Raw genomic sequence first — 230,686 nt, forward strand, 5'->3', positions numbered from 1 at the left:
ACTTCCTCCATCCTTGAGGTTTTTGGGTTTGGTCACTTGAAAACTTCTCCAAGTTGGGGTGAAGTCCCTTTTTTATGTCCGAAAATCCTTACGGCTCAAGGCCTCAGATTACTGCAAAACGCTCAATAAAGTGAAAAACTATCGTCGCTTGGCGACTCGCTTTGATAAATTAGCAGACACTTTCAGGGCTTTTTTAACACTAGCCTCGATCATGGTGTGGCTTGCTTAGGTTTGCATACACGCCCTAGTGAAGACGATAGAACAAAATACATTTTCTTAAACATTATATTCTTCCATATTTCGGTAGTTTAGTTCTTTTTTGGGTTGGTCGACCATGGAAAATATACTATATACTAGTGTTAATTTATATATTTTCTATGAAAATATTTATATATTTATTTTGTGTTTTTCTGTAACTTATTTTAATTAGGAACGTTGTTTGTGACCTACTATACTTATAATTGGTATGTTATACATTGCGAACTAAGTGTGAATAAATAAAAATAGAAGGCCGATTTCTCAGCCTCCTAATCCGTGTTCAATGGTCTATACTGTAAAATGGTTATCTCCAAGGCCACCTCCAGCCTTTGCGCTTCCATGCGTTTCAAGACGGGATGTGATGTCTTGTAACTGCTCGCATGTTTCCTGCTGCTCTTTTCGAATCTCTTGAACCTTATCTGTGGCCTTCGCCACTTCGTTAACGTTCATGACCTGTTCACGGATCAACTTCATATCCTCATTTACCGCGTCGCGGTGTCCATTACGAAAGTAAACAACAATAGAGCATCTTTCAATGGGTCACCGGCTACATATTCACGCTTGCTCGTTAACTCAAAAAAAAGACGAACCCGGAGTAAACGGTACCCCTTGTAAAGGACATTCTTAAAAAAGCCTAAGCAGATTGAAGAAGATGATCTCTGTATTTAGCAGGGGTCATCTTTTTTAAGTTCCATTGGTATCTGTAGTGATTGTAATAGGCCATGTAGTCCTTAATTTCCCGTTTTAACTCATCCAAGGTCAAACAGGGTTCTTTATAATGGCCTAAAAAGGATTCCTGAGGGGCGTTATCCCAGCAGTTTCCCCGCCTGGACATGGATTGTTTCAATTTCATTTTCTTAACCATTTTTTGAAAATCCGGATGTGTATAATGAGATCCCTGATCAGAATGAATGAAGGCACCATCGGCCTTTTTAAAGCTTCTGTTTTTCTTAAGCTTAAGAAGGGTATCTGTCGCAAGGTCCATTGTGATTCGGTCTGATACATGATAGGCCAGAATTTCATTGGTTGAACTGTCCTTGATTGTTGGTAAATAGGCTTTCTTACTTGAACCGTAGAATAGATAGGTGATATCCGTCAGCAATACCTTACCAGGAACATTCTGCTTAAATTCCCGATTCAGCAGGTTAGGAACGACCCGGTGCTCATGAGTAGCTTTCATCATTCTCTTATAGGGATTTGCCTTCCTGAAAGGGCACAAAATGCCGTATTTTTTCATGATCCGCCTGATTCGTTTCAGATTGTAGACAATCTGAAACTGACCCTCTAGTGTCATCTTGATGGATCGAGCGCCTTTCTTGCGTCTTTTGAAATGATAAGCTTTTAAGATGATTTCTTTTACCTTTTCATCTTGCTGCTCACGCTCGCTTCTCTTTTGCTTTGCTGCGGAAGACCAGTACCTGTAATATCCACTTCTAGAAACCCCAGGCACCCTACATAAATAGTTGACCATACGGTGGAGTTGATATTTCTTGATGATGTCATAGATAAGGACATATTTCTGATTAGGTGAAAGTACTATCCTTTGTTCTGCCCCCTCTCCATGAAACGAATCTTTTTTAACAGTTCGTTCTCCGCTCTTAGCAAGGCATTCTGAGCCTCCAGCCTGGCATACTTCTCTTCCTGCGTCAGCTCCCGTTTAAGGGACCTTCCTGATGCTTGGCTTCTAGTATCCTGCAAACCTAAGATTCCGTTCTCCTGGTAGCTCGCACGCCATCTCTTTCTCGAGGATTCGACTCTTTGGATCCCGATAACGGTTACGTCAAAACACATTCCTCAAATATTTCTCTAGGAAGCTTACCCTTGTTATTTTCTGAGATAAATAACTGCTTAAATGCATCTGTATACGTAATTGCCTTAGAAGAAACAGACTTCACATAAGGATTATTTAATAACTGTTTGATTTCACTATCCGTGAATATTTTCTTGCTCATTTTTCAATTCCCCATCCCCATCTTTTTGCTTATAAACAAAAGTACCCTACCGAGAGACTTTTTTAAAGTGTCTTCTCGATAGGGTACAGTTTACATGGGATTCGGTCTCTTTGTTGCTCGAACGACGCATGCAAGCGTGATTAGCGGCTTTCGGTTAATACACTTTATAGGTTTGTCCGGTTTGCGCGCCCTCCACGCTTTTGCGGTACGCTTTCGCCGCCCTCGCCGCCGGCACCGGTTCAAAACCGGGAAAAAACGGGGCGTAGCTGTCCATCGATTCCTCCAGCACGTTCGGGCTTACGTCGTTGATCCGGATCCCGCGCGGAAGTTCGATGGCGGCGGCCTGCACGAACGCACGGACCGCGCCGCCGGCCACCGCGTATTCCGTTCCCGGTTCGGGAAATCTCCGAAGGAATACCGGATGGAAAGCCGCGAGCAGATTTGAAGGCGGATTCGACCGTTCAGAAGAAAAAGGACATTTTGCTCAAGCAGGAAAGCTCCCCGGCAATAGGCAGGGGAGCTTTATTTGCAAAGGCATTGGATTCCAATGGCTGATCGTTGTATTTGGTTATTCCTTAGGCATTTCGTTGAAGAAAGCGACGTCCTCAATCGGCAATCTTACCGTCGGGTGTCCGGGCTTCGCCGCCTTGCCGATGGCGATCAGCATAATAGGTGCGTATCTCTCCGGAATATCGAACGCTTCTACGAATTTAACATGGTCATAGCCGCCCATCGGGACCGTATCATACCCTTTAGCGCGAGCGACCAGCATAAGCTGCATGGATACCAATCCGGCGTCAATGGATATTTTTTGGCGAACCGTCTCCTGAGGCATGCTCTTAAACAGCCCTTGATAGCGCTCCACGAACGATTTAGCCGTCTCTGCAGGCATGTAACCCGCATCGACCGCCATGCCGTAAATTTTTTCGGCCAACTTATAGCCCTCCAAATCCCCAAGCACCGCAATGACGGCCGAAGCCTCGATCACTTGCTGCTGATCGTTGGCGATCGGAAGCAGTTTTTGCTTCAGCTCCTGCGAGTCGATGACGAGAAACCGCCACGGCTGCAGGTTGGCGGCCGAAGGAGCCAGCGTGGCTTGCTGCAGGATTTCGTTCATTTCCTCCCGCGAAATTTTGGCTTGGGGATCATAGCTGCGGACGGATCGCCGATCCTGAATAACGTTGAAAAACTCCTGCTGCTCTACCGTTTGGGTCGATTGTGAAACGGACATGCTTCTCTCCTCCTCATTTTTACTGTGCTCATTACAGGCACAGTATATCTCAAAATAAAATGCAGTCGAACTTTCCAACTGCAACTTTAATGACAACAGTATATAACGTTTCGGCTCACATTGCAATCCTTTTATTATTCTTGCATCAAATCGGCTAACGTATGCTGTTTAAGCAGTTCGACGGTCTGCTTCTGCACTTCTTCCATAATGGCTTCGAGCTTTTGCCGGCCCGGTGCGCAATCCTCTCGGACCTCTTGCTCGGAGCAATCCGATTGGACAGCCAAAAAAATATCCGCCAGCGTAATTTGATCCGGACGGCGCTTCAGATAGTATCCTCCGTTCCGCCCTTCCCTCGCTTCGACGATACCGGCATGCGTGAGCTGCGCCAATACCCTGCGGAGGAACGTCGCATGCGATTGGACATCGCAGGCAATGGCCGCGCTGGAAAGCATTCCTTCGCATTTGGCCAGCAAGATCAGGGCGTGCACGGCAGTGCCGAAACGCGGCGGACCGATCGGGGTGCTCCGGTTACATATCATATGAATCCCTCCTGTTTACAGTGTAGCACAAGTTCACAACATATTTTTTTTACCCTCAGATGCTTCGGTCTGCGAAGGTTCCACGCATCGTTTGCATGGGGATCCGCCTCCGCTTTTTGCGTAAACCGGCAGGGTTCTGTCTGCGGCTGCAGTACGTCCGAAGCGCAGGGACATGAAAGGCTGTTTCGGCATAAAATAGTGAAAAAAGCAATCTCCTCGGCCCTCGCCAAGCAGGGAGATTGCTTCTTCTTTGGAATGACTCCTTGGGTGTTCTATTCGCCCAGTCGATGAGTTTTATTATACCCGCTCAGTGGATTCGTTTCAAAACATGACCCTGATTAATACACCCTAAAGGTTTGTCCGGTTTGCGCGCCTTCGACGCTTTTGCGGTATGCTTTGGCGGCCCGTGCCGCCGGAACCGGTTCAAAACCCGGGAAAAACGGTCCGTAGCTGTCCATCGATTCTTCAAGCACGTTCGGGCTTACGTTGTTGATCCGGATCCCCCGCGGCAGCTCGATGGCGGCAGCCTGAACGAATGCCCGGACCGCTCCTCCCGCCATTGCCGAAGAAGCCCCGCCGACGATCGGGTCATCCATAATGATGCCGGTGGTCAGCGTAAAGCTGCCGCTGTCGTTCACGTAATCCTGCCCGAGCAGCACCAAGTTGATCTGCCCTTTCAGCTTGCTCAGAATGGCGATTTCGTTGCGTTCCGGCGTCAGCTCCTCCAAACGTCCGAAATATGCATCGCCCGCGGCGCAGATGACGGCATCGACGCGTCCGGTTTGTTCGTACATCGCCCGGATGCTTTGGGGCGAAGTGATGTCGACCGTCACGTCGCCCGCGCTCCGGCCGGCGGAAATGATCTCATGCTTCGGGGAAAGCTCATCGCAGATGGCCTTTCCCAGCGTGCCGTTTGCTCCCACAACAATGATTTTCATTTTTGCATCCCCCGCTTTTATCGATTATTCACAGTCCGCTTTTACCGATTTTAACATAGGCCCCTCTAGGCGGCGACGCCGCTTCGATTCATTTTCGCGGCGGTCGGTTCGAGATCGCCTCGGATACGACGAAAGCCAAATCCTCGTTGCCGAACAGCGATAACACGCCAAGGACGGTTTCGTCCGGGATGGGGCCGGCCTCCTCCTTCGGCACCGTCAGCTCCAGGACCCGCTTCAGCCGTTCATTGCTCTGCTGCTGCGGATAAGCTTTTCCGTACAGCTCTTCCGGATCGAGGCCTTCATTGACGCACCACTGCGCGAACACAAGGATCATCATATCCTCGTCCTGACGGTAGCTTTCCACGATGCCTTCTTCAACCTGTTTGCGGTATTCGTTCATTTTTTGCATTTCCCCTTCGTTTTTATCCAAGCCGCCAGGCCGTAAGCCTTTCGTTATCCTCCATGACGGCAAAAGCGGCGGGATTACCGGTCCTGCGCCTTTTGGACGCCCCTTGCGGTAACCCGCCGCTAAGCGGTAGTTTTACGCATGCGCAACGTCCTTCTTGCGATTTTAGCAAAACAAGGATCGTTACACATTATACCTTTTCGTTGAAAGAAACTGAACAGGAAAGACGATTCAGCTCATGCCGACCGCCCGGCCTTTGGCAGCCTCCGCTTTTTTCTTTTTCGACCAGAGTCCCAGCAGCACGACCGCGGCAACCACCACCAGCTCGAAACCGTACTTCAGCACCGCATTCGCGAAAAGATCGTGGACCAGCGGTTCTTCCACCAGCATTTTCGAAGCGGTCCAGGCGAGAATGGCCGACCCGATCGTGATGATCACCGGGAAACGTTCCGTCAGCTTCACGATCAGCGTGCTTCCCCACACCATGATCGGCACCGAAATGGCCAGACCGATAATGACGAGCAGGAAATCCCCGTGCGCGGCGCCGGCAACGGCCAGCACGTTGTCCAGCCCCATCATGGCGTCCGCGATGATGATCGTGCGAATCGCCGCCCACATCTGGTTGCCCGCCGAAATATCATGCTTTTTCTCGTCGATCAGGAGCTTATAAGCGATCCAGACGAGCGCCAGCCCGCCGACGAGCCGCAGGCCCGGGATCAAAAGCAATTGAACGACCAGCAGCGTGGCGATGACCCGGATGATGATCGCTCCGACCGTCCCCCACACGATCACTTTCTTTTGATCTTCTTTTCTAACGTTGCGCGCGGCAAGACCGATGACGATGGCATTGTCTCCGGCCAGCACCAGGTCAATGATGACGATGGACAGCAGCGCCGTCCAAAAAGCCATGGTTAACAATTCCATTTTCCTTCCACCTTTCTTTTTGTAGGGAAATGCCTTTCCCCGAATAAAATGATTGCTATGACTAGTCCGCCGCATGAAAAAAGCGCCCTTACCTTCATTAGGCAAACGGCGCTTTTTTTTCACCAAAAAAGACCTTTACCTAATGAAAATCAGGCAAAGGTCTCGCAAAACAACGTGATGTTGCCAATAAAGCCGGGGATCCTTATCCCGTAATGACGACTTTATTGCATGAGCTACTCCCCTTTGGGAACTATTCATTTGTTGAGATCATTATAGCAGACGGTTTGGAACATGGCTATAGTTTGTTTTATTTTTTCTTTCCACATTTGATATGATGGATGAAACGAATCCCTAAAAGCGAGGAAACCGATGAAAAAATGGCTGCTTGCCGCCCTGTACGCGGCGGTTCTTGTGATCGCCTTGATCTACCGGAGCGACATCGTAAATTACATGCAGCAGCACGGCTCCTTTCCTGTGCTCGTCTGCCTTTCGACCTTGGTCGCCCTGTTTCCGGTCATCCCTTACAAGCTTGTCATTGCCGCCCTCGGCTTTTCCTTCGGCACGTTCTGGGCGGCCGCCGTGAGCTGGCTCGGGACGATGATCGCAGGGAGCGTCATTTACGCGCTTTCGAGAACGGTGCTGCGCGAGCAGGCCAGGACATACCTGAACAAATTCGGCATGCTGCAGTCGTTCACCGCCTGGGTGGAATCCCATCCTTTCATGAGCGTGGCCGCCGGACGGCTGATACCGGTCCTTCCCCAAATGGCCGTAAACGTGTTCGCGGGCGTCGCCTCGATTCCTTTTTGGACGTATACGGCCGCTTCCGGCCTCGGCAAACTTCCCGGCATTTTGGTTTATGCGTTCCTGGGCGGCCAGGGGGCCAAACACCCGCTCGCCTCCGTCCTCGTGTTCGCGGGTTACGTGCTGCTGCTTGGACTGATGCTGCTCCTTTACCGCAAACGCAAAAAGCTCCCGTCCGCTTAAAGGGGGGTCCTTGGTTTTCGTGCGCCATATCGGATATAATCATTGTATAAGGTTATTGTTTCAATACCATTGGATTTACGAAAAACAGATGAAAGCGGAGTGATATCATGAGCGAAATACAAGCGGCACATCAGGAAAAAGCGACCTTCGCAGGCGGATGCTTTTGGTGCATGGTAGCCCCGTTTGAAGATCTGCCCGGCATCGTCGAGGTTGTATCGGGTTATACGGGCGGACATAAAGAGAACCCTACCTATGAGGAGGTATGCTCGGATACGACGGGACATGTCGAGGCGGTGCAGATTACGTACAACCCGGACATTTTCCCTTACGAAAAACTGCTGGAGCTGTATTGGCAGCAAATCGACCCTACCGATGCGGGCGGCCAATTCCATGACCGCGGGCAATCTTACCAAACGGCGATTTTTTATCATACGGAGGAGCAGCGCCAGCTGGCCGAGGCGTCCAAAGCGGACTTAGCGGCAAGCGGACGCTTCGACAAACCGATCGTGACGCCGATCCTGCCGGCCAAACCGTTTTATGCGGCCGAGGAATACCATCAAAATTACCACAAAAAGAACCCGGGACATTACAAACGTTACCGCAAAGGCTCCGGGCGGGAAGACTTTTTGGAAAAGGTATGGGCCCCGAAAACAGACAAAACCGAATTGAAGCAGCGCCTGACGCCGCTGCAATACGAAGTAACGCAAAACAACGCGACCGAACCCCCGTTCCAAAACGAGTTTTGGGATCACCACGGCGAAGGCATTTATGTCGACATCGTATCCGGTGAGCCGCTGTTCAGCTCGCGGGACAAATACGATTCCGGCTGCGGCTGGCCGAGCTTCACGCGCCCGATCCGCGATTACAGCATCAAGGAAAAGCTCGACCTGAGCCATATGATGGTTCGCACCGAGGTCCGCAGCAAAAGCTCCGATTCGCATCTCGGTCACGTATTCGACGACGGTCCGGGCCCCGAAGGCCTGCGCTACTGCATCAACTCCGCGGCGCTGCGCTTTGTTCCGAAGGAAGAACTCGAGGAGCAGGGTTACGGGGAGTATAAGGTATTGTTTGAATAAATCTCATGCATGGATAGGGTAGGACGGCACATGCCTCTCCCTATCCATTTTTTATGAAAGCCCTACTTTTGATTATCCCTCAATCATTCTTCCCGACTTCCGGCATAAGGCACCTGCACATCATTTATTCATTTTTTTCGTGAAATCCTTCAACAAGAAATTGCATTGTCTGATAAAATCGAGAATGTTTTCAAGTTCCGCATCATCGTATCTCGATAACATTTGATCCAAATCTTTTCCGAAGGACTCAAAGAGCGGAACAATATCTTTTGCCGCCTTCTCCTGGTCGATGCAAATAACGACACGTCTTTTGTCTTGGGGATCTTGTACTCGGGAGACGTATCCTGCCTGCTCCAGTCTGTTCAATACCCCTGTGACGGCACCCGTCGTCAATCCGGTCAAAGCGGAAAGCTGCCCCGCAGTGAGGGGCTGGTTTTTCAATATGACGTCCAAGCATTTGTGATCGGTGGAATTCAGCCCCAGTTTCGCGGCAATGGCCTCATGAAACAGGATCGTTGCCGTACTGTTATTGCGTAGTTCTTCCGAAAGAATATGTATGATTTGCTTTCTTGACATTCGTATCATCCTCCGTTTAATATTATCTTATCTCATGAGATAAAATAAATAATTCAATACTATTTTAGCATTCATTTGCTGAAAAGCAAAATGAAAAAGGGGATGTACGAACATGTCCAAAATTTCAGTAGCCATCGCCGGCGCTGGCGTAAGCGGATTGTGCTTGGCCCATTCATTGCTTCGAGCCGGGTTCGACGTGCAGATTTATGAACGTGATCCGGCGCCGCATGCCCGCCGCCAAGGATACCGGATCACTCTTGACGAACACGGAATCGCGGGACTTCAGCGCTGCCTGCCTCCTCATTTATTCCAGCTGTTTCTCGCGACCACTTCGCCTACCGACGAAATTGGTTACATGCGGATAACCAATCAGAGTCTTGGCGAGGTATTCAGTTTCGCTTTTCAAAGTGATCCGAGCGGCACTGATTTGCGAACACCGCGGCAAGCCGATCGCCAAACGCTTCGAACCATTATGCTCGAAGGGCTTCGGGATCGGGTGCACTTCGGCAAAGCGGCGGTCCGTGCCGAGACGACATCCGATGGCGCAACGCTTCACTTTTCGGACGGAAGCCGTGTCCATGCTTCGCTCGTGGTCGGTGCCGATGGCGTAAATTCAGCTTTGCGCAAATCCTATTTGCCTGACTGCGAGCCGGAGGATACCGATCGTTGGGCGATTTATGGCCGCACGCTGCTTTTCCAAAACGGCCGCTCGATTATTCCCCGCCCGCTGAAAACCAGCGGAGTATTTGCCATCGGCCCCTCGAGTCGCGGCTTCTTCTTTACCTCGATGAACTTCCGCGAGTCTCCGCAGACTGCTTTTCTACGCTTTGGAATCGATCAAATACCGCCAATTACCGACGATTATGTGATGTGGGCACTTCTCTTGCCAAAAGAGCAATTTCCGGAACCTCAAGGAAAACCTCGCTCGGAGATGCTGCAACAACTTGCATTGAAGGCTGCCCAAGACTTTCACCCCGTGCTGCGCCGTTTCGTGGAGCAATCCGACCTCGATTACACCATGGCGGTAAACATTAAAGCGGCAAAAAAGCCGGCTGCGTGGCCGGTCTCGCGAATCGCCTTTATGGGAGACGCGGTACATGTCATGCCCCCCACTGGATCGCACGGAGGCAACACCGCTTTGCGCGATGCGGCCCTACTCGCCGAAAAGCTTGAAACGGCCGCAATCGAAGGCACGCCGCTTGAGAAGGCCGTCGCTTCTTATCAAGAGGAGATGAGCAAGTATGCATTTCGTGAAGTAGAAGCATCCAAGACGATGATGAAACGATTTGCCATAAAGAATCCCCTAATGAATTGGGTCATGTTGCGTGCGATACCACGAATTCGTTCATGGTCAAACAAATCACTGACAGCAGAATGATTCCATCACCGGGCCCCGAGCTGGCCAACCTATGACTCCAGCGGGCACAACTCTTTCCAGCCGAATGTCGATCGGCATCAGGGAAAGAGTTTTTGCCCGTTGATCACCGTTTCGTTTAGAAAACACAAAAAACCGCCCGATCCTTGTTCAGAATCGGACGGTTATCCGTTAATGAGCACTCCGCACCGCATGAACGGGCTTGGTTGCTTTTTTGGGCGTTGCAGCAGCCGGTTCGGGAACGACGGGATCGACCGTTTTTCCCTTGCGGAACGAAACCGTCAGCGTGATCGTCTGCCCGGCGATGCCTACCGCCAAAATCGTAAACAGCGTTTCCTTCAGCGGCATGTAAAACAGGGACAGCAGCAATACGGCGGCATCCAATAGAATAAATACGGTACCTACCTTAAGCCCGCTCCAGCGGCTAATGAGCAGCGACAAAATATCATCTCCGCCGGTAGCTCCCCCAAATCGGAGAACCAGTCCTGTGGCAAACCCCGTGACCAGTCCGGACAACAGCGCCGCCAGCAGCAGATTATCGCGCAGGTCGATGACCAGCGTCGAATAACGTTCGAAAAGTTCGTAAAAAATAGAAAATGATAACGTCGCAAGCAGCGTGTTCATGACGAACTTGCGGCCTTTCAAAAACATGGCGATTAAAATGACCGGGATGTCCAGCAGCAGCGTGCTCAGCGCCGGATTGACCCCAAGCACGTATTTGCCGAGCAAGGACAAGCCGACAAATCCGCCCTCCGATAGATGATTTTGAAAATTGATGTGAAAATACGCAAAAGCCAGCAAAAAAGTTCCGAAAAGCATCATTGCAATGGATGAAAACTTAGAAATCAAATGGTCTTTCTTTCTCATACAGGTTCCCTCTTATCGTCGTAGGTTAGTCAGGAGTCTGGCAAACCTCTGCGATAAGTACGGGACCTGCGGGACTTGGTCCTTCGCATGTGAAGTTCCTTCTTTCGCAGAGTTTGTCATTCGTCCTTGGTTGTCCAGGTGACTTTTCTCTACGAAAGGGAGCTACGTGTAAGAGAGATCATAACGTTTCCAAATCGTCCTTTGGGGATGGTTCCTTCGGGGACACATGGTATCCTGATCCTTTCTTTTTTTGTTTGGTTACATATTTATTATAACACATTTCGGACCGTTGCTAAACAGCCGGGTAAGTAAATTGTTCGAAATTTCCATATAACTTCCACCTTTTCCTCCTTTTTCTCTTGTTCCGATGTTCACACATTGTCAATGTTTGATGTGACCAGAATCACAATTAGCCTGTTTCGCCTTTCCTATACTTAAGAAGAAAGCACGACACATAATCAAGAAAAGAGGAATTCGTTATGCTGACGAAACAAACCATCGACATCATCAAATCGACCGTTCCGGTCTTGGAAGTGCACGGAAAAGCCATCACAACCGCCTTTTACCAACTGCTGTTCGAAAACCATCCCGAACTGCTCAACATATTCAACCACGCGAACCAGCGGGAAGGAAAACAGCAAACGGCGCTGGCCAACGCCGTGTATGCGGCCGCGGCGCATATCGACCATTTGGAAGACATCCTGCCTGCCGTAAAACAGATCGCGCAAAAACACCGGGCGCTCAACGTAAAACCCGAGCATTACCCGATCGTCGGAGAAAACTTGCTGGCAGCCATCAAAAAGGTGCTGGGCGATGCGGCCACGCCTGAGATCATGAATGCTTGGGCCGAAGCGTACGGCGTCATCGCCGATGCCTTTATCGGCGTCGAAGCCGAAATGTACCGCGAGGCCGAAAACGCTCCTGGCGGCTGGGCCGGATTCCGTCCGTTCGTCGTCGAACGCAGAGTGAAGGAAAGCGACGTCATCACTTCCTTCTATTTGAAGCCGCAGGACGGCGGGGCGATTTCCGGCTATCTTCCCGGACAATACATTACCGTGCGCGTGAAGCCTGAACATCAACCTTACGCGCAAATCCGCCATTACAGCCTGTCCGCCGCTCCGGGCGGAGACGCGTACCGGATTTCGGTGAAACGGGAAGGCGGAGCGCCGGGAAAACCCGAAGGCGTTGTTTCCACTTACCTGCATGATCAAGTGAAGGAAGGCGACGTGCTCGAAATCAGCGCGCCTGCAGGCACGTTTACGCTGGATATGACCCAGACGATCCCGCTTGTGCTGATCAGCGGCGGCGTCGGCCTGACCCCGATGGTCAGCATGCTGGAGACGGTTCTGAAAGAGCAGCCTGAACGAAAAGTAACGTTCATTCATGCGGCCATCAACGAAAGCTTCCACGCCATGAGGGAACATATCGAGCAGCTGGATGCTTCGCACGGCAACCTGAAATCCTACATTTGCTACGAAAAACCGCTTGGCCAGGGCTTCTGCCACAAAACCGGATACATCGACCTGCCTTGGCTTCAGGAAATCGTATCGCAAGATTCGGACTTCTATTTCTGCGGACCGGTTCCGTTCATGAGCGCGGTGAACAAGGCGCTGAAAGAGTGGAGCGTACCGGAAGAACGGATCCACTACGAATTTTTCGGCCCGGCCGGCACGCTGTAAAACGAAAAGGGATATTTGCTCCTCTAAGAGGGCAAATATCCCTTTCTTTTTTAGCCTTCTCCCCATTTCAAAAATACAGCTAATTTGCAGCAGGCGGTCGGCTGGGGCGAACCGAGCGTAATGCCGATCCCGCTCGGGGAAAAATCGGTCTGCACGGGGTTCGACGCGCCGATCGATTTCATCAGCCGGTCGACCTCCTGCTTATTTCCCGTTTGGGCGGCCCTCATGACCTGAACCGCAAAGGAATGTTCGGACAGCTTGTTCAAGACCTTGTAACCGTCCTCCATCAGCCCGTAGGTGTGTTGCAGGGACCGGTTCAAAATTTCCGTTTGGACCTGCGGATATTCGCGGGCCCAGACGCGGGCCGGTCGGGGATACGGATAAGGCGCATACCATGCCCGATACGGGGGGTAACCCATAGGAGCGATCTCCTTTCTGCACATCCGGTTACCCCAGTATATGTGCCCGGTTCGGATTTTGTGAGGTCCCTCAAACGTCAGGCGTCTTCATCCTTTAGCACGCAAACTCCACCTTGATCCGGTCCGGATCTTCGAAAAAAACCGCGTAATGCTCCGGCCCCCCTGCGTAGGGATAACGGTCCTCGTACAGCAGCTTGACGCCCTTTTGTTTCAGCAAAGAAGCCATCTCGTCGACCTCGGCGCGGGATTCCGCATGAAAAGCCAGATGGTTGAGCCCTGTCGCTTTTCTGTGGTACGGGGCGTCCAAAAACCGCTCCTCCGTTTGCACGAATACGAGATACGTTTTCCCGTGCTTGAAGCTGAACCCCTGATCCCAATCCTGATAAAGCTCGTAACCGAGCCGCGTCAAAAACCATTCCCAAAATTCCCGGCTCCGCCCCAACTCCGATACATTGATCTCCACGTGATGCAGCATCCGCTAATGCCCCCTTAACAAACGGTTGATCGTCTCCCGCCGAACCCCGATCAGCTGCCCGATTTCCTCCTGCGTCAGCAGGTCGGTGAAATGCACGCCGTGCGAATAATCGTTCAGCCATTCGGTCAAAAGCGCCAGCCGCTCCGCCGGCGTCCCTACCGTCAGGTGGTCCAGCCTTTTTTGCATGAACCGCACTTTTTCCTGAAGCAGCAGCGCGATTTCCAGCGCTTTTTCCGGATGCTCCCGCAATTCGCGGTACCAATCCTCCGCTACAATCCGCTCTACCTCGCTGTCCATAAGGGCAATGGCCGATCCGTGGGTTTCTTTCGGGGTAATGAGGGAATGATGCGGCACCGTTTCCCCGGGATACAAGATGTTAAAAAGCACCATGTTCCCGTTTTTGTGCAGGCGCGTCACTTTAAAAAGCCCGCTTTTGATATGGTACAAATATTCGCCGCTGTCCCCCTGATGGAATAATACTTCCCCTTTATGCAAAATCATAAGATGACATCCTCCCCGGTTTCGTAATGGATAGCTTCTGGCCCGGACTGCCAATGGGTAATATTATACCAAAAAAAATCCGGCCTCATTTCAAACATTTGGTTGTTGCCGGAATGCATCCTTTTCGCGTAACATGAATATAAATAGAACATGCGTTCCTATTCGTGATGCAAGGAAGTGCTCTCATGAAAGCATCCGCTCTCCCCCCCGTGCCGGACGAAGAAGATACGGTACTTGTCAAAAGCTACATGCTGCACGTCGTTTTGCTGGATGTGCTGGAACGGGACATCCGGACGCTGAAGACGCTCGCCCTTAAGCTGCCGGAGGTGTATATCCGCGGTTTGTCGGGCGTTCAGCAAAAAGCGGTGCGACGGCTGGCGGAGATCCGCAAGGCGATGCGGGCCCGCGGCATTCGGGTATACGAGGAAACCCGGAACGAAAAAGGAATGGAAGCCCTCTACTTGTGCCGGGGATACCAGCGGCGCTTTTTTATGCTGTGGTCTTACGTCAAAGCGGAAACGGCTTGCGAGCTATGCGTTTATTTGGGGATCGGCCCCGAGCCAGGATGACGGCAGGATCATCCTCCGGAAATTACGGCTTCGGAGCCGGACAGGCCAACCGGTTTCTCGACCGCCGAGGGGAAAAGATTTGTTCAGGCGAAAGAAAAAAAGCTCCTGCAACCGCAGGGGCTTTTAAGTTAATCCGGTGGAACTCGACCCATTTAGCATAAGCTGCACGCAAGTTCCGCAGGACGCCCGTTCCAGCCGCGTCAGCGTCCCGAAATCCGCGTCGGAAGCACCGCTTCCGATTTAATGCTTGGAAGCCGGTTGTTCCGCCTGTTTAGCCGTTTTCGCCTGGAGCATTCGCCAGCCGGTCAATACGGCGGCAACGAGACAAATACTAGCTGAAGTGATAAACACGGCGTGCATTCCGCGGAGGAAAATGTCCGGACGCCCGGGAACAAGCCCGGTCACGCGATGCCCGGCCTTGGCGCTCATGACATGGAACAATATCGTCGTCGCTACCGTAATGCCGACGACCATCCCCACGTTCCGGACCAGGGAGTTGACGCTCCCTGCAGAGCCGAGCTGGGTGCGCGGCACCTGGGACATGATCAGGGAATTGTTTGGCGATTGGAACAAACCGCTGCCGATGCCAAGCATGGCGATCCAAACGCCGACAATGACAAGCGAGCTGCCTTCGTGAAGCCAGGCGAGCCCGAACTGGGCCGCGACCATAACGACCAGACCGGCAAAGGTCAGCAGCTCGGAGCCGATTTTGTCGGATAAGGCGCCGCTGAGAGGCGCCACGATCACCATGCATATCGGGAACAACATCATCATGAAACCCGCCGAAGAAGGCGATAGATTCAGCATGTTCTGGGTATAAAACGGCGCGATGATATTAAAACAGAAATTCGCCGTAAATACGAGGAATCCGCATAAAATGCTGACCGAGAACAGCGGATTTTTGAACAACGACAGATCCACCAGCCCGTTCTGGCGATTCAGCTCGGCCCGTATAAACCACACCAATGCGATCAGCGCGGCTGCAAGCAAAACGATGATCCACAAATTGCCGTACCCCGCCTGTTGCCCGAGCAAAAGGCCTGCAAACAGCGTGATAATAAACACGGCGAACAACGAGCTGCCGGGTGCGTCGATTTTCGCTTTGACCCGGATCAAATCGGCCGGAAGCACCTTCCATCCCATCCCGATCGCGATGAGCCCGACCGGCACGTTCACCCAAAAAATATATTCCCAGCCTAAAGAGGAAATGATAATGCCCCCGAGGCTTGGTCCCGCAATGCTTCCGAGGGACACGAAGGTACCGATGAGTCCGAGCGCCCTGCCCCGCTCCTTCGCCGGAAAAATATCGGTCAGTATGCCTTGGCTGTTCGCCATCGTCATGGAAGCGCCCAAAGCCTGAACGACCCGTGAAATAATCAGTAACGGCAGCGTATGGCTCAGTCCGCATAACAACGACCCGACGATAAATATGATCGTTCCGATTTTAAATATACGGATTTTGCCGGCGATATCCCCCAGTTTTCCGAAAAAGAGGATGAAGCAGCAAATCGCCATCAGGTAACCCGTCGTTACCCATTCGATCTGGGCGATCGGCAGACCCATCTCCTTCGAGAGGACGGGCAGCGCAATGTTCACGATGCTCCCGTCCAGCGTGGACATAAAAGTAAACAAATTAAGAACAATAAGGATGATCCAGCGTCTCTTCTGGATGTTCGCATCCTCTTGGTACGTACGTTCCAATGAACCCATATGCGCCCTCCTGGTCGTCATCTGCGCCAATTAATTGCGCACGCAACTAATTGACAGTAACAGTGTACCCCATATTAGTTGCGTGCGCAACAGGTTTTTGATACACTAACTTTCAGGAATGGATCTCATCAGGAAGAGGTGCCGCTTATGAAAGAACCGATCGGCAAGCTAATTTCATACCTTTACCGGCAAAACCAGAAAAGGCTTGCCAAGGAGCTGGCTCCGTACGGCATCGGCAGCGGCGGGCAGCACAGCTTCCTCAAGTCGATTCTGCATCATCCCGGCATCACCCAGGACCAGCTGACCCATCAGCTGAAATTCGATAAAGCCACGACGGCCCGGTCCATCAAGCAATTGGAACAGTCCGGATATATTACGCGCCAGCCCGATCCTAAAGACCGGCGCTCGCATTTCCTGTTCCCGACAGCCAAAGCGAAGGAGCTGCTGCCCGTGCTCCAATCCATTTTGGATGAACACAACCGGAAGATCGCCTATCATCTGACCCCGGAAGAAGAAGATCAGCTCGTCCATCTTCTGCAAAAAATAAGCCGGGAGCATCCCGACGAATAAACGCAACATGCAAAAAAGCGTATCCTATGGACATGCCATAGAATACGCTTTTTCCTGTTGTCCTGATGTCAATTGCCCATGCTGCTGCCCGGCTCCCGCTTCGGGTTCGCCGCGGCGATTTTTTCGATCCAAGCTTCGTAGTGATGAATGGCCAGTCCCGCAAACGAGGTATGGACTTCGCTGAGACGGTAGGCGTTTTTCATTTCTTCCTCCATGACCGTCACCGGCTTCCGGAAAAAACTTACGTGATCCCCTTCTTTCGTCTCCCCCAGCTCCATGCCGATCCAGACGGATTTCCCGAGCCTGTCGGCCTCGTTCAGCATCCCGCGGGAAAGATCCACCATTTGGGTGCCGCTGTCGCGGTAGGACATCACGGCCAAGGCGTCAAAACGCTCCAGCATCCACCGGCTTAACCCCCTGCCGTCCTCCGTCTCGATTTTCCCAAGCCAAAACGGCACCGCCGCGCTCATGTAAAGCCCGCCTTCGCGTGCTTTGTCCGTCCATTCCTGCATGTTTCGGCTCCACTCTTCCACTACGCCGGACTGATCCCGCTCCCAGCGCTTCAGTTGATACGGCTCCACGTCGAATTGAATGCCCGCAAACCGTTCTTCCGCCGGAGCATGGCGGTTGTAGTCGAGAACCCAGTCAATGAATTTTTCCGCTTCCCCGCCCTGCTTTTCGTAGGCCCACTCCGGCCTGCCGTCCAAGGCATGCACCGAAATATCGGCCTCGCGGGCAGCGGCGATAAAACGGCCGTACCGCTCATCCTCCACGTTTTTTTGGATCTGCAAAAAGATCACGCCGACTCCCTGCTCCCGGCAGAAGTCCAGGATCGGCTCCGGATGTTCGATCAATGACGCGTCCCACAACCAGGTTGCTTTTTGTTCTTCCATCGCTGACGATGTAAACAGGAAGGGCAGGAGCAGCAAGAAGCAGACGACCAGGACGATCCGAGGTTTCGCTTTTGCATGGAACTGTTCTCCCATCCTTCCCTCCTTTGTCATTACCCGATCAAAGCCATATCCGGCTCTTGGACATGCTGGACGGAATGTCCGATTTTGTAGATATGAGGTTCGCTGAAGTTTTTGAACGCGTTGCGGGTATCGAGAATCGGCACGCCCAGGGACGCGATGTCGCCGTAATTCAAGCCGCTGTGGTTCGTGATCAGCACGATGCAGTCATAACTTTTGAATTTCTCGAGATCGTACGCGACGCTCTGGACCGTCTCTCCGTGCTTGTCGCGGAAGCTGGTCGCAAACGGATCGTAATATTCGACGTTGGCCCCGCTTTCCTTGTACAGCTCGTACACCTCGAGTCCCGGCGATTCGCGCAGGTCGCTGATGTCCGGCTTGTAGGCCATGCCGAGCACCAGGATGTTCGATTTTTTGATCGACTTGGCGTATTCGTTCAGGATGGTCGACGTTTTGCTGATAACGTAATACGGCATGTTGTCGTTCGTGGATTGCGCCAGCTCGATGAATTTGCTGTAGAACCGGAAGCCTTTCGCTTTCCAGGACAGGTACATCGGATCCAGCGGGATGCAGTGGCCGCCGATGCCCGGACCCGGATAAAACGGCATGAATCCGAACGGCTTGGTCGCGGCCGCGTCGATGACTTCCCAGATGTCGATGCCCATCCGGTCGCACATCATCGCCATTTCGTTGATAAACGCGATGTTGACGCTGCGGAAGGTGTTTTCGAGCAGCTTGGACATCTCCGCCACTTTCGGCGTTGAGACCGGCACGACCTGCTGCACGTATTTGGAATACAGGGCGGTGCCGAGCTTCAGGCAGGCCTCGGTCGTTCCGCCGATGACTTTTGGCGTATTAAACGTGTTAAAGCGCGTATTGGACGGATCGACGCGTTCCGGCGAGAAGCAGAGGAAAAAGTCCTCGCCCACGCGATAGCCGAGAGCTTCGATTTCGTATTGGATCAGCTCTTCGGTCGTTCCCGGGTAGGTCGTGCTTTCCAGCGTAATCAGCAATCCTTTTTTCATATGCAGCTTGATCTGGTCGACCACGCTCGTAATGTAGGACGTATCCGGATCCTGATTTTCGCTGAGCGGCGTCGGAACGCAAATGCTGAGCGCATCGATCACCGTGATCATGCTGTAATCGGTCGTCGGCTTGAAGCGGCCGCTGGCGACGCATGCCTTCAAATCTTCCGAGGAGATGTCGGTAATGTAGGATTCCCCGTGGTAGATCTTTTCGATTTTGGACGGGTCGACGTCGATGCCGATGACCGTAAACCCTTGCTTGACCATTTCGACGGCGAGCGGAAGCCCGACATAACCCAGACCGACGACGCCAAGCACGGCCTTTTTGTTTTCGATCGCGTTCAACAGTTGCTCATATTCCTGATTCACTAGCATTCAACCTCCATATGATGTAATTTTCGTCATGCTTAAAATCTTTATTGAACGATGCAAAAACGGCTTGTCCTTGTCATCGTCCCCCATTTATTGAAAACACCGGTGTATGCGGGCATCGAGCTCGACCGGGGAAAATGGCTTGGTAATGTAATCGTCGACGCCATGCTGGAAACATTGGCTGATCGTCCGTTCCACGCGCTGCTCTGTCAGCACGACGATTTTCGGCGTGTTTTCCACGGGCAGCTTCTGGATTTGGTTAATGAAGGGCAGGCCGTCGATGCCGTAGAGGTTCAGCTCCGTCAGCACGAGATCCGGCTCCCATTTTTCGATCAGCTCCAGCGCCGACGTGCCGTCGAGCGCCTCCAGCGTTTCGTACCCCTGCATGTTGAGGCGAATCGTCAGAAACTCGCGGATGGTATCGTCGTTATCGACGATGAGAATGCGCCCGGGCTCCGAAGCGGCTTCCTCTTTCGTGAAAATATGAATGTCGGCCGATGCGCTGAGCCTTGCGGACTCGGCCATCTGCTTGAGCACGCCCGGCGTCGGGTCTACCTGCCCCGGAAACACGGTAAGCGTAATCCTCGGATCCGCCTCCGGCACCGTTTCCTCCAAATGCCGCTTAAGCAGCAGTGCCTGATAATGGGCCTGATCCAGGGTCGATCCCGGCAGCAGCACCGCCAGCGTGGACGTGGAGGCGTCTTTCAGCACTTCGATGTCGCTTCCCGTCTCCTGCCGCAAAAATTCACGCACCAAACTCTCCGGCTGCGGAGAACCTGGGCAATACAGGAACATCACGCCGCACAGCTCCGGGGAAGTTTTTTTGAGACGCTCTTCGAGGTTGTGATACAGACCCTCTTGCTGTTTTCGTTCTAATGTTACGGACTCCGGCATTATCGATGACCACCTTTCTTAATCATTTGAGAAAAACGGAAGCGTTTTGGTATTGCCCGAATCACGCGGTTGAGGCCGTTTCGCTTTCTTCCTTCCAGCTTTGCCTTGTCATCGTGCCCCAGGAATTGTTTTTCCGGAGGTACTGGATATGCCCCTGAACGCGCCACAGCACGCCAAGCTGATGATAGCCGACAAATTTGAGGGCCGAAAACAGGAGCATTTTCCACAGGTCGGAAAGCTTCTTGTAACGGCGGAAGGCTATTTCCTCCAAAATGATGGCCCCTACGCTCAGCAAATACCCGCTCAGAAAATTCAAAAGCATGAAAGTCAGCAGTATGCGCCAATGCGTCATGTCCAAAAGCGTATATCCCGCAAGAGCCAACAGGCCCGTGATTCTGAAATAAGGGTTCAGGGTTTCGAACAACACGTTATAAGGAACCGTGATGAGACCCATGATTTTGTACTTCGGGTTCAAAAACATCCCGCGGTTTTCGATCATGTTTTTGAGATTTCCCCGTCCCCAGCGCATGCGCTGGTTGGAGATGATTTTGTACGTGTCCGGCGCCTGCGTCCAGCAGACCGCCTCGGGGCAAAACGCCACTTTGTAAGGGATTTTGTGGCTTAGCATGTACCGGTGAAGCTTGATGATGATGTTCATGTCTTCGCCCGGATAACCGCCCCGGTAGCCGCCGACGGCGATGACATAGTCCTTGCGGAACAGGCCGAACGCGCCGGAGACGATGATCAATCCGTTCATCCGGCTCCAGCCGATCCGTCCGCCGAGGAATGCCTTCAAATATTCGATGGATTGGAACATCGGCCATATTTTTCGCGGCAGCGACACTCTTTTTACCGCTCCGTTTTCGATCAGGCAGCCGTTGGCGATGCGAACGTCGCCGCCGATGGCCACCGTCTCCTCCGGATTTTCCATGTACATGCGCGCCATCCGGATCAAGGCGTCCTTTTCGAGCAGCGAATCGGCGTCGATCGAAGAAATAAGCGGATAATGCGAAAAGTTGATGCCGGCGTTGAGCGAGTCGGCTTTGCCCCCGTTCTCCTTATCTATAATAAATAGATGCGGATAATCGGGATTATGGTAAATGCCTCTCACGTTTTGCGTTTCGATCGTCCCCCGGATCTCCGGATTATGCATCTTTTCGAGCTTGAATTCCTTGATCAGGACCGACAGCGTGTCGTCGCTCGATCCGTCGTTGATGACGATGACCTCGTACGTCGGATAATTCAGCGTCATGAGGCAGTACACGTTTTCGATGATCGTCAGCTCTTCGTTATAGGCCGGAACGAGCAGCGATACCGACGGCACCAGCTCGGAGCCGGAAAGCGTTTGGTAACTCGAATATTTGGCCCTTCTGGCGATCGTTCCGATGCTCCGGTAGGATAAACCCATGATCGCGAAGTACAAAATATTGACGAACATGACATAATAAATCGCTACCGTGCCGTAGACCAGCAACGTATCTCTAAGCAGTGTAATCCCCTCCTACCGCGGCTACGCCCGTCATTCGTTTGACCGGCTTCTTCACGCCGAAGTAACGGTCGTGGATGAGCCGCTTCTTGTTGTACGCCACCATCTGCTCGATCGCGCCGTGTTTCTGCTCGGCTTCCATCACCAGCCCGATCCGGTGCAGCGCGGCCTCGCGCTGGATTCCGGTTCCGGTGACGGCCGCCTGGCAAAGCGCTTCGAATCCGGCTTCGCCCAGAGCCGCAAGGCTTTCCGCGCTGTTGTGCCGCACCTTCCAGCTGGCATCCTGGAGCGCTTTGACCAGCAGCGGGATGCTGCCCGCCGCATGCAGCTGCCCCAGCGCCTTGGCCGCTTCCGCCCGGACTTCCCAATCCCGGTCCGTCATCAGCTGCACGATCGTTTCATCCTTCAGCGCAGGATTCGTGCTGAGATACAGCTTGACGGCTTCGGCGCGCACATCCTTTTCCTTGGCGCCGACCAGCCTGCCGAGCACCGGCATGACTTCGGGAACGGCCTGTCCCCACATCGCGACCAGTCCGACCTTCACAAGCGCCGGGTCGGGATCGTCGAGCAGCTTCAGCAGGATGCTGCCGGCATCGAGTCCCGTTTCCAGCATGATGTCGGCGGCCAAGTGGTGAATCGGCTTGCCGTGGGAAAGCAGGCTGCGCAGCATGTCCAGCAGGTCCTCCGGCCGGTCGGCGGCTTTGGCGATCGAACGCGCGATGATGATCGAAATCGAGTTGTATTTGCCCTTTTTCAACATTTTCAGCAGTCCCGGCACCGCTTCTTCGGCACGCATGCCTCCGAGGCGGTATGCCGCCGCAAGCCTGCGGCCGTACCGGAAGCTGCCGAGCGCCTTCAGATCCGCTTCGACGAACCCGGCTTCCCTGCATAGCCGGATGAGCCGGGTCCGGTAATCACCTTTGAACTGCTCGATCCATTCGATGAACTTGTCCTGGATCACTCTCCTCTCCAGCGGCTTCAACTTGCCGGGAGGCAGCTTCAATTCCGCATCGTCCCCAAGATGGGCCTGGACGTAGACGAAATAATCGTGATGTTTTTGCTCGTAATATTCCCTTCGCTGCTGTTCCCTGTTATGGGAGATTTTCATCTGAACCAGCAGCATGATTCCGAGGCCGATCAGCCCGAGGCATACGTAGATAAACACATATGCGACGAATAAATGCGAGAACATGTTTACGGGTCCTCCTCCTCCATTGATTTCATCCTATCCCATTTGCCGCCGCATGGTTGGCAAGACAGCTTCTCCGCGCGGCTTTTCTCTAAGTAAACGCTCCTTCCGCGCCTCGCTCATTTGCCGCCAAGCTCGGCGTATACTTTTTTCATCGCGTCGTAGCTTTGCTTCAGCTGCTCGCTGTAATGCACCGTGTCCCAAGGCTTCCAGGTATATGGGGCGATGTCCTGGACGTTCAGCGTCTTCGCCGCGCCGCCCGGCCAGTTGACCTTGCTCCCGCCCTGCTCTACGAGCCACGGAATCAGCCGGATGCCTTCCGTTTTGACGGTGCTGAAGGCGCGTCTGTCTTTAAGCGGACGGTAGTCGATTACCTGCAGGGAGCTTGGGTCGGCGAAGCCGAGGAGCATCCAAGGGATACGCATCTCTATCTCATTGCCGCGGTACTGCCACGAAGTCAACGAATCGAACTCGGCCTTGCTCCGGTCCGTCGTCCCCCTTCGCAGCAATCCGATGGTCTGGTCGATGAACGGATGCGCAAACCGCGTATCCGGCGGATTCATCTGGAGGCTGATCGCAAGCTTCCATGGATGGAACGGCTTGTCCTGTCCGGGTTTCGTCTCCGGCAGCATCCAGTAGCCCTCCTTGCCGTACAGCCTGGCATGAAAATCATAGTCGGCCGCGATCTCCACCTGCGACTCGCCGTCTTTTCCGATTTCGATCAGCGTTTCCGGCGCGCCTCCCTCCAGCTTTTTGCCGGGAAGCTGCGCTGCGGAAGGTTCGTTTCCGCCCGCGATCGTATCCGAGCCGATATAAAGTTTGGTTGTTGCCGGATCGAAGTTTTTGTCCAGCCGGATGCCAAGATAAAGATAGCCTTCGTCATGCGTGATCCGCATGTCCCGGATTCCTTCCATCTTGCCCTGCCAATGCTTTACTTCGCCTTGCGGGAGCCCGTCCCAGTCGCTTAAGCTGCCGTCGATCACGATTTGTTTCTCCTTGCCCGGAAGCATGCCCAGCAAGCCGAACATTTTTTCGTTCGTCAGCACGTTGATCCAATACGCGCGCCGGTCGGCCGGAATTTCGAAAGGCATCGTATTCCACGTTTTTTTAAACCATTCGTCCTGCCACATAAACAAAATGGCTCCGGCATAACCTTCGTCGTAAATATCCCGGGTGAGCGAAGCGTCGATTTCTCCCTGCTCCCGCTCGTTATGTCCTCCCTGGTCCCGGCCGCCGGCCCCGAAATGGGACACCCCTACCGACGACGGCACCCCGTATTCGGTAATCATGACCGGCATGTCCTTGAATTGGGCCTTCAGCTTACGCAAATAAGCTTTGTACGTATTGAAGTTCCCCTGCTGGTCTTTGATCGTCTGCAGCGAGGCATCGGTCCGGAAAAAATCCGGGTAATACGGGTAAGCGTGATATGCGGCAAAATAGCCGCCTTTCCATCCGGTAGGCTGAATGTGTCTCGCGTCCACGCTCACCATGTCCTCTTCGAAAAGAGGTTCCCCCGGATGGCTGAGCACATCGGTCGTGACCCAGTTGGTGAACGTCACCGGATGCTCCCATCCATACTGCTTTTCCTGCTCGGCGGTATAGTCAAGCAGTTCCGCCAGCCAGCTTTCAAAAGGCGAGGCGTCTTTCGTTCCGGCAAAATAGCTGCCTTGGTACACCGGGACGCCGCCGTGCTTTGCGTTGGTGTTTTTGACCATTCCCGGGTCCCATTCGGTTCCGACATGCCAGGCCATCAAATATTTGCCGGCGTTCGCGGTATACTCCCCACTGGAAGCTCCGTACTTGGGCGAAACGGCCACGTCGCCGTATACGGCTGCCACCGCCTTTTTGATCTCGTCCTTGAACTGTTTTCCGATATCGTCCGCATAGGCGTCCTGCCGTTCGATCAGCTGTTCTTCTGGGGACCAGATCCCCTGGATGAAATACAAAGGATCGCTGCCTTTGTCTTTGTTGTATTTCACAAGCGCCGAATAAAACACGGGCTGGTGCACCGTATAGATGCGGATGACGTTGGCTCCCATCTCGTCGATCTGCTTGAACCAGCGAAGGTAATCTTCCTCCGTGGCCGGAAGCTCTCCCGGAAAATGGCCCGGGACGGTCGCGCCCAGATTGACGCCTTTGACGAACATTTCCTTCCAGCTGCCATCCTTTTCATATCGCATAAAACGGTCGCCGTCGGTTTTAAACGTGAATCGGGTTCCATCCTGATCCTTGTATGCCATGGCCGGCGTTTTGGTGGCCGCAAATCCGGCAACCATTCCTCCGGCAATGAGAACGGCGGCTGCCGTGATCCAGATGAATAGCGTTCTGCGTGTGATCATCGCCTGAAAGTTCCCACCTCGATTTCTTTGACCTTTTTCTTGGCCCGGCATTCTCAATTTTTGTCATAATTCAATTCTTAACGAAGTTTTCCCATCTGTAAACTAGGCTGCTGGAAGGAATTTTCAGAACCTGACGACCTATCCCGCCTTACGGCCGGGCAAAAAATTCCGCGGCTGCCGATCGGTTACGGCGGTACGCCATTCGATCGCGAAGCGGCTGCAGGATTCCCGGCTCCAAGCGGCGAGTGGTTATGTATACGTTGAAAAATTGCTAAAGTTGTGGTCGTTTTAACATCTTTATCCATAAAGATTACAAAATTGATACCTTAGTCCGATAAAGCGTCGGCCGCAAACCCGCGCCACGACAACATTTTTGGAAAACAGCGTATTTTTGAAAATAAGAAACGAGTCCCGGGCGGGACTGGTGGTCCCAATGCGTCTTCAAAATGGATAATAACGGAAATAACTGGTATGACTATCCGGGTATTTTTTGGGATGCCGAAGCGGCGTTTTCGCTTCTTTTTGACTAGGAAAACATGAGGGGTTGAAGTTGAAATGTAATGAAAGCGAAGAAGATTTTTGCAAATAATTCCGGTTGAAAAGCGCATAATTCTCCGTTATTGTTATAAAATAAGAACATGTGTTCCTGTGTAGTCCCAAAGAATAAGGAGCGAGTCCCATGAACGAGTCCAAAAAACGCGTCATTATGCTGGCCGACTGCCAGTCCTTTTACGCAAGTGTCGAAAAAGCGGCCCATCCCGAATACAAAGACAAGCCTTTGGTCGTATCCGGGGACCCGGCCCGCAGGTCCGGCATTATCCTTGCCGCCTGCCCGCTTGCCAAGAAATACGGCGTCACGACCGCCGAGCGGCTCGGGGACGCGCTTCGAAAATGCCCGGATCTCGTCGTCGTTCGCCCGCGCATGGCGGAATATATCCGCGTTTCCTTGCACATTACGGAGATTTATCAAGCTTTTACCGATCTGGTGGAGCCGTACAGCATCGATGAACAGCATTTGGACGTGACCGGCAGCCTCCGGCTGTTCGGCAGCCCCGAGCAGATTGCCCAGCGGATCCAAAACCAGGTGATGCAGGAAACCGGGGTGTACGTACGGGTCGGCATCAGCGATTGCAAGGTGCTCAGCAAAATGGCCTGCGATCTGTTCGCCAAAAAGAAACCGGGAGGCATCTTCACGCTGAAACGCGAGGAACTGTCCGAAACGCTGTGGCCCAAACCGGTGCACGAAATGTTCATGGTCGGTTCGCGGATGACCCGCCATTTGTACAAAATGGGCATCCATACGATCGGGGATCTGGCCCAAACGCCTTTGCCCCGGCTTACGAAACGTTGGGGCGTCAACGGCGAAGTGCTGTGGCGCATCGCGCGCGGCACGGATTCTTCCCCGGTCACGCCCCACAGCCAGCTGCAGCAGCAAAAAGGCGTCGGCCATCAAATGACGCTTCCGCGCGATTACACGGACTGGAAGGAGCTTCAGGTGGTGCTACTGGGTATCAACATTAAAATATGTGTGCATAAAACTAAAAAGCCTTTAATCGCCTGGAAAAACAGTGTTTTTAGGCAGTTTAATATTGAGCATAAATAAATATTGAGCATAATTCTGTCTATTTATGCTCAATTTTGCGGGAAGGTGTCGAATGAGGAGTTAGGCGGGAGGCTGATTGTATGACACAAGCGCCCTTGGAGACTGAAGGAGACCTCCAATTGGTCAAAGAATACATTTTACTCCCTATTCTTTTGGATGTGTTGGAAAGGGATATTAAAGCATTAGGGACAGTAAAGCTAAAGATGGACGTTGTATATGTAAAAGCCTTAAGATCTGCGCAAGATCTAATCACTGCAGACGTTACGTTGCTTCGAAAAAAAATGCGCGGCAGAGGAATAAAAGTGTATGAGCAGCGGCGCACCGAGTTGTGCATCGAGGCCCGTTATTTGTGCAGGGGGTATCAACATAGGTTCTCTATGCTTTGGGGTTTGGTGAAAGCGGAGCTTTACAAATACTTAAGTAAATATCTGAACGTCGACTTAAGGAGTAGCCTATGAAAAGCGATAACAAAGGTCGAATCGTGATGTTGGCCGATTGTCAGTCATTTTACGCAAGTGTTGAAAAAGCCGCCCACCCTGAGTACGCAGATCAACCTGTCGTTGTTGCAGGAGATCCGGCCCGTCGATCCGGAATTATCCTTGCCGCGTGTCCCCTTGCCAAGCAACATGGTATTACTACCGCAGAACGGCTAGGAGAGGCACTTGCAAAATGTCCCGATCTAGTGGTCATTCGCCCACGCATGGAGGAATACATCAAGGTATCCTTGCAAATTACGGAAATTTATCAATCTTACACTGACTTGGTAGAACCGTACAGCATAGATGAACAGTATTTGGATGTCACGGGAAGTTTACAGCTTTTTGGCGATCCTCATGAGATTGCTAAGAGCATTCAGGATAAAGTCATGAAAGAAACGGGCGTTCGTGTACGCATTGGAATTAGTGAAAATAAGGTACTCTCCAAAATGGCATGCGATAATTTCGCCAAACGTAATTCTTCGGGTATTTTCCACTTGCCTGTGGAAGATCTGCAAGAAGTGCTTTGGCCTTTGCCGATTCATCAGATGTTTATGGTGGGCTCCCGGATGTGCCGGCATTTAACGAGCATGGGGATATATACAATTGGCCAGTTGGCTCAGACTCCCCTGGCAAAATTAAGATCCAAGTGGGGAGTGAATGGCGAAGTTCTGTGGCTTATTGCCAACGGCAAGGATAATTCCCCGGTAACTCCAAGTACACACGATTTGCAAAAAGCAATCGGCCATCAGATGACCCTTCCATTCGATTATCGGGAGTTTGACGACATCATGGTTCCCCTGTTAGAACTCTCGGAGTTAGTATGTCAACGAACCCGAACGAAAGGCTATATGGGCTCGGTAGTCTCGGTAGGTTGTCAAGGAGCCGATTTTGATCACCCTTCCGGCTTCTACAGACAAATGAAATTACCCGACCCGACGAATCTCACGGATGAGGTTTTCCATGCAGCGAAAAAACTATTTAAACGACATTGGGATGGGTTGCCCATTCGAAAAATTGGGGTCACTTTAAGTCAATTGGTAAGCGATCAGGAATATCAGCTTACTTTATTCAATAACCGCGAAGTAAAGTTAGCGTTGGAAAGAACCACTGACCGTATTAAAGAGAAATACGGAAGCACCGCGATCATGAGGGCCTCTTCTTTAAAAGCTTCGGGCCAAGCGCGGGATCGAGCGCAAAAAATTGGAGGACATTATAAATGAGTAAAAAACTGCAAGGAAATGGTCTGTTCGAATCGTCCAGAATGATGCTTCCGGAACACAGGGAGGCTTACATCCTGCACCAGCAGAACTTGCGAAAGAGTCCGCCGCCACAATTAGATGATCAAGAAATGGAACGGATATCCATGCTCATTGCTGAATCAATGCAGCTCAGGAAAGAGGTAATTTTAGTATTATTCGGTGAATTTAATGTAACGGAAATAACAGGAGTCGTGACAAAAATTGATCTACAACAAAAAAACATCAAATTCACCCATGGCAATGATTTTCGTTGGATAAAGGTATCGGACATTATTGACGGTATGTGGAAATGATTTGTAATAAGAAAAACTTGAAGAGCTATCCTTAAAAGTCATCGCAGATGGCTTCCGGTATAGCTCTTTTTTACTGAAATATGCAAAGGTCTGAAAGGAGCCAATAGATACAGAGGAACAATTAGTGGATCTCGAACCTGAATATTTTAGATGCCCTTGGGAAATAATCAAATGAGTATTTGAATAATCGATGGATTTATTGTATGATGATAATCAAATATTGATTTGATTGTTGAGGTGAGGATATGAACAGGAAAGAAAAGGATTCATGTGAAATTTACTGTTACGACGAACCTAAAGTCCGAAAGGTACAAAATGCGCTCGAAAGACAAAATATTCAAGGCATGATTAAGATGTTCAAGGTTTTAGCTGACGAAACAAGAATGAAAATCGCCTTTGCCCTGTGCGAAGAGGATGAATTATGTGTTTGTGATGTGGCTAACATCATCGGCTCTTCAATGGCCACAGCCTCACACCACCTTCGCACCTTAAAACAGCTTGGCCTAGCCAAATACCGCAAGGATGGTAAATTAGTTTTTTATTCGCTGGAAGATGACCATGTTCGTCAACTGGTGCAGCTAGCTTCTACTCATTCGAGGGAGTTGATCATCAATGGAAAATAAAATTGAAAACACCGAAGATAAAAACGTCTACAGGGTTCAAGGCTTTACCTGTACGAATTGCGCAGGCATTTTCGAGAAAAATGTAAAAAATTTGCCGGGCGTAAAAGACGCGCAAGTCAATTTTGGAGCATCTAAAATCACCGTTTATGGAAGGACTACAGTTGAGGAATTGGAAAAGGCCGGCGCGTTTGAAAACCTGAAAGTTACACCTGAAAAGCAACGATCTATTGAAAAGAAAAAGCCTTTCTGGAAAGAACATTGGAACGTACTGCTTTCGGCTATCTTGCTTGTCGCAGGGTACTTATTAGGTGAGCAGTACGGTGAGGAAAGCATCTTATCCGCTATTTCTTACGCGGCTTCTATTATTATCGGCGGTTATGAATTATTTAAAAAAGGAATCAAAAATCTTTTCCGGCTTCAGTTCGATATGAACACCCTAATGACGGTCGCCATCATCGGTGCCGCGGCGATCGGAGAATGGGGCGAAGGCGCGACTGTCGTTATCTTGTTTGCGATCAGTGAAGTTTTGGAACGTTACTCCATGGAAAAAGCGCGTCAATCCATTCGTTCCCTGATGGATATTGCACCGAAGGAAGCTCTGATCCGACGCGGTTCCGAAGAAATTACGGTAAACGTCGATGATATACAGGTTGGCGATGTCATGATTGTAAAGCCAGGTCAAAAACTTGCAATGGATGGTGTTGTTATTAAAGGAACATCAACCATTAACCAAGCCGCGATTACTGGCGAATCGGTTCCCGTGACGAAAACAATTGACGATGAAGTGTTCGCTGGTACATTGAACGAAGAAGGTTTGCTTGAAGTCAAAGTAACGAAGCGCGTCGAGGATACAACGATTTCTAAAATTATTCACCTTGTTGAAGAAGCTCAAGCTGAAAGAGCGCCATCTCAAGCGTTTGTTGACCGATTCGCGAAATACTATACACCTGCGATTATGATTTTGGCATTAGGTATTGCGGTTGTTCCACCTCTGTTCGTCGGTGCAGATTGGGGCGATTGGGTATATCGAGGATTAGCGTTGCTCGTCGTCGGCTGTCCTTGCGCATTGGTCATTTCGACACCTGTTTCGATTGTTACAGCCATCGGCAACGCGGCGAAAAATGGCGTTCTTATCAAAGGCGGCATTCACCTTGAGGAAGCCGGCAGACTATCCGCAATTGCGTTTGATAAAACAGGTACTCTGACGAAGGGGGTTCCAGAAGTAACAGATGTCGTTACTTTCGGAACGAAAAACGAAAATGAATTGCTTTCAATCGCGGCAGTTATCGAAAAAGGTTCGCAACATCCGCTCGCATCCGCGATTGTTCGTAAAGCGGAAAACCTCGGAGAAGACCTAACCCTAGTCGTTGAGGATTTCCAATCGATCACCGGGAAAGGTGTTAAAGCCAATGTAAACGGGGAATTGTATTACGTCGGTAGTCCGAAACTCTTTGCTGAACTTCATTCCGACATCAGCGTTGAAACGAATCAGCGCATTGAAGAATTACAAAAACAAGGGAAAACGGTTATGGTATTAGGCACAGAACAACAGATTCTTGCCTTAATAGCAGTCGCTGATGAAGTGCGTGATTCCAGTACAGTCGTAATTAAGCAATTACACGAAATTGGAATCAAGAAAACGATTATGCTTACGGGTGATAATCAAGCAACCGCCGAAGCAATCGGGCGGCGTTTGAATGTTACAGACGTTAAAGCTGATCTAATGCCCCAAGATAAATTAGATTACATCAAGCAGCTTCGTAAAGACTATGGTAATGTTGCGATGATTGGCGACGGCGTTAACGACGCGCCTGCGCTCGCGGCTTCAACGGTTGGTATCGCTATGGGCGGCGCGGGTACGGATACTGCCCTCGAAACCGCAGATATTGCTTTGATGGCTGACGATTTAAGCAAATTACCCTATACGATTCGACTAAGCCGAAAAACCCTTGCAATCATCAAGCAGAACATTACGTTTTCACTTGGTATTAAGCTCTTAGCTTTGGCTCTAATTGTCCCTGGATGGTTGACGTTATGGTTGGCCATTTTCGCAGATATGGGGGCCACGCTTATTGTTACATTGAATAGCCTTCGTCTGTTAAAAGTCAGAGGTAATAATCGGATATGAATAACCGTTGGAATAAAGTGATTTATCGGTTATGGGCACCCTTTTATGATTCTCTTTTCAATTCCGGTCCTTTTTTAAAGGCACGGAAAAAGATCTTTGAGAACCTCGACATTAAGCCTAAAAGCAAAAGTTCTTTTTGTAGGCGTCGGGCCAGGAGCAGATTTGCAGTTCATTATGGACAAAAATATTTCTGTATCTGCAATTGACTTATCATCCGAAATGCTTGATCGAGCTAGGAATAAATATGACTCCCCCAATTTTAAGTTCATAGAAATGGATGCGCAAGAATTGACCTTTTCACCGGAATCGTTCGATATGGTTATTGCAAATCTGATCTTATCCGTTGTCCCCGAGCCGAATCGATGTTTTCAAGAAATGATTCGGGTTACGCGAGCTGGGGGGCGAATAATCATTTTCGATAAATTTGCCCCTCCCTCGCAGGATTTGCCGGTAATAAAAAAATCCTTCGTCCCATCGTAGCAACGATGGGTACGGACATCGGACGACATTTCGAACAAATCATCATGCCGTATGAGAAACATATTCGAGTGGAGGAAGATGCATCAGCATTGTTTAACGGAATGTATCGAAAAATTATATTACAAAAAGTATAGAGTTACCAGTACCGCCAGGGGTTGGGGTAGTACCAGCGAAGTTGATACTACCCGCAAAGTAGATATATAAAGGGAATCATTTTCTGCTCTTCGAGGACTCCGCCTTGGCTTCGTCGTTCCGAAGGCTGATGATCGCCAAACAAAAAAGCGTGCCATAACGCTGCACGCCTTTTCTGTAATTTTAGCAACCTTCGGCAAGAAACTTTTCGACACGCGACTTAATCGCGTCCCGAACCGCTCGAAATTGGCTCATGATTTCTTCCTCGGTGCCGGTTGCCTTGGCTGGATCATCGAAGCCCCAATGCCATTTCACGACGTTTTTATTCGAAATCACCGGACAATGTTCGTCTGCATGGCCACATAACGTAATCACATAGTCAGCCCGATTCAAAATCTCCGGATCGATAACATCCGATGTATGACCGCTAATATCGACGCCAGCTTCCTTCATCACCTGGACGGCACGCGGATTCAGCCCATGTGCCTCCAACCCGGCGCTTTTTACTTCGTACCTATCATTACCGAGCGCCTTCAACCAACCATCCGCCATTTGGCTGCGGCAAGAGTTTCCCGTACAAAGAAAATAAACGAGTTTTTTGTTATCTGACATGATGATTCCTCCTGTTTATGTTAAGCTGCTTCCTTCGAAAAATACTTTCGCTGAAATCGGAGCGCGACGTTGACCAAGGCAATCATCACAGGGACTTCTACAAGAGGTCCGATCACGGCCGCAAATGCAGCGCCGGAATGAATTCCAAAGACCCCAACGGCAACAGCGATTGCCAGCTCAAAGTTATTCCCCGAGGCGGTAAATGCCAGTGTAGAAGTCACCGGATAATCAGCTCCGGCTTTTTTGCCCATGAAGAACGAAATCAGGAACATAACGACAAAGTAAATCAATAGCGGAATCGCGATCCTCACGACATCCAAAGGCAATTGGATGATCATCTCGCCTTTCAGCGAGAACATGACGATAATCGTAAACAGCAATGCGATAAGTGTAATGGGACTGATTTTCGGAATAAAGACCGTTTCGTACCAGGATCGCCCTTTTGCCTTCACAAGCGAATAGCGCGAAATCATCCCGGCCAAAAACGGTATCCCTAAATAAATAAACACGCTCTTGGCGACTTCGGCCATCGTAATATCAACAACGACGCCCTCCAACCCGAACCATCCCGGCAAAATCGTAACAAAGATATAGGTGTAGACAGAGTAAAACAAAACTTGAAAGATCGAGTTGAAAGCAACGAGTCCCGCCGCGTACTCGGCATCCCCTCTGCACAAATCGTTCCAAACGATAACCATTGCAATACAACGGGCTAAACCGATCATAATCAGGCCGACCATATATTCCGGATAGCCTTGGAGAAAAATAATAGCCAAGAAAAACATTAAGATCGGACCGATAAGCCAGTTTTGAATCAATGAAATGGTTAACACTTTGCCATTTCGAAAGACACGGCCGATTTCTTCGTATCGTACTTTCGCCAGCGGCGGATACATCATTAAAATAAGGCCAAGCGCAATCGGTATCGATGTGGTTCCAACTTGAAACTCATTCAATCCGGCGACAAAGTTAGGAAATACGTAACCCAAGCCAATTCCTATCGCCATCGCAACAAAAATCCATAACGTCAAATAGCGATCCAGAAATGAAAGTCGCTTTTTCTCTTGTTTACTCACTTGCTGTACACCCCCTTTACTCGCATATAACCGTTAGTCCTTGTTGCTCCAATTCCCGCAGCTCCTCGGATAGATCAGGCAAATGGGACAAAGCATAACGAATTTCCTCTAACCGCTTTTCATTAATCGAATAGAACACCCATTGCCCCTTTCGCGTTTCGCGGACCAGTTCAGCCGTTTTCAGACGGTTTAGATGTTTAGAAATGGCTGGCTGAGAAATGTTAAAGATAGGAACCAGTTCACATACACAGCAATCGCGAATCCGGAGCAAAGAAAGGATTTTCAGCCTTGTCGGATCGGCAAGAGCTTTTAGAATATCCGCTATCTTTTCAACTTCCATTGTCATGATGATCACCTCACATAAAACCATATAACCATATTGTTATTTATTCATGGTGAAAAGTCAATATTGAAATTTGTACATCCTTTCACAGCTCATTTTCCGGATACAAGTAAATCAATACTTGCAAATTGCAATCAAATGTTTTATAACTGTTTCATGAGGTGAAGCACCGTGGAAAATGTACGTGAACTATTTCAAATCATGACTCGACGCTTTGGCTTTCTAAATAAAAACTGCTGTTCTGCCGGTGGCTGCGACATCTCCTTAATTCAAAGCCATATCCTTTACGAAATTGATCGCCAGCATAAGCCGTCCATCCAGAAAGTAGCAGAGGCATTAGGGACAGATATAACGACATTCAGCCGACAAGTCCAATCGTTAATCAAGATGAAATTAGTGAAGAAAACGCCCGATCCAGACGACCGGAGGGTAAATCTGCTTTCCCTAACGACGGAAGGCAAGTATGTTGCGGCGTCGATTGACCAACAAATGAACGACTATTTAAACGAAATCTTTTCGCACATGAACGATTTTGAAAAAGATACCGTCATTCGCTCGATCAAGCTATTAAACGAAGCGATGGCGAAATCCGGCCAATGCTGTTCAACCCCTTCTTGCGGGTGATCTTTTTTCTAAATTACTTGCAATTTGCAAGTTATTTGAGGGGGAATTGGAATGTCAGCGATTTTCGATGCAATCGTTATCGGGGGTGGGCAAGCCGGTCTTGCTTCCGGATATTACTTGAAGAAGAACGAGCTGCAATTTTTGATCCTGGAAGCAAGCGAGCAGGCAACCGGTTCTTGGCCACATTATTACGATAGTCTGAAGCTGTTTTCGCCAGCTCGTTTATCATCATTGCCGGGCATGAAGATACCCGGAGTTGCAACCCACTACCCATTGCGAAACGAGGTGATCCAGTATCTAAAGGCGTATGCCCAGCGTTTTGACTTGCCGATTCGCACCAACCAGAAGGTTATTGCCGTGGAGAAAAGCGATAACGGTTTTTCGATCCGAACGGCAGCTGGAGACGAATATCAGACGAGAACGATCATCAATGCGACAGGCTCCTTTCATAATCCCTATATGCCAGACATAAGCGGAAGGGAGGCCTTTCAAGGGGAAGTCCTCCACTCTTCATCGTATCGAAATCCGGATCGTTACCGGGGGCAACGAGTGGTGGTCGTCGGGCGCGGAAATTCTGCAGTTCAAATTGCGGTAGAGCTTGCCGACAGCAGCCATACATCGCTTGCCGTGCTTCGGCCTGTTCAGTTTACGAAAACAAAAGTACTCGGAATTGATCTGCATTTTTGGATCAGAGCCGTCGGCTTCGATACCTTTCCATTCTGGCGATTTGGCAAAAAGCCTCCAAGTTCGAGCTCTGTTGCGGATTTGAACGATTACCGAGCAAGATTAAAGGCTGGGAAGCCGGATCAACGGTCCATGTTTACCTCCTTTTACTCCGAGGGCGTCGTGTGGCCAGACGGAACGGAAGAACCGGTACAAACCGTCATCTTTGCGACCGGGTATCGTCCCAATCTGACATACCTTCAGCCCATCGGGGCGCTTGATGCCGAAGGGAAACCGTTGCAGACAGCAGGAATCAGCCTTTCCGTTCCGGGACTGTATTATGTCGGTTTGGAAGGACAGCGTTCCTTTGCTTCCGCCACATTAAGGGGGGTGGGGCCGGACGCGAAATATGTTGTTCGCAAGCTACTGCGTTACCTGAAAAATCACCTTTAGGGAGGCTAGTTCCCATGAACTGAATTGGTTCGCCGCGGAATACCTTATGAAACAGGAGCAGCGTGAAATAGAACGCTCGACACGGGAAGCTTGGAAATGGCAAAATCCCACGGAGTTATCGAGCCGCTTCCTTAGGAGACGGCAACTCACGATAGCAAACAAAGCAGCTTGTTGTACCCCTAGCTGCTGCTGATTTGATAAAAAAGTTGAAGGAGAGATGATCCATGAACCAAGTAAAGAATGATCAAATTCGTCAAAATGTACGCAGTCGTTATAAGGAAATCGCCTTGCAAGAAGTGGAGCCGGGTTCGTGTTGCTCGCCAGCTTCAAGCTGCTGCGGAACGGCCAATGACATTTCTTCGCAGTTGGGCTATTCAACCGAAGAATTAACGGCTGTTCCGGACGGTGCAAACCTTGGTCTTGGTTGCGGTAATCCGCAAGCCATTGCGGAGCTTAAGCCGGGTGAAGTGGTATTGGACCTAGGCAGCGGCGGCGGTTTCGATTGTTTTCTGGCGGCTCGGCAAGTCGGGGAAACCGGCTATGTGATCGGGGTCGATATGACGCCGGAAATGGTGAGCCGCGCGCGCAACAACGCCGCGAAAGGCGGGTTCACGAACACGGATTTTAGGCTGGGAGAAATCGAGCATTTGCCGGTCCCGGATCAAACGGTGGATGTTATCATTTCCAACTGCGTCATCAATCTTTCGCCGGATAAACAGCAAGTGTTTGATGAAGCATTCCGCGTTCTGCGCTCCGGCGGGCGTTTGGCCATTTCCGATGTCGTAACGACGGCAGAGCTTCCTGCGGAAATCAAAAACGACTTGGATGTTTTATATTCTGGGTGTATATCCGGGGCCTCGTCCGTTGACGAGCTGAAAACGATGCTTACGCAAAGTGGATTTAAGGATGTAGTGGTCGAGCCGAAAGAGGAATCCAGGGCGTTTATCAAAGATTGGGTTCCTGGATCGAAGGTAGAGGACTATATTGCCTCTGCCGTAATCAAAGCAATCAAACCGTAATGAATGTATAAACGTTCCACCTTTGAATAATCAAAGTGAATCGGTCAAAGCAGCTCTAGCAAACATGTCCGGAGCTGCTTTGTTCGTGCTCCCTGCATGCCTGATCATTCTATTTAAGGAAACACATCTAGGATCAATCAATTTCAATATCGATATAATGGCCACCTTTTCGTGCATGCTCATGCATTCTTATATATTTTAAGGCATGCTGAATACCCTTTATTTTCCCTTGAAGAAAGAGATCATCAGGATCACGCTGAAGTTCCAAACCTAGTTCCAACAAGTATGATTCTAAATATTCTATAAGGTGAAAAAATGATTGTTCTTCTTCCATATCTTTCAACCCCGATACTTATCTATTGCCCAACGTTCATTATATAGATTTTCAGCTTCTTCTATGGACATTTGATTCAGAAGCTGTTCAAACTCAAGAATGATCGCTGCTGCGTCCATTGAATCAACATATCCAACCTTATCGAATGCAGCTATTAACGCACCTGTCGCGTGTTTAATAGTAATCTGGTTGCTCAAAATATTAGAAAGAGCGTCTATAAACAATTCACTATTAGCAAACGCAGCTTTCTGGAGAAACGAATCATCATGCTTTAAAATGCCACATATGGATTCAAGATAATTTCTAAAGGTATCTCCACATGGGAGCTTTTGAATATGGCGATTTAAAATATCAATTAAAAAAGCGACTTTCTCACCGTCATTTAATAATGACATGTTTATTCGCCCCCGTTACCTTAATATTTGGCAGTGTCCCGTCAAGTGGTGTAAATTCTGCTGCATGACCCGGATTTACTTCTGCAAAAGCGTGGTGGATGTAAGCGGAAGTTGCTCCCATTTGACGATTTTCGCCATGGATTCGAGACTGAACGACGTGCGACGGTCCATTCATCTTGCTTCTCGATTAAGATGGCACCAATCAGTCGGATAACAGATTCCCATTTTGGAGAGATTCCTGTTGCGTCTGAACGTCGACGGATTTAAACGCTCTAATGGGCTGGTAAAATGAATTTGACGCCAATGCTCCCCAGAAAAAACCATGTAGGCCAGTACGTCACTTCACTTAGTAGAATTCATACCGTGGCTTTCCTTGTCAAGAAGCTCTGAGGATTTTTACACCACTACTATGGACTATAACATTTCAGTTGCTCTAATACACGGCTTTTTTTCATCCGTATGGGATTATAATAGGAGTATTTTATAAAATGACCTGCTATAATATGGATGTTTCGAGTGAAACAAGCGAACCTTACCAAAAGAGCGATCTTCGAGAAGGTGTCAACCTTACTCGATGGATCGCTCTTTTGGTTTATAATTGGGTTAAGTGGCGGAGAAGGGAGGATGTGGGATGGCGAGCCGTCGCGAGATGAATAGACGTTATGCTCAAGCGGTGATTTGTGAGCTTCAGCGATTAGGTTATTCAGGTGAACATGCAACGGACGTTTTTTTTCGTCATTACCGTGATATGAAGCGTACCTTTGGGCTTGAACCGAATGTACATGATTTTGCAATGTTAATCGATGAGTTTGAACGTGCAATGAATCGCAAGTATAATCCGAACGATCCAAATTCAATTTATGTCGGACATTTACGTGATCAATTGAAAAGGAAAAAATGATGGAATCAAGACGATGTGACTGAATGAAATGACTGCACATAACGAGTGTGTTATATCACGAGTTTAGAACTATGGTAAGTAACGAACGGTTTTTACGAAGCTCTTAGGAAATCGATAAGGTTGGATACCCTGAGCAACATATTTAAAATGTCCCCAGATGAAAAACATAAAGTTTGTAAAGAACGCCGGGATACTGGTAACACATATCGGGGGTGAAAGGACATTATTTTGGTGATGGCAAAACATGAATGCAGAAAAGAAAACTTGTTCTGATTGCCCGATGCAGGTATCTATTAAGGCATATTGCCGGGCTATTATTTCATTTATCATCAAATATCTTAGATCTACAGTCTCTAATCTTCAGCTATTTCTCTGAGAAACGACCATCTATGAGAAATTTTCAAAAAGAATCATCATAATTCAGATTCATGAATCATCGAGTCTATACGCCGAAAGGAAACGCGGCGCGGGTCTGCCTCAACTGGGTCAACTTTGGTCAACCATAAAAACCACGGTAGACCATCAATATTTCGAGTAGACCGTTGTCTACAGTGAAGAGTATTGAATATCCCAAACAGCGCAATCCACCAGTTATAACAAAACAAGCGATCCGTCGAGATAAAGGTTTGACCGCCGTCTCGAGGATCGCTTGTCCAGTGACCACGCTTAGTCACAATATCAATTATATCATAAGTTGTTGAATACCGCAGAGGGCAGAATATGCTGGCCTCACATCAATTATCAAATAATTCGGGATACATCTTCACAATATCCGCTTTTAAGGCTCGATCCTCAGTTTTTTTATTTATGGATATGATTTTTTCAAGCCCTTCTTCCTCTTGGAAGGTCTTATATGTGCTTTTGACCGCTACTTCGAGATACTGTTTTTTTAGTAATTTAATCTCGTTCTTGAGCGTTTTAATCCGCCCTTCTTTTAACGACAATTTAGCAACTAAGTCTTGGTTTTCCTGAAGAATTGTGTCATATTTCTTAGCCTTTTGATGCAAGGCATTGAGCATCTCATTATAGTGAGCTAATGCGTTAATCAAACCCGTTTTATTGTTCCAGTATGTTTCAACAAGCTCAACAACATTTGGTAAGGGAAGTGCACCATCAGTTCCTTCAACCTCCTGCTGCACTGGCTCGTTGAGCTTCGCTATTTGCTCTGACATTCTTCGTGTCCAAATAAATCGATTTATCCCGGTCTCTCTTTCCAAGATGGAAGGATTAATCTTCTTCCCTGGATTCTTTGAGATATATTTTAATAGGATGTCTTTTAATTGCTTATCTGTATATTTTGGCGGTGCTCCCTTTTTCACAATTCATCCTCCAGAAGGTGAGAATCGACCATTGCTTTTTGATCCATCAATCTCCTCAGTTCATTGCAGGCTGAGGATAGCTTTTCTTGGCCCGTTTGCTGATAAGTCAACGTTGTACAATCGTAATTCATTGATTTTGTGACATATCGAATGAGCTCCAATTGTTCCTTAATTCTGGTTTCCAGCAAATTAGAACAATCTTTCAGCCATGCCAATCCCTTTTGTTCGTCATCTGGCGAGAAAAGATAATATTCGCAAAAGCGGCAATCCCCGACCTGACAACGCGATGGGTGATCCGTACAATAGCCGTTTTCCACTTTGTATGTCTCTTGAAAATCATCAAGTCGGTAGATTTTACTTTTAGCAATTATAGCTTGAGTGCCAACATCCCAATTTGACCGCATTAATTTCTTACGGTTCATTCGAAGCATCTGCGCCGCGTGATGGACGAAAGATGAAGCGAAGTGATCCAAATGTTTATGATAATGCAATTGGGTTTCCAGTTGGTTATGCCCGCCTATACGGGCAATAGTTAGCATATTAAACCCTTGCAACATCATGTTGCAAAAGGCAAAGTGCCTGGTATCGCCAGGCTTTATTCTTTCTAAATCACCGTACTTCGGAGTAACGATTTCATCGTAAAATCGATCAATGATATTGATAAATTGGAAAGCGCCCATTTTCTCTCGCGCTTTTTCCTTCGTTTTTATTTTTACGTATTTCCGATATGCCTTATACGAGATCAAATAGTAGGATTCAGAATCGTAAGCTGATGTAAGTTGTTTATAATCCTCAATAAATTCAAAGACTTCTTGATTTATCTGGACAGTATCCGTTATCTCGAGTTTTCCCGGAAGGGTAGATTTCTTCTTTTTTCTCGGCAAAACCATCCAATATCTATCCTCATTATCTTTGAACGTGCAATCCCGGCGTAATGAATAAAATTCGACGGGGCGCATGGGAATGATACGGGTGATTCTCCACCATAACAAGAGTGGATAAAATTTCAATTTTTCTTCGTCAGTAGTACAGGTATTAAAATATTCATCTAAAGCATGATCGAAAAGCAGGATATCATGAAAATTGGGCAATTCGCGTACATTCGAGACTTTCGTATTAAAAATTGAACACAAATCGCTATACGCATCCGAATATGGGTGATTATAATAAGCAAGAAATTCCCTTATACTGGTGGCCATGGTAAACTGTTTATGCATCCCGAAACGGTTGAACGCATCTTCTAAATGTGATAAATAATCCGGTCGAAACCCCCGGGTAATTCGTATGGCTTCTTTTATTTTTGCTACATTTAGCCGAACGGTTTGTGCTTTAATGCCATTATATATTTTTTGTACTGTATAGCATTTTAAAGCCATGTTGACCTCGCCATAGAGTTCGCAATCAAAGCGGAAAAGAATTTTGCTAGATTCACCTTGGGTGGACCATAAGTCGCCTTCAAAAGCTCCTGTAACAATAACTCCTTTCTGTTGCAACTCTCTAAACATTTCTTTGTATTCGTGAAGATCATTTCGACTAAAGGTGATCAGCTCAATACTTTCCAAGATAGTTCGATCACTTAGTTCCTCTATGGTTTTTCTTCTGTGTAATGCCGAGTGGAATTTAGCCATTAAATTTCCTCACTAAGTAAATTTTGAATAGCAATCATCTTTTCCTTTAGATTGTTAAGATCAATAAAAGTTTGAACATAGGATCTGCCAAATTGCTGCATTGCCTGACTTAACAGATCCAGAATTTGAAACAAAAACTTGCGGTCCCTGACACGTACAGCGGGATATTTGGTATTTTGAATCGATGAAATTAAACGCTCAAGTTCATGTTGGATCGAAATCAGGATATAAACTTTTGGTATCGCGTTTTCACAATGTAGGCAACTTATAGCAGTTGGGGAAGTGCAATTTGGGTATGTCAAGCATTGTACATGCTGCAACTTGGCGGGCATCTCACCCTTATAAATTTTAAATAACAATGTGTTCAAGTCTTTTTCCGTAAGATTGGATAGTCGCAAAGCCAAAGATTGTTTGCTTTGTTGCTGCCGGATTAGGAAATAGCTAAGTTGTTCCAGTTGGTAAGGACTAAAATCATTTCGAAATTGTTCGATCAACACGGTGCTTTGCTCTAACTCTAGCTGCGGCGTGTTTGGCATAGAGAGACGAATAAGAAGATGATATAGCCATCCAAAATGCCCCCGGTTAAACAAATTCAGACTTACACGTTCTATAGAACCATCTTTGTTTACTGCTTGAATGTATGTTGCAGTCGAATTTTTATCGGTATGTCCTCTAATCCGTTGAGACAGTTCGTAAGCGATATCGGCATTCCCTTTTCCCTCTACGACACTGTAAAAGAAATAAGTTAAGAGAGTCCTATTCATTTTCCGACTTTGGAAATCAACAAGATCCGGACGCTTATCGAAAAATAACCGAAAATGGATTTTTTTTTCAAAATGGGTGAATCTTCTTCGTCCAAGTCTGACTAGTTGCTTATCATTTTCAATTCTACGATGAATTTCCGTGATCACAAGAACGGTAGCAGTGGGGACAATCATATCCTGATTGACGAGGAAATGCCCCAGAGCACCGGTCTTGTTAATATACATTCGTTCCACCCGTTTATACAGATGATTAATGACTGCTTGCGCTTGCTCTTGAGTGATTTTCGTTTCCCTGAGTTGGTCAAAAGTCTGCAAATTGCAGGCCTCCAGCGCAATATTCGGCATCTTAACAATGTCTGATGGTCTCCATGCATCAATGACATGCATTAAGACATATAGCCATGTTACAGCATAATCCCTACTTTGGATGGCCTGCTCAATGTGAATGTCGACATCCCGAACATAATTGTAATAAGCTAAAAATTGTTCCGGACTGTACATCTCCCTTTCTTCAACAGGAAGGGGAGTGACTGCATAACTTTTCGAGTATGAACATAACCCTTTGCCAGTGCAAAACTCCAAAAAGTAAATGAAATTACGTTTATCCCGAATCCCCATTTCTGCACTTCGAAAGATAATTTCTAATTGATCTGCATCCATTAAGAATACTTCTGTATTTAGCAAACGGAATAATCGCTTTAATGTGCTGATATACTCTAAGGCTTGATTGTGAATCGTATGGCTGTTGCCTTGGCTGCTATTGATTTTTAACGTTACAAATTCACGGTAGAGCGCAACTGTTTTTTGTAAAGTATCCGGTACATCCAGTTCAGCCAACCGAAATTCAAATAACTCAAGCGGTGTCGATTGTTGTCTTTTTCGTTCTCTTTCAATAAACCTGTTCGCCTCATCGGTTGGAACAATCCACTCGTTGTTGTGTTTTATACCTTTAGGTATCACGCCTGTTCGGATTAATTTAGTAATCCAGGCTTTGCTAACCTCTAACTGCGCAGCAATATCTGTTCCAGAAATATAATTGCTCGGAAAGGAACGAGACTCCTTATATTCCCTTAAAGACTCAACTGGAATAACCCATCCTGCGTGATGATACGGTATTTTTTGTTTTTTTGCACCGGGAAATGCCCCTTCTTTTGCCAAGGAATTAACGGCTGTTTTGCTAAGAGATAGTTCTTGTGCAGCTTGAGCAGCGGAGACGTATCCTTCTGGCGGCGATATCGATTTTAAATATTCGTCTATGCACTCCTTTCGGATGTAACGGACGCCATTGATGACTTCCACGCCCGATAAAATTTCTCTTAACACTAATTTTCTGATCCATGACTCACCTATGGATAAATATTCAGCGGCTTCCCGGAAGGAAAGGAATCCTTCAGGGGAGGAGGAAGACTGAATATACTCCTCTACAGAGATGGAAGGCACTATCCAAGAACCTCTATGTTTCTTTGCTCCAGCAAATGTCCCTCTCTTAATTAGTCTGCCAACCCAGAGTTCGGTAAGATTAAGTTGTTCGGCTATTTCAGCAATAGTTAGATATCCCTCAGGAATGTTTAACGATGCCTTGTATTCCTCTATGGCTTTGAGAGGGATTTGCCACGAACGATGTACTTTTATTGCGCCGGTAAGCACCCCCCTTTTCAACAAGCGTAGTAAGCTTTTATAGCCTATTTCTAATTTTTCTGCAGCTTCGGCTGGATTCAAATACGACATGTTTCTTATTCTCCAAAAATTCATTTTTTAATTAAATTTGGTAAGTAATCCTTATATAAATGTTGCATGCGGTCCTCAAGTTTTTTTCTCATTCGTTCCGTATTTCCTTGATAAACAAGAGATGATGCAAGATTGGAGTCACCTCTTGGCAAAGCAATATCGTATGGGTTATCAGCTTCTTCTGCTAATAGATTTGTAAATATGCCTCTGCCTAGATGAGTGGACCATTTATATTCTTCCAATTTGATAGCGTAAATCAGATCATCCGGATTTGAAGAATTCCTTAGTTGCTTCAAAAACTCTCTTTTTAATTTACTGAAGTATGCCCTGTAGCTTTGTCCCGACATGGCTTTGCCATCCCGATTTACAAATAACGCATCAGATCCATCCACAGGAGTATAATTTTCAATGTGGTTTCGATACAACTGTTGTAGCCAGTCTTGAATTGGAAAAACGATTTGTCTTCTTGGTTTTTTAACGCCACTTGCACCGGCACTATCTTTAATATCTGTTCTCAAGTTTCTTTTTTGTAGGCGAACCACTAAACCAAACTCTCCGAAAGAACCGATAGAATTTACATCGGATCTTCGAATGTTCACAAGCTCACCTTGTCTAATTCCACCAAAGCACTGCATATAAATCCCCAAAGCAATGGGATTCGCGATCTTCACAGCCAACTCGATCAAAGGCAAAATATATCGTTCAGGTAAATCATGAGCTATATGGCCTTGCCTATTTCTCGGCATAATGACACCTTTGAATGGGGAAACCGTATATTTTTGATTCGATTTACCGTAAAGGATCTTCTTTTTAAAGGCACTTTCGTCAACATGCTCCAACAGTTTTTTCTTCGCTAAGAACTCAAAGAATAGAGTTAAGGTTCTTTCCGCCTTTCTAACCGTCATTCTTGATTTTTCTTTTCTCGTCAAATTGTTCAAGAACTCTGTGGCATGAGAAAAGCGTAGTTCTTTTAATGAAGTAAGTTTGTATTTCATACGATTTTCAATAAGTATGTAATTTAAGAAAGCGCAGAGGTAATTAGCATGTAGTCTCTGAGAATTGTAAGCTCTGTATTTCCAATAATGAAAAATAAATTCCGTAAGAGGATGAACAGATAGTCTGCCGTTCATTTTATTTTGCAAAACGATCACAGCATGCCTGTTAACGACAGGCTCACTATCACGATGCCTTTTCCACAACTCAATTCCTACACTCTGCACACCAAAACGCAACTCATCAATTCTTCTTGAGAAAGGCACGATTGAACCACTATGGTCCATTTTATAACCCCCGAATCTATTTCAGCTTACAATTATGCTCATAGATTATCGTGACTGTAAAAATGTTACCATATCCATGTTATCGTGTTAAGACATCAATAATGCTCATAAAGAAAATACGAAAAAACAGCATAAACCCTAGATAAATCAAGGGTTTATACTGTTTATTAATGCACACATAAAATTATGCTCATAGTTTTACAGATACTGCTCGAGTTATGCGAAGCGGTCGGCCGGCGCTGCCGGGAAAAAGGGCTGATGGGTTTTGTCGTCAACGTGGGCTGTCAGGGGGCCGATTTTGACCGTCCCACCGGTTTTTCAAGGCAGATGAAGCTTACGGACCCGACGAACATTACCGACGAAATTTACGATGCCGCCTGCCTGCTGTTCCAGCGCCATTGGAACGGCCTTCCCGTCCGCAAAATCGGGATCTCTTTAACCGATCTTCGCCCGGACTCCCTGATCCAGCTGACGCTGTTCGGAGACCGGGACCGGAAGCGGAATTTGGAACGCGCGACGGACGGGATCAAAAGCAGGTTCGGCGAAACCGCGATCCTCCGCGCCTCCTCGCTTCAAGCGGCCGGCCAGGCGCAGGATCGCTCGCTTCGGATTGGAGGACATTACAAATGAGCAAAAAACTTCAAGGCAACGGCTTATTCGAGTCGTCCCGGATGATGCTGCCGGAACACCGGGAAGCATATATCCGGCACCAGCAGCGGCTCGTGCGCCGCACGCCCCCGCTGATCGACCCGCAGGCCGCCGAGGAGATGGCCGCGGTGTTGACGGGGGCGTTATACGGCGGTTCACGCGTGACGATTACGCTTTTTGGCGATCCGCAAGATATCCGGCTTACGGGCCGGGTGCTTCGGATCGATCCCGTCCGGCGGCAAATCCGGATCAAAGAACACGAAGACGATTACCCCCAGTGGATTCCTTTGGACCAAATCATCGGTGCGGTGGCGGAATCGGACGTGTAGCGGTAAACTAAAGGAAAGGTTGCCGGCCCCCCTCCCTCTGCTTTCGGCAGCACCGAAGGGGGCCGGCGTAAATGAGGAGAGATGCCGCATGTGCGGACGATTTACGCTGGTCGTATCGCTGGAGGAGCTGCTGCTCAGGTATGAGCTCGATCCCTGATATGCCGTGCCTTATCACCGGCCGCAGTATAATATTGCGCCGACGCAAATGGTATTATCCATTATCCACGACGGGACCCGCCTTCGGCTCGGCGAGCTGAAATGGGGTTTGGTGCCGTCCTGGGCCAAAGATCCCGGGATAGGAAGCCGGATGATCAATGCCCGCGGCGAAACGCTGTTGGACAAGCCCGCTTATCGCATCCCTTTTGAGCGAAAGAGATGCCTGATTCCGGCCGACGGCTTTTACGAGTGGCAGAAAACGGCCGGCGGCAAACAGCCTTACCGGATCAAGCTCAAAAGCAGCGACTTGTTCAGCATGGCCGGACTATACGATATTTGGGTGCAGGAGGACGGAACGAAAATCGCGACCTGCACCATCATCACGACGAAACCCAACGAGCTGATGGAGCCGATTCACGACCGTATGCCCGTCATTTTGCGGCCGGAAGACGAGCTGCGCTGGGTGCAAAGGGGCCAGGCCGATCCGAGGGAGCTTCAGCAGCTGCTCGTGCCGTATCCGGCGGACGAAATGGAAGCCTATCCCGTCAGCACGGCCGTTAATTCGGTCAAAAACGATTCACCGCTCTGCATCGAAAAAAGCTCGTGACGCGTATATTGCAAAGCGGCCAAGCTGGAGGGCCGACAAACCAAAAAGACCGTCCCTCAGCCTTGAGAAAGGCTGCCCGACGGTCTTTTTCTTTTGGCTATGACGCCGATTTATTCGACGATGATTTTGCCGACCATGTTGTCATGGCCCGCGCCGCACATCACGGAGCAGTGGAATTCGTGTTCTCCCGGTTTATCGGCCGTAAATTCGGCGGAGCCGTCCTTTTGCAGGTTGACTTTAAAGTCGGGAATTTCCAGGCCGTGGGCGCCTTCTTTATTGACGAGCGTAATCTTCACTTTATCTCCCTTTTTGACCCGGATTTCCGCAGGCTCAAATTGGAAGTTGGTTGCCGTCACTTTAATGTCCTGAGCTCCCCCTGCTGCGCCTCCCGTTGTTCCCCCCGTGGTACCTGCGTTGTTGTTGCCCGCGGTGTTGTTATTCGTTTTGCTGCCGCAGGCGCTGAGCGCAAAAACGAGCAGCAGGGTAAGTCCCAATGTCATCCATTTCTTCATGCCTTTGACCTCCTGGGTATAAATAATGATGAATCGAACACGAATTGCTAATGCATCATGTCAGTCAGGCTTCTTCGCATGCTCGAATGTCGCGAAATCCTGAACAACGGCTGCCTTCCACGTCATTATTTTTGACCGCGGCAGGACCAACTATGCAAACAAAAAGACCTATGAGGAAAATACCAGCACGCGGTATCCCCTTATAGGCCTTTTTTGGCGTTTCGACTCCCATCAACGGAACATGCCCCAAAGCTTGATCAAATGGAAGGTGTTATTCGGATCAATCCGCTGCGCCAGCACAAACCGTATGATTTGCTGCTCTTCAGCAGAAGATAAAGGTTCCTTAAGTATTCCCGACGCCGATTTCACAAGACGCTGAACCTTTGCCGGATCCTGCAGGTCGAACTTGCTGACGCCTTCCAGAATGCCTTTGATCCGCTCTTTGGTCGCCGGATTTTTCATTTTTTGCTTGACTCTTGCCACTAATGCAGGACTGATTCCATACTGCTGATAACCCAAAACATTGGCACCTCCCGTCAAATTCCAATTCAACTAAGTATATGACGGGGGGCCAGTCCCATGTGCCTAATCTACCAAATCTCCCTGAAATATCTGTTCCTGCTGCAGATAGTCCCGGAGTCCGGCATACGCCGGGGACGTCCAAAACTCGCTGTCCGCCACGAGCCGGGACGCATCGTCCCGCGCCTTTTCGAGCACCGCGAAATCGCTGACCATGTCGGCAAGCCGGAATTCCGGCAAACCGCTCTGTTTCGTTCCGAAAAAATCGCCCGGGCCTCTCAGGTCCAAATCCCGGCGCGACACCTCAAAACCGTCGTCCGTTTCCGTCATGACGTTCATCCGTTCCTGCCCGACTTCGGACTTCGGATCGGCAATCAGGATGCAGTAGGAGGCGTGCTGACCGCGACCGACTCTGCCGCGCAGCTGGTGAAGCTGGGACAGACCGAAACGGTCGGCGTCCATGATGACCATCAGCGTGGCATTCGGCACGTCCACCCCTACTTCCACGACCGTCGTGGAGACCAGCAGCTGAACTTCGTTTGCGTTAAAGGACCGCATCACTTCTTCTTTTTCGGCCGGCGTCATCCGGCCGTGAAGCAAACCGACCCGATAATTCGGGAATGCCTGCTGCATTTGGATGTGCAGGTCGATCGCATTCTGCACATCCAATTTTTCGGACTCCTCGATCAAAGGGCAAATGAGATAGGCCTGCCGGCCTTGGTCTATTTCCTTGGAAATAAACTTAAGCACGCGGTCCATCATGTCATGTTTCACCCAGTAGGTGGTGATCGGAATCCGGCCTTTAGGCCGCTCCGATAACGTCGAAACGTCCATGTCGCCGAAAGCGGTAATCGCCAGCGTCCGCGGAATCGGCGTGGCGGTCATCGTCAGCACGTCGGGGTTGTAGCCTTTTCGCCGCAAAATGCTGCGCTGATTGACCCCGAACCGGTGCTGTTCATCCGTGACGACCAGGCCCAGCTGACGAAAAAACACATCCTCCTGGATCAGCGCATGCGTGCCCACCACGATATCGGTCATGCCCATTTGCAGCGAAGCAAGCAGATCTTTGCGTTTGCGCCCGGTCACGCTGCCGGTCAGAAGCCCTACCGTAATGCCAAACGGTTCAAACAGCTTTTGCAGGGAACGCATATGCTGCTCGGCCAAGATTTCGGTCGGCACCATCAGCGCACCTTGAAACCCGGAACGGACCGCCCCGTATAAAGCGATCGCGGCAATGACGGTTTTGCCCGAACCGACGTCGCCCTGCAGCAGCCGATTCATGCAGTACGGGGAACGCATATCCTGCAAAATCTCCAGCTCCACCTTCTTCTGCGCGTCCGTCAGCTCAAACGGCAGGCTCCGCACGAATTCGCGCATCGTTTTATTGTCAACGGTATGCACGATGCCGTCCATCCTGCGCCGGTTCAGCGCCCGGTAAGCATGCATTTTCAGTTGGAACAAAAACAACTCCTCGTAAACCATGCGTTCCCGGCCCTGCTGCCCTTCCCGCGAATCCTGCGGTTGATGGATCGTGGCGATCGCCCTTTTTCGCGGCATAAAATCGTATTTTTGCATGAGGGCAGGCGGAAGGATTTCCGGAATCATGTCCCCGTATTGGGTTAACGCTTGTCCGATCGTTTTGCGCATCCACGCTTGCGTGATCTTCCCGCCGACCGAATAGACCGGCTGCAGCGTTCCGCTGCGCCAGGCCCCTTGATCCGGAAATTCCGATTCCGACACGGTAAGCTGCATGCGCTTCTGGTCCCATTTGCCCACAAGCACGATTTCCCGTCCGCTCGTCAGCTGGTCGCGCAAAAAATGCCGGTTGAACCAAACGGCGGTAAACATCCACTGCTCGGCCATCACTTTGCACGTCAGCCTCGATTTCCGCCCGTAGCGCTGCAGCACCGGAACGCCCATAATTTTGGCTTGAATGGTGATTTTGTCGCCGTCCTTCACTTCGCTGAGCGAGCGCAGGCGGTAATCCTCGTAACGAAAAGGATAATATTCAAGCAAATCTTTTACCGTAAAGATGCCAAAGGCGTGAAGCTCTCCTTCTTTGAGAGCACTCACGCCGCGCACCTGACGGATTGAAATTTGATCCAAACTAAGACTCATTTCCCATCCCTCATTTTAATTCGGCCAGATAAACACGGCCAGCGTTCCGGGACCGACATGGGTGCCGACAACCGGACCAACATTGGTCAGCACGACCTCACCAAGGTTGTAATGCCGCGACAGTTCCTCGAGCACCGGATCGGCCGAAGCCGGGTCCGCCGTATGGCCTACAGCCACGTTAATGTTTCGGATCCCGCCTAAATCTGCCTGAAAACGTTCGATCATGCGGGATATCGCTTTTTTGCGGCCTCTAACCTTTTCCACCGCATAAATGATCCCTTCTTCATCGATGGAGAGAATCGGTTTGATGTTCAGCAGGTTGCCGATGACGGCAGCCGCTTTGCCGATCCGCCCGCCCTTTTGCAAATATTCGAGCGTATCGACGAGAAAATACAGCTTGCGCTGCCGGCGAACCTGTTCCACCGCATCCAGAATCTCCGCCGCGCTTTTCCCTTCGGCGGCAAGCCGGGCCGCATGAACGACAAGAAGCCCAAAGCCGTAAGAAGCCGATTTGGAATCCACGACATGAATGGAAGGCGGATCATCGAGCATCGACTTGGCCAGCAGCGCCGACTGGTACGTCCCGCTGAGCCCTGACGAAATGTGAAAAGAAATGATCGGGCTGTCCGGAAACATGTTCATCAAATTTTGGTAAGCTTCGATATAATCGGCGGGAGAAGCCTGCGATGTCGTAGGCAGCTGCTCCGATTGCACAAGCCTTTTATAAAACACTTCGGCCGAAATGTCGACGCCGTCCTCAAAAGTTTCCTCGCCGAACATAAGGCGAAGCGGAACGACGTGAATGTCGTATTTATTGACCAGTTCCTCCGGTATGTCAGCGGTGCTGTCCGTCACAATGACCGGATGAGCCATGCGTGTGGCCTCCTTTAGAGGTTTATTCTAAACCTTACCTGTGTAAAACTTAATTAGGGTTCGACGGAGAAAAGATAATAATACACCGGCTGTCCGCCTTGATGAACCTCGACCTCCGCGTCCGGATAATTCTCGCCGATCCAGTCCGCAAGCTCCGCGGTCAGGCTGGAATCCGTTTGTTCTCCCGCGAGTACCGTCACGATTTCGTCGCCGCTGATCAGCATTTTGGACAAAAGCTCCTGGCATGCAGCCAAAATGCTGTCGGCAGCCGTTACGATCTTCGAGTTCTCGATGCCGATATATTGCCCGGCCTTGATGTTGATGTCGTCGATTGCGGTATCGCGCACCGCATGGGTGACCTGCCCGGATTTGACCCGCGCGATCGCATCCATCATGCTGCCGGTGTTCGTATCCGAAGTTTCTTCTTCGGAAAACGCAAACGCGGCCGAAATTCCCTGCGGAATGCTCTTGCTCGGAATGACCGTGACGCTGCGCTCGTCCTCAAGCAGCTCCCGTGCCTGTTCCGCGGCAAGCACGATATTGGAATTGTTCGGCAAAATATAAACATGCTGCGCCGAAATCGAGCGGACCGCTTTGACGAAATCCTCCGTGCTCGGGTTCATCGTTTGTCCGCCGGACAACACGACATCGACGCCGAGGCTCTTGAAAATATCGGCGATGCCTTGGCCTGAAGCGACGGCGATAAAGCCGTAAGGCGCCAGTTCATCCGCCGGAGGCGTCGCAGGTGCCTGCTCGCGCGAATGTTCGACAGGATCGGCCGGCAAGCCGGCGAACAACTCGGGCATAGGCGCAATATCGAGGCCCGTCGTCAACAGGTCCCGGTGCTGCTCACGCATATTCAAAATATGGATTTGCGTAATTTCGCCGTAACGAAGCGCCAAATTCAGCACGTCGCCCGGCGCTTTGGAATGGACATGAACCTTGATCAGTTCGTCGTCCGCAATGATAATGATGGAATCCCCATTTATTGACAACGCTTTCCGGAATTCATCCTCGTCGAATGATGCCGCTTGGCCGCCAAGCTGACGGTTGATGAAAAACTCCATATCGTATAAATATTCGATGTCTTCGGTTTCGATTTTGGATTGGGCCAGCTCCGGCCGTTCCGCAAACGCGTGCGCAGCGGAGTTCAAAACCGCCGATGCCGCCTCCGGCTTCGCAGCCGCCGGTGCTTGTCTTGCGATCGCGGCGCCCGCAAACTCGGCATTCCCCTGGATTCCCTTCAGGTAACGGAGGAAGCCTTCATAAATATATACAAGACCTTGTCCCCCCGAATCCACGACGCCGACCTGCTTCAGTACAGGCAGCATCTCCGGCGTCTGGGATAACGTCTCCTGCGCCTTGAGAAGCACCTGCTCCATCAGCTCGGTAACGTCATTCGTCCGCCGCGCGCAAAATACGGCATGTTTGGCAGCCTCCTTGGCAACGGTCAAAATCGTGCCTTCCACAGGCTTCACGACGGCTTTATACGCAGCGTCCACGCCCGTTTGCAGGGCGGCTGCAAACTGCATTGCATTCAGTTCATCGTAAGGCGCGGCATAGCGGCCAAACCCCCGGAAAAGCTGGGATGTGATAACGCCGGAGTTTCCGCGCGCACCCATCAGCAGTCCTTTGGACAAAACCCCCGCACTGTGTCCGATCGAGTCGGAATGATTTCTTTTTAACTCAGTCACACCTGCGCTCATCGTCAGATTCATGTTCGTTCCCGTGTCGCCGTCCGGCACCGGAAATACATTAAGAGAATTGACATGCTCTGCATGCTGCTGCAGCTGCTCCGCTCCGGCCAATACCATTGCGGTAAAATCTGTCCCATTCAAAGAACGCTTACTCAATGATAAATCCCCTTCCTAGCTTGATCCCTAGCTAATGGCGTCCTTATACATACGTCGTATCCGCGTTTTCGTTTCGCCAATTTCGTTCATGATTTTACAAAATTCCCGATAATGCATATATAATGAAGCGTCCCATATTAAACCATTATGGGCTATTCATCATTGTACTATAAGAGACACCAGAAATAAATGTTTTTGGCTGGCGGTTGACGAAGCATTTTTTGCTGTGATATGATATACAAGTATTGTTTTATGCAGGTGTTTGGAACAAGGAGGTGTAATCTATGTCTCGCAAATGTTATGTGACTGGCAAGAAGCCAGGAAGCGGTAACCATGTATCTCACGCTAACAACCGTAACCGTCGTTCTTGGGGCGTGAACGTGCAAAAAGTTCGTATTCTTGTTGACGGCAAACCTAAGCGCGTTTATGTGAGCACTCGTGCGCTCAAATCCGGTAAAGTTACCCGCGTGTAATTCGTCGTACTTACGTTATGAAAGTCGCGCCCTGCGCGGGGGTTTTTCTTGCGAATACAGAATCGTCGCATGCTGCGCAGCTTGAGGCCCTGCATTCTGTATTCTTAAGAAAACGTCTTTTTACCGAAGACGAACCGCTTACAGGAGGCGGAATCTATAACTTTAGACAAGCCTCCGGACGATTTACACTTTCTTAGACCTTAAGAATAGCATATAAGCAAAAAGCACCTTGTTTAACAGCAGGTGCTTTTTTAATGCCTTTGGCCCTATTCGGTGTGAATCATGCCGCCTTGCGTCAGAGGTTTTTTTGCATCAGCGGCATACCATAAGGAGTCTTCAGCTTTTATGAAATGTGTTTAAAAGAGCTTTTACGAATCCTCCCAAAAACTTTGGCAGCTTAAACGTATAAAATTTCATATTCCACCCTCCCCATATTCTCATGTTTATCGCGTATGGTATGCCTTTAGCGCGTTCACTGCAGAAACGAACAAAAAAAAGGTTACATGAGAACCCTGCTCATGTAACCAATGTATGCACCAAAAGCATGACCTATGACACAGGCAGACAAGTGAAACCGCCCAGATCCGTTTATCCCTTTTGCGCGCTGGAACGGATGGCCCGAATGGCCGCTTCGCGGTCCTCTTTGCCGTAAACGGCGCTGCCTGCGACCAACACGTCCGCGCCGGCCTCCGCAACCAGAGGCGCCGTTTCGCTCGTAATGCCGCCGTCGACCTCGATATGGACGTCAAAACGCGAAGCTTCGTTCAGCCATTGGCGAATCTGGCGGATTTTATGGACCGTACGCGGAATGAAGGCTTGTCCTCCGAAACCCGGGTTAACGGTCATGACAAGCACCAAGTCCACGTCCTCCAGCACTTCCTGGATGGCCGAAGCCGGAGTGGCCGGGTTGATGGCGACCCCGGCTTTGATTCCGTGTTCCTTGATCATATGAATGACCCGATGCAAATGCGTGCAAGCCTCGGCATGAACGGTAATTACGTCTGCGCCGGCTTTGACGAAATCAGCGATGTATGCCTCCGGACGCTCGATCATTAAATGAACGTCGAGAGGCAGGCTCGTATGCGGCTTGATGGCGCTGACGATGGCCGGCCCGAGCGTGATGTTCGGAACGAAATGCCCGTCCATGACATCCACGTGGATCCAGTCCGCTCCTCCCGCTTCCGCAGCCGCTACCTCCGGCCCCAACCGGGCAAAATCTGCTGACAATATCGATGGCGCTATTTTAATCATTTCCGTTAATACCTCCGCTTTTTATCTTTCATTTCCGTTAAAAACTGCACATAATGCTCATAGCGGCTCGCTGCGACGTTTCCATTTTCCACGGCCTCCCGAACTTTGCAGCCCGGCTCATGGGTATGGCTGCAGCCGCGGAATTTGCATCCCTCGGCCAAAGAGGCAAACTCCCTAAAACAGGTCGAGAGCTCCTCAACGCCAAGCTCCAAAAAGTCCAGCTGGCTAAAGCCCGGCGTATCCGCCACAAAGCCGCCGCCTGGAAGCTCGATCAGCTCCACATGGCGGGTCGTATGTTTCCCCCGTCCAAGCTTCATGCTGATTGCGCTCGTTTCCAGCTCGAGTCCGGGGACGAGCCGGTTCAGCAAAGACGATTTGCCTACTCCCGACTGCCCCGAAAACACGCTGATTTGCCCCTTCAATCGTTCCGTCAGCAGTTCCGTTCCCAGCCCTAAGCGTGAGCTCGATACGATGACTTGATATCCGATATTTTCGTACAGCGATTGGACCAAAGCGACCGGGTCCTCCCCTTTCGCTTCGGCCAGAAGATCCTGTTTGGTCAAGCAGATGACCGTATCAAGACCAGCGTGCTCGATATGAACCAGAAACTTGTCCAGCAGCTGGAGGTTCAAATCCGGCTCGCGCACCGAAAATACCAGAACAGCCAAATCCACGTTGGCGACCGGGGGACGGATCAGCTCGGAGCGGCGCGGCAAAATTTCATCCACCATGCCTTCTCCGTTTTCCGTATGGGAATACCGGATATGGTCCCCTACCAGCGGGGTCACGCCCTTTTTCTTAAAAATGCCGCGCGCCCTGCATTGGATCGCATCCCCGCCTCCCGAAGCCGCCATTCCGTTTTCGAGTGGTTTGACATAATAATATCCGCTTAACGCCTTCACGATAACTCCTTCAGGCATACATGAAAGGCCTCACTTTCTCCGTAAGGACCGCCGCTGAGGGCGGCCTTAATGGTTTTGTTGATAAATTACGTTTTCGTTTTTCTTTTTATTGCCCTTGCCCGGGTTGCCGTGCTTCCAGCCCGGAGGCGTCATCCCGGTCGTTTCGTCCCCGCCTTTGTTTTCATCCGCGGGATTCTCCGGAATGTCCTGTTCATCCCCGGTATTGTTCGGAAGGACGATATCGATATCAGGAACCGTACCGTTCTTCACATCCGTGTAGTACACGGTATAGGTGTCGAAAAGCTGGCCGTTGCGGACGACCCTGACGGTGGCGTCTTTGGACGGCCCGACCACCACCTCGACCGGGAATACCTGCATCGAGTTGATGTTTTTGGTTCCCCATTCTTTCGTTTCCCCGTTGGTGGAAGCATCCGCGTATTCGATGCGGACCTTGGTGTTTTTGCCTTCCTCCTCAGGGAGGACAGGGACGTTATAGGTGTATTTGATCGCGTCGGCCGGATACCCCGAGCTTACGGTAATCTGAATTTTCTCATCCGGATCGGCCAGCTGGCCCGGATCGTACGGCCATTGGGCAATGACCGTGCCTTTCGGTACCGTGTAGCTTGCTTCCTGCTGGATGTTCGGGTCCAGCTTGAGCCCCGCCGATTCCAGCATCTTCGCCGCTTTGTCCTGCTTTTTGCCGATCAGGTCCGGCATCGGCACCTGCTTCGGTCCTTTGCTGACCGTCAGGGTAACATGATCTTTGTCGGGATCAACCTCGGCGTTGGCGCCCGGCGCCTGGGAAATGACGGTGCCAGCCGGCTTATCGCTGTTTTCCTCTTTGGTGTCGATATTATCCTCTTTGAACCCTTGATCGAACAGTTTCTTTAACGCATCATCAACCGGTAACGTCTTGAGGTCAGGCATCCTTTTCAAAGGCTTGGCGCTTCCGACCGAAATTTGAACGAGCGACCCTTTTTTGACCTCTGTCCCCTCTCTTCGGCTCTGATTATATACGATGCCTTCATCCACTCCCGGCTTATATGCGCGAATGACGTTCGGATCGACTTCGATTCCCTGTTGATTGAGCTTTATGCGGGCATCTTCTTCCTTCAGGCCAATGACTTTCGGCACGGTCACATTCGGTACGACCAATTTATGATTCACGTAAAACACGACGGCCGCCATGGCAATCAGAAGCAACAGCGTCAAACTGATCCAAAGAATCGGCTTTTTTGATTTTTTTCGTTTGCCGGCCGGGGCGGAGGGCTCATGGCGCTCCTCCCGGTCTTCGGAAGGAACCTGCCTCGACCTCACCGGGGTCGGACCGATATGCTGCGGTTTGATCGCCGGAATGACGCGGGTACGATCCTCGTCGTCCACGTCCGAAAAGTCGAGCTTTTCCTCGTTCCTGCGCTCCGGGGAGAGGCAGGTATCCAGGTCATGCAGCATTTCCTTGGCGCTCTGGTACCGCTCCTGCGGATTTTTGCGCATCGATTTGAGAATGATGTTTTCGACGCTTTGCGGAATGAGGGGATTCACTTCGCGCGGCTCCTCGAACTCCTCCTGCAAATGTTTAAGCGCCACGCTGATCGGGCTTTCTCCCAGAAACGGAAGCCGAGCCGTCAGCATTTGATAAAGTACGATGCCTAAAGAGTATAAATCCGATTTCTCTCCCGTCGTCACGCCTTTGGCATGCTCCGGAGAGAAATAATGCACGGAACCGACGACCGAACCGGTTTGGGTAATCGTCGTCGACGTGACCGCTCGGGCGATCCCGAAATCCGTTACTTTGACCCTGCCGTTCCGGCCGATCAAGATGTTATGCGGTTTGATGTCCCGGTGAATGATTTGGTTCTGGTGGGCATGATCCAGCGCATCGCAAATTTGGGACGCAATCCGGACGGCCTCTTCCACCTGCAAAGGCGCGCGTTCCTTGATGATTTCGTTGAGATTATGGCCTTCGACGTATTCCATGACAATGTAATGGATTTCGTTTTCCTGCCCCACGTCGTAAATGCTGACCACGTTAGGATGGGACAAGGAAGCGGCCGACTGCGCCTCGCGGCGGAACCGGCGGATAAACTCCTCATCGTGCACAAACTGCTGGCGCAACACTTTGACGGCAACGTTGCGGCCCAATAGCAAATCATGGGCTTTGTAGACCAGGGCCATCCCGCCGCCGCCGATACGTTCAATAATTTCATAACGGCCGCCCAATTCGTGTCCGATCATGAATCCCACTCCTTTATGCTTTGCCCGGAGACTTCATCTTGTTGAAGTTCAAACAGGGCGACGGTAATGTTGTCATCGCCTCCGGCGAGAAGTGCCAGCTGCAGGAGACGGTCCGCCCGTTCTTCCAGCGAAACGTTCTGCATGCCTGAAATTTGGGCGATATGTTCGCCGCTTACCAGGCTGCTGAGCCCGTCGCTGCACAGAAGGAGCACTTCTCCGGCAGACAGCGTGACAGGATACAGATCGACGGACACCTCGGGATCGGTGCCCAAAGCGCGCATTATGACGTTGCGGCGCGGATGGGTTTTCATTTCCTCAAGGCTGATCTGGCCGCTTTTATACAGTTCATTGACAAGCGTATGGTCTTCCGTAATCTGAATGGCTTCGCCATTTACAATTTTGTAGGCTCTGCTGTCGCCGATATGCCCGATGACGCCGGAACGCTCCCGGAGCAGCAGCACCTCGACGGTCGTGCCCATATTGTGATATTTTTCATTTTTGGATGCTTCATTGTAAATGACGTCGTTGGCATGCAGGATCGCGTCGCTGACGGCCGCGCTCAAACCTTCTTCAGACATCCCTTTTTCCAGCGTCGACAAATCCTCCGCGATCGTGTCGACGGCAAGGCGGCTTGCCGTGTCTCCGGCCTGATGCCCGCCCATCCCGTCGGCGACGATGCCGATCGTATACCCTTGCGAAAGGTGGCCAATCCAGACCGAGTCCTCGTTTACTGATCGGACGCGGCCTATGTTACTGGCATGAACTGTTTTAATCAAGTTTCACTCACCTCAACTCCATATGCTTCGCACGCAGTTGTCCGCATGCAGCCGCGATATCGTGGCCTTGCTCCCGTCTGATCGTTACATTGACCCCGTTTTCCGCGAGTACTCTTTGAAACTTGAAAATGTCGTTGCGCGAGGTACGGACGTACTTGCGTTCAGGCACGTGGTTGACCGGAATCAGGTTCACGTGGCACAGCATGTCCTTCAGCACGCTCGCCAGCTCGGCCGCATGCTCCGGCTGGTCGTTGACTCCGCCGATCAGGGCGTATTCGAACGTGATGCGGCGGCCGGTCTTCGCGAGGTAATACCGCAGCGCCTCCATGACGTCCTCGAAAGGATACCGGCGGTTGACCGGCATCAGCTTGGAGCGCAGCATGTCGTTCGGGGCATGGATGGAAATGGCCAGATTGATCTGGGTATCCTCATTCGCGAACTTGTAAATGTTCGGCACGATGCCGCTCGTCGACACCGTGATATGGCGCTGGCCGATGTTCAGCCCTTTTTCGTGGATCATGATCCGAAGGAACTTCATCGTGGCCTCGTAGTTTTCGAACGGTTCCCCGGAGCCCATAATGACGATGCTGCTGACGCGTTCGCCTTTTTCGTCCAGTATTTTTTGGGCCTGAACCACCTGGGCGACGATTTCGCCGGCCGTCAGGTTCCGCTTGAGACCGCCCAAGGTCGAAGCGCAAAACGTGCAGCCGATGCGGCAGCCGACCTGGGTCGTCACGCAAATGCTGTTGCCGTAGTTATGCTTCATGATGACCGTCTCGATCGCATGGTCGTCGTGAAGGCCGAACAGGAACTTGACCGTTCCGTCCTTGGACTCCAGCTTGGTAATTTCCTTGAGCGTCACGAATTCGAACTGATCCTCCAGCTTCGCGCGAAGCTCCTTGGACAAATTGGTCATTTCCTGAAAGTTATTCACCCTTTTCACGTAAAGCCAATCAAAAATCTGGCCGGCGCGAAACGCGGGTTCGCCGTTTTCCTTGGCCCATTCCTGGAGGTCGTCCAGGTTCAAATCGTATATAAAAGGCTTCATTTCACCACACCTGTCTTTATCATTCATATGCATATTGTTTCTCATTCTTCCTATTTTAACACAAATAAAAGTAGCGGTAAAAGAGAAACCCGCCAAGCTTAGGCCGAGCGGGATCAATAGGCTGTACCATCTCTTTATACCTTGCGATTTTACGGTTTAAAAGAATCTCCGGATTCTGGCGATATAAAAACCGTCGCTGCCGTAATCCTGAGGCATGATCTGCACGCCCGCCCCTTCGGCGTCCGAATGCAGCTTGCCCCAAGTCCCGCCGGAATCCTCCGGCAGCCCGAACCCCGGATGGGTGTCCAAAAAATGGCGGACCACTTGTTCGTTCTCTTCCCGTCCGATCGTGCAGGTGCTGTATACCATGATGCCTCCGACACGCAGCAGGGAGGAAACCGAATCTAGCAGCTTCCGCTGCAGGGCGGCGATTTCGCCGATGTCGTCCGGGGTTTTGGTCCACTTCAAATCGGGCTTGCGCCGGATGACGCCAAGTCCCGAGCAAGGGGCATCAAGCAAAATCCGGTCGAAGGAATCCGCGGGATAACGGCTGGCCAGCTCGAGCGCATCGCCCGTCACCGCCTGGATGCTTCCTAAACCGAGCCTTTCCGCCTGGGCTTCGATCAGCTTCCGCTTATGCTCATGCAGCTCGTTGGCCACGATTTCGCCCCGGTCCTTCATCAGCTCGGCCATATGGGCCGTTTTTCCGCCCGGAGCGGCGCAGCAATCGAGCACCCGCATCCCCGGTTCGGGAGCGACGGCGCCGGCGACCAGCATCGAGCTTTCGTCCTGGATCGAAATTTGGCCGTCCCGGTACCAGTCCGTCAGGGCCATGTTGCCGCCGCCGTAGACCAAGATGCCCTCCGGGGAAAGGGCCGATGGAGCGGCTTTTACGCCCGCTTGTTCCAGCTCGGCCAGCATGCCTTCGCGGCTGATCATGGTCGTGTTCACCCGCACGCTTACCGCGGGCGGTTCGTTGTTCGCGCGGCATATGGCTTCGGCGGCGCTTTCCCCGTATTCTTCGATCCAACGTTCCACCAGCCACAGCGGATGGGAATGCTCAAGCGCAATGCGCTCCGCCGGCGGCAGGCCGCTCGGCAGGACCAGCTCGTCTTTGCTGCGCAGGACGCTGCGGAGCACCCCGTTCACCATGCCGGATATTCCTTGATGTCCCCGGCGCTTGGCCAAATTGACCGCCTCGTTTACCGCGGCGTGGGGAGGAATGCGGTCCAGGTACATCAGCTGGTACAAGCTCAGCCGGAGCAAATTCCGGACCCACGGCTGCAGCTTCTGGATGCCTTTCGTGACGAACCGTTCCAAAAAATAGTCCAGTGTATTCAGACGGGAAATCGTCCCGTAGACCAGCTCCGTCGCCAGCCCTGCATCCTCGCGCGGTAAAGAAGCCCGCTGCAGGGCCGAATTCAGCTGCAAATTGCTGTACGCTTTGTTTTCTTCGACCCGCGTCAGCACATCGAGGGCAACCTCCCGCGCCGAAGCGGCGGGCTTGCCCTGACGTTTTCCTGCACTCACGTCAACACCGTCCCCGGCGCCATCGTTTTGCCGCGCGCGAATTCTGCCGCATTCATCTGCTTTTTGCCGCTTGGCTGCACCCGGGTCAGCCACAGGGAGCCGTCTCCGGTTTTAACCTCGATCCCCTGCTCGGCAAGCTGCAGCACCGTTCCCGGAGCGGCGTCCTTCGACGCCTTGTCGGCCTTCCGGGAAGCCCACACCTTAAACACCTCGCCGTTCCACAAGGCAAAGCCGCCGGAAAAAGGCACCAGCCCGCGGATTTGGTTGTATATATCGCGCGTGGAGGCGCTCCAATCGATTTTTTCGTCTTCGCGCTTCAAATTCGGCGCGTACGTCGCGAGACTCTCGTCCTGCTTTTCAGCTTCGACGCGGCCGTTTGCCAGGCGCGGCATTTGTTCTTTGAGCAGCTCCGCGCCCGCAAGGCTGAGCTTCTCGAACAACGTGCCGGACGTGTCCTCCTCGTCGATCGCCACTTTGACCTGGGCAATCATGTCCCCGGTATCGAGGCCTTCGGCCATATACATCAGCGTGATTCCCGTTTCCGTTTCGCCGTTGATGATGCAGCGCTGGATCGGAGCCCCTCCCCGGTATTTGGGAAGAAGCGATCCGTGCACGTTCACGCAGCCGTTCGCCGGAAGATCCAGCACGCTTTTCGGGAGGATTTGTCCGTACGCGGCCGTAACGATCAAATCCGGCTTGTAGGCCGCAAGCTCCGCGACCGCTTCGGGGCTGCGCATGCGCTGGGGCTGCAGCACGGGAATGCCGTGTTCCAAAGCGACTTCCTTGACCGGCGTAGGCGTCAGCACTTTTTTGCGCCCCTGGGGCCGATCCGGCTGGGTGACCACGGCCACGACGTTGTATCCCTCGCTAAGCAGCATTCGCAGGCTGGGAACGGCAAAAGCCGGCGTCCCCATGAATACGATATTCATGAAGCATTACTCCCTTCCGGAACGTTCAGGCACGTATTCGTACACTTTTTCAGCGATGTCCGTAAACAAAACGCCATCCAGATGGTCGATCTCATGCTGGAAGCAGCGGGATAAAAGCCCCGTGCCCGTAATCGTGATCTCGTTGCCGTTTTCGTCCAGCCCTTTGACCGTTACCTTCTCGGCGCGGCGAACGTCGCCGTTGTAGCCCGGAATGCTCAGGCAGCCCTCCGGTCCGAATTGCTCGCCTTCCTTCTCGACGATGACCGGATTGACCATCTTGATCAAACCGTGTTCGTCGCCCACGTCCACGACGATCAGGCGTTTCAGAATGCCCACCTGCGGCGCCGCAAGGCCTACGCCTTCCGCGTCGTACATCGTATCGGCCATATCGTTTAATAGTTTTTTTACGTTCGGGGTGATCTCTTTTACTTCTTTTGCCGTTTTATGGAGTACGGCATCGGGTTCTTTTACGATAATGCGGATTGCCATGATGACACCTTCCTTATGCTTATTCATGTACGGATCTTGTAATCCTAATGGTTTTCATTTCGCTTTCAACGCATGCCGCGCCGATTACATCAGCATTTGCGGGTCTACGTCAATGCTGATCTGCAGCTGCTGGTTATGCGCCGTCTCTTCCAGCTGCTCGGCCGATTCGCGGACGAGGCCGACGGCATCGATATTCCCACGCCATTTTACCATACATTGAAACCTGTATCTATTTTTTATCCTCGGAATGGGGGAAGCCACCGGTCCCAGCACGTCAAACGCGTCGGCGGTCAGCCGGTCCAAGCTGCCGAACCAGCCGCGCTGCCTTGCTTTTCCCTGGAGCACGGATACCATGTTTTCCGCCATGCGCACCAAAAGCGGCAGCTGCTCATGCGTCAGCGTGATCAGGATCAGCCGGCAATACGGCGGATAATGCAGGTTGCGGCGGTGCTTCAGCTCATCCCTGACGAAAGCCAGATAATCATGGCCGCTGGCATGGATGATCGAATAATGGTCCGGCGTGTAGGACTGGATCAGCACCTCCCCTTTCAGCTGATGCCTTCCCGCCCTTCCCGCGACTTGCGTCAGCAGCTGGAACGTTTTTTCCCCCGCCCGAAAATCGGGAAGGTTGAGCGCCGAATCCGCGGTAATGACGCCAACGAGCGTCACATCCGGAAAATCCAGCCCTTTCGCGACCATTTGGGTGCCGAGCAGGACGTCCGCTTTTTTGTCGCGGAACTGCTTCAGCAGCTTTTCGTGCGATCCTTTTTCCGTCGTCGTGTCGACGTCCATCCGGATGACCCGGATGCCAGGGAACAGTTTGGCCAGTTCCTCTTCGACCCGCTGCGTGCCGGTCCCGAAATAACGGATGTGTTCGCTTCCGCATTCCGGGCAGACGGACGGCGCGGGCTCCGCGTAACCGCAGTAATGGCAGCGGAGATTATTCGATTTTTGATGGTAGGTAAGGGATATGTCGCATTCGGGACAACCCGCCACGTAACCGCAGCTGCGGCACATGACGAAGGTCGAATAGCCGCGCCGGTTGAGGAGCAGCACAATCTGCTCCCCGCGCTGGAGCCGGGTTTCGATCGCCTGATGCAGGGAGCGGCTGAACATGGAGCGGTTGCCCTCCTTCAACTCTTCCCGCATGTCGACGATTTGCACCGCCGGCAGTTCGTTGCCGAGCGCCCGCCGCTTCATTTCCAGCAGCATGGGCGCAAACTCGTCGTTCGCCTGGGACCGGGCGGCATGATAACTTTCGAGCGATGGCGTCGCCGATCCCAACACGACGGCGGCCCCATATTGCCGGGCCCTTTTGACCGCGACGTCCCGCGCGTGGTATTTGGGGCTTTCCTCCTGCTTGTAAGACGTCTCATGCTCTTCGTCCATAATGATCAGGCCGATCCGGTCGAACGGCGCAAAAATGGCGGAACGCGCCCCGATCGCTACCTTGACTTTGCCCTCACGTATTTTCCGCCACTCGTCGTAACGCTCGCCGCCGGAGAGGCGGCTGTGCATGACGGCGACCTGGTCGCCGAAGCGCCCCTTGAACCGTTCCACCATTTGGGGCGTCAACGAAATTTCGGGGACAAGGACGATGGCCTGCCGGTCCTGTTCGATGCAGTGCTGGATCGTCTGCAAATAAATTTCGGTTTTGCCGCTGCCGGTGACGCCGTGCAAAAGGAAAACCCCATGGCGTCGTGCATCCAGCGAGTCGACGATCCGGTCATACGCGTGCTGCTGCTCGTCGTTCAGGCGAAGCGGTTCCGTCGGCTTGAAGCGGCGTCCGCGATACGGGTCGCGGAACACCTCCATCTCCTCGATCGCAACGAAACCCTTGTCCGCAAGCCCCTTGACGGTGGCCGCCGAGACCTGAAGCGCCTTAAGCACCTCTTTAAGCGGAAGGGGGAGCAGTTCCTTCATCTCGAGAATAAACTGCAGCACTTCCCGCTGCCGCTGCGCCTTGGCCGGAAATTGCGGGAGCGCCGCCAACGCCTCGTCCGGATCGACGGCGAGGTCAACCGCTTTGAGCATTTTCTTTTGCAGCTTGTCCTTGATGCTCTGATTCTCCTGCAAAATTCCTTTTCGCAGCAGCGATTTGATCGTTTCGGCGCTACCCGGGAATATGCGGCTGAGCTGCTGGGCCGGCACCTCTCCCTTTTGCGCGACGTAGGCCATGATCGTTTTTGCTTCTTCCGTCGGTTCGGCGACGACACGCACCAGCGAATACTCGTCCTCTTCCTCCGGCTGCCCTTCCGGATCCCCAAGCGAGATGTACCGCTCCGCCTTGCCCTTCAGCGCCGTCGGCACCATGACCTGAAGCGCGGTAATGAAACGGCAGGCGTATTTTTGGCTCATCCATTCCGCAAGCTTGACGAGTTCGGGAGACAACGGAGGCACGACGTCCAGAACCTCCTGGATGTTTTTCAGGCGCATTCCGCCGGGCGAAGGCCGATCCTGCAGATCGACCACGAACCCCTGAACCGTCCTGTGGCCGAACGGAACCCCGACCCGGCTCCCGATCTCAAGCCACGACCGCATCGATTCCGGAATCAAATAGTCGAACGGACGGTCCGTATCCTTCACCGGCACATCGACGATGACTTTTGCCACTTGCGGAAGCATCATCGGTTCCCCGCTTCACTCATCCGCTCGGCCGCAATCGCGAGCAGCCTCCGCGCCACTTCGTTTTTGGTCATGACGGGCATCTTTTCGACCAACCCGTCCGCGTCAAACACCTGCACGATGTTGGTATCCGAACGGAAGCCCGCCCCTTCCGCCGTCACGTCATTGGCGACGATCAGGTCGCAATGTTTCCGGCGCAGCTTATCCTTGGCATACGCTTCGACGTCATGGGTTTCCGCGGCAAACCCGATCAAAAACTGATGGGTTTTGCTTTTGCCGAGCGTTTCCAGAATGTCTACCGTTTTAACGAGCTCCAGCGTCATCGTGTCGCCTTTTTTCTTGATTTTGCTGCTCGCCGCTACCGCCGGACGATAGTCCGCCACCGCGGCGGCTTTGATGACGAGGTCGCTATCCGGAAAATGCTTCAGCACGGCCTGGTACATCTCTTCCGCAGACTGGACGTGTTCGGCATCGATCCCCGCCGGAGGCGCCACGTCGGTCCGCCCGTAGATCAAACGCACGTCGGCTCCCATCGCGCGCGCGGCCTCGGCGATCGCAAATCCCATTTTTCCCGAGGAATCGTTGGTGATATAACGGACGGGGTCAATGCGTTCGATCGTCCCCCCTGAAGTCACGACGACCTTTTTTCCCTGCAAAAGACCGGGCCCGGCCTGCTCCTTGTCCGCAAAATATTTCTCCACTACGGCCACGATGCTTTCCGGCTCTTCCATCCGCCCTTTGCCGACGTAACCGCAGGCAAGCAGCCCTTCCCCGGGTTCGATCATCATGACGCCCCGCCGCTCCAACGTTTTCATGTTTTCCTGAACGGCAGGATGCCCGTACATATGTACATTCATTGCCGGAGCAAGCATGACCGGCGCAGTCGTCGCGAGAAGTGTCGTCGACAGCATGTCGTCCGCCAGACCGTGGGCCATCTTGCCGATCATGTTGGCCGTTGCCGGTGCGATCAGCACCAGATCGGCCGCATCCGCCAAACGGATGTGCGATACGACCGCCGGATCCCTTTCGTCGAACGTATCGCTGAACACCGCGTTTTTGGACAAGCTTTGCAGCGTCAGCTCCGTGATGAATTGCTTGGCCGAGGATGTCATGATGACATGCACGTCCGCTCCTTTTTGGACCAGCTTGCTGCACAGGCTTGCCGCCTTATAAGCCGCAATCCCGCCGGTAACGCCCAGCACGATCGTTTTTCCGTTTAACATGTTAACCGCCTTCTTTCGCTTCGGAATAGAGAAAAAACATCCCCACAAAGCGGAGACTGTATGCCAATCTTGTTCCTATCCTTTGCGGGGTTCCAATTGCAGTTGTATGAAGACCGCTCATGAGGGTTCTTAAAAAAAATACAACCTTGCGGTTGTATTCGTTCCCGTGTCTATGGACGCGAAGGTCAGGAGAACATGCCGTCTCCCCCTTCGGTTATAGATTGAATTGAAGCAACCGCTGAAGGCCGACTTCGTTCCATGCGTCCCTTGGGCCTTAAGGTTTTTTGATTTCGTCCTTTTCGGCTTCGGGCTCAGGCACGATCTTGATCAGGTCGTTGTAGATTTCCTCAAGCGCCACGCCCACGAACTTATGGGAGCGCGGGTTTTTCAGTTCGGTTTTTTCTCCCTCGCGCAGCTGTCTGGCGCGTCTCGATGCAGCGACCACCAGCGAATACTTGCTGTCGACCTTGTTCATCATTTCATCAATCGAAGGATACAACACGTTACTGCCACCTCTTTTTGTCCAAAGTAAAATATGTTGCAAGCCGTTAGTCCCTACCGCTTCACCTTACAATGTTCGGCTACGATAATGGATTCTATTCGCTTGCACGCGGAATCGATCTCGTCATTGACGACGGCATAGTCATAATGCTCCATCAGGCCGATTTCGTCAACCGCCACCGACATCCGATGGTCGATCGTCGCCTGGTTTTCCGTGCCGCGGCCCACGATGCGGTCTTTCAACTCGTCCAGGGACGGCGGCAGCAGGAAAATAAAGACGCCTTGGGGGAATTTCTCTTTCACCTGCAGCGCGCCCTGCACCTCGATCTCCAAAATAATGTCCTTGCCGCTCTCGAGCGTTTTTTCCACGAAATCGCGCGGAGTGCCGTAATAGTTCCCTACGTATTCAGCATATTCCAGCAGCTCGTTGTTTTGCATCATATTCATAAACTGCTCGCGGGTTTTGAAAAAATAATTCACTCCGTCTTCCTCGCCGAGCCGCGGGCTCCGGGTCGTGGCCGAAACGGAGTACACAAGTTCCGGAAGTTTGCCTCTCAAGGCGGTACAGACGGTTCCTTTTCCAACTCCGGATGGTCCGGACAATACAAACAATAATCCTTTTGACATAATACTCCCCAACTCGTTATTCGTCATGATCGTCGTCTTTGCTGGACAGACGGTGAGCCACCGTTTCGGGCTGTACGGCGGACAGGATGACATGATCGCTGTCCGTAATGATTACGGCACGGGTCCGGCGTCCGTATGTCGCGTCGATCAACATATGACGGTCTCTCGCTTCCTGAATGATTCGTTTAATGGGTGCTGATTCAGGGCTTACAATGGAAATGATTCGGTTAGCCGATACAATATTCCCGAAGCCGATGTTAATGAGTTTGATTGCCATAATCAGGTTCTTCCCCCTATACATTTGACTCTTGTCTGTTTTATGTCGAAAGCGCCTTTTATTCTATATTGGCCAATTGTTCGCGAATTTTTTCCAGCTCCGCCTTCATTTCGACAACACGGTTTACCAGAGTCAGATGATTGGCCTTCGATCCAATCGTATTGACTTCCCTGTTCATTTCCTGAATCAGAAAATCCAGTTTTCTTCCGACCGGTTCATCCGCACGAAGCAAACCCTTGCATTGCTCAAAATGGCTCTGCAGACGTATCAATTCCTCGTCTATATTGGAACGGTCTGCGAAAATTGCAATTTCCATGCCAAATTTATGTTCATCAAAGGCAAACGAACCGTCATTAAGATCAGACAGCCTTTGTTTGAGCTTATTGCGGTAATCCTCGACTACTGTAGGCGCCAGCTGCAGCATTTCGGCGTGCAGGGCCTGAAGCTTGCTTAAGCGCTGCTCCACGTCCGCCGCCAAATGTTTGCCTTCCATGCTTCGCATCGCCGCAAGTCCTTCCAAAGCGGCCCGCAGTCCCTTTTCGAGAACCGGCCCCCACTCGTCCACGTCGGGTTCTCCCGGCGAGGCTCCGTGCTCGGGCGATATCCAAACATCGGGCAGAGACAACAAATCCTTCACAGTCAGTTCGCCGTCGAGGCCGTAACGCTGTGAAAGATCCTGCGCCGCCTTCAAGTACATCTTCACGGCATGTTCGTTAAGCAAGGCATGCGGAGCATGATCGTCGCCCTCTTCCTTCGTGACGAACACATCGACGCGCCCGCGCTTGACGTATTGCTGCACCGTTCTCCGCAAAGCGTCCTCGAAGCAAGTCCACTCACGCGGCAGACGAAGCACGACTTCGCAGTAGCGGTGATTGACGGACTTCACTTCAAATACCACTTTATGCCCTCCATGCTGAAGGGCAGATCGACCGTATCCGGTCATGCTAAAAGACATCGGCACCACATCCATTACACTATTGTAATTGATTACGATCAACGAAACAAGGGGGACAATTGGCGGCCGGATCTTGCCCATACGTGCTCGATCAGCTGGGCGCTCATTTCATACAACATGAACGGAGTCATCAAATAGATTCCGTTGAAATGATCCATCGCGACGTCGAGAAGCTCCTTCGCGATTTGAACGCCCATCGCCCTGCCTTCTTCCCCTTCAAGTCCGGCCATCCGGCTGCGGACATCGTCCGAAAGCTGAATGCCGGGCACTTCGTTGTGCAAATATTCCGCGTTTCTTCCGCTCGCCAGCGGCATGATTCCCATAAAGATCGGCGTATCCAGATGTTTCGTCGCTTCGCCTACCGCCCGGATCAGCTCTGGATCGTACACCGGCTGGGTCATGATATAGTCCGCGCCTGCGGCGATTTTCCGTTCGAGCCGGGCCACCGCTTTGTCCAGATGCTTGCCGTGCGGATTAAACGCGGCGCCTACGACGAACTTCGCTTTTTGCTTCAGCGGTTTGCCGGAAAAGGCGATGCCTTCGTTCAACTGCTTGATCATCCGGATGATTTCGAACGACGTTAAGTCGTATACCGAACTGGAGCCGGGCAAATCCCCGAAGCGGGCAGGGTCTCCGGTCACGGCCAGGACATGGTCGATGCCAAGGGCGTCGAACCCCATCATGTGCGACTGGGTTCCGATCAGGTTGCGGTCGCGGCAAGCGATGTGGACAAGCGGGCGCAGCCCGGTTTCAACCTGAACGAGATGGCCGAGCGCCATGTTGCTCATGCGCGTCACGGCAAGCGAATTATCCGCGAGCGTAAGCGCATCGGCTCCGGCCTCTTTCAGCCGGTGCGCGCCTTTCATGAATTTCGAAATGTCCAGATCGCGCGGCGGATCAAGCTCGACGATGACCGTGTGGCGCTGCTTGGCCAATTCGACCAGGTTCGGTTCGCGGCTGCCCGAAGGAGCTTCCGGTTCCGGTTCGCGAACGGTCAGCGGGGCCTCCGGCTCGGGAATAGGCTCGTACACGGCCGGCTGCGGCACGTATTCCGCGAGCGCCTTGGCGATCGCTTCGATATGGGCCGGCGTCGTGCCGCAGCATCCGCCGATGATGCGGGCGCCCAAATCGGCAAACTGGACGGCCATCTGGCCGAAATATTCCGGTCCCGCCCCGTAGCGGTATTCCCCGTCCACGTAATCGGCGACGCCCGCATTCGGGTAAACCGACACCGGCGCCGGGAGCCGGCCGTCAAGCGCCTTGATCGCGCTCAGAATCCCGTTCGGCCCGGTGCGGCAGTTAAAGCCGATGATGTCGGCGCCTTCCGACTGCACGATCCGGAAAGCGTCGGGCATCGAGTATCCGTCCAAGGTTCTGGCGACGTCCTCGACCGCAAACTGGCAAATGACGGGAACGTCGGTTAAACGGCGCGTGATGGATAAGGCAAGCACCAATTCCTCCACGTCGTAGAACGTTTCGAGCATGACGCCGTCCACGCCTTCGGCGAGGAGCGCCTGCAGCTGCTGCTCGAAATACTTTTTGAGTTCGCCGCTTGAAATATTCGTCCGCTTGCCGCCGCGGATGGATCCGACGGCCCCGACGACGTAGCCGCCCGGGCCGGCCGCTTCGCGCGCAATCCTCACGCCCGCCCGGTTGATTTCGCTGACCTTCGATTCCAGGCCGTATTTGGACAGTTTATCGTAATTGGCCGAAAACGTATTGGACTCCAACACCTGCGCGCCCGCCTGAGCGTAGCGCCGGTGAACGTCCCGGATCACCTCCGGAGAGGTTAAGTTCAGCTCCTCGTATGAAATCCCCACAGGAAAACCCATTTGATATAGAAACGTGCCCATCGCCCCATCCCCGACAAGCACCTTATCGTCCAATGCCACTCGCAAATCCGGCTTCATCAACTATTCCCCCAACCCGTATTTTTCATCTAATGTATCACAAATGCCTTCAAATTCCCACTGGTTCGCAGGGAATTCAAAAAAAGAGGACGGCGCTTGAAGCCGGGACGCAAGCCGCTTTCGCATCCGATCGATGCGCCCTCAAAAGAAAAAAGCTTGCCGGCGGCTCCCATCCCGGGGCTCCGGCAAGCTTTCGGCTATCGTTTTCGGCATCAGGCCGAGACTTCGCCCGTAAATACGAACGCGGCAGGACCCGTCATATAGATCCGGTTGTCCTCCTCATTCCACTTGATGAAGAGGCTTCCGCCTTTCAACCGCACTTCCGCCTCGCGGTCCGTCTTCCCGTTCAGCACCGAAGAAACGAGCGTCGCGCAAGCTCCCGTGCCGCAGGCAAGGGTAGGACCCGCTCCCCGCTCCCAAACGCGCATGTCGATCGTTTTCCGATCCACTACGGTCGCAAATTCGACGTTCACTTTTTTCGGGAAATACGGATGGACTTCCAGCTTCGGCCCCCAGGCATGGAGATCGAAACGGACCGCATCCTCGACGTAAATCACGCAGTGCGGATTGCCCATCGACACGGCCGTAAACCGGAAGGTCTCACCGTCCGCCTCCAGCGGCACGTCCACCACCGGCGTCGAGTCGATCGTGGTCGGGATCTGCAGCCCGGCCAGCACCGGCTCGCCCATGTCCACGGTTACCGTGGCGGCCTTGTCGTTCTCCGCCTGGATGACGACCTTTTGCACGCCCGCCCCGAGCGTTTCGATCGTAATTTCTTCCCTTTGGACGTACCCGTGGTCGTACACGTATTTGGCCACGCAGCGGATCGCGTTGCCGCATTGCTCCGCCTCGCTTCCGTCCGAATTGATGATTCTCATCCGGTAATCGGCGCGCTCGGACGGCAGGATGTAGACGAGCCCGTCGGCTCCGATCCCGAAATAGCGGTCGCACCACTTGACGGCAAGCTCCGCCGCATTGCCCGGAAGAGCCTGCTCGCCGTATATCACAATAAAGTCATTGCCAAGACCATGCATTTTCGTAAATTCCATCGGATGGTGCCACTCCTTAAGTTTTGCTTGTTTACTGCTCCTAAGCATAGCTTAAGGCATGGCGGAATTGTATAAACTTTATGCCGAAATATTTGTACTTTTCGCCACGAAACGTCTGCGTTTCGAGCGCCGGCCGCCCCATACGCTGCCTGCCCCCATCAGGAAGGTCGGGATGCCTGCGGCCACGATCGAGATGGACCATTCGCGGAACCCGAGCGGAACCGTTTTGAAAATCGGCTGCAGCGCTTCGATGTACATGACGCCGAGCATCAGGACGACCGAAGAGAGCACCGCCAGCACCAAATACTTGTTTTGCAGCGGATTCCGGTGGAAAATGGACCGCGAGCTTCTGCAGTCGAATACATGGATGAGCTGCGCCAAAACGAGCGTCGCGAACGCAACGGACTGCGCCTTGGCGATTTGTCCGGCATTGCCCGGGTCGACCCGCAGCGTCAGCCAGAAGGCGCCCAGCGTGCAAAACCCGATCAAAAAGCCGCGGCTGATGATTTTCCAGCCGAGCCGCCGCGCGAAGATGTTTTCTCTCGCGCCGCGCGGTTTATGCTCCATCAAATCCTTCTCCGGCTGATCGACGCCAAGCGCCATCGCCGGCAAGCCGTCGGTCACCAGATTGACCCACAAAATCTGGATCGGGAGCAGCGGGAGCGGCAGCGCCAGCATCATCGCGAAAAACATCGTCAAAATTTCGCCGACGTTCGACGCCAGCAGGTAGCGGATAAATTTGCGGATATTTTCGTAAATGCTCCGCCCCTCCTCGATGGCCGCCACGATGGTGGAGAAGTTGTCGTCGCTCAGCACGAGCGCCGAAGCTTCCTTCGTCACGTCCGTTCCAGTAATGCCCATGGCGATGCCGATGTCGGCGGCTTTGATCGCCGGGGCGTCGTTGACGCCGTCGCCCGTCATCGCCACGACATGGCCTTTGCGCTGCAGCGATTTGACGATCCGCAGCTTATGCTCCGGCGAGACGCGGGAATAGACGTAAATGTTGTCCACCTTCGCATCCAGCTCCGCGTCGTCCATCCGGTTCAGATCCTGTCCGGACATGGCCAGCCCGCCGCGGGGCATGATGCCGAGCTGATGCGCGATCGCTTCGGCCGTCGTGCCGTGGTCCCCGGTAATCATGACCGTTTTGATGCCGGCGCGGCGGCAGGTGTTGATCGCGTCGCGCACCTCGCGCCGCGGAGGATCGATCATGCCGGCCAAACCGACGAACACGAGCTGGGTTTCGGCTTCCTTTTCGCTGCTTAACGCATCATGCGCCCGGACTTCGCGGTAAGCGGCTCCAAGCACCCGCAGCGCGTTCGAAGCCATCTGTTCGTTGGCCGCCAGCACTTTTTGCTTCAAGGTCGCGGTGAACGGCACCACGTTTCCCTCCCATAATATGTAAGCGCACTGGTTCAGGAGGACGTCCGGAGCCCCTTTCGTGCACAGCAGCCGGCCGCCCTGGTGGCTGACCACGACGGACATCAGCTTGCGCTCGGAATCGAAAGGGAATTCCTGGTCGCGCTTGTACAAACCGGACAAAGATTCCGGGGTCATGCCCATTTTGGAGGACAACGTGATGAGCGCGCCCTCGGTCGGATCCCCTTTCAGCCCCCAAACGGGGCCGGCAGGCTCCTCTTTTCCTTTCCGTTTGCCTTTCGGCTCCGTTTGCTGCACCTCGTAAATTTCCGCGTTGTTGCATAACGCGCCGATTTGCAGCAGCCGGCGCAAGGCTTGATCGTTGCGGACGTCGATAGTTTTTCCCTTTTCGAGAATCTGGCCGGTAGGCGCATAGCCGTCTCCCGTCACTTCCAGATCCCGGCCGCCGACCCAAAGCCGCGTGACGGTCATTTTGTTTTGGGTCAAAGTGCCTGTCTTATCCGAACAAATGACGGACGCGCAGCCCAGCGTCTCCACGGAAGGGAGTTTGCGCACGATGGCCTTTCGTTTGATCATGCGCTGCACGCCGAGAGCCAAAGCGACCGTCACGATGGCCGGCAGCCCCTCCGGTATGGCGGCGACGGCAAGGCTGACGCCCGCGAGGAACATGCTGACCGGGGGCTGCCCATGCAAAATGCCTGCCACCACGACCATGACGGTCAGACCCAAGGCAAGTATTATAAGCAGTTTGCCGAGCTGCTCCAGCCGGTGCTGCAGCGGCGTTTGCTGCGCGTCGGTATTTTGGATCAGGTCCGCGATTTTGCCCATTTCCGTATCCATGCCGGTCCGGATGACGATGCCTTTCGCCGTGCCGCGGGTCATCATCGTGCCCATGAATCCGAGGTTTTTCTGGTCGCCCAGGGGCACCTCCGGTTCCGATATGACCTGGCTGTGCTTGCCGACCGGAACCGATTCGCCCGTCAACGCCGACTCCTCGACGTAGCAGCTGCTCGTTTCAAGCCACCGCACGTCCGCGGGAACCCGGTCGCCGCTCTCCAGCAGGATGACGTCGCCCGGCACAAGCATTTTCGCAGGGATCGAGACGACCCTGCCTTCCCTGAGCACTTTGGCTGACGGGGCCGACAGCTGCTTCAGCGCGCGCAGGGAACGCTCGGCCCGGAATTCCTGGACGAATCCCAGCACCCCGTTCAGCAAGATGATGGCAATAATCGTAACGGCATCCAGATATTCGCCCAACAGGCCGGACACGAGCGTGGCCCCCATCAGCACCAGTACCATAAAATCCTTGAATTGGTTCAAAAACAGCGCGAATAAAGAGATCTTTTTGCCCTCGGACAGCTCGTTGCTCCCGTGCTGCTTCCTTCTCTCGTCAGCCTGTTCTTCCGTCAGGCCGCTCTGCGGCTGGACGCCCAGAACCTGCTGCAGATCTTCGGCATTCATCTGATGCCATGCTTTTTGTTCCATGCTTCCCTTTCCCTCCCGCTCTTTGTGCTGCCGCCGGCAAGTGGCCGACAGCTTTTCCACCTGTTCTAACGTAAATGTATTCGGACAGGGCCTGAAATATCACAGAAGCGGCCTCTTAAGTTTTTGGGCAAACTATGGCATCATAGAGAGGACGGGTTTTGGAACGAGGATTTTGCGGCAATCCGTCGATCGGCCGTACCGAATCACGCAAAATCCGGATCAATCAACCGCAATCAAGCCAACGGCTTACATAAATGATAGATGGGAGAATATAAAACATGTCATTGGACGGAATCGTAACAAGGGCGATCGTGCATGAGCTGGAAAAATGCCGGGGAGCCCGCATCAGCAAAATATACCAGCCCGGAGACCACGACCTTCTGCTGCACCTGCGCACGCGCGAGGGCAATGCCAAGCTGCTGCTGTCGGCGAACCCGACGTATCCGCGGGTGCATTTTACGGAGCGGAGTTTCATGAATCCGCAGGAAGCGCCGATGTTCTGCATGCTCATGCGCAAACATTGCGAGGGCGGGATCATCGAAGACATCAGCCAGGTCGGCATGGAGCGGATCATCCATTTGACGGTCCGCCAGCGCGACGAGCTCGGGGACGTATCCACCAAAAAAATCGTCGTCGAGCTGATGGGACGCCACAGCAACATCATTTTGACCGACCATTCGAGCGAAACCATCCTCGACGGCATTCATCACGTCACGCCCAGCATCAGCAGCTACCGGATCGTCATGCCGGGGTTTGCCTACACCGAACCGCCGCAGCAACATAAGCTCGACCCGCTGGCAGCGGACCGCAAAGAATTTTTCGTCAAATGCTCCGGCGCCCAGGACCCCGTTGCCTGGATCGTCGATACGTTCAGCGGGGTGAGTCCGCTGGTCGCCCAGGAAATCGCGCACCGTGCCGGGACGGGTGCCGCATTTGACCCTCAAGCGAGCGAGGACGAAACGTATGAGCGGTGCGCCGCCTTATGGGATGCTTTCACCTCCGTGATGGAGCCTGTCCGAAAGCACGAATACAAGCCGGTCTCCGGAGCGAACGCCAAAGGCAAAATGGTGTTTTCCGCCGTCAACCTGACGCTGCTTGCGGACGAGATCAAACATTACGACTCGATCAGCGCCTGCATGGAGGATTATTTCGGGGAAAAAGCCGAACGGGACACGGTCAAGCAAAAGGTGAGCGACCTGCTTCGTTTCCTGCAAAACGAACGCTCCAAAAACATCAAAAAACTCGACCACCTGCACAAGGATCTGGCCGAGGCGGACGATGCCGACCGGTACCGGATTTATGGAGAGCTGCTGTTCGCTTCGCTGCATACGATCCAAAAAGGCGACAAAACGGCCGAACTCGTCAATTTTTACGATGAGGAGCAAAAGACGGTCTCCATCCCGCTCGATCCGCTGCTGACGCCGTCGGACAACGCCCAGCGGTATTTCAAAAAATACAACAAATACAAAAACAGCCTCGTCGTCATTCAAGAGCAGCTGGAGAAAACGAAGGAAGAAATCCGCTACATGGACGAGCTGCTGCAGCAGCTGTCCTACGCGTCCATGAGCGACATCGACGAAATCCGCGAGGAGCTGATCCAGCAGGGCTACCTCCGCGACCGCAGCAAAAAGACGAAGAAAAAGAAAAAAAACGACCGTCCGACGCTGCATGTGTTCACCTCGTCCGAAGGCGTCGAAATTTACGTCGGCAAAAACAACCTGCAAAACGAATATTTGACCAACAAGCTGGCCGCCTCGGGGGATACTTGGCTGCATACGAAAGACATTCCCGGTTCCCATGTCGTGATCCGCAGCAGCGAATTCGGCGACCGGACGCTCGAGGAAGCGGCCATGCTTGCGGCTTATTACAGCCAGGCGAAAGAATCCAGCAGCGTTCCCGTCGACTACACCCTGATCCGTCACGTCCACAAGCCAAACGGGGCCAAACCCGGATTCGTCATCTACGACCATCAAAAAACGCTGGTCATCACGCCGGATGAGGAACGGATCAAAAGTCTCGCCAACGCGCTGAAATAACCACGAATGCCGGAACCCATTAAAAAAAGCTGCCGCTTCTGCTTTCCCAAGCAGAAACGCGCAGCTTTTTTCCGTGATGAGTCTTTTAACCTAACCCGAAACCTGCGGACGCTTGCCGGAGCTGTTCAAGCACCTTTGCCGAAACCGTCCGGCTACCGATCTCGCCGTGGAACACGACGCCCTGCCTTGCCCCATGGAAATCGGAGCCGGCCGTCACGATCAGCCCGTATTGATCCGCCATGGCCTGATAGCGTTTCTCGTCCTCGGGCCCGTGATCCGAATGAAAGACCTCGATGCCCGCAGGCCGGGCCTGTTCCAATATTTCCCTGACCAGCCCATCGTCGCCGTAAATTCCCGGGTGGGCAAGCACCGGGGTTCCTCCGGCTTCGCGGATCCAAGAACACGCTTCACCCGGCGAAATCCGCGGAACCGAAACGTACGCAGGGGCATTTTCCCCTAAATATTTGTCAAACGCATCCCGCATGTCGCGGGCATATCCCTTGCCGACCAGCACGTCCGCTATATGCGGGCGGGCAACGGTCTCATCGGGACCCAGTTCCCTCCCGAGCCCGGCGATAACCTCTTCCATCGTAATGTCCACGCCCAGCTCACGCAGCTTCGCGATCATTTTCGCGTTGCGTTCGTCCCGCGTATTCCGCAGGTCGGCCAGCCGCTGCAGAAAAAGTTCGTTCCCGCAATCGACGTAATACCCGAGCACATGAATGTCTTTTCCGCTTGCGCGGGTGCTGATTTCGACGCCGGGGACGACGGTGACGCCGCTGCGGACGCCTTCTTCCATCGCCTCCTTCACGCCCGCGACCGTATCGTGATCGGTGATGGCGATCGCCGCAAGCCCCTTATCCCGGGCAAGCCGGACGTTTTCCGCGGGGCTCTGCATGCCGTCCGACGCCAGCGTGTGCGTATGCAGGTCGCAAGTTCCCGTTGCAACAGTCATTGAGCATTCCTCCACATCGTTTTGTCTTGTATTTATTGTAAAGGATTCGGGCAGCTGCCGCCAAATCAACTGCAAAAGGGATCTTGCGCGACGGGAAACTTCCTTAATATAAGCAAGGATTCGCGAGCCTAACCGTAAAAAAGGCATGCATCCGAAAGAGTCGGATCCATGCCTGCCATACAGCCGTTATGTAAATAATCTATCTGCGTTTTCGGGTGTTTTTGATGAGCGTCATTCTTCGGGAATGGCGCAGCCAGGAATAATAGGACTTCAAATCTCTTAATTCGATCGTTTCGGACATCCGTCCCAAAAACGTAACCACGATCATTTTATGCAAAGGATTGCCGCTGATGTCAAATTCGCCCTCGAGTTCGGTAAATTCCGCAACGACGACCAAATCCTCGTCAATCAGATAAACGTCCTGTTCATTCCGGTAATAGGGGAGCATCCGGCTTTGTTTCAGGCATTCCCACATCCATGCCGCAATGTCGTCCGTTTGGTGATCCCCGCGCTCGATGCGGTCGTTATATCTCGTTTTTGCATGATTGGTTATGACGATGTCAGCAACCTTTTTATCGCCCAGGACAACGTAGAATGGTTCATAGGTGGTCCACCTTTCCATTCCTCTGTCGCGCATGGAACATCACTCTCCACCACATAGGACTTTCAGTCTAGATATATTTACCTATTATATTACATCACAACATCAGGTTGCACAAGTAAAAAAGTCTTAAAATTAATAGAATTCCAGATGGCTCTCCGACTAAATATCGGCAGCTTGCAACAAGGCATGCCCCGAAGGCCGCAATCCGCTCCCGTCCCGTTCGAAACGTTCGAACGCCCGGGACCTCCCCGTAGAAGCTGCTTTCCGGAGCGCGGAATAAAAAAAAGCAGCCGTTAGGCTGCTTTTGCGAAAAAACGTCTTATGTTCGATGGGAAACCGGGGTCATCCCCGCTGAAAGAACGGGCCCCTTTCGATATTATAGGCCATAAAATCTCGTTTTGTCGGGAACGTCTTTCGTATATTCCGTTTTGATCTCGTTGCGGTAGGAGCGCTCAATCTTTCGCACATAGGAAAGCCTGCGAATGTTTTTGGCCGTTTCTTCGGCCCGATCCGCGTTGACGTACATCACCACATAATGCATGCGCCTCGAAATATAATGAACGGTTCCGTACTTTTCAAGATTTCTGGCCGCCTTGACATCCGTCACCCATATAATATAACCTGTCCGTTCTGCAAACATCTTTTCCCACCTCGCTTATGTTCCCTGTCTACAGCTTAACCGCCGCAGCCGCATTTGCCCCCGCCGCCGCAGCCGCGTTTCGGAAGCGGATCGTTGCTTGGCACCTTAATCGTGTCCGATACGGAAAACGCAATCATTTCGGACATCTGGTGAAGCAGATCGTCGAGCTCCTTTTCCGCTTGCTTAAAGCGTACGACTTCCTCAAACTGATCCAGCTGTTCCTCGACGGCCTTCACCTCATCCTTCGCGCTGTGGTAGTTCGGATGGAAGTGTCCGAAACGCTGGGTTTCCTCGAAGAGCTCTTTCTTCTTCGCAAGCAGGCGGACAAGCTCCTGGATTTCAGGATTGCTGTCAACGCGCTGCTTCCAATATAAATAATCAGACACCTCGACGGACTGATTGATCATATCGCCTAATTCATAGGCGTTCATCAGTACGGCAGCCATGTCCATTGTCTGCACTTCTGATACGCTCATGAAAATTCATCCCAATTCCTTAAAAGTTCCACTTGTCGTCAAGTGGACTCTTCTATCATATCATAACCCGTCTTCCTTAAGAAGAGGGATTTCGGCACTACGTCGTTTCCCCGTCTAGCTTGGGAACGATCAGTTTCAGCTCTCCCAGGTCTTCGGCCGCAAGCTCGCGCCGCTCGAACGTCCCGGTTTCCAAATCGTGCAAAACGCCCTCCGCCCTCCAGGGAGCCGAATATACCGCCGTCGGAGCGAATTCCGCCCGCTTCCCCCCCAGATTCAGCAAAACCCGGGTTTGCCAGCTTTGAGCCTGCTCGACGATGCTTTGCGCGGTGGAGCTGTGGTAGCTCCGGAAATCTTGAAGCCATCTTGCCGGAAGCCGCTCATATCCCGGAAACAAGGAAACCGGCTCGGGAATGTCGTGATCCGGATCGAAAAAACGGACGTTGCGGCCGGAATAGACGAGGCCTTGTGCCTCGTAATAACGACCCGGCATCAACCGCTCCCGGGCTTCCGGCTTCGGTTCATCGCCGATCAGCGGATAAGCGGGGGGCTTACCGTCGCCGTTGCCGACCCTTTTAAGCGGAGCCAGCCCTATGCCTTCCAACATGCTGCGTATTTTGCCCGTTTCGGAGGCTTTGGCCATAAAGTGTTTGGGCCCGATCCGCGTCAGCTCACCTTCGAGCCGGGGATGCGCGGCGATGCGGTCGGCTTCCTCCTCGGTCATGCAGGACAGCAGAAGCGCTTCGTCGAACCGGGTCCGGCCGATTTCCTTGCCCCACTGCTCCACCGCTGCCGCGACATGCGCCGGAATTTCGGCGGCGGAGCCTTGGGCCAGCATGCTTAATATTTGAGGCGCCCCGAACCCCTTTTCTGCCGCTTTGGCCGTACCCGCCCGCGTCAGTTTGTACACGGACACCCGGTCGCATTGCACCAATTCGGTACAGGCCAGCAGCTTCCAGCGCAGATAAAACGGGACGCCGGGAGGGCATATGACGTCAAAATCCGGCTGGACGTAAAAACGCGCGTCGTCCTCCCCGTTTTCTCCGCCGTCCTCAAACAGCAAACGCCGGGAGTCGACGGTCCACCGGAATGCGCAATCTCCGTTATCCGCCTCCGCCACGTCTCCCCAGCCGAATCCGGCAAGGGCGCAAAGCCAATCTTCCGCTTGGCCCGCTGCATCCGCCGCATTCAGCATCCCTTCGCCTTCCATCCACCGCAGCAGCGCCGGAACGTCGATCCATTCCCGTTCGGGGGTTGCAAGGAGGCAAATGAAATACCGAAACAGCTGCATGCCGGCATCGTTTGGCCCGTACCGCTCGATCGCGGTTCGAAGCAGAATGCGGTTCATTTCATGCTCGGACAAGCTGAGCCATTCACCTAGGCGTTGCTCATCAAGCCGGAATGCTCCGTCCCTATCCGTTATGAATCCCATGCATAACAGCAGGTCGAGCACGACGGCAATGGCCGGTTCGTACGTATCTTGATGCGCATATTGCAGGGAGAGCCGACTTACGTGTTCATGGCTTAAAAAAAGCGGCTCCTGCAGCTTTTGCAAGCTTTTTTTGTGCACCGTCCCTTTGGCGGTCAGCGGAAGCCCTTGGTCCGCGACGCAGGCCAGCGCATGCAGCAGGTCCAGCGCGAGGCCGGGGCCCGCTTCCCGCCGGATATTAAGCCCTGATGCGGCGGCGCCTGCGCATGGCGGGGCATAAAAAGCCGGCAGCAGCCGGATCAGCTTTTCCGCCGGAATGTAATACAGCCGTTCGCCCCAAGCTTTTTTGACGGCGTGGACCCATCCGCGTTTCCGGAGGCGGAGAAACGACAGCTTCAGCTCCGCCCCGCTGCGGGCCATGCCGCCTATTTCCTCCCATGCCGGCTCGCCGAACGGCTGACCCGCAAAACGGCCGGCCAGCCCCTTTAACAGCTCGGCCTCGCATTCGGCGAGCTGGCTGGGCCATTCATTCCATTCGGACGAATCGTTGATGCTCATGTTCCCGAACGCACCTCCCTTGCGGAATGGACCGCATATTCATACCCCTGCTCGACGAGGAACATTTGACGTTTGACGGCAAACTCCTCTTCCTTGCTGTTTTCGGTCACGAGCGTATAGAAATACGCCCGGTTGTCCCCGGCTTTCGGACGCAAAATCCGGCCTAGCCGCTGCGCCTCCTCCTGCCTTGATCCGAAGCTCCCCGACACTTCGATCGCGACCGATGCGTCCGGAAGGTCTACGGCGAAATTCGCTACCTTGGACACGACGAGTACGGGCGTTTCCCCCTTCCTAAACGATGCAAACAAGGCCGTCCGCTGGCGCTGCGGCGTCCTGCCGCTGATGAGCGGCGCGCCGATCGCGGCGGCGAGCGCTTGCAGCTGGTCCAGATATTGCCCGATCACCAAAACGCCTCCTTGCGGATGCCTCTTCAACAGATCGGCGACGATTGCCGTTTTGCCGGGGTTCTCCGCGGCAAGCCTGAATTTCTCTTTGCCTTCGGCGTATGCATGCTTTTCCCGAAGCGCGGCATTCATCGGAACGCGGATTTCGCTGCATTCGACCCGGGCGATCCAGCCTTTGGCCTCGAGTTCTTTCCACGGCATTTCATACCGTTTGGGACCGATGAGCGAAAAGACGTCCTGTTCGCATCCGTCCTCCCTGACCAACGTCGCCGTCAGTCCCAGCCTGCGCGTGGCTTGGATCTCCGCCGTCGCACGGAACACCGGGGCCGGCAGCAAATGGACTTCATCGTAAATGATGAGCCCCCAGTTCCGCTCGTTAAACAGCTTCATATGCTCGAATTCGCCTTCCTTGGAACGCCTGTGGGTCAAAATTTGGTACGTGGCGACGGTAACCGGCTTCACTTCCTTCCGTTCGCCGGTATATTGTCCCACTTGATCCGGCTTCAGCGTCGTCTTTTCGGTTAATTCGCGAATCCACTGCTCGACGGAAGTGGTGTTCGACGTCAGGATGAGGCATTCGCACTGCTGTCTTTCAAGCGCGGCGATGCCGATGATGGTCTTGCCTGCCCCGCAGGGAAGGACCAATACGCCGCTGCCGCCGCTGCCCGTTACGCCTTCGAACGCCTCAACGGCTTCCGTCTGATAGCTCCTGAGGGCAAACGGCTTTCCTTCGCCGCCATTTTGCCACTGGAGCCGCAGCGCCTGGCCTTCGTGATACCCCGCCAAATCCAGCACGGGGAACCCATAGCGCATCAGCTCCTGTTTAAGGCGGCCCCTCGCCGCGGCCGAAATTCGGGCTTGGACCGGCGAGATGCGGTCGAGCACAAGTTCCGACAATGCCGGGGAGGCGACCGCTTCGTCCAGAAGCCGGCTGTCGGCAGCCGTCAGGCAAAGCGTGTCCCCTTCGCCGTCCGCTTCCCTTTCCAGCATCAATTTGCCGTACCTTGACACGAGCCCGCGGATTTCCTGCAGCAGTCCCGCCGGCAGCCCCCACCGCGCAATCGACTCCAGGTCGGCGGCAATGTCCTCGGCGGTGCTGCCCAAAGCGGCCGCGTTCCATAAGGATAGCGGCGTAATTCTGTAGGTATGGAAAGCGGAGGGGCTTTTCACAAGCTCCGCAAACCGGGCAAGCTTCTCCCGAGCCGCCTCGAATCCGGGATGGGCGCATTCCAGCAGCACCGTCCGGTCGCGCTGGACGATGCAGGCTTTAAGATCGTTCATCTTCGGCTCCTTTCCATATGGAAAAAGTCCACCTCCTAACGCAGGAAGTGAACTTCGTTTTTCGGATACCTTTATGTTTTCCCAAAGATCCCCAGACTATTCTGCATTTTGCGGCGCCGTTAAGCCGGAACCCGCCTCCGCTTATTCCCAGCCCTGATAGGACTGCGTCATCGATACAAGCAGCTTGGCCGCGGCGAGCATCGCCGATTCGTCGAAATCGAACCGGGGATGATGATGCGGATAAACCGCCTGAAGGCTTTCGTTGCCCGCTCCCACGAACATGAAGCACCCCGGAACCCGTTCCAGGTAATACGAAAAATCCTCGGCAGGCATGATTTTGGCGCACTCGCTGACTTGCCCTTCTCCGAACACGCCCGGCGCCACGCGGAAGAAACGGCCGGTTTCCTCCTCGTCATTCACGAGGGGCGGATATCCCATAAGATATTCGATGTTTGCCTTGGCGCCGTAGGTTTCGGCCGACAGACGGGCGATATCCTCAATCCGCTTGCGGATAAGCAGGCGCGTCTCTTCGTCGAAGGTGCGGACCGTTCCCGTAATGCGGCAGGATTCCGCAATGACGTTCTGCGCGCTGCCGCCCTGGATGGTGCCGATCGTCACGACCGCCGGCTTCAGCGGATCGACCGTCCGGCTGACGATGCTTTGCAGCTGCATGACGACCGCCGCCCCCGCCACGACGCTGTCGACCGTCACGTGCGGCATGCCTCCATGCCCGCCCTTGCCCGTGATGTCGATAAAAAATTCGTCGGCCGCCGCCATGAGCGGTCCCGGCGCGCTTGCCGCCGTCCCGGCCGCAAACGGCGTCCACAAATGGACCCCGTAAATGACGTCGACCCCATCGAGAACGCCGGCATCGATCATGCCGCGGGCGCCTCCCGGACAAACCTCTTCCGCCGGCTGGAAAATAAAGCGGATTTCCCCTTCAACGTCCGCTTGCCGCCGGCTGAAATAAGCAGCGACGCCCAGCAGGGTCGACGTGTGGCCGTCATGGCCGCATGCGTGCATCACGCCGGCTACCCCCGAAGCATATTCGCATGTTTTTTCGTCCTGGATCGGCAGTGCGTCCATGTCGGCCCGGAGCGCCACCGTTTTGCCGGGCTTGCCGCCTGTCAAAACGCCGACGACGCCGTAACCGCCGCCCACCCCGGTCGATACGGCCAGCCCGAGCTCCCGCAGCTTGCCGGCCACGAACTGCGACGTTTTCCGTTCATGGTACGAAAGCTCGGGGTTTCGGTGCAGAAAGCGCCTCCATTCCACCATTTGCGGCTGCAGCGCGTCCAGTATTGCCTCTTCTTTCATGTACACACGTCCTCTCGCCAAAAAGAATGTCTACCGCATTGTTTTCCGCTCTCCGGCCACAATGCCTTTTTTCCATTGTAGCAGAAACCGGCCGGACGGGGTATGTCCCGCGCGCCGACAAAGCTTGCACAAGCGCTTGAAACATAATATCATGAGTAAAGAACTTTACAGGCAATTAAAGGGAGGATTTTGTAGGATGATTTTTGAAAATACGGGACTTGTCGGTCTGAAAAGCGACCTGGCATTTTTGGACGAAGTAGCTGAAAAAACGGGATTCGTGCGCTGGCAGTGGGAATACACCCGGGCTACATACGATTATAAAATCGAGGATAAAGACACGAACTCGGAATATTTCCTGCGCATGAACACGCGCGCCGTCGAAGGAAAGCTGGAAAAGCCGCACGCCGTGCTCGAAATCGAAGCCGTTTACATGGGAAAAGCGACATTCCCCCACGGGCTGGAATACGAGACGCCGATTCCTTCCAAAATTCTTAACGTCGCCAACCAAAAAATCCAGCAATTCAAAGCTGCGCTGGAAGCTTAGGGCAGGCCCTTTATGACTCAAGAGAAACCCCAACTGAGGAAAAGAGGGGCGCCGGATTTTCAGCTGCTAATCCTTACTTTTCTGTTGGTCGGTTTTGGGCTGGTGATGGTGTTTAGTGCCAGTTCAAGCCTCACCATTTCCAGCGAGAAATTCAATCATGACCCGCTTTATTTCACGAAAAAGCAGTTCATTTGGGCCATCCTGGGCACCGTTGTCATGTTTGTGGCGATGAACATCCACTACACCAAATATAAAAAGCTGTTCGTGCCGATGTTTTTCTTCACCGTGATATTGCTGGTGCTCGTGCCCTTTACGAGCGGCATCAACGGCGCCCGCAGCTGGCTGCAGATCGCCGGACTCGGGATCCAGCCGACGGAGCTCGCCAAAATCACGATCATCCTGTATCTTTCCGCTTTGATCGTCAAAAAGGGAGAGCGCTTCAGGGATTTGCGGACGGGTTATATTCCCGTCATGGTCATCGTCGGCTTCGTGGCCGGGCTTATCATGATGCAGCCGGATCTGGGCTCCACTCTGATCCTCGTGGCGACAAGCGCGCTCATCATTTATGCGGGAGGCGCCAGCCTGAAACATATGCTCGGCTCGTTCCTCCTGGTCGTTCTGGGAGCGAGCCTCGTGCTTGGCGCCAATTCCCTGATCAAATCGATCACGCATAGCGATGCGCCGCAGACGCAGTCGAGCAATTACAAGATGGGACGGATCATGGCTTGGATCGATCCCTACCAGGATCCCGAAGATACGGGTTACAACCTGATTCAGTCTTTGACGGCGATCGGGAACGGCCAAGTGACCGGCACCGGCTTCGGCAAAAGCATCCAAAAGCTGAATTACATCAAAAATCCGTACAACGACTTTATTTTTCCGGTCATGGCGGAGGAATTCGGCTTTATCGGGACAAGCCTGTTCCTGCTGGTCTACGTCTATTTTCTATGGCGGGGCATCATCATCGCGCTCAGGTGTCCCGATCCTTTCGGAACGCTCGTGGGCATCGGCGTCATGGGGCTGTTCGCCATCCAAGCCTTCGTCAACATCGGCGGGGTGTCGCAGACCATCCCTTTGACCGGGGTTACCCTTCCGTTCATCAGTTACGGAGGCAGCTCCCTGCTGATCATGATGTTTGCCATGGGAATCATGCTGAGCATTTCGCGATCGGTGAACCAGCCTGCCAAACAGGAAGTCGTCAAGTCCGTGCAAATCAAAAGAGACTACCGGAGATCCGTGTAGTCTCTTTTTTTCGGTTCGATCCAGGGTGATGCCGTCCTATCGGCTCTGTTTAGCCGCTTTATTTCGCGCGCGTCGTAACGTCCTCGATTTCATCGTCCTTGAAGGCGACGCCTTCGACCTTGACGTTTACTTCCACGACCCGCAGCCCCGTCATGCTTTCCACCGCCGTGCGGACATTTTGCTGCAGCATGCGGCATACCTCGTGGATCGGGGTTTCATACAAAACGATGATCCGCAAATCGATCGCGGCTTCGAGCTGCCCGACCTCCACGGTAACGCCTTTCTGCACGTTTTTGCCGCTCAGGCGCTTGGCCCAGCCTTCCGACAATCCGCCCGACATGGCGGCAATGCCAGGGGTTTCGAGCGCAGCCAATCCGGCAATTTTCGATACGACATCATCTGCGATCCGGATCGTTCCGGACTCCAATTGAAGTTGTTCAGTCATTCCCCTTCCTCCTTCGCCTCATTATCAATTATTGTAAATCCTACGGGAATCAAAAGCAAATATCGGAAGGCCGATTTGTTTACAACTTAGCATGTTTTGGGTATATTGAGAAAGAATGTTCATCCTACATATCTCGAGGTGTCGAAAATTGAAAAAATGGTTGAGCCCTTTTCTACTGATTGCATTCTTCGTCCTGAGCGGGATCGCCCACTACGGGGGCTGGGATTCGACGATTCAGTTCGTTCTCGCAGCCATCTCCGTCATCTTTGTGGCAGGCTTCCTGGGGAAAGCGACGGAAAGCGTCGCCCACTATGCCGGCCAGCGCTTGGGCGGTTTTCTGAATGCAACATTCGGTAACGCAGCCGAGCTGATCATCGCCATCTTTCTCGTCAAAGAAGGGCTGTTCGATATGGTGAAGGCGAGCTTGACCGGTTCCATCATCGGCAACCTGCTGCTGGTGCTTGGATTAAGCATTTTTGCAGGCGGCTTGAAATTCAAGATCCAGAGCTTCAACGTTTCGCTGGCCGGCATGAACGGATCGCTGATGATCGTCGCGGTTATTTCTTTGTTTGTTCCGGCCGTGTTCCTGAACACGCATGCCATCACGACCAGCGATTCCAAGACGCTGAGCCTGATCGTGGCGGGCATTTTGATCGTGGCGTACATTTTCTGGCTTATTTTTTCCATGATCACGCATAAGGATTACCTCGCCGACGTGACGGAAAACGAGGAGCTGCCGCATGAGCATGGGCCCGAGTGGTCCAAGGGCAGATCGATCCTTTACCTGATTATCGCCACCGTCATGGTCGCGTTTGTCAGCGAATGGCTTGTCGGGACGCTGGAGACGTTTACGAGCAAATTCGGCCTGAGCGAGCTGTTTGTCGGCGCCTTCCTTGTCGCGATCATCGGGAACGCTGCCGAACACAGCGCGGCGATTATGCTGGCCATGAAAAACAAAATCGGCGCCGCCGTCGAAATCGCGGTGGGCAGCAGCCTGCAGATCGCCCTGTTTGTAGCGCCCGTGCTCGTGTTTGCCAGCTTTTTCTTCGGCAACACCATGAACCTCGTATTTTCGGTCATTGAACTGCTGGCCATCGGGGTATCGGTATTTATCGCCAAATCGATTATCCAGGACGGCAAAACCAACTGGTACGAAGGTTTGCTGCTGCTGGTCGTTTATGTCATTCTCGGCGTTTCCTTTTTTATGGTATAACGTGCCGGCGTACAAAAAAAGCATGGACTCCGTTCAAGGAGTTCATGCTTTTTAACGTGTGGCCCCGAAAAAAAGAACGGGCTTATTCCGCCTTCTTGTTGTTCAGTGCCTCGTAAAGGATCGCCAAATTGCGTTCGAGCTGGCTGACAAGCTGTTTGCCTGCCGCCTCGGGGAGCAGCCCTGCTCTGACCGCGAAGTCGACTTCTCTGGAAAATCCGTACATCTGGGTGTCCAGCACTTCCTCATAGAGAGGGCAATAGCGGGTTGCCAGATTCTCCATTTGTACTTCGATAAGCTTCTGTATTTTATCTGCATCTTCTTGTAGAAGACTGATTGCTTTCATGTTCAACTGTTCCTGCAGCTCAGAAGAAGTCATGCATCTTCCCCCCTATGTCCAAAAGTCACACCCTTGTTCTCTTCTTTAATATTAGACGAAATCAGAGCCCAATACAAGAACATCGTAATAAAAACGTCCACCGGCGCACCTTCGCGGAAAGCCGGACCGCTTTAATCCGAAGCATCATCGGAAAAAATAGTTTGCATGTTCGTGAAAGACCGCTTAAAAAAAGCGCCCCGCCGCATGGGCAGAACGCTTTTTTTAGAATCATTATTCTTCTACGACTTCGACTTTCAGGCCGTGTTTCGCGAATACTTCTTTCATAGCCGCTTTCGCCTCATCCGCATCCGGTCCATGAACATGGAGTTCATAGCCTTTATTGCTTACAAGGGTCGTAAACAAACCCAGAATGCTTTTGACATCAATGTACTTGTTGTCTGCCTGAAGCACAATGGAAGAAGTAAACTTGCCCGCTGTTTGGGCGATTTCCACTACAGCTGCGTTATTACTGGACATTGTGATCCCTCCGTAGCTTTTGGTATCAGGTATTATATTCATGCTGCCAATTTCATGATACATTGAATCCGCTTTCCTGTGCAAGGGATTTCTGTTTCGTTTTCGAAGATTACACCAACTGGTCGGGGTTGAGGCCTTTCAACTCGTCGATCACGAACAGTCCGTCCTTGCGGATCAGCACGTCGTCAAAATAAATTTCGCCGCCGCCGTAATCCGGGCGCTGGATCAAAACGATATCCCAGTGGATCGACGAACGGTTGCCGTTGTCGCAATCCTCATAGGCTTGCCCCGGCGTAAAATGGATGCTGCCCGCGATTTTTTCGTCGAACAGGGTATCCTTCATCGGATGCAGAATGTACGGGTTAAAACCGATCGCAAACTCGCCGATGTAACGGGCGCCTTCGTCGGAATCGAGGATTTGGTTCAAACGCTCGGTATCATTGCTTGTCGCTTCGACGATCTTTCCGTCCTTAAACGTGAACTTGATGTTTTCGAAGGTGATGCCTTGATATACGGTGCTGGTGTTGTAGCTGATCGTGCCGTTGACGGAATCGCGGACGGGCGCGCTGTATACTTCGCCGTCGGGGATGTTTTTTTCGCCCGCGCATTTCGTCGCCCCGATCCCTTTGATCGAAAACGTCAAATCGGTGCCAGGACCGACGATCCGGACTTTGTCCGTTTTTCTCATCAGCTCGGCAAGGGGATCCTGCGCTTTGTCCATTTTGGCGTAATCCAGGTTGCACACGTCGAAGTAGAAATCCTCGAAGGCTTCGGTGCTCTGATTGGACAGTTGCGCCATGCTCGCGTTCGGATAACGCAGAACGACCCATTTCGTATGGTTGACGCGCTGCCCGCTGTGAACGGGATGATTGTAAAGGCGGTTAAACAAACGCATTTTGTCGTCCGGCACGTCCGCGAGGTCGTTTACGTTTTCGCCGGAACGGATGCCGATGTAGCAGTCCATTTTTTTCATGCGTTCCAAATCGTATTCCGCCCACGTTTTAACCATTTCTTCGGTTGCGTTCATGAGCATCGCGCGCTGCACCCCTCGGTCCGTCAATTCGACGAACGGGTTGCCCCCGCGTTTATGTACCTCTTCGATCACGGCTTTCAGCAAATCCCGCTCCGAGCCGATCATTTCGACCAGGACATTTTCGCCCGGCTGTACGTTTACCGAATAACCCACCAGATTTTCGGCAAGCTTCTGAATTCTAGGATCTCGCATCTGTTTATTCCTCCTAAAAATCCGTGCAGTATATTTTTTTGAACAAAGGTTAATTTATTCGTCCTCTATTGTAGCACTTTCTTCCGGCTTCAAACAGTAAGAAAACGCCGATCGGCGCACTTCGCAGGATGAACCGCGGCGTCTAGCGGAATGTTTAATCCATCGACCAAAAGAGCCGCACCCCCGTCATGGGTGAAAAGCGACGTCGTTGACCATCTGTTCATGTTCCTCCCGATGATGCAGATTGAGGTAGCGTATATCGCTCTCGGAAGAAAGCTTGACCGGAAAGCCTGTCCGTTTGTCGATCGTCAAATAATACACCATATCGACTTCCGCGTGTTCGAGCATTTGCTTCATCTGGCCGTTGCCCTTGTTCCATACGTCGGTCAGCCGGCGCTTTTCCTTGGCGGAAAGCCCCTGGTCGGATTCCTCTGCCTGCTTCCGGACTGCATCCATCTCGGTTTCCAGCTGCTCGGTAAGCCACTGTTTGGCGGCCGGCGGGGTAAGCTCGATCCGGAGCACCTTCGTTCCGCGCGCAGCGCCCGAAGCCTCCCTGATCTGTTTCGGAAGCTTGTCGATCGCGTCGAGTTGTGCGAGCGGATTAAACCGGGCCAGGGACGTGCCCAGCGCCGCGCTGCCCTCGCTGAACAGATGAACCCAATGGCCGTCCTGCCGCCGGAATCCGGATTCGGCCGCATGGTAGCTGCTGGTTCGCACCGCATTCGACGCATCCTTGCCGGCGGCTTGCGCAGGCAGCATGCTGCGGATCGTCAGCTTGTCGTGTTCGGTCAGGATCCCCTCGTAAGCCAAGCTCTCCCGAAAGCCTTTTTCCGATTGGGTACGTACGGCCGCTTCCCCGCTAAACTTGAAGGAATCGATGCCGGCTAACCCGCCGAGCGTCTGTTTGAACCACGCTTCCGGACTTTTTTGGTTTTGGAACATGCCGCACCCCGTCAACCCCAAACATATGCACAGCGATACGGCAAAACCGCGGCAGAATCTCCTCTTTTTCATAAGGCATCCCTCTTCTCGGACTTTTGGGCTTAGGCTTGCCTTTGCCGCAAACGATTATGCAGCCGTCGTCCGAAAACGGGCCGCGCGGAACGCCCCCGAACTATTATTTTTGCGCAAAAAAAAGAGCGCCTGCTGATTGGCACAGATCGCTCTTTCTCATTCGTTCATGTCTTCGATTTGAATTTGGTTGCGCCCGCTGTTTTTGGCGCGGTACAACGCCATGTCGGCTCTGTAAAACAGGCTGTCCACGCTGATGTGCTTGTCGAGGATGCACCATTCGGCAATGCCGCTCGACACGGTCACGCCGGGATTGGTCTCCCGCGCCACCCGCGTCCGGATCGTTTCCGCCACCTTCATCGCCTGATGAAGGCCGAGCTGCGGCAAATATACCGCAAGTTCTTCGCCGCCCCATCTTGCGGGAATATCGACGGGCCGGATGGACGTTTTCAAAATTTCGCTGACCTGCTTCAAAATTTTGTCGCCTTTTTGATGGCCGTAGGTATCGTTGACCTGCTTGAACTGGTCGATGTCCACGACGATCAGGGAGCCGCAAAAATCTTTGGCCTGCGAATCCTGGATCGCTTCGTCGAGATAATGTCGGGCATACATGTCGGTCAGCATATCGCGGTTCGCCATGCGCCTGAGCTCGGCATGCAACAGAGCGTTGCTGACGGACAGCCCGATATGGCTGGCCAGCGTTTGGAGCAGGCGGTAATTGTCGTAGGAGAAAAAATGCGGGCTGCGATGCGTCAGCAAAACGGCTCCGATCACCTTGCCGTTGACGCTTAACGGCGTAGCGATCAGCGATTGCGAACCGGTCACTTCCATCAGTTTGGACGATACCTTGGTGTTCAAATGGTAATCCGATAAAATGATCGGTTCCTTTTTTTCGTACACCAGTCCGCCGAAGCCGTAATCTTTGCTGAAAAGGTCCCGCGAAAGCGACGGCTCGTTGCACGACATGACCTCGAGCATGTTTCGTTCCTCATTCCATTGAAGGAAGCAGCAATAATCCGCGTTAAAAATATTGAGCAGTTCCCCCGTCGCGAGTTTGTAGATGTCCGCGAGCTGCAGGCTTTGATTAAGCCGCTGCGTCAGTTCGTTGATCAGGCGGAGCTCATGGATCAGCAAATTGGATTGCTCGTACAGCTTGGCATTTTCAAAGGCGTTGCCGGCGGTATCGATCATCATCGTAATGAGCTGCAGATCCAGATCTTCCTTCAGTTCGCGGGTCATTTTCAGATGGAACACGCCGTAAATGCCCTGCTTGCCCCCGAACGGAATGGCGATCTCGGCCTCATCCCGTCCCTCCATGCCCTCCTGAACCGTCAATCTTCCGTCCATAAAAGCCCGCACGCAAATGTCTTCGCCCCACGGGTGGAACACCAGCGGCCTCACCCTCGGGTTGCGGTGCTCGTGATCCTGGGACATCATGAGGCTGAGCTCAATGGAAGGATACAGGATCGCGATGCTGTCGAGCACTTCGGTGATTACCGTATCCACGTCGATTTGGTCATGCATCCGCTGCATGATTTGGAACAGGATCGATCTGCGGCTGGCCTCGCGTTCCGCATTTTTTTGAACCTTCATGACGTCGGACACGAATATGTATTCATAGCGTCTGAAAAAACAAGAGCGGTAATGCAGCGCGGTCGCATGGACGGCATCGGTCCCTCCGCTGCTTCCGTCCTTCGGAAGCACGCAAGCAAGCACGGCAACAAGCAGCTGCCCGTTCCGCGACAGTATGGGCACGAGGCATACCGTTCGTCCGGCGAATCCATAACGGCCGGATGGTCCGATATCGCTGCAAACCGTTTCATGCGATGCCAGGCAGCGCTTCAAAAGGTCCGGGCAATACGCGGCAAGCAGTTCATGGACCGCCGTCTCGCCGCATGCGTAAGCGCCCTCGTGATCGGCGACGGCCCATTCGGATTGCTGCGAAAAAGGCAGCGCCCCCGTCTCCTTTCGCCAATCCTCGAAGGATTGCTGCAGGACCTCCCGAACGTAAGGCAAGTCATGGCCGGTGATGTCCATCTCCTTCAACCATAAATGAGAAGACTCGCTCGGAGACGCCGCTTCGATATGGGTCTGAAACAAACTTTGATGTTTGGAAAAATCCTGTTGATGTTCTGGCATTAGCAGGCGCTCCTTTACACCGTGTTAAAAGGTGTCGCACGGCACCATGGTGGTCGAAATAAGCGGTAAATCTTCAAAAACTTTCATAATACCCTTATTCTACTCTCTTCAAACCGATTTTGCATCAAAATTTCAGAGATTTTGTCCTACTTTTTTAGGACCATAGGCCTATCGACAAAATTAGACGTTTCTCGATATTTATCAGGACTTGACTTTGCCATGAGCATTCGTTTAAAATCTATTGATGAACAAGACTGTATTCAGTCTGAATTTGGGCGTAACGTTGTGTCACCCTCTCGCGGTTTGTTGCTGATCGAACAGCGGCTGAACTTTTCAATCAGGTGTTACTGCCGATAAGGCTAACACAATCAACTAACCCGGCGCAAATAGAGCCCTATTTCACATTAATATTTGAAAATAAAGGAGTCTACTATAACATGGCACGTTACACTGGTCCTAAATTTAAACTGAGCCGCCGTTTGGGCATCTCCCTGAGCGGTACAGGCAAAGAATTGAAACGCCCGTTCCCTCCGGGACAACACGGTCCTAACCAACGGAGAAAAATGAGCAACTACGGCATGCAGCTCGCTGAAAAGCAAAAACTGCGCCACATGTACGGTTTGGGTGAAAAACAGTTCAGCACCCTTTTCCACAGAGCTCAAAAAATGCAAGGGATCGCCGGCGAAAACTTCATGTTCTTGCTGGAAAGCCGCCTGGACAACCTCGTTTACCGTCTTGGCTTCGCCAACTCCCGTGCAGGCGCTCGTCAGCTGGTTTCCCACGGTCACATCACCGTTAACGGGAAAAAAGTCAACGTTGCTTCCTACATGGTGAACATCGGCGACGTAATCGGTCTTCGCGAAAGAAGCCGCGGCCTCTCTTCCATCAAAGAAGCTTTGGAAAACCGCAGCCATCTTCCAGGCTACCTGGAATACAACGATGCGGCAATGGAAGGCAAATACATCCGTTTGCCTGAACGCGCTGAGCTTTCCCAAGACATCGACGAAAAACAAATCGTCGAATTCTACAACCGTTAATCTTTGCCTTAAAGAAAGCCTGGAACCTTCGGTTCCGGGCTTTTTGCCGTTTTTCGGGACCGTTTCGGCCCGCCTGCTTTGTACGATTTGCCCTTCAAATATGTCAAATCTCACGAAAAAAAGCCCTCATTCGCTCCCTGCATTCAAAATCCGCAAATTATGCTATAATAGTTCCGTTAAAAGGAGGAACGCACGCGAATGGTTGAAAATAACAATAAAAAACCGGATAAGCAGCCAGCCACGAAACCGAGGCGGTCCTACGCCCGGGTCACGGGCCTGGTCATCCTCTGGCTGTTTGTCGTCGGACTGATGGGAGCCCTGTTCGTCGGAGGCACCGCCATGGGTTACGTCGCTTATATCGTCAAAGACGAACCCGTCCGCTCCAGGGAACTGATCGATCAGAAAATGGGTGAAAACGCCATCACCAGCTTTGCTTATTTTCGCGACCAACAGACGCCCATCGGTCAAATCCGCACGGATGAAGACCGGCGTCCCGTCGAATACAAGCAAATTCCGAAATTAGTCATCGATGCCGTCATATCCATAGAAGACAACCACTTTTTTGAACATAATGGCGTAGACATGAAAGGCACGCTGCGTGCCGTAAGGCAAAAGGTGCTGAAAGAATCCGTCCAAACCGGCGGCAGCACATTGACGCAGCAGTTGGCCAGACGCGTTTTCCTGAGCCTCGACAAGACCGATGACCGGAAGATCAAGGAGATATTGCTTGCGCTCCGCCTGGAGCGGTTCATGACGAAAGAAGAGATTCTGACCGCTTACCTGAATAAGGTGCCTTTCGGCAAGGGCGCCAGCGGATACAACTTGTACGGAATCAAAGCAGCTGCAAAGGGCATTTTTAATATCAATGATCTGAATCAGCTTAACGTCGCTCAGGCCGCTTACCTTGCGGGGTTGCCGCAGCTTCCGACCCGGTACTCCGCTTACAATTCCAAGGGCGATTTCAATCCGGACGCCTTCAAGCGGGCGCTGGACCGCCAGCACCTCGTGCTGCGCCGCATGCTGGAGGAAAACAAAATCACGGAAGCCGAGTACAAGGAAGCGATGGCCTTCGATATCCGCAAGGCGCTCGCTCCCCGCGTCGAAAAGGCGTATTCGACCTACCCTTACCTGATGATGGAGACCGAACGCCAGGCTTCGGAAATTTTGATGGAGCTGAATTTGAAAAACGCGGGCAAAGACCCGGAAGATCCGTCCGAAAGAGACAGCGATTTGCTCGAGGCGGCAAATCAACAGCTGAAGACCGGCGGATACCGCGTATACACCACCATCGATAAACGCGTTTATAATTCGATGCATAAAATCGGCGAAAACAAGGATAACTTCGGACCGGACAGCAAAACGAAAGGTCCTGAGCAAACGGCCGCCATGATGATCGACAACAAGACGGGCGCCATTTTGGGCATGCTCGAAGGCCGGGACTTCAACAAAGAACAGATGAACTACGCCACGCAGATGGTTCGCCAGCCGGGGTCGACCATGAAACCGATCGCCGCTTATCTGCCTGCCATCGAATCCGGCGCCATCCAGCCCGCAAGCATCCTGGACGACGCCCCGATCATTCTGAAGGACGGCCAAAAGGGATTCCACATCCCGAAAAACTCGACTTCGGGTTACAGCGGATTGATGACGGCGCGGAAAGCGTTGAACAAGTCCGTGAACACGATCGCCTTGAAGCTGTATAACAATGTCGTCGGCATCGACGCGGCATGGGCTTTTTCCAAAAAGCTCGGCATCACGACGATCCAAAAAGAGGATTATTCGGCCCAAACGGGCGTCCTGGGCGGTCTGAAGTACGGGGTCACCGTCGAAGAGCTGACGAACGCCTACAGCGCCATCGCCAACCAGGGTACGTTCAACGATGCTTATATGATCGAAAAAATCGTCGATTCGAACGGCAACATCGTTTACCAGCATGAATCCAAGCCTGTGCAGGCATTTTCGAAGCAGACCGCCTATCTGATGACCGATATGCTACGCACCGTCATTACGGACGGAACCGGCGATGTTGTCCGCAAAAACTACAAGCATTTCAAACAAATCCCGATCGTCGGGAAAACCGGTTCCACGCAAAACTATGCCGACGTTTGGTTTATGGGTTATTCGCCTGACGTCACGCTTGGCGTATGGGTAGGCTACAAGGAGCCGAAAAACACGCTGACGACCAAATCGGCCAGAAAGCGGGCCCAGTCCATATGGACGTTGATCATGAACGAAGTCGCTGAAAAGGAAGCGGATTTGTTCAAGACGGCGAAATTCGATAAACCCGAAGGCATCGTTTCCAAGACGGTTTCGGCCTATAGCGGTAAACTGCCGACTTCCTTAACCGATAAATTCGTGACCGATCTGTTTAACGTAAAATACGTGCCTAAAGCAAGCGATGACGCCATCGCCAAAGTCAAATACATCACGTACAACGGGGTCAACTACATTCCGAAGGATGGAACGCCTGAGGATATGCTGAAGGAAAAGGTCGTCATTAAACGCGAGAAACCGATTCCGGACCTCATCAAGGAGCTTGAAGCCGCATTCGCCAAAATGCGCGGAGGCCATGAGCCGCTTTCCTACTATATTCCGCGCGATGCCGGCGAGGATATGCCGACCGAAATCGATCCGCGCGTGGATGACGGCGCTCCTCCGGCTGCGCCAGGCAACGTCAGAATGGCCTTGAACGGCAGCAGCGCAACGATTACGTTCAATCCATCCGGGCAATCGGATGTCGTCGGATACCGGCTGTACCGGTCCCAAAACGGCGGCGCTTTCCAAAATACGGGCAAAATCGTGCTGGCGGGCAATGCGACTTCATTCACCAGCCCTGCCGATGCCGGTTCCGCATTTTATGTGACGGCGGTTGATGTCGCAGGCAAAGAATCGTCGCCGAGCGCAACGGTAAGCAGCCTCGGCGACGGAACGATCGGGCTCCCTGGAGACAACGGCGCAATCACGAACCCCGGCGCTCCGATCGATCCAGGCACATTGGTCGACCCGGGCACGTCGCTCGATCCGGGCGCTAATGGCCAGCAAATTCCGGGCCAATCCGTTACGGGTTCGGACGCGCAGCTGCAGGCGCCTGCTTCGCCTGTAAGCCTGCAGATTTCGCCGCTGGAAAACGGCATCCTGTTCCAATGGAATCCGTCCCGTCCTGAGGAGAAGGTGACGGAATACTACGTTTATTACAGCGAGAAACCCAATGGATCCTATTCCAAAATCGGCTCCAGCCGCGAGCCCGGCTTCCAATATGCTGCAGCGGCGCCGGTAGCGGGTTATTTCCGGGTCACGGCCGTTAATTCGGCGGGGGAATCTCCTCCATCCCCGGCCTCGTATTTCGAGAAAAAATGACGGCCATCCAAGGCTTATCCTGCAAATCGCAGGGTAAGCCTTTTTTCTATGTTCTAAAGTCAACTTCCAAGAAAACGCTCCGTCCCGCCCCACCCTAACCCCTGCTTCCCCGGCCATCGAAGCGGCTGCAATCCGGTAAACCGCCTGCTCAGGGATTTCCCCTCCCAATAAAAAAGAAGCACCGGAACGAATGATCCGGTGCTTCCTGGATAAACGGTATATGCGATTAATCCTCGATCGTGGACAGGTCGCCTGTCGGTAGGTTCAGCTCCCAAGCCTTGAGCACCCGGCGCATGATTTTACCGGATCTCGTTTTCGGCAGCTTGTCGCGGAATTCGATCTCCCGCGGCGCCGCGTGGGCGGAGAGTCCCTCTTTCACGAATTTATAAATTTCGTTTTTCAGCTCTTCGGATTCCTGATAACCTTCGCGCAGCGAGATAAACGCTTTGATGATTTCGCCGCGGGTAGCATCAGGCTTGCCGATGACGCCGGCTTCGGCTACCGCCGGATGTTCGACGAGCTTGCTTTCCACCTCAAACGGTCCGATCCGCTCGCCGGAGGAATTGATGACGTCGTCGACGCGCCCCTGGAACCAGAAGTACCCGTCTTCGTCCATGTAAGCCGAGTCGCCGGAAACGTACCAGCCCGGGATCCGGAAATATTCCTGATATTTGGCAGGGTTATTCCAGATCTGATTCATCATGGACGGCCAAGGCGTTTTGATGGCCAGGTTGCCCATCGTATACGGCGGAACCTCGTTGCCGTTGTCGTCGAGAATCGCGGCTTCCACGCCTGGAATCGGACGGCCCATCGATCCCGGCTTGATCGCCATCGATGGATAGTTACAGATCAAATGCCCCCCGGTTTCCGTCATCCACCACGTATCATGGATGCGCTGGCCGTAGACTTTATGTCCCCAGCGAACGACCTCCGGATTCAGCGGCTCCCCGACGGAAAGCACGTGGCGGAGGCTGCTCAGGTCGAATTGGGAAATGATGTCCGACCCTGCGCCCATCAGCATCCGGAATGCGGTAGGAGCGCTGTACCATACCGTTACTTTATTTTTAGCGATCGTGCCGTACCAATCCTGGGGACTGAAGCGTCCGCCGCGAATGACGTTCGTTGCGCCGTTCAGCCACGGAGCGAAGATGCCGTACGACGTGCCCGTCACCCAGCCCGGATCGGCGGTACACCAATAAATATCGTCTTCGCGCAGGTCCAGCACCATTTTGCCCGTGTAATAATGTTGAATCATGGCATTTTGCACATGGTAGACGCCTTTCGGCTTCCCGGTCGAACCCGAAGTGTAGTGCATGATCAAACCGTCGTTCCGGTCGAGCCATTCGATGGAAAGGTCGGAAGAAGCTTCTTTCATTTCGCCGAAATAATCATGAATTTGGCCGTCTTCCTCAACTTGATCCCCAACCACGAAAATATGCTTCAGCTCAGGCAGCTCGTCGCGTTTGACCCGGCCAAGCAGTTGGCTTGTCGTGACGAGCGCTACCGCGCCGCTGTCTTCCAGACGGTCTTTGACGGCCGTCTCCATAAACGCTTCGAACAACGGGCCGACGACGGCACCCACTTTCAGAATGCCCATGAGAGAAAAATAGAGTTCAGGACTGCGCGGCATAAAAATAAACACCCGGTCGCCTTTGCCGATCCCGTATTTGCGGAGAACGTTGCCGAATTTGTCGGATTGCTCCTTCAAGTCGCCGAAGGTATAACTTTCGTCCCGCGCAGCGTCGCTGTAGAGCAAAGCCTTTTTGTCGCCTCGGCCTTCCGCAACGTGACGGTCGATGGCCTCGTACGCCATATTGACCTTCCCGGTCGTGTACCAGCTGAAGTGCTTCTCGACTTCCTCCCATTGGAATTTCGAGCGGGCTTCTTCATAATCGCCCAGGTTGGACGTTGTTGCGACGCTTGGTAAAATTTCGTTTTGATTTTGATCCATTTCTTTCATCCTCCCTCTGTTTCTCCCAAAAATTGATAGGGCAGCGCTTACAATTTGTATGAGTTCATGCCATAATGACAACATACACACGCAATCAGTCTTCAAAACCTTTTTCCGATGATTCCGATAAGCGAAAAACATGATACAGCAGGTCCGGCAGATGTAAAGATCAAAAATTGTGACTGTTTTTTGTCAGAAATCATTATAACATAGGATGAAAATTCCTGCCATCGCTTTTCATTTAATTGTTTTTTTGCTATAAGTAGGTTAGAAGCCGAAAGGAGCGTCCAGATGGAACACCTGAAATTGTACCATGTCGAAACCGTGCCTCTTGGCGAGCGCTGCCTGGTCGTTGAAGGCCCCGTGCCGCCCGGAAGATTGTCCGAGTTAACCATGCACCCCGACCTCGATGCGTTCCGCCGTCCGAAAGACCAGCACGAAGCGCTGATCGAAATCGCCGGGCTTGCGGAAGGAAGGATCATCATCACCCGCGAGGAAAACGTCATCGTCGGCTACGTCACCTTCCATTATCCGGACGAGCAAGAGCGCTGGTCCCAAGGCCATATGGAGGATTTGATCGAGCTTGGCGCGATCGAGGTGGCCAACGATTACCGGTCGCTGGGCCTCGGCCAGAAGATGATCAAAACCGCCTTCGAAGGCGGGCAAATGGAACAATATATCGTGTTCACGACGGAATATTATTGGCATTGGGATTTAAAAAGCAGCGGGCTGAACGTATGGGATTACCGCAAAATGATGGAACGGCTGATGAAGGTCGTCGACATGGTCTGGTACGCGACCGACGATCCGGAAATTTGCTCGCATCCGGCCAACTGCCTTATGGTCCGGATCGGCCGGGATGTTCCGATTTCGTCGAAGGAGCAGTTCGACCGCATCCGTTTCCAGCAGCGTTTCATGTATTAGCCCAGCCCATGCTTTGGCAAAATCCATCTCATAAAAAACACACAGCTGTCCCCTGCCGAGCGCCGCTCTCGTCCGGGACGGCTTATTTGTTATGCGCTCAATTGCCGGCAGCCCCCTCTTTTGCTCCGCCGCATCTTCCAACGGCAAACAAGCCGCCCGGGGTTGTGGTTAACCTTGCCGGGCAGCTTGTTCGCTGATGAGCCTATTTTACATTTGCCGAAGCATATCATCCAAAATGGCATGCGAACGGCGCGAAGACGCTACCGTAAACTCCGCGAAGTTGGCATGCGCCGAACCGTCGGCTTTGTCCGACATGGAACGGATGATCACGAACGGCACGCCGTTCATGTAACAAACCTGGGCGACCGCCGCCCCTTCCATCTCGACGCACGCCCCCTGCAGATGTTCATAGAACCAGGAGACCTGTTCCACGCTGGCGATAAATTGATCGCCGGAGAGCACCCGTCCGACGCGGAAATTCACTTCGCCAAGCGCGCTGCACGCCTTTTCGGCAAGCGCGACCAGCGCCTTGTCGGCTTGAAAAACGGAAACCTCCTGATAAGGGATGACCCCGCGTTCGAAACCGAGCGCCGTCACGTCCATATCATGCTGAAGGCATTCGGAGGAAATGACGATGTCGCCGATGTTAAGCTCCGGATGAACGGCGCCTGCGACGCCCGTGAACAACACTTTCGATACGCCGAAAAAGTCGATCAAAATTTGCGTCGTCACCGCGGCGTTCACTTTCCCGACTCCCGATTTGCAGACGATGACGTTTTTGCCGTGGAATGTCCCTTTATGATAGCAGACTCCGGCCTTCTCCACCGTTTCCGAGCCGTTCATCCCGGCCAGCAGCAGCTCGACCTCCTCGTCCATCGCTCCAATGATTCCGATTGTTTCCGGCATCTTGCATTCTCCCTTTTCCTAGATTTCGGTTTCCAGACCGATATGTGAAAAAAAGCTCCCGCAAGGAAGCTTTTTTCAGCGTAAACATAACCTTTTTCATATCGTTTCTATTTCTTATTCGTTCACGTGGCTGACGGATAAACGCAAAATCGTCTCATGCGGCAAAATAACCCGGGGGTTGTCCACGTTTTCCTTTTTCATCAGCTTGGTCAGCAGACGCATGGCCACCGCGCCAAGATCGTACATCGGCTGAGCAACCGTTGTCAGCAGCGGACGAACCATGGAAGCCATACGCGTATTGTCGACGCTGATGACGGAGAAATCGTCAGGCACTTTCAGCCCTTCGTCCTGGATGCTGTGAATGGCGCCGATCGCCATTTCGTCCGTTGCCGCAAAGATAGCCGTCGGCTTTTTCTTCAGCCCGAGGAAATATTTCATGGCTTCGACGCCGGACTCGTAGCGGTAGTTACCGATGCGGACAAGGTCCTCCTGGTATTCGATTCCCGCGTTCTCCAGCGCTTTTTTGTACCCTTGGAAACGGGAGTACCCGTTGGCAGGGTCTTGAAGCGTGCCGCTGATCATCGCGATTTCGCGGTGTCCGTGGCGGATGAGCGTGTTGACTGCGTCAAATGCCGCCGCTTCGTGGTCGATATCCACGGAAGGATAGGTTCCCTGTTCATCACGCGTCGCGCAAAGCACGATCGGTACGGCGGAGGTTTGGAATGCCTGAATATGCTCTTCCGTTACGGTTCCGCCCATGAACAGCAGGCCGTCGACCTGTTTCTCGAGCAGCGTGTTGATGACGCGAATTTCTTTTTCCTTCTTCTTATCGGCGTTACACAAAATGATATTATAGTGGTACATGTTGGCGATATCTTCGATGCCCCGGGCGATTTCCGCAAAAATAGAGTTCGAGATATCGGGAATGACTACCCCGACCGTCGTCGTTTTTTTGCTGGCAAGGCCTCTTGCCACCGCATTAGGGCGATATCCCAAACGTTCGATTGCTTCATATACTTTTTTCCGGGTCTGAGGCTTCACGTTGGGGTTGTTGTTTACAACCCGCGATACCGTTGCCATCGATACGCCTGCTTCACGTGCCACATCGTAAATGGTTACCGTCAAATTCCTTCTCTCCATTGCCAATAAATTTTCACTCGTCAACCCATTAAAATTATGATACGACAAATTGTCGCATTCTGCAATGATAACGCTTTACTATCCTTTCAGGTGCTGTTTCAAAGCATCTTCCGTGATATGAGAATGAGATGTATGCCAGACCGGCGCCTGATTTTTGACCAGAATCACCTGAGGGGATTCATGCTGCACGCCAAGCAGATCCGCCGCTTCCAGCGAGACCGGGCGATCCTCGACCACATGGATTAATGCGTATTCTACGGCTTCGTTCGGCTCGTTTTGCAAGTATGACATCATCTGCTGATAGGCCCCGGCGCTGATCGGGCAGCGCGTGCTGTGCTTGAACAGGAGCAAAGGCTTTTCGTCCGAAGCAGCCAATGCGGAATGCAGCTGCTGGCTAGTAGTCAGTTTGGTCATCGTCGCCATTTGATATACATCTCCTTTTTTCGATTCATTCCTCCTTCTATCGTATCAAAAACTTCGTGAAAAATCCAACGAACTATGAAAATAATTCTGAAATTTTTTTGTTTTCATACATCGGCATGAAATACATTCATTTCCGGCAGGATGACGGACAGCTGCGAAAGGCGCTGGCGGATGTCCGATACCCATTGATCGTCGCGCATGCCCTCGGCCAATCTATACATATCCAAGAGGAGGTTGATCCGCCCCTCGATTTCGTCTTCGAATTTTGCGTGCAGCCTGTCATCGGGACAATCCTCATCGGCCAGCACGTCGTAAATGACGCCGGCCAGTTCATGGTGGTCCGTCATCGAAAAGCTCGTTTTTCCCGGATCGGACCCCAGCAAATCGATGCATCTCTTCAAGTCCGACCGCATGGAAGGTATAAGTTGGTACGTCATACATTGATCGCAAACCAGTACGGGGACATGGCGGATCGTCACGCTCCGGCTGTGTTTGACCGTCCGAAGCTCCAGTTTCAGGCTTTGCTCGCAGTTGCATTTCATTGACACAATACCCCACCTCAATCTCTCTCTTCTATCTGTCTACTCGGATGAGTGCCGATACCGGCTGATGTTGGTATTCGCCTCTGCAGGCCGCGATTCCTCCCTGTTTGGGCCAGCTGTTTTATTTACCAAAAAGCCCATCTCTTTCATATCGGCCGGTTCCCAGCAGAATTGGTATCCGGTTGATGTAACCCTCAGACAGACAGCCCCCGGTTAGCGGAAGAACGGGAGCGGAGATGAAAGTCCTTCGCGATTCTGAAGCCTATCATATTTCGCCGAAAAAAAACCCGGCACTCGAAATGAATGCGGGTTTCATGCGTTTTTATCATTAATCGATTGCAGCTTCAACCTCACGAAACGTGGGTGTCTTTTCCTTCATCCTTCCGGCGCGCTTGGTTCTCGAAACGGCTGGATTCGTTAAACTCGGTCAGCAGCCTTTCGATTTCGCCGTTCGTGGTCAGCTTATAACATTCCTCGGCGACAGCGCGCGCCTCTTGGGCCGACGTGTTCAAAATCCGGTGCTTCACCCGGAGCAGCGATTGGATCGACATGCTCAAATCGTGCACGCCTAACGCGATCCAGAGCGGTATGGAACGTTCGTCCCCCGCCATCTCCCCGCACACGCTGACGGGAATGCCCGCATCGCGTGCCGCTTCCACGATCGTGCGCAGCATGCGGAGGATCGCCGGGTGGTAAGGATGATACATATGGGCGATCTGTTCGTTCATCCGATCCACCGCGAGCACGTATTGAACCAGGTCATTCGTGCCGATGCTGAAAAAATCGCATTCCTTGGCGATCAAATCCGCGATCGTGACGGCCGCAGGGACTTCGATCATGACCCCGACCGGAATCTCGGGATCGTACGGAATGCCCCTTGCATCCAAATCGGCCATGGCGCGGCGCAAAATCTCGTTGGCTTGTCTCACTTCATCCACCGAGGAAATCATCGGATACATGATTTTGGTTTTGCCGTAGGCGCTAGCGCGCAAAATCGCCGTCAGTTGCGTCTGGAAAAGCTCCTGGCGTTCCAGGCTGATCCGGATCGCGCGGAAGCCGAGGAAAGGATTGTCCTCCTGCGGCAGCGGAAAATAATCGAGCTGCTTGTCCCCGCCGATGTCCAGCGTCCGGATAACCGTGTGGCGTCCCTCCATTTTCCGAACGATCTGAAGGTAAACCTGGAACTGCTCCTCCTCGCTCGGGAAGTTCGCGCGATCCATGTACAAAAACTCCGTCCGGAAGAGCCCCACGCCAAGGGCCCCGTATTTCACGGCCATGTCGAGTTCCTTTACCGAGCTGATGTTGGCCGACAAACGCATCTCCGTGCCGTCTTTCGTGACGGCTTCGACCGAGGCGAGCAGCTCCAGCCGTTCCTTGCGGACCTGCTGCTCCACCCGCGTGCATTCGAACTGGTCGACGGTTTTTTTGTCCGGATTGACGAACAGCTTGCCGGAATCGCCGTCCATCACGATCAGGTCCCCCGTTTGAATCGGTTCGGCAAGTTTCCCCTCGATGCCGGCCACGAGCGGAATGCCAAGCGCCCGTGCCATGATCGAGGCGTGGGACGTTTTGCCGCCCACCATCGTGACGACGCCCAGGACATGGGCCGGATTCAAATGGGCGAGCTGGGACGGGGACAACTCCTTCACGACAAGCACGTAAGGCTGCGTATCCGAAGGAAGCGTAATTTCCGGCGCGCCAAGCAGATGCTTCAGCAGGCGGTTGCCGACGTCCTTGATGTCCATCGCCCGCTCCTTCATATATTCGTCGTCCAGCAGGTCGAACATCGTAACAAAGTGGTCGATCGCTTCCTTCACCGCGACTTCGGCCGCCTTGTACTGCCGTTCGATGACGCCCTGGATTTCGTTCATGAACACGGGATCGTCCAGAATCGCCAAATGCGCATCGAAGATGCTGGATTCCTCTTCCCCGACGATATCGCGGAACTCGTTTTTGATATATTCGATTTCGTTTTTGGAGGTGCGTATCCCTTCATACAGCCGCTCAAACTCATTGGCCAGATCAACTGCGTCTATGCCGGTTTCGGGCAGATCCCATTCCCAGTTCGGCAGGACGAATGCTTTTCCAATTGCGATGCCGGCAGATGCTCCGATACCTTGAATCATGTTTCCAAACCTCCAACATTTCTGTCGTGTAATACTACGGACATGACCGACGTCTGTCCTTTTTTGACCGTTTTGAACGGCGCGAAGCTCCAGGATTTGACGCGGTCCGGATTCGTAATGACCATCGGCGTCGCGATCGATGTCGCATGGGCCTTGATGTAGGCCAGGTCGAATTTGACGAGCAGCTGACCCGGCTCGACGGCATCCCCTTCCTTCACGACCGCCGAAAAATGCCCTCCCTTAAGCTGGGAGGTGTCGATCCCGATATGAAGCAGCACTTCGAGGCCGTCCGGCGTCGAGATGCCGATGGCATGCATCGTAGGATAAACGTGCACGATCGTTCCATAAACCGGCGAGACCAGTTCCCCGCGCTCCGGCATGAAGGCGACCCCGTCGCCGACCAGCTTCGCCGCGAAAATCTGATCCGGCACTTCCTCGATCGGAAGCATCCGGCCCTGCACCGGCGCGCTGAAAAGCACGCGCGGCAGGTCCCGCTGGAGCAGTTTGTTGACTTCCTCGCGGATCAGTTCGGAATACGTGCCGAACACCACTTGGACGTTTCCTCCGCCAAGCTTGATGAGGCCCGCCGACCCGAGCAGCTTTAACGCATTGCCGTCCACGAGCCTGTCGTTTTTGACGGTCAGCCGCAGCCGGGTAATGCAGGATTCCACCTGTACGATGTTGTCCTTGCCGCCCAACGCTTCCAAAATAAGCGGCGCCTGGTAGGGAATGCTCCCCGCCCAATCCTCGAGGTTCGAACCTTCCTCCCGGCCGGGCGTCGGAATCTGGAACCTGCGGATCGCCCACCGGAACAGAAAATAATAGACAAAACCGTAGCCGATGCCGATCGGAATGAGCAGCCAGGCGTGATGGGACAGATGCAGGTTCAGGAAAAAATCGATGGCCCCCGCCGAATAGGAGAAGCCGTGATGGATATCCAGCTCGTAGGTAAGCCACATGGCCGCCCCGGATAGCACCGCGTGCAAAATGAACAAATACGGCGCCGCGAACAAAAACGCGAATTCGATCTGCTCGGACACCCCTGTTAAAAAGCATACGAGCGCCGCCGTCAAAAATGTCTTTTTGATCTTCGGCTTCAAGTCCTCGCGGGCTTCCTGGATGATCGCAAGCGCGATGGCCGGCAGCGCGAACATCATGATCGGGAACAACCCCGCCATATAGCTGCCCGCCGTCGGGTCGCCCGCAAAAAAGCGCGGCAGGTCGCCCTGCACGATATTTCCAGAAGGAGTCTGATAGGACCCCGCCTGAAACCAGAAAATGTTGTTGAGCAGATGATGCAGCCCAAACGCCGTCAGAACCCGGTACAAAATGCCGTACAAAAACAAGCCGAATCCGCCCAAATGGTTCATGAGCAGCGTCAGCTCGTCCAGCCCCTTTTGCAAATAAGGGGTGATGAACAGCAGCGCCCAGGAAAACAGCGTCGAAAACACCCCCATGAACAGGAGGACAAACCTTGAACCGCCAAAAAACTGCACCGCTTCAGGCAGTTTGATATGCTTGTATCGGTTCGAGGCGACGCCCGACAATATCCCGAAAAGCACGCCGATCAGCGTCGTGGGCTGTATATTGCCGCCGCCCATATGCCGCGTGATCTGGTCGTAGATAAACATGCCCGCAAGCGCCGCTAGTCCCGCCGGCCCGGCTTGGTTCGAAAGCCCCCAGGCGACGCCGACCGCAAACAGATACGGGAGGAAATAGAAGATGCCCTGTCCGGCCCACGTGCATACCTCAGCGACGTGAGGAAGACCCCATGCGGCCCAGGGAAGACTGCCTACGCTCAGCAAAATGGCGGCTGATGGAAGGACCATCGTGGGCAGTATAACCGCTCTTCCGAGCTGCTGCAGTGATCCGAGCCAATTCAAGAAAGGCACTCTCCTTTCAAAAACAGATCAGAAATTGCAAAGCCATGCTTACCGGTTCCTGCAAAATCTGCGCTATTTCAAATGGTAAGCTTAGATCGACATTTTGTCAAAAAGGATTTGCAAGATTCCGACCAAGCGGACAAGCGCCCTGAACGGGCAAAAAAACATCCCCGGGAAGCAAATCCCGGAGATGCCTGGCCCCGCAGGCCGGATTAACGGTGCCCAGACCGGTCCGGCTGCGTGATCGCCTCTTCCACTTTGATGCAGCGGTCCATGATGACTTTCATGCCGCTCTGCCCGGCGATAGCCGCCGCCTCATCGCTGACGATGCCGAGCTGCAGCCATAACACGTTCGCATGAATCCCGGCCGCTTCCCGCGCAACGTCCGCGCAATATTCGCTTCGGCGAAACACGTTGACGATGTCTACCGGCTCGGGAATATCTTTCAACGAAGCATAGCAGGTTTCGCCCAAAATTTGGCGTCCCGCCGCGTTCGGATTGACCGGGATGATGCGGTAGCCGCGGCCTTGCATCGCCTCGGCGATCATGTAGGAGGTCCGGTCCGGTTTATCGGACAGACCGACGACGGCTATATTTCCGGCCTGCTGCAGAATTTCCCTGATTTCGTCGCGCGTCGGATTTTCGAAAGCCATGTCTGATCCCTTCTTTCCTTAATATATGCGGGTGGATATGGAAACTGTTTTATTTTACCCATTCGACCTGGGCCCCAAGCGCCTTCATATGGTCAAAAAACTGCGGATAGGATTTGGCGACGTGATGCGCGTCCTTGATCGTCAGCGGCTGCTTGGCGCGCAGCCCGACGATCGTCAGCGCCATGATGACGCGATGGTCGAAATGGGCGTTGATCTCCACGCCGCCTTCGACGCCTTCCGGACGCCCGTGGACGATAATTTCGGCTTGGCGCTCCTCCACGTCGGCTCCGGCTTTGCGGAGCTCCGCCAAATAATCCGTGATGCGGTCGCATTCCTTGTAACGGAGGTTCTCCACGTTGTAAAACCGGGACGTTCCCTCCGCAAACACGGCGGCGGCCACCATCGCAAGCACCGCATCGGTTGCCGCGTCGCCGTCGAACTCGACCGCCTTGAGTTTTCCGTTGCCCTTCACGTGCACTTCGTCGTTTTCATGCGTCAGGGGCGCCTCCATCATGCGCAGCACGTCGACCACGGCCCGTTCCCCTTGCTTGCTTTCCACCGGCAGTCGTTTCACGAGGACGTCCGACTCCGTTACCGCGGCGGCGGCAAGCACGGCGGCGGAACCCGGGTAATCGCCCTGGACCGTATACGTTTTCGCCTGATAGGATTGGTTGCCCGGAACGCGGAACCGCATGTAATCGTCGCTTGCATGGATGACGATGCCCGCCTGCTCCAACACTTCAAGCGTCTGGCCGACGACGACCTTCGATTTCAGATCGCCGGTCACTTCGATTTCGCTGTCTTCTTCCAGGAGCGGCGTCAGGAACAACAGCGCGCTCAAATACTGGGAGCTGACGGAGCCGGACACTTGAATGCGCCCGCCTTTCGGTTTTCCGCCGCGGATCCGGATCGGCAGGCGGCCGTCGTTATGCTCCACCTGAACCCCCATTTGCTCCAGGGCCGAAATCAGGTCGTCATGCGGACGTTTGCCGAGCGAATCGGGATATGTATTCACGAACGTCACGTCCGGACAAAGCGAAGCGATGCCCATCAGAAAGCGGAGGACGGCGCCGGCATTGCCGACGTTCAGTTCCTTGACGTCCCGCGGACGGCGGCCGAAGCCGGTAATGACCGCTTTTTCCTCGTCTTCGACGAGCACGGCTCCCAAATCCTGAATGCAGCGGCGCATCGCGTCGCTGTCTTCGCTGCGGGCCGGATAATACACCGTGCTTGTTCCTTCGGCCAGCGCCGCGACCAAAAGGTACCTCGTCGTATAGTTTTTGGAGGAAAGCGCGCCGATCTCTCCCTGCAGCCGCGGTGTCGGTTTTACAATCAAATCCATATGCCCCATGTCTCCTTCTCGAATTAGTTCACGCTCTAACCGGGATGCAAATGCGATTTGACAGCCCATTTAAAGCTTGGTTATCATAAACATAATTACATAAGGTTTTTGCGAAAAGCCAAAGCTTTCGGCAAAACCCTGGCTTATCAAAACTACGGAAAAGAGGTTAATTCCCATGACATCCATTCGTGAAATAGAACCGTCCGAAGTAAGACGGCGCCTTCTAGCAGGCGAATCCCTCCAGATGATCGACGTCCGCGAAGACGATGAAGTCGCGCAGGGCATGATCAGCGGAGCGAAGCATATCCCGCTCGGGCAAATCCCGGAACGCCTGGATGAAATCCCGAAGGAAGGCGAGGTCATCCTGATTTGCCGCAGCGGCGGCCGCAGCATGAGGGCCTGCCAATACCTGCAGCAGTTTGGCATCGAATGCATCAACATGACCGGCGGCATGCTTCAGTGGAACGAAGACGAAGCATAAGCCTGCATCGAAGCGGCAGTCCTTGCGGACCTGCCGTTTTTTGGTTTATCCGGCCGCCTCTTGTGCCGCTAGAATGCGCAGGCGAAATCGCCCTTCGCAAAAAACCTCTTGCCCCTATCTTAACACAAAACGGCTTAGACGCGGTAATGCGTTAAAATTTTTAGCGCCACCTCATCGGCCCCGATCCCGCTGGTATCCACCGTGCAGTGGGCAAAACGATACGCGTCTTTCCGCTCCTCCAGAATCGTCCGGATCCGTTCCTCGGCGCCGCCGGCAAGCAGCGGCCGGTTTTGATCCCCCTTAACCCGTTCGACGATGGCTTCCGCTTCCGCCGTCAAGGCCACAACGAATCCGCCTTGAAGCATCAGCTCGCGATTTTCCTCGCGCAGGACGCATCCGCCCCCGGTGGCCACGACCTTTCGCCCGCCTGAAGACAACACGTTTCGCAAGGCGCAAGTTTCGGCATTCCGAAAATAAGGTTCTCCGCGGAGCTCGAACATTTCGGGAATGGTCATTCCTTCCTGAGCCACGATGGACGCATCCAGATCGACCAGCGAATACCCCAGCTTCTCGGCCAAAATTTCGCCAACCGTCGACTTTCCGGTCCCCATCATTCCGATCAGTATGATATTTTGTTCCGTCTGGTTCAATAGAGCACCCCTTTTGTTTCCATTCAATCTCAAGCTTTTTCATATCATACCACAGGCCAAAAACTTTCGACAATCTCGCAAAACGATCGCGGTTTCCCTTTGTCCGCAAGCCCGATCCATGCAGTCGTTTGCCCGTCATCGCCGTACGGACACGGGATTGCCCCGGATCAGTCTATTTTCTGCCAGTCTAGCATATACATGCCATGGACCTATAATTCTGACGCCAAGCGAAACGATGTTGTGGAAAATTCGGAGTTTTGTAAGGAGTGGTCGTATCCGTCATGCCAGAATCCCGTTCCCATTCGCCCGAAACGTTGTCAAAAATCAAACAGATCGCGGACCCGCGGCATATTTTGTGCCGGGAGGACATGTTATGGGTTTTGCATTACGTGCAACAAAAAGTGGCTCAAGGCGAACCAGCGCTGCTGGAACTCCCCAAGCCACGTTTACTGCAAAATTTTCAATACTTCGGCGAAGCCGCGCTGCTTCTGCTGCACCGCTCCGCGGCGGGCCATGCGCAGGACGAACGCATCCGGATTTGCCTTCAGGAGGCCATGCACGGGCTTGTCCCTGCGGATCGCCCGGAGCGGTCGTAGCCGAATACCGGCTTCCTATTCCTGGATCCAGTTATGGTGGAAGACGCCTTCCTTGTCGACGCGCTTAAACGTATGCGCTCCGAAGTAGTCGCGCTGCGCCTGAAGCAGGTTCGCAGGAAGTCTTTCGGTGCGGTAGCTGTCGAAATAAGCCAGCGCGCTCGCGAAGCCCGGCACCGGAATGCCGCGGCTGACGGCTGCGGACACCGTTTGGCGCCATGCGTCTTGGTAGTTTTCGATGATGTCTTTAAAGAACGGATCGAGAAGCAGGTTTTTCAGGCCCGGATCTTTCTCGTAAGCGTCCGTGATGTTTTGCAGGAAGCGGGAACGGATGATGCAGCCGCCGCGCCAGATTCTGGCCAGGTCGCCGTATTTCAGATCCCAGCCGTATTCGTCGGAAGCGACGCGAAGTTGGGCGAACCCTTGGGCATAGGATACGATTTTGCTCGCAAACAGCGCTTTGCGCACGTTTTCGATGAATTCGGCTTTGTCGCCCTGGAACGCTTCCGCTTTCGGACCGTTCAGGATTTTGCTTGCTTCCACGCGTTCTTCCTTCATGGCGGACAAGAAGCGGGAGAATACCGATTCGGTAATCATGGACAGCGGAACCCCGAGATCCAGGGAGCTTTGGCTCGTCCATTTTCCGGTACCTTTTTGGCCGGCCGCGTCAAGGATGACGTCCACCATCGGTTTGCCCGTTTCTTCGTCTTTATGCGAGAAGATGTCGGCCGTGATTTCGATCAGGTAGCTGTCAAGCTCCCCTTTGTTCCATTCGCTGAAAATTTGGTGCAGTTCTTCCGCGCCGAGGCCCAGCGCATCCTTCAGCAGGTGGTAAGCTTCGCAAATGAGCTGCATGTCGCCGTATTCGATGCCGTTATGCACCATTTTCACGTAATGGCCGGCGCCGTCCGGACCAATATATGTACAACAAGGTTCGCCGTTCACTTTGGCGGAAATCGATGTCAGGATCGGCTCGACAAGCTCGTAAGCGCTTCTTGGTCCGCCTGGCATGATCGAAGGTCCTTTGAGAGCCCCTTCTTCGCCGCCGGAAACCCCTGCACCGATAAAGCGGAAGCCTTTTTCTTCAAGCATTTTGCTGCGGCGCTGCGTATCCGGGAAGTAAGCGTTGCCCCCGTCGATGATGATATCGCCTTCGTCCAGCAGCGGGATCAATTGCTCGATGGTCGCGTCCGTCGCTTTGCCGGCTTGTACCATGATCAAAATTTTGCGGGGTTTCTCCAGCGACTCCACGAACTCCTCCATGGAGAAGGTTCCCGTAAGGTTTTTGCCTTTCGCTTCTTCGAGAAGGGCTTCTGTTTTCTCCGGGGAACGGTTGAATACGGAAACGGTAAAGCCCCTGCTTTCAATGTTGAGAGCCAAGTTTTTGCCCATGACCGCAAGGCCAATGACACCGATTTGTTGCTTCGACATATGGTCCTCCATCCTTTGCCTTTTTTTTTGGAAAAAATGAATACACCTATTTTAGCGTGTTTACGCGCGAAAGTGAACCCCACGATGTAAACATCTCGTGACAAAACACCCCGCAGTCTGCAGAGGTGCTTTTCGTCACTTGCTTTTCTATTTGCGGAAATGTCCCCGCCCATTAGGTTCCTCCCGCCTTTACCAGCGTATGCGTTACCATTCGAGCATCAGCAGCTGCCGGGAAAGATCGGCCAGCTTTTTGCGGCAAAGCTCCGCTTTATCTTCATCTCCGTTCTGAAGCGCTTCGTGAAGGCGCTCCAGTTCGTCATCCACTTCCAGCCGGAGAAGCAGCAGCCTCATTTCGCCTTCCTTCGAGAAATAAAGCTTCGAGATCTCCTGCTCTGTCATGAACGGCCCCTTTTGATACAGCACCCTTTGCTGGTATCCGGATATTTCAACCAAACGGATGACTTCGCCGAATAAAATGCTTTCCACCAAAATCTGGCGGTCCTTGAACCGTTTGACCACTGCATGGCCCCGCGTATCCTCGATCAGCTTCTCCATCCACTCCGCCAGTTTGGCGTCGCGGATCACGTAATCCCCGACCATTTTGTAGCCGTTTTTGGTCCGGTTGAACCGCAGCTTGACAAGTTTGCGCCCCGTTCTGACGGAAACGATGAACAGCGATTCGTTTTCGCTCCAGTACAGGGAGTATCCTTCCTGTATCAAATCCTTAATCAGGTCCTGAATATGCCGCCGGTTAAACCGAAGCTCCAGATTGCAGTACTCCACTTCATAGCTTTTGTTCACGGCACTCCCTCCTTCAGTTTTGGACCGCCTTTGACGAACAACCTGCGACTAAAGGGTTTGCAAAAAAACAAAGATGCTTGCTTGCAGCCGATGTTGCAAAGTCCTGATTACGTTGAAAAAAGTCTTTGTTCTATTTTATACTTTATCTTATGTAACGGTAACTTGGTTTATTGACTATTTTTACCCGCTCCCCGCCTCTGCCAAACAGGCAGCAACGACACGCGGTCGGCCTTAAAATAGACATCAACCCATTGCATAAAAGGAGGCGCATCATGCCGTTTGAAGGATTTCATTCCAAGGATTTCGAAGTATTCAACGTTCCCGGTCTCGAACCCCGCATGGAAGCTTTGATTGCGAACGTCAGACCGAAGCTGGAGGAGCTCGGCCGCGAAATGGCCCCGTTTTTGTCCGCCCTTTGCGGAGAGGAAATGTTCCCCCATGTTGCCAAACACGCGCGCCGCACCATCAATCCCCCGAATGACACGTGGGTGGCCTGGGCCGCCAGCAAAAGGGGGTATAAAGCGCTGCCCCATTTCCAGGTAGGGATGTTCGAATCCCATCTGTTCATCATTTTTGCCGTCATTTACGAAAGCCCGAACAAGGTCACGTTCGCGAAACATCTGGAGAAAAACCGCAGCCAAGTGATCCAAAGCTTGCCGGCGCATTTCTATTGGTCCATGGATCATATGGATCCGGGCTTCACCCCCCATGCGGACATGAGTCCCAAGGCTTTCTCGGAGATGGCGGACAGGCTGGAAAAAGTGAAAAAAGCCGAAGTGCTCTGCGGTCTCCGCATTCCGAAAGGCGAGGCGGTGCTCGAAAACGGACCGGAGCTCGTCTCCGTCATCCAGTCGACCTTCGAAACGCTGCTTCCCCTTTACAAAATGGCATTTTAGCCGAGCGCATACGGTTTCGCCGCTTTTGACAGGCGGTGATTCCGTTTCGCGAAACGAACCATGAAGCCTGATGGTGTTTAAAAAAGCTGCAATCCGTGTTCGGCGAATCGCCGGTCCGGATGCAGCTTTTTTTGCTAAAGGGCGAGCCCTGCGGCGCGATGCTGGGCCCCCTTTACGAAAGCTGCGCCCCGGCCTTCATGCGCCGCGAAAGAACCAGATGGATCACGAACAGCAATGCCATCACGACCGCGCTCGCCAGAAATGGCGACGAATGCCCGAGCCGGTCCCACAGCTGTCCGGATACGACCGGGCCCACGACCATCCCCGACCCCTGGAGCGTAAGGAAAAACCCCCACACCGCCCCGCGCTCCCCTTTCGGAACCAAATGCGACACGAAGGTGTTCCATCCGGGCAGGATCATCGCGTAGCTGATGCCGACGATGCATACGAACACGAAAACCAGCGGCAGGGAACGCACGATCGAAAAAAAGCTCAGCGAAAAGGCAGCCAGCAGGAATCCCGCATTCAAAAACGGTCCCGTTCCGAAACGGTCGATCAGCTTCCCGCTCGGGATCAAGGCCAGCACCGTAATTCCTCCCCCCGCAATCAGCAGCAGGCTGTACATGTTCGGGGAAATGCGCAGCTCGTTTTGCACGTATAAAGTGATGACCGGGCTCAAAAGCCCGATGACGAAGGATTGGAGGAACAAAGCGGGATAGACCATCCAGCTTACCTTCAGCGTCGTCCGGACTTCGCGCAGCGTCGATTTTACGCTTGCTCCCAGATGGGCGAGCTTCCCTGCCAGAACCGCAAACATGCCCTTGCCCGTTGCGGTGGCGGCCGCGGCCGCCGTTTGGAACGGGATTTTCACTTTCGACGGCAGCAGCAGCGCGACCAACACCAAAACGATGCCGACCCCGATCAAAATCAAAAAAGCGGTATGGTAATTTTTCTCCGTCCGGTCCATCAAAAAATTCATGACGATCGGACCGGCCCCCGTGCCGGCCAGCGAAGCCATTTCCAGCGTGCCCAGAGCCTGCCCGTTGCTGCCCTGCGGCCCCGATATTTCCGTCGTTCCCGTCATGGCGGTCGGCCACAGCGGCGACGTCCCCAGCCCGAGAATAAAACAGGCCAGCGACAGCCAGAACGCTCCCGAAAAAAACGCGATCATGCAAAGGGCGATCACCGTCATGATCAACGCTCCGGCCATCGTTTTCCGGTACCCGAGCCGCTCCCCGATCCAGCCGAACGGGCTTCTGAACAGGTTATCGCCGATGTATTGGAGGGAAAACGCGATTCCGATGGTATGCGCGGATAGACCGAGCGAATTTTTCATGTAGACGGGCAGCACGGCGACCAGCAGCGAACCCTTCATGAACTCGACTAAAAATATAATGATGAGCAGCCCAACGAAAAAAGGGGATCTGAGCCGTTTTACGGCGGCTGCTCCCGCGATCGGCGGCATGGTCTCACATCCTCTACTCATGATTTGCAATAATTCCCCTAAAATAACGCATATTTATAATGTACCCCAAATTCTTCCCGGAATTTCACCGGGGCGCGAAATGCATGCTTGCAATCGCCCCCCATTTTGCTATACTCATCCTTGTAATTTTAACAGATGAAAGGTTGTGACAGCATACGATGGACCACCGCCGTACGCCGCTATTTACTGCTTTGAAGGAACACGCGGCAAGCAATCCCGTACAATTTCATATTCCCGGACACAAAAAGGGCATGGGAACCGACGCCGAATTCAGGGAGTTTATCGGCGATAACGCCCTATCCATAGATTTGATCAACATCGCGCCGCTGGACGATTTGCATCAGCCGACCGGCGTCATCGAAGAAGCGCAGAAGCTCGCCGCCGACGCTTTCGGCGCGGACCATACTTATTTTAGCGTACAGGGGACAAGCGGTGCCATCATGACGATGATCCTGTCCGTATGCTCCCCGGGCGATAAAATCATCGTCCCCCGGAACATTCACAAATCGGTCATGTCGGCCATCATTTTCTCCGGCGCCAAGCCGGTGTTCGTGTCTCCGGCACGCGACGAAAACTTGGGCATCGACCACGGCATTACGACCAAATCCGTCCAGCGTGCCCTGGATCGCCATCCGGACGCCAAAGCGGTCCTGGTCATTAACCCGACGTATTTCGGCGTATGCGCCAATTTGAAGGAAATCGTCGACCTGGCCCACAGCCGCAACGTGCCCGTCCTTGTCGACGAAGCCCACGGCGTGCTCATTCATTTCCATGAGGACCTGCCGATGTCGGCCATGGAAGCCGGCGCCGATATGGCGGCAACGAGCGTTCACAAACTCGGGGGATCCATGACGCAAAGCTCGGTGCTCAATCTGAATACGAAACACGGTTTCGTCAATCCGCAGCGCGTGCAAACGATCATCAGCATGCTGACGACGACCTCGACCTCGTACCTGCTGCTGGCCTCGCTGGACACTTCCAGACGGAACCTGGCCATTAACGGCCACGCCATGGCGCAAAAAACGATCGATCTTGCGCAAAAAGCCCGCCGCAGCATCAACGAAATCGACGGCTTGTACTGCTTCGGAGACGAAATCCTCGGAGGCGAAGCGACGTTCGATTACGATCCGACCAAGCTGACGATTCACGTTCGCCATTTGGGCATCACCGGTTACGAAACGGAAAACTGGCTGCGCGAGCACTACAACATCGAAGTCGAACTGAGCGACATGTACAACATCCTCTGCCTGATCACCCCGGGCGATAACGAGGAAACGGTATCGATCCTGCTTACCGCGCTCCGCAAGCTGTCGGAGACGTATTACAAAGTGAACGAGGCCAACGAATTGATCGTCAAAATCCCGGAAATCCCCCAGCTTTCCCTCATCCCAAGGGATGCTTTCTACGGGGACACCGAGGTGATTCCGTTCAAGGAATCCGCCGGCCGGATCATCGCCGAGTTCATCTACGTGTACCCGCCAGGAATCCCGATTCTGCTGCCCGGCGAAGTCATTTCCCAGGACAACATCGATTACATCATCGACCACGTCGACGTCGGCCTGCCCGTGAAAGGCCCGGAAGACCGTTACATCAAAAACGTCAAGGTGATCGTGGAAACCGACCCTATTTTTTAAACAAGGACGCCAGCAAAACTTGGGCGCGAGCAAAATAACCCGGTACCGCAAATGCGGCACCGGGTTTCTTTATGCTCTGGAGGCTTCCCGAAGAATCAGTCTTCCTGCTGGGCAACAAGCTCGTTGTAAGCCGCTTCCACGGCATTCCATTCTTCTTCGTCTTCAATATTGTAAAGCATCATCTCATCGTTTTCTTCTTCCACGCGCAGAATGATGCCGTCAGCTTCCGGATTTTCACGCTCGAGCAGCAGCGCATACAAATTCTCGCCAACGTCAAACGTTTCAACAAGAACCATCTCTACATCGTTGCCTTGCTCGTCGGTCAGCGTCAAAACAAATTCTTCATGCTCATGATCGTGATCATGGTCATGGCCGCATGCATCGCCGTGCTCATGTGTGTGATCGCTCATTACAAAAACCTCGCTTTAGGTTATATAGTCATACCTTCGTATCGTATCATGTCGGAAGGCTCTGGTCAATTTATCCTATTCCAAAAACGGGTTTTTAATTCAGAGCGGTGATTACTTTTTCGGCAACGAGTTGGTAATCGGCGTTTTTGGACGCTTTGATGTAGAATCCGACCTTGTATTTTCCGGCGACTTTGAAATCGTACGTAAAATCGTAGGTGCGGAACCAGAAGTTGTCTTTTTGGTTGCTCCCCAAATCCTGCGTCTGAATATCCTTGACGTGTCCGGACGGATCGGTGATGGCGACTTTGACGGACGACACATGATCCGCCAAACTGTCGACCTGGCAGAATACGTTGAATTTCAGCTTGCCTTTGTTGACGTTACCGAATACGGTATCGCCATTGAATAGGAAAATATGTACATTCGGCTTGATGAATTTTACCTGGTTCGAATCACCGTCCCAAGTCACCACGCCGTTAAACTCCCGGATGGGCACATAGGTCTTGCCGTCGATCACGTAACCGCCGTCCTGCACTTCCTGACCGTTGATCCAAACTTTGATCTTCTGGGTCACCGAATCCGCGAACATGACGGAGCCGCCCATCAGGGAGAAGGCAAAGACGCATACCAAAATCTTTTTCCAGCTTCTCATCCTTTCATTCCCTCCATTTCCTTCATGCTGTTGTATATATATACTAAAAGTAAATGTGCAAGTTGCGGTCGGAACTTCCCTTTATGAGGTTAAATTTTTGAAACCAAAATTTCGGGTCTCTGTCTTAAGTTACAAAAACCTCGCATTGAAAATAGCCCGCCGTGTCTCTCTTCCTCGCCAGCACGAAAAAACCTGCGTAAACACGCAGGTTGCCCTTGACCAAATAACGGTTATTTCACTTTCGTTAGTATGCAAGGCACGCCTTTGCCGACGGCGCCCGGCTCCCTCATGCGGGCGGCGTAAGCCATTCCGCGCGCGCATGGCGTTTTGCACGCCTCGCACACCTCCGACGTCACCAGCCTCATGCCTTTATGCACTTTTTCCCCTTTAGCTTGCGCCGGTTTTTTGCCTTTTGACTTGACCATGCCTGATTCCCCATTTCCTAAAAGCCTTTGCTGCATTGTATGGAGAACAAACCGAAAGTGGAACCTATGGTATATAATGATTTCTGAGACATCACGGGAGGTGTATTCCTTGAATTTGGAACTGCAAATGATCGGCACCGGCAGCGCCTTTGCCAAAACATACTTTAACAACAACGCCCTGCTTACGGACGGGGCCTTCACCCTTCTCATCGATTGCGGGGTCACCGCTCCGCTTGCGCTGCACCGGCTCGGCAAATCCTTCGAAGACGTGGACGCCGTCCTCATTACCCATATCCACGCGGATCACGTGGGCGGACTGGAGGAGCTCGCGTTTAAGATGAAATTCACCTACAAACGCAAAATCAAACTGTACATAGCCGAGACGCTGGTCACGGTGCTCTGGGAGCATTCGCTCCGGGGAGGACTTTACCAGGAGGGGGAGATCACATGCCTTGAGGATCTGTTCGAGGTCTGCCCCCTCGCGCCTGATCAGGCCTACGACATTTCCGAGCATATCCGGATCGAACTGATTCCGACCAAACATATCCCCGGCAAAAACAGCTATTCCCTGTTTATCAACGAACGGCTGTTTTACAGCGCGGATATGGTCTATGATCCCGGACTGCTGCAGCAGCTTGTCGAGCGGCGCGGCTGCCGCATGATTATGCACGACTGCCAGCTAGAAGGCCCGGGCGAAGTTCACACGACGCTTGACGAACTGATGAGGCTGCCTGAGCAAATCCGCAGCATGACCTATCTGATGCATTACGCGGACAACAAAGACGACTTCATCGGCAAAACCGGGGGCATGGCGTTTATCGAACAGGGGCGCATATACCCGGTTTAATCCGTCCCCTGCACGGCAAAAAGCCGGTACAAGCATATACCATGCTTGCACCGGCTTTTTTTAGCTTGCCGTCTTATTCAAAACGGGGTAAATTATCCAAATTGTTCGATGGATCGCCATCCGCGTCGCCGCGAATATACATTTCCCCGTCTCTTCCTTTAAACACGTTGACGCCGGCAATCGCTCCGGCTTTGACTTCCTGCAGCGCCTCATCGTATTTCAAGACGCGTCCGGTCGAAGTTTTGAAAGCAGTCAAATCGCCGTCGCCGTTTTTTTGCACGGCGATAAACGTTTCACGGCCTGGATTTCCCATGGTGATCCGCTCCTTTACGCGTGAGATGCCCCAAAATGCGGGCATGGTTTAGCATCTCCCGGCAATGAAGCCTTTATTCGCCTTACAGCGTTTTTTTCATGCGGACATGGGGAATGCCGGCATCGTCGAAGGGCTCTTTGGAAATCGTCTCGTAACCGAGCTTGGCGTAAAAACCTTCGGCTTGGCATTGCGCGTCCAAAAGGGCATAGGCAAGCCCCAGCTCGCGCGCGCGGTTTTCGAGCGCCATCAGCAGAATGCGGCCATAGCCTCCTTGACGATGCTCCTTAAGCACGGCGATCCGCTGCATTTTAGCCGTTTCGTTGTTGTAGTAAATCAAACGCCCCGTGGCGACGTAGTCCCCGTTTTCATCCTGCACCAACAGATGGTGCACGTTGTCGCTGATCGTATCGAACTCGTCGACTTCAAGGTCCAGGGGAACGTTTTGTTCTTCGACGAATACCTTTTTCCGGATGTCCAGTCCCTGCTGCAGCAGTTCCGGCGTCGTTACAGTGATGATTTCGGCAGCCATGATGAAACCTCTCTTTCGTCTTTCGTTGTGTCCGTTTTACCGCTTCCATTGCCAAAAACACGGTTCGATTATTATACAAAAAAATGAATTTCATGTATAGTGGAGGTATATCGCGGAGAGGAGCCGGATGGGCCATATGGGAATGGGATTTACGATCTTTCTTTGCGCAGTCATGTCGGCCGTGCTGATCTATTCTTTTATTTATGTGACAAAAAAGGGCTATTCCCGCAAATGGGATGAAGAATAAAAAAGAGGCAGCGGCCGCTGCCTCTTTTGCCTGCTGCCGCATGACTACGGGGGCGTTATTTCTCCCTTGGAATACACGTCTTCCGGAACCGAAGGGTCGTAGATATCTATCATGACCGGAGAGTCATCGCCGCGATCCGCGCTGGACTGAAACGCCGAACAGCCCGACAGCAGCACGATCAGACAGCAGCCCAAAATTTTGTACCGCCATGTTTTTGGCATGAGAGGCCACTCCTTTAGCCGGTTTTTACTGAGTTATTTAACCTTTTTGCCCGTTTCGAAACGCCCATCGCTGGACCACGGGCTTTGTCATCAGTTTTCCCGGGTTTTGCCATGATCTATTCATGGATTTCAATCATATGAAAATTTTATTTCGCGATGCATGTTTTGAAAAAAAGTTGTTGACACTCCTCTTCTTCCCTGGTAATATATAAATTGTTCTTCGATACGATCTGCTAGCTCAGCTGGGAGAGCACCATCTTGACAGGGTGGGGGTCAGTGGTTCGAGCCCACTGCAGATCATCTCCAGAAGCCTTGGTATACCAAGGCTTCTTTTATTTTGTCCTCAGGAATATGCCCACTGTAAAACCTGCATTGGGGAGCGGAATGAGCCCCTTCCATATAAAACTAGCAACTCTTATTTTTTTGCGGAAATATTGATACATAGTATTTTTATAACGAGCGAAACTATTAAAATTTCATATAATATACCATCTTTGAAAAGGAGGTATATTTGTATGTCCATTCAAAATTCGCTGTGCTCAAGGTTCGCAAGCATTTTAGGCGGGACGGCGGAAGTCGCAAATGGCGTTTGTACCGTAACAAGAGTTCGCAGCAACCTTCAACCGTTGATTCAAGGGAGAAGAACAAAATCGGTTCTGGCCATCGCTGCTTTTTTCTCGTTTGAAGACCTGGACAGCCGCGGAAATGCGCTCAATTTGGGTGAAACCGTTATTTTGCAGGAAGAAATTAATCCGTTCGTCTCCGCACTCCGCCAGCGCGGAATTGAAGTCACAGCGATACACAATCACTGGCTGTTAACGAACCCCGTACTCATGTTCATCCATTTCAAGTCCATTGAGCCGCCGCTTGTCTTCGCCCAGAAATCGGCCGAAGCGTTTCGGGTGCTGACCACCAGAACGATACGGCCAAGCAGATCCAGTGGCGAACATCGCTCTAATGGATCAAGCCAAGGAAGCTTATCCAGCGGCAGAATCTATGGCACAAACAGACCTAAACGGTCCGGCGTTCAAAGCAGAACAAGAACCACTCAAAGACCACGCGTCGCCAATCGAAGTCTGGTCACGAAAAAACCTCGTGTGATGAACAGAGCTTTAAGATCCAAAAAGCGGTTTTCATGATACCAAATGAAGGTATGGATTATCGGTTCACTAAGCAAAATCTTAAAATGCACCATTGAAGGAAGTGCTTCTGGCAAGCACTTCTTTTTCCTTTCCTCTGTTTTTTGGTATAACTATTTGTTCCTTCTTGCGTTTTATATGCAAAGGAGTGATTCGTATGTCTTGGATATTGTGGGGGGTTATCATGATCACATGCGGCATGTTTACGATCAAAAGACCGGATACGAGATGGTTCGGCGGATTCGGCGATCCCTACGCAACCGATAAACGGTTATGGTTTACGCGTTTGCATGGAATATTAACGTTAATTGCGGGTGTATTTCTCATTGTGTATGCTTTATGTAAAATCCTATTTTCAACCGCATAAATGTGTTCCGTCTTCGAGGTCGGCAAAACCAAAAGGACCGGCAATCTGGCCGGCCCCTTCGCTTGAATCCTTCTATTTTTTCTCGACGATGCGGTTTTCCGTTTTCGGACTGATCACTTTGACCTTCTCCAAATATTCTTCCACGACATCATAGAACGTATATCCGGTGTTCAGCACTTCATCTTTTTTCAGCATCGAATATCCGTCCCCGCCCGACGTAATGAAGTCGTTTGTCGCCACGGTGTACGTTTTGTTCGGGTCAAGCGGCTGGCCTCCAATTTTCACTTCCAGGACGCGCTCCCCTACCGGCTTCGTCACGTCGTAGACGTAGGACAATCCGCCGACCTGCAGGAAGGAGCCCGGAAGATCGTCTTTTTTCTCCACGCCTTTGACCGATACCTCAAGCGCCGCTTTGATGTCGGCCCCCGTCGCTTTGACCACCGTCAACGTGTTCGGGAACGGAAGGATCGAATACAGGTCCTTTTTCGTCAAGTCCCCGGCTTTTTTGCTGGCGCGGATGCCGCCGCCGTTGACCAAAGCCACGTCGGCTTCGTGCCCTTTGATCGTTTTGGTCTTCTCAATGATCGCGTCGGCGATGAAGTTGCCCAAATTCGTCTCGACCGCGCGCACCTCGGTTCTTTCGCCGTGAAGATCGACTTCGGTTTTCCCGATGACCACGTTCATCGCATCGTCAACCTTTTTCACGACCTCCTGAACCAGCTTCTCGATTTCGGGATCGGCTTTGACGCTTTCGTCGTATTCGACCAATCCGCCGCTGAATCCGACCAAATCTTTATTATAATAGTATAAGTCCACGCGTCCCAGCGATTTTCCGTATTCCCAGTCCTGCACGATGTAGGTGCCGTTTACCTTTTCGGGCGTACGGAGCGGCGTATGGGAATGCCCGCCGATGATCAGGTCGATGCCCGACACGTTTTTCGCGATTTCTCTGTCTTTTTCAACGCCGATATGCGATACGACGACCACATGATCCGCTTGGGCCTTCATTTCCGGAACCAGCTTCTTGGCGATTTCGACCGGGTCTTTGAACGTAAGGCCGATGACGTTGTTCGGATGGGTAACGATCGGCGTTTCCTCCGTCACGAATCCGATGAAGGCGATTTTTTGGCCGCCGACTTCAACGGTGTATGTAGGAATCAGCAGGTTTGTGCCGTCCGCCTTGAACACGTTCGCGTTAATCATCGGGAAGTCGAGCTTGTCCCGCAATTTAAGCAGCTGCTCATAACCGAAGTCGAATTCATGGTTCCCTGCGGTCATGGCTTCGTAACCGAGTTTGTTCAAGATCGGAATGATGGATTCGCCTTTGAATTGGTTCGAGTAGATCGTTCCTTGGAACGTGTCGCCCGCGTCCATCAACAGGAAGTTTTTGTTTTCTTCGCGCCATTGTTTGACGAGCGTAGCGATTTTGGCGTAACCGAACTCTTTGTCTTTCGCATTTTCTTGGATATGGCCGTGCACGTCATTCGTATGCGCGATCGTGATATGCTCCGTAACGGCTTCGCCGAGGGCATTGATGAAATCGCCGCGGGTCACCTGCGTTCCGGATGCCAGCTTCAAATCGATTCCAAGCGCCTTGGCGATTTTCGCCAATTTTTCGGAGGAAGGATACGTTCTTCCCTGAGCCGTTTCTTCTTTCGTAATGGCGCCTTTCTTAGCGGCCCAATCCAAATAATTGGCTGCCCAGTACCCTTTCGGCGTGCTTGCCTGCTCGCCTTGGATTCTGGCGAACAAAGCGACCGCTTCCCCGAGGGAAATATGCTGCGCCAGCATCAGGTCCCCTTTTTCGAAACCGTTTACAATATGTTTCTCCTGCATCCAATCGGTATGCTGCACCGGATGCAGCGGCGCCGCGAACGCCGACGTGGCGAACAACGTGGACAGCAGCCCCGTGACTACAATTGTTTTCGCTTTCATTTTAAAATTCAAAAACAACACTCTCCCCTTTTTGTTGTATGAATCGTTGAACAAATGTTACGCGATTGAGAACATTTGTTTAAGAAAAAGTATACACAGGGGAATGAAATATGGTCAAGCATGAACTTATCGCCGCGATTTTACTTCTCATCCATGCTATCAAGCGTATTTTCGAACCTGGAAATGGATTGGTTTCTGGAGCATGAATATGTAACATACCCGGTTCGCGTTTAGGTCTATTGTCTTAAAACCTTAAAAAAAGAACTTTATTACCTGCAGACTTTCCCGTATGATAGAACTAGAACATAATTCGATAGTCTGTATTTACAGGAGAATAGTCGCATGGAAAAGGTCATCGAGTTAGCCATCAAACACGAGCATACGATTTTCGTCAAAAGCGTGGACGGCAGTACCTTAACGGGCATCCCTGAACCGTCCAACGATCCCGCAAAATTAAAAATGCGCACCCCGCTGGGTCATTTTTGGATCCCGATGGACGAAGTGAGCCACGTATCGCGCCTGATCGCTTTCCAATCCAACGGATGAACGGCGCTGCCGCATCGATGCGGCAGCTTTTTTCTTGGGCTTTTTTCCCCCGCGCCCTGTTTCGTACCCGGTCCACCCGTTTATATTACATAGGACGCAGCGGTAAAGATCCATCACGCCGCCTCCCGCATAGGGAAACCCTTTTCGGAACATCCTATGAACCTATGCGGTATCCTTCCGATATCGAAAAAAGGAGTGGATTGGTATGGATAAGCATCGCAGCCATGAGGAGGAGAAAAGATTCCCCGGCGTAGATCCGATTCCGGATCCTGAACGCGAAAATCCCTCTTCGACCAGCATGATCGAGGAAATTTTGGAGGAAGGCTCGGAAGAAGCGGCCAAACATAAAAAGGAAGAGTCTTGACCTCTTTTTGCCGCGGTCCCTCTAACGCATAATCGTCTTCCGCAGTGATTCCCATAGCGAAAAGAAAACCGGCATCCGCAGCGGATCCGGTTTATTTTCGTTTTTTTATTTTTCCTCCGCCAGCAAAGCGTCAAGCCGATCCGGATAATCCGTAATGATTCCGTCCACGCCGGCTTGCAGCAATCTCCGCATTTCGTCCGGGTCATTGACGGTAAACGGGTGGTACGCTTTTCCCGCCGCTTTGGCGGCAGCCACGAATTCGGGCAGCACCGCGCGGTGGTAAGCATGCAGCGCGTCGGCCTGCAGCGTGCCGGCATATGCCCAAGGTTCGTAGAGGCCTTCCATATAAAGGATGCCGGTCCGGATTTCCGGGGCGATTTGTTTGCAGAGCAGCAAGGAGTAATGATTGAAGCTGGAGATCACGACCTGGTTGCTCAACCCGTAATCCCGCACCCTTTGGATCACTTTCTCTTCAAGCCCCTCGTAAGGCACGACCCCGTTTTTGAGCTCGATATTGATGATCGTCCCCCCGTCTTTGGCCAGTTCCAAAAGCTCGTCGAGCTGCGGAAGGCGCTCTCCCCGAAAATCGGGATGAAACCAGCTGCCCGCATCAAGCTCCTTCAATTCATCTAACGTGTGGTCTTTCACCCAGCCGGTGCCGGTCGTCGTCCTGTTCAGTGTTTCATCGTGAATCAGCACCAAATGCCCGTCTTTCGTAAGCTGCACATCCGTTTCGATGCCGGTCGCCCCTTGCTCCAGCGCTTTTCTGAAAGCAGCCATCGTGTTTTCGGGACAAATTTTGGATGAACCCCTGTGCGCAAAATTAACGACGTTTCCCATTCCCTTCAGCCTCCCCGATCTACCTTCTCCAGTGATATTGTGGAAAATTAACATAACTTGCTGCTCCATTTCATGGCCTGTTAACAACCATATTCTATCATGATTACAGACCCGGGAAAAAGAATACTTGAGGAGCTGAAAAAACAATGATCGTATTCGACGTTATCGTGCATGGAGAGGTAAAGGAAACGATTCGCCCCATGAGCCAGCGCCTTCACGCGATGCTTGTCCAGGTGACCGAGGAGGCCCGCCGCTTGAGCCGCATATACGGAACGCCCGTTCAAGTCCATCGCCGGATCATTTATTGATGCAAGCGTGCGGACATCCCCCGCCGAAACGCAAAAACACCCTGGCGATGTTTCGCCAGGATGCCAAGTGCCGGGTCATCAATACACGATTGCGCGCGTAATAATGACAAGCAGAATGAAGAGAACCAGAATTGCAGCCGTCGAATGGAATACTCCGCCAGGGTATCCGTAACCTCCGCCAACCACTTCACCCATCGAACTCCCTCCTTCATCCATTGCTCATCCCTAGCGTATGAGGCCTTTTGGCCAATGGTTTGGACGTTAGCACTTCTTTTTTTGCCTTGAATGAACATTTGCTTCCAGCGGATGCCGTTTGCATGAATAAAAAGCATTCATTTTGGTTAAAGGGAAATAGATAGCAAAAGGTTGCTTGACGTCTATGCAAAACTGGGGGGATTCGTTTGCCGCAAAGCAAATATTTTCGCACTTGCCTTGGGCTGATTTTTGCGCTGTTAATCATCTATTTAGGCTCGAAGGTCAGCTTCATATTCAATCCGTTGGTTCTTTTGTTCAACATTATGATCATTCCGGTCATGCTGGCGGGTTTTATGTATTATCTGCTGCGGCCGATCGTCAATTTTTTGGAAAAGCACCGCTGGCCGCGGCCATTGTCGATCCTGTTGATTTATCTCGTGTTTGCCGGGCTGATCGTGTTGTTCAGCATTCTCGTATGGCCGACGCTGCGTGAGCAGGTCATCAACTTTGCGGAAAACGCGCCTTTTTTCGTGGAAAGAATGCAGAAGCAGCTCGACCAGCTGCAGCATAACCGTTTCGTCGCGAGGCTCATTCCGAGCGAGTCCGACCTGATGAACCGGCTGAGCCAATACTTGAACAAGCTGATCACGGCCGTTACCAATTCGGTATCGGATTTCATCTCCGTGTTGTCCAATGTCGTGGTCATCATCGCTACCGTGCCGATCGTGTTGTACTACATGCTGAAAGAAAGCAGCAAACTGGGGCCGATCCTTCTTCACCTGGTTCCCCGGAAATACCGGCAGGAAGGCCGCGAAGTGTTGCAGGAGATCGATGCTGCGCTCAGCAACTTCATCGTGGGGCGCGTGCTCCTGAACATCATGCTCGGCGTGCTGATGTATATCGGCTTTTTGATCATCGGACTGCCTTATTCGCTGCTGCTGGCGCTGATCTCGATCGTGCTGAACCTGATCCCTTACGTCGGGGCCGTCATCGCCGCCATTCCCGTCGTGATCGTCGGCTTTATCGATTCGCCTTCCGTTGCGGTCTGGTCGCTAGTCGTCATCATCGTTGCACAGCAAATCCAGGACAACCTGCTCACCCCGATCATTTACGGAAAAAGACTGGACATCCATCCGCTCACGATTATCGTGCTGCTGCTGATCGGCGGCGACATCTCCGGCATTCTCGGCATCATTTTGGCCATTCCGGCCTATATCGTCGCCAAAATCATCATCGTCCGGGTGTACAAGCTGTTCCTTTCCGAAAAGGTCGAAGATGTGATGGAATAGAAAAAGCGGGCCTCTGCCCGCTTCGAAAGCCGTCTCGTTACAGATTCGGAATCGACCAGTCGATCGGCTCCATGCCGTGCGACTCCAAAAATTCGTTCGTTTTGGAAAAAGGGCGGCTGCCAAAAAATCCGCGGTGTACCGAAAGCGGGCTGGGGTGGACGGATTTCAGCACCAGATGTTTGCTCCGGTCGATAAAAGCCCCCTTTTTCTGCGCATGGCTGCCCCACAAAATGAAGACGACCGGCTTGTTCCGTTCGTTCAGCTTTTCGATGACGGCATCCGTAAACCGTTCCCACCCGAGGTCCTTATGGGAGTTCGCCTGCCCCTCGCGGACCGTGAGCACCGTGTTGAGCAGCAGCACTCCCTGCTTCGCCCAAGGGACGAGATAGCCGTTATTCGGAATCGGAACGCCGAGGTCGCTGTGCAGCTCCTTGTAGATGTTGACGAGCGACGGCGGGATTCTCACCCCCGGCATGACGGAAAAGCTAAGCCCGTGGGCCTGTCCCGGCCCGTGATAAGGATCCTGTCCCAAGATGACCACTTTGGTATCTTTATAAGGCGTCAGCTTTAACGCTTGAAACAGATTTTCCTTGGACGGGTATACCGTATGCAATTTATATTCCCGGGCAAGCGCATACCGCAAATCGTTGAAATACGGCTTCTCCACTTCTTCCTTCAATTGCTCGTCCCAATCGTTGTTAAACATTCCCCATTCTCCTCTCCCCTGATGTGCCTATAAATATATGAACCTCAAAAAGCGGCTGCCGACGCATATAAATGCCAAATTCGAGTGTACCACGGCTCGGGAAGTAGGATCAAATCAAAATCAAGGCAAGGGCGAGTTCCCGCTGGATTATAAGTCCTGTGCGCCTGTAATAGCCGCGTGTCACGGAAAAATATAAAAAAGCCCTGGCATGGTATCTTTACCACGCAGGGCTTCTTATGTACAAGCTATAAAAATAGCTCCTCAGCGCAAGGCTGAGGTCTGTGATGCCGAGGACCGGGCTCGAACCGGTACGGTAGTCACCTACCGCAGGATTTTAAGTCCTGTGCGTCTGCCAATTCCGCCACCCCGGCAAATGCGGATGAAACTTCATATGGTGGGCCCTGAGGGACTCGAACCCCCGACCAGTCGGTTATGAGCCGACCGCTCTAACCAACTGAGCTAAGGGCCCTGATCAAAGTATGTGATCGATCCATGATAATGGCTGTAATTTGGTTGCGGGGGCAGGATTTGAACCTGCGGCCTTCGGGTTATGAGCCCGACGAGCTACCGGACTGCTCCACCCCGCGTCGTTAAGTCGTAATAAATAGCGACAATAATTAATATACAGCATAAGTATAAGATACGTCAAGTATTTTTTGCAGGAAATTTATACGAAGGGGATGGCAAGGCCAAATACGGACAGGCTTATGGGATGAATCGCACGCCGTATCTCCCTTTGCGCGAACGGAATATCTCCACGAGACGCGGGTCGTCGTAGCCGTAAATCCAGCCGTTTTGCTCCAGCCTTTTCGCGAGGCAGCCCGCCTGGAATTTCGATTTGTATAGTTTGCCGAAATAAACCCATTGCATGTGTTGTCCTCCTTTCAGGCATCATCATCGGTATCGATGGCTATTGTTGCCGGAAGTCGGGCTCATCATGCATTTTTCCATATTTCTTTGAGATTATTTCGAAATTAATTTATAATATTAACTTAGTTTGAATCAATTCCATAATGCCGTTAGCTGGTTCAATCAAGACGATTATAGCTCATATACCGTTTGGTATGTCTGCAGATCGTTTCGTTTACCGTATTTTTAATCTTTTATGAAATTGATTCTGTTTAATCAAACTTTTCTGGAAGCGAGGAATTGGAATGGCAAAAACACACAGGAAACTCACTCCCGTTGAATTGTTGAAAAAATTCATCTTCATCACCGCGGGGGCTATTTTAATGGCTGTCGCGCTCGAGGTCTTTCTCGTTCCGAACGATATCATCGACGGCGGCATTACCGGGATCTCGATCGTATTGTCCAAAATCACGGCGCTCCCGCTCGGCATTTTCCTCTTTATCATCAACCTTCCGTTTTTATTCCTGGGTTACAAGCAAATCGGCAAAACCTTCGCCATTTCCACCTTGTACGGCATCGTCGTCATGTCCGTCACCACGCAGCTGCTTCATCATGTCAGCCCGTTTACGAACGAAAAAATACTTGCCGTCCTGTTCGGCGGACTTATTTTGGGCCTGGGCGTCGGCCTGGTGATCCGGTTTGGCGGCTCCCTGGACGGAACCGAGATCGTGGCCATTTTGCTTTCGAAAAAAACCCGCATTCCCGTCGGCCAAATCATCATGATCATGAACGTGTTCATTTTTATCATCGCCGGTTTCGTATTCGGCTGGGATTCCGCGATGTATTCGATCTTTACGTATTATATGGCTTCCAAAGTGATGGATATCGTGGTCGAAGGCCTCAACGAATCCAAGTCGGTGACGATCATTTCCAGCGAATACGAGGAGATTTCCCAAACGATCCAGGACCGGCTGGGACGCACCACGACGTTCATCTACGCGCGCGGCGGTTATTCCCGGGAAGATACCCAAATGATCTATTGCGTCGTGACCCGTCTCGAGCTGGCCAAGCTGAAATCGGTCGTGCAGGAAATCGATCCGAAAGCGTTTATTGCGATCGAACATGTATCGGACGTGCTTGGCGGCAATTTCGAAAAAAGCGCCATTCACTAACGATCCGTCCCATTGCAGGCACAAAAATGAAAACCCTCTGTCCTTATGCAAAAAGGCAGGGGGTTTTTCCGTTGGCACGCAAAAAGCAGCCTCGGAAGGCTGCTCTCACGGTTTTTACGCGCCGAATGACGAAGGGTCCGCTCTCCACGCTTGAAGCGCTTGGACATCGTCTTGTTGAATCGTTCCTTTTTCCAGAGCGACTTCCATCAACGCCGTATAGTTGGACAAGCTTTGGTACGGAATCCCCGCTTCGTTAAAGGCTTGCACGGCCTTGTCCAGCTGATAGCTGAAGATCGCCAGCACGGCCTGCGGCCGGGCTCCCGCTTCCTTCACGGCTTGGGCCGCCTTGATCGAGCTGCCGCCGGTCGAAATCAAATCTTCGATGACGATGACCTTTTGCCCCGGTTTGATGCTGCCTTCGATTTGATTCTCTTTGCCGTGGCCTTTGGCTTTATCGCGGATGTATGCCATCGGCAGGTTCATCTTCTGCGCCACCCAGGCGGCATGCGGAATTCCCGCCGTCGCCGTTCCGGCGATGACTTCGGTATCCGGGTACTGCTCGCGGATGACCGCGGCGAACGATTCCGCGATATATTCGCGGATTTCAGGATATGACATCGTCAAGCGGTTATCGCAATAAATCGGCGACTTGATGCCGGAAGTCCACGTAAAAGGCTGTTTCGGGCGCAGCGCCACCGCCTCGATCTCCAGCAAATACGCTGCGATTCGGCCAGGGATTTCTGCAAGGTTTGTCATGCTTCCAACATCTCCTTAATGATTTGTTCTGCTGCCGTTCTCGGCTTCTCTGCGGCTGTAATCGGCCGCCCTACCACAATATAGCTGCTTCCGTTCCGGATGGCTTCCCCGGGCGTCAGAACGCGTTTCTGGTCGCCCTGATCGCTGCCTGACGGGCGGATGCCCGGCGTCACGGTAATAAAATCGGCACCGCATGCCGCGGCAATGTCGCCGGCTTCCTGCGCCGACGCCACGACGCCGTCAAGTCCGGCGGCTTGGGTCAATTCCGCGTACCGGATGACCGCATCCCTCACCGTACCGGGAATGCCGATCTCTTGGTTCAGCATGTCCTGTCCCGTGCTGGTTAATTGAGTGACGGCGATGACGAGGGGTTTATCCAAAGAGCTGTCCGAAGCAAGCGCCTTGCCGACGCCTTCCAGCGCCGCCTTCATCATGTCCTTGCCGCCCGCGGCATGCACGTTAAACATGTCCACGCCAAGGCGGGTGATGCTTTCCGCTCCACCCTTGACCGTGTTGGGGATATCATGCATTTTCAGATCTAGGAATACTTTGTATCCCCGGGTTTTCAAATCGCGCACAAAATCAGGGCCTGCAGCGTAATACAGCTGCATGCCCACCTTCATGTAACAAGGGATGCCTTCAAGCTCCCGCAGCAATTCCGCGGCTTGCCCCGCATCCGGGTAATCGAGGGCCACGATTAAGCGGCCCGCCATTTCCCTGTAACGTTCATCCATTGATCTTGTCCCTCCCCTACCGTACGGCAAATGCCGGCATGGCTTGGGACGAGAAGTTGATCGTATCCAGCATATTCAGAAGCGCTCTGACGGTATCCAGCGAAGTCATGCATACGACTCCGTTTTCGACCGCTTCGCGGCGAATGCGGAATCCGTCGCGTTCCGGCGTTTTGCCTTTCGTCAGCGTATTGAAGACGAACTGGGCTTCGCCGTTGCGGATCAGGTCGAGAATGTTCGGCGTGCCGTCGCTCAATTTTTGCACCGTCGTCACGAGGATGCCGGCTTCGGTGAGCGCTTGAGCCGTTCCGCCCGTCGCGTAAATTTTGTAGCCCAGGCGTCTGAAGCCTTTCATGAGCTCGACCGCTTCCTCTTTATCCTTGTCGGCGACGGTCACGATGATCGCGCCGGTGGAAGGAATTTTCATGCCTGCGCCAATCAAGCCTTTGTAGAGCGCTTTGGCATATTGCAGGTCGCGTCCCATCACTTCGCCCGTCGATTTCATTTCGGGACCGAGGGTCGGCTCGACGCGGCGCAGCTTCGCGAAGGAGAATACCGGCACTTTGACCGAGACGTAGTCGCTTTCCGGCCACATGCCTTCTTCGTAGCCGAGATCCTTCAGCTTTTTGCCGAGGATCGCTTGCGTGGCGAGGTTCGCCATCGGGATCGTCGTTACTTTGCTCAGGAACGGCACCGTCCGGGAGGAACGAGGGTTGACTTCGATCACGTAGACTTCATCTTGGTAGATGACGAACTGGATGTTCACCAGGCCGACCGTTTTCAGTTCCTTGGCGATGCGCGTCGTGATGCTGACGACTTTATCTTTCAGATGCTGCTCCAGATGCTGCGGCGGATACACCGCGATCGAGTCGCCGGAGTGTACCCCTGCGCGTTCGATATGCTCCATGATGCCCGGGATGACGACCGTTTCGCCGTCGCAGATGGCGTCGACTTCGACTTCCTTGCCCAGCATGTAACGGTCGATCAGGACCGGATGCTCCGGATTGATTTTGACCGCTTCTTCCATGTAGCTCAGCAGTTCGGCGTCGGAGTATACGATTTCCATCGCCCGGCCGCCCAGGACGTAAGAAGGTCTTACCAGCACCGGATAACCAAGCGCTTGCGCCGTTCCGACGGCTTCGTCCACCGACGTTACCGTGCTGCCTTTCGGCTGGGCGATATTGAGGCGGGAGAGCAGCGCTTCGAATTTTTTGCGGTCTTCAGCTTCATCGATGCTTTCAAGGCTTGTGCCAAGAATCGGAACGCCTGCCGCGCTCAGCGGTCCCGCCAGATTGATGGCCGTTTGTCCGCCGAACTGCACGATGACGCCGATCGGTTTTTCCTGCTCGATGACGTTCATGACGTCCTCGAAGAACAGCGGCTCGAAGTACAGGCGATCCGACGTGTTGAAGTCCGTCGATACCGTTTCAGGGTTGTTGTTGATGATCACCGCTTCGTAGCCCGCGTTTTGGATCGCCCAAACCGCATGCACCGTCGAGTAGTCGAATTCGATCCCTTGCCCGATCCGGATCGGACCGGAGCCCAGGACGACCACTTTCTCCTTGTTCGATGCCGTCACTTCGTTTTCCGTTTCATACGTCGAGTAGTAGTATGGCGTGGAGGCCTCGAACTCGGCCGCGCACGTATCTACCATTTTGTATACCGGACGCAATCCCTGCTGCTGGCGGTACTCGCGCACTTCCGATTCCTTCGTGTAGCTGTCCGCGGATGCCAGCGTGCGCAGCTCGGCGATCGCCCGGTCGGTGAATCCGAGACGCTTGGCTTCATACAGCGTTTCCGGCGTCAGTTCTTTTTGCTGGATTTGGGCTTCGAAAGCGATCAGGCCTTGCAGCTTATCGAGGAACCACCAATCCACCTTGGTCAAATCCTGGACCGTTTGCAAATCATAGCCGCGGCGGAACGCTTCGGCGATCAGGAAGATGCGCTCGTCGTCGGCTTTGACGAGGCGTTCTTTCAACACGTCCTCGCTCAGTTCCTCGGCGCCTTTCAGGTAGAAGCGGTGTACGCCGATCTCGAGGGAGCGAATCGCTTTGTGAATGGATTCCTCGAACGTCCGTCCGATCGCCATAACCTCGCCGGTCGCCTTCATCTGCGTTCCGAGCTTGCGGTTGGCATGAATGAATTTATCGAAAGGCCAGCGCGGGATTTTGCTGACGATGTAATCCAGCGTCGGCTCAAAACATGCGTAGGTTTGGCCGGTTACCGGATTGACGAGTTCGTCGAGCGTGTAACCAAGCGCGATTTTGGCGGCCATCTTCGCGATCGGGTAACCGGTCGCTTTGGAAGCGAGCGCCGACGAGCGGCTGACCCGCGGGTTGACTTCGATGACGTAATATTGGTAGCTGTGCGGATCGAGCGCGAACTGCACGTTGCATCCGCCTTCGATGTTCAGGGCACGGATGATTTTCAGGGACGCCGATCTCAGCATTTGGTATTCGCGGTCGGACAACGTTTGGCTTGGAGCCACGACGATGCTGTCGCCCGTGTGGACGCCGACAGGGTCGAAGTTTTCCATGTTGCAGACGACGATGCAGTTGTCGTTGGCGTCGCGCATCACTTCGTATTCGACTTCTTTCATGCCCGCGATGCTCTTCTCGATCAAGCACTGTCCGATCGGGCTGTAGCGGATGCCGGAGGAAACCGTCTCGCGGAGCTCCTCTTCGGTCGCGCAAATGCCGCCGCCCGTTCCGCCAAGCGTGTAAGCCGGACGAACGATGACCGGATATCCGACCTCATCCGCGAACTTCAGCGCCTCTTCGAGCGTCGTCACGATCGTGCTCTCCGGAACCGGCTGCTCCAGCTCGCGCATCAGCTCGCGGAACAGGTCGCGGTCTTCGGCTTTTTCGATGGATGTCAGCTGCGTTCCGAGCAGCTTCACGTTCTCCTGCTCCAGGATGCCCGCTTTCGCAAGCTCCACCGCCATGTTAAGGCCGGTTTGGCCGCCAAGCGTCGGCAGAAGTCCGTCCGGACGCTCCTGGCGGATGATTTGGGTCACGAAGTCCAGCGTAATAGGTTCGATATAGACTTTGTCGGCCATGTTGGTGTCGGTCATGATCGTAGCCGGGTTGCTGTTGATCAGGACAACCTCCACGCCTTCTTCTTTCAACGCTTCGCAGGCCTGCGTGCCCGCATAGTCAAATTCCGCCGCTTGGCCGATGACGATCGGACCCGAGCCGATAACGAGGATTTTCTTAAGTTGTTTGTTAAGTGGCATAATTAACGTTCTCCTTTCGCGGCTGCAGCCAGTTCAGCCTGACGCGGGTTTGCCGGGTTTTGCTGTTTATGTTCTCTGATCATCTCAAGGAATTGATCGAATAGATAGCTGTTGTCGTACGGTCCCGGCGCTGCTTCCGGGTGATACTGCACGGTGAATGCAGGATATTTTTTATGCTTCAAGCCTTCGATCGTTTTGTCGTTGTTGTTGATGTGCGTCACTTCAAGCTCCGTGCCTGCGATCGAATCTTCCTTGACCGTATAACCGTGGTTTTGGGAAGTGATGTAGCAGCGGTTCGTTTTCAGGTCTTTGACCGGATGGTTGCCGCCGCGGTGTCCGAATTTCAGCTTCTCCGTATCGGCGCCGCAAGCGAGCGCGAACAGCTGATGTCCGAGGCAGATGCCGAAAATCGGATATTCGCCGAGCAGTTCCTGGATCGTCCGAATCGCATGCGGCACGTCTTTCGGATCCCCGGGGCCGTTGGACAACTGGATGCCGTCCGGATTGAGGCGGCGGATTTCGTCGGCCGTCGTGTCCTGCGGCACGACCACCACGTCGCATCCGCGGGCGGTCAGCTCGCGCAGAATGCCGGTTTTGGCGCCGTAGTCCACGAGTACGATCCGTTCTCTCGATCCCGGGCTGCTGTATACATGTTTGGTAGACACCGTAGCCACCTGATTCGTCAGAATCGAACTGGCCGCCAGTCGTTCTCTCAGCTCTTCCACCGATGCAGCCGACGTCGTGAGGATCCCTCTCATCGTTCCGTGCTGGCGGATCATGCGGGTCAGCATGCGCGTATCGATGCCGCTGATGCCGACGATCCCGAATTCTTTGAGCAGGTTGTCGACGTTGTATTCCGCGCGCCAGTTGCTTGGCACCGTTTCATGCCGTCTTACGACAAACCCGTTCACGAACGGGGCCACAGACTCGAAGTCGTCGCGCGTAATGCCGTAGTTTCCGATCAAGGGATAGGTCATCGTCACGATTTGCCCGCAGTAGGACGGATCGGACAGCACCTCCTGGTAGCCGGTAATCCCCGTATTGAATACAACCTCGCCTGTTTTTTCCCCTTCGGCTCCGAATGCACTGCCTGTAAACAGTGTTCCATCCTCCAGAAGCAATCTTGCCTGCATTCTACTCACTCCTCTGTCAAATACGTACTTTCTCTTTCTGTTCAAGAAAACGCGCTATGAATCTATCTTGAAAATCCGGGCCGTTATTCAGCCCACACCACTTTTCCGTCCACCCATGTTTTCACCGGCCAGCCTTTCAGCTTCCAACCGGTAAACGGCGTGTTGCGCCCTTTCGAAGCGAAGGTTTGCGGATCGACTTCCCTTTCGGACTCGAGGTCGATCATCGTTAAGTCCGCGGGAGCTCCTTCCGCCAGCTTTCCCGTATTCAACCTGAACACTCTTGCCGGATCGGATGTCATGCGGCGTACAAGGAAGGAAAGATCCCATTTTCCCGTGGCCACGAATTTCGTGTAGAGCAGCGGGAATGCCGTTTCGAACCCGACGATGCCGAACGGCGCCATTTCCATGCCTTTGGCTTTCTCCTCTTCGGTATGCGGCGCATGGTCCGTGACGATGATGTCGAGCGTTCCGTCCTGCAGCGCCTCGATGCATGCCTGCACGTCGCGCGGCGAGCGGAGCGGCGGATTCATTTTCCAGTTGGCATCCAGCCCCGGGATGTCCTCGTCCGACAACAGCAGGTGGTGCGGGCACACCTCCGCGGTGACGTTGATGCCGATCGACTTGGCCTGGCGGATCAGGCGGATCGACTGCTCGGTGCTGACATGGCATACATGGTAGTGCACGCCCGTCGCTTCGGCGAGAAGAATGTCGCGCCCGACGTGGATCGCTTCCGATTCGTTCGGGATGCCGACGAGCCCGTGCTTTTCGGCAAACTTGCCTTCCGTGACGCAGCCTTTTTCGACCAGCGAGTTTTCTTCGCAGTGCGCGATGACCGGCATATCCAGCTCGGCCGCCAGACGCATCGCATTTTTCATCATTTGCGCGTTTTGAACGCCCACGCCGTCATCCGTAAAGCCGATGGCTCCGGCCGCCTTGAGTGCGGCAAAGTCCGTCAGCTCCCGTCCGAGCTCCCGGACGGTGATCGCCGCATAAGGCAGCACCTTGACGAGCCCCGCTTCGCGGGCTTTATCCAGCACCAGCTGCACTGTTTCAGGATTATCCGTTACCGGTTTGGTGTTCGGCATGCAGGCAATCGTCGTGAAGCCGCCTTTGGCCGCCGAACGGCTTCCGGTTTCGATCGTTTCCTTATGTTCAAAGCCAGGCTCGCGCAAATGAACGTGCATATCGATGAGGCCCGGCGTTACCAGTTTCCCGGCGGCGTCCGTGACTTCCGCGCCTTCGGCAGGCTGCCAATCGGAGTCCCCGTCGATCAAGGCACGGATGACTCCGTCCTCGAGAACGATATGTTTTTTCGTAAGTTCGCCTTGTTCATTCAACACGCTGGCGTTCTTGATAATATGCATGCTGTTTACCTCCGCTCGTTGATTGGCGCTGTGGCTTCCAATCTATTGTATAATATTCATTCAATTTTGTGTATATTTATTAATACAATGGTGTGAAAATTCCTGCCTTCGCCTACAATAACGCTCTTTCCATGACTGCCATCCGTACCGGAACCCCGTTGCTCATCTGCGTGAATATGGCCGATTGCTCACATTCAACGACTGAGTCGTCGATCTCAACGTTCCGGTTCACGGGGGCAGGGTGCATGATCAGCGTGTGTCGGGAAAGCTTAGCCGCCCGTTCTTCAGTTAATCCGTACTGTGCCCGATATTCCTCTGCCGATTTCAGCATGCCCGTCTCATGGCGTTCAAGCTGAACCCTCAGCATCATCACAACATCCGATTTTAATGCTTCATCCATGCTTACATATGGAGCGTCAAGCTCCGGCGCCTGCATGTTCGGCGGCGCGCAGAATTTGACTTCGGCGCCGAACTTTTGCAGCGCCCACAGATCCGACCTGGCCACCCGGCTGTGCGAGATGTCCCCGATGATCGAAACCGTCAGTCCCTGCAGCGTGCCGAACCTTCTTTTCATCGTGAACAGATCCAGCAGTCCCTGCGTCGGGTGTTCGTTGTTTCCGTCCCCTGCGTTGATCAACGGCACCGAAATTTTCCCGGCCAGCTCTTGAAGCACGCCTACCGGCTTCAGCCGGATCACCCCGGCGTCGATCCCCATCGATTCAAGCGTTTTGACGGTATCGTATATCGACTCGCCTTTCTCCACGCTCGATGCCGCAGCCGCGAAATTCAACACCTGCGCGCCAAGCCGCTTTTCAGCCATTTCGAAGGAAAACCGCGTTCTCGTGCTGTTTTCGAAAAACATGTTGGCCACAAACCGCGAGTTCAGGACTGGAATCAGCTTTTCCTCCCGAGCCGCCCAGTAGGCGGCCCGGTCGAGGATGGATTCGATTTCCCCACGGCTGAGATCCTTCAGACCAAGCAGGCTCCGTTCCTTCAGCTTCGTCATCGTCATCATGGTCATTTCTCCTCCCGGTTTTGAAAGATCGTAACCTCGTCCTTGCCGTCGGTTTCCGACAGCGCCACTTCGATCTGTTCCTGTTTCGAGGTCGGCACGTTTTTCCCGATATAATCCGGCCGAATCGGCAGTTCCCGGTGTCCCCGGTCCGCCAGCACCGCGAGCTGGATCATTTGCGGCCGGCCGCAATCCATCAGCGCGTCCATCGCGGCCCGGATCGTCCGGCCGGTATACAGCACGTCGTCGAATAAAATGACTTTTTTCTCTTGTATTTGGAGAGCGTTAAGCTCTTGATTCACGTCCTGGGAGGCTTGCGGATCGCCCTTCTTCTGATCGTCGCGGTACGCCGTTACGTCGATCGCTCCCCAAGGGACCGGCGTGCCTTCGATCTCCAGTATTTTGTCCGCAAGCCGTTTCGCCAGAAACTCGCCTCTCGTTTTGATGCCGATCAGAACGCAGTTTTCAATCCCCTTGTTCCGTTCCAGTATTTCGTGTGCAATCCGTGTCAGTGCGCGGCGGATCGCCGCCTCATCCATAATGACATGCACCTCGTTGCTCATGCCCCACACTCCTTTTTCGCTTAAGGGATATTGACTACATTATCGCCCGTGAACATGCAAAAAACTCCTTGCCGCTCATGGCAAGGAGTGAAAGTCGTTAGACATTTGGACACAGGGATTCCTTTCGTGGACCGCGCGAAAATCAGGCATGCGCATGCCACAAAAGTGAACCTCGGTTCACGTTACCTTGCCAGCCTCACGGGACTGATTTAAAGGTCTTATTCAGATGGATTGAACTGAAGCGATTTGCTTCAAGCTCGTTTCATTCAGCTACAAGAATTATGACAGACGGCTCGCGTATTGTCAACAGGCTTTTGGTCTTCCAAGCCGTTGGTATATTATTCCGGGAGATTGCGGGATTGCTGCGGCTCAGGCCGGATCGCCGCTGCCGGCTCCTCCGTTTTCGACCGTTCCTGGGCTTTTCGCGGCGCAGGCTTCGAATCCCCGAATATTTCGTTCATTTCCCTTTTGACCTCGCGCAGCGCTTTCCCCGCGGAACGCCCCAGTCCCGGGAGTTTGCTGGGCCCGAACAGCAGCAGCGCCAACAGCGCCAGCAAAATGAATCCCGGCAGTCCGATATCGTTCAACATGTCGTATGAAACCTCCTTTACAGATCGATTAACGCTTTCATGGGTAACGGTTCCGTTTCCGCCTTACACGGCTTGTCCGCTTATCAAACGGCCCCGTAATTCATCCGGTCCTTGTATTTGACGTCCAGCCGCTGCTGCTTCCGGTATACCAAGCGGGACATCAGCACGCTGATCTCGTATAACACGATGAACGGCAGCGAAACGGAGATATGCGAAAAAAACTCCGGAGGCGAAATCATGCACGCGATAAAAACAAGCACCATATAGGAAACCTTGCGGATCTTCGCAAGTTTCGCCGGCGTCAAAATGCGCAGCCGGGTCAAGAACATCGCGACCACCGGCAGCTCGAAAGCCAAAGAAACCGGCGCCACGATATTCGTCAGGAAAGAAAAATATTGCGCGATGCCGTAGGTTTCGACCAGCCCCAAGTTTTTGGTCGTGTCCGTCGTAAACCGGAAGGCCATCGGAAACACGACGAAATAAGCGAACGCAAAGCCGACGACGATCAGCACAAACGCGGCCGGAATATATTTTAGCGCCGCCCTGCGCTCATCCTTCCGCAGCCCTTGTTTGACGAATCCCCATATTTGGAACAGCGTGAACGGAACCGCCACGATGAGCGACATCGCCGCGGACAAATACATGTAAATTTTGATGCCGTCCAACGGGCTGAACGCGTTCCAAGCGACAAGCGAAGCCGGCGGGCGGCTTTTCAGGAAATGCAGCACGTCCCCGGCAAAAAACATCGACGTAATCATGAACGCCGCAAAAACGGCAAGGATCCAAAACATTCTTTTCCTAATCTCGGATAAATGTTTTTCATAAAGGGACCAATTCATTCGATTCAGCAGGTTCCACAGGTTCAGCAGGGTGATCAGCTCCAGTGATTTTTAAACGTTTCCTAGTTTCCACCTACCACTTTACCATTTTTGCCGGCAAAAATCACGACGGTCTTCGCATCGACTCGAGCCGCTCCAGCACGATCCGGACGGCGATTGCGTCATCGATGTACCCGAATGGAAAGTTGAAGTCCGGTATAATGTCGGTCGCCAAAACGAAATACAGCAGCGCGCTCCCGATGATATGGCGTTCGGCGTCCGGCAATCCGCCCGACTCGTATTCGTCGTACAAATCCCTTAACTGGTCGATATAATAACCCCGGCTCCGCAGCTGGGCGAGCTTATTCAAAAAAGAGCCCTGGATCATTTCCCGCCCTTCATCCGTTTGTGCATAGGCCTCGTATTTCTGCAGCTCCTGGCGAATCCGCCCCGTCATGTTTTCCACGCAAATGCCGCTTCCTTGCAAAGCGTCCCGAAGTTCGCTGATGTCATCCTTCATCTCCTTGGACTCCAAACCCGCGGCGGCTAACAGCTCCCGGACCGGGATTTGCAAATGTTTCGCAAACAGATGGAGCTGCTCCAGCCTTGGCCGCTGCTTGCCGCTAACGATCCGTGAAATCGAAGCCGCATCCATGCCGATGATTCCGCCCAGCTTTCGCATCGACATCGACTTGGCGCGCAATGCGTTTTTGATTAACGCTCCCAGCCTGTTTTGCTCCTGCATGTCCTCGCGATCCGCCGCCATCGTTTCACCGCCTTTTGATTTGCCGTTCACCGTTTGTTGCGTTTTCCTCAACGCTTCCTCAACATTATATGTTCCATACCGTCACTTTTTGTTGCCGGGATTAATAAGATACGATGAGGATTCGGCAATGCATGAACATCATTTCATCAAAGGGAGTGCTGGAGAATATGGTTGCGCCATGGCTTTCGTCGGTTTCCATCGCGCTTGCGTCCAATCTCGATAATGCCGGGGTCGGAGCCGCTTACGGGGTACGAAACATCAAAATCCCTTTTTACGCGAGCGTGGTCATTGCCTTTATGGGTTTTCTGCTGACGCTTATCGGCGGGTTGTTCGGGCAGGTAATCGCTTTGTGGATGCCCCCGCAAATCTGCAACATCATCGGCATGATCATGCTGGTGGCCATCGGCCTTTGGGTGATGCTGCAGCCGATGCTGGAGCAAAAGAAGCCCAGCCCAACGACGCCTTCGGGGTCCATCCAGGAGATATTAAAAAATCCGGAAGCGGCCGATATTGACCGGTCCAAAACCGTCGATTTCAAAGAATCGGTCATTCTCGGCATCGCGCTGTCGATCAATAATTTGGCCGGCGGATTCGACGCGGGGATCACGAGCATCAACATTTGGGAAACGTCGCTTTTTTCAGGCCTGTTCAGCTTGATCTGCATCGGCCTTTGCTCGATGGCGGGCCGCAAAATCGCCGGCGAACGCCTGGGCAAAAGCGCCAGCTGGATTGCGGGCATCCTATTGATTGCGATCGGAGTGCACCAGGTCATCTAATGCCGTCGTCAACTTAAAAAGGCTGCCCTTAAGGGCAGCCTTTGGCGATTTATTTGAGAACGGAGAAAATGAACTTCTCCAGTGATCCTGTATCGGCAATGGACTGATTGCATGCATGGTTATCGATACAGACGTATTGGCCGATGGAAGAGTAGTTATCCGGCAAAGCGCTTTTGGTCTTGACGGTGAAGAAGGCCAGCTCCTGGTGCCGGTTGCAGAACATGCAATACCCCTTCTTGTTGGTCGGCGTGATTCTTCCTTCGATCCCGATGAACTTTCCTTCGTGCGGATACACGATGAACAATCGGTTCGTTGCGACGTCGACCCAGCCGAGATACGTCACAAATCGAAAATCGATGGCCTGCAGATCAGGTACTTTCAATTTTTTGCTTTTAGGAAATAACTTCTGAATCTGCTTCTCCGTAATCGGCGGATAAGGCTCCACGTACGCTTCCAAATCGGTGAGATAATTTTGGAATTCGTATGCCGTCTCGAAGGTCGAAATTCGTTCCAGCATCCGGCGCTGATCTTCCGTTAAGGAAGAAAATGCTTCGGTAATCGTCAAAGCTGCCCGATACCTTACGGTCTCCAGGACTTTCCGGTCCGCGACGGTTCGCAGCGTTCTCAGAAGGAATTCGGTTTGTCTCTTAATTACGTTATACTGATGGTTTCTAATAAATGGTGTACTCATAGCTCTTCAGCCCCTTATTATGATTAAAAAAATGTAATAAGGTGCAAAGCCCGTTATTAGAAACGATAAAATGAAGCTTGGGCGATTGAATCCATTCCATCGCACCTCACGCAAAGTATCGCCCCGAAATCAGGCTTTGCATGAGGACTTCCTAGCTAATGAGCAATTACGCATTGCCATCGATAAGACCCCCAATCATGAATCAATGGAAAAATTATAACAAAAAGTTACAGAAGCCGCAATTGTATGGTTTGGTCATCGACCCCATAAAAAAACGGCCAGCCTGTTGGCTGACCGCTTTTTTTTGCGCTTATAGCACATTCAATTAGAATTCGAATTCGACGTCGCTCAGACGGCGTTTGATTTCGCCGATAACGCGTTTTTCGTCTTCCTCGCCGTTTGCGATGAACGTGACGGAGAAACGGACGAAATGTCCGGCATCATCCCATGGCACGCTGGAGATCAGCTTTTCGCGGATCAGATACTGCGAGAAATCCTCGCCGGATTCGAAACGGATGCCGCCCTTGATCCCTTTCGGCGCCTCCACGTACAGGAAGAAGGAGCCTTTCGGTTTTTCCGCCTGGAATCCGAGCTCGTTCAGCGCGGCAACCAGCATGTCATGCCGGCGGGAATATTTGGCCGCGATTTTTTCGGTAATTTCCGGATGGTACAAGCCGTATGCGGCCGCTTTTTGGATCGCGATGAATTGTCCCGAATCGTTGTTGTCCTTCACGTCGCCGAAAGCCTTGACGACAAGCGGGTTGCCGGCAATAAAGCCGATCCGCCAGCCGGTCATGTTGTAGGACTTGGACAAGGAGTGCAGCTCGACGCCGACGTCTTTCGCCCCCGGAACGGACAAAAAGCTGAGCGGCTTCAACCCGTCATAGGTCAGTGCTGCATACGGGGCGTCATGAACGATGACGACGTTATGCTTTTTCGCCCATTCCACCACTTCGGCGAAAAACTCCACGGTTGCGCTGGCGCCCGTCGGATTGTTCGGGTAGTTCAAATAAAACAGCTTGGCCCGCTTGGCGATGTCTTCGGGGATGGCATTCAAATCCGGAAGGAAGTTGTTTTCCTTTGTCAGTTCGACGTTATAGACTTCCCCGCCCAAATATTTGGTGTGCGTGCCCATCACCGGATATCCCGGAACCGTCATGATCGTCACGTCGCCCGGATTGATGAAACATGAAGGCAGCATGGCCAGCGCCGGTTTGGAACCGATCGAATGCAGCACTTCGGTTTCCGGATCGATGCCTTCGACGCCAAACACTTCCTTCAGGTAATGGGCTGCCGCAACCTTGAATTCAGGGATGCCGTTGTCCGCATACCCGCGGTTTTCAGGCTTGGCCGCTTCTTCGGCAAGCTTGGCGACGATGCCGCTGTCCGCCATCTCATCCGGTTCGCCGACGCCCAGGTCGATCAGTTCGACGCCCGGAAAATCCTTTTTCGCTTGCGCTTTGGCGCGCTTGATCTTCTCGAATTTGTAAATCGCTGTATCTTTACCATAATTGGATCCGCCAATCCGATCCGCAAAATTGTGCTGAATATACGTATGTTGGTATTGTTCGATACTCATTTGTTTCTTCATCTCCCATTTAAGCTAAGTTCCAAAAAACCTACCCTAAATATGAAGGAATCCATGGCTGAATGCCATGGATTAATTATCGTATCATTTGTACTTTCATCGGCTGCGCAGACTTGTGAGCAGCTCTTCCATATCCTGCGGGATATCGGCCGTAAATTCCAAATATTCCCCGCTGGACGGATGGATGAAACCGAGCACTTTCGCATGAAGCGCCTGCCCGTCCATTTTGATGCCTTTGCTGCGCCCGTAGACCGGGTCGCCGACAAGCGGATGACCGATAAATTTCATATGGACGCGAATCTGGTGGGTCCGGCCGGTTTCGAGCTGCAGCTCGAGCAGCGTGTAATCCCCGAACCGCTCCAGCACGGCAAAATGCGTAACCGCGTGTTTGCTGTTTCTTTCGGTGACCGTAAACATTTTGCGGTCGAACGGATCGCGGCCGATTGGCGCATCGACGGTGCCTTGGTCATGGCTGACGTTGCCGTGCACAAGCGCAACATATTTGCGCGTCACGCTGTGATCCTTCAGTTGGGCGGCAAGCGAGGCGTGCGCCTTATCGTTTTTGGCAGCCATCAAGAGGCCCGAGGTGTCTTTGTCGATCCGGTGCACGATCCCCGGCCGCAGTTCCCCGTTAATGCCTGACAGATCCTTGCAGTGATGCATCAGCGCGTTCACCAGGGTGCCGGATGCATGTCCGGGTGCCGGATGCACGACCATTCCCCTCGGTTTGTTCACCACGACGACGTCGCTGTCCTCGTAAGCGATATCGAGCGGAATATCCTCCGGCACGATTTCCACGGCGGCGGGTTCGGGCACGGTCACTTCGAGGACATCCCCCTCGGCCAGTTTATAGTTGGCTTTGACCGGTTTGCCGTTCACTTTAACGTGCCCCGAAGCGATCCAAAGCTGCACCTGCGATCTGGATACGTCCTCTTCCCAAGATTCCGTGATGTATTTGTCGATCCGTTCCTTGGCATAAGCCTCATCGATCACCCATTCCCGGATATCGGCTTCACTCACACGATTTCATTCCCTTCCTTGCTGCCTTCTTCTTTGGTGGTTTTGTTCAAATCGAACAGCGAGTCCAAAATAATGAGCGCCACGCCTACAACGATGCAGGAATCGGCGATGTTGAAGATCGGAAACGTGTAGCTTCCGAAGTTGAACATCAAAAAGTCGACGACTTCCCCGGTCAGCGCCCGATCGAGGAAATTGCCGATCGCCCCGCCAAGCACGAGGCTGAGCGCCGCAGGCAGCAGCTTGCGGGCAGAGGTTTTTCTAACCTTTTGCATGTACCAGATAATGGCGATGACCACAACGACGGTAACGATGATGAAAAACCAGCGTTGGTTCGGAAGAATGCCGAAGGCGGCTCCCCGGTTGCGGCTGGAGGTAATCAGGAAAAAGTTTCCGATCACGGGAATTTCCTGACCAAGCTCCAGTTGTTTTGCAATGATCCATTTGGTCCCCTGGTCCACTAAAAACGCGATGATCGCGAGGATGTAATACCACACAGCTCCATGTCACTCCGTTCTTATCAATTGGGCCTTGCGGCCTTGACGGCTTCACGTCAACTAAGACCTGTATATTGTAGCACAGCACGCCAAACATCGTCCATTAACGTCCATCCCCGAGAAGATTTTCCTTCTGTAAAAGCTCAGCCTTTCGCGCATTCTACAAAAGAAGGAATTGTCTCAAGCGGCATACCGCTGCCGCAAAAGGAAAGGGGCCCGTGATGATGCAGCATCTTACCGCTTCGCAGCTAAAGCATCTGCGCTCCAAGCTGGAAGAGCAGTTGCAATCCTTGCAGCAAAAAGACCAGGAAAACGATTCATACGGCGTAGACGAGTCCATGCGGGACCAAACCGGCGAGCTGTCGCTGATCGATAACCATCCCGGGGACGTGGCTACCGATTTGTACAACCGGGAAGTGGACCTTTTGCTTCAAAACCATGACGACCACCTGATGGAGCTGATCCGCGACGCGCTTGAACGGATGGATCAGGGAACGTACGGCATCTGCCCGGTCTGCAACAAGCCGATCCCATACGAACGACTCGAGGCCGTTCCGATGACGGAATATTGCGTGGAGGATAACCCGAAACACCATGTTTCCGACTACCGGCCGGTGGAGGAATATTTCCTGATGCCGCCATTCGGCCGCACGAGCTTGGATGAACGCGATGACCAAAACGGCTTTGACGGAGAAGACGCTTGGCAGGCGGTCGAAAACTTCGGTACGTCCAATACGCCGGCCTATGCCGAGGATAACGAAGTCCACAGTTATAATGATATGGAGATCGAAGCGTCCGAAGAGCTTGAAGGATGCGTCGAGCCGATGGAAGCTTTCGTCGCCACCGACATGTACGGCAATTTGATCGATATCGTCCGGAACCACCAATACCGAAAATACATGGATTTGGGCGAAGGCATCGACATGTACCAGCTGGCAGAAGAAGAAGAGGACGAAGAGGATTTTCTCCTTTAGCCCGAAAAGGGCGACCCCATCCTCGGTTAATAGGTGTTCAGTTCCATCTGGCGCTGCACAATGCGGACGATATCCGCGATATAGTCCCCGATGATGGGCAAGTTCAGTGCGCCTAATACCTGCAGCACGTAAATGATGGTGGCCGCAAAAAAAGTGAACCCGATCGCGATCCCGACCCCGCGCGCCGTTCCCGAAAGCAGATTAAGCCAGATCAAACGAAAAGGCTTGTGAAGAAGCTGGGTGTAGTCGGCGATGCGCGACTTTTCCATCTCGCTTGCGATTTGGACCGTGAGCTGGTAGATCCGGTTCAGCTGCTCTTTCTCGGCCGCAGATCCGCCTGTATTCTCATCATTGACCATAGATGACTTCCCCTTCATAAAAGCTGTCGCGAAGAAAAACAAACGAGCCTGCAAGCCGCCGGAGCGATCCGGCGCCTTAAGGCTCGTTTATTCCTTTTGACTGCTATTATTTGCCTAAAGCCTGCCTCTCATTCAGCAAGGAAGCTCTTTGGGGCTTTATTTTTTAAAACAGGCCTCAATCAGCGATGCGAATGCCAAGCGTTTTGCCTGCCAATTCGACGGTTTCCATGCCGGCTTCTTGGCCGAATACGACGTCTTTGACCAACACGTTTTCGCGAAGCACATGGTCGAAGGCTTGGATCGCCCCGGTCAGCTCCTCGTCCGCGTCCAAAACGAGCGTGACGCGTTTTTCGATCGGCAGATCCAGCTTTTTGCGGTAATCCTGCACGGCGCGGACCACTTCCCGGACCCAGCCTTCCTGCTCGAGCTCAGGCGTGATCTCGGTATTCAAGGCAACCGTGATGCCGTAACCGGAGGCCGACGCGAATCCGCTCTTGGCATGTTTTTCGACGAGCAATTCGTCGGCGGTGATCTGAAGCTCTTCGCCTTCCGGAGAGGTCACGTGGATGCCCCCGGATTGCACGGCCGCTCTCGTTTCCTCCGGAGACAAGCCTTTCAGGAAGCCTTGAAGGAAGCCGATGTTTTTGCCGTATTTTTTGCCGGCGACTTTCAAATTCATTTTGAGCGTAAAGTCCACAAACCCGCTGTCGCTTGTTTCCAGCACGAGATTTTTGACGTTGATTTCTTCCTTGATGATCTCCTGGTAGCCGGCCGCGTCAAACGAACGGTCCATGGATACGATCAGCTCGGACAATGGCTGACGCGTTTTGATGCCGGTTTCGTTGCGCACGTTGCGGGCAAGCTCGACGATTTGCCGCGCCGCTTCCATGTCAGCTTCAAGCGTTTTGTCGATCAGCGATTCGTCGGCTTGCGGGAAGTCCGCCAGATGCACGCTTTCGCCTCCGCCAAGGTTGGTGTAAATGTCCTCGGAGAGGAACGGCGTATACGGCGCCATCAATTTCGAAAGCGTCAGCAGCACGTGCGTCAACGTACCGTATGCGGCAAGTTTGTCTTCGGTCAGGCCGCTGCCCCAGAAACGGTCGCGGGAACGGCGGATGTACCAGTTGCTGAGTTCGTCGATGAATCCTTCGATGCCTTTTGCCGAATTCAGGAAGTCGTTGACCGCAAGCCCTTTGTCGACCAATTGGATCAGGCTGTTCAAGCGGGACAGGATCCAGCGGTCGAGCTTGTTGTCGGATGGCTTGAAAGGATGCTCGGCCGGATCGTAACCGTCGATGTTCGCGTACAACGTCAGGAACGAATGGGTGTTCACGAGAGTATCCACGACCTTGGACTTGGCTTCCGCGACGATGCCCTTGGAGAACCGTTTGCTGTTCCATGGCGCGCTGTCGGCCAGCAATGCCCAGCGGAACGCGTCCGTGCCGAATTCGTTGATGATATCCCACGGATCGATGACGTTGCCTTTGGATTTGGACATCTTTTGTCCGTTTTCATCCAAGATGTGGCCCGTCGCGATAACCGCTTTGTAAGGCGCCACGCCTTTAAAGAGGGTGGATACCGCCAGCAAGCTGTAGAACCAGCCGCGGGTTTGGTCGATCCCTTCGCAGATCATGTCGGCCGGGAACTGCTCTTCGAAGGTGCTCTCGTTTTCGAACGGATAATGATGCTGCGCAAACGGCATCGAACCGCTGTCGAACCATACGTCGATAACTTCGGAGGTGCGTTCCATCACGCCGCCGTCGCAGTGCGGACATTTGACTTTCACTTCGTCCACGTAAGGTTTGTGCAGCTCAAAATCGTCGGGCAGCGCCGTGGTCGCATGTTCTCTCAAATCCGCAAAGCTGTGCGGAGCGTATTCTTTTTTACAGGAGTCGCACACCCAAACATTCAGCGGCGTACCCCAGTAACGGTTCCGGCTGATATTCCAATCCACCAGATCTTCAAGGAATTTGCCGAAACGGCCTTCGCGGATATGGCCCGGGAACCATTCGACGCCGTTGTTGTTGGCGATCAGCTGATCTTTGACGGCCGTCGTTTCGATGAACCAGCTTTCCATCGCATAATACAGCAGCGGGGATTTGCAGCGCCAGCAGAACGGATAGCTGTGCTCGTATTTTTCCTTGCTGAACAAAAGGCCTTTTTCCGACAGCATCTTCACGATGTCCAAATCGCAATCCTTCACGAAACGTCCGGCCAGATCCGTAACCTCATCGGTGTAGCGGCCTTGGGCGTTAACGACGCTGACGAAGCTGATGCCGTTTTCGCGGCATGTTCTGTAGTCGTCTTCACCGTGCGCAGGCGCCATATGGACGATACCGGTACCGCTTGCGTCCGTGACGAACGAAGCGCCGACGATCAGGTTGCCCTTTTCCGGATTGATGTACGTAAATGGCGGCGTGTAGGTTTTTCCGATAAACTCGGAACCTTTGTGCGTGGACAACACTTGATAATCTTCTTTCATCACGTCTTCGACCAGATTTTTGGCCACGATGTACACTTCGCCGTTTTTTTGCACGCGCGCATAATCCATATCCGGATTCATCGCGAGTGCAACGTGAGCCGGCAGCGTCCAAGGGGTGGTCGTCCAGGCAAGCACGTAGTCGCCGCTGTCATGCAGCTTGAATTTGGCCGTGGCGCTCAAGTCTTTGACATCTTCGTAGCCTTGGGCCACTTCGTGGGAGCTGAGCGTCGTTTGGCAGCAAGGGCAATACGGGCTTACGCGGTGACCGCGGTACAGCAGGCCTTTGTCATGAATCGTCGCGAGGATGTTCCACACGCTTTCGATGTAGTTGTTTTCAAGCGTGATGTAAGGATGATCCAGATCGGTCCAATAGCCGATGGCCTCGGTCAGCTCTCTCCATTGTTTTTCATATTCGAATACGCTGGCTTTACATTTTTTAATGAATTCTTCCACGCCGTATTTTTCGATCTCTTGTTTGCCGGAGATGCCCAGCTGTTTTTCCACGCCGAGTTCGACCGGCAGGCCGTGGGTATCCCAGCCCGCTTTGCGGACGACGCGGTAGCCTTTCATCGTTTGGTAGCGGCCGATAAAGTCTTTGATGACGCGGCCGAGAACGTGCCCGATATGCGGCGCGCCGTTCGCCGTCGGCGGACCTTCGTAAAACACGTAGTTCGGACTGCCTTTGCGGTTTTCCATCGATCTGCGGAAGGTGTCTTCCTCGTTCCATTTTTTGAGCACGCGCAGGTCGCGTGTGCGCGCTTTTTCTTTGACATCGACTTTTAACATCATATTCAACCTCCAAAATCTTTCAAAAGATTTCCCATCCCCCTAAATCCCCCTTCATAAGGGGGACCCCAAGGGCTTCCGCCCTCTGGACTCCCGAAATGGGTTTTCCCATCCCCCTAAATCCCCCTTCGTAAGGGGGACCCCGAGGGCTTCCGCCCTCTGGACTCCCGAAATGGGTCGGGAGGAGTCACAGAGTACAGACTTTGATACTATTTATGTGATTCCCGCTTTTCGCCCCGATTCTTTGCATTCGCAAAGAACGGGGCACGCTATACGGACGCGCTATCTAGTTTCAAACAAAAAGTTACTCCTTGCGCCACTCCCATCGCACGCATGAAAGGTTCCCGATGACGATCCGAAGGGAGTCGAGGAAGAACCGGGCACACCACCTAAAGCCCCTGTAGTGCACCACACCCCATGCACGCATGGAAGGTTCCCGATGGCGATCCGAAGGGAGCCGAGGAAGAACCGATCACACCTCCAAAAGCCCCTGTAGTGCGCCGCACCCATCGCACGCATGAAAGGTTCCCGATGACGATCCGAAGGGAGTCGAGGAAGAACCGGGCACACCACCTAAAGCAGCTTTAGCGCGCCACACCCCATGCACGCATGGAAGGTTCCCGATAGCGAACCGCAAGGAAGCTGAGGAAGAACCGGGCACTCCTCCAAAAGCAGCTTTAGCGAGCCACTCCCCCTCCCTACGCCGAACTTTCGGGTGTCCAGAGGGCAGCGCTCTCTGGGGTCCCCCTTTGGAAAGGGGGATTTAGGGGGATTCGATAAAACAAACACAAATAAAGCCTCATCCCTAAAAGGGACGAGGCTTCTGCTCGCGTGACCACCCTAATTCCGCTCATAGAGAAACAAGCTCTCCTGAACGACTCCTCAAGTCCTCGCCTTACCGGATATTCATCAACCCAAATCCGCCGTCAGCAAGGAGCCGATATAACGTTCGGCATGCCGGCTCGGCTTACGCACGTTAACGCTAACGCTTCAGCTTCGCTTCTCCGGGAGGATCTTCGGCTTCGGTCTGAACGCCGGCTCTCAGCAAATGCCGGCTCTCTGGAGAACATATCCAAAGCTTACTTATCCCATCATGGAATCCATATGCATTCAAATGCTGCCGCCACTTCGAGCGACAACCGATATGACTATAGTTATAGCCCTTTTTGAATCAAAAGTCAACCAAGCAGAAGCCTAGTACACTTCGTTAGCTTCTCGCGTACTCCGGGATTCGCCGGACGATTCCAAGGCATCCCAGCTTTCCTGGCTCAAAAGCTCCAACTGCGCTTCCACCAGCGTCCGGAAACGGGTGCGGTAAATGGAAGCCTGCTTTTTTAATTCTTCCACTTCCATCGCGATTTTACGCGACTTGGCCAGCGACTCGTTGATGATCCGGTCCGCGTTCTTCTCGGACTCTTTAATGATCAGCTGGGCTTCTTTCTTGGCGTTGTTTTTGACCTCGTCGGCCGCTTCCTGCGCCACGATGATCGTTTTCGAAAGCGTCTCTTCGATATTGAGGAAATGGTCCAACCGTTCCTGCAACGACATCAGCTGATTATGAAGTTCCTTGTTTTCACGGATGACGCTCTCATAATCCTTGATGACCTGATCGAGGAATTCATTCACTTCATCCTCGTCATAGCCCCGGAGCCTGCGGGAAAACTCCTTGTTATGTATGTCGAGCGGCGTTAATGGCATAGATGTGCACCTCCTAAGAATGTCCAGGTCTCCCTGTGTTATCAAACGGATCTGGATACAGCCCACTTGGAATGTATCGGCCGAAGTAAATGATTTGATTAGCATTCGCTTGAATTACATTTCGACAGGAATAACCTATTTCCTGCTGCGAGTCTACACAAATTTACCTATTTTAACCCGGTAGCGTCCTTTTTTGGTTACGTCCCCCGCCTCAAGCACCTTGAAACGGCCGAACCCCTGCATCGATACGACGTCTCCGGCTTTCAGGGGAGCCGACGGGTCCTCGACGGTTTTCCAGTTCACGCGGCACCGTCCGGCCCGAATCGGGATCAGCACTTTGCTCCGGCTGAGCCTGTACACGTCGGAGGCGATCCCGTCAAGACGCAGCGACGCAACCGTAATATCCATCGGCTCCAGCGTCACCTTGTTCGTGCGAAGCTGCTCGATCGGCAAAATTTCGCTCTGAACGTGCACGCGGTGCACCTGGTTCAGGTTCATATCCAGAAAAGCGCTGATTTCTTCGCAAACCACCGTGTGACAGCCGTGCTCCAGCACATGGATGTCGCCGATTTTGGAACGTTTGATGCCAAGGCCCAAAATCGATCCCATATAATCGCCGTGCTCCAGCGACAGAAACTTCTGATCCGCGGAATCGATGCTAAGCACCTTTAATTTCATGTCCTCCGCGTCCAAATCGCTATAGTCCGGGGCGATCAGCGCCCGTTTCCGTTCCGCCTCCCCGTACCCTCCGTCAAACCGCGCATGCACGTCCGGATGGCGATTCACCAGCGATTCCACGATAAATGCCTGTCTTGGATCCAGAAAATCCGTCAGTCTCGTCTCATGGTATTGGCCCGCGTTCACAACCCACTCCCAGGCCCGGTCCACAAACTCGCGTTCGTCGGGATGAAAATGCTCGTAAATGTCCAGCTTCATCGCTCACTCACGCCCAAAAATACAGCAGTATCGCAATGACGCCCCGCTCGGCAAATTGCAGCACCAGCAGCGCAATGATCGGCGAAATGTCGAGCATGCCCGCGATCGGAGGAATAAAACGGCGAAACGGCGACAAGTACGGCTCCACCAGCTTGCCCAGAAGCTCGCCGATAAAGCTTTCGCGCAGGTTCGGAAGCCAAGACATCAGCACGTACACGATAATCATGTAAAAATAAATTTGAAACAGATACTGCACGATCGTAATTATTTCGGCCAAAATCGGCTCACCTCATTCTGTTGTAATCATGTTCATCCGCAAGTATTTCGGAAATGGTGCCAGAGATTTCGACCGTATCCGGGGTACATAAAAAGATGTTCCCCCCGACCTTGGAAATACTGCCGCTCAAGGCATAAACCGTTCCGCTGAGAAAATCGATGATCCGGAGCGCCTGGTCGGTGCGGACGCGCTGCAGGTTGACGACCACGGTCCGATGGGACCGCAAATGATCGGCGATTTCCTGGGCTTCGTCATAGGAACGCGGTTCGTGGAGGATGACCTTGACGTTTTTTTGCGAATGAATGCTAACCACATTGTTTCCCCTTGGGTTTCTACGTGTTTCCACCGGCGGAGTTTCAACTTCTTCTTCAACGGGGAGCTGTTCCCGCTCCACGATTTCCTCCTGCTCCTGCAACCCCAAAAAAGACATGAATTTATTCATAACGCTCATCCTTCCCCCTCCTCTTTCCCTACTAAAATGCTGCCTAAGCGGATCCAAGTCGCTCCTTCCTCGATCGCCACTTCAAAATCGTTAGACATGCCCATGGAAAGTTCCGTTAACGGTTCCCGCGTAACGCCCTTGCGGTTTAATTCATCCCTTAACTCGCGCAGCCCCCTGAAAACGAAACGGGTTGCTTCCGCATCGTCTTCAAAAGGAGCCATCGTCATCAATCCGATCACTTTAATATGGGAAAAGCTTTGAATGTCCTGCAAAAACGCTGCCGCTTCCCCGGGAGCCAAGCCGTATTTGCTGTCTTCCCCGGAAACGTTGACCTGCAAAAAGGTTTTGACTGTAAGCCCGCGCGCGGCGGCCTGCTTCTCGAGTTCCTTCGCAAGCGAAAGCCTGTCCAGCGAATGGATATACTCGAACCTCCCGATCACGTCCTTCACTTTATTGGTCTGCAGGTGACCGATAAAATGCCACGTTCCCCGGTGGCCGAGCGCCTCCCATTTATCCTGGGCGTTTTGCCACCGATTTTCGCCGATGTGCTCCAGCCCGCCGTCCAGCACCTTCGCCGTCATCGCTGCCGAAACGTACTTCGTTACCGCAACGGTTTTTACTTCCTGGGGCGCTCTGCCGCTCCGCAGACATGCTTGTTCAATGCGTTTATTGACTTCCTGTATCCGCTCTTCCAACGTCATGGAAGGCTCACCTCTCTTTTAGCCCGATCCAACTCGCCATTCGTCCTGTCGTTCCCCCATCCTTCCGGTATGAGAAAAACAGATCGTTACGACAGCTCGTACACCATGATGTACATTCGATATGTGTCGGCAATATTCCTGCTTTAATCATAATGTGTCGATTCAATTCTTTCAAGTTGAGCATGTATTTGCCGTCTTCTTTGGCTATGTAACAATCCGAAACGGAATATTCGTCATTACCCAGGAAATCTTTTTCTAAATCATGGACATAAGACATAACTTTTCCATCTACCTCATAGCAGCAGAATCCGATGGACGGGCCGATCGCAGCCCTGATATCTTCCGTCCGGCTTCCAAAAGATTCCTGCATGCGCTCAACCATGTTGGCCGCGATACGGGCTACCGTTCCTTTCCAGCCAGCATGCGCCAACCCGGCAACTTCTTTTACCGGATCATAAAAAAACAAAGGCACGCAATCGGCATAAAAGGACGTCAGCAGCACGCCCGGTACGTTGGTCAACAGCCCATCCGTATCCTGAACGGCGGATTCCCGGGTCAGGCTTCCCGCCCCCGCCAAACGTTCGTCAATGATCGCGATATCGGCGCGGTGGACCTGTTCCCCGCATGTCCATGCATCGAGCGTGAATCCGAGCCGGCCTGCAATAAGCTTGCGGTTGGAAATGACGTCCTCAGGACGGTCGCCGACGTGAAAAGCGCAATTCAAAGAATCGTAAGGCGCTTGGCCGACGCCCCCGTTCCGCCCGGTAAACCCGGCACTGATGCCGTCATAGCGGCTCATCCAGGGCTCCAACATAAAAAGCGCCGGCTGCCCTTGCTCCTCTTTCAACACAAACGGTTCCATTCCATTTCACCTCAACTTCCAGTGTACCACATCAGCCCTCACAAATCCCTGTAATTTCGGCGGTCCCGTTCCTGCCGTTCCCCGTAAGACGAAGCATCTTTTTCGTTTGGCAGCGTTTTGAGTTCCTCCATTTTGACCAGAACGACGTCCGACCCGATTTTGACGATGTTTTGCCATGGAATCACCAGGTCCGCCCCTCCGCCGAACAGCCCCAAAAATTTATTGTAGCTAGGCACGACGATCGCCTCGATTCGGCCCTGGCGAAGATCCAGCTCCAGATCGCTGATTTGCCCGAGCCGTTTGCCGTCTACGATATTGATGACGTCTTTGGTTTGAAAATCGGATATTTTCATGTGAATCCCCACCGATTGTTTTTCTGGAATCAACGTCTGCAGCCCCTTTTCCTCCTAAGTTTCCGTGCCTGAATATCCGCTACCGCATCTTGATATATGTATATGTTCCCTTTGGGCAAAATGCCCTTCTTTTTGAAAATTGCCCGGCCATGCGGATGTTCCGATAAGATACACCCGGCATGCCTTCCGCCCAAAGATTTTAGAAGGCCGCGCACGCATGAAAACGCGACATTCCACATAGTCTGATGGAGAGCTGGCGCTGATGGACGATCCATCTAAAAAAGCGACCCGGAACGGATCGCTTTTAGGTTTATAGGCTTGGCAAAGAGAACGCAGCGAAACGCTTCAAGCCAATCCTCAATATTCAATTTTTAAGGTTACGATTTCACATGCTTTTGCATTTGTTGGATGGCCGATTTTTCCAAACGGGACACCTGAGCTTGGGAAATGCCGATTTCGTCGGCGACCTCCATTTGGGTTTTGCCTTCGAAAAAGCGCATGGAAAGAATCATTTTTTCCCGCTGGCCGAGTCTTTGCATCGCTTCGCGCAGGGCAATTTCTTCAATCCATTGCACATCCTTGTTTTTGTCGTCGCTGATTTGATCCATCACATAGATGGGATCGCCGCCGTCATGGTAAATCGGTTCGAACAGCGACACGGGATCCTGGATCGCGTCCAGGGCAAAAACGACATCCTCTTTGGGCACGTTGAGCACTTCGGAAATTTCGAAAATCGTCGGTTCCCGGGAATTTTGGTTGGTCAGGGAATCGCGCACCTGGAGCGCCTTGTAGGCGATGTCGCGCAGCGATCTCGAGACCCGGATCGGATTGTTGTCCCTCAGGTACCTGCGGATTTCGCCGATGATCATCGGAACCGCATAGGTCGAAAATTTCACGTTTTGCGACAAGTCAAAATTATCAATAGCCTTCATCAGTCCGATACAGCCTACCTGAAACAAATCGTCGACAAATTCCCCCCGATTGTTGAAGCGCTGAATGACGCTGAGCACCAGTCTCAAATTGCCATTCACGAGCTTTTCTCTGGCTGACCGTTCGTTGTGTTGCTGCAAGGAGTGGAACAATTCCCGCATTTCCACGTTGGTGAGGACCGGCAATTTAGCGGTATCCACACCACAAATTTCGACTTTGTTTCGGGTCATGATGATTTACCTCCCAAGGAGAAACATTAATGTACATTATCTCCCTGGGGGCTCATTTTATTCCTTGCAAAAATTTGCTACACCATCTTGTTGAACTCCTTGCGGAGTCTTTTGATGATCCTTTTTTCGAGCCTGGATATGTAGGATTGGGAAATCCCGAGCATATCCGCAACATCTTTTTGCGTCTTTTCTTCGCCGTCCTGAAGGCCGAAACGCAGCTCCATGATCGTGCGCTCCCGGTCGGTCAGCTTTTCGAGCGCCTTGTGAAGCAGCTTCCGGTCGACCTGCTCCTCGATATTGCGGTAGATCGTATCGTTTTCGGTTCCAAGGACATCGGACAGGAGCAGTTCGTTGCCGTCCCAATCGATGTTCAGCGGCTCGTCGAAAGAAACCTCGCTGCGGATTTTGCTGTTGCGGCGCAGATACATCAATATTTCGTTTTCGATGCAACGCGACGCGTAGGTGGCGAGCTTGATCTTTTTTTCGGGGTCGAACGTGTTGACCGCCTTGATCAGCCCGATGGCGCCGATGGACACCAGATCCTCGATGTTGATGCCGGTGTTTTCAAACTTGCGGGCAATGTAGACGACCAGGCGCAGATTGCGCTCAATCAGCATCGACCTGATTGCCGCATCCCCCGTCGGGAGCCGCTGCAGGAGATACTCCTCTTCCTCCCGGGTCAGCGGGGGAGGGAGCGCCTCGCTGCCGCCGATATAGTAGATTTCTTCGCTTTTCAGTCCCAGCAGAAAAAGGAATCGATAATATTGCAGCTGCGCGATCAATCGCCATTTTACAAGCATTTGTCGTCCTCCTAAAAGTTTCCCGAAGGGAAACTATCTTCGTAAGCATTTGCTTAAGTTTCCCGAAGGGAACTGTCTTCGTAAGCATTTGCTTAATTTCCCGAAGGGAAATTTGACTTCGTAAGCATTGGCTTAAGTTTCCCAAAGGGAACCTGTCTTCGTAAGCTTCATTCCGTTTCCTCTTCAACGCTTCAAAAATAGAACCAGCATGCCATAGCATCATTTCGCCCCCAGAACGTCAGCCTGGCAGGGCTTGCAGCATTTCCAATCCCGCTTCAACCGCTACAGATGGATCGACGTCGGTTTAACCGGCGCCTGCGCCTCGGATTTCACGACGTTTTCCTCCTGCACCAGCTCCGGGTGAATGATGGCCTGATAGGACCTGTCGCCTGACAATTGGCCGCCGTCAAGTCCGATCAACACCTTCGCGGCACGGCTTGTCTGATTCCCGATTCGGATGTCCACGGTGTCCGGTTTGATCGCCAGCATAAAGGCAGACCCCCGGTTTACGCCCCGGTACGGCACCAGGCGCAGCCGATCCCGCCATTCGAATTCGGCAGCGTCCAGCTCAAGCAGCAGTTTGTCCGGTTCTCCCTCAGCAAGCCGCTGCAGCCAAGCGGCAGGCAGCTTTTCCTTCCAAAGCGATGCCTCCATGACCATGACGGGGGTTCGCGTTAGCGGATCCGACAGCTGGTTCCCGGTATCAAGCAACCCGTTGCAGCTCACGGTATACCCTCCGATCGTCACGCTTACTTCTCCCATGTAGGTTTGCCTGTTCTCCAGCTTCCGGCGCGTGGAATAAACGGATTTAAACCATAAAAGCACCCCGAAACACGTTATGAACGTAAACCAAAAACCGATTTTCAGCTCAAACGAAAGCCCCCCGGAAGCCGTAAACCATATGCCGTTAAAAATTTCTCCCGTGTTCTTTAGCAAATAATGGATTCCGATGATGCCGCCGGCTGCCGCGAAGTTGATCATATAAAAAGCTCCCGTGTTCCGGATATAGTTTTGCAGACTTCCGAATCCGAAAGCGATCCAGAGCATCAACAGTGACAAGGCGAATTTGAGCATAAACGTATACATAAAGGAAAGTTCGGGCAGGAACATCATGACGACGTACATCGCGCCTACCGTTGACGACGCCGCAAGCCGCCACCAGCGCAGCCGCTGCTTTCTCATCCAGGCCGTCAGCCACAGCAGGGCGCCGTCGATCAACAGATTGGTGATGAAAATCAGATCAATATAAACAACCAGCCCCATCACCTGCCTGCTTATCATGGATTCTTTCGGAAATTGATATGACTAGCTTTGAATGATTCGGTTTATAAGTGGCTTTAGACTTGGGAGATGTATTTAGTATAAAAAGATCCCTATCCAAAGTCTGTCTAAAATTGGGGGCCGGACTTCAACTTTTTTTGTCGAGTCCCGCTGCTTTTTGAGAGGCGGTTCGCAAGCGTTTACCCTGAGTGCCGCAACTCCCGAACCCGCCAAAATAGAAAGGAAACTCCTCGCCATGGGCTGAAACATTCCGGCCTCCCTGTTCGTTAGATTAAAAAAGCGCAGCAATACGTTCTGAAAATCGTTCGTGCGGAGGAATAACGATGAGCAAAATCATGATGTGGCTGTTCGTGCTCCTGGCGTGGATAGCTGGCCCTCCCTCGCCGGATCGCGCAGCCGAGGAACGTTGGGACGTTAAGGAAGGTTACGTCGTGGCCAAAGAAGACGGGAGGGTTTTGGCGGTTCGCGACAAAGTTCCGGATCGGCACACGCCGCTGAATCGAATTTTGGAGGAAGCGATGCCCAATGCGATCTGGCTTACGATTAGCCCTGCGGATTATCATGCCGTGGAGATCGGGGATCATATCGGCATTTCGATCCCGAACGGGGCCATCAATCAATCCTATCCCGCTCAAGCGGCGGCCGATGTGAAAAAGTTGAATTCCCCTTGAATCAGGACCAGGATCAACCGGACGCTGCCGGTTGGACTACTCCAAGCCGTACTCAAATGCTCCAACATGCAATAAAAAAGACCCGCTTCCATCCAGCGATGGCTTGCGGGTCTTTGGGTTATCGGTATGGAATTAGTCCTTGTTGCGCGAACGGTTCCGCAAAAACGTCGGAATGTCCAATTGGTCGCCGCTGGTCTGGTTGCCGAACGGACGAAGGTTCTGCGTGTTGTTGCGGGTTTCCGGCTGTTCCGTCGGCTGCGCGGCCGCTCCCGGTTTGCGGTATGAAGTCGCAGGCGCCTGGTTTTCAAACCCCGTGGCGATGACGGTGACTTTGATTTCATCCTTCATGCTTTCTTCAATCATCGCACCGAAGATCATGTTGACTTCCGGATCGGATGCGGAAGTTACGATTTCGGCCGCCTCATTGACTTCATAAAGGGACAAGTTCATACCTCCCGTAATGTTCATGATAATGCCTCGAGCGCCTTCGATCGAAGTTTCGAGCAGCGGGCTCATAATGGCCTTGCGTGCAGCTTCGGCCGCGCGGTTTTCGCCTGTTGCCAAACCAATCCCCATCAAAGCCGAACCGCGTTCGGTCATAATCGTTTTGACGTCTGCGAAATCGAGGTTGATCAGTCCGGGCACCGCGATCAAGTCGGAAATGCCCTGTACCGCTTGGCGCAGCACGTTGTCCGCCTCGCGAAACGCCTCAAGCATCGGCGTTTTTTTGTCGACGATTTCCAAAAGCCGATCATTCGGAATAACGATAAGCGTATCGACTTTTTCTTTGAGGCTTTCGATCCCGAGCTCGGCCTGTTTGGAACGTCTGGGCCCTTCAAATGTAAACGGGCGCGTCACCACGCCGACGGTCAATGCTCCGCATTCCTTGGCGATTTCGGCGATGACCGGAGCGGCTCCCGTACCGGTTCCCCCGCCCATGCCTGCGGTCACAAAAACCATGTCAGCGCCTTTGAGGGTATTCATGATCAGATCGCGCGACTCTTCGGCCGCCTTTTTCCCTACTTCAGGGTTGGCTCCGGCACCGAGGCCGCGTGTCAGCTTATCCCCGATTTGCAGTTTATGTTCCGATTTGGCCATATGCAAAGCTTGAGCATCGGTATTCACCGTGATGAATTCGACGCCTTGAACGCCGTTTTCGATCATTCGGTTCACGGCATTGCTGCCGCCGCCGCCCACGCCAATTACTTTAATTTGCGCCAAGCTCTCCATTTCAAAATCAAATTCCAACATACTTTCCCATCTCCCCCTCATTGTGCATGGATGGCCCGTCCACTCATTCAAATGGAACCTGCTTATATGAAATCACTGAAAATATTTTTCAATCGTTCAATAAAGCCTGGTTTTTGGACAGTCTCCGGATTCGTGGCAGGACTCGCTTTTGGGCGGTTCACTGTCTTCTTGTTGCCCGCACTGCTCACGTTTGCGCTGCTGCCGCTGCGCATGCGGATACTGCGGATGACGTTATGTAAAATACCAACGCCGCTGGTATAACCAGGGTCCCTGACGCCGATGTAATCCGGCACGGCAATTCTGACGGATGCAGCGAGTTCTCCTTGGGCAACCTGCAATACGCCCGGCATCGATACGGTGCCGCCGGTAAGGATGTATCCTCCCGGAAGCTCGGAGTAACCGAGGCGTTTGACTTCTTCGCGGACCAGATGGAAAATTTCCTGTACCCGAGGTTCGACGATGGCCGCCAGATCTTCTTGGGTAAATTCCTTCTCCACGTTGCTGCCGATGCGAACCACCTTAAACGTGACGTCAGGCGCGGCATCGGCCATTAACGCGCAGCCGTATTTGAGCTTCACCTTCTCCGCCTGGTCCGTCAGCGTCCGAAGTCCGTAGGCGATATCGTTGGTCACGAACTCGCCGCCGATCGGCAGGGTCGAGGTCGAAACCATCGTGCCGCCTTCGAAAATGGCGATCGTCGTGGATCCCGCACCGATATCGACCAGGACGGAACCCATCGTTTTCTCGTCCTTGGACAATGCGAGCTGGCCTGCGCCAAGCGACATAAGCACCAAATCTTTAATTTTCAGGCCTGATTTTTCAACGCAGCGCAATAAATTATGTATCGCGGTCTTAGCGCCGGTAATGATGATCGCTTCCACCTCGAGGCGGACGCCGATCATGCCGCGCGGATCCTGAATTCCCTCCAAGCCGTCTACGACGTATTGTTTTGCAACTACATCAATGATTTCCCGGTCCGGCGGAAGGGCGACCACTTCGGCGGCTTTAAGCACGCGTTCGATGTCCTCCTCGCCGATTTCCCGATCCTCGTTCGATACCGCCACGACGCCGTGGCTCGATTGAAGTCCGATATGATTGCCCGAAATGCCGACGTATACCTCCGATATTTCAATACCGACCATACGCTCCGCATGATCAACGGCACTGCGGATGGATTGTACAGTCTGGTCAATATCTACAATTGCACCTTTGCGAATTCCTTCCGAGTCGGCAGATCCAACTCCAATAATATTAAAGGTTCCATTATTCACTTCCCCAATAATAGCACGAACTTTGGATGTACCGATGTCCAAACTAACAATGATGTCATTGTTGCTCAACCGTGGCACCTCCTGTTTTCTAAAGTATCTTCCCCATGTTTAAAACACTCGTTTTTACATATTCAACATAGAATATTCTTTCCCTCTTTTTTCTACAAATTTTTCGACTGCCAACATTTAGTATAACAGGGTAAAAATCAAAAGAAAAAAGAGGGAGATGTCCAAGTGCGAAAAACGAAGGAATCCTCGTCTTCCGCACGTCAAATTCGCGTTGATGAATAGATGAAATAAACCATTTTTAGTTCAAACGGTATAAGATAACCCATAAAGTTAATTGTAGCATTTTTTATTGGCCGTGAGTAGTGTCATTTTCGTCCGGGTCCGCATCGGCCGGAGGCTCGAAAGGCGTATACGTGTCGGCTTCGAGCATCGTGATCGTTCCCGGCTCAGCCGTTTCGATGACCTGGTTCAAATATTCGATTTTGTCGCTCAAAAGAGAGACGGCCGTAATCACGACAAAACGGGACCGCGTGTACATCTTGATCCGATCCGGAAAGGAGGCCGTCGGCGACGGGATGATCTCCGAAATGTCCGACGTCAGCTCGCTCGGAATTTTTCCCAGCACTTTGCACAGTTCCGCCTTGTTCGGATCGCTTGGGCTCCATTTCGTTAAGATCGGCTTTTCCACGGCGATGCCGATGCTGTTTACGGCCAATTTCGAGCCGTTCGCAAGAATGGCTTCCAAACGTCCCCCTTCGCCCAGTTCATACGCGACGGTGGGATATTCTTCGATCCTGACGTTGATTTTGCCGGGAAATTGCTTGTCCACCACGGCTTTTTGAATCGATGTGATTTTCAGCAGCCGCTGTTCGACCTCGGAAGGCGAAACGCCGAAATATTGGCTGCCCTCCTTCAGGCCGCTGGCCTGCAAAAGCTGTTCCCTCGAGGAAAACGTGCTTCCCGTAAATTGGATCTCCGTCACCTGGCTTACCGGCGAACGGAAGAACAAGATAACCAGGATCGCGATAAACAAAAGCAGCAAAATGGCTATGATTTTCCGGCTTGCTCTTTTTTTGGGCTTGTTCTCTTTTAAAACGGGAATATGAGCTTTAGGCATAGGATTCTCTCCACAAAATACCTCTTATCCCCTCTCGCGGGAGGGAGGGGATAAGTTTGGTGTTAATTTGCTAAATCTAGCGATTTGGGCACCGGCGAAAACCGATGGATATCAGCTCCCAGCTTTTGAAAGAGCTGCTCGATATGTTCATATCCTCTGTCGATATGATGCACCTGCTCGACGATGGTTTTGCCTTGGGCGGCCAGTCCGGCAATGACCAGCGCCGCTCCTGCCCTCAGGTCGGTAGCTTCGACCGTGGCACCGTACAGCCGCTTCACGCCGCGGATGAATGCGCAGTTCAGGTCGGTGTGTATGTCCGCCCCCATTCTCGTCAATTCATCGACATGCTTGAACCTGCCTTCGAATACCGTCTCTTTCATGACGCTGAAGCCGTCGGCAAGCGAGAGCAACACCATGACTTGGGATTGCAAGTCGGTCGGAAAAGACGGATAAGGCGATGTGACGATACGTTCGACCGCCTTCGGACGGCCCATGCTGCTAACGTTTATTATATCATTGTAGGTGCTGATTTGAACACCGGCCCGTTTGAGGACGTGGATCAAGGACGACAGATGGGCCGGGTTGCAGTGGGTCAGCGTGACGTTGCCTCTCGTGGCCGCGGCGGCAATCATCACGGTTCCGGCTACGATCCGGTCGGGAATGATGTTATACGAACACGGGGTAAGCTTGCTTACGCCTTGAATCGTGATCGTATCCGTACCAGCTCCGATGATGTTCGCGCCCATCGCATTCAGGAAGTTTTGCAGATCCTGGATCTCCGGTTCGCGCGCCGCATTCGTGATGGTCGTCGTGCCTTCCGCCAGAACGGCTGCCATCATGATGTTTTCAGTTGCGCCCACGCTCGGAAAGTCCAGATGGATATCCGCCCCCTTGAGTTTGCTGGCCTTGCAAATGATTCTCTGCTCAAGTTCCTCGATCTCGGCGCCGAGCGCCTGAAGTCCCCGGAGATGCAGGTCGATTTTGCGCTCTCCGATCGCGCAGCCGCCGGGTTGATAGACGGCAACCTCCCCGAATCTCGCAAGCAGAGGCCCCATCAAAAAAATAGAGGAGCGCATTTGTTTCATTAAATCTTCCGGTACATGAAACGAATTGGCGGACGACGTATCCAAGGCAACCGTCTCCTGATCACGCAAAGTCGTGCAGCCGATCCGTTCCAGGATGTCCAGCATGACGTCAATGTCCAGCAGACGGGGGACATTGCTCAGCTGAACTTTGCCTGCGGCCAGCAAGCTCGCTGCCAGAATAGGCAATGCGGCATTTTTTGCTCCATGGATACGTATGGTTCCTGACAGGGATTTTCCACCCTCAATCACCAATTTGTCCAATGTATCACCTCCGAGTTTACCCCTCAACCGCCGCATTCTCCCTAGCAGGCATTTGCCGATGGTGCCTGCTTCGAGATTTCAGTTTCGTAAAATGAATGCTACAGGATGAGATCGTCCTCTGCTGTCATTGACCGGCCTAACATCCAGTGCAATCTTCCAGCGGACTTGTTTTTGCGTGACACATCAGACCCATGAGCTCCGGCGGCTTAGCATGGTTACAGTTTTTCGCGGTGCGGCTTGATGACAACCAGCCGGTATCTTCCTGACCAAAAGGGATTTCCGCTATATCAACGTTCCAGCTTCGGACCTAAAGCTGCGGCTTTTTCCGCGCAGGTTCGGGCGGGGCCGGCGTTCGGGTTGGTGATTGTCACGATTATAGAGTATCTTATGTCGCGCGCGACCAGTGTGTGACAATCGCCCAGCCCCTTTCACCGCCCCGATGTGAGCCGGCGCATCTCTTCGACGATCAAGTTCGCGGAGTCGGGCTTTCCAAGCTTTCTCGATTGCCCCGACATCTCCCTCTGCACCTGCAAATTGCCCATGATATCCTCAATAGATTGAAAGAGTCTTTTTCCCGATAAATCCTTTTCCAAAATGACCTTTGCGGCTCCGGCCTTTTCCAGCTGCCGCGCGTTGGCCTCCTGGTGATTATTCGTCACGTTCGGGGATGGAATCAGGATGGACGGAATCCCCAACGAGGTTATTTCGGCAAGAAAAGAAGCTCCCGCCCGGTTGACGATCAGCGACGTGGCCGCCAGCACCTCGGGCATGTTGTGCACGTACGGAAGCACATGCAGATGATTGGGCATGCTGCCGAGCCTGCTCCGGATCTCCTCCCGCGTTTTTTCGAAATAATGTTCGCCCGTCACATAAACAAAGTGGATATGCTTCAGCTTCTCAAGCTGCGGCGCCATTTCGATCATGGCATCGTTGATCGCCTTCGCTCCGCGGCTGCCGCCGACGACAAGCACGACCGAGCTGTCCATCGGAATGCCCAGCGATGCGAAACCGCGCTCCTTGTTGGCGGACTGCACGGTGGTTGCACGCGGATTCCCCGTGTAAATTACCCGTTTGGCTTTAGGAAAAGAGCGCTCCGATCCTTCGAAGCTGACGGCGACCGTGCTGACGTACCGGCTCAAAAACTTGTTCGTCAACCCCGGGATGGCGTTCTGCTCATGGATGATCGACGGGATGCCCAACTTGGCGGCGGCGTAAACGACCGGACCGCAGACGTATCCGCCCGTGCCGATGACCACGTCCGGCTTGAATTCGGCGAGCATCCGCTTGGAAGCCTTGACGCCTTTCAAAAATCGGATCACGGTTTTGATGTTTTCGGCCGACAATTTGCGGCGGAAGCCCGTAATTTCGATCGATTGGAACGGAATTTGCTCTTGCGGAACCAGCGTGCTTTCCAAACCTTTGGTACCGCCGATATATAAAAATTTTGAATCCGGATCTTCTATTTCGCATTGCCTCGCAACGGCGATAGCCGGGTAGATGTGTCCCCCGGTTCCTCCGCCTGTTAACACGACGCGCATGCCGATCACCTCGCGTATCTTGATAGATTAAGTAAAATGCCGAGAGCGGTCAGCATCAGCGTCAGCGACGAGCCGCCATAGCTGATCAGCGGCAGCGTAATGCCCGTTACCGGCATCAGTCCGATCACGACGCCGATATTGATAATGACCTGCACGGCAACCATGCCGACGATGCCTACCGCAAACAAACTGCCGAAACGATCCGGTATCGTCATGGCGATGCGCATGCCCCGCCACACCAGAATCAAAAAGAGCAGAAGCACGATCAACCCGCCGATGAACCCCAGCTCTTCGGCCAAAATGGAAAAGATAAAGTCCGTTTGCGGTTCCGGAACGTAGCTGTACTTTTGACGGCTCATGCCAAGACCCAAACCGCCAAGCCCTCCGGGCCCGATGGCGTACAAAGATTGGATGATTTGATACCCCGTACCGAGCGGATCGGACCAAGGGTCGAGAAATCCGGTAATCCGCTTCAGCCGGTAAGGCGCCGCAAGAATGAGGCCGACGAAGCCTGCGGCTCCGGCCAATCCCAGCATCCCCAAATGGCCAAGACGCGCTCCGGCCGTAAAAATGATCATCATCGCCGCTCCCATCATGACCGTTCCCGTCCCCAAATCCGGCTGGAGCATGATCAGGCCGAAGGCCAGTCCGACCAACCCGAGCGGCGGCATCAAACCTTTGCCGAACTTCGTAATGTCCCATTCGTCGCTGCTGAGCCATTTGGAAAGGAACAGGATCATGCCCAGCTTCATAAACTCCGACGGCTGGATCCCGAACGAGCTGATGCCCAGCCAGCTGCGCGCGCCGCCGCGAACGACGCCGATCCCCGGTATCAACACGATGACCAGCAGCACGAAGCAGACGATCAACGCGATTTTGGCGTATTTTTTCCATACCCGAAAATCGATATTGGCCGTAAAAAACATCGCTACCAGCCCAAGTCCGGCAAAAAGCAACTGCCGTTTGACGAAATAGAAAGAGTCTCCGTGTTCGTGGAAAGCCAGTACCGAACCTGCGCTGTATACCATAATGATGCCGATCGCGAGCAGTCCCATAATGCATAGAAACAGCCACAAGTCCGGCGCCGGGCGTGTCTTGTTCATGAAGAGGCCACCTTTTGCAAAAAAGTAGGGGCTTATCCACCCCCCTACTTAAAGATTATGCACCGCCTCTTTAAAAATGCGTCCACGCTCCTCATAGGAAGCAAACATGTCCCAGCTGGCGCAGGCAGGGGACAAAAGCACGATATCCCCCGGTTCTGCGGCGGCTGCGGCTTCCTTGACGGCTGCGCGCAGCGTGCCGGCGGCGTCATCCTCATTATCGACGACGACGATATGCTTTAATCCGGCAAGTTCCGATACCTTGGCGATTTTCCGCGCCGTTTCGCCCAGAGCGATGACCGCTTTGACGCGTTCCGACAATGCCGGCACCAGCTCCATGTAATCCGAACCCCGATCGAGGCCCCCGGCGATCAAAACGATCGGACGATGAAGGGATGTCAACGCCATCATCGTCGCTTTGGAGTTGGTCGCCTTCGAGTTATTGTAGTAGGCGACTCCGTTCAAATCCTTCACGTATTCCAGGCGGTGCTCCACGCCGCGGAAGGAGGACAGCGGACCCCTCAGCCGGTTTGCGGGGACGCCTGCGGCAATGGCGATCGCGCAGGCGGCCGCCGCATTTGCAACGTTAAAACGGCCCGGAATACCGACTTCCTCCACGGGGATGATCTCCGTCAGACGGCCATGTTCATCCCGGTACACGATCTTCCGCGGCAAATCGTCTTCTGCGCCCTGGATAAACGGCGGGCTGACATAGACGCCTTCCGCCAATTCTTCGCTAATAGAGAACGGCAGAATTTTCGCCTTGATATAAGGCACAAGCTCGCGGCAGGTGGAATCATCCCAATTGAGGACGGCGGTATCTCCTTCTCCCTGATTGGCGAACATTTTCGCTTTGGAGGCGACATAATCCTCCATATCTCCGTGGTAGTCGAGATGCGTTTCCGCCAAATTCAGCAAACATCCGATCCGCGGACGGAATGCCTTCGTTCCTTTCAGCTGGAAGCTGCTCAACTCGGTTACCATCCAGTTGCCGCCGTCCGCATGTTGAGCGGCTTCGCAAAGCGGCGTTCCGATGTTGCCCGCCACGATCGGGCGCAGGCCGGCTTCTTCTAGCATGTTTCCGACCCAGGTCGTCGTCGTCGTTTTGCCGTTCGAGCCGGTGATTCCGATAATAGGCGCGCTGCAAATATGATAGGCGACCTCGACTTCGGTTACGATTTCGATGCCGAGCTCGAGCGCTTTTTGCACCGGACCTACTTTATAAGGAATGCCCGGATTTTTGACAAGCAGAGAAATACCGGGATGAACCAGATCCGCCGGATGACCGCCGCAAATGACGGTAATTCCGAGCGCCTCCAGTTCCCCGGCTTCGGGGCATTGATCTCTGTCTTTTTGGTCGTTGACCGTCACTTTCGCGCCGTAAGCGTGCATGACCTTGGCAACTTGTACACCGCTTTTGGCAAGGCCGAGCACGACGACTTCCTGATCCCTGTACGATTCTGGATGCTTCATTTTCTACAACCCCTTGTTCAAGTAAAGTCCGATGCCCGCGAGTACGATGCTCACCAGCCAGAACGTAATGACGACGCGCCATTCCGACCATCCCGACAATTCGAAATGGTGGTGGATCGGACTCATTTTAAATATGCGTTTGCCTCTCGTTTTAAACGATGCGACCTGCAGCACCACGGACAACATCTCGATGACGAACACGCCGCCGATGACAAGGAACAGCAGCTCCGTTTTGGTCACGATCGCAATCGCGCCGATCGCTCCGCCGATGCCGAGGGAGCCCGTGTCGCCCATGAATACTTTGGCCGGATGCGCGTTAAACACCAGGAAGCCGAGCACCGCTCCGATCATGGCCGCGGCGCAAACGGCTGCCGACAGAGACGTCGCCTGCATCGCCACCAGGGCAAAAGCCGCAAACGCGATGGCGCTCACGCCGGACAGCAGGCCGTCCACGCCGTCCGTAAAGTTGACCGCGTTGCTGATCGCAAGCATCATGATCACGATAAACGGATAATAGAACCATCCGCCCCAATCAAACGAAAAGGAGGTTCCCGGCACGTGGATCGCGGTGCTGTGCCCGTTTTGAATGAGCAAAACGCACATGATGGCCGCAAACAGCAGCTGGCCGACCAGCTTCTGGCGCGCCGTCAGACCTAACGAACGTTTGAACACGATTTTGATATAATCATCGAGAAATCCGATGAGGCCAAAACCAAGCGTGGCGACGAGCATGACATAAAAATCGGTATTAATGACCGAAAACTTCAAGAAAGACAGCGTAAACGCCAAAATGATCACGACGCCGCCCATCGTCGGGGTACCGGCTTTTTTCAAGTGGCTTTGCGGGCCGTCGTCCCGTACCTGCTGTCCAAATTTCAGCCGCCTCAACAGCGGAATCAGGAGAGGAGCGGCAATGATTGCGAGAATAAACGAAACTCCGATCGTCAGCAGCAGCAATTGATAATCCATGGATTCACCCCCTCCGTATGTTAGTTATGCAAGTCTTGATCGACAAGAGCATCCACTATTTCTTCCAATTTCATTCCGCGCGAAGCCTTAATCAGCACGATGTCTTTCGGATGTACCTGCCCGGCAAGATGGGCGGCGAGTTCCTTTTTATCGGCAAAATGATAGACCGGAATATCCGGACGTTTGTTTTTGGCGGCTTTTGCGGTTTCGGCCGACAGCGTTCCGTACGTATACAGCATGTCGACTTTGCCGTCCGCGGCATATTCTCCGACTTCGGCATGAAACTCGAGCTCTTTCGGCCCAAGCTCAAGCATGTCCCCGAGAACGGCAATTTTCTTGCGGTGGCCTTTAAGGCTGTCCAGCACGTCGATTGCCGCCTTCATCGAGAGCGGACTGGCATTGTAGGCGTCATTGAGCACGGTAAGGCCGTTTGGCGCCGTAATCTGCTCGATCCGCATCCCCGTCAAACGCAGCCCGGACAATCCCTCGCGAATCTGCTCCTTCCCGATGCCGAAGTGATCCGCCACCGCAAGCGCGGCAAGGCAATTGATGACGTTATGCTGTCCCAGCAGCGGCAGGTCAAGACCTTCCTCGGGATGACGATGGGAAGTGAAAATGACGCCTTTTGCATGGAACATCATGCCCGTCGGATAATCGTCGTTTTTGTCCGGATCCATGCCGAACGTGAAGGTTTTCAGCCCTTCGGGTTTTACCGTCTCCGGCTCGCCGAGCACCAGCGGAATCAACGGTTCGTCGCCATGGTAAACCAGCAGGCCGCCCGGTTTCATGCCGCTGATGATTTCCACCTTGGCACGGGCGATTTCGTGTCTCGATCCGAGCTGAAGGAGATGGGCTTCGCCGATGTTCGTAATGACGGCCACGTCGGGGGAGGCAATGGCTGACAGCGCCTCGATCTCGTGGCGGCCGCTCATGCCCATTTCGAGAATGGCGATTTCCGTATCTTCCGGCATTTCCAGGATCGTCAGCGGCATCCCGATATGGTTGTTGAAATTCCCGCCGGTTTTATGAACCTTAAAGGAAGTTCCGAGCAGCGCGTATACCATGTCCTTCGTCGTCGTTTTTCCGTTGCTGCCCGTGATGCCGACGACGCGGCATCCGACTTCGGCCAAATAAGCCTTGGCCAATGCCTGCAGCGCGGCAAGCGTGTCCTCCACGACGATGGCGGGACCTTCCGGCGGAAGGCCCCGGTCCCGCTGCCATAACACGGCGCATGCGCCGCCTTCAAGCGCTGCCGCGGCAAAGGCATGGCCGTCGAATTTTTCGCCCACCAGCGGCACGAACAGCCTGCCGGCTTCGATTTTGCGGGAATCCGTAAAGACCCCCTTGACCCGTATATCACAATCATGGTCATGCGCCAGGGATCCCCCGCACATGACCGCTACTTCGCCCAACTTCTTCGTAATCACTTGTTCATACCCCTTATCGCTTCCTTGGCCACGACCCGATCGTCAAAATCGTATTTCGTATGTCCAATGATTTGGTAGGTCTCATGACCTTTCCCCGCAATCAATACTACATCGTCCGGGCTTGCCATTTCAATAGCCTTTTGTATGGCCTCCCGCCGGTCCACGATCAGCCGGTATTTGTCCTGAGGCACGGCATCTTCGGCGAGCCCCGCCTCGATGTCCTTCAGGATCAGGTCCGGGTTTTCCGTCCGCGGATTGTCCGAAGTAACCATGACGAAATCGCTGTACTTCGCGGCAAGCTTGCCCATCACCGGGCGTTTCGTGCGGTCGCGGTCGCCGCCGCAGCCGAACACGGTAATGACCCGTCCCTTGGCGAACTCTTTGACCGTTTTGAGCACGTTCTCCAGGCCGTCCGGCGTATGCGCGTAATCCACGATGACCGCAAACGGCTGGCCTTCGTCCACGGCCTCCACGCGTCCGTCGACGCCCGGCACGGATTCCAGGCTGCGCTTGATGCCGTCCAGTTCAAGCCCCTCGAGCAGCCCTGCCGTAATGGCCGCAAGCGCGTTGTACACGTTGAATTTGCCGACCATTTTCAGCTGGATGTCGGCGCTGCCGCGGAACGTGTCCACATGGAACGACGTGCCTTGTGCCGTGATGGAGATGTTGGAAGCGCGCACGTCGGCTTTTTCGTCCAAGCCGTATGTAATGACCTCGGCGGCGGTAATTTTGGCGAAATATTGCGATGCTTCGTCGTCGGCGTTTAATACGGCGAATTTCCGCTCGCTGGCTTGACGGCCGAATTTGTTGCCGAGCCGGGAGAAAAAGAGGCCTTTCGCGGCTCTGTATTCTTCCATGGTTTTATGGTAGTCCAGATGGTCCTGGGTCAGGTTCGTGAAAATGGCCGTACGGAAATCGGTTCCTTTCACCCGCCCTTGCTCCAGCGCATGGGAGGAAACCTCCATCACGCAGCATTGAACGCCATTGGCGGACATGTCGTCCAAGGATCGCTGCAGCTCCAGCGCCTCCGGCGTCGTGCCGGACATCGGGAACGTGCGGCCCCCGTAACGGGTTTGGATCGTGCCGATCAAGCCGGTGTGGATTCCGTGGTCGTTCATCATCTTTTCGATCAGGTAGGTGGTGGTCGTTTTCCCGTTCGTTCCGGTGACGCCGATCATTTTCATGTGGGAGCTGGGAGAGCCGAAAAACGCATCCGCCATCACCGCCATCGCGTAACGGCAGTCCTTGACGATGACCTGCGGAAGGTCGATGTCCAGCTCGCGTTCGACGACAAGCGCCGAGGCTCCTTGTTCGGCCGCTTGCCCGGCATAATCATGGCCGTCCACCGTATGCCCGGGCAAGCAAATAAACACGTCCCCGGGCGCCACTTTGCGCGAGTCGGTCTGAAGACCGGTGATGGTGATGTCCCCGCTTCCTTTGATTTTTGCAATTGTTAGTGTTGAAGCCAGTTCGTTCAGTTTCATTACATATCCCTCGCTCTAGTTTCTATTATCGTCCATTGCCGCGATGATTAAGACCTCTATTGGGGAGCTTTGTTCTGTTCCTTCAGCTCCGGATCGGCCCCCATGTATATGCGAATGGTCGACCCGCGTTCCACCCGGCTGCCCGGCTTCGGCGCCTGGCTGATGACCGTGTTGCCGGTGCCCGATTTGGACAGCACGAAATTCATGTTCAGATCCTCGTACAAATCCTGCACGGTCGCCCCGACCAGATCCGGCACGGTAACGATCGGCGTGTCTCCGTATTTGTATGCCTTCGGCAGCTGATCCTTGCGCGGCGGCACCTTCAAAACCTGAAGGGAATCCCGCAAAATGTTTTGCACGATCGGCGCGGCGACCACGCCCCCGAACTGGATGCCCGCCGGATTGTCGACGGCCGTGTAAACCACGATTTGCGGATCGTCCGCCGGTGCGAAAGCGATAAACGACACGATGTGCTCCGTGGCGGAGTACCGTCCGTTGACGACGATCTGCGCGGTCCCCGTTTTGCCGCCGACCCGGTAGCCGTCGATGAAGGCCGGGCGTCCGGTGCCGTTGGCCACGACGCTTTCGAGCGCCTCGCGCACCTGCTTCGACGTTTCCTCGGAGATCACCTGCCGGACCAGCTGCGGTTTGTTTTCGCTGACGACCTCGCCCGTATCCGGATTGACCCACGCTTTCGCCACGTACGGTTTATACAAATACCCGCCGTTGATGGCCGCCGAGACCGCTGCCACCTGCTGGATCGGCGTAACGGATACGCCCTGTCCGAAAGCGGTGGTCGCCAGTTCGACCGGGCCGACGCGGGAAGGCTTGAACAAAATCCCGTTTTCCTCGCCGTTCAAGTCGATGCCCGTTTTCGCGCCGAAGCCGAAATCGCGGATGTATTTGAACAGCGTGTCTTTCCCGAGCCGATTGCCCAAGGTGACAAAGCCGGGGTTGCAGGAGTTTTCAACCACCTGCAGGAAGGTTTCGCTGCCGTGGCCGCCGCGCTTCCAGCACTTTAACGTGGCGCCGCCAACTTTGATGTAACCCGGATCGAAAAAACGTTCGTTTTTCAGGTCGACTTTCTTTTCCTGCAGCGCCGCGGCTAACGTGATGATCTTAAAGGTCGAACCCGGTTCGTAGGTCATCCAGATCGGCAGGTTGCGGTTAATGACCTCGGAAGCATATTCCTTGTAATTTCCCGGTTCGTATCCGGGCCTGCTCGCCATCGCATAAATTTCGCCCGTTTTCGGATTCATGGCGATGGACCAGGCGCCCCTGGCCTGATACTGCACCATGGCCTGATCCAACTCCCGCTCCATGATCGATTGGATCGACTTTTCGAGCGTAAGCTTTAACGTCAGCCCGTCCTTCGGCGCGTCGTATTTTTCCGACGAACCCGGCATGATGCGGCCGCCGGCATCCGACAGATACGAGATGCTGCCCTGGATGCCGTTCAGCTTGCTGTCGTATTTTTTCTCGACGCCGGTCAAGCCCTGGTTATCGATCCCGGTAAAGCCGAGAATATGGCTCGCAAGATCCCCATAAGGATAATACCGCTTATTGTCCTCGGCAACAACGATACCCGGCAGGTTTAAATCACGAATTTTCTGAGCAAGCTCCATCGTAATTTTGCGTCCACCGGGTTGAAGTTTCACACTCATCGATCTTTTGGTAACCAAACTTTTGATCTTTTCTTCCGTCATCCCGAGCAAAGGCGCAAGCAGTCTTGCCGTCTTGTCGGGATCTTTGACCTGAACCGGCACTGCCATAATCGTAGGCGAACTGATGTTGTACGCCAGCGGCACGCCGTTCCGGTCCTGGATTTCGCCCCGTTTGGCGACGGACGGAATTTGCCTTCTCCAGTTTTCCTCCGCTTTCGCCGAGAGTTCCGCTCCTTTGCCCAGTTGGACATACGCAAGCCTTACTATTATAGCAGCAAACAGCAAGCAAAGAACGGCCAAGCTTACGAGAAGTCTGCGTCTGCGCGTCACATTCGAAACTTTCACTCTTATTCCTCCCTGCTTATCCAGATCGTCATGTCTTATTCCTAACATCGTATTCTGGACAAACAGGGGATAGAACAAGCTGCCCTGAAATGACAGGGTTTTATCCGAATTTTTCAGTTATCATTGTTGACGCCGTTGGTTCTGCCCAATGAAGATTGGTTCCTCCCGCCGGCCTGGTCGTTTTTGCCGGTTTGCCGATTTTTATCGTCCTTATCCGAGTTGTCGTCGTCTCCGTCCTTGCTTTCGTCCAGCATATCCGCCGGTTTTAACGTCAGCTGCACCGTCCGTTTCCCGTTCTGGTTCGTGACTTTCTGGCTGGCGACATACCCTTCGCCGCTAACGTTTACCGAAACCTTCATCAACGTGAGAACATCCAAAGCGTCGCGCAGCGATTCGCCGGTAAGGTCGGGAACCTCCATGACGTTGTCGGTTTGGGTAAACAAATAAATTCGTTGTCCCGGGCTAAGCGGCGTCCCTTTAACCGGAAACTGCTTGACGACCGTCTCCCCTTTGCCCAACGTATCGAAAGCGATGCCCGCTTTGAGGAGCTGCTTTTCCGCGTCTTTCAGGTTTTTGTTCGTCAAATCGGGAGCAGGCGGACGGTTTTGCGCTTGGATAGCGTTATTTTTTTCGTCCTTCTCATCTTTCTTTTCGATGCTTCTTGGTACCCCCATGTACTGCAGCGACTGCGAAACGATCTTCTTGAAGACCGGAGCCGCCGCCTTGCCGCCGCCCACGGTCGGATCGTTCGGTTGGTCGATGATGACGATGACCGCGATTTTCGGGTCGTTGACCGGTGCGAAACCGATAAAGGATACGACTGATTTGGAAGAATCGTATTTGCCATTTACAGTCTTGATAGCCGTTCCCGTTTTACCTGCTACGCGGTAACCGTCGATGTATGCATTTTTCCCCGTGCCGTCTTTCCGGTCAGCGACAACCTGCTCTAGGTAATAACTCGTTTCTTTGGCAGCTTCCGGCGAAATGACCTGACGTACTGTAAAAGGCGGAAAAGTCTTGGTGGTTCCGTTATTCGGATCAACCTCTTCTTTGATGATTTGCGGTTTTAACAGTTTGCCCCCATTAGCCACGGCGCTGATCGCCGCAAGCTGCTGGATCGGCGTGACCGATACGCCATGGCCGTAAGAAGCGGTGGCTACTTCGACCGGGCCCGGCAGATTGATCTTCGTTGATACTTCCCCCGGCAGATCAATGCCCGTCTTTTCGCCGAAGCCGAAATCTCTGATATACTTCAATAACCGTTCCTTGCCCAGCATTTCTCCTAGCTTAACAAAAGCCACGTTACTGGAACGTTTGACCCCTTCCAGGTAAGAGATCGTTCCCCAGCCTGAACGCTTAATGTCGTGCAGATCCTGGTGCGTACCCTGCACCCTAATTGTTCCCGATTTGTAGAACGCATTCGGATTAAACAGCTTTTCCTGCACTGCCCCGGCCAACGTGACGATCTTGAACGTGGAACCCGGCTCGTACGTCGCTTTTACCGCATAGTTAAAAAAGTCCTTCGGGTCATCCGTTTTCCAATACTTGTTCGGATCAAAGGTCGGCAGATTGGCCATCCCCAGGATCTCCATCGTTTTCGGATCGGCGGCAATGACCGTCATGCTGATCGGCTTGTATTCGTTGAACGCTTCTTTCATGGCATCTTCGATATAATACTGGATCTGGTTATCGATCGTCAGCTTATAATTTTTACCATTGACGGCAGGTTTATAAATTTCGTTCGAGTTGGGAAGCTTGTCGCCAGACGTGTCCGATTCGTATTTCAGATATCCGTCCGTCCCTTTCAACTCCTTGTTGAACATGTATTCAAATCCGGCTACCGCCTTGCCTTCACGGTCCGTATACCCGAGGATGTGGGCGGCGAGCGTACCTTTCGGATAATAGCGCTTGGATTCCTTGATCGTGCCCAGGCCGGTTTCCTGGCCTTTCTTGTTCTTTTTCAGCTCTTCCTTCAACTGGTCGTTCAGCTGATCGATTTGCTTTTTTTTGTTTTCGTCGATTTTCCAGCCCTCGTTGCGGACCTCGCGGCTTTTGGCGTATTCGCCGGTTTTGCTGTCCTTCGCGTTCACCAGCGCCTTCAGCTCGTCCACGTTTTTGCCCAAAATGCGATGAAGCCCGTCCACGACCTTGTCCGTCAGGCCGTTGGCATGGAGCGCTTCCGGGCTGACCACGACCGTATAGGCCGGGGCGTTAATCGCCAGCACGTCCCCGTTCCGGTCGGAAATCGTGCCCCGCTCCGCCGGGATCTTCGATTGCTTCTCCCACCTGGCGACGCCCTTCTCATGCCAATCCGCGCCCTGAACGATTTGCAGCGTAAACATGCGAATAAACAAAACAACAAAAAGGAGGGTGATGAATCCTCCTAGTAACAAAGTGCGAAGTTTTATTCTTTTAACCATGATCCAACCTCACAAACTCTATTTTTTGTCGGTGCCGGAACCGTTTGTTGCGTCCCCGCCTTTGGCGGAGATCGGCGTGCGCACGACATGGATGACCTGCTGGTCGCTGGTTTCCTCGAAGCCCATTTGCTTCGCTTTATCGCGGATTCCCACTTCCAGCTGCTGCTTCTCGACCGTCAGCCTGCTGATCTCCTGTTTCGACGCCTTGATCGATTTTTCGATCTTCTGGTATTCTTTGTTCAGCCCGTAGATGTTCGCGTTTTGCCAGATGACCAGGCTTGCGATCATGACGCATGCGACGATCGTGAACAGATAAAGCAGTTTCTCTTTGACCGGAAGATAGGTTCGGCGGGTGACCACCATCGTCTTTTCCCGGTAACCGGGAGATTTGCGCTTTGTCTGTGCTTGTTCTTTTACTGCCAAGTTACCACGGGTATAGGCCATGTCTTCTTCCCCTTCATCATAGTCTTACGCTTTCACAAGCATAGAGCCTCTGTATCGTAAAAAGCATTTGCTGCCGTTCATAGTTTTTCGGCCACCCTCAGCTTCGCCGAACGCGCGCGCGGATTTTGTTCGAGCTCCGCTTCGCCGGGAACGATCGGCTTCCGGTTCACCAGCTTCAGCTCGCCTTTCCCGCCGCAGACGCACATCGGAAAATCGGGCGGACAGGTGCATTTTCCGACATAGCCGTTAAAAATTTGCTTGCAAATCCGGTCTTCCAAGGAATGGAACGTAATGACGGACACCCTTCCTCCGGGCGCCAGGCACCGAACGGCCTGATGGAGCGATTCCTCGAATGCCCCGAGTTCGTCGTTGACGGCGATCCGCAGCGCCTGAAAGCTCCGCTTCGCCGGATGCCCGCCGGTTCTGCGCGCGGCCGCTGGAATTCCTTCTTTAATAATATCGACCAACTGCCCCGTCGTTTGTATAGGGGCCTCTTTGCGGTGTTCGATAATGAACTTCGCGATGCGGCGGGAAAATTTTTCTTCCCCGTACCGGTACAACACCCTTGCGATTTCCTGCTCCGGCCATTCATTGACGATATGCCAAGCCGTCAGGTCCGAGGATCGGTCCATGCGCATGTCGAGCGGAGCATCATGATTGTAGCTGAAGCCGCGCTCCCCTTCGTCAAACTGCGGCGAGGATACCCCCAGATCGTACAAAATGCCGTCGACCTGCGGTATGCCGTCTTTCATCGGCACCGCCAATTCTTTCAACGCGTCCTCCAAATGGCGGAAGTTCGTTTTGACCAAGGAAACCTTGTCCTCGTAAGGAGCCAACCTTTCCCTGGCGTTATTCAGCGCCCAGTCGTCCTGATCCAGCGCAATCAGCCTGCCGTATTCTCCAAGCTTGGATGCGATCAGGGAACTGTGCCCCGCCCCGCCAAGCGTACAGTCGACATAAATGCCGTCTCGTTTAATGTGCAGCCCTTCTGTCGCTTCTTCTTTAAGCACCGTGATGTGATGAAACAAGCTGCAGCCCTCCAGACTTATTACAATTCAAAATTAAAATCGACCAGCTTTTCAGCAATTTCGTTAAACGTGCCCTCGGACTGCTGAAAATAAGCCTCCCAGGTATCCTTGCTCCAAATTTCCACGCGATTGGACACGCCGATGACCACGCATTCCTTCTCGAGTCCGGCGTACCCGCGCAGATTGCCCGGTAAATTTACCCTTCCCTGTTTGTCCCACTCGCATTCCGTCGCTCCCGAGAAAAAGAAGCGGGTAAACGCGCGGGCATCGGATTTCATGAGCGGGAGCGATTTGAGCTTCTGCTCGAGGATGCTCCATTCGTTCATCGGGTAAACGAAAAGACACTGGTCCAAGCCGCGGGTGATGACAAAGGATGCGCCCAAAAGCTCGCGGAATTTGGCAGGGATCGTCAAACGGCCTTTATCATCGATGCTATGTTGAAACTCCCCCATAAACATTCGGCCACTCAACTCCTTACCCCAAATCCCCACTTTGCACCACTTTCCACCACTTAAGGATACTAGATTCGCCACCCAAAATCAAAATCCTTCCGGGGACTTGCTTTTTTTTGGATATAAAACCAGAAGCCCTTCCCGCAAAAACGGATAAACCCCTTGATCCATAAGGATTCAAGGGGTTTATGGGAATATAAAAACCGGCCATAAATTTCCTTTTACTTTTGCGTTGTCCAGCTGTCCAAATATTCGATCTGTCCTTGGGTCAACGCATCGATTCCGATGCCCAAACTTTCAAGCTTGTAGCGAGCTACCTGCTGATCGATTTCCAGCGGCACGTTCAGTACCTTATTGCCTATCGTCTTATAGTTGTCGTTAACGTATTTCAGGGACATCGCCTGCAGCGAGAACGTCATGTCCATGATTTCCGCCGGATGCCCGTCTCCCGCGCCCAGATTGACCAGGCGTCCTTCCGCCAGCAGATACAGCTTGCGCCCGTCCTTCAGCTCGTATTCCTCGATGTTGCGGCGGACGGTCCGGATCGATGCCGCCCGGCTGGCCATGTCCACTTTGTTGACTTCCACGTCGAAATGGCCGGCGTTGCACAAAATCGCCCCGTCCTTCATGACGTCGAAATGTTCTCCTGCAATGACGTCGCGGTTGCCTGTTACGGTCACGAAGATATCGCCGTGTTTTGCCGCCTCGATCATCGGCATCACTTCAAAACCGTCCATATGGGCCTCCACGGCGCGGATCGGATCGACTTCGGTCACGATGACCTTCGCGCCGAGTCCTTTGGCGCGCATCGCCACCCCTTTGCCGCACCAGCCGTAACCGACGACAACGGCCGTTTTGCCGGCAACGACGAGGTTGGTGGTACGGTTGATCGCATCCCAGACCGATTGCCCCGTTCCGTAACGGTTGTCGAACAGATATTTGCAATACCCGTCATTGACGGCCACCATCGGCAGCTTCAGCAAACCTTCCTTCTCCAGCGCTTTCAGGCGGATGATGCCCGTCGTCGTTTCTTCCGCCCCGCCGCGGATCGTCTCCAGCAGGTCCGGACGCTCCGAATGCAGGATCGTGACCAGGTCTCCGCCGTCGTCGATGATCAGATCCGGTTTCGTTTCCAGGGCGCGAATGAAAAAGCTTTTGTATTCGTCCGGGTCGGGATTGTATTTGGCCAGCACCGTCACGCCGTCTTCCACCAGCGCCGCGCACACGTCGTCCTGCGTGGAAAGCGGATTGCTGCCCGTGATCGTCACTTCGGCGCCTCCCGCCTGCACGACTTTCGCCAAATAGGCGGTTTTGGCTTCCAGGTGAAGCGCAATCGTCACTTTAAGGCCTTTGAACGGCTGCTCCGCTTCGAACTGTTTGCGGATTTGATTCAATACCGGCATATGCGCCGAAGCCCAATCGATTTTCAGATGCCCTTCCGGGGCCAAAGACATATCCTTTACAATGCTGTTTTTCAAGGACAACGTGCTCATGAAAAACCTCCTCGTCGTAAATAGGTTTTGCTACATTTCAATGATTTGATGTTCCGCCGCGTAGCGCGTACAGCTGTCCATGAGGTCTTGGATCCATCCGAAGCCGTACCGGTTTATATAGTAGAAAACGTTATAGACCCGCTCCTGGGGTTTGCCGCTCGGGAACAGGGATGCGGCGATCGAATCCCACTGGCGGAGCGCCGCCTCATGCCGCTTTTCCAGCGCCTGCTTCGTCTTGCGTTCGAGATAGGCGATTTGCTCGAGGATTTTGTCCTTGTTTTTCTCCCCGAGCGGCAGCAGCCCGGACTGGATCGTGCCCAGCTCTTGAATCAGCGGGTCATACAGCTTCTCGAAAGCCGCGCGCGCCTCTTCGAACCTCGGTTCGATATGCAGGTCGGCCTGGGCGTTCAGCCAGCGCTCGCGCGCCTCGGCAAAACGGTGCTGGACGTCCTGGAACGTAAGGCCGAAATGGTCCATGTATTTCCGCACCGATCCGCTAATAAACGTGAAAGACATTCTCGGAAGCAAAATCGGCATCTGCAATCCAAGCTCGGAAAAGGCTCCTTTCGTAATCGCCCAATACGAAATCTCACCCTGTCCGAGCACGGTACACAGCACCGGAAGCAAGGATTCCTGCATGAGCGGCCGCGTCAAAACGTTGTTGCTGAACCGTTCCGGGTGGTTCGCAAGCTCAAGCTCGAGTTGTTCCTTCGTGAAGCTGACGATGCCTTTGCGGTCCGCGAAGTTCCCGTTATGTTTATGCAGCAGCAGCCGGTTTCCTTCATAAACATAAAAAAGATTGGCGCAATCCGCCGTGACATCGGCCTGAAGCGGATACCCCTTGCCCGTTATGTTCGCGGCGGCGGCTTGATACGTGTCGCCGAGCTCGTCATTGTGCTTGATGATGCGTTCGAAAACGGGGATCTCCAGCCGGCGCAGCTCCGGATCCGCCGAATCAAGCAAAATCAGGCCCCATTCGCCGAACAACCGGCCAAGCAGTTTGGCGAAAGCATCGCTCAAGTTGCCGGAGGATTCCACGGTTTGATGCAGCAGGTCCATGATGGCCGGTTTGTTGACGCTGTCGGGAAGCAGGTTGGCCAAATGGTCCAGCGATCGTTTCCATTGCTCCCCGGTTACCCGGATCTGGCTCACCGGCCCGCGCGGACCTGGAGTCGCGTCCATTTTGATTTTGGCGATTTGAAGTTCCGGCGTCATGACATGGGTATGGTTCACTTCATCCCAGTCATGGTCTTCGCCGGCAATCCAGAATACCGGAACGACGGGACGCTGCAGCCGCTCCGCCGCTTCCCTCGCGGCAAGCACGATGGTCAGCGCCTTATAGACGACAAGCAGCGAACCCGTAAACAGTCCGCTCTGCTGTCCGCCAACGACGGCAAGCGTACCCGCCTGCTCCAGCAAATCGAGCGACTTATGTACCTCTTGATGGTCGTTATGCTTCTTATTGTATTGTCGAAGACAGGCCGCGAGGGCTTTTCTGTCGATGCGGGTTTCTTCGGATGCATCCAGCCATTCCGCGCGGCGCGTCCAGGCCTCTTCGTCGCGGAAATCCGCGCCGTACAGATCCTGTACCCGCGCATAGCGGTTTATATAATCATCTGCGAGAGCCGAGCCGCTCTTCAGCGAATCCGATACTACGTTCATGAGGTCTGCCTCCTATTATCGTACCTGTTTGAATCGTTCGTTTAATATGTGCATCCTTGCCAAAAATCTTCCTTGATTGTAACCAAAGATCCAGCATGCGTCAAAGAAATCGGAAGGAAGCTTCCATGCCTCCTGAACAAATGCTTCCGAAATAGTTACAGTTTCATTATTATAACTCTTCTTTCTCCGGTATGCCATGCCCAAACGAAAAAAAACCGCCGGTTCAAACCGGCGGCAGCCTCTTCGAAGCTTAGGCGTAAGGAGCGGCTACCCAATGGCCTTTGGATACTTCCACCAGCCGGGTGTCTTCCTCCGCCGCTGCATTTCCGTCTTTGGCCGAATGGATCGGCCCCGATAATCCGTCGTTCATCACGAGCCGCTTTTTGTTCTCCTCGATTTCCGGATCCGGAATCGGGATCGCCGACAGCAGCGTTTTGGTGTACGGGTGGATCGGATTGGCATACAGCTCTTCGCTGTCCGCAAGCTCGACCATTTTGCCGAGGTACATGACCGCGACGCGGTCGCTGATATGCTTGACCATGGACAGGTCGTGCGCGATGAACAAATACGTCAAGCCGAGACGGTCCTGCAGCTCCTGCAGCAGGTTGACCACCTGCGCCTGGATGGAGACGTCCAGCGCGGAAATCGGCTCGTCGCAGATAATGAATTTCGGATTGACCGCAAGCGCGCGGGCGATGCCGATCCGCTGGCGCTGGCCGCCCGAAAATTCATGCGGATAACGCGTCGCGTGGTCCGGGTTCAAACCGACCATGTCCAGCAGTTCTTCGATCCGCTTCTTCCGTTCCTTGCGGCTTCCCGCCATTTTGTGGATGTCCAGCGCTTCGCCGATGATGTCCGATACGGTAAACCGCGGATTCAGCGATGCGTACGGATCCTGGAAAATCATCTGCATGTCGCGGCGCATCGCCTTCATTTTGCCCGGCGACAGCTTGTAGATGTCCGTTCCGTTAAACCGGACGCTTCCGGCGGTCGGCTCGTACAAGCGGAGAATGGTTCGGCCGGCCGTCGATTTGCCGCAGCCGGATTCGCCGACCATCCCGAGCGTTTCGCCTTCGCGGATATAGAAGTTGAGATCGTCGACCGCTTTGACGATTTTGCCGTTTCCGACGTTAAAATATTTTTTCAAGCCTTCGACTTCGATCAAATGGTTTTCTTTCATGACGAACGAACCTCCTTCGCCATTTCATGCAGATTCCAGCAGCGCGCCGACTGGGTGTCGCTGAATACCGTTTCGCCCGGGTTGAGGCGCTCGCAGACCTTCATGGCCTCGTCGCAGCGCGCGCAAAACGCGCACCCGATCGGCGGCTTGATCAGATCCGGCGGCGTGCCGATGATCGGAATCAGCGGCTCGTTTTTCTTCTGGTCCAGCCGCGGCATGGAACGAAGCAACCCTTTCGTATACGGGTGCTGCGGGTTTTTGAAAATCTCCCATTTCGTTCCGGTCTCCACCACTTCGCCGGCGTACATGACGATAACGCGGTCGCACATGCCGGCCACGACGCCAAGGTCGTGCGTAATCAAAATGATGGAGGTGCCGAATTTTTTCTGCATATCCTTCATAACGTCCATGATTTGCGCCTGAATCGTCACGTCCAGCGCCGTCGTCGGCTCGTCCGCGATCAGCAGCGCCGGATTGCAGGCCAGCGCGATCGCGATCATGACGCGCTGGCGCATGCCGCCGGAGAACTCGTGCGGGTATTGCCCGAAACGTTCCTCCGGGTTTTTGATGCCGACGAGCTTCAGCATTTCGATGCCGCGCTCCTTGGCTTCGGCTTTCGTCATTTTCTGGTGCTTCATCAGCACTTCCGTGATTTGTCTGCCTACTTTGATCGTAGGGTTGAGGGAAGTCATCGGATCCTGGAAGATCATGCCGATATCTTTGCCGCGGATCGCTTCCATCTCTTTATTTGTCTTTTTCAGGATGTCTTCGCCCTGAAAAATGATTTCACCGCTTTTGATTTGGGACGGCGGGGACGGAATGAGGCGCATGATCGTTTGGGCCGTGACGCTTTTTCCGCTGCCGGATTCGCCCACGATCGCCACCGTTTCCCCTTTGCCGATTTCGAAGTTCATGCCGCGAACGGCTTTCACCTCTCCGCCCTTGACCTTAAAGGAGACATGCAGGTCTTTTACTTGTAAAATCGGATCCATGATCTCACCTCCTGTTATTTCAGTTTCGGATCGAGCGCATCGCGGAGGCCATCACCGAAAATATTAAACGCAAGCATGGTCAAGCTGATAATGATTGCCGGGAACAGCATCCGCCAAGGATAATACATCCAGCCGGTCAACGCGTCGTTGATCATCGAGCCGAGCGACGCTCTTGGCGCCTGCACCCCGAGACCCAGGAAGCTTAGGAACGCCTCGGAGAAAATCGCGTTCGGCACGGACAACGTCAGCGTGACGATGATCGGTCCCACCGCGTTCGGCAGCAGGTGCCGGAACAGCAGCCGGCCGGAGCCTGCGCCCATGGAACGGGAAGCAAGCACGAATTCCCGGTTTTTGAGCTGCATGATCTCGCCGCGGACGATCCAGGACATGTTGATCCATCCGGTAATCGTCAGGGCCAAAATGATCGTGCCGATGCTCGGCTCAAAGACCACCAGCAGCAAAATCGTTACGAGCATATAAGGAATGGAGTACAATACCTCCGAAAATTTATTCATGATAGCATCGACGCGTCCGCCGAAATACCCCATGATCCCGCCGTAGATGACGCCGATCAGCAAATCGATCAGTGCCGCGGCCAGACCGACGATGAGGGAAATCCGCGTGCCCATCCAGGTCCGCACGAACATGTCACGTCCCAAATCGTCGGTGCCGAACCAGTGCTCTTTGGACGGCGGCTGGTTCGTGTTCAGCAGGTCGTTGGTCGAAGAATCGAAATTCGCGAACATCGGACCGAAAATCGCCGCCAGGACGATGAGCAGCAGCACGACAAGGCTGGCCATCGCCAATTTGTTTTTGCGCAGCCGCTGCCACGCGTCTTTCCATGCCGATATGCTCTCCCGTTGAATGATCTCGGCCTGTTTTTCGTCGACGCCGATTTTCCGGAAGTCCTCCGGCGTCAGCTCCGCGCTCACGCTCGTGAAAGTTGTCTCATTCGCTGCCACCGTTATCCCTCCTTCCCGCCGGTCAATTTAATGCGAGGATCAACCAGCACATAAACGATATCCGTAATGAAACGCGCCAGCATGAGCAGCACGCCGTAGAAAATGGTCACGCCCATGATCATCGTGTAATCCCGGTTCGTGATGCATTCGACGAACACTTTGCCGATGCCGCCGATGCCGAAGATTTGTTCGATGACGACCGAACCCGTAATGATGTTGGCGGTCATCGGACCGATGTAGGTCACCACCGGCAAAATGCCGTTGCGGATGACGTGTCTGAACATGATCGCCATCCAGTTCAGGCCTTTCGCCTTGGCTGTCTTGATATAGTCGGCATGCAGCACTTCAAGCATGCTGGAACGCGTCAAACGCGCGATAAAGGCAATCGGTTGCGCAGACAAAGCCGCGACGGGCAGCACATAATCGAGCGGGCCGTCGAAGCCCATGACATGGAACCATCCGAGCTTTTCGCCGAATATAAACTGGATGAGGGACGCAAGCACGAAGCTTGGTACCGCGATTCCCAAAACGGCAAGGATCATGGCCACGTTGTCAATCAGCTTTCGGTGGTACAGGGCCGCGAGCATCCCGAGCAAGATCCCGATGATGACCGATATGACGATCGCGATCAGGCCGAGCTTCAGGGAAGCCGAGAAGGTTTGCAAAATGATATCCGTAACCTCTTGGTTTTGGTGTTTCATCGATATGCCGAAATCCCCCGTGGCAATATCGCCCAAATATTTAAAATATTGCACATATACCGGTTTATCGAGACCGTACTGCTCCATGAGACGGGCTTGGATCTCAGGCGGAACCTTTTTCTCGGACATAAAAGGATCCCCAGGTATGGCTTTCATCAGAAAAAAGGTGGCTGATATCAAAATGAACAACGACACCAGCATGTAAAAGAACTTGTTGGCTACATAACGAACCATGCCCGATTTAACCCTCCCCGCAATTATCTTTCTACATTTTTCGACAATAATCGATATAATTCGATTTTAAAGAATCCGAGGCGCTTTTGTCCAATCTATTTATTACTAATTGAAGAAATATCTACCTCAAGCATATCCCATGCAAAAAAAACGGGATATATATGGATGATCCACATATATATCCCGAATTACCTTCCCATTTTACACTAACATTTACTCGAAATAAGCGCGCGTAAAGTCTACGCCACCCGCGTAATCGATAATTACACCTTTAAGGTTCGGTTTGATCAGTGCTACGTTGGTGTAATAGTAAATCGGTAACAGCACTTGTTGATCCTGAATCAAAAGTTTTTCAGCTTTGACGAAATCGTCCATGCGTTTTGCGTTGTCGGAGGAAGCCAAAGCGTCGCTGACAAGCGCGTCGTATTCTTTGTTTTTGAAGCCGATGTCGTTGTTGCCGCTCTTCGAAGTCCACAGGTCAAAGAACGTCATCGGATCGTTGTAGTCCGGACTCCAGCCGGCGCGTGCGATTTGGTAGTTCAGGCTTCTGCGGTTTTTGAGGAACACGCCCCATTCCTGGTTTTCCGTCTGAACGGTCACGCCGAGGTTTTTCTTCCACATGTCCGCCACGGCCAGAGCGATTTTTTTATGCTTTTCGCTGGAGTTGTAGATCAAGGTCACTGGCGGAAGCGTCGTGTAGCCTTCTTCCTTCATGCCTTCCTGCAGCAGTTTTTTCGCTTCGTCCATGTTTTCGGTGAAATAGTCGTCTTTATGCTCCGTGCGGAATTCTTCCTTTTCGCCCGCAATGCCCGGAGGAACGAATCCGAAAGCCGGCTTTTCTTCGCTTTGCGTCACTTTGTCGACGATTTCTTGACGGCTGATCGCCATGGCAAAAGCTTTGCGGATTTTCGCGTTGTCGAACGGCTTCGCGGTTACGTTGAACTGATAGTAGTACACGCTGCCGATCGGTTTCAGGTTCAGCTCGTTTTGCAGTTGTTTTTTCACGGCAGGCATCTGGTCGGTAGGAATTTCGCCGTTCGGCATGCCCGCGTAATCCAACTGGCCGCTTCTATAGCTGGAAAGCTCGGTCGCGCCGCTGTTGGAAAGGGACATCGTGATTTTGTTCAGCTTGATGTCCTTGTTGTCCCAGTAGTTCGCGTTTTTCGATACTTCGATTTTTTGCCCGGTTGTCCAAGTCGTGAGCGCGAAAGGACCGTTCGTGATCATCGTTTTTGGATCCGCGGCCCATTTCGGGTTATCCTTCACGGATTGGTGAACCGGATAAAACGTGTAAAACGAAGTCAGGCCCAGGAAATAAGGCGTAGGATTTTTCAGCGTGACTTCCAGCGTATGGTCGTCGGTCGCTTTGACGCCTACCTGGCTGAAATCGGTCATTTTTTTGTTGTTGTACTCTTCGGCACCTTTAATGTAATACAGCTGATATGCGTAAGGCGGAGCTGGAGTCGTGTTCGGATCGAGCACGCGCTGCCAAGCAAAGACGAAGTCCTTCGCCGTTACCGGGTCGCCGTTGCTCCATTTCGCATCTTTGCGGAGGTGGAAAACATACTTCAGTCCATCGGAAGAAATATCCCATTTTTCGGCTACGCCAGGGACTGGTTTGCTGTTTTCATCCAAGCGGACCAGGCCTTCGTACATCATGTTGAGCACGGTATGAGCCTGGGAATCTTGCGCTTGCGCCGGGTCGAACGTCGGCGGTTCGGCGCTGAGGTTCATGTGGAGTATTTGATCTTTGGCAGCGGAGGCGTTTTCCTTGGAGCCGCCGCCGGCATTCTTCGAGCCGCAGCCCGCAAGAACGGTTCCCACAACAAGGAGCATCGTTAGTAGGGTTAATAGTGTTTTCCTTCTCATGATGTAGTCCCCCTAAGGTTATTAAGTGTATGGTAAATGATTATACAACCAGTGGTCAAAAAAATCTATACCCAATACTAAAGTTAACACCTTGAATATCTAAGCATGATGCCGTTGTGGTCATTTTTATTTCTGCATATTTTCTAAGACATTGTTATGAATATGTATTTAACGATCCCAATAATTGTAAATAAAAGATAACTGAAGCTCATGATGACAAAAGACATCCGCCAGATCAGCTTTGCCATTTTTTGGACGTCGACCCGTCCTTTAAGACGGTTCTGCGCGCTGCCCACAAGGCCGACGCCAATCAGCAAAAGCAGCAAAATGAGATAAAAACCGAAGCTGGAATTAAAAGTCAAATTAAAGAGCGCCGAAACCGAGATGATCAGGAACAGGGTCGTGACATCCATGGCCGCTTTCAGGGAAGCTTTTTTGTTATGTTTCCACCGGTAATGGATAAAGTATACGAGCAAAAAAGGAAAAAACGGGAGAATGCTCAAAAAGATAAACGAATTTTTCAGGAAATCCAAATGAATCACTCCTCTCGAATCGACAGCCCTTTCACCAAACCGACCATAAGCTCATGAAGCGGAGCCCGCATGCCGGCCTGGTTCGCCAAACCGATCACCGCCCCGTTGATCCAGTCGATTTCGGTTTCCGCCCCGTTTCTGACATCCTTCAGCATCGATGAGATATTGCCGGCCGTAGCCCTGCAAACCTCCAGAATCTGGTCCCAAATGTCTTCTTCCCAAGCGATTCCGGATGCATCGTAAACGGCGAGCGCCTCTTGAAGCAGCATGCTCATCGTCCGCAATCGTTCGGATGAAGCGAGCAGTTCCCCGTTCGGAACATTCCACAGCGCGGTAAGCGGATTGATGACCGAATTGACCAACAGTTTACGGTAAATTCTTCTATCGATGTCATTCGCTAAAACTGCCGAAAATCCTGCTTTTTGCAGCATTTGGACCAATTCTTCGGGACGTTCCTCCATATGGCGCGTTTGCTCCCGTCCGACCGGTCCGAGCCATGTCGTTCCCGCTCCTGCATGCACCACTTCGCAGGCATCCGCCCGCTTGGCGCCCTCCGTCGTCACCGCCGCATACAGCGGCCAGCCGGGAAGCAGCTTCTCCAGCTTTTCCATATGCCCGTATCCGTTTTGGAAACAAACCACGCCCGGCGGATGATCCGTCGCCCGTTCCCCCGACGCCAGCTTGCCTGCCGACATCCGGCACGCTTCTTCAGTGTCTTTTTGTTTGGTCATAAGCAAAATCCAGCGTCCCGGCCTTGCGGTCCACGCCTCGGCAAACCCGTCCAACGGGCCTGCGAAAAAAGAGCCGGCCTTCGCTTGACTCTCGATCCCGCCGTCCGCATCCCGAATCGTGATGCCCCGGGAAGCAAGCTTGGCCGCTTGCTCCGGCGTCCGGCACCATAACCGCACGTCGGCGCCCGCCGCCGCAAGTTTTCCGCCGTATAAAAGGCCGAGGGAACCTCCCCCGATCAAATCGATCATCATCTTTTACCCCACCTGCTTGTCCTGTTTGTTGTGTATGCAAGGAACCGTGCCGTTCCCGCTACCGTCATTATATCCCATGGCCGCTTCCCGAAACGAGAAAAAAGTCTGATGCTTCTTCAGCACAGACTTCTTTGGTCTCCCCTTGCCGCGAAAATACCCGTTCGGCGCTGTTTTGACCCCAGCGGTTCCGGACGGGTGCTTCGGGTGACGGCTTGATGATGTTAACGCCTATTCAATCCGTTCAAGATTGCCGTTTGCGTCCATTTTAAAGCGGGTTTTCAGCTCTTCCTCTTCCTCGGTCAAGAAAGCAAGCCGACGCGCCCGGTCCATGATTTGGATCAGCGCCTTGTAATCGTCATTGACAACCCGGTAGTCCGTCTGGACCTCGTTCACTTCCTTGCTCAGCTGCTCGTTGATTCTTCTCAAATTGGCGATCTCTTCTTCTTTTTCGCGAAGCTCCTTCTCGAGCATTTTCAACTGGCGGCCGTTCTCCTGCAAATTCCCCTTCCATTGGCGCAAAAAGCGGATGACGGCATCAATCGACAGCGACTCCTCGCTTGCGCCTTCCACTTTGTAATAACCGGCTTCGGCTTCGAGTCCCAGGCCCGCAACCTGAAGCCCGGTATTGGCGGGTTGTTTTTTGTAATAGCTTCGTTTTTGCCGCTGCGATTTCGCCAGGCTGATGGCTTCCTCGTACTTTTTGCGGACGCAGCTGTTCCAGCGGAATCCGCAAGCGGCGGGAGTTCTGCCGATTTTTTCGCCGACCTCTTCAAATGCGGCCAGCTGCGTGCTCCCCTCGCGGATATGCCTTAAGGTCACCTCCGCCAAAATAAGATCGTCTTCGGCACTCCACGCATCTTGTCTTACTGCTGTCATGCAACAAAACCCTCCTAACAACATCCTAAAATAACCGTCCTCAAACCCCTTGGTTTCCGTATGGTTTGATGAGGTATTACAGCTGCTTATTTCCATTTCTATGCTTCTCATAGAGTTCATAGAATCTATTTGATACTAAATTGTATTGCCAAATTTTAAGGGGCTCATACTCCTCCTGCCGGAAATTTGACTCTGCTTGCCGCTCCTTGAATACTTTCCATATCAATGATCACAATAAGGATGACGGAAGGAAAAAAGTTCACAATTGTTCATGACTTTTCGTTTACACCTTTTTGGGATAACGTTATAATGATGTGTAGTAAAGCTACGACCGTACATAAGAGAGGGGGATACCTGCGTGGCACGCATGTTTCGAGTACTTGGCTTCTTTACGCTCGCGATCGGTTTGATGGCATATGCCGGAGACATGGTGGAGATGGCGCTGCTCTTTTTCGTGCAAACTGCCTTTTTCATGATTTTGGGTTATCTGAAATTTACGGAAAAAACCTATATTTACCTCTTCTGGGCCTACATGATCGTGACATTCACCGGTTTCAGCTACTGGACAGTCTTCAAAATGGGTCTGCCGCTGTAATTCGGTTCCCGATCAATCGGTTTGAAGAATGACCAAAAAGAGACGATCCGACACCGTTGCCGGACCGTCTTTTTTCTTTGCTTCCCGTCCTTTTGCACTCGGGCCGCCAAGGCGCAACTTTGATTTTTGATCCGGTTGAAGCCTCGATCGGGATTATGAAATGGGCTGCCCATGCATATAGTTGACAATGGGACTGGCAATCACGTTGTTTAAGGTCTTGCCTGGAGGGGGGAAAATCTGTGAAGGGCATCTTGAGGCAAAAACGGCTGTTGGTTCTGATCGTGCCGATTTTGCTCCTCTCCCTGCTGCATCCGCAGCGGACGCTACTAGCTGACCCCGGAATTCCGGAGGATGCGGTGCAGCAGCAATTGCTGCAAAAAGGGCTTTCGATCGTGGAAATCGACCATGAAATCGAGCGCATCGCAAGCCGGCAGGGAAAAACGCAAAAAGAAATCGACGAGCTTCAAATCCAGCTCGAAGAGAAGGAAAAACAAATCGAAAGCCGTCAAGAACGGGCGGGCGCCGTCGTCAGGGCTTACTATATGGGCGAAAGGGACAATCTGCTCGCCATGTTTTTGTCGGCCCAAAGCATCGGCGAACTTCTCGAAATATACGACTTTTACGACATGATCATGGATCAGGACAAAACGGTGCTGGATGCCTATCGGTCCGAATACGCCGGCATTCAGGAAACGAAGCGGCGGCTTGAGGATTCCTATCGCCAGCTGGAGCAAATCAAAAACAATCTCATACGCCAGAAAGAACGCGTGCTTGCGCTCCAAAAGGAGCTTGACGGCGATCTGGCCGACAGCAGCGATCCGGAAGCGATGAAAAAAATGATTTCGGAGTTTACGGCCTATTGGGAAAACATCGGGATTTACGAGGTGAAGCGTTACTTCTCGGCGCTTGCGTCGGCCATGAACGATTTGCCCGAATTTATCCAAAGCAAAAAAGGCGCCATTCGGACGAACGGCACCACCTATACGATCGAAGTCCAGGAAAAAGACCTGAACGAATTTCTGGTCAGCAAAAACGAGCTTTTCAAAAATTTCGCTTTCCGTTTCCGGGACGGCAAAGTGGTGGCGGAAGGAAAAAGCGGCACGTTGACCCTGCAGGTCGAGGGACATTACAGCATCGAAAACGAACCCGAAAATTCGATCCTGTTCCATGTCGACAAGCTCGTGTTCAACGGACTGGAGCTGCCCGACACGACCTGCCGCCAGCTCGAAAGCGAGTTCGACCTCGGCTTTTATCCGCAGCAAATCGTATCGTTCGTCAAAGCGACGGAAGTCAGCAGTACGGATCAGGTTCTGCATGTGACCTTAAAGCTGTCCATGTAGATGGCCTCGGACATATCATTCCGAAGCTTTTTCATTCGGGCGTCCGCCCATGGCCTCCCTGTACTGCACGTCGGTGCTTTTGCCGGAAAGGAAAAGCTTCGCGGCAGCCGCAAAATCGTTCCATTTCGACTGCAGCGAACGGTCCAAAGCCCCGCCTTCGCTTGGCTGCAGCAGACGGTCGAGCGAAAGCGGCGGTTTGGCCGGCGGGAAACCGTCCTGCGCATACTCTTTTTTACGGACCGGCAAATATCCCGTGGAATCCGTCCACAGGTTCAGGGACGTATCCGACGTCATATAGGCGATCCAGCCGGCGGCTTTGCCGGGATCCTCGATCTGCGAGGATACGGCGAAGGAACGCCCGCGCAGCAAAAACGGATTGGCCGCGTACAGCCGCTCCGGCACCCGGAACCCCATACGATCCACGTTCGCCTGGGAGGCAGCAGAGTAAGGTACGGACATCAAGGCAAGTCCCCCTTCACTGAGGCTCGACCAGGCTTTTGGCATATCGCCGTTTGGGATGAATCGGATGGAGGGCCGGAGTTTCATGATGGCTTCCATCGCTTCGTCCGAAGGATTGACCGGATTCTCCGTCCCGAAAGCCCCCATGAAAGCAGCAAAAGCATACGCGTCTCCCGCAGGAAGGGCGATCGTTTGTTTATCCTTGCGGCTTTCCAGCTTGGCGGCGAATTCCTTCCATTCCTTGTCTCCCGGCAAGGCTTCGCCGCTCCCCGGCAAAGCAGCTTGCCTCCGCCACACCAGCACGTAAGGGTCCATGTCCAGCGGCACGCCCCACTGATAACCGTTCCATTCAAGCATTTGGGAAATCGGGCTGATCACGTCGCTCCCCGTCGTGCTGCTCTGATAGGATTCTGCAGGCAATATGTAACCGCCGAGCGCCAGCGGATGGATCCACGGACTGTTGACCAGCATAATATCCGGCCCTTCGCCGACCTTCAGCGCGCCCGTCAGCTGTCGGTAAGCGTCGGCATCCGGCATGTTTTTCAGTTCGACCTGTATTCCGGTTTCGCTGACGAAAGCCTTGTTCAAATCGAGCAATGTATTGAAATCGGATTCATTGACGTGGGTGACGACCCGGATCGGCTTGGATTCCGTATCCTCCGGCGAGGCAGGCTGCGGATTCCAGACGCTCGTTTTTCTCTCTTCGCCGCGGCTGCTGTCGGACGTCAAATTTTGGCCCTGCGACAAGCTCGTCAATGACAGCAGCAGGATGGCAAACAAAAACCAGTAATTTTTCCGCTTCAAATCGGCCCCGCCTCCTCGGAGAATTGCTTCATCCACCACTCATAGTTTATCAAAAAGGTAGGGCGCTTGTCCTACTTTTTGTTGGAAATGTTTGACTTCTCCCGTTTAAAATGATCAAAAGCCCTGGATCGTATGCTCCATGACGGGCAGATGATCCAGGACTTTATGCCGCTGTGCATTCCTCTACAGCAAATCCGCCGCCAATTGGGCCAGTTTGGAGCGTTCCCCTTTTTCGAGCGTAATATGACCGCTGATCTGTTCGGCTTTGAACTTTTCGACGATATAAGTCAGGCCATTGCTGGATGCGTCCAGATACGGGTGGTCGATTTGTTCGGGATCGCCCATCAGGATGATTTTGCTTCCTTCACCAACCCGGGATACGATCGTTTTGACTTCATGCCGGGACAAATTTTGCGCTTCGTCCACGATGATAAACTGCCCCGGGATGGACCGGCCGCGGATGTAGGTCAAAGCCTCGACTTGGATGCTGCCGAGCCCCATCAGGATTTTGTCGATGTCGCCCGATTTTTTCGTATCGAACAAAAACTCCAGGTTGTCGTAAATCGGCTGCATCCATGGACGCAGCTTCTCGTCCTTTTCCCCGGGGAGATATCCGATATCCTTGCCCATCGGCACGACGGGCCTGGCGATCAGCAGTTTTTTGTACTTGTGCTCGTCTTCCACTTTCATAAGCCCCGCCGCCAGCGCCAGCAGCGTTTTCCCCGTGCCCGCCTTCCCCGTGATGGTGACGAGCGGAATGTCGTCGTTCAGCAGAAGCTCCAGGGCCATGCGCTGCTGGGCGTTTCGGGCACATATGCCCCAGACGGGGTCGTTGCTCAAATACAGCGGCTCCAGCCGGGTGCCCTCGGCATTCACCTTTAACAACGCCGACTTCGTACTGCCCATTTCATCCTTGAGAATGACGAATTCATGCGGATGAAGCGGATAGGAGAGCTGGAGCGGCTTGACCGGCAAAAAGCGGTACGAATAAAATTCGTCGATCACCGACGGATGCACCTTCAGCTTGAGGTTGCCTGCGTAAAGATCGTCCGGTCCCGCCGTCCGGTCCGACAAATAATCCTGCGTATTGAGGCCCAGCACGTCGGCTTTGATCCGGACCAGCACGTCCTTGCTGACGAGTACGACTTCGGAGGGAGCCTCTTTTTCGCCCTCTTCCATATGATAATTCAAGGCCACGGCGAGTATGCGGTTGTCGTTGGTAATTTCCCCGAACATCTCCTGCACCTTGAGAAAACTTCGATGATTCAGTTCCACCTTCAGGCGGCCGCCGTTGTGTAATTCAACCCCGCTGTGCAGATGCCCGACTTCCCGCAGCTGATCGAGCAGGCGCGACACGGTGCGCGCATTGCGGCCGATTTCGTCCGCATTGCGTTTTTTGGAATCGATCTCTTCCAGCACCACGGCGGGAATGACGACTTCATGCTCGTCGAAAGCATAAATCGCTTTGGGGTCGTGAAGCAGCACATTGGTATCGAGCACAAATATTTTTCTCATACTTTCTCCCTCCACCAAACTCATAATGAACACATAAATTATTCCGTCATGGACATCCTAAATTACAATTCGCCATTAGAATCTATGACCTGGAAAGGACGATCACATATGAGAATGCTTCTGCTTGCCGTGCTGGCATTGGCTGTCATTAGCGGCTGTAACAACGCTCAGAACAAAAACGCATCACCCTCTCCTCAAAATAAACAAGGTCCGGCGGCCGCCTCTGCCAACGATAACCGGGTTAGGCTGCAATCAACCGGCAACGCCGCGGATCATACGACAGACCAGGCCGCCGATTTGTCGATCAAAAACCATCTGGAAGCTTTGGCCGAACGCGTGGCCGGCGTCAAAAAGGCGCATGCGGTCGTGTTCGGCAACACGGCGGTCGTCGGCATCGACGTGGACGGCAACCTTACCCGCTCCCGCGTAGGAAACATCAAATATTCGGTTGCCGAAGCGCTCCGCAAGGATCCGCGCGGGAAAAACGCGCTCGTGACCGCCGACATGGATTTGTCGCACAGAATCGCCGAGATCGGCGAGCATATCCGGAAAGGCGAACCAGTATCCGGCTTCGCTTCCGAGCTCGCCGACATCGTCGGACGAATCGTTCCCCAGCTTCCTAAGGACGTCAAGCCGCGGAACAACGGAACTCCCCCGGCTGCTCCGACGCCTAACCGCTAATGACTCGAGGGAAAATTCAGCAAAACGCAACATTTTCCGCGCGAAATGAAGAAAAAGCCCAGTGAGATACTCACTAGGCTTTTTCATTATTTGCATGCGGACGCAAGCAACGGCGTCCTGCTTAAGAACCGGCAGGCCGGCAGCTGCTGCTTTCGGTTGGATGGCATATAACGGATGAGTGCAACGTGCAACTGCTTCGGACATCTTTACCGACCTCCTGTACAGGTTCCAGTGTACTCTATTATATTAGGTGGCTTCGCAAATATTGCACCCAAGTTTTAAGGATTCGCGTTTTCGGCTCCGTCCGCCTGGACAAGTTTGCCTTTCCCCGACATTTCGTCTTTCAGCGCTTGTTTTGCTTTGTCAAGCTCCCCGTCGTTCACGTAAACGTAAGGACTTCTCCACGTGCCCGTAATCGGCATGAACTTGACGTCTTCCTTGTTCACCTTCCAATAGGTGGCGATCATGTTTTTAAGCTGATCGTTTTCGATGTCGGTTTCCATGTTTTTGTCCATAGCTTTCAGAACGCCGCCCAGGCTCGTTACGCCCTTGAAGGTTTGCATTTTGTCGATCAGCGCGTGCAGCACTTCGTTTTGCCTGCGGTTGCGGTCAAAATCGTCGGAAGCTTTCGTCTTCGGACGGCAGTTGGATTTGCGGTAACGCACGTAATCCAGCGCTTTCGTCCCGTCAAGCTTCTGCTCGCCTTTTTTCAGGTTAATATTCGTGCCGTCGGCGGTGTCGCGGTAACACATGTCGGCATCGACGTTGATGTCCACGCCGCCCAAAGCGTCCACGGCATCCCGGAACCCTTGGAAATTCAACACCGTCACATAGTCGATCGGAATGTCCATATACTTGCTCATCATCGTCTTCATTTCGTCTGTCGCTTTGACGCCGGATTCCTTCTCCTTCGACAGGAAAATCGGATAATAGGCGTTCGCCTTATTCGACTTATAGCCCTTTAGCTCGATCTTCGTGTCGCGCGGGAGCGAAACGACCGTTACCGTTTTGGTATCCGGGTTAAACGCGGTCACCATGATGACGTCGGACAGATGCGTGCCGGTTTTCGGACGGTAATCCGTGCCAAGCAGCAGCATCGTCACCGGCTTCACTTTAGCCGACTTTTCGGGCGGAACCGGATTGTTGTTTCCGGTGTTGAGCACGCCGTTTTCGGCTTCGAAATACAGGTAACCGGCGTAACCGCCTACGGATAGCACGGCCAAAATGACCACGCTCAACACCAATTTCAAAAATGTTCTTAATCCGCTTTTCTTTTTTTTCTTTTTAGGCGGCTGTTTGCTCTGTCTGCTGCCACTTTGAGATCGTGGAGGTAAATGATTATTGCTGGGACTCATCTCAAACACCTTTTTCATTTATTTTGAGTTATTCTCTCTATAAACGACGACGCCGCGAAAAAAGTTTCAAAAGAGCCGCAAGGGTTGCAGCGGATTAACCTCTTTTTGCTGCTGCCTCCGCCTTCTTTTTCTGGCGGCCTTCCACGAAATACCGGACGCGCACCAGAAGCATCAGGGCTACCGCAACAAGCAGGCACTGGATGATCGGAAGCTTGTCATGCTGGAAGATGAGCAGCATCCCCGATCCGAGCGCCATCAGGATATACAGCAATATTTCCTTCAGCAGGGGAAGCTTCTGCTTGACGCGGAACACTTTATTGTAGACGTACGTAATCAACACGAAAATGATAATGTAAGACACGACTGGATGCGATGCAAACCAGGCTTGCATGTGCGGTACACTCCTTTCGGCAACGGGCCGGCGGACCGGCCCATTCGTTCATTACAGATTGGCTTCGGCCATTTTGCGGTGCTTCTCGGCACGCTCGCGTTCGCTTTTGTTCAAAATTTTCTTGCGGAGACGGACCGACTTCGGCGTAATTTCGCAATACTCGTCGTCGTTCAGGTACTCCAGCGCCTGCTCTAGGGAGAAAATGCGCGGCGTCTTCATTTTTACTGTATCATCTTTTGTCGCCGAGCGCACGTTTGTGAGCTGTTTCTCCTTGCAGATGTTGACGACGATATCGTTATCGCGGTTATGTTCGCCGACGATCATGCCTTCGTAAATTTCGGTGCCCGGCTCCAGGAACAGGATGCCGCGGTCCTCGACGCTCATCATGCCGTAGAACGTGCTTGTCCCGTTCTCGCTGGATACGAGCACGCCTTGGTGGCGTCCGCCGACTTGACCGCTGTGTAGTGGGCCGTAGCTGTCGAATGCGTGGTTCATCACGCCGTATCCGCGCGTCAGCGTCAGGAAATGGGTGCGGTAGCCGATCAGGCCGCGGGCAGGGATCAGGAATTCCAAACGCACCTGTCCGTTTCCGTTATTGATCATGTTCACCATTTCCGCTTTGCGGGAACCGAGGCTTTCCATGACCGCGCCCATGCTTTCTTCAGGCACGTCGATCATGAGGCGTTCGATCGGCTCCATCTTTTTGCCGTCGATTTCGCGCACGATGACTTCCGGTTTGGATACCTGCAGCTCGTATCCTTCGCGGCGCATGTTTTCGATCAAGATACCGAGGTGAAGCTCGCCACGTCCGGAAACGATGAACGCATCCGGGCTGTCGGTTTCTTCCACGCGCAGGCTGACGTCCGTTTCAAGCTCTTTCATCAGACGTTCGCGCAGTTTACGGGAGGTGACCCATTTGCCTTCGCGTCCCGCGAACGGGCTGTTGTTGACGAGGAACGTCATTTGCAGCGTCGGCTCGTCGATTTTAAGCACCGGCAATGCTTCCGGATTCTGCGGGTCGGCAATCGTTTCGCCGATGTTGATGTCTTTGATGCCGGCGATGGCCACGATGTCCCCGCCTCCGGCTTCTTCGATTTCGATCCGTTTCAAGCCTTGGAAACCGAACAGCTTCTCGATGCGGGCCGTCTTGCTTTTGCCGTCGCGCATAATGACCGTCACGGATTGTCCTTGCTTGATGATGCCGCGGTTGACGCGTCCGATCGCGATGCGGCCGAGATATTCGTTGTAGTCCATCAAAGTCACGAGAAATTGCAGCGGCTCATCCACTTTTTCGGTCGGAGCCGGAATATGGTCGATGATCGTTTCGTACAAGGCAAGCATGTTTTCATCCTGCTTTTCTGCATCCATGCTTGATGTGCCGTTCAAGGCGGAAGCGTACACTACGGGGAAATTAAGCTGATCGTCGTTGGCTTCGAGTTCGATGAACAGATCGAGCACTTCGTCGATCACTTCCGCCGGGCGCGCTGCCGGACGGTCGATTTTGTTGACGACGACGATCGGGGTCAGGTTTTGCTCAAGCGCTTTGCGAAGCACGAATTTGGTCTGAGGCATGCAGCCTTCATAGGCGTCAACCACCAAAAGAACGCCGTCGACCATTTTCATGATCCGTTCCACTTCGCCGCCGAAGTCGGCGTGTCCCGGAGTATCGACAATGTTAATCAAATAATCTTTATACGTAATCGCCGTATTTTTGGCCAAAATGGTAATCCCGCGTTCTCTCTCCAAATCGTTGGAGTCCATAGCCCGCTCCTGCAAATGCTCGTGCTCCCCGAAAATGCCGGATTGCTGCAAAAGCTGGTCTACCAGCGTCGTTTTACCATGGTCAACGTGGGCAATAATTGCAATGTTGCGGATTTTATCTCTTGAATGCATGACGTTTATCCAGATCCTTTCCCTTTCAAATCAATGCAGAATGTCTTTCACCAAAAGAAGCGCCGGGCGGTAATGCCGACGCTTCAACATATCCCTTATATTATAGTGAAATTTCAGAAAAAAACAAGCTTTTTGTATTTACTACCAGCCCCGGTTCCACTTGTTGCCGCGGGATCTCCCTTTGCCAGAAATGAACCATATGCCCAGCGCGATGAGCAGAACGGCCAGCACGTAAATCGCCCCGGTATGGAGCAAAGTAAAGAAGAGCAGCACCAAGGACACGACGCCGAGAAACAGCGCGATCAGCAGGACGCCCTCCGGTTTGGGCGACTCGAACATATGGTATTCGTATACACCCACGGCAATGCCGAGCAAAAACACCGGCCAAAGATACGACAGCAGGTCGAACCCCCAAAAATTGCAAATGGCGAACAGCAAACCGTATACGACCAGCGCGCCGCCCGGAATCAGCACGTACGCCCGTGCCCTTTTGCCGAAAAACAGCAGATGAAGCAGCAAGCCGACGATGATGATCGCAAACGGCCATAAGGTGCGTCCCAAAAAACCGAACACGCCCAATTTCCCCAACAAAATGACAACCCCGGCAATCACGATAAACAGCCCAAGCCTTACATCGTTTTTGGAGGACATTTTCTCCACCCTCTTTTCTCCTGTACCTTTGCGTTTCGTTTCTGCAGCAAACGACATCTTTTCACCATTAGTTTATCTGAAATAGAACGAAAAAACCATATTCGTCCCGTAAATTTTTTACAGCAGAAGTGATGGAAATTGTAAAAAACCTCAAACAAAAAAAGCCGGTATGAACCGGCTTTTGCGGGTAAGCTATGAACGGCGGAGCGACAGCCTCCGGAACCCTCCGGCGGCTATGATCAGCGCCGTCAGCAGCGCGGGTACCAGCTTGTGCAGCTCGGGCATGAGGGACGAAAGCAGCATTCCCGTCCGGGAGTCCTGCAGCAGCATCTCTCCGGCGGTGTAGCCCAGGATGCCCGCCCCTAAATAAACGAGCACGGGATAACGGTGCAGCAGCCCGACGATCAAATTGCTCCCGAAAACGACGATCGGAATGCTGATCGCGATCCCGATCACGAGCAGGGCCAAATCCCCGTTGGCCACGCCCGCCAGAGCCAGCACGTTATCGAGGCTCATGATGAAATCCGCGGCCAAAATGCTGCGCACCGCCTTCCACATCGATGCGGAGCCGCCCATCCGGACGTCCTCTTTGTCGTCTGCAAGCAGCTTGTACGCGATCCAGAACAAAAGCGCGCCTCCTCCTGCCTGAACGAACGGGATCTTCAGCAGAAGGACGGCGACGAACGTCAGGACGCATCTGAGGGCGACCGCGCCGAGCGCGCCCCACCATACCGCCTGTTTCCGCTGCCGCGGCGGCAAATTTTTGCTCGCCAGCGCAATGACGACGGCGTTATCCCCGCTTAGCACCAAATTGATCATCAGGATCTGGACAAGCAGCCATATCGAATCCAACGGTCAACACCCCCACACTTACTCCTATGCCTTCGGCGTCCAAGCTATGCTTGACTATCGTTCAAAAATTATCCTATAATGAATCCGATTTATCAGGCTCCGTTTACAGTCAGACGAGGAGTGACCCAATGTGGAAGCTGTACTGCCATTTTTGGCCAAATTGGTCAATATCGTGTTTTTGGATCTCATTTTAGCTGGCGATAACGCCATCGTCATTGGCCTGGCTGCGAGGAACCTGCCGTCCTCGACGCAGAAAAAGGCTATTTTTTATGGAACCGGAGGGGCTGTCCTTCTTCGAATCATCGCGACCATCGTGGTCGTATGGCTGCTGAAAATCCCGTGGCTGCTTCTGGTCGGCGGCATCCTGCTGATCGGCATCGCCTACAAGCTGCTGGTGGACGATGACGACCACACCGATATTAAAGCGGGGCGCACATTGTGGGGAGCGATACGGACGATCATCGTGGCGGATGCGGCGATGGGACTGGACAACGTCATCGCGGTTGCCGGTGCAGCTGAGCAAAATATCGTGCTCGTCATCCTCGGTCTGCTGATCAGCGTGCCGATCGTCGTATGGGGCAGCACGCTGTTCATCAAATTGATCGAACGTTTCACCTGGATCATCTATCTGGGATCGGCCGTGTTAGGGTTTACCGCGTCCAAAATGATCACGGAAGAAAAACGGATCCATCCCTTCTTCGAAGACCATCCGGCGATCCGGATCGCATTTATGGCGGTCGTCATTATCGGCGTGCTGACAGCCGGATTTTTGAAAAAACGGTCGGACCAGCGAAAAAAGAAGAACGAAAATTCGTTCGGTTGAGGACGCGAAAGCAAGCCGCGTTTTACTCAAAAAAGCCGTCCCAGGCATACGCCTGGGGCGGCTTTTGGCATGTCGGAAGCTTAAAACCAATCTTCCTGGATGGTTTCCTCGTCGCGGTCCGTTTCAATGACCGACCTTGGCGTCAGCACGACCGATTCGGTACGCCGTACCGCATCCTCCAGCATGGCCGGCAGATTCTCCAGCGAAGCCTCGATCCGTTCGACCACGTGCAGGTTCGGGTTGGTCGTCGGAGACTTCGGCACAAAAAGCGTGCAGCAGTCTTCATACGGCAGGATGGAAAGATCATACGTGCCGATTTGCTTGGCGATGTCCATGATTTCGTTTTTGTCCATCGTGACCAGCGGACGCAGCAGCGGAAGCTCCGTCGCGCGGCCGATGACGTTCATGCTCGGCAGCGTCTGGCTCGCAACCTGTCCGAGGCTGTCGCCGGTCACGATCGCAAGCGCGCCTTCGCGTTCCGCCAGCATGGTGGCGATCCGCAGCATGGAGCGTCGCATCAGCGTAATGATCAAATTATCCTGGCCGACGGTCGTAAAAGAGGTCTGGATTTCAGTAAACGGAACGAGATGGATTTTTATTCGGCCCGAGTAGCCCGAAAGCATCTTGGCGAGCTCCATCACTTTTTCTTTGGCCTTCCGGCTCGTGAAAGGATAGCTGTAGAAATGGACGGCCTCCACTTCCAAGCCGCGGCGCATCGCGGAATAACCGGCGACGGGGCTGTCGATGCCCCCGGAAAGCAGCAGCATGGCTTTGCCGTTGCTTCCGCGCGGGAAGCCGCCGGCCGCGGGAATCACCTCGCAGAAAATATACGTGCCGGTCTCGCGGATTTCTATCCGCAGCTCTAATTCGGGATCCTTCATGCTGATTTTGAGCTGTTCGAATTCCTGCAGCAGCGGAGCTCCCACCAAATGGTTCATTTCATGCGAGGAGTGGGGGAACTTTTTCCATACCCGCCGGGCCGAAACCTTGAAGGTCGTGCCGTCTTTCAGCGGCATTTGCTTCAAAAAGGAGGTGCTTGTCTCGACGATGGCGTCCAGCTCCGACGGACAGACGATAACCGGGCTGACCGAATAAAGGCCGAACACTTTTTTCAGCTCCTTGATCATCGACTCCGCGTCCTCGCCGTTGATCACGATGTACAATCTGCCGTATTCCTTTTGGATCGTTGCGGCCGGAAATGGGCGAAGCACCGATTTGACGTGCTTTAACACCGTGTTTTCAAAACGGTTCCGGTTTCTTCCTTTTAACGTAAGCTCTCCGAAACGGAGAAGCAGCATATCGTATTTCAAATTAATTCATTCCTTCCTGTCTTAACGGCTGCAGCCGGTTTACCGCATCGCTTAACGCGCGGATCAGCTGCTGCAGCTCCTCATGCGTATTGGTCAATCCCATGCTGATCCGGACGGCGCTCGAAGCGGCATCCGCGCTCCGCCCCATCGCCAGCAGCACCTTGCTAGGCTCTGCCGTTTTCGACGAGCAGGCTGATTTGGTCGAAACGAGCGCCCCGTGCTCCTCCAGCGAGTGAAGCAGCACTTCGCCTTTCATCCCCGGGAAAGACATGTTGACGATATGCGGAGCCCCTTCCTCGAAGCTGTTCAGCTCAAGGCAGGGCTGGGTGCGGATCCAAGCCATAAGCTCGTCCCGCAACGCCCCGACCCGCGCCATAAACGTCTCGGTTTGCTCGGAGGCCATCCGCATCGCCTTCGCCATCGCCACGATACCGGGGATATTTTCGGTCCCGGCCCGCATGCCCGATTCCTGTTTACCTCCCGTCAAAAGCGGATGGAGGGAAATCCCTTCCCGCTTGTACAGGATCCCCGTTCCTTTCGGACCGCGGATTTTGTGGGCCGATAATGTATAAAGATCGGCTCTCCACGCCTCCAACCGTACCGGCAGCTTCCCGAATCCTTGGACCCCGTCGATATGGAACACCGTCAAAGGGTTGGCTTCTTTTACCGCCCGCCCGATCTCCTCAAGCGGTTGAACGGCTCCCGTTTCGTTGTTCACATGCATGACGCTGACCAGGATCGTGTCCTTCCTGACCGCGGATGCAACCTCGGCCGGATCGACCCTTCCCTTGCCGTCAACGGGCAAAAACGTCACCTCGAATCCCTGACGCTCCAGCGCAAGGCAGCTGTCGTAGACGGAAGGATGCTCGATGGACGTCGTGACGATATGTTTACCGCGGCCTGCGTATTGCATCGCCGCCCCTTTGATGGCCATGTTGTTGCCTTCGGTCGCTCCCGAGGTCCAAACGATTTCGGATGGTTTCACGCCGAGGGACGCCGCGCATACCTCCCGCGCCCTTTTGATCAGCTTCGCCGCGTCTTCCCCCATGCGGTGGATGGAGGATGGGTTGCCGTAATGTTTTTTCATGACCTCGGCCATCGTTTGGATGACCTCGTCATATGGCGGCGTGCTGGCCGCATGATCCCAATATACCATGTTCACTCACCCTCCCATGCGTATTTTCCGGACAATATAAAGAGATCAAACGGAAGGTTCGTTTTGCCAAATGAAGTCCGTAACCCGTTTTCCCCCGTTTGATCCCGTATTGAGTTTGCCTATCGTTTTATGCTTCGTATTTTAAGCGCGCATCCGCAACCTTGCGGATATATTTTCTCGTCTCCAGCGGAAGCATGTCAAGTTTGTCCATCAGCTGTGCATCGGTCGATACCCCGAGCTTGGCGAGCCGGTTCGGCCCGGCGTTGTATGCGGCCAATGCCATGTTCACCTGTCCGTCGAACCGCTTGATCTGATAAGAAAGATAACGCGTGCCCGCATCGATGTTTTGGGCGGGATCGAACGGATCGGTGACGCCAAGTCCGGCGGCGGTTCCGTCCATCAGCTGCATCAGCCCCTTCGCCCCGGCCGACGACACGACGTTCGGATTAAAAGAAGACTCGGTGTCGATCACCGCTTTGATCAAAGCTTCATCGACGCCGTATTTGCGGCTGGCCTCCCGGATCAGGTCGTCATAGGCCGTCGGGCCCGACTTTTGCACGGCATGCCGGCTTTCCGGGCGGATGTCCGAGGCCTCCGCGTTTGCCGACGGGCTAAGCTGCTGCCACAACAATCCGTCGCTGTACGTCACGCCGGGCGCCTTGGGGTGAACCGACGCATCACTGCTTGATGGACCATCTATAGACGACTGCACGTATTGCTTCAACATGACGTCAAAACCGGAGCCGCTCCCGCTCTGCAGAATCTCTTGGATAAGCTCGTCCCGATTTTGAATACGGCTGGTATCCTGAAGCGAAGACGGCTGCTTCGCGGTTGCCGAATCGATCTGCATGCTAACATAACCTCATTTTCATCAATGTAATGGAATGCTTTACGTTATTTTATCATGCTACCGGCGATGTACGCCATATTTCCGCGAAATATTATGTATTTTGACAATTCTCCTTCTTCTCATCCGAAAACGGATCAACATCCATAAAAAAGCGCCCCTCTGCTGCTTGCAGCAGGAAGGACGCCTTCGGTCTTGGCCGGCAAATTATCTTGCGTACGGAATAAGGACAAAATAGCTGATCGTGGCCAAAATCCCAAGCCCCATGCCCCAGGCACCCCACGCTTTTTTTCCTTTGGAGTAAGCGTAGAAGCCGGTTGCCGCGGCAATCGGTCCGAGAACGATGGACCACATAAACAGGGATACGACGCCGCAAGCTACGCTGATGTAGCCGGCTGTTCTGCCCCAAGTGTCTTCCTGCTCCCCATCGGTGCTCTCGTCGATTTCGTAACGGGTCGATTTCGGCGGCGCAACTTCGGCGGCATATTCCTCCCGGTGGTTGTCGCGGCGCGGAAAATCCTGGCGTTCCCGCTTCGGCTCAAGCTCTTGTTCCTTTTGCGGCTGCTCTTGCTCTTCATGTTGGCGTAAATCGTCCATCGGAATACCTCCCTGCAACTGGTTGGTGAAAATGCGGACTGCGGTTAAGATGATTTCGGTTTGAACGTCAGGCAGCAGGTAGCGGAAGAATTCGGAGCATAGTCCTTATGCTCGGCGAAATGCTCGTGCCCGAACTCTTCGCTGTACTTCGCAGAAGCATGTTTGTCGATTTCAATCAGAATCTGTTCGGCTTTGCAGACGTTTTGCTCGCCCCAATAACTGCAGTTACTGACGCTGCATCGGACAACGGTTCTTGGATCATTCATGTTTAGGTCACCTCACATACCATTGTCTCCTTGCGAACGGTCATATATACCGCAAAGCCCTTGTCAGTTGCTGGCCGGAGTATATAAATCAAGGATGGCGGGGGCATGTATGGCAAGGAAAAACGGAACTTCATTTTATCGTTGACAGCGCTTCCAATTTGATGTAAATTTCAATAAAGATTAAATCATTTTATATTTTAGTGAAGTATCTGAAAAACGGAAAGGAGACTTGCCATCATGCCGAAAAAGAAAAAAATCATTGTCTTACTGTTATTGTCTGCCATGCTTCTTCTTCAAACGATCGCTCCTGTAAGCGCTTCAACCTGGAATTTGACCGGTGACACCAACGTTCACGACCCAGCCTACATCGTGGAGAACGGCACGGGAACCCACTGGGTTTTCAGTACCGGATCAGGCATTCAGGTCCTCTACTCCACCGACGGGAAAAACTATCAGCGCTCGCTCCCGATCTTCAAGGAAAAGCCGGCGTGGTGGAGCAATTATGTACCGAATCAAGCGGGATTGGACGTTTGGGCGCCCGACATTTTTTATTACAACGGGACGTATTATTTGTACTATGCGATCTCCACGTTCGGTTCCAAAGTATCCGCCATCGGCCTCGTCACGACAAATTCGATTTCCGGGGGGATATGGAAAGACCAGGGACTCGTCATGTATTCGAATGACGCTTCCAATTACAATGCGATCGACCCCAACGTGACGCAGGACGAAAAAGGAAACCTATGGATGGTATTCGGCTCCTGGAGCAACGGAATTTACATCACGGCCATCAATAAGGATACGATGAAACCGACGGGCAATTCCTATCGGATTGCCACCAAATCGGGAGGAATCGAAGCGCCGAATCTCGTATACAACCGCGATACGGGCTATTATTACTTGTTCGTATCGATCGGCAAATGCTGCTCCGGCCTAGACAGCACTTACAAAGTGGCGGTCGGCCGTTCCAAAAGCGTGCTGGGACCGTTCTACGACAAAAACGGGGTCGATATGAAAAACGGCGGGGCTACCGTCATCGACAGCGGCAACGTCGCTTGGATCGGGCCCGGTGGACAAGACGTGAACGGCACGAACGTCATCGCCCGGCATGCGTACAGCGCGGCGGAGAACGGAGCGCCGAAGCTGCTCATCAGCGACTTGTATTGGGATGCGGACGGCTGGCCGTATTATAATTGAGGACGAGCGTCGGGCATACAAAAAAGCGAGTCTCGGAATTCCCCGGGGCTCGCTTTTGCATGTTCGCACTCGATTGGCGGTTTTATGCATGGGAACGCTGGTTCTGCATTCTGCGCTCCGTCAAATAGTCGCTTTCATAATAGGTAAGGTCGTCTCTAAGGTCTTCGAACACTTTCGTAATGTCCAGAATAATGTCCCGCACCGGACGCACAGGTTTCACGCGGAAACGGATCGCGTCTTGCCCGGTATAAGCGTAGCGGCCATCCTCGGAATAGCTTTCGCTTTTCGGGTAAAAAAAGTTATTCACGCAGTGGTGATATACGTTATAGAGAGCTTTCTCAGCGAATTCGGCGTCGAAATTGGCGCGGCGCAGCGCGACCCCAAGCTTCTCCGAAGAAACCTCGCAAAATACGAGCAGATGGCGCAAATCCGACAAAAACCCTTTGTAAAAATGAACCGTTTCCTCGTTGGCGTCTGCGGCCAGCTGCGGAAGCGAGTATTCGTTCAGAAATACCTCCAGCTTTTCGATCGCATACTTCAGCTTCTCCTTCGTCGTCTCACACAACTTTTGAACATTACCTGCTGACATCGCTAATTTGCTCCCCCTTAATGGTTCCTTCAGTCCAAATACTGGCATCATACAAATAAACCGCTTTACAGCATCATTTTTCCATGTACTATCCTAACACAAATCATGGTAAAGCGGTATCCCTTTTGAAGGAAACGCCCCGGACAAAAACAGCCTCCCCTGAACGCAAGAATAAAATGCCCCTTCTTTCCTCACGATAAAGGTAATTTCATTTTCAGGAGGTTTATCTTATGTCCCGTCGCACTTGGGCGGGCATCGGCATTGCCGCAGCGGCCGCAGCGCTGCTTCTCGTGATGCAGGTGCCCCATTCCGCCGATACCCATACCCGCAAGATGGCCTCGGAGCCGGTCGTACCGAACCCGAAGCAGGAACATATGTCCAAGCAAAGCTTGATGGCGCAAGACATCGATTCAACGGACCGCTTAACCCGCCTGGACGCCAAGCAGCATTTGGTTTCGATGATCGAAAGACTCGGCGATGCGGGTCCGGCGCAAATTACGGACGATATCCGAAAGCTGCAGAAATCACATGATCATTTTACCATGATCATATGGCAGGACGCCAAACACGGCAAGCAGCGCGTATACGACGCCGCCAAAAACGACTGGAGCGCCGATGACAGGAAAACACTGAAGGGATATTTAAACAAGGCGGAAAGCAGCATCCAACAGCAGCGTTCCTACGAATCGCCTTCCTTCAAACTGGACGGAAAACAATATTTCGTGATGGCCGAACCCTCCAAGAACAAGCCGAAGCAAGGCGTGATCGCCCTGATGAACCAAAAAATATTGACCGAAGTGGCAAACCACCAGAAAAAAAACCTGCGGCTCATCCCGTACCCGAAAGAGGGAAAATACAAGGTGGAGTCGGTTCATGCCGATACGCTGCGGGACATTACCGTCCGTACGGGGCACGACAACGAAAAAGCGAGCCATTTTTATGAAAACGAAATCGTCGTGCGTTTCCGCCAGGATCCTACCCGGCAAGAGATGAACCGCATCATGGGAGAGCTTCGCGCTGAATCCTCGCGCAAACTGGGTTACGCTTATGTGTTTCATGCCAGCGGCATGGACTACAGCCAGCTCAAATCGTACTTTTTGAAAAACTGGAATCCGTTATATGTCGAACCCCACTATTTGTACATGACCAACGACAAAATCAGGGAGAAAACAAGCAGCCTGCCCAACGTGCCGAACGACCTGCTGTTCGCAAAATACCAATGGAACCTGCCCGCCATCGAAACGAACCAGGCCTGGGATCTATCCCGCGGCAGCGGCGACGTGATCGTGGGGATCGTGGATACCGGCGTCGATTTGGATCACCCCGACCTGCAGGGCCAGCTGATGACCGGATACAACGTGATCGACCCGGCATCCGACCCGATGGACGACGTCGGCCACGGAACGCATGTCTCGGGCATCATCGGCGCGCTGGTCAACAATAACGAAGGCGTTGCAGGCATCAGCTGGTACAACAAAATGCTTCCGGTCAAAGCGCTCGACAAATCGGGGTCGGGCACGACCTATTCGGTTGCCGAAGGCATCATCTGGGCGGCCGACAACGGCGCTAAGGTCATCAACATGAGCCTGGGGAACTACGCGGATTCGCAGTTTCTGCACGATGCCGTCAAATACGCCTTCGATAAGGACGTCGTGCTCGTCGCCGCCTCCGGAAACGACAATACGGAACGTCCGGGATATCCCGCAGCTTATCCGGAAGTGCTTGCCGTTGCGGCGACCGACTCCAACCTGAAGCGCGCATCGTATTCGAACTACGGGGATTACATCGATGTGGCGGCCCCCGGAACCAGCATCGCCAGCACCTATCCGGGGAACCAGTATGCGGCCTTGTCGGGAACTTCGATGGCAAGCCCGCATGTCGCTGCCATGGCCGCCTTAATCCGTTCCCAGAATCCGGACCTCACCAACAAACAGGTGATGGAAATCATGCGCAGCAGCACCGTGGATCTTGGACCCAAAGGAAAAGATAAATATTACGGCTACGGATTGATCGACATCTATAAAGCGCTGCAAGCCGCAGGAACGACGGAAGCGCCGCTCCAGTTCTGGCCGCAGCATGTTCAAAAAAAGATGGAGTCGGTCGTTCAACCGGGCCCGTAAGTTTGGAGGCGGGTTACAATATCCGCCTGCGCCTTAAAAGGCCTTCAAAAAAAAAGCAATCAGCCCTTCACGGCGGATTGCTTTTTTTTGTTCATATCTTATTCGGACCAAATCGATGTTTCGCGTGGCAAAACTTGAAGTCAAGCCCGGCCGTTTGCCAGGTCAGCCGATCGAAGGCGAAATGCGGGGTTAACGTCTGCCGCCCCGAGAATTGCGTTTCATGCTTGTCGTCACAGGGCCCGTATATTCGTCTTTCACGACATAATTGCAAATATGCTTGGGTACGGGTACGCAATGATGTCTTTTCACGATTTGAACCGTGTGGACGACAGGAACGATTTGAGGATAATAATAATCCTGGTAAACGACGGATGGATCTGTATAAACGGGGTCCGTTGGCGGACAGTGGAAGCAATGAGGATGCATTTGTAAACAGCTCCTTTCGTGATTTAGTACATTTTATTATGGTTGAATCGCCTCTGTTTGTACGAATGCCCTTGTTTACGAGGTGTTTGACTAAATCAGGCTCGTCTTTCAGACCCGGAAAAGAAAGCAACATAAAAAGGCGGCATTCCGGTACAACCGGACATGCCGCCTTCAAACGAGTTCAAATGAATGATACAGTTGTTGCAGTTTGGAAAGTTTTACGTAAGCCGGGTTCTGTGCTCGTTGCGGTACGGACGGGAACTACCCTCCCGCAGATGAGCGACAATCATCTATCTAGGCCAACCATTGCTGATTGGCTCAAGCGACCAACCCGAACGCGCCTCGGGCAAAGGCTGCTTCAATCAAGAAGCTGCGTTCCATTAGGTCTTGCTCCAGGTGGGGTTTACCAGGAACGATGTCACCAGCGTTCCTCGGGGTCTCTTACACCTCGGTTCCACCCTTGCCTGATCCGCTCGCATGAGCGGCCATCGGCGGTCCATTTCTGTGGCACTATCCTTCAACTCGCGCTGACTGGACGTTATCCAGCACCCTGCCCTATGGAGCCCGGACTTTCCTCTCGCGGCGCCTTACGCGCCGCCAGCGATTGTCTGTCAAACTTTCCGGACAACTATATTATAGTATACTAGGAATTCGAATTCGTTTCAATCCTCAACTGTCTGGAAGCATTGGAGGATTTCGCCTGGATGCGAATTCACATGAAGCGGAACGGCTCGGTATTGACGGCCGACGCGATCACTTTCGTGTCGTACCGATGTTTGTCCAGCTGCTCCTGCAGCCAATCCGCAACCTTCGCCTTCATGATTTTTTCGGCATTGTGCCCCGGATCGATCAAAGCGATCCCCGCTGCCAATGCATCCTGCGCCGTATGGTAGTCGACGTCGCCCGTGACGAGCACGTCGGCCCCGCGGAAACGGGCCGCCTGGTAATATCTGCTGCCGGATCCGCCGATGACGGCCGCTTTTTTGACGACCCGGTCGGGATCGCCGACAACGCGGACATGAGGCACGTCCAGCTTTTCTTTGACGACCTGCGCAAACGCAGCAAGCGTCATCTCCGACTCCAGCTTCCCGGTTCTGCCAAGACCGTATGCCTTCCCTTTCAAATCAAGCGGGTACACATCGTAAGCGACCTCTTCGTAAGGATGCGCTTTAAGCATCGCCTGAATGACGCTGCCGCGGATGCCGTGCGGCACGATCGTCTCGATCCGCACTTCCGCGGCCTGCTCCATTTTGCCGACGGAACCAAGGAAGGGGTTCGTACCCTCCTGCGGCAAAAAGGTTCCGGTACCGTCGACGTTAAAGCTGCAGTGGCTGTAGTTCCCGATCGATCCGGCACCTGCATTCAGCACCGCCTCGCGGACCTGGTCGGCATGGGTCGCCGGAACGAACACGACCAGCTTGTAGAGCTGTTCCCGCTGGGTTTCGTCAACAGGCACGGGATTTTGGATGCCAAGCGCTTCCGCCATCCAATCGTTCATGCCCCATTCGGCGTTGTCGAGATTGGTATGCGCGATGTATACGGCTATATCATGCTTGATGAGCCGCTCATATACTTTCCCCGCGGGAGAATCGGTTTGAATATGCCTTAATGGACGGAAAATGATCGCATGGTGGGCAATGATCAAATCGGCCCCCGCTTGGATCGCCTCGTCGACGACCTCTTCGTTGACGTCCAGCGCGACCATCACCGTGCGGATTTCTTTCTGCAACGTTCCAAGCTGGAGCCCGATCCGGTCCTTGTCGTCCGGATAAGCCAAATGTTTGGGAGCCAGCTGCTCCATATATTGAATTACGGTCTGTCCTTTTGCAAACATGCGAGTACCTCCTTGATCTGATCCATCTCCATCTGCACCTGTTTTGCTTTTAGTGCCGCGGATTCCAGCTTCGAGGCGGACAACGAGTCCAAAATGCCCTGCAGCTTATCCAGCTCTTGGTTCCATTTGTCGATCAAAACCGGCGTCGGCTCCTTGAGCAGCCAAGGTCCCATGCGCAGCAGAAGGTCCCGGGTCACCGTAAAGGTGCCTTCGCCGCTGCTTTTCGGCCATTCCTGGTCTTCATATAACAGGCGATTGCTGATTCGCTGGTCCGAAAGTTCGGGAACCGCGGTCAAAATTTCATATATCTTCCCGTCTTCTTCCAAAATGCATTCGGACGTCAGCAGCCAGCCATGTTCCATGAGCCACCGGCGGAGAATGTCCTCCCCGACGTTCGGCTGCAGGATCAACAGTTCGACTTGTTCGAGCTTGTCCTCGCCGCGATCCAGAATGTTCGCGATCAGGCTGCCCCCCATACCCGCAATCGTCACGACGTTGGCCTCACCCGCTTCGATCACCGCCAAGCCATCGCCCTTGCGGACCGAAATGACGTCCGCAAGGCCGGCTTCCGCCACTTGTTTGGCGGCGGCTTGCAACGGCCCGTCGTTCACTTCTCCGGCCACGGCCCGGACGGCCCGCCCGGATTGCACCGCAGCCACGGGCAGCAGCGCGTGGTCCGAACCGATGTCCGCCAGCGCGCTTTCCTTTGGTATGAGCTTCATGATCGTCTCTAGTCTTCTTGATAATTTCATATCGCACCCACGCATCTTTTTTTTGGTTTTTATATCCTTTTTATACCGTATCAAACCCGTGCGCATCCTGCAAATGCACGAAGCCGAAAGGATCGGCTTAAGTCCGGATAGCGCCGAGTCATCGGGTCATCTCATTTGCATTGGCTTGGAAAAAGCGCTAAAATAAAAACAACAAATAAAGGAAATAGTTCTAAAAGCAAGAAAAACCGCGAATCCTATTTTCTTTATCGGCAAAAAGGCGGAAAAAAAGACCTGTCTGCGCATGCGGCAGAAGGTCTGAACATGAATTTATTCGAGAAAATCTTTCAGCCGTTTGCTGCGGCTAGGATGGCGCAGTTTGCGCAGCGCCTTGGCTTCGATTTGGCGGATGCGTTCGCGCGTGACGCCAAACACTTTGCCCACTTCCTCCAGCGTTCTCGTCCGGCCGTCATCGAGGCCGAAGCGGAGACGAAGAACGTTTTCCTCGCGTTCCGTCAACGTATCGAGCACGTCCTCCAGCTGTTCCTTCAGAAGCTCGTAAGCTGCAGCGTCCGCTGGAGCGAGCGCTTCCTGATCCTCGATAAAATCGCCAAGATGCGAATCGTCTTCTTCGCCGATCGGCGTTTCAAGCGATACCGGCTCCTGGGCGATTTTCATGATTTCCCGAACCTTCTCTACGCTGAGCTCCATTTCGGCCGCGATTTCTTCCGGCGTCGGTTCGCGTCCCAATTCCTGCAGCAGCTGACGGGATACCCGGATCAGCTTATTGATCGTTTCCACCATATGAACCGGAATCCGGATCGTTCTCGCCTGGTCCGCAATGGCGCGGGTGATCGCCTGACGAATCCACCAGGTTGCATACGTACTGAATTTGAATCCTTTATTATGGTCGAATTTCTCGACCGCTTTGATCAGGCCCATATTGCCTTCCTGAATCAAATCGAGGAACAGCATGCCGCGGCCGACGTAACGTTTCGCGATGCTGACCACCAAACGCAGGTTCGCTTCCGCAAGCCGGCGTTTCGCTTCTTCGTCCCCGTTCATGATCCGTTTCGCCAGTTCCACCTCGTCGTCTGCCGAAAGGAGCGGTACGCGGCCGATTTCCTTCAGATACATCCGGACGGGGTCGTTGATTTTGATGCCTGGCGGCAAGGACAGGTCGTCGTCAAAGTTAAAATCGTCGCTGTCGCCATTCTCGTGATCATCGGACGGATGGTGAAGAGGGTTGTCGTCTTCATCACTTTCGTTGACCACTTCAATGCCAAGATCGCCGAGCTGTTCATAAAATTCGTCAATCTGTTCAGCGTCCTGATCGAATGGAGAGAGTTTCTCCATAATGTCTTTGTAGTTCAAAGAAGATCTTTTTTTACCCTGTTCAATCAGCTGGTCTTTTACCTGATCAAGCGTAAACTCTGTCTCTAGTTCAGTATGCTGATCATTCGCCATAACTCGACTCCCTCCTCCCTAGAAACATTCAAGCCTGTTCTTTATTGTCTCTCTAGGGCTATAATCTCACTTGCAATTTGTGCAGCACGCAAAAAGTCCCCTGAACGCTCGGCAATGATCATTTCTTCTCTCTTCTTGTCGATCTGTTTTTTCTGCGGAACTTTCTGTACTTCCCGAATGCAATCCTCAAGCTCCTGCACGTTCCACTCCGGCGGAGTATCCATCATAGAGATGGAGCTAACGGTCTTCTCCAGACGGTCATCGTGCAAAAACGACATGAAGCGGCTGATATCCGGGGGTTTGCCCTGTGCGTAATAGGCATATAGATAAGCAGCAATCGCTGCATGATCATCAATGTTAAATGCGTCGCCGAGCCTTTTTTGCACGTAGCTCGCGGCTTCGGCATCCTGCAGCATCATGGCCAAAAGGCGCCGTTCTCCAGTATGGTATGCCGGCAGTAAAACAGGTGCGGACACCTGCCCTTTTTTATGCCTACCATTATTCCACCTTTTGTCGTTATTATCCCCATCCGGCGCGTTTTTTAACATGGATTGGCGGATCTCGTTGCAATCCTGCTTCAGGCTTTCGAAGGAAAGCTCAAGCTCCGCGGCAAGTTCCTTTAAATAAACTTCCCGCTCGGTCGATGAAGGCAGTCCCGCGATAATCGGAAGCACTTCCTTCGTATACGCGATTTTCCCGTCTTCTTCTAGCAGTATATGGTTTTTTTTCAGATATATAAGCTTAAATTTCGTCGTTGAAACCGCTCCGTCGATGATCTGACGCTTAAAGCGGTCCCCGCCGTATTGCCGGATGAATTCGTCCGGATCGAGGCCTTCGTTAATGACGGCGATTTTCACCCTCAGACCGACTCCCTCGAGAAGCGGAATGGTCTTCATTGCAGCAGCTTGTCCGGCCCGGTCCCCGTCGTAACAAACGACGATCTCCTCCGCCATCGTTTTCATCATGGCCGCATGGCTTTCCGTGAGCGAGGTGCCCATGGTGGCCACGCCGTTTTGCACGCCTGCTTCCCAAGCCGAAATCACGTCGCCGTATCCTTCGAACAATACGATTTGCCGCAGCTTGCGGATGGACGGTTTGGCCTGATGAAGATTGTACAAAATCCGGCTTTTGTTGAACAGCTTGCTTTCGGGCGAATTCAAATATTTCGGCTGTCCGTCGCCGAGCACCCTGCCCGCAAAAGCGATGACTTTGCCGTTGCGGTCGCAGATCGGAAACATGACGCGGCCCCGAAAGCGGTCGATATAATCTTCCCCGTCGCTTCGCTTGGACAACAGCCCGCCTTTTTCCATCTCCTGCAAGTCGAAGGATCGATTGGTCAGAAACTGAACAATCGTATTCCAACGGTCCGGGGCATAGCCGATCTGAAACTGATCGATGATTTTGTCGTTAAAGCCGCGCGAACGCAAATAGTCCATCGCCGCTTTGCCATGCTCCGTGTTTTTGAGCAAATAGTGATAAAATTTGGCAGTCCACTCGTAGGCCTGTAGCAGACGGTCTCGCTCCGGATTCGGAGGAATCACGACAGCCCCTGGTCCTTCCGGCAGTTCGATATGACTTTCTTCCGCCATGAGTTTGACGGCCTCGGGAAAGGATAACCCTTCGATTTCCATCCTGAATTTGATGGCATTTCCGCCCTTGCCGCAGCCATAGCAGTAGAAAATCTGCCGATCCGGCGTCACCGTAAAAGAGGGGGTTTTCTCCGAATGAAACGGGCAGAGGCCTTTCATGTATTTCCCCTGCTTGGTCAGATGAACGTACCTGCTTACCGTATCGACGATATCATGCTTGTCCAGCACCGCATCGATCACTTTTTCCGGTATATTGCCATGTCCGGCATTCATCCAAACCACCTTCATCTCTTTTTGGCACGTAAAATATTATTCGCTACTGTTAAACATTCTCCTGCAATCTGCGCAAAAGTTTTGTCAGTTTCTGTTGAAAAAGCAATTTGTCCGCCTGCGTCATCGGTTTCGGGCCTTTGCCGTAGCTGCCTCTTCGCCTGGCTTTGGCCTGATGATGGCGCCGATCGAGCATGAATTCGATATTTTCCCGCGTATAGCTTTGCCCCCGGAACGATATCGCATGGCAGCCTTTCGCAAGGGCAAGCGCGGCCAAACCGTAGTCCTGCGTCGCGACGACGTCACCGGCTTGGATGTGGTTGGCGATGTACAGGTCCGCGCTTTGGTCGCTGCGGTCGACCTGGATCGTTTGAACGCCCTCTTCGGCCTCGATAAAATGGTCATAAGAAGAAACCATCAGCACAGGAATGCGGAAGGCTCTAGCTGTCTCGCCAATTTCACGCTTTACGGGACAGGCGTCCCCGTCGACGACGATGTGGATCGTATGCATATCAGCCAGAATATATCACCCTGTAATCATGGTTTGCCATACTCGTATATACGTAATATACGCCCAATGGATGCGAAAATCCTTCTTGCGGCCCAATAACAACTTCTGACAGCTTTCCGAAAATACGGAACAGGCCAGCACTGGGTGCTTTCCCGTTCCGTACGTTCGGCGAATCTATATCCTACCAGACAAGCTTATTAAAATCGGCAAACTGCTTTAAGCCCTGATCGATTTGCGCGAGAAGTCCCAAGCGGTTGGCCCGGACTTTTTCGTCTTCGGCCATGACCATGACGGAATCGAAGAAATTCGTGATGGCCGGTTTCAGTTCGCCCAAAATGCCCAGCGCCTTGGCCCCGTCCCGCTGTTCAAGAGCGGTGGAGTACGGCTTCTGCACCTGCAGCCAAGCGGCGTGCAGTTCCTTTTCCGCCTCTTCCTGAAGCAAGCTTTCGCTGACCGCAGCCTTGGAGGCTTTCGCGGCGAGATTGCTTACCCGGTTGAAGGACTCGACCGTCGTTTTGAACTCGTCGTCGCCGCCCACGGCGTTCATCAGCGCATCCCCGCGGGACACGATGGACATCACGTCGTCGAATCCTGCGGCAATGACGGCGTCGACGACGTCGTATCGGAGGTTTTCGGACAGCAGCTTTTTCACGCGCAGGCCGAAAAATTCCTCAAGGTCTTTGCGGATTTCGCCGCCCTCGCGTTTCAATTCCCGGAATTGGGCATGAACGTCGATGGCGATGCCGAAAATTTGCGAAAGCGTCAGCGGCATTTGCTTCGCGAGCAGAATTTGAACGATCCCTTGGGATTGGCGGCGCAGGGCGTACGGATCCTGGGATCCCGTCGGGATGATGCCGATCGAGAAGCAGCCCACGATCGTGTCGATTTTATCCGCGATGCTGATGATCGAACCTACCAGGGAAGCAGGCAAATCGTCCGACGCGGAACGCGGCTGGTAATGCTCGAACACCGCTTTGGCGACCGCTTCTTTTTCTCCGGCCTTGCGCGCGTAATCTTCGCCCATAACCCCCTGCAGTTCCGGAAACTCGTATACCATTTGCGTCACGAGGTCGAATTTGCAGATGTCCGCGGCGCGGCTGACGTATTCCTGCTCCGTTCCGGAGATTTGCAGCGCTTCGCCCAGCTGGTCGGCGATTTTGCGAATGCGGCGGACTTTGTCGCCCACCGTGCCGAGCTCTTCATGGAAGACGATGCTTTCCAGCTTGGACAGCGCGTCCTTGATTTCAAGCTTTTGGTCTTCGTCGTAGAAAAATTTCGCATCGGACAGCCGTGCGCGCAGCACCTTTTCGTTCCCTTTGGCAATGACGTCGAGCGAACGGTCGTCGCCGTTGCGCACCGTCACGAAAAACGGCAGCAGCTTGCCCTGTTCGTCAAGCACCGGGAAATAACGCTGATGCTCCCGCATGGACGTGATTAGCACTTCCTGCGGAATGTTCAGGAACGACGGATCGAACGTTCCGAACAATACGGTCGGCGTTTCGACCAGGAAAAGCACTTCCTCGAGCAAATCGTCCTTGATGGCGATTTTCCAGTTTTTCTCCTGCGCGAGTTTTCCGATCTGTTCCAGGATCATGTTTTCGCGTTCCTTCACGTCCACGATGACATGCTGGGAACGGAGGGCTTCCCGGTATTCGGAAGCATCGGAAAGCACGGCTTCGGTTCCGAGGAAACGGTGCCCGCGCGTCACGTTGCCGGATTTTACGCCGGTCACTTCCAAATCGATGACGTCGGAGCCGAACATGGCGACGAGCCAGCGGATCGGGCGGACGAATTTATAATCGTAACTTCCCCAACGCATGTTTTTCGGGAAGTTCATCGAAGACAAAATGCCGAGCAAACCTTCGGCCAAAATGGATGCCGTATCGACGCCCGTGCTGCTTTTGGTCACGTAGATGTATTCGACGCCGTTCAGTTCCTTAAAGGTAAACTGCTCCGGATCCACGCCTTGCCCGCGCGCGAAACCTAGCGCCGCTTTGCTCCAGTTTCCGTTTTCGTCCTGGGCGATTTTGCGGGAAGGGCCCTTGACTTCTTCCTCCACGTCGTCCTGTTTCTCCGCCACGCCATGCACGAGCACCGACAAACGGCGCGGGGTGGCATAAGCCTCTACGGCACCGTGCGACAAACGGGATTGTTCCAGCCATTGAACCGTTTTTTCCTTCAACTGCTCCATCGCGGCCCGCAAAAAGCGCGCAGGCACTTCCTCCAGACCGATTTCAAACAACAGATCCTTAGCCATTACAGGTCGCCTCCTTTCTTCAGCAGCGGGAAGCCGAGCTTCTCGCGTTCCTCCACGTACGTCGCGGCGACCTGGCGGGCCAGGTTGCGCACCCGGGTGATATAGCCGGTTCGCTCGGTAACGCTGATGGCGCCGCGGGCATCGAGAAGGTTAAAGGTGTGCGAGCATTTCAGCACGTAATCGTAAGCCGGGAACACCAGGTTTTGATCCATCGCTTTTTTGGCTTCTTGTTCGTACATGTTGAAAAGGGTAAACAGCATTTTGACGTCGGACACTTCGAACGTGTATTTCGAATGCTCGTATTCCGGCTGATGGAACACATCCCCGTAAGTGATGCCGTCCACCCATTCCAGATCGAACACATTTTCTTTTTCCTGAATGTAGGAAGCGAGGCGTTCCATGCCGTACGTGATTTCGACGGATACCGGATGCGTCTCGATCCCGCCCACCTGCTGGAAGTACGTAAACTGGGTAATTTCCATCCCGTCAAGCCATACTTCCCAGCCAAGGCCGGCGCAGCCGAGCGACGGATTCTCCCAGTTATCCTCGACAAAGCGAATATCATGGTGCAGCGCATCCACGCCCAGCGCCTTCAAGCTTTCCAGGTACAGTTCCTGGATGTTGTCCGGCGAAGGTTTGATGATGACCTGGAACTGGTGGTGCTGGTACAAACGGTTCGGGTTTTCGCCGTAACGTCCGTCGGAAGGACGGCGCGAAGGCTCGACGTATGCCACCTTCCACGGTTCAGGTCCCAGCGACCGCAAAAAGGTCATCGGGTTCATCGTGCCGGCGCCTTTTTCCGTGTCGTAAGGGTTCACGATAATGCAATTCTGTGCTGCCCAAAACTGCTGCAGGGTCAAAATCATCTGCTGAAAGTTCATATGAGCCTCTCCTTTACTAATCATGGCATTGCAATGGTTGTCAGCTTGCTTCATCCGCTGCAGGCCATCACCGGGACATCAAAAAGCTCCCGCCCATGCCTGCAAACACAGACATAGGGACGAGAGCTGTCATTCCCGCGGTTCCACCCTACTTGACTGCCGTTCCCGTTACCGGAGAACCGCAATCCACTTTTTAGCCGATTTCATCTCATGCTCCCGGCTGCCTTTCATGAATCCGTTCCACCGGGCTCGCACCGTCCCCGGTTCGCTGCTGGGAATCCGAAATCCACTACTCTTCCGTTCAACGCATGTCAGACAATGAATAGAAACTTTATATATATTACCGGATTCCCAAAGAGAAGTCAACATCGTTACAGTCCGTACTTTTCCATCTGATCCAAAAAGCTTTGCGACTTCAGTTTAAGTCCGAGCTGCATGTCCATAAAAGCGCGCATAACGGCTTTAAGCTCGGCTTTCGTTTCGTCTTTGACGTCGACGTGGCCCAGTCTTCGAAGGTCGAGCCTGGCGAACAGCCGCAGCAGCTTCAAGCTCTTGGGCGACAGGTTCATCGCCGGCGGATCCAGATGCCTGCAGGACCGGCACAATACGCCGCCCAATCTCGGGCTTACGGACGCATGGTCGTCTTCGCTCAAATCCTTGCCGCAAGAAATGCAGGAAAGGAGTTCGGGTCCGTATCCCGCCGCCTGAAGAATTTTCATTTCGTACAGATTGATGATAATTCCGGGATCTTTGCCTTCCTCCAGCGCGTTCAGGCAAGCCTTTAACTGCTGATACCAAAAGCTTCCCGTTTCCTCGTCCTGCAGGACCTTGTCAAGAAGCTCGCAGGCATAGGACGCATACGCCGCCAAAATCAAATCCTGCCTCAGGCCGTGATGCGAGTTCATGATTTCGCCGGAGTTTAGCGTTCCAAGGCCCGTTCCGTTCCTGAAAAAGACGTATTCCGCTTCCGTAAACAGCTGCGTTAAAGCAGCGTGGCGGCTTTTGACCTTTTTGGACCCGCGGACCAGCACGCCTACTTTGCCCGAGTTTTCGGTGCAAATCGTAATGATTTTGTTCCCTTCGCCGTAGTCCATGCTGCGGATGACGATCCCTTCCACCCTGTATAGCATGCCTCTTCCCCCAGCCATTCCCGGAGCAGCCACAAATCATTCGTTTTCTTCATAATTCCCCGTCTCTTCCGCTGCCGCCATCTCCGGCGCCGCAGCCGCTTCCTCTACCGACATGCCCGCGTATTCCTTATAGAGCAGGTAAGCATCCACATCTCCAGTCATCGCAAAATACTTCCACGAAAAGTCTCGCATTCGTATTCATCCTTTCTTTGGAAATGGCGTCTGCATCTTCAAAAATAGGATGCGGCGAACGAACCGGATCTATGTAAAGCAATTCCTGCCAGATGAGTGCGGGCGCCGCCGGTTAGGCGTCGCGGTGGAAGCCGAGGTCACGAAGCACGCGTTCCTGGTTGCGCCAGTCTTTTTTTACTTTGACCCACAATTCCAAAAATATCTTCGAACCCAGCAAATTTTGAATGTCCTGCCGGGCTTGTTTGCCGACTTCCTTGAGCAGGGCGCCTTGCTTCCCGATGATAATGCCTTTCTGGGAATCCCTTTCGACGAAAATGACGGCCGAAATGTATACGACCCCGTTCTCCTGCACGCGCATGTCCTCGATCGTTACCGCAATCGAATGCGGCACTTCCTCGCGGGTCATATGCAGAATTTTTTCGCGGATCAGCTCGGCGCAAACAAATTGCTCCGGATGGTCCGTTACCTGGTCGGCCGGATAATACTGCGGGCCTTCGGGCAAATACTTTTCCACCTGTTCAAGCAGGCGGTTCACGTTGTTGCCGCTCAAAGCCGAAATCGGCACGATTTCCGCAAACTCATGCAGCTTGCTGTATTCGTCGATGATCGGAAGCAGCGCATCCGGCTCGATTTTGTCGATTTTGTTCAGCACGAGAATGACCGGCGTCTTTACGCCCTTCAGCTGTTCGATAATAAACCGGTCCCCGCCGCCCAATCCTTCCGAAACGTCGGCCAGGAATAATACGGCCTCCACTTCCTTCAGCGTATTCAGCGCGGTTTGGTTCATGTAATCGCCAAGCTTCGATTGGCGCTTATGAATGCCGGGCGTATCGAGAAATACGATCTGGGTTTCCTCGGTCGTGTATACCCCGTGGATTTTATTTCGCGTCGTTTGCGGCTTGTCGGACATGATCGCGATTTTTTGTCCGATGACCTGATTCATCAGCGTGGATTTGCCTACGTTCGGCCGGCCGACGATTGCCACAAAGCCGGATTTGAATGCCGGTTTCGCCATATTGACACATGACCTCCTTAAATGATCCTCCCGCATTTCGCGAAAGACCGTCCGGGGCCCTGAATCCGCTAAGGCCGGGACGGACGAACCGAACCCGGCCGCGGAAACGGGCCCCAAAAAAGAATGCTGCTTATATTACTTCTTGGCACGATCCAGATCCGAAGGACCAAAAGCCCCCGGAAGCAGCTCGCTTACCGTCGTTTCCATCATGTCGCCTTTCAGGTTCCCCAAGATGACTTTCATGTCCGGCTTGCACAGTTCGAGCAGGACCTGCCGGCACACGCCGCAAGGGGAAATCGGCCCTTCGGTATCGCCGACGACGGCAATCGCCTGAAAGCTTCCCGCTTTGTGCCCGTCGGCGATCGCACGGAACAATGCCGTACGTTCCGCGCAGTTGGTAGGCCCGAACGCCGCGTTTTCGACGTTGCAGCCATGGTGGACATGTCCTTCCTGATCGAGCAGCGCAGCGCCGACGCCAAAATGGGAATACGGCGTATAGGCGTTCATGCGAGCTTTAATCGCTTCTTGCAATAACAATGCTGATTCCATGGATGATCCTCCTTCGAATTCCGAAAAACTATTGATGGGGTCCGCCCCAGCCTAAAAGGCCAATTACCGGATGATAAAACACGATCACCCCGGTGATGGCGGCAAAAACAGCTGCCAGCAGCACTGCGCCGGCAGCCGTATCTTTGGCCGCTTTGGCCAGCGGATGGAGTTCGGGCGACGCCAAATCCACCACCGACTCCAGCGCCGTGTTGACCAGTTCCAGGGCCATGACGAGCGCAATCGCAAACAAAAGCGCGACCCATCTTTCCCACGATACATGCAGCAGCGCCGCCGCCGCTATGACGGCCACGGCCGCCGCCGCATGGATTTTCATGTTGCGCTGCGTCCGCAGCGCGTAAACAATCCCTTGCGCCGCATATCCGAACGCGGCCCAAAACGTCCTTTTCGGCATTAACGCGTAAGCCCCACTTCGGCCAGGACCGCTTCCTGTTTGCCCATCATTTCGGCTTCGCTTTCTTTGTCCTGATGGTCGTAGCCCAGCAGGTGCAGGAATCCGTGAACGAACAGAAATCCGATTTCACGTTCCAGGGAATGTCCATATTCTTCGCTTTGCGCCTGCGCGCGATTCACGGAAATGATAATATCCCCGAGCATTTCGGGCAGATCCGCAAGCTCTTCTCCCTCTTCCAGCTCGTAAACGATGTCCAGCTCTTCGTCCGTATGTTCGTTCATGGCAAAGGAAAGCACGTCCGTGGGGCGGTCGATGCCGCGGTACTCCTTATTCAGTTCATGAATTTGTTGGTCATCGACGAACGTCAGCGCCACTTCGCCTTCCTGGATGCCTTCGGCCTCGCCCGCTTTTTGCAGCAGCAGCTCGAGCGTCGCGATCAGTTCGTCGCCGATTGCAAGCTCCTGCTGCTCGTTCGTCCATGCTAGCTGCAGTCCCATGTTCTAACCGCTCCTTCTCGTTTCTTCAGTCGTTTTGTTCTTTTTGATTTCTTCCGGATATTCGATCCTGGAATGGAAGATCCCCATGACGCTTTCTTTTAGCGTTTTGGCGATGATGTCCAGTTCCTTCATCGTCAAGTCGCAGTCATTGAATTGGTGATCGTCCAGCCGGCTTTTGATGATTTTTTCGATCATCGATTCCACCTGATCCACGGTCGGGTTCCGCAAGGAACGCACCGCCGCTTCCACGCTGTCGGCAATGCCGATGACGGCCGATTCCTTGGACTGGGCTTTCGGACCGGGATAACGGAAATCCTCCTCGGTAAAATCGGGCTCCTTGCCCTGCTCTTCCGCCAGGCGGAGCGCCTTGTGGTAGAAATACTGGAGGAACGTCGTGCCGTGGTGCTGCTCGGCGATATCCCGGATCGGCTTCGGAATTTTATATTCCTTCAGCATTTCCACCCCGTCCCGCGCATGGGCGATGATGATCGATTTGCTCATTTTCGGGTCCAGGTTATCATGCGGGTTCCCCATATTGTTCTGGTTTTCGATGAAATAACTCGGCCGTTTGGTTTTCCCGATATCGTGGTAATACGAACCCACGCGGCAGAGCAGCCCGTCCGCGCCGATCGCCTCCGCGGCGGCTTCGGACAGATTGCCGACCATCACGCTGTGGTGATAGGTGCCCGGCGTCTCCGTCAGCAGCTTCCGCAGCAGCGGATGGTTGGGGTTGGACAGCTCGACCAGCTTCAGCGCCGACAAAATGCCGAACGTGACTTCGAAAAACGGCATCAGCCCGATCGCCAAAATGGCGGTGAGCAGGCCGCCGGCAAAAGCGAAACCGATCGCGTAAAGCGTCTGGATCTGATTCCATTGGCCGCCGCTCCCGATCACCGTCATGATGAATACCGACAGCGAACCGAACAGGCAGACCATAATGCCGCCCTTGAGCAGCGTGGACCGCTGGCTCGCGCGGTGGATCGAAAAGATGGCCACCACCGATGCGACCAGCGAAAAAAATCCGAAGGTAAAGTCGAACATCTGTCCCTGATGCACGTTCAAAATGACGCTGGCCAAAATGCAGAACAACATCGAGCAAAAATACGCCAGCGTCATGTCCAGCAGCAGCGTCACGAGCGTAGCCCCGATCGCCACGGGCGCGACGTATCCGATGTAAGGCCTTTCCGTGCTTTGCAGGATGCCGGCCAAATGCATGGAGATGACGGTAATAATAAAGATCAGTACAAGCATCAGAAGCTGCGAGTTGTTGTACTTGAATTTGTTCGGGTCCGTCTGCCGGATAAACAGCAGCAAGCCCCCGGACATCAGCAAAGACAGCATGAGCAGCCCCAGCTGAGGCCAATAATTGACTTCGTTTTTAAGCAAACCGTTGTCATCGAGCAGATTGTACAAATCTTCCGTGATCAGCTGCCCTTTCGCGACCAGCACGTCGCCCTGCTTGATGTACACCGGCTGGGTGTTTTCCCTCGCTTGCACCTTGGCTTCCTTGGTCGCTTCCTCATCGTAGAATTTGTTCGCCGTGATGGCAAGCTTGGACAGCTCCTGCACGACCTCCCGGGCCGTCCGCTGGTTGAGCGTGCTGGCGCTGACGAGCTCCGCCACTTTCGCGCGGGCCGCCTGCGCCTCGACGACCTGGTCGTTGGTCAGGCGGGATACGATCTCCCGGGCGACGGGTTTCATTTCGGCGATGTCCTGGGAAGTGAGCCGCGGAATTTTGATGAACGTCTCTTCCGGAATTTTATAGCTCTGCTGGTTGGTCACCTTCAGCATTTCATCCAGCAGCTTGTCCGAGTAGTTCGCCGACGACCGGTTGGCATTGACGAAATTTTGAATAAAGTCCTTGGCCCGCTGCGGGATTTCAAGCTTATAGATGGCGATTTTATCTTCGCGTGATACCTGGTCATCCTGGTTCAGCCGGTCGATCCGATCCAAAATGGACACGACCAGATTTTCGTTCGGCACCGTCACGATCGTATAAATCGGCTGCACGCGTTCCGCTTCCTGCTCCTGCGCCTTCAGCGTCGCCTTATTGTTCGGGATTTGCATCGGCGCCCGGATTTCTTTCTCGCTGCGCGCCCCTACGTGGATGTTGTACCGTTCCGGGAGCAGATTCGGAGCCAGACTGACATAAAACAGCACAGCCAGACATAAAAAGAGAACATAGCGGGTCCCTGCGCTATGTTTCCAGCCGACATGTTTCATTGAGAAAGATTTGCCTGATGACGTTTCTTTCGAAGTCATAAAGATAATCCCCTCTAATCTTGATTTTCTGCAGCTTTGTCGTAAGCAGTGATTATTTTTTGAACGAGAGAGTGACGGACGACATCCTGCTCGGCGAAATGAACGAAGCCGATCTCCTCGATGCCTTCCAGTATATGTTTCGCCTCGATCAGCCCGGATTTTTTGCCCCGCGGCAAGTCGATTTGCGTCACGTCGCCGGTGATGACCATTTTCGAGCCAAAGCCGAGACGGGTCAAAAACATTTTCATTTGTTCAGGGGTCGTGTTCTGGGCTTCGTCCAAAATGATGAAGGAGTCGTCCAGCGTACGGCCGCGCATATACGCGAGCGGCGCGATTTCGATCAGTCCTCTTTCGAGCGCTTTGGCCGTCTGCTCCGGGCCCATCACGTCGTACAGGGCATCATAAAGCGGACGCAAATACGGGTCAACCTTTTCCTGTAAATCCCCCGGCAGAAACCCGAGGCTTTCTCCCGCCTCGACGGCCGGACGCGTGAGCACGATGCGTTTGACGGCGCCTTCCTTCAAAGCGGCAACGGCCAACACGACCGCCAGATAGGTTTTCCCCGTACCGGCAGGCCCGATTCCGAACACGATGTCCCGCTTGCGGATGGTCGTTACATAGTGCTTCTGGCCGATGGTCTTGACCCGGATCGGCTTGCCGCGAAACGTGGTCGTGATTTCTCCCTTGAACAGATCGAGCAGCTGGTCGGCCCGAAAATCCTTGGCAAGGTCGATGGCATAGGCGACGTCCCGTTCCGAAAGGATATAACCGTTCCGGACGAGCTCAAGCAGAACTTCGAACAGATGCTCGACCACCTGCACGTCCCGCAGTTCCCCGCGGATCGTGATTTCCGCCTCCCGGGAGACGATCTGGGCCGGGATCTGCGCTTCGATCATCTTCAAAAACATATCCTGAGGTCCGAAAATGGACAGGCCTTCGCCTGCACTATGCAATGAAATTTGCGCGCTGTGGTTTTTTTCTGACAAATAGCCTCATTCTCCTTGACTTTGAACTATGGGAAGTTCTTCGGCAATCTTTTCTTCCACCTCAAAAAGCACTTTCATATAAACTTTACCATTCTCTCTCTTCTCATGCAAAATTTTTTGGCTGATGATCTGCGAATCGTTGCCGTATTTCGCCAAAATATCGCGAATTGCCGCTTCAAGCCCCAACTTTTTCGCCTCTTCGGGCTGCAGCGTCTCCTGCGTTTCCGTAACCTCCATGACCTTTTCCGTCATCCAACCGATCGGAAGGGCGATGGAACGCCAAGTGAGCGGATCGCGTTCGGTGAGCGTCTCGGATTTCGCAAACGGCTCTTTCCCGTAACCCCACAGCTGGATGGCGCGGTTTCCGAGGACGAGATAACTTTTGTCTTTCCTTTCTCCCGTATATATTTTCCGTTTCTGGACGAGCGGTACCTCCAGCTGATATTCATGCCAAACGAGGCCTTTCACTTCGCCTTTGGCTACCACGACCTGCGAACGGGCCACCCCGTCGCCCAAAATGCCGGATATCAGCACTTGTCCTTTTTTGACGCGCGTGTTTTTTTGAACGAGCGGACGCCCCTGCTCGGCATAAATGCTCGTGATCACCGCATCCGACTTGCTCACCAAATGGCGCGGGCTGGCAAGCGGCTCCTTCTCCGGCTTTTCGGCTTCCACGACCTGGATGGTGATCGTCGTTCCTTTTCTTTCCATCCCGATCCAGGACGTTTCAGGCAGCTTGAGGCTGAGCGCGCGCGACAGCTTGTCCGGTTCCTTCAAACGGAAAATCCACTGGTAAGGCCGGACGCCTTCCTCTTTCGCCGCCTTCAAAATATCTTCGGTCGGAATTTTTTCGTTGCCTACCACGTTGATGTTCCATACCAGGGAAGAAAGAACGAACAGCAGCAGGAAAAACGCGCCGATGCCGGCCGCGAAAAATTTACGCTTGTACAGCTTGGCCAAACGGAAAGGCAGACCGATCCGGCGGGCGACATGCATCCTGCAGCCTGTCCGCTTTAGCAAGGGGCGAAGAGCATGAAAATCCCTCAGGAGCAGCTTCATGTCTGCCGTTTGGTTGTTGCTGGCGGGCCGGATATCCCACACGGGAATGCCCGCTTCCGCCAAAGCGTTGATCAAGCGATTGATTCCTTCTCCCCTGACCGTGATCTGTACGCATCCGCGCACGCCGGAAAGTGTAGGTATTTTCATGAGCTCTCCCCCATTCCTGTATATTTTATATTGCGGATGATTCCTTCGATCATGACCTCCTGCGGCAATATCGCCCGGATCATGAGTTCGGCGCCTTCGATTTCGAGCACGCCCTGGTTTAAGGAAAGAATCATTTTGTTCTCCGAAAAATGACGCACGCCCTGGTGATTCTCGACGGTCAACTCCTTGTTTCCAACCAGGGTAATCCGCGGCAGGTCAAGCAACACGTCCTGCGGCAAATCCAGCACTTCATTTGTCCATTTCCGCAGCCTGCGGCTGATCCGGGTCATACGAAGGCTTCCCCCTTCCTGTACTTTACAACTTATGCCCGGTCCGGCCGATTTATGAGAGTTTTCAGGCTGTTTCACGGAAACGGACAAGATTCGTACGCATGCACGAAAAAAGCCTTTTCCGCCCCGGATCCGATTGTTGATCGGATGCCGATAAACAGAAAAGGCTTTTTAAATGAAAAGGTTTAGGCTCGATGCCCCTAAGGTTTACTTGGGCCCGCCGTAGGGCCGTTTCGACCGGGGCGGGCCGAGAATTTCGGCCCAGACCACGCCGTTCCGGGCTTCCTTCGCCAGGCGCGAGACGGGCCTCGGCTGTTCCGCCTGCCGGTCTAAAGACGGCGCTGGCTCCGTCTCCGTCCGTTCAATCCGGTCCAGCGAGGCGTTGACCCGATCCAGGTGCATCTGCATGGCCGCATTGGAATCTTCGAGCGTTTCCGGCCGACCGTCCTGCCACATTTCGGACACGCCCTCGCCGGTGTCATAATCCGGGCCGGCCACCGGAGCATCGCCGAACGGCGAAGTCCGGCCGGACGCCTCGGCATGCCTACGTCGCGAAAGGTTCGCGTCGCCTGCGGCAGATCTGCGGGAATCGGCAGCTTCGCCGGCAACGTCAGGGGAGCCCGAAAATCCCCTTGGCTCCTTCCGGGCGTCCCTGCGATCCCTGCCGTTGCCTCCGCCGAACGTCGGCATGCCCCGCGGATTTTGTTTTTGCTTGGATTTGCCGCTTTTGCTTAAAGCGGAGATGACCGCAAATAAGATAATCAGGATCCAATAGAAATTTTCCAAGATCCACATGGATGCATCATTCCCTACTTGTTATTTTGGGAGCCGTTCTGATCTCCCTCGCCCAGCTTGCCGAGCGAGCCTCTCATTTGCGTATCCGCCTCGATATTTTTCAGGTTCATGTAATCCATCACGCCGATTTTGCCCGACCGGAGCGCTTCGGCCATCGCCAGCGGAACTTCGGATTCGGATTCGACGACGCGCGCCCTCATCTCGACGACGCGGGCTTTCATTTCCTGCTCCTGCGCAACGGCCATGGCGCGGCGTTCTTCCGCTTTCGCCTGGGCGATGCGCTTATCGGCTTCAGCCTGCTCGGTCTGCAGATAGGCGCCGATGTTTTTGCCTACGTCCACGTCCGCGATATCGATGGACAAAATCTCGAACGCTGTTCCCGCATCCAGCCCCTTGGCAAGCACGGTGCGGGAGATGCTGTCCGGGTTCTCCAGCACGTCCTTATGCGCGTCGCTGGAACCGACGGTCGTTACGATACCTTCGCCGACGCGGGCAATAATCGTTTCTTCCCCCGCGCCGCCGACGAGGCGGTCGATGTTTGCGCGGACCGTTACCCGCGCTTTAACTTTCACTTCGATGCCGTTTTTCGCCACGGCGGCGACGACCGGCGTTTCGATCACGCGCGGGTTGACGCTCATTTGCACGGCCTGCAGCACGTCGCGGCCCGCCAAATCGATCGCTGCCGCACGGGTGAACTCCAGCGGAATGTTCGCGCGCTGCGCGGCGATCAGGGCGTTGACTACCCGGTCTACGTTACCGCCGGCCAGATAGTGGCTTTCCAATTGATTGATATTCAGCCCAAGCCCCGCTTTCGTTGCTTTGATCAGCGGATTGACGATCCGGCTCGGCGTTACCCGGCGTAGCCTCATGGCTACCAAGGTGATGATGCTGATACGGACGCCCGCGGCCAAGGCCGAAATCCACAGCGTAAGCGGAAAGAAGCTGAAAAATACGCTTAATACGATGATTACCACGACTGCGATCAGCAGAATCGGGATCAAAGAACTTGTCATAACATAGAATCCTCCCATTGTTTTTGCGGTGATCAGGTTTGACACCGCGATTTCCCTGCAATTACCATGTTACACCATTCGTCGCAAACGA

The 230,686-nt window shown here is 53.1% G+C and carries 216 protein-coding genes, 4 tRNA genes, 1 other RNA gene and 5 pseudogenes; 49 read left to right on the forward strand and 177 right to left on the reverse strand.

Annotation, left to right across the window (positions count from 1 at the left end; translation table 11 throughout):
- Positions 1–546 precede the first annotated feature (546 nt).
- From AC27KL_RS16170 to AC27KL_RS16205, 8 genes and pseudogenes are all read right to left on the reverse strand, one after another.
- The gene (locus AC27KL_RS16170; RefSeq protein WP_339324212.1) at positions 547–726 is read right to left on the reverse strand and encodes a hypothetical protein; all 180 of its coding nucleotides are present in this window, start codon (positions 724–726) and stop codon (positions 547–549) included.
- 166 nt (positions 727–892) lie between these two features.
- Positions 893–2,210: pseudogene (locus AC27KL_RS16175) on the reverse strand (IS3 family transposase).
- Between the two features lie 154 nt (positions 2,211–2,364).
- Positions 2,365–2,601 (reverse strand): annotated as a pseudogene (locus tag AC27KL_RS16180) (Rossmann-fold NAD(P)-binding domain-containing protein); the annotation flags it as partial.
- Positions 2,602–2,778: 177 nt separating this feature from the next.
- A complete protein-coding gene (locus AC27KL_RS16185) occupies positions 2,779–3,441 on the reverse strand; it encodes a nitroreductase family protein (RefSeq protein WP_487170386.1) in 663 nt (220 codons plus the stop codon).
- A 134-nt stretch (positions 3,442–3,575) separates the two neighbouring features.
- Entirely contained in the window at positions 3,576–3,980 is a 405-nt protein-coding gene (locus AC27KL_RS16190) for an RrF2 family transcriptional regulator (RefSeq protein WP_339324210.1), read from the reverse strand.
- A gap of 338 nt (positions 3,981–4,318) precedes the next feature.
- Positions 4,319–4,918, reverse strand: coding sequence for a short chain dehydrogenase (locus AC27KL_RS16195; protein WP_339324209.1), 600 nt, complete (start codon positions 4,916–4,918; stop codon positions 4,319–4,321).
- 88 nt (positions 4,919–5,006) lie between these two features.
- Positions 5,007–5,318: a hypothetical protein gene (locus tag AC27KL_RS16200; RefSeq protein WP_212946996.1), complete on the reverse strand. Its 312-nt coding sequence runs from the start codon at positions 5,316–5,318 to the stop codon at positions 5,007–5,009.
- 237 nt (positions 5,319–5,555) lie between these two features.
- Entirely contained in the window at positions 5,556–6,248 is a 693-nt protein-coding gene (locus AC27KL_RS16205; RefSeq protein ID WP_212946998.1) for a TerC family protein, read from the reverse strand.
- Positions 6,249–6,617: 369 nt separating this feature from the next.
- Here AC27KL_RS16205 and AC27KL_RS16210 point away from each other — a divergent pair, with 369 nt between their 5' ends.
- Together AC27KL_RS16210 and msrA are read left to right on the forward strand one after the other, a co-directional pair.
- Positions 6,618–7,232 (forward strand): TVP38/TMEM64 family protein, encoded by a 615-nt coding sequence (locus tag AC27KL_RS16210; RefSeq protein WP_487170387.1) that lies wholly within the window; start codon positions 6,618–6,620, stop codon positions 7,230–7,232.
- Positions 7,233–7,339: 107 nt separating this feature from the next.
- Positions 7,340–8,308 (forward strand): peptide-methionine (S)-S-oxide reductase MsrA, encoded by a 969-nt coding sequence (gene msrA, locus AC27KL_RS16215; protein WP_487170388.1) that lies wholly within the window; start codon positions 7,340–7,342, stop codon positions 8,306–8,308.
- 120 nt (positions 8,309–8,428) lie between these two features.
- Here the strand turns inward: msrA and AC27KL_RS16220 are convergent, their stop codons facing one another.
- On the reverse strand, positions 8,429–8,884 hold the full coding sequence (locus AC27KL_RS16220; RefSeq protein WP_487170389.1) for a MarR family winged helix-turn-helix transcriptional regulator: 456 nt from the start codon (positions 8,882–8,884) through the stop codon (positions 8,429–8,431).
- 112 nt (positions 8,885–8,996) lie between these two features.
- Here AC27KL_RS16220 and AC27KL_RS16225 point away from each other — a divergent pair, with 112 nt between their 5' ends.
- Positions 8,997–10,262, forward strand: coding sequence for an FAD-dependent oxidoreductase (locus AC27KL_RS16225; RefSeq protein ID WP_487170390.1), 1,266 nt, complete (start codon positions 8,997–8,999; stop codon positions 10,260–10,262).
- Positions 10,263–10,430: 168 nt separating this feature from the next.
- Here the strand turns inward: AC27KL_RS16225 and AC27KL_RS16230 are convergent, their stop codons facing one another.
- Complete coding sequence (locus AC27KL_RS16230) at positions 10,431–11,126, reverse strand: YitT family protein (protein WP_052146834.1); 696 nt, start codon at positions 11,124–11,126, stop codon at positions 10,431–10,433.
- Positions 11,127–11,605: 479 nt separating this feature from the next.
- On the opposite strand from AC27KL_RS16230, the gene hmpA reads away from it, so the two are divergent.
- The gene (hmpA, locus tag AC27KL_RS16235) at positions 11,606–12,805 is read left to right on the forward strand and encodes an NO-inducible flavohemoprotein (protein ID WP_339324202.1); all 1,200 of its coding nucleotides are present in this window, start codon (positions 11,606–11,608) and stop codon (positions 12,803–12,805) included.
- Between the two features lie 50 nt (positions 12,806–12,855).
- Here the strand turns inward: hmpA and AC27KL_RS16240 are convergent, their stop codons facing one another.
- The 3 genes from AC27KL_RS16240 to AC27KL_RS16250 all read right to left on the reverse strand — a co-directional run bounded on the left by AC27KL_RS16240 (position 12,856) and on the right by AC27KL_RS16250 (position 14,200).
- Positions 12,856–13,224, reverse strand: coding sequence for a YuzC family spore coat inner layer protein (locus AC27KL_RS16240; RefSeq protein ID WP_339324201.1), 369 nt, complete (start codon positions 13,222–13,224; stop codon positions 12,856–12,858).
- 94 nt (positions 13,225–13,318) lie between these two features.
- A complete protein-coding gene (locus AC27KL_RS16245; protein ID WP_212947011.1) occupies positions 13,319–13,699 on the reverse strand; it encodes a VOC family protein in 381 nt (126 codons plus the stop codon).
- Positions 13,700–13,702: 3 nt separating this feature from the next.
- Entirely contained in the window at positions 13,703–14,200 is a 498-nt protein-coding gene (locus AC27KL_RS16250; RefSeq protein WP_212947013.1) for a Crp/Fnr family transcriptional regulator, read from the reverse strand.
- Positions 14,201–14,385: 185 nt separating this feature from the next.
- Here AC27KL_RS16250 and AC27KL_RS16255 point away from each other — a divergent pair, with 185 nt between their 5' ends.
- Complete coding sequence (locus AC27KL_RS16255) at positions 14,386–14,769, forward strand: YhjD family protein (protein ID WP_487170391.1); 384 nt, start codon at positions 14,386–14,388, stop codon at positions 14,767–14,769.
- A 240-nt stretch (positions 14,770–15,009) separates the two neighbouring features.
- On the opposite strand, the gene AC27KL_RS16260 is transcribed toward AC27KL_RS16255, so the two are convergent.
- The gene (locus tag AC27KL_RS16260; RefSeq protein ID WP_487170392.1) at positions 15,010–16,479 is read right to left on the reverse strand and encodes an MFS transporter; all 1,470 of its coding nucleotides are present in this window, start codon (positions 16,477–16,479) and stop codon (positions 15,010–15,012) included.
- Between the two features lie 147 nt (positions 16,480–16,626).
- On the opposite strand from AC27KL_RS16260, the gene AC27KL_RS16265 reads away from it, so the two are divergent.
- Entirely contained in the window at positions 16,627–17,049 is a 423-nt protein-coding gene (locus tag AC27KL_RS16265; RefSeq protein ID WP_036707713.1) for a MarR family winged helix-turn-helix transcriptional regulator, read from the forward strand.
- A 68-nt stretch (positions 17,050–17,117) separates the two neighbouring features.
- Here the strand turns inward: AC27KL_RS16265 and AC27KL_RS16270 are convergent, their stop codons facing one another.
- The 6 genes from AC27KL_RS16270 to AC27KL_RS16295 form a co-directional block, all read right to left on the reverse strand.
- The gene (locus AC27KL_RS16270; RefSeq protein ID WP_487170393.1) at positions 17,118–18,035 is read right to left on the reverse strand and encodes a hypothetical protein; all 918 of its coding nucleotides are present in this window, start codon (positions 18,033–18,035) and stop codon (positions 17,118–17,120) included.
- 17 nt (positions 18,036–18,052) lie between these two features.
- Positions 18,053–19,420, reverse strand: coding sequence for a nucleotide sugar dehydrogenase (locus tag AC27KL_RS16275; protein ID WP_487170394.1), 1,368 nt, complete (start codon positions 19,418–19,420; stop codon positions 18,053–18,055).
- 87 nt (positions 19,421–19,507) lie between these two features.
- Positions 19,508–20,311 (reverse strand): response regulator, encoded by an 804-nt coding sequence (locus AC27KL_RS16280; RefSeq protein WP_339324197.1) that lies wholly within the window; start codon positions 20,309–20,311, stop codon positions 19,508–19,510.
- 61 nt (positions 20,312–20,372) lie between these two features.
- Positions 20,373–21,749 (reverse strand): glycosyltransferase family 2 protein, encoded by a 1,377-nt coding sequence (locus AC27KL_RS16285; protein ID WP_487170515.1) that lies wholly within the window; start codon positions 21,747–21,749, stop codon positions 20,373–20,375.
- Positions 21,750–21,792: 43 nt separating this feature from the next.
- Complete coding sequence (locus AC27KL_RS16290; protein ID WP_487170395.1) at positions 21,793–22,989, reverse strand: HEAT repeat domain-containing protein; 1,197 nt, start codon at positions 22,987–22,989, stop codon at positions 21,793–21,795.
- 116 nt (positions 22,990–23,105) lie between these two features.
- Entirely contained in the window at positions 23,106–25,325 is a 2,220-nt protein-coding gene (locus tag AC27KL_RS16295; RefSeq protein WP_487170396.1) for a hypothetical protein, read from the reverse strand.
- A gap of 679 nt (positions 25,326–26,004) precedes the next feature.
- On the opposite strand from AC27KL_RS16295, the pseudogene AC27KL_RS16300 reads away from it, so the two are divergent.
- From AC27KL_RS16300 to AC27KL_RS16330, 7 genes and pseudogenes are all read left to right on the forward strand, one after another.
- Positions 26,005–26,898 (forward strand): annotated as a pseudogene (locus tag AC27KL_RS16300) (DNA polymerase IV); the annotation flags it as partial.
- Between the two features lie 110 nt (positions 26,899–27,008).
- On the forward strand, positions 27,009–27,386 hold the full coding sequence (locus AC27KL_RS16305) for a YhjD family protein (protein ID WP_339324195.1): 378 nt from the start codon (positions 27,009–27,011) through the stop codon (positions 27,384–27,386).
- Positions 27,383–28,627, forward strand: a complete 1,245-nt coding sequence (locus AC27KL_RS16310) for a DNA polymerase IV (RefSeq protein WP_339324194.1) — start codon at positions 27,383–27,385, stop codon at positions 28,625–28,627. The genes AC27KL_RS16305 and AC27KL_RS16310 overlap by 4 nt, the downstream gene beginning before the upstream one ends.
- Positions 28,624–28,959: a YolD-like family protein gene (locus tag AC27KL_RS16315; RefSeq protein ID WP_309478738.1), complete on the forward strand. Its 336-nt coding sequence runs from the start codon at positions 28,624–28,626 to the stop codon at positions 28,957–28,959. The genes AC27KL_RS16310 and AC27KL_RS16315 overlap by 4 nt, the downstream gene beginning before the upstream one ends.
- A 245-nt stretch (positions 28,960–29,204) precedes the next feature.
- Positions 29,205–29,582, forward strand: coding sequence for an ArsR/SmtB family transcription factor (locus AC27KL_RS16320; protein WP_009225274.1), 378 nt, complete (start codon positions 29,205–29,207; stop codon positions 29,580–29,582).
- Positions 29,572–31,710, forward strand: coding sequence for a heavy metal translocating P-type ATPase (locus tag AC27KL_RS16325; protein WP_197186641.1), 2,139 nt, complete (start codon positions 29,572–29,574; stop codon positions 31,708–31,710). The genes AC27KL_RS16320 and AC27KL_RS16325 overlap by 11 nt, the downstream gene beginning before the upstream one ends.
- A gap of 162 nt (positions 31,711–31,872) precedes the next feature.
- Entirely contained in the window at positions 31,873–32,190 is a 318-nt protein-coding gene (locus tag AC27KL_RS16330) for a class I SAM-dependent methyltransferase (RefSeq protein ID WP_309479954.1), read from the forward strand.
- Positions 32,191–32,505: 315 nt separating this feature from the next.
- Here AC27KL_RS16330 and arsC read toward each other — a convergent pair whose 3' ends face one another.
- The 3 genes from arsC to AC27KL_RS16345 are packed head-to-tail and all read right to left on the reverse strand — an operon-like array spanning position 32,506 to position 34,350.
- On the reverse strand, positions 32,506–32,934 hold the full coding sequence (gene arsC, locus AC27KL_RS16335; RefSeq protein WP_009225278.1) for an arsenate reductase (thioredoxin): 429 nt from the start codon (positions 32,932–32,934) through the stop codon (positions 32,506–32,508).
- 20 nt (positions 32,935–32,954) lie between these two features.
- Positions 32,955–34,010, reverse strand: a complete 1,056-nt coding sequence (gene arsB, locus AC27KL_RS16340) for an ACR3 family arsenite efflux transporter (protein WP_197186640.1) — start codon at positions 34,008–34,010, stop codon at positions 32,955–32,957.
- Between the two features lie 16 nt (positions 34,011–34,026).
- Positions 34,027–34,350, reverse strand: coding sequence for an ArsR/SmtB family transcription factor (locus AC27KL_RS16345; RefSeq protein WP_487170516.1), 324 nt, complete (start codon positions 34,348–34,350; stop codon positions 34,027–34,029).
- A 174-nt stretch (positions 34,351–34,524) separates the two neighbouring features.
- On the opposite strand from AC27KL_RS16345, the gene AC27KL_RS16350 reads away from it, so the two are divergent.
- From AC27KL_RS16350 to AC27KL_RS16360, 3 genes are all read left to right on the forward strand, one after another.
- The gene (locus AC27KL_RS16350; protein WP_019537536.1) at positions 34,525–34,977 is read left to right on the forward strand and encodes a MarR family winged helix-turn-helix transcriptional regulator; all 453 of its coding nucleotides are present in this window, start codon (positions 34,525–34,527) and stop codon (positions 34,975–34,977) included.
- A 51-nt stretch (positions 34,978–35,028) separates the two neighbouring features.
- Complete coding sequence (locus AC27KL_RS16355) at positions 35,029–36,093, forward strand: NAD(P)-binding domain-containing protein (RefSeq protein ID WP_019537537.1); 1,065 nt, start codon at positions 35,029–35,031, stop codon at positions 36,091–36,093.
- A gap of 224 nt (positions 36,094–36,317) precedes the next feature.
- Positions 36,318–37,112 carry an arsenite methyltransferase gene (locus tag AC27KL_RS16360; protein ID WP_197186638.1) on the forward strand — a complete coding sequence of 265 codons (795 nt, stop codon included), beginning with the start codon at positions 36,318–36,320 and terminating at the stop codon, positions 37,110–37,112.
- Positions 37,113–37,245: 133 nt separating this feature from the next.
- Here the strand turns inward: AC27KL_RS16360 and AC27KL_RS16365 are convergent, their stop codons facing one another.
- From AC27KL_RS16365 to AC27KL_RS16375, 3 genes and pseudogenes are all read right to left on the reverse strand, one after another.
- Positions 37,246–37,446, reverse strand: coding sequence for a hypothetical protein (locus AC27KL_RS16365; protein WP_019537540.1), 201 nt, complete (start codon positions 37,444–37,446; stop codon positions 37,246–37,248).
- 5 nt (positions 37,447–37,451) lie between these two features.
- A complete protein-coding gene (locus AC27KL_RS16370) occupies positions 37,452–37,841 on the reverse strand; it encodes a hypothetical protein (RefSeq protein WP_197186637.1) in 390 nt (129 codons plus the stop codon).
- Between the two features lie 75 nt (positions 37,842–37,916).
- A pseudogene (locus AC27KL_RS16375) lies at positions 37,917–38,180 on the reverse strand (transposase); the annotation flags it as partial.
- A 292-nt stretch (positions 38,181–38,472) separates the two neighbouring features.
- Between AC27KL_RS16375 and AC27KL_RS16380 the strand changes: the two are divergent.
- A complete protein-coding gene (locus AC27KL_RS16380; protein WP_197186636.1) occupies positions 38,473–38,742 on the forward strand; it encodes a hypothetical protein in 270 nt (89 codons plus the stop codon).
- Positions 38,743–39,476: 734 nt separating this feature from the next.
- Here the strand turns inward: AC27KL_RS16380 and AC27KL_RS16385 are convergent.
- Genes AC27KL_RS16385 through AC27KL_RS16400 form a run of 4 tightly spaced genes read right to left on the reverse strand, consistent with a single transcriptional unit; the run spans position 39,477 to position 45,461 of the window.
- The gene (locus AC27KL_RS16385; protein WP_339324193.1) at positions 39,477–40,061 is read right to left on the reverse strand and encodes a hypothetical protein; all 585 of its coding nucleotides are present in this window, start codon (positions 40,059–40,061) and stop codon (positions 39,477–39,479) included.
- Complete coding sequence (locus AC27KL_RS16390; RefSeq protein ID WP_487170397.1) at positions 40,058–41,689, reverse strand: site-specific integrase; 1,632 nt, start codon at positions 41,687–41,689, stop codon at positions 40,058–40,060. Before AC27KL_RS16390 ends, AC27KL_RS16385 begins: the two co-directional genes overlap by 4 nt.
- Positions 41,689–44,181, reverse strand: coding sequence for a helix-turn-helix domain-containing protein (locus AC27KL_RS16395; protein ID WP_487170398.1), 2,493 nt, complete (start codon positions 44,179–44,181; stop codon positions 41,689–41,691). Before AC27KL_RS16395 ends, AC27KL_RS16390 begins: the two co-directional genes overlap by 1 nt.
- Before the next feature lie 20 nt (positions 44,182–44,201).
- Positions 44,202–45,461 carry a hypothetical protein gene (locus AC27KL_RS16400; protein ID WP_339324190.1) on the reverse strand — a complete coding sequence of 420 codons (1,260 nt, stop codon included), beginning with the start codon at positions 45,459–45,461 and terminating at the stop codon, positions 44,202–44,204.
- Between the two features lie 186 nt (positions 45,462–45,647).
- On the opposite strand from AC27KL_RS16400, the gene AC27KL_RS16405 reads away from it, so the two are divergent.
- The 3 genes and pseudogenes from AC27KL_RS16405 (at position 45,648) to AC27KL_RS16415 (ending at position 47,201) form a co-directional block, all read left to right on the forward strand.
- Positions 45,648–46,091 (forward strand): DinB/UmuC family translesion DNA polymerase, encoded by a 444-nt coding sequence (locus AC27KL_RS16405; RefSeq protein WP_487170399.1) that lies wholly within the window; start codon positions 45,648–45,650, stop codon positions 46,089–46,091.
- Positions 46,088–46,438 carry a YolD-like family protein gene (locus tag AC27KL_RS16410; RefSeq protein ID WP_212947023.1) on the forward strand — a complete coding sequence of 117 codons (351 nt, stop codon included), beginning with the start codon at positions 46,088–46,090 and terminating at the stop codon, positions 46,436–46,438. Before AC27KL_RS16405 ends, AC27KL_RS16410 begins: the two co-directional genes overlap by 4 nt.
- Before the next feature lie 88 nt (positions 46,439–46,526).
- Positions 46,527–47,201: pseudogene (locus tag AC27KL_RS16415) on the forward strand (SOS response-associated peptidase).
- 110 nt (positions 47,202–47,311) lie between these two features.
- Here AC27KL_RS16415 and AC27KL_RS16420 read toward each other — a convergent pair.
- From AC27KL_RS16420 to AC27KL_RS16440, 5 genes are all read right to left on the reverse strand, one after another.
- Positions 47,312–47,713 (reverse strand): cupredoxin domain-containing protein, encoded by a 402-nt coding sequence (locus tag AC27KL_RS16420; protein WP_487170400.1) that lies wholly within the window; start codon positions 47,711–47,713, stop codon positions 47,312–47,314.
- A gap of 231 nt (positions 47,714–47,944) precedes the next feature.
- Positions 47,945–48,232 carry a stage VI sporulation protein F gene (locus AC27KL_RS16425; protein ID WP_036707702.1) on the reverse strand — a complete coding sequence of 96 codons (288 nt, stop codon included), beginning with the start codon at positions 48,230–48,232 and terminating at the stop codon, positions 47,945–47,947.
- Between the two features lie 66 nt (positions 48,233–48,298).
- Positions 48,299–50,350 carry an ATP-dependent DNA helicase RecG gene (recG, locus tag AC27KL_RS16430; RefSeq protein ID WP_487170401.1) on the reverse strand — a complete coding sequence of 684 codons (2,052 nt, stop codon included), beginning with the start codon at positions 50,348–50,350 and terminating at the stop codon, positions 48,299–48,301.
- 15 nt (positions 50,351–50,365) lie between these two features.
- Positions 50,366–51,223, reverse strand: coding sequence for a DegV family protein (locus AC27KL_RS16435; RefSeq protein ID WP_487170402.1), 858 nt, complete (start codon positions 51,221–51,223; stop codon positions 50,366–50,368).
- A 53-nt stretch (positions 51,224–51,276) separates the two neighbouring features.
- On the reverse strand, positions 51,277–53,076 hold the full coding sequence (locus AC27KL_RS16440; protein ID WP_487170403.1) for a DAK2 domain-containing protein: 1,800 nt from the start codon (positions 53,074–53,076) through the stop codon (positions 51,277–51,279).
- 284 nt (positions 53,077–53,360) lie between these two features.
- Between AC27KL_RS16440 and rpmB the strand changes: the two genes are divergently transcribed.
- Complete coding sequence (rpmB, locus tag AC27KL_RS16445) at positions 53,361–53,549, forward strand: 50S ribosomal protein L28 (RefSeq protein WP_081992147.1); 189 nt, start codon at positions 53,361–53,363, stop codon at positions 53,547–53,549.
- Between the two features lie 336 nt (positions 53,550–53,885).
- Here rpmB and spoVM read toward each other — a convergent pair whose 3' ends face one another.
- The 18 genes from spoVM to AC27KL_RS16535 form a co-directional block, all read right to left on the reverse strand.
- Positions 53,886–53,966: a stage V sporulation protein SpoVM gene (spoVM, locus tag AC27KL_RS16450; protein WP_036707696.1), complete on the reverse strand. Its 81-nt coding sequence runs from the start codon at positions 53,964–53,966 to the stop codon at positions 53,886–53,888.
- 171 nt (positions 53,967–54,137) lie between these two features.
- Complete coding sequence (gene rpe / locus AC27KL_RS16455; protein ID WP_339324186.1) at positions 54,138–54,800, reverse strand: ribulose-phosphate 3-epimerase; 663 nt, start codon at positions 54,798–54,800, stop codon at positions 54,138–54,140.
- A gap of 5 nt (positions 54,801–54,805) precedes the next feature.
- Positions 54,806–55,720: a ribosome small subunit-dependent GTPase A gene (gene rsgA / locus AC27KL_RS16460; protein WP_339324185.1), complete on the reverse strand. Its 915-nt coding sequence runs from the start codon at positions 55,718–55,720 to the stop codon at positions 54,806–54,808.
- Positions 55,721–55,768: 48 nt separating this feature from the next.
- Positions 55,769–57,937, reverse strand: coding sequence for a Stk1 family PASTA domain-containing Ser/Thr kinase (gene pknB, locus AC27KL_RS16465; RefSeq protein ID WP_487170404.1), 2,169 nt, complete (start codon positions 57,935–57,937; stop codon positions 55,769–55,771).
- The gene (locus tag AC27KL_RS16470) at positions 57,934–58,713 is read right to left on the reverse strand and encodes a Stp1/IreP family PP2C-type Ser/Thr phosphatase (protein ID WP_487170405.1); all 780 of its coding nucleotides are present in this window, start codon (positions 58,711–58,713) and stop codon (positions 57,934–57,936) included. The genes pknB and AC27KL_RS16470 overlap by 4 nt, the downstream gene beginning before the upstream one ends.
- 7 nt (positions 58,714–58,720) lie before the next feature.
- Positions 58,721–59,761 (reverse strand): dual-specificity RNA methyltransferase RlmN, encoded by a 1,041-nt coding sequence (gene rlmN, locus AC27KL_RS16475; RefSeq protein ID WP_036707690.1) that lies wholly within the window; start codon positions 59,759–59,761, stop codon positions 58,721–58,723.
- Positions 59,762–59,917: 156 nt separating this feature from the next.
- Positions 59,918–61,291, reverse strand: coding sequence for a 16S rRNA (cytosine(967)-C(5))-methyltransferase RsmB (gene rsmB / locus AC27KL_RS16480; RefSeq protein ID WP_487170406.1), 1,374 nt, complete (start codon positions 61,289–61,291; stop codon positions 59,918–59,920).
- A complete protein-coding gene (fmt, locus tag AC27KL_RS16485) occupies positions 61,288–62,220 on the reverse strand; it encodes a methionyl-tRNA formyltransferase (RefSeq protein ID WP_487170407.1) in 933 nt (310 codons plus the stop codon). The genes rsmB and fmt overlap by 4 nt, the downstream gene beginning before the upstream one ends.
- A gap of 6 nt (positions 62,221–62,226) precedes the next feature.
- Complete coding sequence (gene def / locus AC27KL_RS16490) at positions 62,227–62,709, reverse strand: peptide deformylase (protein ID WP_339324180.1); 483 nt, start codon at positions 62,707–62,709, stop codon at positions 62,227–62,229.
- An 84-nt stretch (positions 62,710–62,793) separates the two neighbouring features.
- On the reverse strand, positions 62,794–65,337 hold the full coding sequence (priA, locus tag AC27KL_RS16495) for a primosomal protein N' (RefSeq protein ID WP_339324179.1): 2,544 nt from the start codon (positions 65,335–65,337) through the stop codon (positions 62,794–62,796).
- Positions 65,334–66,557 (reverse strand): bifunctional phosphopantothenoylcysteine decarboxylase/phosphopantothenate--cysteine ligase CoaBC, encoded by a 1,224-nt coding sequence (gene coaBC, locus AC27KL_RS16500; protein WP_487170408.1) that lies wholly within the window; start codon positions 66,555–66,557, stop codon positions 65,334–65,336. The genes priA and coaBC overlap by 4 nt, the downstream gene beginning before the upstream one ends.
- A 274-nt stretch (positions 66,558–66,831) precedes the next feature.
- Complete coding sequence (gene rpoZ / locus AC27KL_RS16505) at positions 66,832–67,059, reverse strand: DNA-directed RNA polymerase subunit omega (RefSeq protein ID WP_036707689.1); 228 nt, start codon at positions 67,057–67,059, stop codon at positions 66,832–66,834.
- 53 nt (positions 67,060–67,112) lie between these two features.
- Complete coding sequence (gmk, locus tag AC27KL_RS16510) at positions 67,113–67,685, reverse strand: guanylate kinase (protein ID WP_036707686.1); 573 nt, start codon at positions 67,683–67,685, stop codon at positions 67,113–67,115.
- A 16-nt stretch (positions 67,686–67,701) separates the two neighbouring features.
- Positions 67,702–67,962, reverse strand: coding sequence for an extracellular matrix/biofilm regulator RemA (gene remA, locus AC27KL_RS16515; protein ID WP_036707683.1), 261 nt, complete (start codon positions 67,960–67,962; stop codon positions 67,702–67,704).
- A gap of 58 nt (positions 67,963–68,020) precedes the next feature.
- A complete protein-coding gene (locus tag AC27KL_RS16520) occupies positions 68,021–68,917 on the reverse strand; it encodes a YicC/YloC family endoribonuclease (RefSeq protein WP_036707681.1) in 897 nt (298 codons plus the stop codon).
- A gap of 38 nt (positions 68,918–68,955) precedes the next feature.
- Positions 68,956–70,827 carry a bifunctional homocysteine S-methyltransferase/methylenetetrahydrofolate reductase gene (locus AC27KL_RS16525; protein WP_487170409.1) on the reverse strand — a complete coding sequence of 624 codons (1,872 nt, stop codon included), beginning with the start codon at positions 70,825–70,827 and terminating at the stop codon, positions 68,956–68,958.
- A 212-nt stretch (positions 70,828–71,039) separates the two neighbouring features.
- Positions 71,040–71,876, reverse strand: a complete 837-nt coding sequence (gene dapF / locus AC27KL_RS16530; RefSeq protein WP_487170410.1) for a diaminopimelate epimerase — start codon at positions 71,874–71,876, stop codon at positions 71,040–71,042.
- 78 nt (positions 71,877–71,954) lie between these two features.
- On the reverse strand, positions 71,955–74,741 hold the full coding sequence (locus tag AC27KL_RS16535; RefSeq protein ID WP_339324175.1) for a calcium-translocating P-type ATPase, SERCA-type: 2,787 nt from the start codon (positions 74,739–74,741) through the stop codon (positions 71,955–71,957).
- Positions 74,742–75,019: 278 nt separating this feature from the next.
- On the opposite strand from AC27KL_RS16535, the gene AC27KL_RS16540 reads away from it, so the two are divergent.
- Positions 75,020–76,777, forward strand: coding sequence for an Rqc2 family fibronectin-binding protein (locus AC27KL_RS16540; RefSeq protein ID WP_339324174.1), 1,758 nt, complete (start codon positions 75,020–75,022; stop codon positions 76,775–76,777).
- Positions 76,778–76,862: 85 nt separating this feature from the next.
- Here AC27KL_RS16540 and AC27KL_RS16545 read toward each other — a convergent pair whose 3' ends face one another.
- The 7 genes from AC27KL_RS16545 to AC27KL_RS16575 form a co-directional block, all read right to left on the reverse strand.
- On the reverse strand, positions 76,863–77,732 hold the full coding sequence (locus AC27KL_RS16545; protein WP_487170411.1) for a PHP domain-containing protein: 870 nt from the start codon (positions 77,730–77,732) through the stop codon (positions 76,863–76,865).
- Positions 77,733–77,931: 199 nt separating this feature from the next.
- Positions 77,932–78,369, reverse strand: a complete 438-nt coding sequence (locus AC27KL_RS16550; RefSeq protein ID WP_339324172.1) for a hypothetical protein — start codon at positions 78,367–78,369, stop codon at positions 77,932–77,934.
- Positions 78,370–78,712: 343 nt separating this feature from the next.
- The gene (locus tag AC27KL_RS16555) at positions 78,713–78,976 is read right to left on the reverse strand and encodes a YlbG family protein (RefSeq protein WP_036707670.1); all 264 of its coding nucleotides are present in this window, start codon (positions 78,974–78,976) and stop codon (positions 78,713–78,715) included.
- Between the two features lie 35 nt (positions 78,977–79,011).
- Entirely contained in the window at positions 79,012–79,452 is a 441-nt protein-coding gene (locus tag AC27KL_RS16560; RefSeq protein ID WP_036707668.1) for a YlbF/YmcA family competence regulator, read from the reverse strand.
- Between the two features lie 97 nt (positions 79,453–79,549).
- A complete protein-coding gene (locus tag AC27KL_RS16565; protein ID WP_487170412.1) occupies positions 79,550–81,436 on the reverse strand; it encodes a helicase-associated domain-containing protein in 1,887 nt (628 codons plus the stop codon).
- Positions 81,433–83,121, reverse strand: a complete 1,689-nt coding sequence (locus tag AC27KL_RS16570; protein WP_487170413.1) for a DNA repair helicase XPB — start codon at positions 83,119–83,121, stop codon at positions 81,433–81,435. Before AC27KL_RS16570 ends, AC27KL_RS16565 begins: the two co-directional genes overlap by 4 nt.
- A gap of 141 nt (positions 83,122–83,262) precedes the next feature.
- Positions 83,263–84,438, reverse strand: coding sequence for a M20 family metallopeptidase (locus tag AC27KL_RS16575; RefSeq protein WP_487170414.1), 1,176 nt, complete (start codon positions 84,436–84,438; stop codon positions 83,263–83,265).
- Positions 84,439–84,634: 196 nt separating this feature from the next.
- On the opposite strand from AC27KL_RS16575, the gene AC27KL_RS16580 reads away from it, so the two are divergent.
- Together AC27KL_RS16580 and ftsW are read left to right on the forward strand one after the other, a co-directional pair.
- Positions 84,635–84,982, forward strand: a complete 348-nt coding sequence (locus AC27KL_RS16580) for a YugN family protein (RefSeq protein WP_036707659.1) — start codon at positions 84,635–84,637, stop codon at positions 84,980–84,982.
- Between the two features lie 12 nt (positions 84,983–84,994).
- Entirely contained in the window at positions 84,995–86,224 is a 1,230-nt protein-coding gene (ftsW, locus tag AC27KL_RS16585; RefSeq protein WP_339324168.1) for a putative lipid II flippase FtsW, read from the forward strand.
- 58 nt (positions 86,225–86,282) lie between these two features.
- Here the strand turns inward: ftsW and AC27KL_RS16590 are convergent, their stop codons facing one another.
- On the reverse strand, positions 86,283–86,669 hold the full coding sequence (locus tag AC27KL_RS16590; RefSeq protein ID WP_339324167.1) for an Asp23/Gls24 family envelope stress response protein: 387 nt from the start codon (positions 86,667–86,669) through the stop codon (positions 86,283–86,285).
- Between the two features lie 148 nt (positions 86,670–86,817).
- On the opposite strand from AC27KL_RS16590, the gene cax reads away from it, so the two are divergent.
- Positions 86,818–87,882, forward strand: coding sequence for a calcium/proton exchanger (cax, locus tag AC27KL_RS16595; protein WP_339324166.1), 1,065 nt, complete (start codon positions 86,818–86,820; stop codon positions 87,880–87,882).
- A gap of 82 nt (positions 87,883–87,964) precedes the next feature.
- Here cax and AC27KL_RS16600 read toward each other — a convergent pair whose 3' ends face one another.
- The 5 genes from AC27KL_RS16600 to AC27KL_RS16620 all read right to left on the reverse strand — a co-directional run bounded on the left by AC27KL_RS16600 (position 87,965) and on the right by AC27KL_RS16620 (position 93,110).
- The gene (locus AC27KL_RS16600) at positions 87,965–88,258 is read right to left on the reverse strand and encodes an Fpa/YlaN family protein (RefSeq protein ID WP_036707656.1); all 294 of its coding nucleotides are present in this window, start codon (positions 88,256–88,258) and stop codon (positions 87,965–87,967) included.
- 231 nt (positions 88,259–88,489) lie between these two features.
- Positions 88,490–88,735: an HPr family phosphocarrier protein gene (locus AC27KL_RS16605; RefSeq protein ID WP_036707782.1), complete on the reverse strand. Its 246-nt coding sequence runs from the start codon at positions 88,733–88,735 to the stop codon at positions 88,490–88,492.
- A gap of 109 nt (positions 88,736–88,844) precedes the next feature.
- Complete coding sequence (locus AC27KL_RS16610) at positions 88,845–89,960, reverse strand: aminopeptidase (protein ID WP_036707653.1); 1,116 nt, start codon at positions 89,958–89,960, stop codon at positions 88,845–88,847.
- Positions 89,961–90,146: 186 nt separating this feature from the next.
- A complete protein-coding gene (locus tag AC27KL_RS16615; RefSeq protein WP_487170415.1) occupies positions 90,147–90,974 on the reverse strand; it encodes a hypothetical protein in 828 nt (275 codons plus the stop codon).
- Positions 90,975–91,130: 156 nt separating this feature from the next.
- The gene (locus AC27KL_RS16620; RefSeq protein ID WP_487170416.1) at positions 91,131–93,110 is read right to left on the reverse strand and encodes a sensor domain-containing diguanylate cyclase; all 1,980 of its coding nucleotides are present in this window, start codon (positions 93,108–93,110) and stop codon (positions 91,131–91,133) included.
- Positions 93,111–93,547: 437 nt separating this feature from the next.
- On the opposite strand from AC27KL_RS16620, the gene rpsD reads away from it, so the two are divergent.
- Together rpsD and AC27KL_RS16630 are read left to right on the forward strand one after the other, a co-directional pair.
- Positions 93,548–94,147 carry a 30S ribosomal protein S4 gene (gene rpsD, locus AC27KL_RS16625; RefSeq protein WP_212947082.1) on the forward strand — a complete coding sequence of 200 codons (600 nt, stop codon included), beginning with the start codon at positions 93,548–93,550 and terminating at the stop codon, positions 94,145–94,147.
- Between the two features lie 198 nt (positions 94,148–94,345).
- Positions 94,346–97,504, forward strand: coding sequence for a transglycosylase domain-containing protein (locus tag AC27KL_RS16630; protein ID WP_487170417.1), 3,159 nt, complete (start codon positions 94,346–94,348; stop codon positions 97,502–97,504).
- Between the two features lie 226 nt (positions 97,505–97,730).
- Here the strand turns inward: AC27KL_RS16630 and acsA are convergent, their stop codons facing one another.
- A complete protein-coding gene (acsA, locus tag AC27KL_RS16635; protein ID WP_212947086.1) occupies positions 97,731–99,455 on the reverse strand; it encodes an acetate--CoA ligase in 1,725 nt (574 codons plus the stop codon).
- A 291-nt stretch (positions 99,456–99,746) separates the two neighbouring features.
- On the opposite strand from acsA, the gene AC27KL_RS16640 reads away from it, so the two are divergent.
- Positions 99,747–100,379, forward strand: coding sequence for a GNAT family N-acetyltransferase (locus tag AC27KL_RS16640; RefSeq protein ID WP_339324161.1), 633 nt, complete (start codon positions 99,747–99,749; stop codon positions 100,377–100,379).
- Positions 100,380–100,586: 207 nt separating this feature from the next.
- Here AC27KL_RS16640 and AC27KL_RS16645 read toward each other — a convergent pair whose 3' ends face one another.
- The 8 genes from AC27KL_RS16645 to aroA all read right to left on the reverse strand — a co-directional run bounded on the left by AC27KL_RS16645 (position 100,587) and on the right by aroA (position 109,394).
- Positions 100,587–101,285 (reverse strand): 5'-methylthioadenosine/adenosylhomocysteine nucleosidase, encoded by a 699-nt coding sequence (locus AC27KL_RS16645; RefSeq protein WP_487170418.1) that lies wholly within the window; start codon positions 101,283–101,285, stop codon positions 100,587–100,589.
- A 114-nt stretch (positions 101,286–101,399) separates the two neighbouring features.
- Positions 101,400–102,410 (reverse strand): catabolite control protein A, encoded by a 1,011-nt coding sequence (ccpA, locus tag AC27KL_RS16650; RefSeq protein ID WP_212947090.1) that lies wholly within the window; start codon positions 102,408–102,410, stop codon positions 101,400–101,402.
- Between the two features lie 93 nt (positions 102,411–102,503).
- On the reverse strand, positions 102,504–102,848 hold the full coding sequence (gene ytxJ / locus AC27KL_RS16655) for a bacillithiol system redox-active protein YtxJ (RefSeq protein ID WP_036707638.1): 345 nt from the start codon (positions 102,846–102,848) through the stop codon (positions 102,504–102,506).
- A gap of 104 nt (positions 102,849–102,952) precedes the next feature.
- A complete protein-coding gene (locus AC27KL_RS16660; RefSeq protein ID WP_487170419.1) occupies positions 102,953–103,396 on the reverse strand; it encodes a hypothetical protein in 444 nt (147 codons plus the stop codon).
- A 344-nt stretch (positions 103,397–103,740) separates the two neighbouring features.
- On the reverse strand, positions 103,741–105,516 hold the full coding sequence (gene ptsP, locus AC27KL_RS16665; protein ID WP_212947092.1) for a phosphoenolpyruvate--protein phosphotransferase: 1,776 nt from the start codon (positions 105,514–105,516) through the stop codon (positions 103,741–103,743).
- Positions 105,513–107,399, reverse strand: coding sequence for a glucose PTS transporter subunit IIA (locus AC27KL_RS16670; protein WP_487170420.1), 1,887 nt, complete (start codon positions 107,397–107,399; stop codon positions 105,513–105,515). Before AC27KL_RS16670 ends, ptsP begins: the two co-directional genes overlap by 4 nt.
- A 212-nt stretch (positions 107,400–107,611) precedes the next feature.
- The gene (locus AC27KL_RS16675; RefSeq protein WP_212947094.1) at positions 107,612–108,052 is read right to left on the reverse strand and encodes a CoA-binding protein; all 441 of its coding nucleotides are present in this window, start codon (positions 108,050–108,052) and stop codon (positions 107,612–107,614) included.
- Positions 108,053–108,101: 49 nt separating this feature from the next.
- A complete protein-coding gene (gene aroA, locus AC27KL_RS16680) occupies positions 108,102–109,394 on the reverse strand; it encodes a 3-phosphoshikimate 1-carboxyvinyltransferase (RefSeq protein ID WP_212947095.1) in 1,293 nt (430 codons plus the stop codon).
- Positions 109,395–109,569: 175 nt separating this feature from the next.
- On the opposite strand from aroA, the gene AC27KL_RS16685 reads away from it, so the two are divergent.
- Complete coding sequence (locus AC27KL_RS16685; RefSeq protein ID WP_212947096.1) at positions 109,570–109,875, forward strand: rhodanese-like domain-containing protein; 306 nt, start codon at positions 109,570–109,572, stop codon at positions 109,873–109,875.
- Between the two features lie 134 nt (positions 109,876–110,009).
- Here AC27KL_RS16685 and AC27KL_RS16690 read toward each other — a convergent pair whose 3' ends face one another.
- Positions 110,010–110,525, reverse strand: a complete 516-nt coding sequence (locus AC27KL_RS16690; protein ID WP_340999669.1) for a shikimate kinase — start codon at positions 110,523–110,525, stop codon at positions 110,010–110,012.
- Between the two features lie 281 nt (positions 110,526–110,806).
- Here AC27KL_RS16690 and AC27KL_RS16695 point away from each other — a divergent pair, with 281 nt between their 5' ends.
- Positions 110,807–111,121, forward strand: a complete 315-nt coding sequence (locus AC27KL_RS16695) for a hypothetical protein (protein ID WP_036707780.1) — start codon at positions 110,807–110,809, stop codon at positions 111,119–111,121.
- A gap of 15 nt (positions 111,122–111,136) precedes the next feature.
- On the opposite strand, the gene gndA is transcribed toward AC27KL_RS16695, so the two are convergent.
- Together gndA and AC27KL_RS16705 are read right to left on the reverse strand one after the other, a co-directional pair.
- Positions 111,137–112,561: an NADP-dependent phosphogluconate dehydrogenase gene (gene gndA / locus AC27KL_RS16700; RefSeq protein ID WP_331480104.1), complete on the reverse strand. Its 1,425-nt coding sequence runs from the start codon at positions 112,559–112,561 to the stop codon at positions 111,137–111,139.
- A gap of 192 nt (positions 112,562–112,753) precedes the next feature.
- On the reverse strand, positions 112,754–113,350 hold the full coding sequence (locus AC27KL_RS16705; protein WP_036707625.1) for a hypothetical protein: 597 nt from the start codon (positions 113,348–113,350) through the stop codon (positions 112,754–112,756).
- A 272-nt stretch (positions 113,351–113,622) separates the two neighbouring features.
- On the opposite strand from AC27KL_RS16705, the gene AC27KL_RS16710 reads away from it, so the two are divergent.
- The gene (locus AC27KL_RS16710) at positions 113,623–114,246 is read left to right on the forward strand and encodes a YktB family protein (protein ID WP_339324151.1); all 624 of its coding nucleotides are present in this window, start codon (positions 113,623–113,625) and stop codon (positions 114,244–114,246) included.
- A 172-nt stretch (positions 114,247–114,418) separates the two neighbouring features.
- Here the strand turns inward: AC27KL_RS16710 and AC27KL_RS16715 are convergent, their stop codons facing one another.
- The gene (locus tag AC27KL_RS16715) at positions 114,419–115,711 is read right to left on the reverse strand and encodes an MFS transporter (protein ID WP_487170517.1); all 1,293 of its coding nucleotides are present in this window, start codon (positions 115,709–115,711) and stop codon (positions 114,419–114,421) included.
- A gap of 179 nt (positions 115,712–115,890) precedes the next feature.
- Between AC27KL_RS16715 and AC27KL_RS16720 the strand changes: the two genes are divergently transcribed.
- On the forward strand, positions 115,891–117,366 hold the full coding sequence (locus AC27KL_RS16720; protein ID WP_212947098.1) for an aminotransferase class I/II-fold pyridoxal phosphate-dependent enzyme: 1,476 nt from the start codon (positions 115,891–115,893) through the stop codon (positions 117,364–117,366).
- A gap of 95 nt (positions 117,367–117,461) precedes the next feature.
- Here AC27KL_RS16720 and AC27KL_RS16725 read toward each other — a convergent pair whose 3' ends face one another.
- The 3 genes from AC27KL_RS16725 to AC27KL_RS16735 all read right to left on the reverse strand — a co-directional run bounded on the left by AC27KL_RS16725 (position 117,462) and on the right by AC27KL_RS16735 (position 118,853).
- Positions 117,462–117,776, reverse strand: coding sequence for a DUF1292 domain-containing protein (locus AC27KL_RS16725; protein ID WP_036707624.1), 315 nt, complete (start codon positions 117,774–117,776; stop codon positions 117,462–117,464).
- A 94-nt stretch (positions 117,777–117,870) separates the two neighbouring features.
- The gene (locus AC27KL_RS16730; RefSeq protein WP_212947099.1) at positions 117,871–118,428 is read right to left on the reverse strand and encodes a stalk domain-containing protein; all 558 of its coding nucleotides are present in this window, start codon (positions 118,426–118,428) and stop codon (positions 117,871–117,873) included.
- A 230-nt stretch (positions 118,429–118,658) separates the two neighbouring features.
- The gene (locus AC27KL_RS16735; protein ID WP_487170421.1) at positions 118,659–118,853 is read right to left on the reverse strand and encodes a hypothetical protein; all 195 of its coding nucleotides are present in this window, start codon (positions 118,851–118,853) and stop codon (positions 118,659–118,661) included.
- A gap of 109 nt (positions 118,854–118,962) precedes the next feature.
- Here AC27KL_RS16735 and AC27KL_RS16740 point away from each other — a divergent pair, with 109 nt between their 5' ends.
- On the forward strand, positions 118,963–119,700 hold the full coding sequence (locus tag AC27KL_RS16740) for an MBL fold metallo-hydrolase (protein WP_487170422.1): 738 nt from the start codon (positions 118,963–118,965) through the stop codon (positions 119,698–119,700).
- A 73-nt stretch (positions 119,701–119,773) separates the two neighbouring features.
- Here the strand turns inward: AC27KL_RS16740 and AC27KL_RS16745 are convergent, their stop codons facing one another.
- From AC27KL_RS16745 to AC27KL_RS16755, 3 genes are all read right to left on the reverse strand, one after another.
- Positions 119,774–120,013 carry a DUF3892 domain-containing protein gene (locus AC27KL_RS16745; protein WP_339324145.1) on the reverse strand — a complete coding sequence of 80 codons (240 nt, stop codon included), beginning with the start codon at positions 120,011–120,013 and terminating at the stop codon, positions 119,774–119,776.
- 82 nt (positions 120,014–120,095) lie between these two features.
- Positions 120,096–120,542 (reverse strand): GNAT family N-acetyltransferase, encoded by a 447-nt coding sequence (locus AC27KL_RS16750; protein ID WP_339324144.1) that lies wholly within the window; start codon positions 120,540–120,542, stop codon positions 120,096–120,098.
- Between the two features lie 291 nt (positions 120,543–120,833).
- Positions 120,834–121,010, reverse strand: a complete 177-nt coding sequence (locus AC27KL_RS16755) for a hypothetical protein (protein WP_156124513.1) — start codon at positions 121,008–121,010, stop codon at positions 120,834–120,836.
- A 227-nt stretch (positions 121,011–121,237) separates the two neighbouring features.
- Between AC27KL_RS16755 and AC27KL_RS16760 the strand changes: the two genes are divergently transcribed.
- Together AC27KL_RS16760 and AC27KL_RS16765 are read left to right on the forward strand one after the other, a co-directional pair.
- A tRNA-Val gene (locus AC27KL_RS16760) sits at positions 121,238–121,310 on the forward strand.
- 215 nt (positions 121,311–121,525) lie between these two features.
- A complete protein-coding gene (locus AC27KL_RS16765; protein ID WP_487170423.1) occupies positions 121,526–122,149 on the forward strand; it encodes a DUF1259 domain-containing protein in 624 nt (207 codons plus the stop codon).
- Between the two features lie 439 nt (positions 122,150–122,588).
- Here the strand turns inward: AC27KL_RS16765 and AC27KL_RS16770 are convergent, their stop codons facing one another.
- The gene (locus AC27KL_RS16770; protein ID WP_487170518.1) at positions 122,589–124,451 is read right to left on the reverse strand and encodes a bifunctional metallophosphatase/5'-nucleotidase; all 1,863 of its coding nucleotides are present in this window, start codon (positions 124,449–124,451) and stop codon (positions 122,589–122,591) included.
- Positions 124,452–124,793: 342 nt separating this feature from the next.
- On the opposite strand from AC27KL_RS16770, the gene AC27KL_RS16775 reads away from it, so the two are divergent.
- Complete coding sequence (locus AC27KL_RS16775; RefSeq protein WP_339324142.1) at positions 124,794–124,997, forward strand: hypothetical protein; 204 nt, start codon at positions 124,794–124,796, stop codon at positions 124,995–124,997.
- A gap of 205 nt (positions 124,998–125,202) precedes the next feature.
- Positions 125,203–125,361: a hypothetical protein gene (locus AC27KL_RS16780; protein ID WP_487170424.1), complete on the forward strand. Its 159-nt coding sequence runs from the start codon at positions 125,203–125,205 to the stop codon at positions 125,359–125,361.
- Between the two features lie 105 nt (positions 125,362–125,466).
- Here the strand turns inward: AC27KL_RS16780 and AC27KL_RS16785 are convergent, their stop codons facing one another.
- The gene (locus AC27KL_RS16785; RefSeq protein WP_339324140.1) at positions 125,467–126,201 is read right to left on the reverse strand and encodes a glycerophosphodiester phosphodiesterase; all 735 of its coding nucleotides are present in this window, start codon (positions 126,199–126,201) and stop codon (positions 125,467–125,469) included.
- A 146-nt stretch (positions 126,202–126,347) separates the two neighbouring features.
- Between AC27KL_RS16785 and AC27KL_RS16790 the strand changes: the two genes are divergently transcribed.
- On the forward strand, positions 126,348–126,509 hold the full coding sequence (locus AC27KL_RS16790) for a mechanosensitive ion channel protein MscL (RefSeq protein ID WP_339324139.1): 162 nt from the start codon (positions 126,348–126,350) through the stop codon (positions 126,507–126,509).
- 78 nt (positions 126,510–126,587) lie between these two features.
- Here AC27KL_RS16790 and AC27KL_RS16795 read toward each other — a convergent pair whose 3' ends face one another.
- Positions 126,588–126,704, reverse strand: coding sequence for a YjcZ family sporulation protein (locus AC27KL_RS16795; RefSeq protein ID WP_339324138.1), 117 nt, complete (start codon positions 126,702–126,704; stop codon positions 126,588–126,590).
- 206 nt (positions 126,705–126,910) lie between these two features.
- On the opposite strand from AC27KL_RS16795, the gene AC27KL_RS16800 reads away from it, so the two are divergent.
- On the forward strand, positions 126,911–127,993 hold the full coding sequence (locus tag AC27KL_RS16800; RefSeq protein ID WP_339324137.1) for an AI-2E family transporter: 1,083 nt from the start codon (positions 126,911–126,913) through the stop codon (positions 127,991–127,993).
- 37 nt (positions 127,994–128,030) lie between these two features.
- Here AC27KL_RS16800 and AC27KL_RS16805 read toward each other — a convergent pair whose 3' ends face one another.
- From AC27KL_RS16805 to AC27KL_RS16825, 5 genes are all read right to left on the reverse strand, one after another.
- On the reverse strand, positions 128,031–128,699 hold the full coding sequence (locus AC27KL_RS16805) for a uracil-DNA glycosylase (protein ID WP_339324136.1): 669 nt from the start codon (positions 128,697–128,699) through the stop codon (positions 128,031–128,033).
- A gap of 285 nt (positions 128,700–128,984) precedes the next feature.
- Positions 128,985–129,070: transfer RNA gene (locus tag AC27KL_RS16810), tRNA-Leu, on the reverse strand.
- A 21-nt stretch (positions 129,071–129,091) separates the two neighbouring features.
- Positions 129,092–129,168: transfer RNA gene (locus tag AC27KL_RS16815), tRNA-Ile, on the reverse strand.
- Positions 129,169–129,209: 41 nt separating this feature from the next.
- Positions 129,210–129,286: transfer RNA gene (locus AC27KL_RS16820), tRNA-Met, on the reverse strand.
- Between the two features lie 118 nt (positions 129,287–129,404).
- Entirely contained in the window at positions 129,405–129,569 is a 165-nt protein-coding gene (locus AC27KL_RS16825) for a hypothetical protein (RefSeq protein WP_197069924.1), read from the reverse strand.
- A gap of 284 nt (positions 129,570–129,853) precedes the next feature.
- Here AC27KL_RS16825 and AC27KL_RS16830 point away from each other — a divergent pair, with 284 nt between their 5' ends.
- The gene (locus AC27KL_RS16830) at positions 129,854–130,720 is read left to right on the forward strand and encodes a YitT family protein (protein ID WP_339324135.1); all 867 of its coding nucleotides are present in this window, start codon (positions 129,854–129,856) and stop codon (positions 130,718–130,720) included.
- A 114-nt stretch (positions 130,721–130,834) separates the two neighbouring features.
- Here the strand turns inward: AC27KL_RS16830 and pyrE are convergent, their stop codons facing one another.
- The 10 genes from pyrE to AC27KL_RS16880 form a co-directional block, all read right to left on the reverse strand.
- Positions 130,835–131,476 carry an orotate phosphoribosyltransferase gene (gene pyrE / locus AC27KL_RS16835; RefSeq protein WP_036707599.1) on the reverse strand — a complete coding sequence of 214 codons (642 nt, stop codon included), beginning with the start codon at positions 131,474–131,476 and terminating at the stop codon, positions 130,835–130,837.
- Entirely contained in the window at positions 131,473–132,210 is a 738-nt protein-coding gene (pyrF, locus tag AC27KL_RS16840; protein ID WP_487170425.1) for an orotidine-5'-phosphate decarboxylase, read from the reverse strand. Before pyrF ends, pyrE begins: the two co-directional genes overlap by 4 nt.
- A gap of 16 nt (positions 132,211–132,226) precedes the next feature.
- Positions 132,227–135,442, reverse strand: coding sequence for a carbamoyl-phosphate synthase large subunit (gene carB / locus AC27KL_RS16845; RefSeq protein ID WP_339324133.1), 3,216 nt, complete (start codon positions 135,440–135,442; stop codon positions 132,227–132,229).
- Between the two features lie 2 nt (positions 135,443–135,444).
- Positions 135,445–136,575, reverse strand: a complete 1,131-nt coding sequence (locus AC27KL_RS16850) for a carbamoyl phosphate synthase small subunit (RefSeq protein WP_487170426.1) — start codon at positions 136,573–136,575, stop codon at positions 135,445–135,447.
- Positions 136,576–136,658: 83 nt separating this feature from the next.
- Positions 136,659–137,939, reverse strand: a complete 1,281-nt coding sequence (locus tag AC27KL_RS16855; RefSeq protein ID WP_487170427.1) for a dihydroorotase — start codon at positions 137,937–137,939, stop codon at positions 136,659–136,661.
- Positions 137,940–138,051: 112 nt separating this feature from the next.
- Entirely contained in the window at positions 138,052–138,954 is a 903-nt protein-coding gene (locus tag AC27KL_RS16860; RefSeq protein WP_036707588.1) for an aspartate carbamoyltransferase catalytic subunit, read from the reverse strand.
- Between the two features lie 2 nt (positions 138,955–138,956).
- Positions 138,957–139,514, reverse strand: a complete 558-nt coding sequence (pyrR, locus tag AC27KL_RS16865; protein ID WP_339324130.1) for a bifunctional pyr operon transcriptional regulator/uracil phosphoribosyltransferase PyrR — start codon at positions 139,512–139,514, stop codon at positions 138,957–138,959.
- A 338-nt stretch (positions 139,515–139,852) separates the two neighbouring features.
- A complete protein-coding gene (locus AC27KL_RS16870) occupies positions 139,853–140,104 on the reverse strand; it encodes a twin-arginine translocase TatA/TatE family subunit (RefSeq protein ID WP_487170428.1) in 252 nt (83 codons plus the stop codon).
- 83 nt (positions 140,105–140,187) lie between these two features.
- Positions 140,188–140,943: a twin-arginine translocase subunit TatC gene (tatC, locus tag AC27KL_RS16875; protein WP_487170429.1), complete on the reverse strand. Its 756-nt coding sequence runs from the start codon at positions 140,941–140,943 to the stop codon at positions 140,188–140,190.
- Between the two features lie 103 nt (positions 140,944–141,046).
- Positions 141,047–141,739, reverse strand: coding sequence for a DUF1232 domain-containing protein (locus tag AC27KL_RS16880; protein WP_339324127.1), 693 nt, complete (start codon positions 141,737–141,739; stop codon positions 141,047–141,049).
- An 80-nt stretch (positions 141,740–141,819) separates the two neighbouring features.
- Here AC27KL_RS16880 and ytaF point away from each other — a divergent pair, with 80 nt between their 5' ends.
- Positions 141,820–142,464, forward strand: coding sequence for a sporulation membrane protein YtaF (gene ytaF / locus AC27KL_RS16885; protein WP_339324126.1), 645 nt, complete (start codon positions 141,820–141,822; stop codon positions 142,462–142,464).
- Between the two features lie 49 nt (positions 142,465–142,513).
- Here the strand turns inward: ytaF and AC27KL_RS16890 are convergent, their stop codons facing one another.
- The 4 genes from AC27KL_RS16890 to lspA form a co-directional block, all read right to left on the reverse strand.
- Complete coding sequence (locus AC27KL_RS16890; RefSeq protein WP_339324125.1) at positions 142,514–143,155, reverse strand: FusB/FusC family EF-G-binding protein; 642 nt, start codon at positions 143,153–143,155, stop codon at positions 142,514–142,516.
- 325 nt (positions 143,156–143,480) lie between these two features.
- Complete coding sequence (locus AC27KL_RS16895; RefSeq protein WP_036707574.1) at positions 143,481–144,734, reverse strand: LL-diaminopimelate aminotransferase; 1,254 nt, start codon at positions 144,732–144,734, stop codon at positions 143,481–143,483.
- A gap of 105 nt (positions 144,735–144,839) precedes the next feature.
- The gene (locus AC27KL_RS16900) at positions 144,840–145,763 is read right to left on the reverse strand and encodes an RluA family pseudouridine synthase (protein ID WP_339324124.1); all 924 of its coding nucleotides are present in this window, start codon (positions 145,761–145,763) and stop codon (positions 144,840–144,842) included.
- Entirely contained in the window at positions 145,760–146,257 is a 498-nt protein-coding gene (gene lspA / locus AC27KL_RS16905) for a signal peptidase II (protein WP_339324123.1), read from the reverse strand. Before lspA ends, AC27KL_RS16900 begins: the two co-directional genes overlap by 4 nt.
- Before the next feature lie 224 nt (positions 146,258–146,481).
- On the opposite strand from lspA, the gene AC27KL_RS16910 reads away from it, so the two are divergent.
- Positions 146,482–147,231, forward strand: a complete 750-nt coding sequence (locus AC27KL_RS16910) for a TraR/DksA C4-type zinc finger protein (protein ID WP_487170430.1) — start codon at positions 146,482–146,484, stop codon at positions 147,229–147,231.
- 26 nt (positions 147,232–147,257) lie between these two features.
- Here the strand turns inward: AC27KL_RS16910 and AC27KL_RS16915 are convergent, their stop codons facing one another.
- The 12 genes from AC27KL_RS16915 to spoIIGA form a co-directional block, all read right to left on the reverse strand.
- A complete protein-coding gene (locus AC27KL_RS16915) occupies positions 147,258–147,590 on the reverse strand; it encodes a DUF5665 domain-containing protein (protein ID WP_445164753.1) in 333 nt (110 codons plus the stop codon).
- Positions 147,591–147,765: 175 nt separating this feature from the next.
- A complete protein-coding gene (gene ileS, locus AC27KL_RS16920) occupies positions 147,766–150,858 on the reverse strand; it encodes an isoleucine--tRNA ligase (RefSeq protein ID WP_487170431.1) in 3,093 nt (1,030 codons plus the stop codon).
- A 1,194-nt stretch (positions 150,859–152,052) separates the two neighbouring features.
- A complete protein-coding gene (locus AC27KL_RS16925) occupies positions 152,053–152,556 on the reverse strand; it encodes a DivIVA domain-containing protein (protein ID WP_212947123.1) in 504 nt (167 codons plus the stop codon).
- Positions 152,557–152,709: 153 nt separating this feature from the next.
- Positions 152,710–153,492, reverse strand: coding sequence for a YlmH family RNA-binding protein (locus AC27KL_RS16930; RefSeq protein ID WP_487170432.1), 783 nt, complete (start codon positions 153,490–153,492; stop codon positions 152,710–152,712).
- A gap of 7 nt (positions 153,493–153,499) precedes the next feature.
- Positions 153,500–153,772, reverse strand: a complete 273-nt coding sequence (locus tag AC27KL_RS16935; protein WP_036713492.1) for a YggT family protein — start codon at positions 153,770–153,772, stop codon at positions 153,500–153,502.
- 4 nt (positions 153,773–153,776) lie between these two features.
- Entirely contained in the window at positions 153,777–154,220 is a 444-nt protein-coding gene (locus tag AC27KL_RS16940) for a cell division protein SepF (protein WP_036713493.1), read from the reverse strand.
- Positions 154,217–154,912: a YggS family pyridoxal phosphate-dependent enzyme gene (locus AC27KL_RS16945; RefSeq protein ID WP_487170433.1), complete on the reverse strand. Its 696-nt coding sequence runs from the start codon at positions 154,910–154,912 to the stop codon at positions 154,217–154,219. The genes AC27KL_RS16940 and AC27KL_RS16945 overlap by 4 nt, the downstream gene beginning before the upstream one ends.
- Positions 154,913–154,919: 7 nt before the next feature.
- Entirely contained in the window at positions 154,920–155,774 is an 855-nt protein-coding gene (gene pgeF / locus AC27KL_RS16950; protein WP_339324118.1) for a peptidoglycan editing factor PgeF, read from the reverse strand.
- Positions 155,775–155,812: 38 nt separating this feature from the next.
- Positions 155,813–156,127, reverse strand: a complete 315-nt coding sequence (locus AC27KL_RS16955) for a YlmC/YmxH family sporulation protein (RefSeq protein WP_036713528.1) — start codon at positions 156,125–156,127, stop codon at positions 155,813–155,815.
- Between the two features lie 377 nt (positions 156,128–156,504).
- On the reverse strand, positions 156,505–157,287 hold the full coding sequence (gene sigG / locus AC27KL_RS16960; protein WP_160044661.1) for an RNA polymerase sporulation sigma factor SigG: 783 nt from the start codon (positions 157,285–157,287) through the stop codon (positions 156,505–156,507).
- A 77-nt stretch (positions 157,288–157,364) separates the two neighbouring features.
- Positions 157,365–158,087: an RNA polymerase sporulation sigma factor SigE gene (gene sigE / locus AC27KL_RS16965; protein ID WP_036713496.1), complete on the reverse strand. Its 723-nt coding sequence runs from the start codon at positions 158,085–158,087 to the stop codon at positions 157,365–157,367.
- A gap of 282 nt (positions 158,088–158,369) precedes the next feature.
- A complete protein-coding gene (gene spoIIGA, locus AC27KL_RS16970) occupies positions 158,370–159,344 on the reverse strand; it encodes a sigma-E processing peptidase SpoIIGA (RefSeq protein ID WP_487170519.1) in 975 nt (324 codons plus the stop codon).
- Between the two features lie 347 nt (positions 159,345–159,691).
- Here spoIIGA and AC27KL_RS16975 point away from each other — a divergent pair, with 347 nt between their 5' ends.
- Positions 159,692–160,039, forward strand: a complete 348-nt coding sequence (locus tag AC27KL_RS16975; RefSeq protein WP_487170434.1) for a DUF3221 domain-containing protein — start codon at positions 159,692–159,694, stop codon at positions 160,037–160,039.
- A gap of 132 nt (positions 160,040–160,171) precedes the next feature.
- Here AC27KL_RS16975 and ftsZ read toward each other — a convergent pair whose 3' ends face one another.
- The 25 genes from ftsZ to AC27KL_RS17100 form a co-directional block, all read right to left on the reverse strand.
- Complete coding sequence (ftsZ, locus tag AC27KL_RS16980; protein ID WP_339324116.1) at positions 160,172–161,290, reverse strand: cell division protein FtsZ; 1,119 nt, start codon at positions 161,288–161,290, stop codon at positions 160,172–160,174.
- Positions 161,291–161,352: 62 nt separating this feature from the next.
- Complete coding sequence (gene ftsA, locus AC27KL_RS16985) at positions 161,353–162,630, reverse strand: cell division protein FtsA (protein ID WP_036713498.1); 1,278 nt, start codon at positions 162,628–162,630, stop codon at positions 161,353–161,355.
- A 286-nt stretch (positions 162,631–162,916) separates the two neighbouring features.
- A complete protein-coding gene (locus tag AC27KL_RS16990) occupies positions 162,917–163,687 on the reverse strand; it encodes a cell division protein FtsQ/DivIB (protein WP_487170435.1) in 771 nt (256 codons plus the stop codon).
- 62 nt (positions 163,688–163,749) lie between these two features.
- Positions 163,750–165,033 (reverse strand): UDP-N-acetylglucosamine 1-carboxyvinyltransferase, encoded by a 1,284-nt coding sequence (gene murA / locus AC27KL_RS16995; protein ID WP_487170436.1) that lies wholly within the window; start codon positions 165,031–165,033, stop codon positions 163,750–163,752.
- A 428-nt stretch (positions 165,034–165,461) separates the two neighbouring features.
- Entirely contained in the window at positions 165,462–166,571 is a 1,110-nt protein-coding gene (murG, locus tag AC27KL_RS17000) for an undecaprenyldiphospho-muramoylpentapeptide beta-N-acetylglucosaminyltransferase (protein WP_487170437.1), read from the reverse strand.
- Between the two features lie 5 nt (positions 166,572–166,576).
- Entirely contained in the window at positions 166,577–167,674 is a 1,098-nt protein-coding gene (spoVE, locus tag AC27KL_RS17005) for a stage V sporulation protein E (protein ID WP_339324111.1), read from the reverse strand.
- A 48-nt stretch (positions 167,675–167,722) separates the two neighbouring features.
- Positions 167,723–169,144 (reverse strand): UDP-N-acetylmuramoyl-L-alanine--D-glutamate ligase, encoded by a 1,422-nt coding sequence (murD, locus tag AC27KL_RS17010; protein ID WP_487170438.1) that lies wholly within the window; start codon positions 169,142–169,144, stop codon positions 167,723–167,725.
- A gap of 3 nt (positions 169,145–169,147) precedes the next feature.
- The gene (gene mraY / locus AC27KL_RS17015) at positions 169,148–170,113 is read right to left on the reverse strand and encodes a phospho-N-acetylmuramoyl-pentapeptide-transferase (RefSeq protein WP_212947153.1); all 966 of its coding nucleotides are present in this window, start codon (positions 170,111–170,113) and stop codon (positions 169,148–169,150) included.
- Between the two features lie 20 nt (positions 170,114–170,133).
- Positions 170,134–171,537: a UDP-N-acetylmuramoyl-tripeptide--D-alanyl-D-alanine ligase gene (locus AC27KL_RS17020; protein WP_487170520.1), complete on the reverse strand. Its 1,404-nt coding sequence runs from the start codon at positions 171,535–171,537 to the stop codon at positions 170,134–170,136.
- Positions 171,537–173,024 (reverse strand): UDP-N-acetylmuramoyl-L-alanyl-D-glutamate--2,6-diaminopimelate ligase, encoded by a 1,488-nt coding sequence (locus AC27KL_RS17025; protein WP_339324109.1) that lies wholly within the window; start codon positions 173,022–173,024, stop codon positions 171,537–171,539. The genes AC27KL_RS17020 and AC27KL_RS17025 overlap by 1 nt, the downstream gene beginning before the upstream one ends.
- Before the next feature lie 56 nt (positions 173,025–173,080).
- Entirely contained in the window at positions 173,081–175,033 is a 1,953-nt protein-coding gene (locus AC27KL_RS17030; protein ID WP_339324108.1) for a stage V sporulation protein D, read from the reverse strand.
- Positions 175,034–175,146: 113 nt separating this feature from the next.
- The gene (locus AC27KL_RS17035; protein WP_487170439.1) at positions 175,147–177,453 is read right to left on the reverse strand and encodes a penicillin-binding transpeptidase domain-containing protein; all 2,307 of its coding nucleotides are present in this window, start codon (positions 177,451–177,453) and stop codon (positions 175,147–175,149) included.
- A gap of 18 nt (positions 177,454–177,471) precedes the next feature.
- Positions 177,472–177,897, reverse strand: coding sequence for a hypothetical protein (locus tag AC27KL_RS17040; RefSeq protein ID WP_339324106.1), 426 nt, complete (start codon positions 177,895–177,897; stop codon positions 177,472–177,474).
- Positions 177,898–177,974: 77 nt separating this feature from the next.
- Positions 177,975–178,925, reverse strand: a complete 951-nt coding sequence (rsmH, locus tag AC27KL_RS17045; RefSeq protein ID WP_339324105.1) for a 16S rRNA (cytosine(1402)-N(4))-methyltransferase RsmH — start codon at positions 178,923–178,925, stop codon at positions 177,975–177,977.
- A 20-nt stretch (positions 178,926–178,945) separates the two neighbouring features.
- Complete coding sequence (gene mraZ, locus AC27KL_RS17050) at positions 178,946–179,383, reverse strand: division/cell wall cluster transcriptional repressor MraZ (RefSeq protein WP_036713507.1); 438 nt, start codon at positions 179,381–179,383, stop codon at positions 178,946–178,948.
- Positions 179,384–179,598: 215 nt separating this feature from the next.
- A complete protein-coding gene (locus tag AC27KL_RS17055; RefSeq protein WP_339324104.1) occupies positions 179,599–180,870 on the reverse strand; it encodes an adenosylhomocysteinase in 1,272 nt (423 codons plus the stop codon).
- Positions 180,871–180,900: 30 nt separating this feature from the next.
- Positions 180,901–182,532, reverse strand: a complete 1,632-nt coding sequence (bshC, locus tag AC27KL_RS17060; protein WP_487170440.1) for a bacillithiol biosynthesis cysteine-adding enzyme BshC — start codon at positions 182,530–182,532, stop codon at positions 180,901–180,903.
- Positions 182,533–182,782: 250 nt separating this feature from the next.
- Positions 182,783–183,712 (reverse strand): ABC transporter ATP-binding protein, encoded by a 930-nt coding sequence (locus AC27KL_RS17065; protein ID WP_487170441.1) that lies wholly within the window; start codon positions 183,710–183,712, stop codon positions 182,783–182,785.
- Entirely contained in the window at positions 183,709–184,704 is a 996-nt protein-coding gene (locus AC27KL_RS17070; RefSeq protein ID WP_036713512.1) for an ABC transporter ATP-binding protein, read from the reverse strand. The genes AC27KL_RS17065 and AC27KL_RS17070 overlap by 4 nt, the downstream gene beginning before the upstream one ends.
- A gap of 14 nt (positions 184,705–184,718) precedes the next feature.
- Positions 184,719–185,666 carry an ABC transporter permease gene (locus AC27KL_RS17075; RefSeq protein WP_339324101.1) on the reverse strand — a complete coding sequence of 316 codons (948 nt, stop codon included), beginning with the start codon at positions 185,664–185,666 and terminating at the stop codon, positions 184,719–184,721.
- A 2-nt stretch (positions 185,667–185,668) separates the two neighbouring features.
- Positions 185,669–186,601 carry an ABC transporter permease gene (locus AC27KL_RS17080; protein ID WP_212947170.1) on the reverse strand — a complete coding sequence of 311 codons (933 nt, stop codon included), beginning with the start codon at positions 186,599–186,601 and terminating at the stop codon, positions 185,669–185,671.
- 213 nt (positions 186,602–186,814) lie between these two features.
- Positions 186,815–188,470 (reverse strand): peptide ABC transporter substrate-binding protein, encoded by a 1,656-nt coding sequence (locus AC27KL_RS17085; protein ID WP_339324100.1) that lies wholly within the window; start codon positions 188,468–188,470, stop codon positions 186,815–186,817.
- 143 nt (positions 188,471–188,613) lie between these two features.
- Complete coding sequence (locus AC27KL_RS17090) at positions 188,614–189,003, reverse strand: DUF3397 domain-containing protein (protein WP_339324099.1); 390 nt, start codon at positions 189,001–189,003, stop codon at positions 188,614–188,616.
- Positions 189,004–189,008: 5 nt separating this feature from the next.
- The gene (locus AC27KL_RS17095) at positions 189,009–189,986 is read right to left on the reverse strand and encodes a ketopantoate reductase family protein (RefSeq protein WP_487170442.1); all 978 of its coding nucleotides are present in this window, start codon (positions 189,984–189,986) and stop codon (positions 189,009–189,011) included.
- A gap of 228 nt (positions 189,987–190,214) precedes the next feature.
- Positions 190,215–190,862: an RsfA family transcriptional regulator gene (locus AC27KL_RS17100; protein WP_339324097.1), complete on the reverse strand. Its 648-nt coding sequence runs from the start codon at positions 190,860–190,862 to the stop codon at positions 190,215–190,217.
- Positions 190,863–191,220: 358 nt separating this feature from the next.
- On the opposite strand from AC27KL_RS17100, the gene AC27KL_RS17105 reads away from it, so the two are divergent.
- Both AC27KL_RS17105 and AC27KL_RS17110 read left to right on the forward strand, forming a co-directional pair.
- Complete coding sequence (locus AC27KL_RS17105) at positions 191,221–191,457, forward strand: DUF2626 domain-containing protein (RefSeq protein ID WP_036713522.1); 237 nt, start codon at positions 191,221–191,223, stop codon at positions 191,455–191,457.
- Positions 191,458–191,696: 239 nt separating this feature from the next.
- On the forward strand, positions 191,697–192,797 hold the full coding sequence (locus tag AC27KL_RS17110; protein ID WP_487170443.1) for a coiled-coil domain-containing protein: 1,101 nt from the start codon (positions 191,697–191,699) through the stop codon (positions 192,795–192,797).
- A gap of 15 nt (positions 192,798–192,812) precedes the next feature.
- On the opposite strand, the gene AC27KL_RS17115 is transcribed toward AC27KL_RS17110, so the two are convergent.
- Positions 192,813–194,060, reverse strand: coding sequence for an extracellular solute-binding protein (locus tag AC27KL_RS17115; RefSeq protein ID WP_487170444.1), 1,248 nt, complete (start codon positions 194,058–194,060; stop codon positions 192,813–192,815).
- A gap of 183 nt (positions 194,061–194,243) precedes the next feature.
- A complete protein-coding gene (locus tag AC27KL_RS17120) occupies positions 194,244–195,575 on the reverse strand; it encodes a PhoH family protein (RefSeq protein WP_339324094.1) in 1,332 nt (443 codons plus the stop codon).
- Positions 195,576–195,683: 108 nt separating this feature from the next.
- Between AC27KL_RS17120 and AC27KL_RS17125 the strand changes: the two genes are divergently transcribed.
- Positions 195,684–196,256 (forward strand): YhcN/YlaJ family sporulation lipoprotein, encoded by a 573-nt coding sequence (locus AC27KL_RS17125; RefSeq protein ID WP_339324093.1) that lies wholly within the window; start codon positions 195,684–195,686, stop codon positions 196,254–196,256.
- 278 nt (positions 196,257–196,534) lie between these two features.
- On the opposite strand, the gene AC27KL_RS17130 is transcribed toward AC27KL_RS17125, so the two are convergent.
- The 5 genes from AC27KL_RS17130 to AC27KL_RS17150 form a co-directional block, all read right to left on the reverse strand.
- Positions 196,535–197,611 carry an LCP family protein gene (locus AC27KL_RS17130; protein ID WP_487170445.1) on the reverse strand — a complete coding sequence of 359 codons (1,077 nt, stop codon included), beginning with the start codon at positions 197,609–197,611 and terminating at the stop codon, positions 196,535–196,537.
- Positions 197,612–197,705: 94 nt separating this feature from the next.
- The gene (locus AC27KL_RS17135; protein WP_212947181.1) at positions 197,706–198,002 is read right to left on the reverse strand and encodes a YlaH-like family protein; all 297 of its coding nucleotides are present in this window, start codon (positions 198,000–198,002) and stop codon (positions 197,706–197,708) included.
- Between the two features lie 51 nt (positions 198,003–198,053).
- Positions 198,054–199,895 carry a translational GTPase TypA gene (gene typA / locus AC27KL_RS17140; RefSeq protein ID WP_339324091.1) on the reverse strand — a complete coding sequence of 614 codons (1,842 nt, stop codon included), beginning with the start codon at positions 199,893–199,895 and terminating at the stop codon, positions 198,054–198,056.
- A gap of 141 nt (positions 199,896–200,036) precedes the next feature.
- Positions 200,037–200,546, reverse strand: a complete 510-nt coding sequence (locus AC27KL_RS17145) for a hypothetical protein (protein WP_339325081.1) — start codon at positions 200,544–200,546, stop codon at positions 200,037–200,039.
- Positions 200,547–200,738: 192 nt separating this feature from the next.
- Positions 200,739–201,398: a TerC family protein gene (locus tag AC27KL_RS17150; RefSeq protein ID WP_339324090.1), complete on the reverse strand. Its 660-nt coding sequence runs from the start codon at positions 201,396–201,398 to the stop codon at positions 200,739–200,741.
- Positions 201,399–201,528: 130 nt separating this feature from the next.
- On the opposite strand from AC27KL_RS17150, the gene AC27KL_RS17155 reads away from it, so the two are divergent.
- Complete coding sequence (locus AC27KL_RS17155) at positions 201,529–202,221, forward strand: TerC family protein (protein ID WP_487170446.1); 693 nt, start codon at positions 201,529–201,531, stop codon at positions 202,219–202,221.
- An 80-nt stretch (positions 202,222–202,301) separates the two neighbouring features.
- On the opposite strand, the gene thiI is transcribed toward AC27KL_RS17155, so the two are convergent.
- The 5 genes from thiI to AC27KL_RS17180 form a co-directional block, all read right to left on the reverse strand.
- Positions 202,302–203,531, reverse strand: a complete 1,230-nt coding sequence (gene thiI / locus AC27KL_RS17160; RefSeq protein ID WP_487170447.1) for a tRNA uracil 4-sulfurtransferase ThiI — start codon at positions 203,529–203,531, stop codon at positions 202,302–202,304.
- A 1-nt stretch (position 203,532) separates the two neighbouring features.
- On the reverse strand, positions 203,533–204,687 hold the full coding sequence (locus AC27KL_RS17165) for a cysteine desulfurase family protein (protein ID WP_487170448.1): 1,155 nt from the start codon (positions 204,685–204,687) through the stop codon (positions 203,533–203,535).
- 127 nt (positions 204,688–204,814) lie between these two features.
- On the reverse strand, positions 204,815–205,537 hold the full coding sequence (locus AC27KL_RS17170) for a lytic transglycosylase domain-containing protein (protein ID WP_487170449.1): 723 nt from the start codon (positions 205,535–205,537) through the stop codon (positions 204,815–204,817).
- 204 nt (positions 205,538–205,741) lie between these two features.
- Positions 205,742–206,131: a hypothetical protein gene (locus tag AC27KL_RS17175; protein ID WP_036712287.1), complete on the reverse strand. Its 390-nt coding sequence runs from the start codon at positions 206,129–206,131 to the stop codon at positions 205,742–205,744.
- A 44-nt stretch (positions 206,132–206,175) separates the two neighbouring features.
- Positions 206,176–206,397, reverse strand: a complete 222-nt coding sequence (locus AC27KL_RS17180; RefSeq protein ID WP_487170450.1) for a DUF1540 domain-containing protein — start codon at positions 206,395–206,397, stop codon at positions 206,176–206,178.
- A gap of 237 nt (positions 206,398–206,634) precedes the next feature.
- Between AC27KL_RS17180 and AC27KL_RS17185 the strand changes: the two genes are divergently transcribed.
- Positions 206,635–207,594 (forward strand): family 43 glycosylhydrolase, encoded by a 960-nt coding sequence (locus tag AC27KL_RS17185; protein ID WP_487170451.1) that lies wholly within the window; start codon positions 206,635–206,637, stop codon positions 207,592–207,594.
- An 82-nt stretch (positions 207,595–207,676) separates the two neighbouring features.
- Here the strand turns inward: AC27KL_RS17185 and AC27KL_RS17190 are convergent, their stop codons facing one another.
- Positions 207,677–208,183 (reverse strand): YpuI family protein, encoded by a 507-nt coding sequence (locus AC27KL_RS17190; RefSeq protein WP_339324083.1) that lies wholly within the window; start codon positions 208,181–208,183, stop codon positions 207,677–207,679.
- 230 nt (positions 208,184–208,413) lie between these two features.
- Between AC27KL_RS17190 and AC27KL_RS17195 the strand changes: the two genes are divergently transcribed.
- The gene (locus AC27KL_RS17195; protein ID WP_487170452.1) at positions 208,414–210,303 is read left to right on the forward strand and encodes a S8 family peptidase; all 1,890 of its coding nucleotides are present in this window, start codon (positions 208,414–208,416) and stop codon (positions 210,301–210,303) included.
- Between the two features lie 634 nt (positions 210,304–210,937).
- On the opposite strand, the gene rnpB is transcribed toward AC27KL_RS17195, so the two are convergent.
- From rnpB to floA, 20 genes are all read right to left on the reverse strand, one after another.
- Positions 210,938–211,349: RNase P RNA component class A (gene rnpB / locus AC27KL_RS17200), an RNA gene on the reverse strand.
- A 92-nt stretch (positions 211,350–211,441) separates the two neighbouring features.
- Positions 211,442–212,563 carry a Nif3-like dinuclear metal center hexameric protein gene (locus AC27KL_RS17205; RefSeq protein WP_487170453.1) on the reverse strand — a complete coding sequence of 374 codons (1,122 nt, stop codon included), beginning with the start codon at positions 212,561–212,563 and terminating at the stop codon, positions 211,442–211,444.
- Positions 212,539–213,315 (reverse strand): tRNA (adenine(22)-N(1))-methyltransferase, encoded by a 777-nt coding sequence (locus tag AC27KL_RS17210; RefSeq protein ID WP_487170454.1) that lies wholly within the window; start codon positions 213,313–213,315, stop codon positions 212,539–212,541. The genes AC27KL_RS17205 and AC27KL_RS17210 overlap by 25 nt, the downstream gene beginning before the upstream one ends.
- A gap of 288 nt (positions 213,316–213,603) precedes the next feature.
- Positions 213,604–214,740: an RNA polymerase sigma factor RpoD gene (rpoD, locus tag AC27KL_RS17215; RefSeq protein ID WP_339324079.1), complete on the reverse strand. Its 1,137-nt coding sequence runs from the start codon at positions 214,738–214,740 to the stop codon at positions 213,604–213,606.
- Between the two features lie 41 nt (positions 214,741–214,781).
- Positions 214,782–216,602: a DNA primase gene (dnaG, locus tag AC27KL_RS17220; RefSeq protein ID WP_339324078.1), complete on the reverse strand. Its 1,821-nt coding sequence runs from the start codon at positions 216,600–216,602 to the stop codon at positions 214,782–214,784.
- Positions 216,603–216,651: 49 nt separating this feature from the next.
- A complete protein-coding gene (locus tag AC27KL_RS17225) occupies positions 216,652–217,110 on the reverse strand; it encodes a YaiI/YqxD family protein (protein ID WP_036712307.1) in 459 nt (152 codons plus the stop codon).
- Positions 217,111–217,291: 181 nt separating this feature from the next.
- Positions 217,292–219,367, reverse strand: coding sequence for a glycine--tRNA ligase subunit beta (gene glyS, locus AC27KL_RS17230; RefSeq protein ID WP_487170455.1), 2,076 nt, complete (start codon positions 219,365–219,367; stop codon positions 217,292–217,294).
- Positions 219,367–220,248: a glycine--tRNA ligase subunit alpha gene (gene glyQ / locus AC27KL_RS17235; RefSeq protein WP_212947205.1), complete on the reverse strand. Its 882-nt coding sequence runs from the start codon at positions 220,246–220,248 to the stop codon at positions 219,367–219,369. The genes glyS and glyQ overlap by 1 nt, the downstream gene beginning before the upstream one ends.
- Positions 220,249–220,619: 371 nt before the next feature.
- Positions 220,620–221,378 (reverse strand): DNA repair protein RecO, encoded by a 759-nt coding sequence (gene recO, locus AC27KL_RS17240; RefSeq protein WP_487170456.1) that lies wholly within the window; start codon positions 221,376–221,378, stop codon positions 220,620–220,622.
- Positions 221,379–221,414: 36 nt separating this feature from the next.
- Positions 221,415–221,570, reverse strand: coding sequence for a YqzL family protein (locus tag AC27KL_RS17245; RefSeq protein WP_212947207.1), 156 nt, complete (start codon positions 221,568–221,570; stop codon positions 221,415–221,417).
- 112 nt (positions 221,571–221,682) lie between these two features.
- Positions 221,683–222,585, reverse strand: coding sequence for a GTPase Era (gene era / locus AC27KL_RS17250; protein ID WP_339324075.1), 903 nt, complete (start codon positions 222,583–222,585; stop codon positions 221,683–221,685).
- A gap of 135 nt (positions 222,586–222,720) precedes the next feature.
- Entirely contained in the window at positions 222,721–223,134 is a 414-nt protein-coding gene (locus AC27KL_RS17255) for a cytidine deaminase (protein WP_036712313.1), read from the reverse strand.
- A gap of 28 nt (positions 223,135–223,162) precedes the next feature.
- Positions 223,163–223,546: a diacylglycerol kinase gene (locus AC27KL_RS17260; RefSeq protein WP_487170457.1), complete on the reverse strand. Its 384-nt coding sequence runs from the start codon at positions 223,544–223,546 to the stop codon at positions 223,163–223,165.
- Entirely contained in the window at positions 223,546–224,043 is a 498-nt protein-coding gene (gene ybeY / locus AC27KL_RS17265; RefSeq protein ID WP_487170458.1) for an rRNA maturation RNase YbeY, read from the reverse strand. Before ybeY ends, AC27KL_RS17260 begins: the two co-directional genes overlap by 1 nt.
- A gap of 3 nt (positions 224,044–224,046) precedes the next feature.
- Positions 224,047–226,305 carry an HD family phosphohydrolase gene (locus AC27KL_RS17270; protein WP_339324073.1) on the reverse strand — a complete coding sequence of 753 codons (2,259 nt, stop codon included), beginning with the start codon at positions 226,303–226,305 and terminating at the stop codon, positions 224,047–224,049.
- 14 nt (positions 226,306–226,319) lie between these two features.
- On the reverse strand, positions 226,320–227,291 hold the full coding sequence (locus tag AC27KL_RS17275) for a PhoH family protein (RefSeq protein WP_339324072.1): 972 nt from the start codon (positions 227,289–227,291) through the stop codon (positions 226,320–226,322).
- Between the two features lie 6 nt (positions 227,292–227,297).
- Positions 227,298–228,497, reverse strand: coding sequence for a sporulation protein YqfD (gene yqfD, locus AC27KL_RS17280; RefSeq protein ID WP_487170459.1), 1,200 nt, complete (start codon positions 228,495–228,497; stop codon positions 227,298–227,300).
- On the reverse strand, positions 228,494–228,787 hold the full coding sequence (yqfC, locus tag AC27KL_RS17285; protein ID WP_212947212.1) for a sporulation protein YqfC: 294 nt from the start codon (positions 228,785–228,787) through the stop codon (positions 228,494–228,496). The genes yqfD and yqfC overlap by 4 nt, the downstream gene beginning before the upstream one ends.
- A gap of 207 nt (positions 228,788–228,994) precedes the next feature.
- Positions 228,995–229,582, reverse strand: coding sequence for a hypothetical protein (locus AC27KL_RS17290; RefSeq protein WP_487170460.1), 588 nt, complete (start codon positions 229,580–229,582; stop codon positions 228,995–228,997).
- Positions 229,583–229,596: 14 nt separating this feature from the next.
- Positions 229,597–230,595 carry a flotillin-like protein FloA gene (gene floA, locus AC27KL_RS17295; RefSeq protein ID WP_487170461.1) on the reverse strand — a complete coding sequence of 333 codons (999 nt, stop codon included), beginning with the start codon at positions 230,593–230,595 and terminating at the stop codon, positions 229,597–229,599.
- Between the last annotated feature and the right edge of the window lie 91 nt (positions 230,596–230,686).

Source organism: Paenibacillus sp. YAE3, from assembly GCF_057546105.1.

Coding starts and splice junctions, on each gene's coding strand:
- AC27KL_RS16185 (WP_487170386.1), bottom strand. CDS start 3,441: ATGTCCGTTTCACAATCGACCCAAACGGTAGAGCAGCAGGAGTTTTTC.
- AC27KL_RS16190 (WP_339324210.1), bottom strand. CDS start 3,980: ATGATATGTAACCGGAGCACCCCGATCGGTCCGCCGCGTTTCGGCACT.
- AC27KL_RS16195 (WP_339324209.1), bottom strand. CDS start 4,918: ATGAAAATCATTGTTGTGGGAGCAAACGGCACGCTGGGAAAGGCCATC.
- AC27KL_RS16200 (WP_212946996.1), bottom strand. CDS start 5,318: ATGAACGAATACCGCAAACAGGTTGAAGAAGGCATCGTGGAAAGCTAC.
- AC27KL_RS16205 (WP_212946998.1), bottom strand. CDS start 6,248: ATGGAATTGTTAACCATGGCTTTTTGGACGGCGCTGCTGTCCATCGTC.
- AC27KL_RS16210 (WP_487170387.1), top strand. CDS start 6,618: ATGAAAAAATGGCTGCTTGCCGCCCTGTACGCGGCGGTTCTTGTGATC.
- msrA (WP_487170388.1), top strand. CDS start 7,340: ATGAGCGAAATACAAGCGGCACATCAGGAAAAAGCGACCTTCGCAGGC.
- AC27KL_RS16220 (WP_487170389.1), bottom strand. CDS start 8,884: ATGTCAAGAAAGCAAATCATACATATTCTTTCGGAAGAACTACGCAAT.
- AC27KL_RS16225 (WP_487170390.1), top strand. CDS start 8,997: ATGTCCAAAATTTCAGTAGCCATCGCCGGCGCTGGCGTAAGCGGATTG.
- AC27KL_RS16230 (WP_052146834.1), bottom strand. CDS start 11,126: ATGAGAAAGAAAGACCATTTGATTTCTAAGTTTTCATCCATTGCAATG.
- hmpA (WP_339324202.1), top strand. CDS start 11,606: ATGCTGACGAAACAAACCATCGACATCATCAAATCGACCGTTCCGGTC.
- AC27KL_RS16240 (WP_339324201.1), bottom strand. CDS start 13,224: ATGGGTTACCCCCCGTATCGGGCATGGTATGCGCCTTATCCGTATCCC.
- AC27KL_RS16245 (WP_212947011.1), bottom strand. CDS start 13,699: ATGCTGCATCACGTGGAGATCAATGTATCGGAGTTGGGGCGGAGCCGG.
- AC27KL_RS16250 (WP_212947013.1), bottom strand. CDS start 14,200: ATGATTTTGCATAAAGGGGAAGTATTATTCCATCAGGGGGACAGCGGC.
- AC27KL_RS16255 (WP_487170391.1), top strand. CDS start 14,386: ATGAAAGCATCCGCTCTCCCCCCCGTGCCGGACGAAGAAGATACGGTA.
- AC27KL_RS16260 (WP_487170392.1), bottom strand. CDS start 16,479: ATGGGTTCATTGGAACGTACGTACCAAGAGGATGCGAACATCCAGAAG.
- AC27KL_RS16265 (WP_036707713.1), top strand. CDS start 16,627: ATGAAAGAACCGATCGGCAAGCTAATTTCATACCTTTACCGGCAAAAC.
- AC27KL_RS16270 (WP_487170393.1), bottom strand. CDS start 18,035: ATGGGAGAACAGTTCCATGCAAAAGCGAAACCTCGGATCGTCCTGGTC.
- AC27KL_RS16275 (WP_487170394.1), bottom strand. CDS start 19,420: ATGCTAGTGAATCAGGAATATGAGCAACTGTTGAACGCGATCGAAAAC.
- AC27KL_RS16280 (WP_339324197.1), bottom strand. CDS start 20,311: ATGCCGGAGTCCGTAACATTAGAACGAAAACAGCAAGAGGGTCTGTAT.
- AC27KL_RS16285 (WP_487170515.1), bottom strand. CDS start 21,749: ATGTTCGTCAATATTTTGTACTTCGCGATCATGGGTTTATCCTACCGG.
- AC27KL_RS16290 (WP_487170395.1), bottom strand. CDS start 22,989: ATGTTCTCGCATTTATTCGTCGCATATGTGTTTATCTACGTATGCCTC.
- AC27KL_RS16295 (WP_487170396.1), bottom strand. CDS start 25,325: ATGATCACACGCAGAACGCTATTCATCTGGATCACGGCAGCCGCCGTT.
- AC27KL_RS16305 (WP_339324195.1), top strand. CDS start 27,009: ATGACACAAGCGCCCTTGGAGACTGAAGGAGACCTCCAATTGGTCAAA.
- AC27KL_RS16310 (WP_339324194.1), top strand. CDS start 27,383: ATGAAAAGCGATAACAAAGGTCGAATCGTGATGTTGGCCGATTGTCAG.
- AC27KL_RS16315 (WP_309478738.1), top strand. CDS start 28,624: ATGAGTAAAAAACTGCAAGGAAATGGTCTGTTCGAATCGTCCAGAATG.
- AC27KL_RS16320 (WP_009225274.1), top strand. CDS start 29,205: ATGAACAGGAAAGAAAAGGATTCATGTGAAATTTACTGTTACGACGAA.
- AC27KL_RS16325 (WP_197186641.1), top strand. CDS start 29,572: ATGGAAAATAAAATTGAAAACACCGAAGATAAAAACGTCTACAGGGTT.
- arsC (WP_009225278.1), bottom strand. CDS start 32,934: ATGTCAGATAACAAAAAACTCGTTTATTTTCTTTGTACGGGAAACTCT.
- AC27KL_RS16345 (WP_487170516.1), bottom strand. CDS start 34,350: ATGGAAGTTGAAAAGATAGCGGATATTCTAAAAGCTCTTGCCGATCCG.
- AC27KL_RS16355 (WP_019537537.1), top strand. CDS start 35,029: ATGTCAGCGATTTTCGATGCAATCGTTATCGGGGGTGGGCAAGCCGGT.
- AC27KL_RS16360 (WP_197186638.1), top strand. CDS start 36,318: ATGAACCAAGTAAAGAATGATCAAATTCGTCAAAATGTACGCAGTCGT.
- AC27KL_RS16365 (WP_019537540.1), bottom strand. CDS start 37,446: ATGGAAGAAGAACAATCATTTTTTCACCTTATAGAATATTTAGAATCA.
- AC27KL_RS16370 (WP_197186637.1), bottom strand. CDS start 37,841: ATGTCATTATTAAATGACGGTGAGAAAGTCGCTTTTTTAATTGATATT.
- AC27KL_RS16380 (WP_197186636.1), top strand. CDS start 38,473: ATGGCGAGCCGTCGCGAGATGAATAGACGTTATGCTCAAGCGGTGATT.
- AC27KL_RS16390 (WP_487170397.1), bottom strand. CDS start 41,689: ATGGCTAAATTCCACTCGGCATTACACAGAAGAAAAACCATAGAGGAA.
- AC27KL_RS16395 (WP_487170398.1), bottom strand. CDS start 44,181: ATGTCGTATTTGAATCCAGCCGAAGCTGCAGAAAAATTAGAAATAGGC.
- AC27KL_RS16400 (WP_339324190.1), bottom strand. CDS start 45,461: ATGGACCATAGTGGTTCAATCGTGCCTTTCTCAAGAAGAATTGATGAG.
- AC27KL_RS16405 (WP_487170399.1), top strand. CDS start 45,648: ATGCTCATAGTTTTACAGATACTGCTCGAGTTATGCGAAGCGGTCGGC.
- AC27KL_RS16410 (WP_212947023.1), top strand. CDS start 46,088: ATGAGCAAAAAACTTCAAGGCAACGGCTTATTCGAGTCGTCCCGGATG.
- AC27KL_RS16420 (WP_487170400.1), bottom strand. CDS start 47,713: ATGAAGAAATGGATGACATTGGGACTTACCCTGCTGCTCGTTTTTGCG.
- recG (WP_487170401.1), bottom strand. CDS start 50,350: ATGAGTCTTAGTTTGGATCAAATTTCAATCCGTCAGGTGCGCGGCGTG.
- AC27KL_RS16435 (WP_487170402.1), bottom strand. CDS start 51,223: ATGGCTCATCCGGTCATTGTGACGGACAGCACCGCTGACATACCGGAG.
- rpmB (WP_081992147.1), top strand. CDS start 53,361: ATGTCTCGCAAATGTTATGTGACTGGCAAGAAGCCAGGAAGCGGTAAC.
- spoVM (WP_036707696.1), bottom strand. CDS start 53,966: ATGAAATTTTATACGTTTAAGCTGCCAAAGTTTTTGGGAGGATTCGTA.
- rpe (WP_339324186.1), bottom strand. CDS start 54,800: ATGATTAAAATAGCGCCATCGATATTGTCAGCAGATTTTGCCCGGTTG.
- rsgA (WP_339324185.1), bottom strand. CDS start 55,720: ATGCCTGAAGGAGTTATCGTGAAGGCGTTAAGCGGATATTATTATGTC.
- pknB (WP_487170404.1), bottom strand. CDS start 57,937: ATGATCGGACACGAATTGGGCGGCCGTTATGAAATTATTGAACGTATC.
- rlmN (WP_036707690.1), bottom strand. CDS start 59,761: ATGAAGCCTTTTATATACGATTTGAACCTGGACGACCTCCAGGAATGG.
- fmt (WP_487170407.1), bottom strand. CDS start 62,220: ATGAATATCGTATTCATGGGGACGCCGGCTTTTGCCGTTCCCAGCCTG.
- def (WP_339324180.1), bottom strand. CDS start 62,709: ATGGCAATCCGCATTATCGTAAAAGAACCCGATGCCGTACTCCATAAA.
- priA (WP_339324179.1), bottom strand. CDS start 65,337: ATGATGCTTCCGCAAGTGGCAAAAGTCATCGTCGATGTGCCGGTGAAG.
- coaBC (WP_487170408.1), bottom strand. CDS start 66,557: ATGTTAAACGGAAAAACGATCGTGCTGGGCGTTACCGGCGGGATTGCG.
- gmk (WP_036707686.1), bottom strand. CDS start 67,685: ATGTCAAAAGGATTATTGTTTGTATTGTCCGGACCATCCGGAGTTGGA.
- remA (WP_036707683.1), bottom strand. CDS start 67,962: ATGGCAATCAAACTCATTAACATCGGCTTCGGGAATATTGTATCGGCT.
- AC27KL_RS16520 (WP_036707681.1), bottom strand. CDS start 68,917: ATGTCTTTTAGCATGACCGGATACGGTCGATCTGCCCTTCAGCATGGA.
- AC27KL_RS16525 (WP_487170409.1), bottom strand. CDS start 70,827: ATGAAGCCGGATTTGCGAGTGGCATTGGACGATAAGGTGCTTGTCGGG.
- dapF (WP_487170410.1), bottom strand. CDS start 71,876: ATGGAATTTACGAAAATGCATGGTCTTGGCAATGACTTTATTGTGATA.
- AC27KL_RS16535 (WP_339324175.1), bottom strand. CDS start 74,741: ATGGAACAAAAAGCATGGCATCAGATGAATGCCGAAGATCTGCAGCAG.
- AC27KL_RS16540 (WP_339324174.1), top strand. CDS start 75,020: ATGTCATTGGACGGAATCGTAACAAGGGCGATCGTGCATGAGCTGGAA.
- AC27KL_RS16545 (WP_487170411.1), bottom strand. CDS start 77,732: ATGACTGTTGCAACGGGAACTTGCGACCTGCATACGCACACGCTGGCG.
- AC27KL_RS16550 (WP_339324172.1), bottom strand. CDS start 78,369: ATGCGCGACAGAGGAATGGAAAGGTGGACCACCTATGAACCATTCTAC.
- AC27KL_RS16555 (WP_036707670.1), bottom strand. CDS start 78,976: ATGTTTGCAGAACGGACAGGTTATATTATATGGGTGACGGATGTCAAG.
- AC27KL_RS16560 (WP_036707668.1), bottom strand. CDS start 79,452: ATGAGCGTATCAGAAGTGCAGACAATGGACATGGCTGCCGTACTGATG.
- AC27KL_RS16565 (WP_487170412.1), bottom strand. CDS start 81,436: ATGAGCATCAACGATTCGTCCGAATGGAATGAATGGCCCAGCCAGCTC.
- AC27KL_RS16570 (WP_487170413.1), bottom strand. CDS start 83,121: ATGAACGATCTTAAAGCCTGCATCGTCCAGCGCGACCGGACGGTGCTG.
- AC27KL_RS16575 (WP_487170414.1), bottom strand. CDS start 84,438: ATGAAAGAAGAGGCAATACTGGACGCGCTGCAGCCGCAAATGGTGGAA.
- AC27KL_RS16580 (WP_036707659.1), top strand. CDS start 84,635: ATGATTTTTGAAAATACGGGACTTGTCGGTCTGAAAAGCGACCTGGCA.
- ftsW (WP_339324168.1), top strand. CDS start 84,995: ATGACTCAAGAGAAACCCCAACTGAGGAAAAGAGGGGCGCCGGATTTT.
- AC27KL_RS16590 (WP_339324167.1), bottom strand. CDS start 86,669: ATGACTGAACAACTTCAATTGGAGTCCGGAACGATCCGGATCGCAGAT.
- AC27KL_RS16600 (WP_036707656.1), bottom strand. CDS start 88,258: ATGACTTCTTCTGAGCTGCAGGAACAGTTGAACATGAAAGCAATCAGT.
- AC27KL_RS16605 (WP_036707782.1), bottom strand. CDS start 88,735: ATGTCCAGTAATAACGCAGCTGTAGTGGAAATCGCCCAAACAGCGGGC.
- AC27KL_RS16610 (WP_036707653.1), bottom strand. CDS start 89,960: ATGCGAGATCCTAGAATTCAGAAGCTTGCCGAAAATCTGGTGGGTTAT.
- AC27KL_RS16615 (WP_487170415.1), bottom strand. CDS start 90,974: ATGAAAAAGAGGAGATTCTGCCGCGGTTTTGCCGTATCGCTGTGCATA.
- AC27KL_RS16620 (WP_487170416.1), bottom strand. CDS start 93,110: ATGCCAGAACATCAACAGGATTTTTCCAAACATCAAAGTTTGTTTCAG.
- rpsD (WP_212947082.1), top strand. CDS start 93,548: ATGGCACGTTACACTGGTCCTAAATTTAAACTGAGCCGCCGTTTGGGC.
- AC27KL_RS16630 (WP_487170417.1), top strand. CDS start 94,346: ATGGTTGAAAATAACAATAAAAAACCGGATAAGCAGCCAGCCACGAAA.
- acsA (WP_212947086.1), bottom strand. CDS start 99,455: ATGGATCAAAATCAAAACGAAATTTTACCAAGCGTCGCAACAACGTCC.
- AC27KL_RS16640 (WP_339324161.1), top strand. CDS start 99,747: ATGGAACACCTGAAATTGTACCATGTCGAAACCGTGCCTCTTGGCGAG.
- AC27KL_RS16645 (WP_487170418.1), bottom strand. CDS start 101,285: ATGCCGGAAACAATCGGAATCATTGGAGCGATGGACGAGGAGGTCGAG.
- ytxJ (WP_036707638.1), bottom strand. CDS start 102,848: ATGGCGACGATGACCAAACTGACTACTAGCCAGCAGCTGCATTCCGCA.
- ptsP (WP_212947092.1), bottom strand. CDS start 105,516: ATGATTCAAGGTATCGGAGCATCTGCCGGCATCGCAATTGGAAAAGCA.
- AC27KL_RS16675 (WP_212947094.1), bottom strand. CDS start 108,052: ATGGCTTTCGAAAATCCGACGCGCGACGAAATCAGGGAAATTCTGCAG.
- aroA (WP_212947095.1), bottom strand. CDS start 109,394: ATGGATTTGATTGTAAAACCGACACCGCGGCTGCAGGGAGAGATCGGC.
- AC27KL_RS16685 (WP_212947096.1), top strand. CDS start 109,570: ATGACATCCATTCGTGAAATAGAACCGTCCGAAGTAAGACGGCGCCTT.
- AC27KL_RS16695 (WP_036707780.1), top strand. CDS start 110,807: ATGCCAGAATCCCGTTCCCATTCGCCCGAAACGTTGTCAAAAATCAAA.
- gndA (WP_331480104.1), bottom strand. CDS start 112,561: ATGGAGGACCATATGTCGAAGCAACAAATCGGTGTCATTGGCCTTGCG.
- AC27KL_RS16710 (WP_339324151.1), top strand. CDS start 113,623: ATGCCGTTTGAAGGATTTCATTCCAAGGATTTCGAAGTATTCAACGTT.
- AC27KL_RS16715 (WP_487170517.1), bottom strand. CDS start 115,711: ATGCCGCCGATCGCGGGAGCAGCCGCCGTAAAACGGCTCAGATCCCCT.
- AC27KL_RS16720 (WP_212947098.1), top strand. CDS start 115,891: ATGGACCACCGCCGTACGCCGCTATTTACTGCTTTGAAGGAACACGCG.
- AC27KL_RS16725 (WP_036707624.1), bottom strand. CDS start 117,776: ATGAGCGATCACACACATGAGCACGGCGATGCATGCGGCCATGACCAT.
- AC27KL_RS16730 (WP_212947099.1), bottom strand. CDS start 118,428: ATGAGAAGCTGGAAAAAGATTTTGGTATGCGTCTTTGCCTTCTCCCTG.
- AC27KL_RS16735 (WP_487170421.1), bottom strand. CDS start 118,853: ATGGTCAAGTCAAAAGGCAAAAAACCGGCGCAAGCTAAAGGGGAAAAA.
- AC27KL_RS16745 (WP_339324145.1), bottom strand. CDS start 120,013: ATGGGAAATCCAGGCCGTGAAACGTTTATCGCCGTGCAAAAAAACGGC.
- AC27KL_RS16750 (WP_339324144.1), bottom strand. CDS start 120,542: ATGGCTGCCGAAATCATCACTGTAACGACGCCGGAACTGCTGCAGCAG.
- AC27KL_RS16755 (WP_156124513.1), bottom strand. CDS start 121,010: ATGCCAAAAACATGGCGGTACAAAATTTTGGGCTGCTGTCTGATCGTG.
- AC27KL_RS16765 (WP_487170423.1), top strand. CDS start 121,526: ATGTCCATTCAAAATTCGCTGTGCTCAAGGTTCGCAAGCATTTTAGGC.
- AC27KL_RS16770 (WP_487170518.1), bottom strand. CDS start 124,451: ATGAAAGCGAAAACAATTGTAGTCACGGGGCTGCTGTCCACGTTGTTC.
- AC27KL_RS16775 (WP_339324142.1), top strand. CDS start 124,794: ATGGAAAAGGTCATCGAGTTAGCCATCAAACACGAGCATACGATTTTC.
- AC27KL_RS16780 (WP_487170424.1), top strand. CDS start 125,203: ATGGATAAGCATCGCAGCCATGAGGAGGAGAAAAGATTCCCCGGCGTA.
- AC27KL_RS16785 (WP_339324140.1), bottom strand. CDS start 126,201: ATGGGAAACGTCGTTAATTTTGCGCACAGGGGTTCATCCAAAATTTGT.
- AC27KL_RS16790 (WP_339324139.1), top strand. CDS start 126,348: ATGATCGTATTCGACGTTATCGTGCATGGAGAGGTAAAGGAAACGATT.
- AC27KL_RS16795 (WP_339324138.1), bottom strand. CDS start 126,704: ATGGGTGAAGTGGTTGGCGGAGGTTACGGATACCCTGGCGGAGTATTC.
- AC27KL_RS16805 (WP_339324136.1), bottom strand. CDS start 128,699: ATGTTTAACAACGATTGGGACGAGCAATTGAAGGAAGAAGTGGAGAAG.
- AC27KL_RS16825 (WP_197069924.1), bottom strand. CDS start 129,569: ATGCAATGGGTTTATTTCGGCAAACTATACAAATCGAAATTCCAGGCG.
- AC27KL_RS16830 (WP_339324135.1), top strand. CDS start 129,854: ATGGCAAAAACACACAGGAAACTCACTCCCGTTGAATTGTTGAAAAAA.
- pyrE (WP_036707599.1), bottom strand. CDS start 131,476: ATGACAAACCTTGCAGAAATCCCTGGCCGAATCGCAGCGTATTTGCTG.
- pyrF (WP_487170425.1), bottom strand. CDS start 132,210: ATGGATGAACGTTACAGGGAAATGGCGGGCCGCTTAATCGTGGCCCTC.
- carB (WP_339324133.1), bottom strand. CDS start 135,442: ATGCCACTTAACAAACAACTTAAGAAAATCCTCGTTATCGGCTCGGGT.
- AC27KL_RS16850 (WP_487170426.1), bottom strand. CDS start 136,575: ATGCAGGCAAGATTGCTTCTGGAGGATGGAACACTGTTTACAGGCAGT.
- AC27KL_RS16855 (WP_487170427.1), bottom strand. CDS start 137,939: ATGCATATTATCAAGAACGCCAGCGTGTTGAATGAACAAGGCGAACTT.
- AC27KL_RS16860 (WP_036707588.1), bottom strand. CDS start 138,954: ATGATGACGATGACGAAGCTGAAGGAACGGAGCCTGCTTGGTCTGAAG.
- pyrR (WP_339324130.1), bottom strand. CDS start 139,514: ATGAGCAACGAGGTGCATGTCATTATGGATGAGGCGGCGATCCGCCGC.
- AC27KL_RS16870 (WP_487170428.1), bottom strand. CDS start 140,104: ATGTTGAACGATATCGGACTGCCGGGATTCATTTTGCTGGCGCTGTTG.
- tatC (WP_487170429.1), bottom strand. CDS start 140,943: ATGAATTGGTCCCTTTATGAAAAACATTTATCCGAGATTAGGAAAAGA.
- ytaF (WP_339324126.1), top strand. CDS start 141,820: ATGAACATCATTTCATCAAAGGGAGTGCTGGAGAATATGGTTGCGCCA.
- AC27KL_RS16890 (WP_339324125.1), bottom strand. CDS start 143,155: ATGAGTACACCATTTATTAGAAACCATCAGTATAACGTAATTAAGAGA.
- AC27KL_RS16895 (WP_036707574.1), bottom strand. CDS start 144,734: ATGAGTATCGAACAATACCAACATACGTATATTCAGCACAATTTTGCG.
- AC27KL_RS16910 (WP_487170430.1), top strand. CDS start 146,482: ATGCAGCATCTTACCGCTTCGCAGCTAAAGCATCTGCGCTCCAAGCTG.
- AC27KL_RS16915 (WP_445164753.1), bottom strand. CDS start 147,590: ATGGTCAATGATGAGAATACAGGCGGATCTGCGGCCGAGAAAGAGCAG.
- ileS (WP_487170431.1), bottom strand. CDS start 150,858: ATGTTAAAAGTCGATGTCAAAGAAAAAGCGCGCACACGCGACCTGCGC.
- AC27KL_RS16925 (WP_212947123.1), bottom strand. CDS start 152,556: ATGCCATTAACGCCGCTCGACATACATAACAAGGAGTTTTCCCGCAGG.
- AC27KL_RS16930 (WP_487170432.1), bottom strand. CDS start 153,492: ATGAAGCTGGACATTTACGAGCATTTTCATCCCGACGAACGCGAGTTT.
- AC27KL_RS16940 (WP_036713493.1), bottom strand. CDS start 154,220: ATGAGCGTTATGAATAAATTCATGTCTTTTTTGGGGTTGCAGGAGCAG.
- AC27KL_RS16945 (WP_487170433.1), bottom strand. CDS start 154,912: ATGACGTTGGAAGAGCGGATACAGGAAGTCAATAAACGCATTGAACAA.
- pgeF (WP_339324118.1), bottom strand. CDS start 155,774: ATGGAACCGTTTGTGTTGAAAGAGGAGCAAGGGCAGCCGGCGCTTTTT.
- AC27KL_RS16955 (WP_036713528.1), bottom strand. CDS start 156,127: ATGAAAATATCCGATTTTCAAACCAAAGACGTCATCAATATCGTAGAC.
- sigG (WP_160044661.1), bottom strand. CDS start 157,287: ATGACCCGAAACAAAGTCGAAATTTGTGGTGTGGATACCGCTAAATTG.
- sigE (WP_036713496.1), bottom strand. CDS start 158,087: ATGCTTGTAAAATGGCGATTGATCGCGCAGCTGCAATATTATCGATTC.
- AC27KL_RS16975 (WP_487170434.1), top strand. CDS start 159,692: ATGAGCAAAATCATGATGTGGCTGTTCGTGCTCCTGGCGTGGATAGCT.
- ftsZ (WP_339324116.1), bottom strand. CDS start 161,290: ATGTTGGAATTTGATTTTGAAATGGAGAGCTTGGCGCAAATTAAAGTA.
- AC27KL_RS16990 (WP_487170435.1), bottom strand. CDS start 163,687: ATGCCTAAAGCTCATATTCCCGTTTTAAAAGAGAACAAGCCCAAAAAA.
- murG (WP_487170437.1), bottom strand. CDS start 166,571: ATGCGCGTCGTGTTAACAGGCGGAGGAACCGGGGGACACATCTACCCG.
- spoVE (WP_339324111.1), bottom strand. CDS start 167,674: ATGAACAAGACACGCCCGGCGCCGGACTTGTGGCTGTTTCTATGCATT.
- murD (WP_487170438.1), bottom strand. CDS start 169,144: ATGAAGCATCCAGAATCGTACAGGGATCAGGAAGTCGTCGTGCTCGGC.
- mraY (WP_212947153.1), bottom strand. CDS start 170,113: ATGGATTATCAATTGCTGCTGCTGACGATCGGAGTTTCGTTTATTCTC.
- AC27KL_RS17025 (WP_339324109.1), bottom strand. CDS start 173,024: ATGAAACTGAACGAACTGGCTTCAACACTAACAATTGCAAAAATCAAA.
- AC27KL_RS17035 (WP_487170439.1), bottom strand. CDS start 177,453: ATGGTTAAAAGAATAAAACTTCGCACTTTGTTACTAGGAGGATTCATC.
- AC27KL_RS17040 (WP_339324106.1), bottom strand. CDS start 177,897: ATGGCCTATACCCGTGGTAACTTGGCAGTAAAAGAACAAGCACAGACA.
- mraZ (WP_036713507.1), bottom strand. CDS start 179,383: ATGTTTATGGGGGAGTTTCAACATAGCATCGATGATAAAGGCCGTTTG.
- AC27KL_RS17055 (WP_339324104.1), bottom strand. CDS start 180,870: ATGAGCACGTTGTCCTTGAAAAACAGCATTGTAAAGGATATGTCTTTG.
- bshC (WP_487170440.1), bottom strand. CDS start 182,532: ATGAACGTAGTATCGGATTCGCTGAAGAGCGGCTCGGCTCTCGCAGAT.
- AC27KL_RS17065 (WP_487170441.1), bottom strand. CDS start 183,712: ATGAAAGAAAACCATTTGATCGAAGTCGAAGGCTTGAAAAAATATTTT.
- AC27KL_RS17070 (WP_036713512.1), bottom strand. CDS start 184,704: ATGGATCCGATTTTACAAGTAAAAGACCTGCATGTCTCCTTTAAGGTC.
- AC27KL_RS17080 (WP_212947170.1), bottom strand. CDS start 186,601: ATGGTTCGTTATGTAGCCAACAAGTTCTTTTACATGCTGGTGTCGTTG.
- AC27KL_RS17085 (WP_339324100.1), bottom strand. CDS start 188,470: ATGAGAAGGAAAACACTATTAACCCTACTAACGATGCTCCTTGTTGTG.
- AC27KL_RS17095 (WP_487170442.1), bottom strand. CDS start 189,986: ATGATGATCGATTTGATCGGGGGAGGTTCCCTCGGCCTTTTATACGGC.
- AC27KL_RS17100 (WP_339324097.1), bottom strand. CDS start 190,862: ATGACAGCAGTAAGACAAGATGCGTGGAGTGCCGAAGACGATCTTATT.
- AC27KL_RS17120 (WP_339324094.1), bottom strand. CDS start 195,575: ATGAGAAAAATATTTGTGCTCGATACCAATGTGCTGCTTCACGACCCC.
- AC27KL_RS17125 (WP_339324093.1), top strand. CDS start 195,684: ATGAGAATGCTTCTGCTTGCCGTGCTGGCATTGGCTGTCATTAGCGGC.
- AC27KL_RS17130 (WP_487170445.1), bottom strand. CDS start 197,611: ATGAGTCCCAGCAATAATCATTTACCTCCACGATCTCAAAGTGGCAGC.
- AC27KL_RS17135 (WP_212947181.1), bottom strand. CDS start 198,002: ATGCAAGCCTGGTTTGCATCGCATCCAGTCGTGTCTTACATTATCATT.
- typA (WP_339324091.1), bottom strand. CDS start 199,895: ATGCATTCAAGAGATAAAATCCGCAACATTGCAATTATTGCCCACGTT.
- AC27KL_RS17145 (WP_339325081.1), bottom strand. CDS start 200,546: ATGTCCTCCAAAAACGATGTAAGGCTTGGGCTGTTTATCGTGATTGCC.
- AC27KL_RS17165 (WP_487170448.1), bottom strand. CDS start 204,687: ATGGTATATTGGGATCATGCGGCCAGCACGCCGCCATATGACGAGGTC.
- AC27KL_RS17170 (WP_487170449.1), bottom strand. CDS start 205,537: ATGCAGATCGATTCGGCAACCGCGAAGCAGCCGTCTTCGCTTCAGGAT.
- AC27KL_RS17175 (WP_036712287.1), bottom strand. CDS start 206,131: ATGGACGATTTACGCCAACATGAAGAGCAAGAGCAGCCGCAAAAGGAA.
- AC27KL_RS17180 (WP_487170450.1), bottom strand. CDS start 206,397: ATGAATGATCCAAGAACCGTTGTCCGATGCAGCGTCAGTAACTGCAGT.
- AC27KL_RS17185 (WP_487170451.1), top strand. CDS start 206,635: ATGCCGAAAAAGAAAAAAATCATTGTCTTACTGTTATTGTCTGCCATG.
- AC27KL_RS17190 (WP_339324083.1), bottom strand. CDS start 208,183: ATGTCAGCAGGTAATGTTCAAAAGTTGTGTGAGACGACGAAGGAGAAG.
- AC27KL_RS17195 (WP_487170452.1), top strand. CDS start 208,414: ATGTCCCGTCGCACTTGGGCGGGCATCGGCATTGCCGCAGCGGCCGCA.
- AC27KL_RS17205 (WP_487170453.1), bottom strand. CDS start 212,563: ATGTTTGCAAAAGGACAGACCGTAATTCAATATATGGAGCAGCTGGCT.
- AC27KL_RS17210 (WP_487170454.1), bottom strand. CDS start 213,315: ATGAAATTATCAAGAAGACTAGAGACGATCATGAAGCTCATACCAAAG.
- rpoD (WP_339324079.1), bottom strand. CDS start 214,740: ATGGCGAATGATCAGCATACTGAACTAGAGACAGAGTTTACGCTTGAT.
- dnaG (WP_339324078.1), bottom strand. CDS start 216,602: ATGAATGCCGGACATGGCAATATACCGGAAAAAGTGATCGATGCGGTG.
- AC27KL_RS17225 (WP_036712307.1), bottom strand. CDS start 217,110: ATGCATACGATCCACATCGTCGTCGACGGGGACGCCTGTCCCGTAAAG.
- glyS (WP_487170455.1), bottom strand. CDS start 219,367: ATGGCTAAGGATCTGTTGTTTGAAATCGGTCTGGAGGAAGTGCCTGCG.
- glyQ (WP_212947205.1), bottom strand. CDS start 220,248: ATGAACTTTCAGCAGATGATTTTGACCCTGCAGCAGTTTTGGGCAGCA.
- recO (WP_487170456.1), bottom strand. CDS start 221,378: ATGCTATACAGGGTGGAAGGGATCGTCATCCGCAGCATGGACTACGGC.
- AC27KL_RS17245 (WP_212947207.1), bottom strand. CDS start 221,570: ATGCGAGACTTTTCGTGGAAGTATTTTGCGATGACTGGAGATGTGGAT.
- era (WP_339324075.1), bottom strand. CDS start 222,585: ATGGCGAAACCGGCATTCAAATCCGGCTTTGTGGCAATCGTCGGCCGG.
- AC27KL_RS17255 (WP_036712313.1), bottom strand. CDS start 223,134: ATGGAATCAGCATTGTTATTGCAAGAAGCGATTAAAGCTCGCATGAAC.
- AC27KL_RS17260 (WP_487170457.1), bottom strand. CDS start 223,546: ATGCCGAAAAGGACGTTTTGGGCCGCGTTCGGATATGCGGCGCAAGGG.
- ybeY (WP_487170458.1), bottom strand. CDS start 224,043: ATGGGACTGCAGCTAGCATGGACGAACGAGCAGCAGGAGCTTGCAATC.
- AC27KL_RS17270 (WP_339324073.1), bottom strand. CDS start 226,305: ATGACTTCGAAAGAAACGTCATCAGGCAAATCTTTCTCAATGAAACAT.
- yqfD (WP_487170459.1), bottom strand. CDS start 228,497: ATGAAAATACCTACACTTTCCGGCGTGCGCGGATGCGTACAGATCACG.
- yqfC (WP_212947212.1), bottom strand. CDS start 228,787: ATGACCCGGATCAGCCGCAGGCTGCGGAAATGGACAAATGAAGTGCTG.
- AC27KL_RS17290 (WP_487170460.1), bottom strand. CDS start 229,582: ATGTGGATCTTGGAAAATTTCTATTGGATCCTGATTATCTTATTTGCG.
- floA (WP_487170461.1), bottom strand. CDS start 230,595: ATGACAAGTTCTTTGATCCCGATTCTGCTGATCGCAGTCGTGGTAATC.